This is a genomic window from Paenibacillus auburnensis (genome assembly GCF_927798115.1).
Classification (GTDB): Bacteria; Bacillota; Bacilli; order Paenibacillales; family Paenibacillaceae; genus Paenibacillus_AQ; species Paenibacillus_AQ auburnensis.
Genome location: NZ_CAKMMG010000002.1, coordinates 57,672 through 288,357, shown reverse-complemented (window position 1 = coordinate 288,357; position 230,686 = coordinate 57,672). Strand labels below are relative to the sequence as shown.

Below are 230,686 nucleotides of genomic sequence, written 5' to 3'. Positions count from 1 at the left end.
AGCATCGAGGATGTAGCCGCTTCGATCAGCAGCGGACTTCGCAAGAATGCAGCCGCAGGTAAGCTCAATGGAGTCGTTGTCGATTTGTCGACCCCTCTGGAGGAGGGCGCTCTGGTGGAGATCGTAACCCTGGATTCCCCGGAAGGCCTTGAAGTTATGCGCCACAGTACAGCGCACTTGATGGCTCAGGCAGTTAGACGACTGTTCGGTGCGAAGGAAGTTAAGCTTGGGGTAGGTCCGGTTATCGAGGACGGCTTCTATTATGATATGGACCTGGAGCATCCGCTTAATCCGGAGGATCTGCTGAAGATTGAGAAGGAAATGGAACGCATCGTTAACGAGAATCTGCCGATTGTGCGCAAAGAAGTCAGCCGTAAGGAAGCGCTTGAGATTTTTGGAGAACTGGGCGATCCTTATAAGCTGGAACTCATTGAGGCTCTGCCGGAAGACAGCGTGATCTCAATTTACGAACAAGGCGAGTTCTTCGACCTCTGCCGCGGTCCGCATGTACCTTCGACTTCGAAGATCAAAGTGTTCAAGCTGATGAATGTGGCCGGGGCTTACTGGCGCGGAGACAGCAAGAATAAAATGCTTCAGCGTGTATACGGTACTGCCTGGATCAAAAAAGCACAGCTGGACGAGCATCTGCACCTGCTGGAGGAAGCGAAAAAACGTGACCACCGCAAGCTGGGCAAAGAACTGGAAATTTTCACATTCAACCAGCTGGTTGGACAAGGCTTGCCGATCTGGCTGCCAAAAGGCGCGAAGCTGCGCAGTATTCTTGAACGCTATATTGTGGATCTGGAAGCAAGCCTTGGTTATCAGCATGTATACACTCCTGTACTAGGTAACGTAGAGCTGTACAAGACTTCCGGACACTGGGAGCACTACCAGGAAGACATGTTCCCTAAAATGGTCATCGACACTGAAGAATTTGTGCTTCGTCCGATGAACTGCCCGCATCACATGATGATTTATAAGAGCTCGATGCACAGCTACCGTGATCTGCCGATCCGTATTGCTGAGCTGGGCACGATGCACCGCTACGAAATGTCCGGCGCGTTGACTGGTTTGCACCGTGTACGCTCCATGACGCTGAATGACTCGCATATTTTCTGCCGTCTGGATCAGATCAAGAGCGAATTCAAACGCGTGCTGGAGCTGATCAAACAGGTATACAGCGATTTCGGTATTCATGATTACCGCTTCCGCTTGTCCTACCGTGATCCGCAGGATACAGAGAAGTATTTCCAGAACGATGAAATGTGGGAAACTGCACAGCGTATGCTGCGCGAGGTAGCCGAAGAAGCGGGTCTGCCGTTCTTTGAAGCGGAAGGCGAAGCTGCCTTCTACGGACCGAAGCTGGATGTACAAATCCGCACGGCGCTGGGTAAGGAAGAAACTCTGTCTACTGTACAAATCGACTTCCTGCTCCCTGAGCGCTTTGAACTGGAATACGTCGGCGATGATGGTAACAAGCACCGTCCGGTCGTATTGCACCGCGGAATTCTTGGTACCATGGAACGTTTTGTAGCTTTCCTGCTGGAGAACTTTGCAGGTTCCCTACCACTGTGGCTGTCACCGCAGCAGGTTAAGATTATACCTGTATCTTCAGCCTTTGATGACTATGCCAAGGAAGTCGAAGCGAAGCTGCTCAAGAGCGGCATCCGGGCTGAGGTCGATCTGCGCAATGAGAAGATGGGCTATAAGATCCGTGAAGCCCAGCTGGAGAAGCTACCATATATGTTCGTAGTCGGTGAGAATGAGATGAATGCCGGTTCTGTATCAATCCGCAAACGCGGAGAAGGCGATCTCGGAGCGAAACCGCTTGATGAAGTTATCGAATCGCTGAATGCGGAAATTTCCGGCCGCGTAATTTAATTTTGCCGGGAGCTCTGCCGCAATCCGGCTAATAGCCACCCAATAAAAACCTCTGTCATCAGCCTCGTGAAGCCGAAGAATCGTGCTTCATGTATAAAATTTTGTGAAACGGGAAACCTTCGCTAATAGGGGGAGGTTTAACAAATGAACAAAATGGGCTTATGCCAGAGGTTTTGGTGTCTGATTGTCACGATGGTACTTGTATTGACTGCAGCCGGTATCTATCCGGATTATGGAAGCAAGTCAGTAGAGGCCAGCGGGATGGCAGACACTGCAGGTCAGCTAAGCGTCAGCACAATGAAGCCAGGTAATTTCCAAAATACACAGGATTCACCCTTCTTTACAAGCAGAAGCGGAGCGGAGCAGCAGCAGTCTACAGGCCGTGCCATTGTATATTCACAGGAGGCCCTAAATACAGAGGCTTCCCAGCTCGGGGGCACTTCAAGAGCTAAGCAACCATCGGCAACAAATGCACCCAAAGCGACTTCGGCACCTTCCGGCAAGAAGACGGATACAGCTGCCAAGCAGCCTGCATCAGTTACGGTAGCTGCACCTGCACCGGAGCAGATCATTACTTCGCTGAAGGTTACGGCAACGGGATATACAGCAGGCTATGAGTCAACCGGTAAAACAGCCAAACATCCGCAATACGGCATTACCTACTCAGGTGTCAAAGTACGCCGGGATAAAAATGCAGTTTCTACCATCGCTGCCGATCCCAAGGTTCTGCCGCTGGGAAGTATTCTTTATATCCCGGGTTACGGATACGCTGTGGTGGCGGATACCGGTTCAGCGATCAAGGGACGGAAGATCGACTTATATTTTGCCACTACCAAACAGGTGTATAAGGAATGGGGCAAAAAAACAGTGGTCGTTCAGCTGATCAAACGCGGTAACGGGAAATGTACGGAGAGCATGCTGAAGAACTTAGGCAAAGCGATTCAAACTTATAATACAGTTCCGCAAAACCTGCTGGAAGAGATTATCTAGGCTAGCCATATCCAAGCTGACAGCTTGAAATTTATTTCACTTAGGGATGCATAATACGGCCCTGAGCTTCCCATAATACGGACTGGGGCAAAGCAAGTGCCTCTTCCGAGAACACACAGGGAGGTGAAATTCAGTGGCTAAAAAATCAAAGGTACAAGAGAACTATAAAACACCGAATGAAAAATACAATGCGGAGTTTGCTGTAGAGAATGACGGCGCAACGCAGCAAGGTACATTCTCCAAAGCAGGGCAAAAGGTACAAGAAAACTATAAAACACCGAATGAAAAATACAATGCAGAGTTTGCTGTTGAAAATGACGGCACAACGAAGTAAGGTGTGTTTTCTCAAACCATTGCAATAACCGCAGCAGTAATGCTGTGAACGTTTAATCTTACACCGATATGCTACATTTGGACTGTTCCGCTATATGCTCATGTTCTGAGCTGCGGAGCAGTCTTTTTTTGAGATAAAGTTTAGGTTGTACGCTATAAAATATCCTTTATATTTTTCGCAGAAACGGATACCTTCCTTATAGGACGGTATCCGTTTCTGCTTACGGAGATCAGGCATCTTCCATACGTTCATTCGGGTGACAGCTCGGTCCCGAGACTGAGGCAAGTTTACTTCTCACGCCGCTGTTCGCAGCGCAGTTGATGTTGTAGACTAAGGCTATAAGTAACAGATAAACGTGGACATCACAAATAAAGGAGAAATGACAGATGAAAAGAAGGTTCACCAGCCAGATTCTCGGCGGCTTGATCCTGATAGGACTCGGTTGGATGTTTCTTCTGAGACAGATGGGATATACCGATTTTAGTATAGGTTCTCTGATTTCAGATTATTGGCCGCTCATTCTTATATGGATGGGGTTACAAAATTTTCTCTCTACAGGCGAGCGCGGCTCGAAAGGTTCGTCCGCATTTTGGGGATTTTTCTTCATGGCGCTCGGGGTTTATTTTCTGGGCCGCAATTTGGAGTGGTTCGATGTATCGGCCGGTGATTTTTTCAAAATGCTGATTCCGGTGATGCTGATTGGCGGCGGGCTGTTTGTTATCTTTAAGCCGCGTGACCATACACCACCTGTACCTCCGGCACCGCCAGCGCCACCTAACTTTTATCCGCCCGGACCCGGAACTCCTGATGCTGAGCCTCCGAAACCGCTGGAATCCACACTGGATGAGCAGTTTGAACAGAAATTCGGCAAACCTGCCGGTGAGCGCGATTGGAATAAATATCTGCATAAAGAAGATTCGGATGAGAATGAACAGGATCAGGGAAACAAGGGGTATTTTCAGTCGGCATCGGAAGCCCGCTGGCAGGATAACCGGGAACGGCATGAACGCAGACGGCAGGAGCGCCAGGAACGTCATGCCCGCAGACACGGCGAATGGCATGAGGAATTTCATGAAGCGAGTAACCATAAGGAAACAACGAACCGTTCCGCATTTATCGGTGATGTGCACATGGGTAAGGAGCATTTTCAACTGAAGCACACCAATATCTCGCAGTTCATCGGGGACACTGTGCTGGACCTGACAAACGCGCAGATTCCTTACGGTGAGACCAAAATTAATATCTCCGCATTTGTCGGCGACATTAAAGTCTATATCCCGGATGATATGAACCTTGGGGTTTCTGTGAACAGCAGCTCCTTTATCGGTGATATGCAGGTGCTGGAGGAATCGCGCAGCGGTTTCATGAGCAGCGTACAGTGCAAGACGCCATATTATAAGGAAGCAGGCAAAAAAGTCCGGATTAACGTGAGTGCTTTTATCGGTGATATAAAGGTTAAAACGGTGGGTTAACGGATGGGGACGATCTTCAGCAATACCAAATGGCTGCTGCTGCTCTATTTCCTGCTTAGCGGAGGCGTCGCTGCCGGGCTCGTGTATGCCGGGACATGCCTTAACTACATCGAAGTTGTGGATTACCGGATGTGGCTGTATCTGAGTATTGGCATTGTGCTGTTCAATGTTGTGGTCGGCTACATGGCCGGACAGCGGATTCAGCGCCGGATCGACCATCTCGATCTGAACATGTTACAGGTAGCCAAAGGTAATCTTTCCGTCCGGATGCCGGAGAGTGATGACCAGTCTTTTGCCCGGGTGTACCACGAGTTCAATATCATGATGGATACGGTTGAGAACAAGATGCAGATTTTGCAGCGGCTGGGTGAGCAAGAGGTAATTGAGAAGGAAAAGGCAGCGGAGAGCGCGGTACTGGAAGAGCGGAGGCGGATGGCCCGTGATTTGCATGATACGGTGAGCCAGCAGCTGTTCGCGATCCATATGTCCGCTTCTTCGCTGCCTAAAGTGCTGGAACGGAATGAAGAGCATGGGATGACGGTAATGAATCAGCTCATTACGATGTCGCAAATGGCACAGAAACAGATGAGAGCTCTGATTGCCCAGCTGCGCCCGGTAGAACTGGAAGGCCGCAATCTGTTTGAAGCACTGGAGAAGTGGTTTCCGGACTACTGCCGGCAAAATGGGCTTAAGGGAGTCAAGGAGCTAGAGCTGCAAGGGGAGCTCTCGGAGGCGATTGAGCATCAGCTTTTTCTGATTATCCAGGAGTCCATGGCGAATATCGTTAAGCATGCCGGAGCAAGGGTGGTCAGTCTGTCTCTGCGTGAAGCGCCACGGCAGGTGGTGCTCAGCATCAGCGATGACGGCCAAGGGTTTGAGCATGTGCAGCATAAGCAAGGCTCTTATGGTCTGACTACGATGCGCGAGCGTGCGGAAAAGCTGGGCGGACAAGTGGAGATTATCAGCCGCAAAGGAGCGGGAACGACGATCCGCGTACATATTCCTAAGTTTGTGCAAGGCAATCAGGAACAGGAGGAATAGAACATGAGTGTCATAAAAGTGTTGCTGGTGGATGATCATGACATGGTGCGGATGGGGCTCAAAACCTATCTGATGCTGGATCCGAAGTTCGAGGTCATTGGCGAAGCAGGGAATGGGGCAGAAGCGCTGAATATGCTGCGCGGATGGGGACAGGAAGGCTTGCCGGATCTGGTGCTGATGGATCTGATGATGCCGGTCATGAACGGGGCCGAGACGACCCGTGCCGTGCTGGCTGAATTTCCGGGACTCAAAATCGTCATCCTCACCAGCTTCCTGGAAGATGATCTTGTAGTGGATGCAATTGAAGCCGGGGCGGTCAGCTATGTGCTCAAAACGGTTTCCGCTGAAGAGCTAATCTATGCGCTGCAAGGCGCTTACCGGGGTATGCCGGTAATGACCGGTGATGTCTCTCAGGCATTGACCCGCGGCATCCGGCAGCGTACCGTTCAGGGCGATTCCTCTGGTTTAACCGAACGGGAGAAAGAGGTTCTGCTCCTTATTGCCGAAGGCAAGACCAATAAGGACATCGGTGAGGAACTGCATATCAGCATTAAAACGGTAAAGACGCATGTCAGCAACCTGCTGATGAAATGCGAACTGGATGACCGTACACAGCTGGCTATATACGCCCACCGCAAAGGCTGGGCGCAGCAAGGATAAGCATGCCGCAACGCTTTAAGTATTACTTGAAGATAAGGTTTATCATAAACTTTCAAATTATATATCTGTCCTAGTTATGTTTAAGTATTTGATCTTGCCCTTGTTCCGGCCCGGCGCGTTCTAAGCGTTCGGGCTTTTTTTCTCTATCATTCACGGATTTTTGCTAGTCTCACCCTAGAGCCCCCCAGTTTTTATCTCCGCTTAAATTGTTTTTAATGTGAACTTAAGGTTTAAAGTACAAAATAAGATCAAGAAGAAAACATTACTCCTTGTCAGACAGACAAGGCACGGGAGGAACGTAAACAATGGACGATAACAAAAACAACTTCAATCGTGATCATGAACCCACCACGGACCGGGAATGGGATAACTCCAATAGCAGCAGTAATGACACTAACAACAGCAGCAATAATAACCAATCTTCTGAGTCAAGCTCTTCCTACTATTATTCCTATGGCCCTTTTAAATCGCTTAACAATGATGAAGTGAATCCGGAGAACGGACAGCACTATAGCCGGCTTGAGCCTGAGCGTGTTGAGGTTACGCCTCCGCAGCCGGTCAAACAGCTTCCTTACAGCACTTCGCTGCGCACTACCGGTAATGACGGAAATGGCGGACGAGGCGGAAACGGTCCAGAAGGAAGCAATGGCTGGCAATATAACCGCAAGCCTAAGAAACCGGTAAAAGCAGTGCTGATCTCGTTCCTGGCCGGAATGGTCGTATTGTCCGGATCGATGTTCATGGCAGACCGGGGCAACTGGTTCACAGGGGATCAGGTGACAACGGCAGCAGTAGCAAGCACAACAGCGAAAACAGCGGTTGGTAGTGCCAATGTTACACCTTCAACCTCCACTACGAATCTGTTTACAGGAACAACGGATGTCTCAAGCGTAGTTGATGCGGTGGGGCCTGCTGTCGTCAAAATTGAAACTCTAGTAAAAACGAATTCCAGCAGAAGCTCCTCTAATCCGAATATGAGCGATCCATTCTCGCAATTCTTTTTCGGTGACCAGTTCGGGGGCAGCAACTCTTCCGGCACTGATGAGAATTCACAGTCGGATTCCAATTCGAATTCTACACAGCTCACTCCATACGGAATCGGAACAGGCTTCATCTATGATTCCTCCGGTTATATTCTGACTAACCAGCACGTAATCGAAAATGCTGATGTTATCCAGGTTACTGTGGACGGCACTACAAAGCCATATGAAGCGAAATTGCTTGGCGCAAGCAAAGATTTGGACCTTGCAGTGCTGAAGATTGAAGGTGCGGATTTCCCTACAGTAGCGCTTGGTGATTCCGACAGTATCAAGGTTGGCTCCGAGGTTGTAGCGATTGGTAATCCGCAGGGCTTCGATCATACCGTTACAGCCGGTGTGCTCAGTGCGAAGGACCGCAGTATCGATATCAATGAAGAAGACGGAAGCGGCACACGCAATTACAAAAATCTGCTGCAGACCGATGCTTCGATCAATCCGGGGAACTCCGGCGGCCCGCTGCTTAACCTGAACGGTCAGGTTATCGGGATGAACGTCGCAGTCAGCACGGATTCGCAGGGTATCGGGTTTGCGATTGCCGTCAATACCATTAAAGAGGTTGTCGACAAGCTGGAAGCCAATCAGGAAATTCCGAAGGAACCGGTACCGTTCATTGGCGCATCGCTGATGACCATTACGGATGAAGTTGCCAAACAAATGGGTACTGACATTAAGGAGGGATCCGTAGTTGCTGAGATTGTCTTCAAGTCGCCGGCTTATACTGCAGATCTGCGCCCTTACGATATTATTACAGGTGTGAATGGTACCAAATACGCTACAAGCCAGGATCTGATTACTTACATTCAGTCCCTGAAGGTTGGCGACAAAGTAACCCTGAATGTTGTACGTGACGGCAAAAAGCTGGAGCTTCCGGTTACAATCGGAAATAAAAATGATTTTGATACCTCCAAAACGAATTCCCAAGGGAAATAAACACACCGGACGGTAAAGCACAAACGGAAGGGGAGACCCTTCCGTTTGTGCTGCTACTGGACGTGAAACCTTACATTCATGCTACAATAGATTTAAATGATTTGGACAATGGGGGCTGCTTGATGCGACCGAATATTTTAATTATTGATGACGATGAAAAGATAATTTCCATGCTGCGGCGTGGCCTGGCCTTTGAAGGCTATGACGTAAAAACGGCCTCTAACGGCGCGGACGGATTGCGTGCCGTCCTGACCAGCGATCCTGATGTGGTTGTTCTTGATGTCATGATGCCGCAGGTGGACGGCTTTGAAGTGTGCCGGCGTCTACGCGAGGGCGGGAGCAGTGTGCCCGTGCTGATGCTGACGGCCAAGGACGAAATTGAACATCGTGTAAAGGGGCTTGACCTGGGAGCGGACGATTATCTGGTGAAGCCATTCGCACTGGAAGAACTGCTGGCCCGTGTGCGGGCGCTGCTGCGCCGCAAGAGTGAACAAGGAGGAAATCCGGACCAGTCGGTTTCCTATGAGGACATTACACTGGATGTGGATTCCCGTGAAGTCACCCGTGCCGGCAAACGGCTGGAGCTGACGGCGAAGGAATTTGAACTGCTGCATCTGTTTATGCAGAATCCGAAGCGTGTATTATCCCGTGATCTGATCATGGACAAAATTTGGGGATATGACTACAGCGGAGAATCCAATGTGCTTGAGGTATACATCGCCATGCTGCGTCAGAAGACGGAGGAGCATGGCGGTAAACGTTTGATTCAGACGATCCGGGGAGCCGGTTACATTCTAAGAGGTGACAATTAACATGTCTATTAAATTGCGGCTGACAGCTTGGTATTCAGGGATTTTGGCCGTTATGCTGCTGGCCTTATCAGCCGCAATTTACGGTTTTGTCTATATTAATACGTATGGGGATTTGAAAGAGCGGCTGATGAAGCAGGCCCAGCAAGTAGACCTTAAGGTAGGCATAGACTATAACGACGGTACTTTGAAACAAATCCTCGGCGGTCCCGCCGGACAAAGTCTATTTGCCCAATTGTACATTTATGATCTGGAAAAACTGATTCCCAGCCAGAACATGGCGGAGATCAATCTGGAGTTGAAGGTCCCTGCAAAGGATGCTGTCTCCAAACAGCAGGGGTTCTTGCAGGCAACTTACGGTGGCAATCCGTTTCTGATCTACCAGAAGGCTATTGAAGTAGTCAGCACGAACGAAACCCATTCGGCTGTGCTTCAGGTAGCCGTCTATACCGGGGAGCAGGTGACACTGCTGGCCAGGCTAAAGAACATTCTGTTGGTTGGTTCCTTTGCGACACTGATAGCAGCGTTTACATTTGGCCTGTTCCTGGCCCGTAAGTCGATGAGCCCGATCGGCAAAGTCATTGAGGCAGCTAACGGTATACAGACCGGCACGGACCTGAGTTCCCGGATTGTCTATGACGGACCGCCGGATGAAATTGGCCGGCTGATTGAGACGGTCAACAGCATGCTTGGGCGGATGGAAGGGTTCTATAAAGAGCTGGAAGATTCCTATGCTACCCAGCGCCGGTTTGTGTCCGATGCTTCACATGAGCTGCGCACCCCGCTCACAACAATCCGCGGCAATATCGATCTGCTGCAAAAAATCTGGGAGATGGAGCCGGAACAGAGCAGAATGAGCGAGGCGGAAATCCGCCAGCTGTCCATCGAATCCGTGAAGGATATCGCCGATGAATCGAAACGCATGAGCCGCCTCGTAGCCGATATGCTCTCCTTGGCGCGTGCCGATACCGGCCGCACCTTTGACAAGGAACCGGTGGCACTGGAGCCGCTAATGACTGAAGTAGCCCGCAGGGCTTCCTTCCTGCCGCGCCAGTCCGAATGGTCCATTGGTGACCTGAGCCATATGAACGGCAAATATATTGTGGGCAATAAGGATTATCTGCAGCAGATGCTGTTCATTTTCATCGATAATGCCTTTAAATATACACCGTCCGGTGAAGTTACAATGGATGCTGTATTCTATCAGAACCAGGTAGGGATCCGGATCAAGGATACCGGAATCGGGATGGATAAGGACGAGGTGCCTCATATCTTTGACCGCTTCTACCGGGCGGATGAATCACGGGGCATTACGGAAGGAATCGGCCTTGGGCTCTCGATTGCCAAATGGATTATTGATGAACATGGCGGCTCTGTAGAAGTGGTAACCCGTCAAGGAGAGGGCACTACCTTCATCATCTGGCTGCCGCTTCTCTTTGCTCCGCCGCTGGAATAGGGTATAATAGATCAGGTCCTATTACAGCTGTCATTGACTGCAGAAAGCCGGTGAAAATACATGGAAGTCCTTAAAATTTCTCCCCGGGGCTATTGCTACGGTGTCGTCGATGCCATGGTTATGGCACGGCAGGCCGCACAAAATCTTGATCTGCCCCGGCCGATTTATATACTTGGCATGATTGTGCATAACACTCATGTTACGAATTCCTTTGAGGACGACGGAATCATCACACTGGACGGGCATAACCGTCTGGATATTCTCGATAAAGTGGATAGCGGCACCGTCATTTTCACTGCACATGGCGTATCGCCGGAAGTCCGCAAGATGGCCCGTGCCAAGGGTCTAACTACCGTTGACGCCACTTGTCCAGATGTGACGAAGACACATGACCTTATCCAGGAGAAAGTAGCTGAAGGCTACGAGATTATTTATATTGGCAAAAAAGGCCATCCGGAGCCCGAAGGCGCCGTTGGTATTGCTCCAGACCATGTCCATCTGATTGAAAAGGAAGAAGAGATTGCCGGATTGTCTATCCCTTCCTCGCGGATCGTTATCACGAACCAGACCACGATGAGCCAGTGGGATATTAAGCATATTATGAAAAAGCTACTGGAGACCTTCCCTGGTGCTGAGGTCCATAATGAGATCTGCATGGCTACCCAGGTGCGGCAGGAAGCGGTAGCAGAGCAAGCCGGCCAATGTGATCTGGTGATTGTTGTCGGCGATCCCCGCAGCAACAACTCCAATCGTCTGGCTCAGGTGTCTGAGGAAATTGCCGGTGTACCCGCTCACCGGATCTCTGATGTATCCGAGCTGAACACAGAATGGCTGCAGGGAATTTCCAAGGTTGGGGTAACCTCCGGTGCCTCTACACCAACCCCGATCACGAAGGAAGTCATCAGCTACCTGGAGCAATACGATCCGGCGCTGCCTGAGACTTGGGAGATTAAGCGTACAGTGAATATGGCGAAGCTTCTTCCGCCTGTGAAGAACAAGACGACAAGTGCAACTTAATGACTTGGAGTTATGAATTTATTTTTATCATATAAGCTGCACCTGGTTCCTGTTTGGGGCCGGGTGCATTTTTCTTAGGTTAAATACTTTTTCATGGAAAGTGTTGGTAGATCCAGCGTGTTTTCCGGGAAAAAAAGTTGACGTAAGATGCAATATGCGGTAAAATCACTTTAGCGCTTAAAAGCACACACGCGTCGTAGCGAAATAGTATTTTATCATAATCGGGACATTATTTGAGAATAAATGGCCTAAAAGGGGAGCTATAATATGATCGTTATTACATCCAATCAAACACCGCAGGACCAGGTAAATGATATTATTGCAGTTATTGAAAAAGAAGGTCTGCAGGTTCATCTTTCGCGGGGAGCGGATCATACGGTAATCGGTTTGGTTGGCGGAGTGACGCCGAAGCTTGCAGAGCATCTGCGGCAGATGAAGGGCGTAGAGAATGTCGTAAAAATCACCAAATCCTACAAGCTGGCCAGCCGTGACTTCCATCCCGAGGATACTATTATTGATATCCGCGGTGTTAAGATCGGCGGAGAAAATCTCGTCATTATGGGCGGCCCTTGCGCTGTTGAGTCCCCTGAACAGATCGATGAAATTGCCCGGCTGGTCAAGGCTTCCGGCGGCCAGGTGCTGCGCGGCGGAGCATTCAAGCCGCGGACGGGTCCTTACAGCTTCCAGGGTGTAGGTGTGGAAGGCCTGACTATGATGGCCGAGGCCGGAAGAAAGCACGGCCTGCTTACCATCACTGAGGTAATGACTCCCGAGTATGTTGATATTTGTGCGGAACACGCTGATATTCTGCAGGTAGGCACGCGCAACATGCAGAATTTTGATCTGCTGCGCAAGCTGGGAACCTGCGGCCGCCCGGTGCTGCTCAAACGCGGATTCAGCGCAACCTATGATGAGCTGCTCAATGCGGCGGAGTACATTCTGGCCGGAGGTAACCGGGATGTTATGCTGTGTGAGCGCGGCATCCGGACCTTTGAAACGTACACACGCAATACGCTAGATCTGTCTGCAATTCCGGTGCTTCAGAACCTGAGCCATCTGCCTGTTATTTCCGATCCAAGCCATGGCACAGGCCGCCGCGAATTAGTGGAGCCAATGGCAAAAGCCTCAGTTGCTGCCGGTGCCAATGGTCTGATTATCGAAATGCATACCGATCCGGACAATTCCATGACAGGTGACGGGGTCCAATCCCTGTTCCCTGAGCAGTTTGATAAGCTGCTGAGAGATCTGGAGAAGCTTGCGCCGATCGTGGGACGCAAGTTCTCAAATTCGCTTGAAGCGGCTCCTATCGCCTAATTCAAGCAGAAGAAATCAGTCTGGCTTACGGTCCTCTTTGCCGCTCACGGGCGGAGGAAGAGGACCTATTTCAGTTACAGCAGAAACCGTATGTCACTATTTAGGACAGGCTAAGCGTTTTTCACGAAAGCGTCAGAATATCTTACATTGTCGTCAGAAATACCTGACATAAGCATTGACGATGTTAGGTTTGAGTTTTATAATGACGACAGTAAAAAAATTAAAACAAGAACATTTGATACTGTGAGCGGCCTAATGTTCGGAACTTGGGGAGGAATTAATTCATGTCGGTTGAAAAAGTGTTGCAGACGATCAAGGAAAACAATATCGAGTGGGTGGATTTTCGGTTTGTAGATTTAGGTGGACGTGCTCACCATATCTCATTGCCAGCATCCGCAGTGGAAGAAGAGACATTTGTAAATGGTGTAGCTTTTGACGGTTCTTCCATCAAAGGGTTCCGCGGTATCGAAGAATCGGACATGGTTATGATGCCTGATCCAAGTACTACATACATCGATCCTTTTACAGCTCACCCGACGCTGAATGTTATGTGTGACATCTTCACACCTGACGGCGAACGTTATGAGCGCGACCCGCGCGGTATCGCAGTAAAAGCGGAAGAGTTCCTGCAAGCAAGCGGTGTGGGTACAGCAGCTTTCTTCGCACCTGAGTCCGAGTTCTTTATCTTTGACGATGTGCGTTACGAAAGTGGAATGAACAGCTCTTCCTTCTTCGTAGATTCCGAAGAAGCAGCATGGAACACAAACCGCAAAGACGAAGGCGGCAACCTTGCATTCAAAGTTGGCGTTAAAGGCGGATATGTTCCGGTAGCTCCAGTGGATTCCCAACAGGATATCCGCAGTGAAATGTGCCGCTTGCTTAGCGAAGCAGGCCTTGAAATCGAACGCCATCACCATGAAGTGGCGACTGCAGGCCAAGCGGAAATCAACTTCCGTTTTGACACCCTGAAGAAAACAGCTGACAATCTCCTTACTTACAAATATATTGTTCAAAACACAGCACGCCAATATGGTAAAGTAGCAACTTTCATGCCTAAACCACTGTTCGGCGATAACGGTAGCGGCATGCACGTTCACCAATCCATCTTCAACGGCAGCGAGCCTTTGTTCTACGAAAAAGGAGCATACGCGAACCTGAGTGAAATGGCGCTCAACTACATCGGCGGTATCCTGTATCATGCTCCGGCACTGATCGCGCTGACTAACCCAAGTACTAACTCATTCAAACGTCTGGTACCTGGTTATGAAGCACCAGTTAACCTGGTTTACTCCAAAGGTAACCGCTCCGCTGCTGTCCGTATCCCGGTAGCTGCTGTAACACCTAAGGGCTGTCGTATTGAATTCCGTACTCCTGACTCCACTGCTAACCCTTACCTGGCTTTCTCGGCTATGCTGATGGCGGGTCTGGACGGAATCAAAAAGAAGATCAACCCTGAAGAAATGGGTTACGGTCCACTGGACAAGAACATCTACGAATTGTCTGATGCTGACAAAGGGAAGATCCGCAGCGTTCCAGGCAGCCTGAATGAAGCGCTTGACGCTTTGGAAGCTGACTATGAATTCCTGACTGAAGGCGGCGTCTTCACTAAAGACTTCATTGACAACTATATCGCTCTGAAACGTGGAGAAGCACAAGAGGTTGCTATCCGTGTTCATCCGCACGAATACTCCCTGTACTTTGATATGTAAGATCGATTAAATCTTAAATAAGCTTTGCTTTAGAAGCCCCCGGGTCCTCCCGGGGGCTTCTTTATGTGCTTTTAAATGAAGGCTGAAGGCTCTGTAATGCCCTTGGTTAGATTTAGTGCGTCACAGTGGTGTATTGGTGCAGCAGGAGAGTCTCGCCCTTAGAATTAGCATCAGAGGCTTCTGTTGCGTCAGCAGAATTTACTGATAAAAGTCGTAGCTTTTGCTTGTCATAAATTTCCGAAAGTTTTCGTAAATCTAGTTCATGCATATGAATTTTATAGAAAAATTAGAAAAGATAGCGTTTCCTAGAAAGGGAATTTAATTATTTACTCTATAAATAATAGATTATTTTACTGTGAATTCGTGATTTTGGATATAGTCATGAGCTGTTTCGAAGATGATTTCGGTAATTTCATACAATATTTATAATAGAAATCTTCGATATAATCGTTTGAAAGCATTGATATATCACTGGTTTTCTCTGATGTTTCTATGTGATATAAAGCGTTGGTAAGAATTATCTTTACAATGATAAATAACGATGTAATAATAATACCGAAATCGGTTTCGGTATTAATAAGTACGTAAATTTAGCCTCAGTTATAGAAAGGATGAATACAGTGAATCAAAAGAGCACACCTAACTGGCAGTTCACCGGGAACAACGGAGAGTTCAGCCTTAAGCACCCTGACAAGAGCAGCTTCTTATATTTTCCCTTGGTAAATGAAGGAGGAATGATGTCCTCAATCAGCCCGCAGCTTCATGGTCAGGTGACTACAGGGCATAATACCTTCCTGACACCGCCAATATCAGTGGAGGATTTACATAACTCCAGAGGGTCACGTAATTTCTGGGTCTATGTAGAGGGTAAGGGAGCCTGGTCGGCGGCAGGGAATTCAGCACGCCAGCATGCACAGGCTTACTCGGATTCTGCTGATGAGTCACTGCTGGAAGCAGGATTGCTGTGGCACCGGATAACCCGGGAGAATAAAGAGCTGGGAATTAAAGCGGAAGTGACCAGCTTTGTTCCTTGCGGCACAGACACAGTAGAACTGATGAAGATTGTGCTGACGAACACAGGAACAGAGGAAATAAGAATCACCCCGACTGCAGCAGTTCCGTTGTATGCACGCTCGGCAGATGATCTCCGGGATCACCGCCATGTTACTTCTCTGCTGAACCGGATATATACTTCGGCGTATGGTGTTGAAGTACAGCCCGCGCTTTCCTTCGACGAACGGGGCCATCGGATTAATCATACGTCTTACGGTGTGTTTGGAGCTGAGGAGGAGGGGGGACAGCCAGCCGGTTTCTTCCCTGTGCAGGAGGATTTTATCGGTGAGGGAGGCAGCCTGGATTGGCCGGAAGCGGTCGTCCTTAATGCGGAACCGCAAATCGGGCATGGCGGCGGCATACATAAAGAGGGCTATGAAGCACTGGGCGGATTAAGGTTTGCCTCTGCAGCACTGCTGCCGGGCCAGAGCCGATCTTATGTGGTTGTGCTGGCGATAGAGAGTGACCGGATCAATATCTCCAGGCTGATGTCCAAGTACGGCGCTTCCGCTGCTTTTGATGCGTATCTGGAAGAGAATAAGCTCTTCTGGGCCGGTAAAGTGAATACAGTGGAATTCCACACCGGGGATGACGACGCTGACCAATGGATGAAATGGGTTACGCTGCAGCCGGTGCTCCGGAGACTGTATGGAAACTCTTTTCTGCCATACCATGATTATGGAAGAGGCGGCCGCGGCTGGCGTGATCTGTGGCAGGATTGTCTGGCTCTGCTCATTATGGAGCCGGGCGATGTGCGCAGCCTCCTGCTGAATAATTATGCGGGTGTAAGAATCGACGGCAGTAATGCAACTATAATTGGCCAGCAGCCTGGCGAATTCATCGCCGACCGCAACAACATTCCGCGCGTCTGGATGGACCACGGAGCCTGGCCGTTTATGACCACGATGCTCTACTTGAATCAGAGCGGCGATCTGGACTTCCTGCTGCAGGAGCAGACCTACTTCCGGGATTCCTTCATGAGCCGCTGCCGTGAGCGTGACAGCTCCTGGGAAGGAGCCGCAGGCAGCAGTCTGCGGACAGCAGACGGGAACATTTACAAAGGGACGATCCTGGAGCATATTCTGCTGCAGAACCTGGTGCCATTCTTCAATGTAGGCGAGCATAACAATATTCTGCTGGAAGGTGCAGACTGGAATGACGGGCTGGATATGGCGGCTCAGCGCGGGGAAAGTGTTACTTTTACCGCCTTCTATGCCAGCAATCTGTATGAACTCTCCATGCTGCTGCGTACTCTGAAAGAACGCACGGGGCAGAAGACGCTGGTATTGGCTGAAGAAATGGTACTGCTGCTGGATTCGCTGGGGGATGCAGTGGATTATACGTCTGTATCCGCGAAGCTGGAACGGCTGAAACACTTCTATGCCGCTGCGCCGAACGTGGTAAGCGGAATTCGTGCTAATCTCGACATTGAGCAAGTGGCAGACGACTTGGCTCAAAAAGCAGAATGGATCTTTGCCCATCTGCGCAAGAATGAGTGGGTGGCAAGCGAACATGGCGATGGCTGGTTCAACGGCTACCACAACAATGATGGTGAACGGGTGGAAGGGGAAAAGGCTGAAGGTGTCCGCATGACGCTCACAGGACAGGTATTCCCGCTTCTTGGCCATGCTGCGGCACCAGAGCAGATCCCGCACATCATCGCAGCTGTGGAACGCAACCTGTTTGACGAGAAAATCGGCTACCGGCTGAATTCCAATTTTGGCGGTATCCAGCAGAATTTAGGGCGTGCATTCGGTTTTGCTTTTGGACATAAGGAGAACGGAGCAATGTTCAGTCATATGACCGTAATGTACGGAAATGCGCTCTATAAACGCGGATATGTACAGGAAGGACACAAGGTGCTGGATTCGCTGTATAACTTGAGTGCGAATTTTGAGCTTAGCCGGATATATCCCGGCGTTCCAGAGTATATCAATGAACAGGGCAGGGGCATGTACACCTATTTGACCGGCTCGGCAAGCTGGCTGCTGCTGACAATGGTAACTGAGGTGTTTGGTGTAAAAGGGCAGCTCGGCGACTTACGGCTTGAGCCGAAGCTCGTCAAAGAGCAGTTTGATCAGGAAGGCAAAGCTTCGATCAAGACCCTTTTTGCGGACCGCCAGCTGGAAGTCGTCTATACGTCCACAGGCAGCGCCGGATACGGAGAGTATCAAATACACTCGGTAACGCTGAACGGCGCTGAGGTGACGCTTCAGCGCGTCTCAGAAGGTGTTGTGATCCCGCGCGATGTATTGAGTGCCCTGCCGGAAGGGCAGGTTCATCAGTTGCAAGTCGTGCTGGCTTAAGTATACAAGTTAACAGGAGCGCCTGTTCCGCCGGATATGGCGCTGCAGGCGCTTTTTGAATCTGATGAAATAGTGTTAAAGATGTTAATCAGCTTTAGAGAAAGAAAGGAGAACAACAAATTGTCTACTATTCTCTCGAACGGCATTCTAACTGTTGAGATTGCGGAACCTGGAGCCTATAACGGTACCCGGTTCGACTGGACCGGATTTATAACCCAAGTCACACTGGAGAAGGGCAAACATACCTTTTGTGTTCCCGAGAGCCTGATACCCGGGCACGGCAGCAACGGGGTTGGACTATGCAACGAGTTCGGCATTTCCCGGGCAATTGGGTATGACGAAGCAGCTGCCGGAGAACGGTTTCCTAAGCCCGGCGTAGGCCTGCTGCAAAAGCTGGATGAGGAAGCTTATGATTTTAGCCGGACCTATCCTTTAACTCCCTTCAAGATAAGCGTGGAAAGCAGCGGGCAAGAAATAACGTATACGGTTTTTCCCGAGGAGTGCCGGGGGTACAACATGCTATTGACCAAGCGTATATCCCTGGAGGGTGACCGGCTAAATATTGACTATAAGCTGGAGAACAAAGGAACAAAGCCGTTGCATACGGAGGAATATATTCATAACTTTATAGGAATTAACGGCAGCCTCACCGGGGAAGGCTATGAACTAAGGCTGCCTGGAACAGCCAAGGTAGAGGCACCCGAGTCCTCCTTCACGGCTGAGCTGCTGCGTACATCCGGAGACAGACTAGGCTGGAATACAGAGCCGGGACGTCCCTTCTACTGCAGGCTGGCAGGGTGGGAGAATGCGGATGCCGAATTTTTTTGGGAGCTGATTCATCATCCTAGCGGGGTTGGCATCCGTGAGAGCGGGAATTTCCGTCCGGAGCGGATGGCGCTATGGGGTGAGCGGCATGTAATTTCACCCGAAGTTTTTGCGGACATCAGCATTTTACCGCGTCACAGCAAGGCTTGGCGCCGCAGCTATCAATTTTTCACGTTCTGAACTGCAGTGATCTTACGTTCTATGTGAATAATTATACTTGCTGGCGTGTTAGAATGCTGCTATCATATCGATATCCATATTCGTAGGAGAGAAAGGGTGGGGAGCAATTTGAGCAAGAGAGCATACAATTTTAATGCAGGTCCGGCGGCGCTGCCGCTTGAAGTATTGGAACGCGCACAAACGGAGTTTGTAGAATTCCGCGAAAGCGGAATGTCCATTATGGAGATGTCGCACCGCGGGGCAATATACGAATCCGTGCATAATGAAGCACAGGAGCGTCTGTTGTCACTGCTCGGCAATCCGGAGGGCTATAAGGTATTGTTCGTTCAAGGCGGAGCAAGCACACAGTTCGCTATGATCCCGATGAACCTCATCTCCAGCGGCCAGGTCGGCAGCTATGTTATGACAGGAAGCTGGGCGGATAAAGCGCTCAAGGAAGCCAAACTGCTGGGTGGCGGACATGTTGCCGCATCCTCAGAGGACAAGAAGTTCCTGGCGATTCCTGAACTAAGCAGCATCAAGCCGGCCGACAATGCGGCATACCTGCACATCACATCCAATGAGACGATTGAAGGAACACAATATGCAGAGTATCCGGATACGGGTTCCATTCCGCTGATCGCGGACATGTCGAGCGATATTCTGAGCCGTTCGTTTGATGTCAGCAAATTCGGACTGATCTATGCCGGTGCTCAAAAAAATCTCGGGCCTTCGGGGGTAACCGTTGTAATCGCCAAGGAAGAGCTGATTGCCAAATCACCTTCGAACATTCCGACGATTCTGCGGTATGACACGCATTACAAAAATAACTCTTTGTACAATACGCCGCCATCCTTTTCTGTATATATGGTTAATGAAGTGTTAAAATGGATTGAGGAGCAGGGTGGGCTTGCCGGCATCGAATCCAAAAACCGTGATAAAGCCGGTCTGCTGTATGACCATATCGACGGCAGCGACGGTTTCTACCGCGGGGTTGCGGAAGCAGGAAGCCGTTCAATTATGAACGTTACCTTCCGGATGCAGTCAGAAGAGCTGGAGAAGCAATTCGTCAAGGCTGCTGAGCAAGAAGGTTTTGTCGGTCTGAAGGGCCACCGCAGCGTTGGAGGCTTGCGTGCTTCCATCTATAATGCTGTTCCTTATGAGAGCGTCAAGGCACTTGCTGATTTCATGAATCATTTCCGGCAAACTCAAGGCTAATGAATGAAATTCCCGGACCTTCCGCCAGCAGGCGGGAGGTTTTCTGCTTGTTACGGGTCTGCTTGTCCGCTTAGAATCAAAGTAACTTTACACCACATCACAGGGCTGGTAAGCCTTCAGAGAGGAACATTCCATTATGGCATTACACATTGTACTGGTTGAACCAGAAATTCCGGCAAATACAGGGAATATTGCCCGTACCTGCGCAGCCACAGGCACCCATCTCCACCTGGTCCGCCCGCTGGGCTTCCGGACCGACGACGCAACCTTGAAACGGGCAGGGCTAGATTACTGGCATGCCGTCACTATCGAATACCATGATTCGTTTGCGGAAGTGCAGGAAAAATATAGCGGGGGACGCTTTTTCTATGCTACGACAAAGGCGCAGAAGCGCTACACGGATTTTGCTTTCCGGGACGGGGATTTCTTCGTATTCGGGAAGGAAACCAAGGGGTTGCCGCCCGAAATTATCGAAGCCGGCAAGGAAACCGCTATGCGCATGCCGATGGGAGAGGCTGTGAGATCGTTGAATTTATCGAATTCGGCAGCGATTATTGTTTACGAAGCCCTGCGCCAAATGGATTTTCCGCAACTTTTCTAAAGTTTGACATGATTTTTTGTTTTTTTCAGCAGGATTCGACAATAAAATAACGAAATAGATGAATACTGCCGAAATAAGTAGTGACTACTAATTATTTGTTGAACAGGAGAGGTGTACGTTAGATATGAAACCTGCTGGCGTAGTTCGTAAAGTAGATCAGCTGGGTAGAATTGTTCTGCCTAAGTCCCTGCGTAAAAGGTACCAAATGAATGAAGGCGACCCGGTAGAAATTCTGGTACAGGGCGACCATATCATTCTGGAGCGCTACCGTCCCAAGTGTGTATTTTGCGGATCTATGGAAGGTGTAAGCGAGTATAAAGATCGTTATATTTGCGCCGCATGCCTTTCAGAGATGACACAATTGCCAAGACACGCTTAGTAATACCGCTTTCTCCTGGAGAAAACGGGCAAGGAAAATAATTACATAGTATGGTGCTGCGTGATTTCCGTCGTGGACCAGTGCTAAAAAAAACGCCGCACAATGTGCGGCGTTCTTTTTAGAATATAAGAATATTCCGTCAGCTGTTACAGGCCCTTGGTTTTATCGTCGTTGTAGGATGAGGTTAGAATACCGGTCAGGAAGAGCAGGAATACCAGGGTGACAATCCAAAAGGTCAGGGAAAACGACATGCTGGACACCTCCATAAAGGACTGTAGTAGTTACATAGATTATAACCACCGCATGCTGAAATTAAAAGCGCAAAAGTGAGATTCAGCATTGACACCGATTTTTATTTAAAGAACAGGAAGTTGGTTGGCACCTGCCGGAGATTCCCGTCAGACGGGTCGTTAATCACTTTGCCTCTGAAAATGAGGGATGAAGAACCGCCGCCATCGAGATTATAGGCGTCAGTTACCCCCATGCTCCATAGCTTGTTCTGAATTTCTTCTAGGGTAGCCCCGGAGTTTCCATTCTCGTTATATCCGTCTGCAACTAGAACCAGCAGCTGATCATCTTTATATTTGCCGATAACGGTGCGGGGGGCACGTTTGGGACTGGTCATCCATTTATACGGAATTGCCTGCCGCACACTGTTCTTAAGGAGAACCGGCACAAAGGTTGCCCCAAACACCGGTTCCAGCTGATCAAGCTGCGATTTGTTGGTGAATTTGCCCCCTATGAGCCGGCCGGACTTATTCAGGCCCACGAAGCTGAGATCCTTGTAGGTCGGTTCAAAACCGTATATATATTTGCCGCCTACGATTGTAGTGGACAAGGGGTACCGTCTTCCTCCCTGATCGGCGAAACCTCCGGCGTTGATCCCGGCAACCGCGCCATAACGGGCAACGGCATGCATTGTGGTCTCGGCTTGACCTGTGCCGTCTCCGGCCAGGCTCATTTTCATTGCTGTTGCATCCTTCAGCTTGATCTTAAGGGCATAAGCTTTATAGTTGCCGGGGTTCAGCCGGTATAATTCAATTGTAATCCGGTCACTGCTGATGACGTCGGCAGGAATACCAAGCCGGGCTGTGATCCGCCGGTTATAGATCCGTTCCGGGCGGGAAGCCTGTGCAGCAGCCGTAGTGACCAGCGCATTCATAGCGTTGGTGGTTTTCTTATAGAGCTGGGCGCTGGCACCAATGGCGTCAATCGTGTAGGACGCTGAATTCTGTGCTTTAAGAAGATCCTTTTTGAGCGCAGCTGTCAGTTCGAGCGGTCCCGGCTCTGCGGCATACTGGTCGGTATTCAGGTTAAGGGTCAGGGGCGGCTGGTACCATAAAAGACCTATAAATAAGCCAAGAAAAGGCGCCGTCAGCAGCATGAAGAAGCGGTTGATTTTTTTTACAGGCGTCATCATTTGAGCAGATCCATTTCTTTCTTCAAGGCATCAAGCTGCTTCTTGACCTCACTAAGCTGCGTATACAGCTTGTTGCTGTTATCTGTCTTGTTGCTGGCATTATCCTTGGTAAACGTCAGCAGTTCATTGAATGTCTGCACAGTATTCTGTAATTCCTTCACTTCTTCGGAGAGAACGGCGATCCGCGATTCATAATCTGTCTTCAAAACAGTAAGCTGCTGCTGGCTTTGGGCGCTAAGCTCGCTAAGCACCTGCTGCTTCAGATGGTTGGTGTAGCTGTACACGGCATAGACGCCGAGTCCGATCATCAAAATCCAGAACAGTAAAAACCATTTTACGGAAGGGCCGTTTCTCGCTGCAGTACGGCGCGAGTGTACTGGGGTCGATTCCGCTAGCGGTTGCATTTCAACATCACCTCAAGCTATTTTTTTCAAGTCCCCATTCTATCAGACTTTTACGAGTTTCGCAAAAATGAAAGGAAGTTTGAAAGCGTGAAAAAGTAATTGCATCCTATTAAACTACTGCGATACAATTTCTATAGATTGGAATATCTGAGTGGCGTATTCAAGGTAAAAGTAGGAAGAAACTAACAATAAGTCATCAACCATCCTTGCTTCCGTGGTAGCCGGAAACGTAAAGTGCTTTCCACTCTGGGTAAATATATAGATAGCAGGAGGTCTGGGCGTTAATGATGAAGGTTTGGCGGGTGGTCATCGTGGGTTGTCATCCCACAAGTATGCTGGGTACAAAACTGATTTTGGAGGAGGGGGGAGGACTTATCGTTCAGGGGATGTATTCCACCTGGAGCGAGGGCGTTAGAGAAGTGCTGGAGATGAAACCGGATCTGGTACTGGCGGATTATCAAATGCCGGAAGGCAATGTGGAAACCGTGCTGCCGGAGATGAAAAATAACTCAGAGCATTCACATTTCATCATCATGACCGAAGAGGAAGACAAGGAATTATTCCAGCCCCTGCTGGAGCTCGGAGCCAGCGGCGTCCTGTCCAAAGGAGCTTCCTCCAACCAGCTGCTCTTAATGATCGAAAGTCTGCGCGAAGGGTTCCTGTCGGTTCCGCTGAAGTGGATTCAAAGGGGATACCGTCCGGTGACCTCGACACGGAGTCTGGAGGGCGTTATGCAGCTGACTCAGACAGAAATGTTCATCATGGAGCGGATTGTACAAGGAATTACATACGACAAGATCGCTCTGGAGATAGAGGTAAGCCGTCGTTCCATCGATAACTACCTCCGGAAAATCTATGTAAAGCTTGAAGTTACGACTCGGGCCCAGGCTATCGAGAAGTATGCGCTTTTCTCTAGGCAAAATAAGCAAATCTACGCGTAGTTCCTGCCTTTGCGACATATTGCCGGCCGGGCTGGAATATTCTTGGTACCAGGGAAGGGGGGAACATATGAAATATGAGTTTTCTGCCCGCGCGCATACATTGCTATCTTCACCGCTGCTTAGTATCCGGACACAGACGCGGCGCAGCACATTAATCTCTCTGGCAGAAGAGCTACCTGCGGAGGAATTGTTCCCATTATCGCTGCTTGCGGAAACGGCCTCTACCGTAATATCGGCTGATGCCAGTGCGCTGCAATATGGCGATCCTGAGGGCTATGGTCCGTTGCGGGACTGGTTAACCGGGGATTGGCTGAAGGGAAAAGGAGTGGCTGCCCCGGAGGGCGGAGTTCTTCTGACAACGGGAAGTCAACAAGCTATCGATTTGCTGTCCCGGGTCTATATCGATCCCGGTGACCGTGTGCTGGTGGAGAATCCGACTTCACCGGGCTTTCTGCAGGCACTCCGCATGCAGGGTGCCGTCATTATTCCGGTACAGGGAGACCGGGATGGGCTGCTGCCTGACCATCTGCGTACCCAGATCCGCCAGCACCGGCCCAAGATGCTGTTTGCGACGCCGAGCTACACGAACCCGAGCGGGATCCTCTGGAGTCTGGAGCGGCGTAAGGAAGTGCTCGAGCTGTGCATCCAGAATAACGTGCTGATCGTAGAGGATGATTCCTATGGCGATTTGCATTTCCAGAAGGCCGGTCCCGGCGGATCTCCTGCTGTGCGGTATCCGTCATTGTATGCGCTGGAGAATGTCAGCCAGGGCGGGCATGTGCTCTACATCGGCTCATTCAGCAAGACGGTTGCGCCTGCCCTGCGGACAGGCTGGGCAGCCGGCAGCCGGGAGCTGATCGGGATGATGACTGCTGCCAAGCAGATGGCTGACTGGCAGTCCAGCTCGCTGAACCAGCGGCTGCTGCATCATCTGCTGGATGTAACGGCATTTGATCTGCGTGAGCATATCGCTGTGCTGAACCGCGAATACAACACCCGCCTGAAACTAATGGCGGAGCTGCTGAAGCGTCCGGCTTGGAAGAATAGTGATTATGCGCTTCCCGAGGGCGGCATGTTCCTGTGGGTCTCCCTGCCGGAAGGGCTTGATGCAATGACACTGCTCAAAGCGTCGCTGGCCAAAGGGGTCGCGTTCCTGCCGGGGCAGCTATGCAGTGTAAATGGTGGCGGCAACCGCATCCGTCTTAACTTCAGCCATCCCGGCCGGGATGAGCTGCTGCTGGGGATGAACCTGATGAGTGAGGCGGTTACGGAGTTTACAGCGCGGAGCTGAGGGCTTGCTTCCTAGGATTACTGCATGCTAGGGATTATGAGGCTGCGGCATGGCAACCGGGAGCAGGAAGACGAATAGGGAAAAAATACAGAGGCAAAGGTGATACGGAGAGAAGAAATTAGTCTAAGGCCATAGCTGGCCGACTATGGCGACTCCTATCTGCTGTATTTTGTGCAACAGATTCGTTATTCCCGGCTTTACAAATTGTTTCTATTGCACTTTGTACAGCAGATTTCCGGAAAACCGCAGATGAGGGCTGAATTTATGGAATTTAATTGTAAAAAATACAATAGAATCGAATTTCTCATTCATTAAGCCGGATTCTGTTGTACGAAATACAGTAGAACTCAAAACACAGACTTCCGGAATGAGCTTGAAGTGAATTACGATTGTTTAGCAAGCCCTTGGTTATGAGGGCTTGCTTTTTGTTTTGAGAAAATGAAGGTACTGCTAAACTGGCTGATGATTCAGATGTGCAGATGTGTAATTACGATTGCTGCGGCGGGAGCTTCTAGAGCTTGCCCGCACTGACCTCAGTAATCGCAGCATATTCCAGTAGCGCCGCCGTTCCCGCCGGCGTCAGCAGGTACCGGCCGCGGTTCACCCGGGTGAACCAGCCGTAGTAGTTGCGCTGCAGCATCGCCGCAGCGCCGGGCACACCGCTCCGCCGGCGCAGCTCGGCGGGCGTGATGCCGGCCCGGGCCTGCGCAGCCGCCGGGCCTTCTGCAGGCGCTGCTGCGCCTGCCTTAGGCGCGCGGCTCCGCTTAGCGCGCCCATCCAGGAGGCCGAGCGCGGCTTCGGCCTCAGCGGCCTGCAGCGCGAGCGCGACGCGCAGCGCCTTCTCCCGGTAGGCCGTCACGAGCTTGACGCGCGTGCTGCCGCCGGTGTTGTAGTCCCCGCTGCGCTCACGGAACTCATAGAGCAGCTTCTCGCGCCGCCGCGCGCCGCTGCGGATTTGGGGCGGCGCGTCGCCCGGCTCCGCGAGCACCTCGACCAGCGGGGCCTTCGTCTTGTAGAAGACGATGGTGATCAGCCCGAGGCCGAGGCGGCGGCACAGCCCGCTGAGCTCGCCCCAGCGCTGGTTCACCGCGCCTTTTTTGTCGCGTACGCGTTCCACGGCGAGGTAGACATTGGGGCTGAGGCGCAGACGTTCAACCCCCTGCAGCAGCAGGGCGAGGTTGAACGTTTTTTTCATCTCCACGATTAGAGGCAGCTCCTCCCCCTCCCGCAGGCCGACCAGATCACAGGTCCGTACCTCGCCCTTGATCGAATAGCCCTGCCGCTCAAAAAATGCCTTCAAAGGAGCGTAAAGCTCCGTTTCATGTTTTACTGCCATCGTACTCACTCCTGCGCCTAATTTAACATTATATGTGAAGTTCTAGTTTATTTTAATGATTCTCTATTATAGCACAGCAAAAAAGAGGTCAACTATTCCGGGCTCGCCGCATAGGTATGTAATACACTTTTAAAGCCAATCGAGCAAGTAGGAGCGCAAGAGGAGGCAGCGAGCAATGGATATTTTTGAGCGTATAGCTTCGTATCGGGCTGAGAACGACCGTTTGGCGTGGAGCGGCACCTTCAAGGACTATATAGAACTATTGAAAAAAGACCCCTCTCCCGCTAAAACGGCTCATTCCCGCGTATACGACATGATCAAGTCACACGGCGTAGAAGACATCAACGGACGCAAACGGTATAAGTTTTTTGAACAGGAGATTTTTGGGCTGGACCGTGCGGTAGAGAAGCTGGTGGAGGAGTATTTCCATTCTGCCGCCCGCCGTCTCGACGTCCGCAAACGGATACTGCTGCTCATGGGACCGGTCAGCGGCGGTAAATCGACACTGGTAACTCTGCTGAAACGGGGTCTGGAGCAATATTCGCGGACGGATGCAGGAGCGGTGTATGCGATTGAGGGCTGCCCGATGCATGAAGATCCGCTGCACCTGATTCCGCTGGAGCTGCGCCCGGAGATTGAACGCGAGCTCGGGGTACGCATTGAGGGCAATCTGTGCCCCTCCTGCCAAATGCGGCTCAAAAATGAATACCGTGGAGACATTGAACAGGTCAAAGTCGTACGGGTGATTCTCTCGGAAGAAGAGCGCATCGGCATCGGGACCTTCAGTCCTTCTGATCCGAAGTCGCAGGATATCGCCGATCTTACCGGCAGCATCGACTTTTCCACCATTACCGAATACGGCTCGGAATCCGATCCGCGCGCCTACCGCTTCGACGGGGAGCTGAATAAGGCCAACCGCGGGGTGATGGAGTTCCAGGAAATGCTGAAGTGCGACGAGAAGTTCCTCTGGAATCTGCTCTCACTGACCCAGGAAGGCAACTTCAAGGCGGGCCGGTTCGCACTCATTTCGGCGGATGAAATGATCATCGCCCATACGAATGAAACGGAGTACAAATCCTTCATCTCCAACAAAAAGAATGAGGCGCTCCAGTCCCGTATGATCGTCATGCCGGTGCCTTACAACCTTAGAGTGTCGGAAGAGGAAAAAATCTACGCCAAGCTGATCGCCCAGAGTGACATGAAGCATGTGCATATTGCCCCGCACGCCTTACGGGCAGCTGCGATCTTCTCCATCCTGACCCGCCTGAAGGACAGCAAGAAGCAGGGTATGGACCTGATCAAAAAGCTGCGGATGTACGACGGGGAAGAGGTAGAGGGCTACAAGGAAGCCGATCTTAAAGAGATGCAGTCGGAATACCTGGATGAAGGCATGTCTGGCATTGACCCGCGGTATGTTATCAACCGGATTTCCAGTGCCCTGATCAAAGGCGACCTGCAGTGCATGAACGCGCTGGATGTCCTGCGGGCCATCAAAGACGGGCTGGATCAGCATCCTTCGATTACCAAGGAGGAACGAGAGCGGTACCTGAACTTTATTTCCATCGCCCGCAAGGAATACGATATTCTGGCCAAAAGCGAAGTGCAGAAGGCCTTTGTCTACTCTTTTGAAGAATCGGCCAAAACGCTGTTTGAGAACTATCTCGACAATATTGAAGCCTTCTGCAACTGGAGCAAAATCCGCGATCCGCTGACCGATGAGGAAATGGAGCCGGATGAGCGGCTGATGCGCTCGATTGAGGAGCAGATCGGAATCTCCGAAAATGCCAAAAAGGCATTCCGCGAAGAAATCCTGATCCGCATTTCAGCCTACTCCCGTAAAGGGAAAAAGTTTGAATACAATAACCACGACCGGCTGCGTGAGGCGATTGAGAAAAAGCTGTTCACCGACCTGAAGGATATTGTCAAGATCACCACCTCCTCCAAAACGCCGGATGAAAGCCAGCTCAAACGCATCAATGAGGTAAGCAGACGCCTGATCGATGAACACAACTACTGCCCGATCTGCGCGAATGAGCTGCTGAAATATGTCGGAAGCCTGCTGAACCGATAAGGATTCATAGATCTGGATGAATACCGAAAGCGTACCTCCCGTCTATCAGGGGTACGCTTTTTTGCCGTTGCCTGGATTAAAAAAACGCTCCCTATGGGTATTCTTCGCCATACCCTAAAATCAATTTTTCTAAAAATGTAAATTAATATAACTTTCACTAATGGTGTCACGTCTAACATATTGTAAATCCTTGGTATTCAAAAAACACGGTGGGAATCCAACACCATAACCTCGTTTAGCTTGGAAATATTGAAAAGGAGAGATGCCGAAATGAATAAAAAATTAATTGCCATCTCCATTACTTTGGCAGCGGCTGCTGCTATTTTCCTTGGAGTGCAGAATACAAAGGATGATACCCATCCAATGAGTAGTACACCTCAAGTTCAAAAAACTTACAAATTAAACTCAGACCAAGCCAAATTGGTTTATTATGAAAATGTGGACGAGATCACGAATAAGGCCACTGCGATTGTAGTCGGTAAGGTAGCAGGAGAACAACAAATTACTGATATTAACGATGAAAGCTCTGGTACATTGTTATATCATCGGGCTTTCACTCCCGTACAAATCGAAAAGTCCTTTAAAGGTAACTTCAAAGAAGGAGACCAAATTCTCGTATCTGAAGATGGTGTTCTTATTAATAATGTATATGAAACCTTAGAAGGATACGTAAAGATGAATAATGCAAATTCATACCTTTTATTTCTAAGAGAAGTTGAACCAGGGAAGTTCGCTATTTGTGGCTCTTACCAAGGGAAATTTAATGTCGATAAAACATCCAATGATACCTCATTTGAAGAGCGTCAAATCACGCAAAGTCAATTAAATGACTTAGACTACTTAGGCGAAAATTCAGAGCATTTCAAAAATTTAAAGGAGCAGGCACTTGAAAAATTCCTTGAAAGTAATTGAAATTTCATAACATCGAATTCTTTGCAGCTGGAGTGAAATCCGCGAACGGATAGGTGATCTAGGCATGTGAAAGGGAATATCCCGAAGCCGCTGTTTCTGGCTTTGAGATATTCCCTTTATTGATGATGTGTTCAGTGAGTGTGTTATTCCTTCCCGTGGCTGGAATCTTTCTCCTTAGATCCGCCGACGTTGAACCCCATGCCGCCGGTATAGTTGCCTAATTGTCCGGTAACTCCGAGGCCTGCGCCTTGACCGCCTCCGAGCTGTGCCTGTGCCTGGGCTCCGAGTCCATTCTGTCCGCCGAGCTGCAATCCGGCATTGAAGCCTGCACCTTGGCTGATGCCTAAGTGACCTTCCGCATCCGCTTGAAGCCCGTACTCTCCTCCGACGTTGGCTCCGGTATGAAAGCCAGCCCCCTGGCCGCCTCCGATCTGTGTTTTAGCCTGTGCAGCAACTCCGAATTTGCCGAGGGCCGCAGCTTCCGTATCAATTCCAAGCCCTTTTTGCGTGTCGAGATGGGCGTTACCCTGCGCTTGAATTCCATAGGAGGCGCCGCCAAGATGTCCATTCGCGTAGAGCTCCGCGCCGTTTTTTGCTACATGTCCGCCTGTATTCAGGCCTAAGCCATGCTTGCCGCCGACTTCGCCGCCGGTTTTCAGATGGATTCCCTGCCCGCTGCCTACGCTTGCATTTAAATACCCGTCGGCCAGCTGCTTGGCGGTTGTGCCGGAATTGTCTGCTGCCGGCAGGTCTGCCGGGCTGCTGTCTGAGCGGTAGTGATGATAGTAGTGGGCATAGGGAAAAGATTCCTGACTGGCAGTCCGGATATAGCTGTACCGGTAATTTGACGAGACCGGATTTTCGTTCTCAAGGGTCATCCAAGATTCCTCCATTGTTATCAATAGGTTTAAATTAGCCTATTCATCATGGGCATGAAATGATACCTTGTTTTCAGCAGGGACATCCTTTTAGCCGGATTATAGCTTTAACATATACAGCAAAACAGGAACAGTTCTCCCGTGATGCAGTTGTTATAATAAAATTACCGTACGGGAAAGGCTGGGTTGCTCAGTGAATTACAGTAAGGATATAGAGAAATGTATTGAATATATTGAGGAGAATATTAAGGAAAATCTGACTGCAGGGCAAATTGCCGCGGTGGCCGGATATTCGCCGTATCATTTCTGCCGTGTGTTTAGCCTGTGCAGGGAGATGTCAGTGATGGAATACGTGCGAAGCCGGAAGCTGTCTTTGGCGGCGGTGGATTTGTTCAAAGGGCGGAGCGTGACCGATATTGCGCTGGATTATGGTTTCGAGACTCATGGCGGGTTTACGAAGGCATTCCGCAAAGTGTATGGTTACCCTCCCTCACAATATGCGGTGCGGATGGCCGGTTATCTTCAAGATGTCCCAAAGTTTAAAATCGGAGGTTATATCATGAATCCTGTAATAGTGAGTAAGCCGGCTTTTAAGGTCGCAGGCTATGGTATTGAAACGAATGTGGTTGGAGGCAATTATACGAAGGATATTGCGTCTTTCTGGATCCATTATGAAGGTGAGAATTTGGAGTCGAAAATGTACGACATTCTCAATCCCCCGAGGCATGGCGAAGTGGGGCTATGTGTTCCGTCTTTTGACAGCGGCAACGCCACTTATCTGCTGGGTGTGATTGTGGATGATTTCTCCAGGGTCACGCCGGATATGCTGACAGCTGAAGTGCCGGAGGCTGAATATGCGGTGTTCACCACGCCGCCTGTGGATACTTCGGGGGGTTCGGAGCAGGAGGATTTTGTGCAGGTGATCAAGAGCACCTGGAAGTACATTTTTGAAGAGTGGTTTAAGGACAGCGGTTATGTCTACGACGAGGGCAAGCTGAATATTGAATTTTACGATGAACGCTGCCACTCGCGTGTCGATACGGTGATGGAGATTTATATTCCGGTGAGGGTGCGGGCGGGAAAATAGGACTAATTGTGTGGCGGATGCAAAAGGCCGGGCAAATACTGCCGGGTTATAAGCTTCACTGCGGGAATGTTTGGACTTCCGGCCGCTGTTGTCTCCAGATTTATTTGATTATATCCGAAATCGGATTAAATCTGGAGACAAAGGCGGACGCTACCGCTCCTACAGTTCCAAAATTCCCTCCGTTACGCTTACCTGGGCAGTATTTGCCTTGTATTATTCCTATTTACCGGCCGCTTGGGGTGGCAGCCGTAGTTAGGCCCGCAGCGCACGTAACCGTGCTGGCGGGCCTATTGCAGCATGTAGGTAGCAAATGCTGCCCGGGTATATGGGCTTCACTGCGGGAATGTTTGGACTTCTGGCCGCTGTTAAGGTTGGATTTCTTCATTGGACCGCTGTGCAGCGGTGGAAATCCAACCTTAGCCTATGCTTCCGATGCGAGCTTTCCTACGGAAAGCTTTCAGGCGGACGCTATCGCTCCTACAGTTCCAAAATTCCCTCCGTTACGCACACCTGGGCAGCATTTGCTTTATATTATTCCTATTTTACCGGCCGCTTGGGGTGGCAGCCGTAGTTGGGCCCGCAGCGCACGTAACCGTGCTGGCGGGCCTATTGCAGCATGTAGTGAGCAAATGCTGCCCGGGTGTATAAGCTTCACTGCAGGAATATTTGGACTTTCGGCCGCTGTTAAGGTTGGATTTCTTGATTTGAACCGCTGTGCAGCGGTGGAAATCCAACCTTAGCCTATGCTTCCGATGCGAGCTTTCCTACGGAAAGCTTTCAGGCGGACGCTATCGCTCCTACAGTTCCAAAATTCCCTCCTTTACGCTCACCTGGGCAGCATTTGCTTTGTATTATTCCTATTTTACCGGCCGCTTGGGGTGGCAGCCGTAGTTAGGCCCGCAGCGCACGTAACCGTGCTGGCGGGCCTATTGCAGCATGTAGGTAGCAAATGACATTCGTAAGATCATCTAATACCAATCATTTCCGGCTGGCACTATAATAGGTTAGGAAAAATTATATGGGAAATGACCCATGCCGGAAAGGAATGTTCGTAGATGCCATTAGTTGATATGCCGCTTGAACAGTTGAAGAAGTATGAGGGAAGGAATCCGCGGCCGGCAGATTTTGATGCTTACTGGGAGCGGGCGTTGGATGAGCTTGAAGCTGTAGAGGCCAATCTTGAGCTGATTCCAAGCGCTTTTCAGACCCCACAGGCGGAATGCTTCGATCTCTACTTTACGGGAGTGCGGGGTGCCCGCATTCATGCCAAATACATTCGCCCCAAAAAGGTGGACACGCCGCAGCCGGCGATTCTGCAATTCCACGGATACACCGGTGACTCCGGTGACTGGCAGGACAAGCTGGCGTATGCATCGCTGGGCTTCTCAGTCTTGGCGCTCGACTGCCGGGGGCAGGGCGGTTCTTCGGAGGATACAGGAGGCGTAAAGGGCAACACCCATAATGGTCATATTATCCGCGGATTGGATGATCATCCTGACAACCTGCTGTTCCGCCATATTTATCTGGATACCGTCCGGTTAGCCAGAATTGCCTTTGGCCTGCCGGGGGTTGATCCGCAGCGTGTATATGCAACAGGCGGCTCCCAAGGAGGCGCGCTTACGATTGCCTGTGCTGCCCTGGAGCCCCGGGTAACCAAGCTCGCACCTACATTTCCGTTCCTTTGCGATTACAAACGCGTCTGGGAGATGGATCTGGATAAGGATGCCTATCTAGAACTGAATACGTTTTTCCGTAAGTTTGATCCGCTGCATGAACGTGAGGATGAGATTTTCGAGAAGCTCGGCTATATCGATCTGCAGTTTTTGGCCCCACGCATTCAAGGGGAAGTTTTGTTTTTCACCGGCCTGATGGACACCATCTGTCCGCCTTCCACCCAGTTCGCAGCGTATAACAAAATCATTTCACCGAAGCAACTGGTCGTCTATCCGGATTTTGGACATGAATGGCTTCCAGGCAGTGCCGACCGTGTCATGCAGTTTTTCCTGGAAGAGTAGCTTCATAGAATGATAATCGGCGGACCTTGCAGGTATTGGGGCAGTCAGTTAAAGCCCGCTGAGTGTTTCAAATGCTCTAAATAACGGGCACGGATCAGCAGAAAGTACAGGATTTGTGCGGCAAGGAAAACGATGTAGACTGTAATGGCCGATTGAGTCACCGGTGAATGGAACAGGTTATGCAGAGCATAGAGCGCAACGGAGCTGTGAATGAGCGCGACCACGAGCGGTACGAAAAACAACAGCGCGATCTGTAGAGTTGCCACCTTCTCTAGCTCCTTGCCGGTCAACCCGAGCTTCGATAGGGAACGGTACTTCTGCTTGTCATCATTCAGGTCGGTAAACAGCCGGAAATATAGAAAGCTTCCCGATGCAACAAAAAATAAGCAGCTGACAAACAACCCGACGAAAAGCAACAGATTATAGGTCCGCTTCATCTGTTCCTCCAAATGGGCTGGAGATGCGAACCAGAAACCGGAGGGTTCTGTAGATCCGAGCTGCCCGGCGATGGCCTCACCCGTGTCCGCCGTTGAATCGGCGCTGTCCGTATTGTAACTGGTTAAAAGCTGTTCTTTTTGCGGATTACCCAAGGAGCCAAACATCCGATCTGGAATGATCAACAGCGGTTCATCGGCCAGGGGAGGCGTGACCGCCTTTCTGACGGTTTGTTTCAGGTTGAATGTGATGAATGTTCCCTTCACTGACCACTGGTGTTCTGGAAACGGCCGGTTTTTTATGGTCCAGATGGTCGCAGCTTCATTACCCTGCAGCGACAACACCGGGTAATCCAAGGCCTCTGCAAGCTTGTTATACTCGGATAGGTTGATGAAGTTAAGGGATTGTCCATTTATCGAATCGAAGCTCGCTACATGGGCGGACAATTTATCATAACGAACTCCCCGTTCTTGGAGCTCTTGTTCGATTTTTTTCGTGTGATAGGCTGCCTGCCCGGCATCGCCGCTGGTTTGGATGTAATTATAGGCGAACGGGTACGCAGCCGTGATTTGTTTGTGGATGGTTTCCAGAAATCCCATCAAGCCGCCCATCGCGCAAATGGCGACTGTCGAAACGATCGTCACGAGAAAGAACATGCGCGCATTGTCCTTCATGCGGTAAGCCATGTCAGATAGAACGAGCACATTTGTTTTGCGTAAAAAGACAGAGCGGTTGTTTCTTAACTTGCGAATCACAAACACGCTTAATTGTGTGTACAAAAAGTAAGTGCCGATGATGGTTAGGACCGTGACCGGTAAAAGAACGAAAACGACCGTGGGACCTTTAACCTGGAACGATATGATATATCCGGCTAGTAGAAGGCAGAACGCTGTAATAGAAAGAAAAACAGATGATTTAGGCTCAGGCTTCGGTTTGGCGCTGCTACTCAGCAGATCGATCGGCTTGCTGGCCCGTACGAATACGGCTGTGAACGCGGAGATAACGAGAAACAACAAGACAAATGCGGATAGAGTGAGCAGAATGGCTGTGCCAGGCAAGTAGTATGGCAGCGGGCTCATGTGCATCACATCGGCTCCGATCATCATGAATAGCTTGGCGAACAGCATGCCGGCGGCAAGACCTGACACTATGGAAGCAAAACCGATCACCATATTTTCGATAAAGACGATCTGCCGCAGCTGATTATAAGTCATGCCGTGCATGATGAGCACTCCGAATTCCCGTTTGCGGGATTTCAGGAAGGCACTGCCGGAATAGAGTACGAAAAAGATGGCGAATACATATACGATATATTCCGCAACAGTCATTGCCTCAACCGCCGGACCGTTGAAACCGGAGTTTTTAATGGCAGGGTGAAAAATAAATACAGCATACATGAAAAAGATCATCACCGAAAACGTGCTGCTCAGAAAAAAAGCGGCATATGTCCGTTTGTTCCGGCTAACATTCCGGAGGGCAAATTGTCGCAACGTCACTTATTGATCCTCCCGTAACTCCTCTTAATGGACACGAAGCGGTGAAAGCTCATGTGCATTCCCTCCCATTAGCGAAAGCATATCGATAATCTGCTGGAAGAAGGCCTGGCGGTTGTCTCCCCTGTAAAATTCATTATAGAGCCGGCCGTCCTTAATGAATACGACCCGGTGGCAATAGCTGGCCGCGAGAGCGTCATGGGTGACCAGCAGCATGGTCGTTTGATCGGTATGGTTGATAGCCTCCATCATTTCCATGACATCCCGTGAGGATTTGGAATCGAGATTTCCCGTCGGCTCATCGGCCAGCAGCAGCGAAGGGGAATGAATAATAGCCCTAGCAATGGCAGCCCTCTGCCGTTGCCCTCCCGACACTTCATAGGTTCGTTTATTCAGAATTTGGGTGATGCCCAGTTTTTCGGCCACCGGTTGAAGCTTGGTATCCATCTCTTTCAGACTTTTCCCGTCCAGCGTAAGAGGGAGGATGATATTTTCCCCGATGGTCAGCGTATCCAGCAAATTAAAATCCTGAAAGACAAAGCCCAACTTCCGTCTGCGGAACAGGGCCAGATCGTGTTTGGATAACAAGTAGGGGTTTTCCCCATTAATCAACACTTCTCCGGAGGTAGGTGTGTCGATAGTGGATACTGCGTTCAGCAGGGTTGTCTTGCCGCTGCCTGAAGGACCCATAATGCCGACAAATTCGCCCTTCTCCACAACCAGGTTCATATCGCTCATCGCCCTGTACGCGAAGCTGCCATCATAGACTTTTCCTAGATTACGCACGATTAACATATCCATATCAGGCATTCTTCCTTTCATACGGTCGAAATTTCGAATTTCCAAGGCCCTCCCGCATAATCATAACCGCTCCTCAATCGAGATCCCATCGATTAATCTTAAACAAACCTTACAATGCTGTAATAAAAAAAAAGCATGTTCATGAAGCTTGAACATGCGTGATTCCCATCCATAGACGTACGGCTGTTCCTTGTCCCTGCTCGGATTCAATCTCGACTTGATGATCAAGCCGTGAGGCGATTTCCCGAACCAGATATAAGCCCATGCCGGTGGATTCGCCGAACCGTCTTCCGTTTTCCCCTGTAAAATAGGCATCGAACACCCGCTTGATATCCTGTTTCTGAATTCCCGCGCCGTTATCCCGGATCTCAAGAGCGGCTTGCTGTCCGCGTACATCAGAGCTAATCAGGATACGGCTGCTTATTCCTGCCGAATACCGCACCGCATTGGTGATTAATTGCCCGAGTGCGAATGCAAGCCACTTGTCATCAGACATGACCATCAGCCGGTCATCCACCTGGATTTCCGGGAAGACCTTATTGAGGATAAATAAATTTTTGTGCTCAGCCACCACTTTCCCGACCAGCTGATGAAGATGCACCGGCTCCGCCACGAAATCCTGCTCGAACGCATCCAAACGTGAGGTATACAGCACCGTGTCAAGCCCCTTCTTCAGCTTGTCTATTTCCTCTCGAATGCTGTCAAAGAAGGGGTCGGTTTCATTCTGAACCGCAAGGTGCATAACGGATAGCGGGGTTTTCATCTGGTGCACCCACTGATTGATAAAGGTGATGTGATCGTTTAGCTTTTTACGATATTGTTGGATATCGTTCTGATACAGACGATACTTCCCCTGAAGCAACTGTCCAAGTGCATCCGCGAGCGGTGCGTTCCCGACAAATTCGGCCGATTCGTCAATCGACAGAAGCGGACGAGTCAGCCTCCGGTAAAACCGGTAATGGCGGATATAGCGGTATATCAGGTAAAACACGAATAAGGCCGTATTTACGATGCAGATGTAGGTAAGATCGGAGGTATTCCGGAAACCGGATAAGCGGCACATATAAACAGTCAGAAGTAGCTGTCCGGCATACATAAAGATTAACGGAGTCTGCTCTCTCCAAAATAACCTCATGGCTCTTCCCTCCAGAAAGGCCGCAGTCTATATCCGGCTCCCCGCACGGTTTCCAGTGCTCCTTCAACGCCGAGCTCAGATAATTTTTTGCGGATACGCGTGATATTGACATTAAGCGTGTTGTCGTCAACTAACTGTTGATTATTCCACAGCTTGTCCAGAAGATAGTCGCGGCTGACCACCTTGGAGCTGTTTTCCATCAGTGTTTCGATCAGCAAGGATTCTTTATGACTGAGATCTACGGTTTTGCCGGATAAGGTCAGCTCAAGCCTTTCGGGATACAACACGAGTCCTGTGCATTCCACGGTCCGTTCCCTCTTGCCCAGGGCGTAGGAGCCGTAAGCACGGCGAAGCTGGCTCTTGATCTTGGCCATGACCACTTCATAATCGAAGGGCTTGGCGATATAATCGTCCGCCCCGTTCTCCAGCGCCATGACCTGCTCCATCTTGCCGTCGCGGGCGGAGATGAACAGAATCGGGCAGGTGGAGACCGTCCGGATTTGCCTGCACCAGTAATAGCCGTCGTAACGGGGCAGATTGACGTCCAGCAGCACGAGATCCGGACGAATGCCCTGGAACACCTCCATAACCCGGTCGAACTCCTGGACAGCTTCAGCCCGGTACCCGTATTTCTCCACATAGGATTGAAGTAGCTGCGCCAGCTTAAGATCGTCTTCTACAATCAGGATGCTAAACATAGATTTGGCTCCTTTTCTGATTTGAAAAAACACCAGCATGCCGTCTCCGAGGAGCGATTGGAACTTACTGTGTTTCTATGGTTTGAATAGGCCGGAGTAGGTTCAGCTGTAAACAATTATAACCTTAAGCGGCACTCTTTCAAGCTGATGAGATACCATTTTACAGGTCCTCCCATCCCGCAGGCAAATTTCATAGTTGTAAGATTAATGTAAGGTAAATCGATAGCTTAGGCCGGTTTCTGAGGATAAGATTGGAACAAACAAAAATAGAAAGTTTTAAAAGGAGAATCGGGATGAGGCTATTTGAACTGTTGCTTTTTTTATCAAACATCGGCTTGTTTGCATTAACAGTCATATTAACAAAAGGACGGCGTAGAATTCCAGTATTTATTGCAAGCGGGATCGCTACACTTTTGCTGGTCATTCATTGGACGGTGGAAGGATACAGGGTTCAGCTATTGTTCCCATATTGCCTAACGATCCTTTTTTTAGCGGTTTCAGGTTATAGCTTGTTTAAGAAAAAAGCCCTCATAAAAATGCGGTTCATATCGGGTGCAGCTTATACCACTATAGCGGTAATGCTGGCCGTAACAGCGGTCCTTATGTATGCTTTTCCTGTATTTAAACTACCTGAACCGACAGGCGAATTTAAGGTAGGAACGCAAACTTTTCATTTCGTGGATACCCATAGGAAAGAGATTTTCGGCGAAACCAGAGAGGGCAATAGAGAATTAATGGTCCAGATATGGTACCCGGCTCAGGCTGGCACCGGCAAGTATGCTCCCTTTATTCCTGAACCCAGGATTTTACGTTATATGGTCGCGGACTATGGACTTCCCGGGTTTACTTTTGGGCACCTGAGGTACGTATCCAGTCATACTTATTCAGAGGCCGAAGTCTCTTCGGCACAGACGTCATACCCGCTGATCCTTGCGAATCCCGGCAACGGCTCTTCCAGGTTCCTCCACACATCGCAAGCTGAATATCTCGCGAGTCACGGATATATCGTGGCAGTGATCGACCACACCTATAATACATTTGCCACCGAGTTTCCGGACGGGCGAATCACGACCAGCACAACCAACGACTTATTCTCACAAGGCAATGATTACCGGACAGGAACAAAAATTCGCGACAAGTTGGGAAAAGTCTTAACCGAAGATGTGGCGTTTGTACTGGATCAATTCGGACTCATCCAATCGGGGCAGATTCCAAGTCATTTACAAGGGAAGATTGATCTCGGTCATGTCGGGGTGTTCGGTCATTCTATTGGCGGAGCGACGGCCTATGACGCTGCTTACGATCCGCGGATCGCGGTTGGCATAGACCTTGATGGAGGGCTTTACCGGCTGCGTGACAGAGAGGGGCTGCGAAAGCCATTTTTGTTCATTAACTCGGAAAGCTATTCCGAAAAATTAAAAAGGGTGATGGATAACCGGGTCTACACAGATGCAGAGCTTAACCGTATGGGTTCAACTAGAGAGTGGGAGGACCAAGTAACGGAAGATAAAAAGCTGGAGCTTGAACGGATGCGCGAAACGGTCGCCGCAGGGGGACAAGTCCTATCTATCGAAAATACGGAACATTTAAATTTTACCAACGTACAGTTCATTTCACCGATCTTCAAAAGGCTGGGCATTACAGGAAAGATAGAGCCCAAACGAGCGGACTCCGTTATCAATGCTTATATGCTGGATTTCTTCGATATGTATCTAAAAAATCAAGGAGGAATCTTAATGAAAGGACCGGATAGCCGCTTCCCGGAGGTGAAGTTCGTAAATTTGCTATCATAAAAAAAGAAAAGGGCACGATACTGCGCATTTCCGCCAGGGAAACGCGCAGTATCGTGCACATAATTCCATAATACTGCTACAAAAACTTCCGCTGCACCTTTTTGCCGTCATAGGTAAAAAGGGCTTTTTTGTCTTCGACCACGGTTTGCAGGTGGACGGTGCGGCCCCAGAGAGCATAGATGTGCGGGAGGGTACGCTCCAGGTATTTCAGGTCCAGCTCGATGCTCTCGTAGCGGTGGGCGATCATCAGCTCGCCGTTGCGTTCGTAGTCGGCATCCTGGATAACCAGGTAGGGAGAGCCGCCGTTGACCCGGGCGAGCACGAGCTGGTCGCGCACATTTTCCCAGGCTTTGTCGGTGATTTTCCATTCCGGGCCTTTTTTCTCGAACACATAGAGGTCAAGGTCATTGACCAGCTGTTTGGACAGGTAACTGCGGATAAATGAGATGTCAGAGTCGAGCTCGCGGACCTCGAAGATTTTATCACGGTCCCAGCGGCGTTCGATGTCCTCGAAGATTTTGAGGCCCAGGTAGTACGGGTTTAGACTCTGGCGCGAAGGTTGCACCACCGACGAATTCAGCTTCGAGTACTCAATCGTCTCCTCGGGAGTCAGATCCAGCTCGCGCATGATGCGCTGATGCCAGTAGGAAGCCCAGCCTTCGTTCATGATCTTCGTCTCCATCTGCGGCCAGAAATAGAGCATTTCGTCCCGCAGCATGGTCATAATGTCGCGCTGCCAGTCTTCCAGTGTCGTCGAATACTGCTGGATGAACCAGACAATATCCTTCTCCGGCTCTGGCGGGAAGGTGCGTTTTCCGGCTGCATCGGGCGCTGCAGGTCCGGCGTTGGCCTGATCCAGCTTCCAGAGCTCGCTGTAGGCATTCTCCTCTGCGGCTCCGCCTACCGGGGTATCCTTGCGCTCCTTCATTTTGGCTTCCAGCAGGTGGGTTTTGCCCAGCTTGCGCGGCTGGATCAGGCTGGGGTCGATATGCTCCTGAATCGCCAGCACCGAGTCGATGAAGCTCTCCACGGTATCAATCCCGTAGGTTACCGAATATCCGGCAATCCGGTCGGCTGTGGCAGACATGCTCTCAACCATATCACGGTTGGACATGGAGAAACGCATATTGTTTTTGAAGAAATCGCAGTGCGCCAGGACGTGGGCGACGATCAGCTTATTCTGGATCAGCGAGTTGCCGTCCAGCAGGAAGGCATAGCAGGGATTGGAGTTAATGACGAGCTCGTAGATTTTGCTGAGCCCGAAGTCATATTGCGACTTCATCTTATGAAAAGTTTTACCAAAGCTCCAGTGTCCGAACCGGGTTGGCATCCCGTACGCACCGAAGGTATAAATAATATCAGCGGGGCATATTTCATAACGCATCGGGTAGAAATCCAGCCCAAACCCGGTAGCGATCTCTGTGATCTCGGCAATCGCCCGCTCCAGCGCTTTTATCTCATCTTCTTGAGGCATGCATCCATCTCTCCCTCCAGCTTGCTGTGTTTGCTGCAACTTATTCTGACTGCGCCGCAGAAGTTCCGCAGCTGCGTCCGGAACTGTTCTTATACAAGTATATGGGCAGCAGGGTGAGAGTATGATGCCCAGCGGCCTCATTGCCGATCTTCCAGCTTCAATCTCTATCACTTACACGTTCTATTGCATTTGCTACAGCAGATTGCACCCGAATTAGCCTGGAAAAAGATTCTATTGCACTTTGTGCAGGAGATTTCCCGGAAAAAGGTTTTTGAACCCGGAAATCCAACAATCAATTGTATGAAATACAGCAGAATACGATTTTACCTCAGGCATAGGAGTAATCTATTGCAGAAAGTGCAATCACCTGTTGTTTATCATTCAATAAACATGGACAGTCAGCAAAAATAAGCTCCCCGGCTAACGATACCCATTGCAGCCGGAGAGCTTATTAGCACACTTAGTATACAAACTTCCGCTGTGCCCAGTAACTGAACAGGAAGATCGAAATTTCGGTCAGGATCTTAGCCGCGACCAGCGGGATGATCAGTTGCTCATTATAGAAGTAGAGCAGCCCGTAATTGAACAGCAGCACGAGGATCACGAGGGAGAAGTATTTGGGCAGCGACTGGAGTCTCGACTTCTTGCCGCCGGTGAAGACATATTTCCGGTTGACGGAGTAGTTGAAGATTGAGCTGCATAATCTCGCAGCGGCTACTGACAGGAACAGGTTATGGGTGAGACTCTGGAACAGGAACAGCAGCGTGAAGTCGAGCAGGGCAGACAGCAGCGAAGAGGTGCTGAACATCAGAATCGGCAGATAGATCCGGAATGAGTCGACAAGCGGCCGGAAATGGGACGATTTATTGTGGTCCAGATACACGGTATCAATGAACTCTTCAGTGATTTTATAGCCCTCCTTGTGGGCGGTCAGCAGCATGTTCATTTCGTACTCGAACCGGTCCCCCGGAATCTGGCACAGCCAACCCAGCATGGAGGGGGAGAAGCCGCGCAGGCCGGTCTGGGTATCATAGATTTTCGTGCCTGTGGTGAGGGAGAAGACCCCTCTTGTCACCGAGTTTCCAAAGCTGCTGCGCAGCGGAATCTTTCCGCTGAAGCGGCGGCTGCCGAGCACAATCCCGGGGGTGGGCTGGTTCAGCAGGATATCAGCAATCCGCTTGATGTCATGGGGCAGATGCTGCCCGTCGCTGTCTGCGCAGACTACATAGCCGGGCAGCCCTGCCTCCTGAATATACTTGAAGCCGGTCTTTAGAGCCTGTCCTTTTCCGAGATTGACCGAATGAGTCAGGACATCGCAGCCAAAAGCTTCAGCAGTCTGGAAGAGTCCGCGGTAAGCCGCGCCACTGCCGTCATCCACAATGACAATGGAGCCGAGGTGGTAATCTTGCAGCTTGATAATCAAATCCAGCAGCCGTTCGTCTGGTTCATACGCAGGAATTAGTATAGTTATCATATTGGTCACTCCTTAATATAAAGTATGTCGCTTACGCCGCGTTCCTGGTTTTTGCCCTGCGGGTTGTTGACGACCCGTCCCATGAAATACATGGTGGATGAACCGCCGCCGTCGAGATTGTAGGCTTCTGTGGCACCGAGGTCCTGCATCAGATCTGCAAGCTCGGTGAGTGTCATTCCGCGGCTGTAGCCTTCGTTGCGCCCGTCAACCACAACAAACACATAATGGTTCGGGGCAATCATCCCGATCGCCGTCCGCGGATTTGCATTTTGAATCGAGCGGTTGCCGAAGTTGGTATCGATTTTGACATTGCTGAAATCACTGGTGATCTGGCCGTCCTGAATCAGAATCGGACCGAACGAGAGTGTATTGGTAACCCCTTGCGCCAGCAGCTCGGACGAAGAGATTTCTTCCTCGTTATAGGTCTGCATCGTCCCGTCTTCGAACAGCGCCATTGCGTCCCGCACCGGATCATCCCGATACACTGTGCCGTTACGGATAATCACGCCGTCTTCACGGAAGCCATAGTAATCGCCGTTGATCGCGAACAGCGCATCGTTGCTGGCGGCAATCTCCGAGGTCACCTCTGTGATGTTCGTGCCGAAGCTATTGTCGGCAAAAGCGGAACGCAGGCTGCTGGAATTCTTAAGCACGACATCAGCGACAAAGTAAGTGATCTGGTCGGATCCGGATCCGGTCTGCACCTGATCGATCTTGATCTGGATATCGTCGCTGCTGTAGCTCCAGTCATCTGAAGTGGCATTAACCTCCGCGGCAGTTGTGGCAGTCGTGGTAGTAGTGTCATTGGTGGCGGCTGTACCGCTTGTACTGTCTGACGAAGCTGCTTCATCAGCTACGACGACTTCTACATGCTCGATTAAGTAACGGTCTGCCAGCTTATATACCACTCCGCCAACCACCAGCAGAAATACTAGAATTCCTATCCCTATTTTTTGTTTGAAGCTCAGGGTTTTCTTTTTGTCCATTTGTGCCATTCAGGATCACCTCTGCGTTTAAGTTCTTAAGAAGCATGATACGCGCGGTACCTTTAATGAACCTGAAATGACTTAGGAGCAGCTATTTAAGATGCAGCGTGCCCGCTCCCCAGCATTTATCCGTGTTGATCTATAGTAGAAAGAACCGCGAACGGTTGGTATACTTTAACAAAGAACCATTCCTTTCCAGTATTCTGAAGGAGGACCGGCATACATGCGCATGTCACGAATCAGCTCAAGGGGACGATTGCCGAAGATCAGGAAGATTTCAGCACTTCGCTTGGCTCTGTTGACTACTCTAACCGGGCTGCTGGTGATGTTCGCCTTCTCAGGCTGCTCCCTGCTGCATAAGGAACAGGCGGGTGGTCCTCTCAGCCATGAGATCAACGAACAAGAGGATGTTGTCTATTCTCACGGCTATACGATTAAGAATCTGGACCGGCTGGATGAATTCATGGAGCGGCGAAGCGGCAGCCTGCGGTTGATACAGTACACCCCGGAGGGAGGCCCAATCTATAAGGAACTGCGGTATAAGGGTGGCAAGCTGGTTATTGCCTATGACACTACAGAAGACGATTTTGGCCCTAAAGAAACAGGGACATTTGTTTGTACAGCACTTAACCGCGAGGATGAGAGTACAGTGCTCAAATACACGCTGACGGGCTGCGAGGGGGAATACCCGGAAACGGCGCTGCTATGGATCGGATTCGAGCTGTCAGAGATGGATGATTTCGGATTCGTGCTGAAGTACGGGGTGAACCTCAGAAACGAGATCAATACCATTCAAGAGAAGCTGGTAAAAGATCTCCAGGACGGCTCTGTTGCTGAGGCGGATCACTTTAAGCTGTCTCACGGGCAGCTGCAGAAGATTTTCCGGGAGCTTGTGCTGGCCAATTATATGCATGACAAAACATTAACCGGATCCTGCAACATCAAGCCGTCTGTGAGCTATGAGCTGCAAATAGACATTAATAATCATGAGCTGCAGTTTGCGTGGAGTGAATGTGACCAGAGTGCAGACGGCAAGGAAATGACAGCGCTGGCCCGTTACATCATCGGTATGGTGCAGGAGGAGAAGCTCTATAAAGAGCTGCCGGACATCCGGGGCTATTATGAATGACCGCAATATTGCTATACTTTAATTAATAAAAGATAGAGTTCTGGGAGGTACTGCCGTGCAACAGCGTGTGCTGCTAATAGAAGATGATGAAGATATAAGCAGAATGGTAAGCTCGTATTTGGCAAAAGAAGGCTATGAGGTGGATATGGCATTCGACGGGGAAGCGGCAGAACGGAAGATTCTCGGCGGCACAGCCTATGCTCTAGTGCTGCTGGATTTGATGCTGCCGAAGCGCAGCGGCATGGATGTGCTTCAGACGATCCGTGCCGGAAGTCTGGTGCCGGTGCTGATAATGTCGGCTAAAGACAGTGATGTGGATAAGGCACTCGGACTTGGTTTTGGTGCGGATGATTATATCACCAAGCCGTTCTCGATGATTGAGCTGGCGGCCCGGGTGAAGGCGGCAATCCGCCGGGCGGGTTATGCAGCAGCCGGTACCAAAGCGGAAGAAGCTGTGACACCCAATGAACAGGGGAAGGTCATCCTGCTGCGCGGCCTGACGGTGAACCTGGACACGTTCTCGGCATTGAAGGATGGAGAAGAGATCAAACTGACCGCCAAAGAGTTTCATATCCTGAAGCTATTCGCCGCGAATCCGGGCAGAGTGTTCACGAAGGCGCAGATTTACAGCCTGGTCTGGGAAGATGATTACTATGGGGATGAGAATGTCATTAACGTACATATGCGCAGGCTGCGGGAGAAGATCGAGGATGATCCGTCCCATCCGGAGTACATCAAAACGTTATGGGGCATCGGTTATAAGCTGGGGGATGTGCTTTTATGATTATTCTGTTTAGTGGGGGGGTTGTGCTGCTCCTGCTTGTTGTCCTGTGGCAATATTTGCGGCTTCGGGAGCACGGACGCCAGCTGGAGTACATTCATTCCAAGCTGGAGAGTATTATGGACCGGGGCTCGCACGAGCGGCTGCTTCTATTCAACAGTGACCCTGCGCTGCAAAAGCTGCTTGCGGGTCTCAACTCGCTGCTGGATGTCAATCACAAGGGTGCAGTGGAGACGGCCAGGCTGGAACAATCCATGCGCCATATGCTGGCCAACATTTCCCATGATCTCAAGACCCCGCTGACCGTAGTGCTCGGCTATATTGAGACGCTGCTTCAGGATGATTCCATGTCTGCTGAGGAGCAGGAGAGAATGCTGCGGACGATTCATGCCAAAGCGGAAGAAGTGATTACGCTGATGAACCGTTTTTTTGATCTGGCTAAGCTGGAGTCAGGCGACAAGGACATTCCGCTGACCAAGGTCGAGATCGGTGAACTGTGCCGCCGCAATATTCTGTCCTTCTATGAACTTCTCAGCGCTAAAGGCAGCGAAGTGCAAATTGATATTCCGGATGAGCCGTTGTACATCATGGGCAATGTAGAGGCTCTGGATCGGGTGCTCGGCAATCTGTTGTCCAATGCCATTTCCTACGGCGATGCCGGCGGGGTGCTCGGTCTGCGGCTGTACAGTCAAGCGGACAAGGTCTGCATAGAAATATGGGACAAGGGGAAGGGCATTGCGGAAGACCATCAGGATAAAATCTTCGAGCGGCTGTACACCCTGGAGGACTCGCGCAACCGGACATATCAGGGCAGCGGGCTGGGCCTAACGATCACCAAAAGACTGACCGAGCAGATGCACGGTACCATCAAACTGACCAGCAAACCCTACATCAGAACAGCGTTTACCCTGTCTTTCCGAAGAATGGATTTTTAACCGTTCACCACAACTTAAGAATTTCGTAAGAATCAGGTAATAAAAAAGAAAATTCCGCCCTGTAATATAAGAAACAAGGAAAACAATGAAGCAAAGGGGATAACGGAAATGACAACCATACTACGGACATGGGACTTAACCAAGGTTTACGAGGGCAAGGAAGCCGTGAATAACGTGAATATGAATATCAAGCAGGGTGAGATCTACGGCTTTTTGGGACCGAACGGGGCCGGCAAAACAACCGTGATGAAAATGATGACCAATCTGGTCAAACCGACTGCGGGCGAGATTGAATTTTTCGGCGAAAAGATGACTGAGCGTTCTTACGAGATGCTCAAGCGTATGGGCTGTATTATAGAATATCCGGTGTTCTATGATAAGCTGACGGCCAAAGAAAACCTGGAGCTGCACGGAGAGTATATGGGCTATTATGACCCCAAAGCGATGAAGGAAGCGCTGGAGCTGGTGAAGCTCACAGGCATCGACAAAAAGCCGGTCAAGCAGTTCTCTCTGGGAATGAAGCAGCGCCTGGGCATTGCCAGAGCCGTGATGACGAAGCCGGAGCTGCTGATCCTGGATGAGCCGATCAACGGGCTGGACCCGCTGGGGATTAAGGAGCTGCGCGAGGTATTCCGCATGCTGAGCCGTGAATACGGGATGACACTGCTGATCTCCAGCCACATCCTGGGTGAAATTGAACAGATCGCCGATACGATCGGCCTTATCCGCGATGGGGTGCTTTTGGAAGAAGTCGCAATGGATACGATCCGCAGCCGGGATACTGACTATATTGAGCTGGTTACAGAAGAGAGCACGAAGGCGGTATATGTGCTTACCCATACGCTGGGACTGGGCAACATCAAAGTGATGGGTCCCCGCACGGTCCGGATCTACGACCCGATTCCGCAGCTTGAGCTGAGTAAGGCACTCACAGCGGCTAATGTGGAGCTGGAAAGTCTGAACAAGAAGCATCATTCGCTGGAAGACTATTTTGTAGAACTGATGGGGGGTGAAGTCGTTGCTTAAACTAATCCGGCTTGAAATGCGCAAAAATAAAATTAATCTGTTTCGGGCTGTGCTGATCACCGATCTGGTGATTCTGCTGTTTATGATTCTTATCGCATTCACAGGAATAGACGATGCCGGCGAATTCATTACCTATGCCGATGTATTTGATGGTGTGCATATATTTGTAAAAGTTACTTTTCTGATTTTCGGTTCTGTTCTGATCAGCAAGCTGGTCATTGATGAGTATAAAAATAACACAGTGGCTGTACTCTTCATGTACCCGATCCCGCGCAAAAAGCTGATGGCAGCCAAACTCATTATTGTGTCGCTCTTCATTCTGATTACCGTCTTCGTGTCCAATGTGCTGATAAGTGCTGCTCTCGTCGGCTTCAATCACTACTTCATGGATGCTGTCACGGGAGAAGTGACACTGAAGCTGATTACGTCGCAGATTACTATGGCTGCTTCGGATGCGGTATATTCAGCAGGGATAGGGCTGATTCCATTGTTCTTCGGACTACGCAAAAAGTCAGTACCGGCTACCATCGTGTCCGCTGTCCTGCTCGCAAGCGTCTTATCCTCCAACTTTGGCCAGTTCCGGCTGGGCAACCAAGTAGGCGTCTCTTTATTTCTCGGACTGGTTGGTGTGGCTGTTGCTTATCTGTCCATCCGCAACATTGAACATCAGGACATTGCATAATCTGAAAGGATAGTCCAAAATACCCGTAAAAACCGCTTGGCGCCTGTGTTTTCTTGGCGACCACAAGCGGTTTTTTTGCTATAATAGATTTTAATTCAGGAATTTCTACATATATAGAGAATTTCCGCATTTACGGAATAACAATAGCAGGTTCAGAGCAGTGAAGGAGTTGGGCTATGCATAAAGACTGGGCTGCCATTTTGGGCAGGGTGCTTTCTGAGGAAAGCGCTTATAAAGCGTTATACGATCATCATCCTGATTGGATTATTGTGCTCGACAGGCAGGGAAACTACGTCGACAGTAACCGTGCTTGGAGCGCTGCAGACGCTGGCGGACTGGCGCGTATCCGTGCAAACGGGAAAGAGTTCCCCCGGATACTCCCCGGTGAAGCGCATTTTGCTGCAGCCCTCGAAGGGATGACCTCCAGCTTTGAACTTGTGGACGAAGATATCCAAGGTGAATCCGTTCCCTGCACTATTTCCTATGTTCCGTTAAAATCTGCGGAAGGCATCGCTGGTGTATTCGCAATTATTCATCATGACCGTTCCGCTCTGCTCCCCGGAGTGCTGCTGGACTGGCTCAGTCAGTTGGCGGCAGCCGGACGTGAAACCGGGAGGGAAGAGCAGGCGGAGCTTGAATCAGGAGATCCGAAACTGCCAGAGCTAATACTTGAAATGGCTGAAGATAAGCGGCTGAGCCTGATTCTGAATTCCGTATCGGCTGGGATATTCGGACTCGATACAGAGGGGCGTACGATTTTTATTAACCGTGAAGGTGCGGATATGCTGGGCTATGACGCCTCAGAGTTGGCCGGAGTTCATCTAATGGATCAGATTCAGCATATCCGCAGCAACGTTACCCTCTACTCCCTGATAGAAAGTCCGCTCCGGAGTACGCTGGAAGACGGGATTACCCGCAGCAAGAACGATGGGATTTTCTGGCGTAAGGACGGCACGAGTTTTTTCGTCAATTACCGGATTGCACCGCTGCTGGACAACGGTAACATCTGCGGGGTAGTGGTATCCTTCAGTGATATTACGAACGAGCGGGAGATTCTTCAGGCGAAGGAATCGGCAGAGCAGGCAGCCCAGGCCAAATCAGATTTCCTGGCGATGATGAGCCATGAAATCCGGACTCCAATGAACGGGATGATCGGAATGGCCGATTTGCTGCTGGAGACAGAGCTTGAGGAGGAGCAGCGCAGCTATGCGGAAATTCTTCGGAGCAGCAGTTATAGTCTTCTACAGATCCTGAATGATATTCTCGATTTCAGCAAGATGGAAGCAGGGAAGATGCCACTGCAGTCTGAGACTTTCGATCTGCGCGAAATGCTGGAGAATGTTATTGACCTGTTCACGCCAAAGGCAGAGGAGAAGAAGCTGGCCTTGCGCTGGTGGGCGGATACCAGTGTCCCTGAAGCAGTGACCACCGATCCCAGCCGGCTGCGGCAGATCATTGTAAATCTGGTCGGGAATGCCCTGAAATTCACTGAGCGGGGAAGTGTAACCTTGTCAGTGAAGAATATTCCGTTGCCGGGTTCTCAGGAATATCTGCTGGAGTTTTCGGTTCGGGATACGGGCGTAGGCATTGCCGACAGCAAGCTGAACCTGCTGTTTCAGTCCTTTTCGCAGCTGCATCCGTTTATTAACCGCAAATATGGGGGGACGGGCCTGGGCCTCGCCATCTGCAAGCAGCTTGTGGAGCTAATGGGCGGAACCATCTTTGTGGAGAGTGAAGAGGGCCGGGGCTCCATCTTCCGCTTTATGCTACCCTTCGTCAAGGAAGAGATGGAAGCGGAGACAATGCCATATTGAGAGCCGAAAAGCTGTCCAGGCTGCCATAGAATAGGCTGCCGGACAGCTTTTTTCTTATGTGTGCGGAGGTGAGCAGGTGCACATAAAAAACCAGCGGGCCGCGGAAGTCCCGCAGCCTGCTGGTTTGGGCAGACCTAAAAAAGTAACAATACACTAATGCATGTACATGAGTCCTACAGTGGCCGGGCCACAATGGCTGCCGATAACACATCCGGCATGGATGACAGCAATTTCTTCGACGTCAGTTTGTTCCCGCAACGCCTTCTCCAGAAATTTGGCATCCTCTTCGGCCAGAGTATGGGCTACAATCAGCAGCTCTTTATCCATTGTTTTGGCATTCAAGAGTGCATGCTGTAGCATTTGTTCCACGGCCTTTTCCTTCTTCCCGCGGACTCTGCTTACCGGCACGATGGCACCGTCAATCAGCCGTAATACGGGCCGGATCTTCAGCAGGCTGCCGATAAAATTCTGCATCCCCGAGCAGCGGCCGCCCATATATAAGTAGTCCAGTGTATCCACGACGAATTCCGTCTCGACCCGGCTGCGGCACTGCTCCAGCATGGCGGCGATTTCGGCGCTGCTGTGGCCTTTAACGGCTGCCCGGGCAGCCTTCATGACGAGCAGTGCGATGCCCCCGCACAACGTCTCGGAGTCTACGACCCGGACGCGTCCTTCCGGAAATTCACCTGCAGCCAGCAGGGCATTCTGATATGTAGAGGATAAAGCAGAGGAGAGGCCGACGTATACGGCATCCCCGCCGCTGGCAATGACCGGCTCGAAAGCCGCGATAAAATCAGCTGGTGACGGTGCAGCGGTCTTCGGCAAAGCTCCGCCCGCAGCAACCCTTTGATAGACTTCCTCTGGTGTAATATCCACACCATCCTTGTAAGTGCCGTCCTGAAACACCACATACAGCGGAATGATGCCGATATCATACGTTTCCTTCCAGCCTTGCGGCAAATCGGAAGTGCTGTCTGAAAAGATTTTTACGATAGACATGAGTTTCTCCTTCACCGAATCTCAGATGACAATATGCATATATAAGCCATATAATCTGTTTATTATACCAAGCCTATGGCGAATCTCAAAATAAAAAATAATGATCTGATAGAAAAAAAGACTACCCGTGGCGGATAGTCTTTGACCGTATACTGCATTGCCGTTAGGCATACTGCTTATCTCTTAACGACAGGAATCCACACTTCGCATACATAATCGTCAGCTTGCGGATCGCCGGGAGGATAGAGCTCGAACTCCGGCCCGCCAGCATGCTCATAACCAGTCCCCGGGAACCATTCCTGAAAAATCCGCTCCCAGACGTTCTGGATGGCATGCGGCATCGGGCCTGTTGAAGTGAATACCGCCCAGTTAGCCGCTGGAACAACGGCAGTTTCATAGCCCTGCGGGTCAGCGGCAGCCTCTGCTTCTACTCCGATCCAGTAAGACAGCAGTTCCTTCTCCATGTCCATGCTCATACAGATGCCGAGCCAATTTTTGTCCGCAGCAAGCTGAATCAGTTGGTCCGAAGTACCATCCGCGTTGCATTCTGTCCAGAACAGCGGGATTCTGCGAAAGTTCTCCCCGTCCCGGGTGGTAACCTCCATTGATTTGCCGATAACGGTAAAAGCAGGTTTCTCCACGATCTTGTAGTCCATTTCCTGATCTCCCTTCAATGATAGATGGAAAGAGAGGCGGGGGAACGCTTTTAGCTGCACCCCGGGTTCGCGCGCGGCAGAAGGTGACAATCCGTGTGCCTTGCGGAACGCCTTGGCGAACGACTCCGGAGAATCATATCCGTATTTCAGCGCCACATCCAGCACTCTGATCTTTGAGCTGGCCAGCTCCTGGGCGGCCAGGGTCAACCTGCGCTTACGGATATAGTCTGCCAACGTAAAGCCGGTCAGCATACTGAACATGCGTTGGAAATGGAATGGAGACACATGAGCAATCTTCGCGATATCCTCGATACGCAGCGTCTCTGTCATTTTCCTCTCCATATAATCCAGGGCTTCCTTCATTCGGATCAGCCATTCCACATGTGCCATCTCCCTTTGACTTCATCCTATCATGCCATGAGTGACCAGTCCTGTTATTCTGTGCTCATTAATGACAGGTTCGTTTCCAAAGTATAACCGATTAGAGGACAGGCTGTCAGTTCCCTAAACGGTAGACTCTGGCTTCATAAGGGCGCAGCGTTCCCCGATCTCCGGCGGACGGCTCGTCAGGATAATTGCCGATAATGGTTTCTTTTACGGCGGCCAGCTCTGCAGGAAGCTCTACTGTCTGTGGAGTCTCGCTGAAATTCAGCAATACCAGCCATTGTTCATCCTCCAGCGTACGGGTGTAGGCATAGATATCCTCATGCTCAGGCAGCAGCAGCTCGTAATCGCCGTAAGCCATAATGAGATGTTTTTTGCGCAGGGCGATCAGCTTCTGATAGTAATAAAAGACTGAATCCGAATCGGCCAGCGCCTGTTCAACATTGATCTCTGTATAGCGCGGATTAACCTTCAGCCAAGGGGTCCCTTCGGTAAAGCCGGCATTGTCCGTAGCATCCCACTGCATCGGTGTGCGCGCATTGTCACGGCCTTTGATGTGGATCGCCTGCAGAATCGAATCATGATCAGCGCCGCCTTCAGTGACCTTTTCCCGGTACATGTTCAGTATTTCGATATCTTTATAATCTTCCAGCAGCGGGAATTTGACGTTCGTCATCCCGATTTCTTCACCCTGATAAATGTATGGCGTACCCTTCAGCGTGTGCAGTAGGGTAGCAAGCATCTTAGCAGAGATGACCCGGTATTCCCCGTCATTGCCGAACCGCGAGACCATCCGAGGCTGGTCATGATTGTTCAGGTAGAGGCTGTTCCAGCCGCGGTCAGCGAGGCCGACCTGCCATTTGTGCAGAATCTCGCGCAGGCCTTTCAGCGTCCAAGGGATCACATTCCATTTGCCGCCCGGGCCGGAATCGACGTCCATATGCTCGAACTGGAACACCATCTGCAGCTCATGGCGGTCTTCGTCCGTGTATAGAATAGCATCTTCCACACTGGCTCCGGGCGTTTCGCCAACCGTCATGACATCGTATTTAGACAGCACTTCACGGTTCATTTCCTGCAAATATTCATGGACGCGCGGGCCATTCATATAATATTCGCCGCCGCCGGCCAGCTCACCGGGAGCCAGCCCTTCGTGGTGAGCCGAAGGCAGACCTTCTACTTTGGAAATCATATTGATAACGTCCATGCGCAGCCCGTCTACTCCTTTGTCGAGCCAGAAAGCAATCATCTTATGCAGCGCCTCGCGCAGCTGCGGATTCTCCCAGTTGAGGTCAGGCTGCTTGCGAGAGAATAGATGGAGATAGTATTCACCGGTAGCCTCATCCAGCTCCCAGGCCGGTCCGCTGAAGATCGAGCTCCAGTTGTTCGGCAGCTCGCCATTTGGACCGCCCGGACGCCAAATATAGTAATCGCGGTAAGGATTGTCCTTGGAGGAACGGGATTCCGCGAACCAGGCATGCTCATCGGAGGAGTGGTTGATGACTAGATCCATCATCAGCTTAATGCCGCGCTCATGCAGCCCGGCCAGCAGCTCTTCCCAGTCGCGCAAGGTACCGAATTCATCCATAATATCCTCGTAATCACTGATGTCATACCCGTTATCGTCGTTCGGCGATTTGTAGACCGGGGACAGCCAGACCACATCGACACCTAGCTTCTGCAGGTAATCCAGCCGGGAGATAATGCCCTGCAGATCTCCAATTCCGTCTCCGTTGCTGTCCTGGAAGCTCCGGGGATAGATCTGGTAGACTACGGCTTCTTTCCAAAAGGCTCTGTTCATATCTATTAGCTCCTTTGTTTTGTTTTATTTTACCTACATAAACAATCTAAGCTGAACACTTTTAATATTAATCAGCAAGGAGGGCGGAAGGGGCTATTGGAAATTAATATCTAGGGAAAAGTGGCGGAAGGGAATTTTGGAACTGTAGGAGCGATAGCGTCCGCCTTTGTCTGCGGATTTCCACCGCTAACAGCGGTACAAATAAAGAAATCTGCAGACAACAGCGGCCGGAAGTCCAAACATTCTCTGTAGTCACGGCAAATCCCTAAGGTAGAAATGAACAGCGGTCGGAAGTCCAAATATTCCCCGAAGCCTGGGCTTTTGCTGATGTTATTAAACGTTCAGCTTACATAAAAAGCCCCGAAAGCGCTGAAGCCTCCGGGGCATGAAGAAGTTATGCTGTTACCGGGGTGCCTTCAGCAGTGACGCTGCTTAGCCCGTTCACAGTATACTCCTTGCCATGAATCGTAAGTGCCGCCGGAACATCGGTTTCATTGACAACCGTAACCTGTAGATCAGTAACGATAACCTTCAGCCGTGAGCCGCGGAACATGATTTTGAACGAATACGAAGTCCAGTGTCCCGGATTGGAAGGCTTCAGGATCAGCCGGTCTGCTTGAACGCGCAGTCCGCCGAAGCCGTGTACAATCGACATCCACGTTCCCGCCATGCTGGTGGTATGGCAGCCATCTTCCGTATCATTATTGTAGTTGTCGAGATCCAGTCTCGAAGTACGCAGGTACATTTCATAAGCCTTTTCCTTGTAGCCCAGCTCACAAGCCAGAATGGCGTGGATGCAAGGGGAGAGGGAGGACTCATGAACGGTAATCGGCTCGTAGAAGTCGAAATTCCGCTTTTTAGTATCCAGATCATAGCGGTCGCCAAGGAAATACAATCCCTGAAGCACATCGGCCTGTTTAATGAAGCAGGAACGCAGGATACGGTCCCAGGACCATTTTTGGTTAAGCGGCAGGTTCTCTGGCAGAACATCCTTTACCTGAATGATTTCCTTGTCGAGGAAACCGTCCTGCTGCAGGAAGATACCGAGCTCTTCATCGGACGGATAATACATTTTGCTGATAATTTCATTCCACTGGGCAGTTTCGCTTTCAACCAGCTCCAGTTTGTCTGCCAGCTCGGCATAGCGGGAGCTTTCATTTTCCTGCAGGTACGCCAGTGCTTCCAGTGTATATTCCATGGTCCAGGCAGCGATCCGGTTCGTGTACCAGTTGTTATTAACGTTGTTCTCGTATTCGTTCGGGCCGGTTACGCCGAGCATCACATACTGATCCTTGCGCGGTACATAGTGTACACGTTCCTCCCAGAAGCGGGAGATCTCCACCAGTACCTCAAGGCCGTATTGGCCCAGGTAAGCCTTGTCGCCGGTGTAGTTCACATAGTTGTAGATAGCATAGGCAATGGCACCGTTGCGGTGAATTTCCTCGAAAGTAATCTCCCACTCGTTGTGGCATTCCTCGCCGTTCATTGTCACCATCGGATAAAGCGCACCTTTTTTGAAGCCGAGCTTGCGGGCGTTTTCCTTGGCTTTTTCCAGATGCTTGTAGCGGTAGATCAGCAGATTGCGGGCAATGGTGGAATCCGCTGTACTTAAATAGAATGGCACGCAATACGCTTCGGTATCCCAGTAAGTGCTGCCGCCGTATTTTTCACCCGTGAAGCCCTTAGGCCCGATATTCAGCCGGTCATCTTCGCCAGTGTAAGTCTGATTAAGCTGGAAAATATTAAAGCGAATCGCCTGCTGTGCTGACACATCTCCTTCAATAATAATGTCGCTTTCCTTCCATTTGTCGCCCCATGCTGCAGCCTGTTCAGTCAAAAGGGTCACAAATCCGGCTTCCCGGGCGCTGTTTAGCGCGGTATGGGCCGCGTCTACAAGCTGGCCGAGGCCGTAATTACGGGAGGTCACATTGGCGGCATATTTATAAATAACCACCTGGTCGCCGGCCTGTACCGCAAGGCTGACTTTACTAGCCACGTATTTCTCCTGCTCAATTGCTTCAGGTGTCGTTGTAAGCTTTTCACCATTGACCAGAATGTCGTAGGCAAACGCCGAAGTCACATGGAAATCGAGCTTTTTCGTTTTGAGGGTCAGGTATCCGCCTTCTGCTTCGCTTTTCTTCTCTACTTCGTTCCAGAACTTCTCATCATAGTTGGAGTCCTTGTTCTTGATGTCGCCGTCGAGGTAAGGAGTGATCGTAAGCTGTCCGGCAAAATTCACCGGAATGATTGAATAGCGGATGGCGCCTATCTCGTGGCGGGCCATGCTGACGATGCGGATGCTCTCCACCTGAACCTCTTTGCCGTCTTCAAGGGTGGCGGTGAAGCTGCGGGACAGCGTGCCTTCCTTCATATTAAGCACACGGCGGAACTGGCTTACCGTGCAGGCAGCCAGATCGAGCGGAGTACCGTCCAGCTCAATATTGATCCCGATCCAGTTGGTGCTGTTCAGCACTTTGGCAAAATACTCCGGATAGCCGTTTTTCCACCAGCCAACCCGTGTTTTGTCCGGATAGTATACACCCGCCATATAACTGCCCTGCAGGCTGTGGCCGCTGTACTGCTCTTCAAAGTTCGCTCTGCCGCCCATATAGCCGTTCCCGATGCTGAATACGCTCTCGGAAATTTCCTGGGTCTGCGGATCGAAGGACTCTTCAATGATGGACCATTCATCAATTTTCAAATATTGTTTCATTGTTTTTTGGCTCCTTTTAAATGAGGGATGATATAAATGGAACTATGGGTTCGACGGTACGGTCTACGTGGGGCCGCTGCGAATGCAAAAGGATGTTACGATCGCTGTTGTCCCCGGATGCTCAGATGAAGGCTATAAGGTAAGCATCCGGGGACAAAGGCGAACGCTGGCGCTTCTGCACATTCCTTTTGCCTTCTCCGCTGATCACGTATCTCCGGTTCTCTCACAGATAGTTCTTTTATAAAGAGAGTAGTGCATGAAGAAATAACTTACAGTTAGTAGTTATTATTCATCAAACAGCAGCAAATAACTCCTGCAGCTTGGGAACGCTGATCTGGGCGAGGGAAGGCACGACGAAGTTCGCTTCAGACAGCGTTTCGGGTGAACCGATGCCGATGCTGCTCATGCCGGCACGGGTTGCAGCAAGGATTCCTGCTTCTGCATCCTCGAACACAACACAGTGCTCCGCCGGAACGGATACCGCCTGGGCACCCAGCAGGAATACCTCAGGATCAGGTTTGGCTGCGCTGGTATGTGTACCGTCGATAATCGCATCGAAGTAGGGAGTCAGGCCGGTGTTGTTCAGGATGGTCATCGCATTTTTGCTGGCTGACCCGAGGGCAACCTTGATTCCGGCTTCACGGCATTCCTTGAGGAAGGATAATGCACCAGGCAGAATCTCGGAGCTGTCCATTTTGGCGATGTATTCCACATAGCGGTTGTTTTTCTGCTCGGCAAGCCGTGCTTTTTCCGCTTCGTCTATCTCAAGTCCGCCGATTTCCAGCAGGATATTCAGGGAAGCGGCCCGGCTGACGCCCTTAAGGCGCTCATTGTCCTGCTCGGTGAACACAAATCCGAGTTCTTCGGCAAGCTCTCTCCAGGCGATAAAATGATATTTGGCGGTGTCGACGAGCACGCCGTCCAAATCGAACAGACAAGCTTTAATTGCTGACATGTTGAACCTCCTAAAAGTTTTGTGAGCATAACTTCCTGAATGGCTTCGTACAAAACTGGCTTCGGAAGCATAAACTTAAGTTTTGTGAGCATAGCTTCCTGAATGGCTTCGTACAAAACTCGCACCGAAAGCGTATAGCTAAGTACTTATGGATGAAGGTTGTTTTAACGCTGCAGACTTAGCGCAAACGTTTGTACAACATTCGAAAAAATAAATGAAGCAAGGGACTGCTTCATTTATTCTTGAATCTTGGTCATTTCTTCCCTGGAGCATACATAGAAGATTCTCTTACGATCAAACGGTGGGGAATGACGAAACGGTTTGTATATCCGGCATCATTATCCGGCTTCTGGATGCTTTGGATCAGCACCTGGGAGGCCGTATAACCAAGATGATAAATACCGATGTCAATACTGCTGATCGGCGGGCTGGACAACTCCGAGAGCGGGATGTTGTTAAAGCTGACAATCGCCAGATCCTCGGGTACCTTGTATTTCAGTTCGTTCAGACCACGCAGTACTCCGAAAGAGACCATATCATCGACGGCAACGAGTGCTGTCGGGCGGTTCGGGAGATTCATAAAGAATGACATGGCCCGGTAGCCGCTATCCTGCAGAAATTCGCCTTCCACAATCCATTCCGTCCGCATCTCCAGACCGCTATTCAGCATAGCTTTGCGGTATCCTTCAAGACGGTCGCGTGAAACGATGAGATTAGGCGGCCCGCTGACAAAGCCGATGCGCTCATGACCCATAGAAATCAGATGGTTCGTAGCGTCAAAGGCTGCCATGACATTATCGTTATCCACGGATAATATATCCTCATAGCGGTCGCTTCGTCCAACAAGGACAAAGGGATAACCGCCGGATTCGAGAAAATCAATAACCGCATCATCTTTACGTGAGTACAGCAGAATAACGCCGTCTACCCGGCGCCCTTTGAGCAGGCGGGAGACAGCCTCCAGCTCTTCCTTCTCGTTCGCTCCGGAACTAATCAGTACATCATAGCCGGATCGGCTGGACTGGGTAACAATCCCGCGGATCAATTCCATAAAGAAGAGATTGGAGAAAAGCTCTTCAGCAGGCTTCGGCAAGATAATACAAATGCTGTTGGTCGTTTTCGAAACCAGGCTCTTAGCCATCATATTCGGAGTGTAGCCCATTTCCTCCATGATTACTTTAACTTTACGGGAAGTTTCTAGGCTGATTCTGGGATGGCCTGACAACACCCGGGATACAGTGGAGGGAGAAACTCCCGCTTTCTTAGCCACATCCTTAATGGTAACTGTCATAGAAACCTCCTTCATGGAACCGTTTGCTTTACAAAGTAATATTAATCGAAGTGCTGTTAATTGTAAATAGAGAAAGTCCTGCAGCAGGCTGTTTACAGGCGATTTTGGAGGAATAGCAAGGAAAAGCGGCCCATTATTGCATGTTTCTACAGAGAATTCGGCAGAACCGGAGAAAAGCGGTTGAATGGGAGCAAAGCCATGGCCAGAGAAGGGAAATCAGCCGAAATGAAGTGTGCAAACGGTTTTTGTTGAAAAATCATTTCAATAACTGGTCTAAGAGCCTTTTATCCTGTGCAACTATGTGCAACGGAATGAAATTATTTTCAGCGATAACTATGCCTTATTGCCATGCAATTAATAAAAATGCCTGTTGACAACGCTTTAATTTCCGGAATAATATGGTTAACAGAACTTAGAAGCGCTTACATGTGTTTGATTCGGGTTATTTTTGCTGTGCGCACAAAGGTTTGTTTACTTTAGGTCAGTAAACCTTTTATTGCAAACGTTTGCGCTAATGTTCTCTGGTTTCAATGAGCCGTTCAGCGAATATGAGAAGGAGGGCGTGGGCTTATTCAGGCCTAAGCAGCCGGACGACCGGAAGAGACGGTCAATTTAACATGAACGCAATACCCGCGCAACTGAAGGAAAACATCATTAGGGGGGGCTTGAAGGAATGAAGTTAGCTTTATGGAGCAAAAAGGCTTTTGCCGTCAGTATGATTGTTGTTCTAGTGTGCTCCTATTTTTCTTTTCCGGCATCAAAGGTGCAGGCTGCTGCAACCAAGGCATTTCTGGTCGGCACACTTCAGTCGGAATTGTCTACAGAGGCGAATCCTACGAATGACTGGAGTCCGGCAGCCACTGTAACGGAAATGACGTATACGGACAACGGCACTTATAAGTTTTCTGGTGTATTGCCTGCCGGAACCTATGAGTACAAGGTTGCGCTTAACGGCACCTGGGATGAGAGCTATGGGTTCAGCAGCTATACCAATCCCGGCGGGAAAGACAATGGCGGCAATATTGTTCTTACACTTGCTGCCGAGACAGCCGTAACCTTTTATTACAACTACATCACTAAGAAAATTGCAGATTCCACGTATTACACACCGCTTGCGCAAGATAAGCTGCCAAGGCTGGTTGGCTCTCTGCAGACAGAACTGGGGGATGCCAGTGATCATTCGGCGGCTGATGCCAAGACAATGCTTGCCGATACTAATTTTGATAATGTTTACGAAAATAGAGTGAATCTGCCTAAGGGCGATTATTCTTACAAGGTTTTTGTTCCGGGAACCGTTCCGGCCGAAGATCATTCCTATCCTGATACCAATCTGAACTTGAACCTACCGGCAGATCTGCCAGTGACCTTCCGCTACAATGCGCTGGATCACGGAGTAGATGCTACATTCACAGCTCCGGTAAATCCGGGAACCGTGAAGCCGATAGCTGAAGGAAGTATCCGGATTCACTACAGCCGTACTGCAGGTGATTATACCGACCAGGGCCTGTGGCTGTGGGATGATGTAGCGGCTGGCTCTGCGGGCTGGCCATCGGGTGCGACGGCATTTCCTGAAGGACAGACCGATTCCTATGGTGCCTATGTGGATATTCCGCTCAAAACCGGCGCCAAAAAAATCTCCTTCCTCGTCGTTAACCGCTCGAATGAAGCTAAAGACGGAGGAGATAAAACTTTTCTGATCAATACTCCGCAAACCAATGAAATCTGGATCAAACAAGGTTCGGATATGGTGACGCCTTATGAGCCGGTATCTCTACCTGCGAATACTGTCCGGATCCACTATATTAGAGCAGATAATAAGCAGAGCGACTACGGATTATGGCTGTGGGAGGATGTGGCAAAAGCGCCAAGCACCTGGCCGTCCGACGCAGTTCCTTTTCTGGCGGAGCATGTGGATCACTTTGGTGCATATACCGATATCACGTTGAAAGACAATGCGAAGAAGCTCGGTTTCCTCGTGGTGAAGCCTTCAAACGGAGATAAGGACGGCGGTGACAAAGCTTTTAGCCTGCTGGACCGCTACAATCAGCTGTGGATCAAAGAAGGCGATAATAATGTTTATGTCTCTCCGTTCGGCGAACAACCGGTGGGACTGGTATCGGCGGAAGTGCTGTCTGCCAGTAAAATCCTGCTCGGGTTTACTTTGACCGATGGTCTGGATGCTGCGGCACTCAAGAGTGCGATCACGGTGAAGGACAAAGAAGGGGCAACCGTCCCTGTGTCTGCCGTGAAGATTACAAGCACTACATCCATTGAACTCGATACCGCAACTTTTAATCTGGATAAAACACCGCTTAGCATTACTTATTCCGGCAAAACCGTATCCGCTTCCAGCGGCTGGAGAATGCTTGATGAGATGTACAATTACACAGGTGATGACCTTGGAGCGACCTATCATGCGGCTGACAAATCGGCCACGCTGAAGCTATGGGCACCTATGGCCAGCACGGTTGTGGCGAATGTGTACAATAAGTCCAACTCAGCCGAAGTTGTCGGCCGGGTAAGCCTGACCAAGGGGGAGCAAGGAGTCTGGTCAGCAGAGCTGACGTCCTCCGATATTACAGGAGTAAGTGGTGAGCAGGATGTCCGCGGCTACTACTACCAGTATGAGGTAACGAATAACGGGGTCATGAAGCAGGTACTAGATCCTTATGCCAAATCAATGGCCGTATTCACCGTTGATACTACAGGCGCAGCAGGTGCGGACGGAGATACCGTCGGCAAAGCGGCGATCGTTGACCTGAGCCGGACTAATCCAGACAGTTACCATGCAGCGGATATTGCAGGTTACGAGAAACGTGAGGATGCCGTTATTTATGAGGTGCATTTGCGCGACTTCACGTCTGATGTATCCATTGAGAGCAGCCTGGACGGCGAACGCTGGGGCTCCTATGCCGCTTTTGCCAAGAAACTCGATTATATTAAATCTCTGGGTGTTACCCACATTCAGCTGCTCCCGGTAATGGCTTGGTATTACGGGGATGAGACGAAAATGAATCAAAGAGAAACGGCCTATTCGGCCCAAAACAATGAGTACAACTGGGGATATGATCCGCAGAGCTATTTCTCCCCGGATGGTGCCTATTCACAGAATCCGGCAGATCCCGAAGAGCGGATCAAGGAACTGAAAGGCCTCATTGATGCTGTACATGAAGCCGGAATGGGTGTCATTCTGGACGTTGTGTATACGCATATGGCGAAGAAGGAATTCCTGAACGATATCGTGCCAAACTATTATGCGTTCCAGGATGCGGGCGGCAACTTTATCGGCGGTTTCGGCAACAACCTGGCAACGAATCACAAAATGGCGGAGAAGCTGATGGTGGATTCCGTCAAATACTGGTTCAGCGAATACAAAATAGACGGTATGCGCTGGGATATGATGGGCGATGCAACGCAGGATGCGGTGCAGGCGGCTTATGATGCTGCGGCGGCGATCAATCCTAAGGCACTGTTTATCGGAGAAGGCTGGGTCACCTTTGGCGGTGCAGCTTCCGATCCGTCGCTTGCAGGCAAGGGTGCCGATCAGCAGTGGATGGACAAAACGGACAGCGTCGGCGTGTTCTCCGATGAATTCCGCAATGAATTGAAATCAGGCTTTGGTTCGGAAGGAGAGCCGAGATTCATCACAGGCGGTGCGCGTTCCATTACGACCATCCTGAATAATATCAAGGCACAGCCGTCTAACATTCCTGCCGATGATCCGGGTGATGTAGTGCCGTATATCGAAGCCCATGATAATCTGACGCTGCATGATGTTATTGCACAGTCGATTAAAAAGGACCCGTCGATTCCCGCGAATGAGCTGGAAATCCAGCAGCGGATCAGGCTTGGCAACACGCTGGAGCTGACGTCACAGGGAACGGCTTTCCTGCAGGCGGGTCAAGAATATGGCCGTACGAAGCAGTGGCTGGGTAATGGCGTACCCGAGCAGAAATATACCGAGATGAAGGATGCCTCAGGCAAGTCTTTTGGCTACTTTATCCACGATTCTTATGATTCCTCTGATGCTATCAACAAGTTTGACTGGGCCAAAGCAACGGATAAAGTGAGCTTCCCGGTACAAAACACGACCAAAGATTATACTGCAGGGCTCATTGAGCTCAGAAGATCCACAGATGCGTTCCGTCTGGGTGACAAGAGCATGGTCGATTCCAATGTTACGCTGATCCAGGCACCGGAAGTAAAAGCGACTGATCTGGTGATCGGCTATAAGAACAAAGCAACAGACGGAACAGGCATCTATTATGTCTTTGTTAACGGAGACGATGAAGCAAGAACCCTTTCGCTGTCTGAGAATTTGACCGGTGGAACGGTGCTTGCCGATAACGATGAAGCGGGAACCACAGCTATCCCGGCTCAGGACCAGAGCGGGTTTACACTGACCGCTAATTCAATTCAGCTGCAACCCTTGACGGCCGTAATTATCCGGATGGATGCTGCGGCAGCAGTCTTCACTTCTGTGGAAGCAGACAGTACGGACTACTCCCTCCAGATCGGCACCACGCACCAGTCGGCTGTCTATGCCAAATATGATGACGGCAGCAAACGTAATATTACGAACACTGCAGTCTATGTTTCCGATAAACCGGATGTGGCAGCCGTAAATAGTAAAGGTGTAGTTACAGGGATAAAAGCCGGAACGGCTACGATTACGATCTCCTACGGCGGGCGTTCCGCGGCTGTAACCGTTAAAGTAGTCAAAGAGGCTGTAGACAACAAGCGCTATGTTGAATTTACCTATGTCCGCGATGACAAGGATTATACGGACTGGAACATCTGGGTCTGGAACACAGGTGCCAAGAATGACCAGATTGATTTCACGACCTTCAAAGACGGCAAGGCCAGCGTGCTGATTGAAGTAGCACAGAATGCTACAAGTGTAGGTTTTGTGCTCCGAAAAGGCACAGACTGGAATACTGGCAAACAGGATTATCCGGATGACCGTGTTATTCCACTGACCGCAGGCGAGCAATTCACCAAGGTTATTGTTACCAGTCAGGTGAAGGAGCTGGACATTAAGCCATTTATAAGCGGTCCGGTGATGAAGGACGGAACAATAACCTTCATGTACCGTGATGATGCGCTGTTCCGCAGCGGAAGCCAGGAAGGTATTGAGAAAGCCGCTGTTAAGGTGAACGGCACCGAATATCCGATGGTTTATGATGCTCAAAACGAATGGTTTACTTATGTACTGACAGGTGTGGAAGAAGGGATCTACAAGTATACCTTCCTGATTACCAAGGAGGGTGTTACCGAAGAGCTGACGGATCCGAAAAATACAGTGAACGGTGAATCAGCTGTGGTCTACCATAACCCTGATGTCACCATAACAGCAACCGTACAGCCACAAGCAGTGACTTCCAATGAAAATGCTGTAGTGACGGTCAAAGCGGCTTCTGCGGAAGAAGTGTCCTATCAGGCAGGCTACATGGATTTGACTGCTCTGGGTGGACCGGCGAAGGTTCAGCTTGATATGGGGCTGATGAAGCATACCATTGCCGTGAAAGACACGGTAGCGGCAGGGACCAAAACAGTTCCAATTACGCTGATTGATGAGTACGGCAACAGCCATACGGGTGCGGTAACGGTTGAGGTTAAAGCCAGAACGTATACCGGTGCTAAGCTCGACTTCGACTGGGATGAGGCGCGGATTTATTTTGCGCTGACGGACCGGTTTGCAGACGGCGATGCGGCCAACAATGAGAACGTGGACAAAACCCATCTGGAAGCCTATCATGGCGGAGATTTCCAGGGGATGATCGATCATTTGGATTATCTTCAGGAGCTTGGGATTAATACGCTGTGGATTACGCCGGTTGTCGACAACATCGATTTCAACAAAGGCATTGATTTCGGCGGCACACAGTATGCTTACCATGGCTACTGGGCCAAGGATTTCACCCAACTGGATGAGCATCTTGGCGATATGGCAACCTTCAAGGAACTGATTGAGAAGGCGCATGACAAGGGAATTAAAATTATGGTTGACGTTGTGCTGAATCATGCAGGCTACGGCCTTGAAGCAGGTGACAGCTATGAAGGTGTTACTGCAGCGGATAAAGCGCGCTTTGACGGCATGCTCCGTACAGACAATGTTTCAGCGGATACCGATCCGGTCAAGGGCAAGCTGGCGGGATTGCCGGACTTCAAGACAGAGGATCCTGCGGTACGCAAGCAAATTATCGACTGGCAGACAGGCTGGCTGGACAATGCGCGGACTGACCGCGGAGATACGATTGACTATTTCCGGGTAGACACCATTAAGCATGTGGAGAGTACGACCTGGAAAGCTTTCAAAAATGCACTGACTGCTATCGCCCCAAGCTTCAAGCTGGTCGGCGAATACTATGGCGGTACGATTGACGGTGACGGCGGCAATCTACAGTCCGGCCAAATGGACGGCTTGCTTGATTTTGGATTCAAGAATGCTGCCAAAAATTTCACCGACGGCAAAATCACGGATGTGGATGCTTATCTGCAAGACCGTGAATCTAAGTTAGACAACACTAAAACTATGGCCCAATTTCTGAGCAGCCATGACGAGAACGGCTTCCTCTCCGATTACGTGGGCGGAGATCAAGGCAAGCTGATGATCGCGGCAGCGCTGCAGATTACGGCGAAAGGCCAGCCGGTCATCTATTACGGGGAAGAGCTGGGCCGTTCCGGTAGCAATGCCGGGGATATGTCCAAGGGAGAGTTCAGCGAGAACCGCGGAGATATGCCGTGGGATCAGCTGACAGCGGGGCAGGGGCTTCATGACCACTATCAGAAGCTGCTGAATATCCGGGCCCAGTATTCCAAAGTATTCTCCAAAGGCACGCGCACGAAGCTGGCCGGTTCGGATGATCTGGGATATCTTGCCTTTAACAAACAGTATGACAATGTGAATGTTATTACAGTAATCAATACAGGAAAAGATGCTTTGACGGTAAGTATACCGGTGCCGTTTGCCGCAGCTGCAGTTGTAAAAGATGAATACAGCGGCAAAACGTATACGGTGTCTGGTGATCAGAAGGTGACTATTGATCTTCCAGGCAGAGATGAAGGCGGAACGGTTATTCTGGCAGCAGTGCCAGTAACACTTCCGGGATCAATCCCTGGTTCCGTACCTGCGGCAACACCTGCTGCCGGCACACAAACAATTAGTCCAGACAGTCTAAAAGCCGGCAAGGACGGCAAGGTTACAATTGATGTTGCTGCATCCGCATCATCGGTACTGCTGCCGATTCAGGCTGCAGCAGCACTCGGCACGAATGATCTCGTTCTACACCTGGGTGAGCTCTCGGTGACCCTGCCTAGTGAAGTATTGCACGGGCTTCAGTCATCCCTGAACGGATCGGATGCGGAAGGTGCGCAGATTCTATTCGGCACAGCCCCGCTTCAGGACGGAGCAGTGAATAGCCTGCTGAGCGGGCTGAACGGGAACAATACCCGTGTGACCGCGGCCTCAAAAGTATATGATTTTTCACTGTCCGTGCTTAAAAAGGACGGCACACGCATTCCTGCAACTTCATTTGCAGCTCCGGTTGAGCTTACACTTAAGTTCAGCGGGAATGTAAATACAGAGTTGCTTGGAATTTACTTTGTAGGTGATAATAACTCACTCGAGTATGTGGGCGGAACTGTGAACGGGGATCAAATTACAGCAGAGGTAACGCATTTCAGTAAATACGCGGCACTTGAGCTGAATAAGTCCTTTAAGGACGTTCCGGCTCTGCATTGGGCAGCTCAAGCGGTTAAATCGCTCAGTGCGAAACAAATTATAACAGGTGTGACAGCATCCGAATTCAAACCGGATGTAAGTGTCACCCGTGCGGAATTTACCGCCTTGCTGATTCGTGCACTGGGAATCAAAGCGGAAGGGCAAGCTTCATTCAGCGATGTCAGTGGAGATGCCTGGTATGCTTCTTATGTGGCGGCAGCTGTCAGCCAAGGCATTGTTTCCGGACGCAGCGCTGATGTCTTTGCTCCGAATGCTGCAATCAGCCGCGAGGAGATGGCAGTTATGGTGATCCGTGCGCTGGAAGTGAAGCAGGGCAAGAAAACTAGCCCAGGCTCCTCATCTGTAGCTTTCACAGATGCCGGTACCATCAGTTCATGGGCAGCAGACTATGTAAACACTGCGGCTGAGCTTGGGCTGGTAGAGGGCAGAGAGAACAAGCAATTTGCGCCTAAGGCAATGATGACCCGCGCAGAAAGCGCACAGGTTATTTACAAATTGTTAGCTGAATAAGTTTCCGGTTAACGCCAAACGGCACTCTTCATAGGGATGAAGAGTGCCGTTTTTGTGTTTGTATTTGTTAAGAGATTACAGAATTGCTTTAACGGCGGTATAACCATACGCCGGAAGCTTGATGGTGAGCTTGCCCCGTTCAGCCCGCAGGGAATCGCCGGTGAACAGATCCTGCCAATCCCGCTCTTCTACATCGAGCCGGAAGGTCTGGGCGGTTTCTTCTGTATTCATAAGAACAATAATGACTTCATCGCCTAGGCTGCGCTCAAAGGCGAGTTTGCTTCCATCGCGGCCGGCTTCAAGGAATGTGAAGGAGCCGCTGCGCAGTGCAGGATGATTGCCGCGGATTTCGATCAGCTTGCGGTAGAAGCTGAACAGGTCGTGGTCCTGCTTCTCGGGATCCCATTCCATACATTTGCGGCAGCCCGGATCATTCTCTCCGTCCATACCGAATTCATCTCCGTAGTAGATACAAGGTGTGCCCATAAAGGTGAACTGGAACAGCACAGCCTGCTTGAACTTCTTTTTGTCGCCGCCGGCAAGGGTTAAGAGGCGCGGCGTATCGTGGCTGTCCAGCAGGTTGAAGGCCACCTCGCTGGCTTGCAGCGGATAGCGTGAGAGCTGTTTGCCGATTGCATTGGCGAAGCCTTCCGCATCTAGCGAGCTGTTGACGAAGAAATCCAGAACGGCATCGGTGAACGGGTAGTTCATCACGGCGTCGAATTTGTCGCCTTCCAGCCAAGGAGCAGATTCATGCCAGATTTCGCCTAGAATATAAGCTTCCGGATTGGCACTCTTCACGACCTTGCGGAATTCGCGCCAGAAGCCGTGATCTACTTCGTTGGCTACATCCAGGCGCCAGCCGTCGATACCGACCTCTTTGATCCAGTATTCTGCAACCTTCAGGAGGTATTCTTTTACTTCAGGGTTCTCAGTGTTGAGTTTCGGCATATGCGGCTCAAATGAAAAAGCATCATAGTTCGGGATGTTGTCCACTACCTGAAGCGGGAATTCACGGACATGGAACCAGTCTTTGTAGCGGGAGTTCTCCCCATGCTCCAGCACATCCAGGAACGGGGCAAAGGTTCTGCCGGAATGGTTGAATACGGCGTCCAGCAGGACGCGGATACCGCGTTCATGGCAAGCATCAACGAGCTTTTTGAGGGTCTCCACATCGCCGAAATGAGGGTCAACCTTCATATAGTCCTCGGTATCATATTTATGATTAGTGGTGCCGGCAAATATAGGCGTAAAATAGATTCCGTTAATTCCGAGCTCTGTCAGATGATCCAAGTGATCTATCACACCCTGCAGGTCTCCGCCAAAGAAATTCTCAGGTGTGGGCGTTCCGCCCCACGGCTGCACATTGTCCGGGTTCAGGCTGGCATCCCCGTTGGCAAAACGCTCGGGAAAGATTTGATAAAAGACCGCATCCTTGACCCAAGCCGGAGGGGTGAAGACATCCCCGCGGTTAATGTAAGGGAATTCGAAGAGGCGGTTTGGATTCGCGGGGCGTTCGGTTTGGAAGTCGCTTTCGGTCATCCAGATCCGTTCGTGGCCCTTTTGCAGCAGGAAGCCGTATTTAAGCCGGCGGTACAGGGGAACGGATTCACATTCCCAGTAATCGAACATTGCATCGCTGGTAAAAAGCTTCATCGGGATCAGCTCTTTTGTAGTATCCCATGCATATTTATCCCCGGCCCAGGCAAATACTTCTGTTAGATCACCTTTTTTGGCGCGCAGGCGAAGGTGGATGGTTTCGTAATCGTAGGCATAAGACCAATTTAAGCGCGGGCGGTGATATACTGCTTCTAATAACATGATAATTCCTCCTAAAAGTTTTGTTAGCATAGCATCCATGAATTCCTTCGGACAAAACGGCTACGGAAGCATACACTTAAGTTTTGTGAGCATTTTCATCAAATAGAGATATAAGGATGAATTGGCGCAGAAATGGATGCCTTGCCAGACAAGGCACTGGCTTTGTGCCACATTTGCACACATTGAACCTGAAATCCGCCCATAGCAAAAAGGCACAACCCTAGCGAAAAGCGTGTCCGAGGTTGTCCCTGATCAGTAACATTGCCTTTTAATTGTATTAGAACAAGGGGCTATGCTTCGATTGCTGCTGTCGGCAGGACTGGCTGCTCATAATGGTTTGGATTATAGCACGGAATATTAGGTCATTCAATACTATTGTACAAACCATTGCACAAATCTTCACAAGCGATAAGTACGTTTGAAAAAAGGGAAACCGGTACCTTCAACCTCAATTTTAAGGAAAAGAATAGGGATAGTGGCAAATAAGTGTTCAATGTTGTATGTAAGTCTGAGTAAATAAGAGTAATTGTGTGAAAAAGGAAGGGATATATTGCTTACATTCTTATTTTAACGGAATATGGTCAAATACACTATGTGCAAACGTTTTAACAATTAACCTGACTGTTGTATTATGAATTTAGGAATGAAGCGCTTTCTAGAACTTGTTGAAGCGTATTCAGAAGGATGGTTCGTAGATAGGCACATTTTTTTTGGATCCTCTGAAATCGTTTGCGCATGTTCTGCAGCATCATCTTAAGCACAAAAATGATATACAAAATCGGGAGGGGTTAAAGTAATGAAGTTGAAAAAACTCATGGTTCTCACCGCGGCATTCTCAATGGCAATGTCCATCACAGCATGCGGCAACAACAACAATAACGGGGGAAATGCAGCAGCAACAAATGCGCCTGCAGATAATGCGGCAGCAACAGATAATGCGGCTGCTACTAACAGCGGCAACGCTACTGCAACAACTGATGAAATTGTACCGGAAGACGGTGCTTCTCTGGTTGTGTGGGAAAGTAAAGAAGAAAGACCTTTTGCAGAAGAAATGGCTAAGCAGTTTACTGCTAAATACAACGTTCCAGTGAAGATTGAAGAGGTAGCACCACCGGATCAAGTGGGTAAGCTGACTCAGGACGGTCCTTCCGGCCTCGCTGCTGACGTTATCCTGATTCCTCACGATAACCTTGGTAAAGCTGCAAGCGCCAGCCTGCTGCTTCCAAATGATATCTTTGGTGAACAGACCAAAGCCGAAAATACTGAAGCTTCAATCGTAGGTTCCTCCTACGACGGCGAATTGTACGGTTACCCAAGAGCAGCAGAAACTTATGCCCTTTACTACAACAAATCGCTTGTAAAAGAAGCGCCTAAATCCTTCGATGACGTTCTTGCCTTCAGCAAAACGTTCACTGATAAATCCAAGAACAAATACGGAATTATGTGGGAAGTCGGCAACATGTACTACGGCTACACTTTCATTGCGACTACCGGCGGTTACCTGTTTGGTAAAGACGGTACAGATAAAGACGATATCGGCCTGAACAACGCAGGTGCGATCGAAGGTCTGACTGCATTTGCTAAATTGAAAGAAGCTCTGCCAATCAAGAGCGGCGACATTAACGCTGATATTAAACGCAGCTTGTTCACCACTGGCGACGTAGCTATGGACATCACTGGTCCTTGGGAACTTGCAGCTTACAAAGAAGCGCTTGGCGACAACCTGGGAATCGCTCCGGTTCCAACAATCAACGGCAAAACAGCAATCACCTTCTCCGGTATCAAAATTTTCGCAGTTAACGCATACACTCAATATCCGAATGCAGCTAAGCTGTATGCACGTTTTGCTTCCAGCAAAGATGCACAGCTGACACTGAACAAGCTGATTGGTTCGGTTCCTACGAATAACGAAGCTTTGGCAGATGCGCAAATCACTAGCGATCCTTATGTATCCGCATTTGCTGCACAAGCTAAGAGCTCACAGCCAATGCCTTCCATCCCAGAAATGGGTAACGTATGGAGCCCGGTAAATGCAGCCCTTCCGGAAATTTGGGATAACAACGCTGATCCTAAAGCGGCTATGGATAAAGCGGTGCAACAGATTAAAGACCTTAACAATGGTGCTACCAAGTAATTCGGATATTCCAGTAAGGAACAACCAATAGCAAACTGTGGAATCAAATCGCCCGCCGAAGCTTCACCGGCGGGCAGTTTCCTGAATTCCGCGCGGAGAGGAGAACGGAAGGGAAATGCAGCGACACCGTACGAGAGCCGCAATACTGTCGACTATTTTTATGGGATTGGGACAAATATATAACCGCCAATTCATTAAAGGACTTATCTTTTTAGCTGTAGAGGCCTTGAGCCTTATCTATTTTGTTAATAAGTTGGGAAGAGCCTTTTGGGGCATTTTCACGCTTGGAGATTCTCCGAGCCGTCTGGAAAAAGTTAAAGGCATCGCCAAAATGGTCCCGGGTGACCACTCCATCGTCATTCTGATTGAGAGTCTGATTACCCTGATGTTTTTTGCAATCATTCTGATCGCTTGGTATATGAACATTAGAGATGCTTATAAGACTGGTGCTGAACGCGAAGCCGGTCTTGAGTCGAATACATTTAAACAAACGGTACGATATATCCTCGATTATAAATTTGCCCAGAGCTTTTTGATTCTTCCGGGAATGGGCATTCTGTTCTTTACCATTATGCCGATTATCTTCATGATCATGCTGGCATTTACAAACTTTGCCGCACCTGATCATATTCCGCCGGCCAAACTGGTGGACTGGGTCGGTTTTGAAACCTTCCGCAACCTGCTATTCCTGAAATCATGGAGCCATACCTTCTATGGGGTATTAACGTGGACGATTGTATGGGCGGTTCTTTCAACTGTGACCACTTATTTCGGCGGTTTGCTTGTGGCACTTTTGGTAAACCAGCGGGGCATCCGTTTCAAAGGCTTTTGGAGAATTATCCTGATCGTTCCTTATGCTGTACCGCAAATGATCTCCCTCCTGCTCATGCGCAACCTGTTCAACGGGCAGTTTGGTCCGATTAACCAGTACCTCGGTTATTTCGGAATGGGCAGCCTGCCATGGCTGACTGACCCGTTCTGGGCTAAAGTGACGGTTATCATCGTAAATATGTGGGTAGGTATCCCGGTATCCATGCTGCTTATTATGGGGGTGCTGACCACCATTCCGCGCGATATGTATGAAGCGGCTGAAGTGGACGGCGCAACCAATTATCAGAAATTCCGGATTATCACACTTCCAATGGTGCTGTTCTCCACTGCACCTACGCTGATCATGCAGTTTGCCGGCAATATCAATAACTTTAATGCGATTTACCTGCTTACAGGCGGTAATCCGGTCAACGGTAACTACCAGTACGCGGGTTCAACGGACCTGCTGGTTACATGGCTCTACAAATTAACAGCAGATCAGAACAAAAATAATATGGCTTCCGCGATTGGGATCATTCTCTTTATTATTGTCGCCGGGTTCTCCCTGTACAATTACCGCCGGACCAAGTCATTTAAAGAGGAGGACATGATCCAATGAATATAGGACGCAAACTTGCGAACGTTGTTCGCCTGGCTGTTAGCTACATCATTCTGATCGTGCTGGCGGTTGCTGCGCTGTATCCGGCGCTCTGGATTCTTCTGGCCTCTTTCCGTCCGGGCAAATCGTTGTACAGCAAAACGTTGATTCCCGAACATTTTACCCTGGCTCATTATAAAGAACTGTTTACTTCGCCGGTCTATATGTTCGGCACCTGGTACGCCAACACGCTGAAGATCGCAGTGTTTTCGATGCTGATCGGTGTGGTGCTGACCTTGCTGACGAGTTACGCGCTGTCCAGATTCCGGTTTAAAAGCCGCAAAACTACAATGTCGACGCTGCTCATTCTCGGGATGTTCCCGGGCTTCATGAGTATGATTGCCATCTACCTGCTGCTAAAGGAATTCAATCTGCTTGATACACACTTGGCCCTAATTATTGTGTACGCGGCAGGTGCTCCGCTTGGCGGAACACTGATTGCCAAAGGCTTCCTGGATACGATACCGCGTTCACTGGATGAGGCGGCCCGGATCGACGGAGCGAGTAACTTCGGGATTTTTGCCCGGATCATTCTCCCGCTGTCCCGTCCGATGATTACGTATATGGCGCTCACGCAGTTTGTCGGCCCATGGGTCGATTTCATCTTTGCGAAGCTGGTACTCCGGACCAAGGAAAACTGGACGGTTGCTGTAGGGATGTGGGATATGGTCAACAGCCAGCAGAATACGAACTTCACGCTGTTCGCTGCAGGTGCTGTAATGATCTCCGTGCCGATCATGATCCTGTTCGGTTTCCTCCAGCGGATGCTGGTAGACGGTTTGACTGCAGGGGCCAGCAAAGGATAATTATGTAGGGTTCATCATTTCAATGAAAACTAAGGTACAGCCTTTATGCAGTCTAGTAAGGGTTGTGCCTTTTTATTTTGCTAAGAGGAGAGAACGTAATGAAAGGGCAGCAAAAGTTCAGATTCAAATCAGTGGGCGTCAAATTGTTTGTCATTCTCTTCTGTACGATTGTCTTGTTATCCTCAGTCCTTGGATTAACCTCTTACTATACCGCCAAAGGAATTATTACAGACGAGGTTGCTGCTGCTTCCTCCCAGTCGGTTGTGCAGGCAGCGGACAAGCTGGATTTTCTGTTCGCAGAGTATGAAGCGCTTTCCAGACAATTTGCTGTCGATTCCATCCTGAAGGCAGATATGGAGACGGTGAATAATGCAGCAGCCGGAACTGTCGCCAAGGTTGCCGCTGAGGACCGGATCCGCCGCAAGCTCGATTCCGTAAGAGGCTCTGATGAGCGGCTAATGGCAATCCGGCTCGTATCTAAAAGCCTGGTGGATGCAGAATCCTACAAATCGACCGGAATCAGTGCGGTCCGCAGTGATGAAGGGATTCAGGCGAGAATGAAGGAGATTGATGCAGGCAAAGGAAATCCTGTATGGTTCCCGGTTCGGGCCAAAGGGTTCTTTGATTCTTACAGCGAGTCTTCCATGACTATGGGCCGGCTGCTGCGCAATATCCAGAACCCTGAAGCAGAGTATTATATGCTGATTGAGATTAAGGGCAGTGCCTTAACGGATGTGCTGTCTAACCTGCATATCGGGGAGACCGGAGAAATCCGCATTCTTGACCCTGCGGGGAACATTGTCTACGGTAAGGATAATGAATTGCTTGGGCAATCTTCATACATAAAGGTGGATGCTGGACAGACAGCGGGTGAGGAGCATTCCTTCACCTCAGACAACGAGCAGGGCGTATCCCAACTGGTTGTATACCAGCCGCTGGCAACGGCGGACTGGACGATTCTTGGTTATGCGCCGGTCAGTGATTTTACCAAATCAGCAGACAGGCTGCTCTACATTACATTATCCGTTGTGCTGGCGGCAGCCTTAATTGCACTGCTGATTGGTTATGTACTGGTTCGCCTGATCGGCCGTCCGCTGGGCAAGCTTGCCAGTCTGATGGAAGAAGGCGAGCGGGGCAATCTGCAGGTGCGGACGAATTTTAAAGGCCAGGACGAAATCGGGCGGGTCGGACACAGCTTCAATAGAATGATGGAGCAGATCTCTCTGCTCGCTGGTCAAAGCGGATTGTCGGCGACGGAAGTGCTGGCAACTTCGGAGCAGCTGGTCAAGGCTTCCGGTGCTACCTCAACCCATGCCAAAGAGGTGGCCGCAGCAACGGGTGAGATTGCCGAGGGGGCAGCGAGTCTGGCAGCTGAAGCGGAGAGCAGCAACCGCAATGTGGAGCTGATGGGCGGAAAAATGAACGAGGTGGCTAAGATTAACTCGATCATGGATAACTCGGCGGAGCGGGTAATAGCGGTAAGTGACCAGGGTGCGGAGCTGATGAAAAATCTTGTCACGCAAAGTGAATCTACCATGCAGATGATGGAACTGATTCAGGAGAACTCTGCGATGCTCCAGGAGAGCACGCATTTGATCCGCAGTATTCTCAGCCCGATGATTGCGGTTAACAAGCAGACCAATATTCTAGCACTGAATGCTTCTATTGAAGCCGTCCGTGCCGGGGTGGCTGGGAGAGGATTCCTCGTTATTGCCGATGAGATCAGGGGACTGGCTAACCAGTCCAACGAGTCTATTCAATCGGTGTCCAGAATTACAGAAGAAATTAGCCGCCATATCGATAATACAGTCAAGGTTGTGAGTGAGGCTGGCCCGCTGTTCCGCGAGCAGATTACGTCAGTACGGGAATCTTCGGTTATTTTTGAAAGCGTACGGGGGGAGATGGAAGAATTCCTTGGGCTGATCAGCCAATCCTCCGTTTCTGTCTCTGAGTTGAACGATTTCCAGCGCCAGCTTGGTGAATCCATGGCTAGTGTGATTTCGGTGGTGCAGCAGACGAGCGCTTCCACACAGGAGGTGGCTTCGATGTCTTCACAGCAGTTCATTGTCAGCGAAGAGCTCGTAGCTCTCTCGGCGAAGCTGGAAGAGCTGGCTGAGAATTTGCAGCAATCGCTCGTATCTTTTCAGGGATAAACTGCCATATAGCGTAGTGATGGTGGTATCCGCTAATTTCAAATGAACGTTAACCAAGCCTCTGCGTACCGTAATTCATTTACGGAAGCGCGGAGGTTTTGCTTGTCTGCCGGGACGCTTCTTGCCGGGAAACATATCACAGGATACACTAGTCCTATTGAAGCCGGACCGGTGTAATTAAATTACCTATTACCGCCAAGTGGAAGGGAGTGAAGGATTTGCCGGAGCTTAATGGAAGCCTCTTTCAACCGCAGCTGCTGGAGGGAGAGTACAGTCCGCATTTTTTTGCCTACTATTATAAACAGTGGAATCATTACACGATGCCTTACCATCAGCATAACTCGACGGAAATCATGTATGTTATCTCCGGAAGCTGTGCGGTGGATGTGCGCAGCGGTTCAGGAAGCGAGGAACGGTTCATCCTGAAACGCAGTGAGCTGATTATGCTCGATGCTAATGTTCCGCATAGGCTGATTGTTGAAGAGGACAATGCCTGCCGGATGCTGAATGTGGAATTCGGCTTCGCGGACTATGCAGGTGTGGCCCCTTCGCTAAGCAGGCTCGCCAAGGAGGAAGAGTCTCTTGCTGAACTGCTGCGGAATCCCTTCACGAGCCTGGTGCTGGCTGATCCGGAGGAAGTCTTACATGTGCTTAAAGCGCTGGTGCTGGAACTGGATCAGCACGGCAAGGACGGAGGAAGTATGGTCCGGCTGCTGTTTGCTGAGCTGCTGCTGCGAATCTCCAGGCTGCACCGGGAACGGCTGCTTGCCAGCCAGCAGCCCTCACAGCTCTATGTGCGAAGAGCCATTGAATTCCTGCATCAGAACTATGACCACAGCATCCAGGTCAAGGAGATCGCGGCAGCCGTAAATGTGCATACCGGATATCTGCACCGGATCTTTAAGAAGCAGACGGGCCGTACCCTGACCGATTATTTGAATATGTTGCGGATGGAGAAGGCCAAGATGCTGCTTGCGCAAAGTGAAATTCCGGTTGCAGATATCGCCGATTATGTCGGCATCAGCAGCAGGCAGTATTTTCATCTTCTGTTCAAAAAGTATGCCAGCATGACTCCAGTCGAATACCGTAATTCCATCGAGCGCTACTCCTGGAGCGACATCACCCGCTTTTCAGATGAAAGGTGAGAATTGTTGACACCCTGCCCGGAAAGTGGTCATGATATTGGTTACGCTTCCCTTCGCCTCCTTGCTACAATGGACAGGAATAACCAATCCACTTACGGAGGCTGATAGCCATGTCTTTTAAAGTCACATTCATCGGGGCTGGGAGCATTGGGTTTACCCGCGGACTGCTGCGCGACCTGCTGACAGTACCGGAATTCCGCGATATTGAAGTATCCTTCATGGATATTAACAGCCATAATCTGCAGATGGTCACCGAGTTGTGCCAGCGGGATATCACAGAGAATGGACTGTCTATACAGATTAAACCAACTACGGACCGCAGAGAAGCGCTGAAGGATGCCAAGTACGTATTTTGCACAATCCGCATGGGCGGGCTGGAGGCTTTTGCAACGGATGTGGATATTCCGCTGAAGTATGGGGTGGATCAATGCGTAGGGGATACGCTGTGTGCGGGCGGCATTATGTATGGGCAGCGGGGGATCGCCGAGATGCTGGAAATTTGCCGGGATATCCGGGAAGTCGCTCTCCCGGATGTCCTGCTGCTTAATTACTCGAACCCTATGGCGATGCTGACCTGGGCCTGCAATAAATACGGCGGGGTCCGTACGATCGGCTTATGCCATGGTGTGCAGCACGGTCATCATCAGATTGCCGAAGTCTATGGGCTGGAGAAGTCTGAGGTAGATATTATCTGCGCCGGGATCAATCACCAGACCTGGTACATCTCTGCGAAGCATCAGGGTAAGGATCTGACGGCAGGTCTGCTTGCGGCGTTTGAGCAGCATCCGGAATTCAGCCGTACCGAAAAAGTGCGGATCGATATGCTGCGCCGGTTCGGGTACTACAGTACGGAATCGAACGGACATTTAAGCGAGTATGTACCCTGGTACCGAAAGCGCAGCGCTGAAATTATGGACTGGATTGATCTGGGAAGCTGGATTAACGGAGAGACAGGCGGCTACCTGCGGGTGTGTACAGAAGGGCGTAACTGGTTCGAGACTGATTTTCCTAACTGGATGAAAGAGCCGGCACTGGAATACACAGCGGAGAACCGAGGGGAAGAGCATGGCTCATATATTATTGAAGGACTTGAGACTGGCCGCGTCTACCGGGGGCATTTCAACGTGGTGAATCATGGCGTGATTTCCAATCTGCCGGAGGATGCGGTGATCGAAGCACCAGGCTATGTGGACCATAATGGCATCTCCATGCCACTGGTCGGTGAACTTCCGCTCGGACCGGCTGCGGTATGCAATGTCAGCATATCTGTACAGCGGCTCGCCGTCGAAGCCGCCGTGCATGGCGATGATCAGCTGCTGCGGCAGGCATTCATGATGGACCCGCTGGTCGGCGCGGTCTGTAGTCCGCCGGAAATCTGGCAGATGGTGGATGAGATGCTTGTCGCTGGAGAGCCGTGGCTGCCGCAGTATGCAGTTGCCATTGCCGAAGCCAAAGAGCGGCTGGCATCAGGCAACCTGATTCCTACCCGGACGGATAATGAAGGGGCGGCCAGGCTAAAGGTGAAGTCCGTGGAAGAAATGCAGCTCGATCGCGCTGCCGCGAATAAAAACGCCGGTGAATCCGATAAGGGCAAGGACCGGGAAAAAGTACGCTAGTATATAGAATGGGCCAGTATAGAGAATCAGCTTCCGGCCTTCTAGGCAACAATGTATGAGCTGCGGCTAATCCGGAAGCTTACTCCCGGATTAGCTTGTCGCTCTGCAATTTTTTGATTTTTTGGTGCACAGGCACACTGAAGAGAAGGAAGGCCGCACCCAGAATGATAAGCAGAAGACCCATGACAAGATTAATATTGGAGACAATACCGATGTAGTCCAGAGCCACCAGCCCTACATTCATGAAGCCGATGATAAATTCCATCAGAGCGACGGACATCCACAGGCGGTGGATACGTCTATAATGCTTTATTTTGGAGTCCGTATCCGAATAGATCGTAAAGGGACCTTCTGATGCTTTTCTTCTAAAAATTACCCACTTATTGTGAGCAGCAGGTCCTTTGTTCATTATCACACGTTCGACTCCGGCTTCCTCCATAAACTGCAGGTATTCCACAGATTTAGCCCCTTTTATCCCATCCTCAAGCAGCTCGATCCGATAAATGTATTCACCTTTGCCGCTTTCTTCGAATACATAACGGGCCCATGAATATTCGGTAAGCGCGAGTCCCTTAGCCGCCATGTCATTAAGCCATTGTTCTTCCTTCTCAAAATCAATAAATAATTTGCGTACCGTATGACTCATTCCGATTCGCCTCCCAGTAGCTTTCTTCCGTTGGACAGCAGTTCATCCAGCCTCGTCAATTCACTCTGCACGGCGAGGATGCCTTCTTGCGTAATTTTGTATTCTTTCTTGCGGGAATCCTGAATGCCTTGAAGAGGTTCAATCCAGCCACGCTCTACCAGTGTGCCTAGTGCACCGTAAAGTGTCCCTGCACCAAGGTCGACGCGCTGATTGCTAAGCAGCTTGACGTTCTGCATAATCCCATAGCCGTGCATCGGGGTGAACAGGGACAACAAAATGTAGTAGACCCCTTCGGTCAACGCTCCGTAATCCTTGTTTTCCGGCAACCCGTTTCACCACTTTCTATTTATATCGTTTGGCGGTATATCGTCTGTCGATATAAAAACTATATCGTTAACCGATATAAATGTCAATGGGCTCACGTAACAAAGACCGCCTAAGGAAATGTATGGAACTTGTCGAAATATAGATTAAGGAAAAATCATTATTTACTGGGGGGAATTGAATTTTGAGTATCAAATTGAATGTGAAAAGTATTACAATACTTATGCTAGTCAGCTTAATCGCAATCATGGCCTGGAATCCGGCAGGGGCATCTGCGAAGGCTGCTGCCGCGAAGACGATCCGGGTATACGTGCAGGACAAGGAAATCCACCCGCGGACAGCTCCTGTCATTCAGGGAGGTAAGCTGTATGTTGAATTCCGGAGCGCCGTGCAGGCCCTGGGCTTCAGCTTTAAATATGACGCTGTCAAAAAGGTCATTACCGCAAGCTCGGAGGACGCTTCGTTCCGATTCGATCTGAAAGCTAAAACGGCTTATGTAAATAATATTTCCTTCAGCGTTACTGGGACTCCGGTGTTCATCGGCTCCGGTGCGGATATCATGGTTCTTGCATCCATATTTCAAAGTACCTCGTATATCAATGCCGACTATGACCAGAAACAAAAAACGTTGCGGATCTATGAGGATCTGCAGGGCAAGCCCAAAAAGTCAGATCTAAAAAAGATCCGGGCACTGCTTGAAGCCCATTATCAAACCTCCGGCGGTCTGGCGACAATCCAAAGTCTCAACCTGGAATCCTGGGGTACGTATACAACATTCTCGGCAGATATTCTAATCCATAAAAGCGGCGGCGAGCTGTTGGACCGGATCGAGCATTCAAGCATCGAGATGGAGCATCAAGCGGATAAAAGCTGGACTATTCACAATATAACTATGGATACAGAATATCTGGATTATATTTCGCTGGCTCAAAAAGAAATCAGTGTGCCTGATGCCGACAAAACGGCGATCATTTCCCTGCTTGCTGCAGATTATAAAGCGAGAAATGAAGAGAACATTGATGCCCTGCTGGCGCTGCAAAACCCTGCCGGGCAGATGTTCACCGACGATCCCGGCCTGGAATCAATGCGTGAGTATCTGAAATTCACCTATGATAGAGGCGAATTGAAATATGATGGAGAATCAACAATTATAGTCGCCTATGAACCTGATAGAGCCACGGTCTATACTGTATTCACTATGGTTGACATGGCTGACTTGCCTCTGTTTAAGCTAAGATTCTTCGCTCTGGATTCTATGGTGAAAGCTGCAGACGGCAACTGGTACAGAGATATCGATAACGATATCATATTGGATACTGAGGCTGTGAAGTAAACGGGCTGAATATTTGCTATAGACTAAGACCCCTATCCGGTTTAAGGGATAGGGGGTCTTAGTCTTGCTATGAGTAGTGCACCAGGCAGCAGCAACTATTATTTCACTGCTTCTCTTTTGCCGAAAAAGCTCTTAAGCGCCTGGTAGACTTCCTTTTTGTCCTTGATAACGTAATGCATGAACTGCTCCTGCTTCAGATGGCGGTAGGCGGACATCAGTGTGCTGCTGCGGTTGTACTGGTTCACTTCACCGTAGCCGAACATGTTGCTCCGCTTCAGCAGCTCTCCGATCAGCTTGACGCAGCGTTCATTATCCGAGGTGAGGTTATCGCCATCAGAGAAATGGAACGGATAGATGTTGTATTTGGCCGGCGGGTAACGGCTGTCGATAATCTCAAGCGCCTTCTGATAGGCAGAGGAGCAGATGGTACCGCCGCTTTCGCCGCGGGTGAAGAAATCATGCTCGCTGACTTCCTTGGCTTCCGTATGATGGGCCAGAAAGACAATTTCGACCTTCTCGTACTGGCGGCGCAGGAAACGGGTCATCCAGAAGAAGAAGCTGCGGGCGCAGTATTTTTCAAAAGTCCCCATACTGCCTGACGTATCCATCATCGCAATAATCACTGCATTCGAATGTGGAACCGTAATATCATCCCACGTTTTATAACGCAAATCGTCGGGGCTGATGCTGTGAATGCCGGGCTTACCGTTACTGGCATTGCGCCGCAGGTTCTCCAGCAGTGTGCGTTTCTTGTCGATGTTCGACATCATGCCCTTCTTGCGGATATCGTTGAAGACGATCGATTTAACCTCAATCTCTTCCTTATCCTTCGGTGACAGATGCGGCAGCTCCAGATCCTGAAACAGAATGTCCTCGAGATCTTCCAGATTGACTTCCGCTTCGATTGTATCCTGTCCGGGCTGATCACCGGCTTTATCCCCTTTGCCTGGCTGTGCGGACTGCGAATCGCGGCCGAGCACATCACCGACCTGACTGTCTCCGTCCCCTTGCCCGACATGCTTCTGCTTGCGGAAATTATAGATGATCCGGTATTCGTCCAAACTGCGGATGGGCACTTTTACGATTTGTCTGCCGTCTGACATAATAATGTTCTCTTCGGTAACAAGGTCGGGCAGATTATCCTTAATGGCTTCCCTGACCTTCTGCTGATGACGCTCCTGATCCTGATGGCCTTTGCGGTGAAGGGACCAGTCTTCTTTTGACACGACAAATGCATATGGACCGGGTGACTCTGGCAGGATGACCACCTCCCATGGAATATAAATCGGCACGGTATAAGCTTGGAACTGAAGGATGTGTTGTAACTAAAGTATATTCATGGGGATGGGGGATATGTGAACGAACTCTCTTTAACTTAAAAACGCACTGTCACCAGCTAAGGACGAGTACCATCTGTCTTATGATATATTAGCTATGTAGGCAGCATTCATATCAACCATTAAGGACACTTCAATATAAAGGAGCAGTAATATGACGTTAACCTTGTTCAAAAATGGAAATCTGTCAGCCATCGGACGCCCCGAAGATGATGCTGTACTTGTGGAGCATGGCATCATTACGGCCATAGGAAAAAGCCGGGAGCTGTCCTTGCAGCTATCCGGGCGGGAACATGCGGTAACCGATTGGGACGGGGGGCATGTTCTGCCCGGTCTGGTTGATGCCCATGTGCATTTGGGGATGCACGGCATGAAACTGGATATGCTGGACTTTACCGGCATGACATCTAAAGAAGAGATGCTGCAGGCCATCGCGAAGCGGGCGGAGATTACGCCTCCGGGCGAATGGATTCTCGGCCTGAACTGGAACGAGAATGAGTTCCAGCCCGCTGCAGCCCCGCATATATCCGAACTCGATGAGGTAACAAACCGGCATCCGGTGTTCCTGACCCGGACCTGCTTCCACGCCTTTCTCGGCAATAGTGAGGCCTTCCGGCGGGCCGGAGTCACAGCCTCAACTCCGGACTTTGCCTCAGGAGCTTATGGCCGTGACAGTGAAGGGAAGCTGAACGGTTGGATTTACGAGGATGCCGTTCAGCCGTTCAATGCAGTGCAGCCGGCTCCGGATTATGCCGCCTTGAAGAAGGCAGTCCGCAGAGGAATTCATGATGCGCTCTCTCTGGGCTTGACCGCTGTGCATACCGAGGATTTGCGGCTGTTGGGCAGCGTGGAAACCATGCTGCGGATCCACCGTGAGCTGAGGGAAGAAGGCCTGTTCTTCCGCACACATCAGCTGCTGTACTACCCCTTCCTGCAGGAGGTAGAAAAGCTGGGGCTTGCTGCCGGCAGTGGTGACAAATGGCTGCGGCTCGGAGCAGTTAAGCTGTTCGCCGACGGAGCCATCGGCGGACGGACTGCCCTGCTGGAGCAACCTTACAGCGATGCACCTGAGACCTCCGGCATCGCAATCCATACTCAGGAGGGTCTGAATGAAATCGTCAAATCGGCCCGCAGGCTCTCCTATCCCGTAGCTGTGCATGCCATTGGGGACGCCGCAGCGCGGATGACACTTGCGGCGATGGAGCATGTCCGTCTGCCGCTGGATGCGGCCCTTCCGGACCGGTTCATTCACGCGCAGGTGCTGAATCGCAGTCTGGTGGAGCAGATGCGTAGCCTGCGGCTGATCGCCGATATCCAGCCGCGTTTTGTGGCTAGCGACTTCCCTTGGGTGTTGGACCGGGTAGGCCCGGCCAGAACAGAATATCTATATGCCTGGGCGAAGCTCCTGCAGGCCGGAATTGTCTGCGCCGGGGGGAGTGATGCACCGATCGAGCCGCTGAGCCCGTTTTTGGGCATGCATGCCGCAGTGACGCGCCGTAAGCCGGGAGAGCGGAATGCGGGCTATATGCCGGAAGAGCAGCTGAGTATTGGGCAGGCGCTCAAGCTGTTCACGGAAGGCAGTGCTGCTGCTGCCGGAGAAGAACGGGAACGGGGCCGGATAACACCCGGCTATCATGCGGACTTTACGGTGCTAGACCGGGCGATCATGACGGATGCCGAGGAGCTGCTGCGGGCAAAGGTGCGGATGACGGTTGTCAACGGTGTAGCTGCTTACAGTGCAGATTAACAGCGGTAAGCAGGTTCTGCGGACGTGTTAGGTGAAGAGGGCCTAAGTTTATGCAACCCTGACAACGGGTTAAACGTTAATAAGGGTAGAGATTACGATATCCTGCAAATCTGAGGAGGCCGTCAACATGAGATCACAACGTTCCTTACCGGCAGTCGCGGCTGTGGCTGTACTAATGCTGGCGATAACGGCATGCGGAGGCAAAAGTCCTGTTGAAGCACCCGGAGAACCCACGGCTACCGCTTCTCCGCCTGTGGCGGAGAGTACTATTGCACCGTCAACCAGCCCGGCCGCTACTGCAGAAGCACAGACGATTCAGAGCACCGGCACTTATGTCGGTCAGATTGATAATCATTCTGTAGAAATAGAGACCGAAGAAGGCCCTATTGCTTTTGAGCTGGGGCTGGGCACTGAGAATGCGCCTGCAGAGCTCGAGATGAATGACCCTGTCATTATTGAATATGTGGAAAAAGCAGTGGAAGGTGACCCTTCTGTTGTACAGCGCGTACTTTCCAAGCTGATTAAAGCATCTGACTCCGGAGAAGATGCTCAAGCTGGAGCCTTGCCCGAAACCAAAGTGATCAAGCTTACGCTTGAAGGGATGGAGGAAGAGAAAACGGCAAGCCTTGCTGAAGGTGAAGGGTATTCACTGTACGTATTTGATATATTCACCTTCGACAAATCCAGTAATAAGCTGGCGATGAAGGTAGACCCCGAATACTATGCTGAAATTACTAAGCTGCCTGCCGATTTTAATCTGGATGCTCTGGCTGAAGAGGGCCGTGAAGAGCTTTCGGCTACGGGAGAAGTCACCGCACTCAGCCAAGAGGAGCGGGATCAGCGGATGTCCGGACTAAGACTATACCTGACTGCAATGGGCTCCGGCCTCACCCGCCAATATATTGTTAAGGAGATTGACGGGCAGGGCTACATCATCAAGCTGAATATCCCCCAGCGGGAAGCCTCTGAAGGCTTCGGTCCGCATGTCTATGCATCGCTGGATTCGATCGTCAATCGCTAATTTAGCAGCAAACAGGCCGTCCCTAGCATTCCGGGAACGGCCTGTTTTACTATAAAATCCAAAAAGCATCAGAAATCTTACGCGCCGGCATTGACCAGTATGGTAGCGATCAACAGCATGAACAGCAGAAGGATCGCTCCATTAATTATCGTGCCGATAATAGCAAATACTTTCCTGCGCCGGCGGAGCGTAAGCCCGATAATGCCGATGACAGCACCAATTACATTAACGGCCGCAAGAATCAGTACGGTCAGCCCTAGGAACATAATGGTTTCGGAAGAATCAGCGATCACATCATTGCTGTTGCTAAGAATGTCAGAGGCTTGCATGCCTACGAATACGAAGGAAACCGCATAGCCGACCAGTGTAACCAAAGCGATGACAAAAGAGGCGATACCGGGTCCCGAATGCTTGAAATCACGCTTGTTTTCCTGAAATACATATTCCGGTTCAATATTCGCCGGCGCTCCATGTCCGGATAAAGATGGGTCCGCCGGACCTTCCGGCAGCTCTGATCTTGGTGGTGGATTATAATCCATGTATTGCACTCCTCGTGAATAGGGTTGAATGATACTCCTTTCACTTTTTCACAAGACAGCAGTAAATGCAAGAGTAATGATGAAAATTATGAAAGGGTCTGAGCTGGAATTCAACGCTGCTGATACGTTAAGATAAGGAGAGATTAAGGATAAGGAGTTGTAACTGCGATGCAACGAAGATTTATGGCTTGGGGGGCATTGCTGGCGATGCTGTCAGTGGGGATCGGCGCCTTCGGGGCGCATATGCTGAAGACAGTGATCAGTGAGGACCATTTGCAGGTGTATGAGACCGGAGTTCATTATCACATGGTACATGCATTAGGCCTGATCCTGATCGCCCTGGTTGTAGGACAATGGGGTGAAAGTACCCGCCTGCGCTGGGCAGGCCGGCTGCTGATTGCAGGCATAATACTGTTCTCCGGTAGCCTGTATGTACTTAGTATCACTGGCATCAGTATCCTGGGAGCCATTACCCCTTTGGGTGGTGTATGCTTTATCGCCGGCTGGATTTGTTTGGCCTGGGAAGCCTTTTCCCGTAAAAGCTGATTCTGGTATCATAATTAAAAAACAAGCACCTGCCCGCTGAATGATTCCCGGGAGGTGCTTGTTTGCATTGCTGAGAAGAAGGCCCTTACACAAATTCATCGATTTCATTAAGGTTGAAGGTATAGACTTGCTTCTCATCCACATGATAGACGCTTATCGTGTAGGCAGCATCATCAAAATTCAGAATCCGGCAGGGCATAGACATCTGCTTGCCTGGACTGTTCGTCCGGAGACGGACCAACTGGTTGTTCTTAATATATTGCCGGATTTTTGCAAAGGCATCGGCTGGAATTTCAGGTGCCGCCTTGGAAGCGTTGCGCTTATCAGTTTGCTCGTTCGCCGGTTTTACTGGCAATTTAATGGGGATTGGCTGTGCAGACTCTTGTTTAAGGGCCATTTTTGCCGAACGGAGAAGTGTATCTATCGTTCTCCCCAGCTCAAGACCCGAGTTAATGTTGAAATCTGTAACTTTGTCGCTATTATTCAACACTTCCAGTAAAAATTGCAGTGCAAGCGGGTTGGTACGGGCATTAATCAAGATGTCGACGTTAAATAAATAATTACCGTCCGTGTTTTGTAGTTTCTTGTCCATATATCCCCCAGCTTTGTCGTTAAATCGATTGGTAAATCAAATAAACTATACCACTAAACAGGCAATAATCATATACCTGATTGCTTGAAATAAGGACTAAAGGCTCCGGTATTTGTAAGCGGATAGGCTTATACGTCCACACGCATATAGGGATAGACGCATACACATACAACGTGCATATGAAAAAAGGAGGAGCTGCAAATTGGTTACGATAGAGCCTGTTCAGGTAGGCGGTCATACTCTGGTGGGTGTCGAGGTTAAGCTGCCTAAAACAACCCTGCTTACTGTCAGCACAAGCCGGGGATATATTATGTGCGGAGCACTCGACGTGGGCCTGCTTAATGAAACACTAAGCGACCGGAAGATCATTGCAGCAAGGGCAGTAGGCGTGCGCACCTTAGCGCAATTGCTTGCCGCTCCGCTGGAATCCGTTACTATAGAAGCAGAGAATCTGGGTATTGTGCCAGGAATGACTGGTGCGGAAGCACTGCTTCTCATGCTCTGAGTAACACTCAAAGAGCTGTAAAAGTCATGAGGGGCCGCCAGGGCCCCTTATGTTCAGCCGGGTGCAAAAAAAGAGCATAAGGCCGCGATACATGGTCATCCTACGAGTAGGTGAAGACTGCAGCTGTGCCGTAGCCTGCTGAGGAAGGACAGCTTGTCTTTGTTTCGTCCTTCATCCGGAAGGGTAAAATGAATATAGACAACTGCAGCCGGAAGATGGACATGCTTGCCGGCAAAAATTATGGATAAGGATGGGATCACTAATGGCTAAAGCATCTAACAAAGTCAATACGGCTTCACTGGAACAAGTACTTAACCGTCAAGTAGCGAACTTGAACATACTGTACGTCAAAATTCATAATTATCACTGGTATGTAAAAGGAGAGCAATTTTTCTCCCTGCACGTGAAATTTGAAGAGCTGTATGATGATGTTACCCTCAAAATGGACGAGGTGGCTGAACGCCTGCTCAGCATCAAGGGCAGCCCGGCAGCGACCATGAAAGAATATCTGGAAATCGCTACAATTCAGGAAGCAACCGGCAAGGAAGATACCCGGGGCATGGTACAGACCCTGATTGAGGATTTTGCGACGGTAGCTGAGGAATTGACGGAGGGCATTGAGCTTGCCGAACAGATCAGCGACCAGCCGACCGCCGATTTGTTCATCAAGATCCGTACCGATCTTGAAAAAAATCAATGGATGCTGCGTTCTTTCCTGGGCTGAGAAGCGTAAAGTAACTCTTAAGGACAAATGGAATAGAGCCTCCCGTGTGGAGGCTTTATTTTTTTGCTGCTACGGGGCACAATTGAATATAAGTTTCGTGTACATATGTAATTCATGCAATTTGTAGACAGCTGCTGCAAGTTATATAATTCTTAATAAACTTTCTGTTTGTCATCCTGAGGATTGAAAGGAGAGGTCGCCGTTGAATATTAACCCTGTAGCTCTGAAGGAGTGGGCTTCTGCCGTACAAGCTTTAACCGAAGGACAGCAAATCATGCTCCTGCGCAAGGGGGGCATTGAAGAAGAAACAAGGCGTTTTGAGCTGAAAAGCCCTTCGTTCTATCTTTTTCCCACCTATGAGCATCAGCGTACGGAACTGCTCAAGGAGCAGTTTCGCCATCTGGTTGACCAGACGTTGGCCGATGAAGCGGCAAGCACCGAAACCGTTCCATTACGCGCATATGCTGAAGCTGCAGCAGATTTGGAAGTCCATGATCTGGAACAGCTGAAGCGGCTGTATCCTTTCCATATCTGGAGTGAAGGTCTGGCTGCTGAAAGGCTGCGCTGGAAAGCCAAGGAGCCGCTGCATGTCCTGCTGCTTCGCGTATACGTCCCGGATACACCGGTTACGATTCAAGTGCTTCCGGAATATTCAGGTTGCAGGTCCTGGATTGAGCTTACGAATGCTCCCGGTATGCGGCAATGGCGGCCAGTCCTAAGTGATGATGCATTTGCCAGCAGAAGAGCAGCAATCATATCCGCTTTGCAGGAATAACTTCCTAATTAATAAGTGTTAAAAGATGGATGAAGGGTTTGAAAATTGAAAAGCAACAATTGTAAAAAGAAATGCTTTGTAATAAAATTAGTGAGAATCATTGATAATCAATCGGATTCTGTTTATAATTATTATAATGTGATATAAAATCTAATTGTGCTGGCGATCAGGGAAATCCTGTGACAATACAACTTTCTGATTTCGCAAATTGATGAGTGGAGGGAATATTAATTATGGCAGCAGATTTTGTCATTGAGGGACTGAAAGCGACGATTGAAGGGAAAGAGATTCTGAAAGGGATCAATCTTCAGATGAAGGGTGGAGAAATCCATGCCATCATGGGACCGAATGGTACCGGTAAAAGTACCCTGGCTTCGGCATTGATGGGTCATCCGAAGTATGAAGTTACAGCTGGTACAGCTGTCCTTGAAGGAGAAGACCTGCTGGAGATGGCGGTGGATGAACGTGCGCGTGCCGGTCTGTTCCTGGCAATGCAGTATCCAAGCGAAATCTCCGGAGTCACTAACTCTGACTTCCTGCGCAGTGCAATTAATTCCCGCCGTGAAGAGGGCAGTGAAATTTCCCTGATCCGCTTCATCCGTCAGATGGAAGCAAAAATGAAAGAACTGGAAATGAATCCGGAATTCCTGCACCGCTATCTGAATGAAGGTTTCTCCGGCGGTGAGAAGAAACGTAATGAAATTCTTCAAATGATGATGCTGGATCCAAAAATCGTCATTCTTGACGAAATTGACTCCGGCCTTGATATCGATGCGCTCAAAATCGTTGCTGAAGGCGTGAACTCCATGAGAAGCCCGGAACGCGGCTTCCTGGTTATTACCCACTATCAGCGCCTGTTGAATTATATCAAACCCGATTTCGTACATGTCATGATGCAGGGACGTATTGTGAAGTCCGGCGGACCTGAATTGGCTGAACGTCTGGAAGCCGAAGGTTACGAATGGGTTAAGGAAGAGCTTGGCATTGAAGATGAAACTGTAGGACAGGAAGCATAAATAAGACGCCAGGAAGGAGGAAACCACTTATGACGACGCAAACCATTCTTCCGGTGGATGCCCAGCGGCTTAGCGAATTATCGCAGAGCAGCGGCGAGCCGGGCTGGCTGAAGGACAGCCGCCTGCAGGCGCTGGAGCTGGCAGCTGAGCTGGAATTGCCGAAGCTGGAGAAGACACGGATTGACCGCTGGAATGTGAACAATTACGGGGGCTACAAAGCAAGTAAGCCGCTGGCTCAGCTTAGCGAAGCTCCTGCTTCCATTACGGCCCTGATCAAGGACCAGGAAGAAGGCAGCCTGATTATTCAGCAGAATTCAGGTGTTATCTATACCCGTCTGGCACCTGAGCTTGCAGCACAGGGTGTGATTTTTACCGATTTGCAGACAGCGGTCAAAGAACATGGCGAGCTTGTGCAGCGTTATCTGCATAAGGCTGTATTGCCTAATGAGCATTCGATTGCGGCGCTGCATGCGGCACTCTGGAACGGAGGAGTCTTCCTCTATGTTCCTAAGAATGTTGTAATTGAGACTCCGCTGCAGGCTGTATTGCTTACTGATGATGCAGAAGCCGCTTTTGTTCCGCATATTCTCGTAGTTGCCGACACTAACAGTTCCGTAACTTATGTAGACAACTATGTGTCGGACAAAGCTGAAGCAGGTCTGCACAATGGAGCCGTTGAAGTTTTCGTGGGTGCAGGCGCAAAAGTCCGTTACGCTACAGTGCATCAGCTGGGCGTAGACACAACGGATGTAACTTACCGCCGTGCGGTTGTAGAGAATGACGGCACCATTGAATGGATTGTCGGCGAGATGAACTATGGCGATACCGCAAGTGATACCAAGTCAGTGCTTAAAGGCAACGGGTCAAGCTCTGATGCCAAAGTGATTGCTGTCGGTTCGGGCTCCCAGAAACTGAACTACACAACGCAAGCCCAGCATTTTGGCAAAAACACGCCAAGTGACATGATCACCCGTGCAGTCATGCGGGATGCCGCCAGTTCGATCATCAACGGAATTACGAAGATTGAGAAAGGCGCAACGAGAGCCGATGGACAGCAGACGGAAAAAGTACTAATGCTGAGCCCGAAAGCCCGCGGGGACGCCAATCCGATCCTGCTTATAGACGAAGACGATGTAACAGCAGGCCATGCCGCTTCCGTAGGACAGGTCAATTACGAGCAGGTGTATTACCTGATGTCCCGCGGAATTTCACGGCATGACGCAGAAACACTGATCATATACGGCTTCCTGGCACCTGTAGTGTCGCAAATTCCACTGGAGGGACTGCGCAATCAGCTCCAATCTCTTGTGGAAAGGAAGTTAGGCCAATGATCAGCAGCAATATCCGGGAACAATTTCCCATCCTGAATCAGAATATCAACGGACATCCGCTCGTTTATCTGGACAGTGCAGCTACTTCACAGAAGCCGCTCCAGGTTATCGAGGCGGTGAAATCCTATTATGAATGGGATAATGCCAATGTCCATCGCGGTGTTCATACACTAGGCAGCCGGGCGACAGATGCTTACGAAGGTGCACGCGAGAAGGTGGCAAAGTTCATTCATGCCCGCAGTACCAAAGAGATTATCTTCACCCGCGGGACGACTACGGCGCTGAATATTGTAGCTTCCTCCTACGGCCCTGCCGCAGTGGGTGAAGGCGACGAAATCGTCATCACCCAGATGGAGCATCACAGCAACTTTATTCCATGGCAGCAGCTGGCTAAGAGAACAGGGGCAACCCTGAAATTTATTCCGCTGCAGAAGGACGGAACCGTTACGCTGGAAGATGCCGAGAACACAATCACGGATAAGACCAAGATTGTGGCGATCGCTTATGTATCCAATGTAATGGGAGTTACTAATCCGGTAAAAGAGCTTGCTGCGATTGCCCACCGCCATGGCGCGGTAATCGTTGTTGACGGGGCACAGAGCACTCCGCATATGAAGGTCGATGTGCAGGAGCTGGATTGTGACTTCTATGCTTTCTCCGGCCATAAGATGCTGGCTCCTACCGGTATTGGTGCTTTGTACGGTAAAAAAGCTTTGCTTGAAGCGATGGAGCCGGTGGAGTTTGGCGGGGAAATGATCGATGATGTAGGCCTGTATGAATCTACCTGGAAAGAACTTCCCTGGAAGTTTGAAGGCGGCACACCGATTATTGCCGGGGCTGTCGGTCTAGGGGCAGCCATTGATTTCCTGCAGGACATCGGACTGGATAACATTCACCGTCATGAAATGCAGCTCGCGGCATATGCCGAGCAGCGGCTATCGGAGATCAGTGATCTGACAATCTATGGTCCCCGGAACCGTCAAGTGGGTGTAGTGACATTTAACCTGGGTGATGTTCATCCGCATGATGTGGCTACGGTACTTGATGCCGAAGGCATCGCTGTCCGTGCCGGACACCACTGCTGCCAGCCGCTGATGCGCTGGCTTCAGGTCAGCTCAACCGCCCGGGCCAGCTTTTACCTCTACAATACCGAACAGGATGTAGATGCACTGGTTCAAGCTTTAATCAAGGCAAAGGAGTATTTCGCCTATGAACTTGGATGACTTGTATAGACGCGTAATTATGGATCATTATAAAAATCCCCGGAACCGCGGTTCATTTGAGGATGACGCACTAAAAATCGAACTGAATAACCCTACCTGCGGCGACCGTATTACGCTGCAGCTCAAAGTGGAGGACGGTATCGTCAAGGATGCCCGTTATAGCGGTGAAGGCTGTTCCATCAGCATGTCGTCCGCTTCCATGATGACCGAAGCAGTCAAAGGACAGACGATCGGCCATGCGCTTGAGCTTGCCGACCGGTTCTCTTCTCTGATGAAGGGTGAAGAAGCAGATTTCGGAGATTATGAAGATATAGAAGCCCTTTCCGGTGTTAATAAATTTCCGGCGCGGATCAAATGTGCCACCCTGGCATGGAACGCGCTTCGCAAAGGCATAGAAGTCGAAGAAGAAGATCACCAACACCATTAGAAATAAGGAGGCTGATACCATGGCTAAGAAAGCGCCTGATATGGAGGAATACCAGTACGGATTCCGTGATGAGCACAAGTCGATATTTCAGTCTGGTAAAGGACTCACGGAAGAAATTGTACGGGAAATTTCCGCAATCAAAAATGAGCCGGAGTGGATGCTGAATTTTCGTCTGAAATCTCTGGAGCAGTTCCGCAAGATGCCGATGCCTCAGTGGGGCGGCGACTTGAATGATCTCGATTTCGAAGACATCCAGTACTATGTAAGACCTTCCGAGAAGCAAGGGAAGACCTGGGAGGAAGTTCCTTCCGAAATCAAGGAAACCTTCGATAAGCTGGGAATTCCCGAAGCGGAGCAGAAGTTCCTCGCGGGTGTCTCTGCCCAGTATGAATCAGAGGTTGTATATCACAGCATGCAGAAGAACCTTGAGGATCAAGGGGTAATCTTCACGGATACCGACACTGCACTGCGTGAGCATCCTGAGCTGTTCAAGAAATTCTTCGGAACGATTATTCCTCCGGCCGATAATAAATTTGCCGCACTGAACAGTGCCGTATGGTCAGGCGGAAGCTTCATCTATGTTCCAAAAGGCGTGAAGTGTGAAGTGCCTCTGCAGGCCTACTTCCGCATCAACTCCGAGAACATGGGACAGTTCGAGCGTACGCTGATCCTTGCAGACGAAGATAGCTTCGTGCATTATGTAGAGGGCTGTACAGCTCCAATCTACAGCACGAACTCCCTGCACAGCGCAGTTGTTGAAATTCTGTGTATGAAGAACGCACGTGTTCGTTATACGACCATTCAGAACTGGGCTCCGAACATCTACAACCTGGTAACCAAACGCGCTGTAGCCGAAGAGAATGCCACCATGGAATGGGTGGACGGCAACATCGGCTCCAAGCTGACCATGAAGTATCCTGCGGTTGTCCTGAAAGGCCGCGGAGCCAAAGGTTCGGTCTTGTCGATCGCGGTTGCAGGCAAAGGCCAGCACCAGGATGCAGGCGCCAAGATGATTCACCTGGCACCGGACACAACCTCAACCATCGTATCCAAATCGATCAGTAAACACGGCGGCAAGGTAACTTACCGCGGTCTGGCCTCCTTCGGCCGTCAGGCGGAAGGTGCGAAATCGAACATTAAGTGCGATACGCTCATTCTGGATAACCAGTCTACTTCGGATACCATTCCGTACAACGAAATTATGAACGACAACATTGTCCTGGAGCATGAGGCAACGGTATCGAAGGTTTCCGAGGAACAGCTCTTCTACCTGATGAGCCGCGGCCTTACAGAAGCTGAAGCCACCCAAATGATCGTTATGGGCTTCATCGAACCGTTCACCAAAGAGCTGCCGATGGAATATGCGGTGGAAATGAACCGTCTCATCAAGTTCGAGATGGAAGGCAGTATCGGTTAAAATTTCTTGAGCCACCTTCAAATACGTATCCGTTAGTGTCTTGAGACTCATGAGTCCAAGGCATTCGGATACGTATTTTTTTGAATGAGCTGATCCTTTGCCCGGCCTTATTTTCGCTTATAAATGTAAACCATTCGCTGTTCTAATCGACAATGAACTCCCATATGCCTAAAAGTAGATGGTTTTTCTACAAGGGAGGGATATGCTTGGATGCATTTGTTACCCGGTCGTTAGATGAAATACGGTTTTGGTCCAGGATCATGAAGGAGCATTCGCTTTTTCTTGGGTTAGGGTTCAGGGCGGAGGATACTCAATTAAAAAAAGAGGCAAACCAGTTCTATGCTATTTTTGAGGATATTGAGCGAAGAGCACATGAATTTCAAAGCGATGCAGACCCTTTTACAATTCAAGCTTTTAATACAGAAGTTCGGGTAGCCGCGACTAATATCTGGGCGTTTAAAAGAATGGTACTGGGTCTCATACTGCAATGTAAACTTCCGGGGCAGACAAACTTTCCTTTGCTGGTAGATCATGTAAGCCGGGAAGCTAATTATTTTAGAAACCGCCTAGAGGAGCTCAATGCAGGAAAACTCGAGCCATTGCCTGACGCTATAATCGATGAAAATGTTTTTTTCTTAAAGATCATGGCCGATCACGCAAAATTCATTGGTCATTTGCTGGATCCGTCCGAACGGAAATTGGTTGAGCAGGCTAGGGAATTTAGTAATGACTTTGATACATTGGTATTTCAGGCGGTTGATTTAAGTCATATGCGTCCACAATCTCAAACCATCCCGCTTCTAAGTCAATTTGTTGATGAGAACCGGGTCTCTGTAAAATCATTGCGTGATTTCAAGAAAACTGCACGAGATTTAATCGAGGAATGCCGGATCAAAAGTATTATTCATCCTTTGTTGGCGGATCACGTATTTCGTGAGGCTGAACGGTTCCTCTTTATTCTCGATATGTTTGATCAATCCTTATCAGGAGTGAAGGTGAATAAGAGGGAAATCATCCACTAAAATCTCAGTGGAGCATAGGTAAGGTGAAGAACGGGCTGAAAAGGCTCGTTTTTTTATGTTGTTGTTATTCGATAACCATCTGGAAGCTTACACTCCAGACTCTGTGTCTTTCAGGGTTTTGCCACCGCCTGGTCCCAGGGTATAAACGGGCAGCTAAGCCAAACCTGAGGTATCCACGAGGTTAACTGACGTTGCTGAAGCAAAACCATTCGGATCCAAGCCAATATTGCCGAGGAAATAACGGGGTGCAAACAGTGACGGATAAGAATATTTTGAGTTGGCCTCGTGTAAATGGAATTATTATACATATAGTCATTAAGTTGGGGGCGGCAGATCGGGAAAACCGGGTTGAATCTGGTCTTTACTTAATTGAACAGGATTTGAGAGGAAATGGGAGCAATTAAAGATACGGCCGTCATTTTGCGCCAGGTTAAGCCTGATTTAATCGGAAAAAAGACGGAAAACGGCCATTTCTCCCCTTTGCCGCATTAAATCATGGGTGATAAACTGCTTAAAGTCCCTAAATTGGAAGCGCTAAAAAACATGGCTTGCGATGTGAGATTTACATCGCAAGCCACATGTATCTTACGGAGCAGGCGCCGCTTCGCAGGAACAAGTTTATGCTTACGAAGCAAGCTTTACTTCGTAAAGCCAAGTTTATGCTTACGGAGCAAGCTTTACTTCGTAAAGCTTTAAGGAGGAGAGATATGGATGTTCTCAGGCAACTGCGGGGCTTTTATCGGGAGAAGCTGCACTATTTAATTCTTTCGATTCTATGCTTGGCTGCCGCAACTGCAGTGGGGCTTATAACCCCCAATTTGTTAAGAAGGTTGATCGACGATGTAATAGTTCCCCTAAAGTTTACTGAGGTACCCGTATTGGCCCTCACTGTAGTCGCAGTAGTAATCGTGAAAGCCTGCCTGCAGTTTGCACACGGTTTTTTTGGAGGCCGGCTTGGTAATTTTCTGGCTTACAGGCTGCGTAATGCCTGCTATGAGAAGCTGCAATTCCTGTCTTTCCGTTATTATGATACCGCTAAGACAGGTGACCTGATGTCCCGGCTGACTGGGGATCTGGAAGCGATCCGTAACTTTATCGGCTTCGGATTCGCCCAATTGCTGAACGTATTTTTCATGGTACTGTTCGGCTCGATTATGATGTTCACGATCAATTGGCAGCTCACGCTTGTCACTCTGATCACTATGCCGTTTCTGGCTGCGGTAGCACTCAGATTCGAATCGAAGATTCACCCGGCCTTTCAGGAGATGCGGCTCGCCCTTAGCTCTTTGACCACGGCTGTTCAGGAGAATATTACCGGTGTAAGGACCGTCAAATCATTTGCCAGAGAGGCTTATGAAGTTGAAAAATTCTCGCACCGTAATGAACGTTATAAGGATAACCAGATTTTTGCCGCAGAGCTGTGGAGTAAGTTTTTCCCGGTTATGGAGCTGCTGGCCTCGGTCAGTATCGCCATTTTGCTCGGGGTCGGCGGAACACTAGTCATCAACAATCATATGTCGCTGGGTGAGCTGGTAGCCTTCTTCAGCCTGATCTGGTATATCATTGGACCGGTCTGGGGGCTTGGCTTCCATATCAACAACTATACGCAATCCAAAGCCTCGGGAGAACGGGTTCTTGAAGTGCTTAACCAGCGCATTGATGTGCAGGATAAGAAGAATGCCCGGACGCTTGAATCCTCGGAGGTTAAGGGAGAAGTCGTATTCGATCATGTAACCTTCGCATATGGCAACAAGATGCCTGCGGTCAAGGATATACATTTCGAAGCGAAACCCGGTGCGGTGATCGGTTTTCTCGGGGGAACCGGCTCCGGTAAATCGACGATTATCCAGCTGATGATGCGTGCTTATGATGTGAACGAAGGAAGTATAACGCTGGATGGTGTAGACATTCGGGAGTACAACGTGCGCAGTCTTCGCTCACAGATCTCCACGGTGTTCCAGGAGACGTTCCTGTTCTCCTCGTCAATCCGTAATAATATTTCCTATGGACTCAAAAATGTGAGCATGGACGAAATTATCCGTGCCGCTGAGCTTGCCAAAGCCCATGATTTCATTATGGAGATGCCGGACGGGTACGATACGGTTGTCGGTGAACGGGGGATGGGGCTCTCAGGAGGTCAGAAGCAGCGGATTGCTATCGCCAGAGCACTGCTTAAGAATCCGCGGATACTTATCCTGGACGATGCAACGAGTGCCGTTGATATGGAAACGGAGCATGAGATTCAGGCCGGCTTCCAGGAGGTTATGCGCGGGCGTACAACGCTGATCATTGCCCACCGGATTTCCTCGCTGCGCCATGCCGACCAGATTATTGTAATGGATCAAGGCCGTATGGTTCAGAAGGGGACGCATGCCGAGCTGATCGAAATTCCCGGCCCTTATCAGGATGTCTACCGGATTCAATATGCCGATTATTTGGCCAGAACCGCCGAAAGAGGGGAGGGAACCCAGCATGGAGCTTGAAAAGCTTGAAGCCAAACAGGTAATAGCTGCCGCCGCAAAGGGAAATAAGAATGCTGAGCAGACGCTTGGAGAACGTTTTGTGTATAAAGATGATGATCAGATCGATAAGTCGTTTGACTGGAAACAGTTCACCCGGCTGTTTGGGTATATGAAGCCTTATGCGAAGCAGATGCTTCCCCTTGTCGCCGTACTGATGATTCTGGGCACAGTGACGAAGCTGACGGTTCCTTTTCTAACGAGTATGGCCATTGATAAGGCAATCGCTCCGAAGGACGGAAATCCCAGCCTTACCCTTCTGTATACACTGACGGCAAGCGTAATTGTGCTGTACCTGATTCAGTGGATCGCCGGGGTTTACCGGATTAAGTATACGAATGTAATTGGACAACGGGTGATCTATGATTTACGCTCGGATCTCTTCCGGCATATCCAGAAGCTCTCGTTTAACTTTTTTGATAAACGGCCGGCTGGCTCGGTGCTGGTGCGGGTGACAAATGACATCAACTCCCTTCAGGATCTGTTTACGAACGGAGTCGTCAATCTGATGATTGACTGCGTCCAGCTTGTCGGCATCATGGTGATTCTGCTGCTGATTAACTGGAAGCTGGGGCTGGCTGTAATGATTACGGTACCGGTTATGTTCATTGTTTCCACCAAGCTTCGGCAGAAGATCCGGATTGCCTGGCAGGATGTGCGGATGAAGAACTCGCGGATCAACTCCCATCTGAACGAATCGATTCAAGGGATCAGAGTTACCCAGGCATATACGCAGGAGCGGGAGAACATGCAGTATTTTGACGCCATGAATATGGACAGCCGCAAATCCTGGAACAAAGCCTCAGCGATGAACCAGGCGTTTGGCCCGATTATAGAGGTCACAGGCGGGTTTGGTACGATGATCCTGTTCTGGTTTGGTGCCTACCTCATTCAGTCCGGAGAACTTACTGTAGGGTTCCTGGTTGCGTTTAGTACGTATGTGAGCAATTTCTGGGACCCGATCAACCGGCTGGGCCAGATGTATAACCAGCTGCTTGTAGCAATGGCTTCCTCAGAGCGGATATTTGAGTACCTCGATGAGCAGCCAGCGGTTCAGGATAAGCCGGATGCGAAGCCGCTGCCGAAGATTCAGGGCGACATTAACTTTAACAATGTAGTGTTTGAATATGAAAAAGGCCGGGCGGCACTGAAAGGCATCTCACTTGACGTTAAGGCCGGCCAGTCTATTGCCTTAGTCGGACATACAGGCTCCGGTAAAAGTACAATCATTAACCTTATCGGGCGCTTCTACGATATTAAGAGCGGCAGTCTTACGATTGACGGCAGAGATGTCCGTGACGTCACGCTGCAAAGTCTACGTGAGCAGATCGGTATCGTGCTACAGGATACATTTATTTTCTCAGGAACGATCCGTGACAATATCCGCTTTGGCCGGCTGGATGCAACAGATGCCGAAGTCGAAGAGGTCGCCAAAGCAGTCGATGCGCATGACTTTATTATGAAGCTGCCCGGCGGCTACGAGACCGAGGTGGAGGAACGGGGAAGCGCCCTGTCCATGGGACAGCGCCAGCTGCTCTCCTTTGCCCGGGCGCTGCTGGCTGATCCGCGGATTCTGATCCTGGATGAGGCAACGGCAAGTATCGATACGGAGACAGAGATCAAGATTCAGGAGGCGCTCAAAATCCTATTGCAGGGACGTACCTCCTTCATCGTAGCCCACCGGCTATCAACCATCCGCCATGCCGATAAAATTGTCGTGCTGGATCACGGGGAGATCAAAGAAGAAGGTAATCACGCTGAGCTTACCGCGCGTGACGGCATTTATAACGGCTTAATTGAAGCGCAGTTCCGCTTCCTGTAGCAGCAAAAGCAGCAGCCTTTCCTCTGGAGCCAGGGAATAAGCTGCTGCTTTTCAATGCGGGTATTCAGCTGTACGCTATTTATGCCCTTTACCGGCTTTACCGTTCATTCTCACTTCAAACAGCTGCGCACTGATCACCTGCTGCCACTCGGTATCCTCTGTCTGGGCAGCCAGCAGTGCTTCGTTGTTCAACCGCCCCATTTCCCAGCAGTAAACCGCATTAGCGTGCAGGCAATGCTGCTGCTCAGTGATTTCGGCTGCCGACAGCGGACGTCTGCGGCTTATCGTATATAGCTCTGCCAAGCGCTGATGAACCGGCAGCATCGGTCTGCCCCCTTTATATGGTGAATGATTACCTTATCAGCCTCGCCAGAGATTTCGATATTCAAACGCTGCATTCTAAGATTCCAGGCAAAACTAAACGGCCTCAGTCCCTGTGAATTCAGGACTAAGGCCGCTTATAGATAACTTATTTTAAAGGAACCTCTTATATTATTCCATATAAATCTCAACCACGGCAATTTGGCGTTCACGGGACAGATCGAGGAATTTACCTTCGCTTTGCACCAGCGGACGGAAAACATCCAGCGGATTGTTCATGATAATAACACCCATGTCACCGGTACTGAGCAGCACTTTTTTGCCGATAAAGTTGGGCATCAGATGCTGGATAAAAGCTTGTACAGGTCTGCCGTTCAGCTTGCCGAAGCTAAGGGAATTAATTTCCCTCATGACAGAGATGAGTTCCTGCTTCGATTGATAGACACGGTGAGAGGTCATTGCGCTGTAGATGTCGGCAACGGCGGCGATTTGGGCATACGGATGAATATCGGATTTAGTCAGATTATGCGGATATCCGCTACCATCTTCACGTTCATGATGCTGCAGGGCAACCAGAGCCGTGAAAGGATCATTCATGGAATTGTTAATAATTTCTTGACCGTAAATCGTATGTAATTTCACTTCTTCATATTCTTCCGGAGTGAGCTTGCCGGGCTTATTAAGTATAGTAGGATTAATGCGACATTTCCCGATATCGATCAGATATCCGGCACGTCCTATTTCATAGCACTCCCTCTTGGAATATCCAAGCCATGATGATATATAATAAGATAGCATGCCTACCTGCAGGGAATGGTTATAGGTGTAATTGTCATCACGGTCCAGCAGAAGCAGCAGTGATACTACATCTTTATGCTTGTCCAGCGTGAGCAGGGTAGGCTGAAGAATGTCATCAACTACAGTCTGGTTAAAGCTTCCTTTAGTCAACGCTTCCATATATACGGATTCGAAACCTTCGATGCTGTTATCAAAATTGGCGGCGACAGCCTGGATGATAGAGGACCTGCTTGTTGGCGCAGCTTCTGCTTCCCGTACATCCTCGATGTCAACATAATCTACTCCATGCTGTATCAGCTTGGCGATTTCCTCTGATTGAAGACGTGACCCTTTAGGCAATACATGCAGCCCTGTAGAACTAAAGGTATCCATCCTCAGGAAATCACCTGCTTTAAGATCCATGACGTGTACTCTCAATGACTATGCCACCTTACCTTACTTAAGTGATTTTTTTCCAGCATAGCAACAAAGTCTGAATTATTCAATGGTTATGAAGTAATGATTATACAGGCTTATAATCCTTAGCTTTGGGGTCAGAACCTAACCATTTTTCACCGGTTTCGTTGATATCTTTTTTCCAAACAGGAACCGTGGCCTTTAGCTTCTCTATTGCATAACGGCTGGCTTCATAGCAGGTGTCACGGTGCGGGGCGGATACTGCAATGATCACACTGGCCTCCTTAAGTCCTACAAGTCCTATCCGATGTGCAATCGCGCATCTTGCATTCCAGCGTTCCTGTACATCGCTGCCGATTTCCTCCAGTTTGGAGAGCGCCATCGGGATGTATGCCTCATAATGAAGTGCTGTTGTCCGCTCTTCTCCGGTCATTTCACGAGTTGTTCCCACGAAAATAAGGGAAGCCCCGTGGTTGCTGTCCAGCACTTTGTCCAACATCATTTCTGCACTTAAAGGCTGGTCCGTAAGGAGATAAAGACCGTCTGCTGATTCACCGCTTGATTCTGCGGGTTCACCTCCGGAAACAGGAGGAATCAGTGCAATCTCGGATTCTGCGGAGATTATAGTGTCGTCTGGTGCATACTCGCGGTCGATGGCTACCAGAGAAACATTGATTTGCGGTGCAGCATCAGGATAGCAGGCTGCAAGCAACTCCTTGAGTTTTCCCGCGGTAAGCGGGGTTTCATGGGCATGGAAATCCAGGGAAGAAGTGCCGATTATTTCGGCCAAGCCGGCGAATAGACGGATGGTTAATTGCATGGTTGATATCACCTCGGGGTTCTAATAATGATTACAATATACCATATTGCCCCTGAAAATGTTATGCTAGGCTTTATAAGATTACATGCCTGCCGCTTCTGTCAGAACGGCTTTACAGGTGGAAGGGAACTATAGCTCATGGAGTCTGTGCCGCAAAAACTGACCATACTTCACACAAATGATATACATAGCCATTTTGAGACGATGAGTTCCATTGCTGCTGAAATTGCCGGCCAGAAAGCTGCAGCCGGTGAGGAATCCGTACTTCTCGTGGATATCGGGGATCATATGGACCGGGCTGCGGTGGAAACGGAAGGTACGATGGGCCAGGCGAACATTGATATACTCAATTTAACCGGGTACGACGCTGTGACCATCGGTAATAATGAAGGGCTTACCTTTTCTCCGGAGACGCTGTCCGCTATATTCTCCGGGCTGCAGTGCCCGGTGGTATGCTGCAATTTCCTGGACGCCTCAACAGGGCTGCCTCCGCACTGGATGAAGCAGCATGCTATTGTCGAAAAGAAGGGTGTGAAGATCGGCATTACCGGGGCCACTGCTGCTTTTACATCCTTCTATTCGCTGCTGGGCTGGGATGTCTCCGATCCGGAGGATGCTCTTCGGGAGCAGTGCCGCCTGCTCGCCCCGCAGGTCGATCTTGTCATTATCCTTTCCCACCTCGGCTTGCCGGCAGATAAGCTGCTGGCAGAGAGGCTGGAAGGCGTACATGCCATTCTCGGCGGACATACGCATCACCTGCTGGAGCAGCCGCTGCTGATTAACGGGACGGCTGTGTGCGGCGCCGGGAAGTTCGGCCGTTATGTAGGAAGGCTGCAGTTTGAACGGACGGAACCTGGAGCGGCGTTCAAGCTGGTCAGCGGTGAGTGCATTGAGCTGGACCCGCAGCATACGGAGACTTTAATCGCGCCAGCAGCAGCACTGCATCTGCTTCACGGGCGTGAGGCACTGGAAGAAACCGTAGCGATCACTGATCATGAGCTTCCGCTGAATCTGCTGGGAGAATCTCCTTTCGGCAATCTGCTGGCTCAGGCAGTGAGACGGTTTACAGGCACTCCGCTGTCTCTGGTCAATACCGGTCAGCTGCTGGGGGCGCTGCCCCCAGGCAATATTACAGCAGGCCTGCTGCATGCACTTTGTCCGTCACCGATTAATCCCTGTATCATTAAGCTGATGGGGAAAGATATCAGGACCGCACTCATGCAGAGTCTTACAGAGGAATTCTGTAATAAGGCGATCTTCGGGTATGGATTCCGGGGGAAGGTGCTCGGCAGTCTGGCTGTCGACGGATTAAAAATCTTGTACGATCCTGCAGTAATGCCTTATGATAACAGTATTGCAGTTTTTGTCGACGGGGAGCCGCTGGAGGACAGCCGGGAATATAACGTTGGAACCCTGGACATGTTCACCTTCCGCATAGGGTATGAGAGCATTGCGAACGGGCGTGACCCGGTGTATCTGGTGCCCCACTTCCTGCGCGATCTGCTGCGTATGGAATTGCAGCGCCCGGGAAGCCTCGAAGAAAGTGCGAATGTCCGCTGGAAGAACACATCCATATAAAAGCCTCAACTACATAAGTTTAGACTAGAGCAGAAGCTGGAGAGGTTTTCAATTTTCTAAGATCAGGAGGAAGTTATGGATACAATTACAGCAATAATTCTGGCTATCGTAGAAGGGATTACCGAGTTTATCCCGGTTTCATCCACAGGCCACATGATTTTGACCACGAAGCTGCTTGGCTTCGATGAGCAGGAACCCATTATGAAGACCTATGAAATTGTTATTCAGCTCGGCGCGATTCTGGCTATCGCGTTAGTGTACCGCAAGCGAATTCTTGATTTGCTTGGCATCGGACGCAGAGGCAGGGGCAGAGGCGGTGTGATGCCAGCCTCCCGGCTTAATCTGATCCACGTGATCCTCGGAATAGTTCCTGCATTGGCTGTAGCCTTTTTTGCCCGAGACTTTATCAAAGGCCTCTTCGGGGCTTCAACTGTGCTATGGGCGCTTGTTGCCGGGGGGATTTTAATGATTGTCGCGGAATGGTGGAACCGGAACAAGTCGCGGGTCACGGCGCATGAGCTTGATGATTTATCGTATGGCCAGGCGCTGGCAATTGGGCTGTATCAGATAATATCTGTACTCTGGCCCGGCTTTTCCCGTTCCGGTTCAACGATTTCAGGCGGTATGCTGAGCGGAGTCAGCTACAAGGCCTCAGCCGATTTCTCCTTTCTGATTGCTATTCCGATTATGTGCGCGGCATCCGGATATGAACTACTGGACTCATACAAATATTTTACCAGCGATACTATTATGGACTTTGCCATCGGCTTTGTGATTTCATTTGTGGTTGCTTATGTAGTGGTCATTCTATTTATGAAGCTGATTCAAAAGATCAGACCGACCCATTTTGCAATCTACCGCTTTATTCTGGCAGCTGTGTTCTGGCTGTTCATTATGCGTTAGATCAAGGACTTGGCTACCGGAAGAACAAAGGAACGGATTGAATTCTGAACTGATGTTCATGCCGGTTCGCTCAAGGTAACGGTATAGACACAGCGTGTAACTAAAGGCATTGCAACAGAATAGTAATTTACCGTTAAAGGCAGGAGTGAGCCAAGGTGCGTTTAGTATCCGTGAATCGGCTTCAGGCGGGGATGAAGCTGGGGAAAAAAATATATAATGATGAAGGACTGGTTCTGCTCGCTGACGGAATTGAACTTACGGATGCGTTAATTAAGCGGCTGTCTAGAATCGATATCGGCTACATTTACATAGAGGATGCCAACACAGACGATGTTGTTATTACTACAATGCTGCATGATGAAACACGCAACCAGGCGCTCAAAGTAATCAGGAACCAGTTTCAGCAGATGTCCGGCGCTTCAGGCATTACTAAGGGCTTCTATCATCTGGATAAAAAATTCTCGAGTATTATGGACTCTATCCTGGAGGATATGTCGTCACAGGAAGATCCGATGATCATGCTGGCGGATATGCACACAGCTGACAATTATCTGTATGTGCACTCGCTGAATGTCTGCCTCTATACTCTGGTGCTGGGAATTGCCCACGGCTACAGCAAGGAGGAGCTGCGTGTCATCGGCCTGGGATCCCTGCTGCATGACATCGGTAAAACCCAGATTCCGGTCAAAATCGTCCAAAAGCCCGGTATGCTGAGCGATGAGGAATTCCGCCATATGCAGGCCCATACGGAGATCGGGTACCGGATTCTTAAGGATGAGCCCAATATACCTCTTCTGGCGGCCCACTGCGCATTGCAGCATCATGAACGCATTGACGGCTCCGGTTATCCGCGCGGGCTGACGGGTCCGCAAATTCATGAATATGCAAAATGGCTGGGTGTGGCCGACTCCTACGATGCAATGACCTCCAACCGGATCTACAAAAAAGCGATGCTGCCCCATCAGGCTGTTGAAGCACTGTATGTAGGCTCGGGGACGCTGTATGAGCAGAAACAGCTTGAGCTCTTCAGAGACCGTGTTGCAATCTATCCGCTTGGTCTTACGGTGAAGCTCAGCACTGGCGAGAGCGGTGTTGTTGTGAAGATTGATCCCAGTACGCCGCACAGGCCGGTGGTACGTGTATTTACAGGCCCGGAGGATGAGCCGGTAACCCCGTATGAGCTTGATCTGGGTTCCGCGCTGTCCGTAGTCATTGCGGATGTTTCAGATAATGATGAGGCAGTGAAGTCTACCTAATTGAATTGTTGCGGCAGGGGCTTTACATGACACTCCCTGCCTCTTAGCAGCGAGGAGAGAAAACGAGCGACCGCCGGGCTGCGGATGCTTGCTTTTCGTCCCGCTGTTTTTAGTTTAAATGCGGTACTTGTACCGCTGGACAGCCTAAAGCTTTAGAAAATGCAGTTTTTTTGCCGGTCATGGTATGATAGAGGTTAAGTTACCGTTCTTTTTAATTTATTTTGGGTTAATAATAAGGAATACGCATTAAAGGAGCAAGAATAAATGAGATTAGAACCATCATCAAGAACAATAAGGGAGCTGTCGCCAAGCTTCGATCCATGGGATCCGATTACTTCACTCCGCGAGCATGGACGGCATGTACTGACCAGTGTAGAGATGACGGTTACCAATTTATGCAATATGCGCTGTGAACACTGTGCGGTTGGCGACAGCCTGACGATGAAAGAAGGGGAGATGCTGCCGCTGAAGAATATGCTGGACCGCCTGGATGAAGTGGAGCATCTCCAGACGATCAGCATCACTGGCGGTGAGCCCATGTTCCGGGCTTCCACGGTGGAGAGTACGATCGTACCGCTGCTGAAATATGCCCGCGAGCGGGGCGTACGGTCACAGATCAATTCCAATCTCACCATGCCTTATGCCCGGTATGAGAAGCTGCTTCCTTACCTGGATGTAATGCATATCTCATTCAATTATTTGAATGGCGATGATTTCCATGAGGTCGGCTTCGCGAACAGCGGCCATCCGGTCGCCAAGGAAGCGGCTTACCGGCTCTATGACACGATGCTGGAGAATTCACGCCGGCTTAGTGAAGACGGTATGCTGATCTCGGCGGAGTCGATGATTAACTACCGTACACACGCCAAGCTTCCGCAAATCCATAAGCTGATCGGGGATATGGGGGCCAGGCGGCATGAGGTGCATCCGATGTATGCTTCCAGCTTCGCTTCCACGCTTCCCGTACTGTCCCTGAAGGAGATGAGCGATGCCATTCATTCCTTGCTGGACGCTCGCGATCCGGAGATGTGGATGCTGTTTGGCACACTTCCATTTTTCGCCTGCAGCGCGCTTGAAGAAGATCAGAAGCTGCTGCGCAGACTACGTAAGGAGAAGAATGTGACGCTGCGCAATGATCCGGACGGACGAAACCGGGTGAACGTCAATATGTTTACCGGCGATGTATTTGTAACGGATTTTGCCGATATTTCCGCCTTTGGCAACATTAGTGTAAGCAAGCTGGTTGATATCTTTGCCGAGTGGCAGGAGAGCCATCCGCTTAATCAGAAGGTAAACTGCTTCTGTGAGGCAGCCAGCTGCTGCGGACCTAATCTTCTGGTGGCCGATATGTATTATCCAAAGGTAGATTTCAAATCAAGAAAAGCGATCACTCTGTAGAAATGAGGCGTTGTTATAGTGCATACGGAATTTGACATAGGAAGATTGCTGCTTAATCTTTTGCTGGTTCTGGTGCTGGTATTATTGAACGGTATATTTGTCGCAGCAGAGTTTTCGCTGGTCAAGGTGAGACAGTCCCGTCTGACCCAGCTGGTCAGTGAAGGCAATAAGATGGCCGGATACGCACTCAAGGTCAACAAAAAGCTGGATGCCTATCTGTCCGCCACCCAGTTCGGAATTACGCTTGCCTCGCTTGGTCTCGGCTGGGTCGGGGAGCCGGCGATTTCAGAACTGCTTGTAGAACCGCTGATGTACCAGCTGGGGGTTACAGATCATACTCTGATTTCCACCGTATCAGTCATTGTGGGCTTTTCTATTATTACCTTCTTACATATTGTGCTGGGTGAACTTGCACCGAAATCCCTGGCAATTCAAAAAACTGAAGGCTCCGCGCTGCTGCTGTCAGCACCGCTGATGTTCTTCTATAACTTGTTCCTGCCGTTTATTTGGGTGCTGAATGCTTCGGCTAATGCCCTTTTGAGGCTGGTAGGGGTAGAACCTGCAAGTGAAGCCGAAGCGGCACACTCGGAAGAGGAAATCCGTATTCTGATGAATCAGAGTGCCAAAAGTGGTGTCATCGACAAAGATGAGATGAAGCTAATGGACAATATTTTTGAGTTTTCAGATTTGCTGGCCCGGGAGGTTATGCTACCGCGTACCGACATGGATGTGCTGTACAGCAATCTTCCGCTGGAAGAAAATATGCGGATTATTACGGAAACGAAACATTCCCGTTATCCGGTTGCCAACGAGGATAAGGACCGGATTATCGGCTTCATCCATATTACCGACCTGCTGTTTGCACCGCCGGAGCAGCAGAATGACCTGGCATCGCTCGTCCGTCCGATACTGAATGTGCCCGAATCGATGGAGATCAGCCATACACTGCGCCTGATGCAGAAGAACAAGGCTCAGCTGACACTGGTAGTCGATGAATACGGCGGTACGGCCGGACTGTTGACTGCTGAAGAAATCCTCGAAGAAATTGTCGGCGACCTGCACGATGAGTTCGAGGATGAGCGTCCAAGCGTTGAACGCAACGGCGAATATATCTCCGTAGAAGGCCGTATGCTGATCGAAGATGTCAACGATCTGACTGGCGTTATTATCGAAGACGATGAGGTGGATTCTATCGGCGGCTGGCTGTTTAAGGAGCTGGAGGGTAATCCGTCCAAGGGCAAAAAGGTCGTCGTCGGCGATGTTACCTTTGAGGTGGAGGAATCGACCCGGCTGCGGATTACCAGAATCAACATCCACCGAGAGAAGGCGCCGGAATCGGAAGAACCCGGCTCTGAGAGTGATGAGGATCAGGAGTAAGCGCATCATGAATGGGCACCGGACAATATAATAAACTGCACTGCTGTATATGGCTGCCGGCCAGATGCAGTAGTGCGGTTTTTTTTTGCAGGGGCGTTCTGTTTCCTCTAGGGAGCGTCATAAATTAGTTACGAAGTGATAAACGTCCATAATAAGTGAATTTTATTGAGGAGGGTGTACCTATTGAACTCCCAGGAGCGTGTATGGGCAACGTATAGGGGGCCGTTTGATCCTTGCCCGCCGGTGCCGTTTAAAACGTATGTTGTGCCGCCCAATCAATTTATTAATTTTCAGCCTCCGGGACTGCCGCAGTTTCCGCTATCTGAGGCGCTCAAGGCAGGGACTTTATGGCCTGCACTGTTCAGCCCGTATGAATCCAAAGCCGGAAAAGGAAGGGTGTAGGTCATGGAAGAGGCAAAAGCTTGCGAACCCCGTTACTATGAAATGCTGGAGCAGCTGCAGGTGCTGGATTTTGCACTGGTCGAGCTCAATCTGTATCTGGACACCCATCCGGAGGATTTGAAGGCGATTGAACAGTTTAACCAGCTGACCCAGGAGCGCACCCGACTGGCTAACCAGTTTCAGGAGCTGTATGGCCCTTTGCAGAACTTTGGACGTGCGTATTCCAAATGCCCGTGGGAATGGAACCAGAGTCCTTGGCCTTGGCAGGTGTAAAAAAACCGTTAGGAGGGATGAATTCAGAATGTGGATATATGAGAAAAAGCTGCAGTATCCGGTACGTGTGGGCAAATGCGATGTGAGAATGGCGCGTTATCTGACGGAGCAGTACGGCGGCGCAGATGGGGAATTGGCGGCGGCGCTGCGTTATATGAACCAGCGATATGCGATTCCCGATAAAGTAATCGGCGTGCTGACAGATATTTCGACTGAGGAATTTGCCCACCTTGAAATGATTGCCACCATGATCTATAAGCTAACGAAAGATGCCTCCGTCCAGGAGCTTGAGGCTGCGGGTCTCGGTCCGAATTATGCACAGCGTGACCATGCACTGTTCTATCAGAACTCGGCAGGCGTACCCTGGACCGCATCTTACATCCAGGCCAAGGGTGATCCGATCGCCGACCTCTATGAAGATATTGCGGCTGAAGAAAAAGCCCGGGCTACATACCAGTGGCTGATCGACATGACCGATGATGTGGATCTGCAGGATAGCCTGAAGTTCCTGCGTGAGCGGGAGATTATTCATGCGATCCGCTTTAAGGAGTCGGTGCAGATTCTGATCGAGGAACAAGGGAAGAAGCGGGTGTTCTGAATATTGCCTTTCGTGCCGTAACAGGAGGAGGCTTCACTCACAAAAACCGTGGATTTTATTCGCGGTTTTTTTTGGTGTGATCCTTTAAAGGCCTGCCAGTTGTGAGAAAATAAGCCGGTTGTCGCCCAGCTGCTGCTGAATAACATCATCTATGAGATAATAGCGATACTGGCATTTTATCAGCACAGAGGACGGGGGATGGAAAGGCTATGCTATTTGAACGGTGGCGCGGCTTCGTGCGGGCTTGGCAGGATTATCCGCTCAGGGAAGGGGCCTGGATCGGTAAACGGTACCAGGTTGAGTCCCTGCTGGGTGAAGGGAGTTACGGGCTTACCTACCGGTGCTTCGACACTAAGGAGGAAACTCTTGTGGCAGTCAAACAGTCCAGACCGAGTAAGAAAGCGGCAGGGCGGGCCTTGCTGGGCAAAGAGAGCACGATTCTGCGGGTCCTGAATCACCCCAATATTCCGGTGTGCCGTGATTACTTCGAGTACAAGGGCTTGAACTGGCTGGTAAGCGATTATATTGAGGGGAAAACGCTGGAAGATAAAATCTTTGCTGAGCATATGGTTTACGGGGAGCGGGAGTGTCTGGCTACAACACTAAAACTGATGGAGCTGGTATCCTATGTTCATTCGCGCGGCTTTGTTCACCTTGATCTGCGGATTCCAAATGTAATCCTTCGGGATGCGGAGTTGTACCTAATTGATTTCGGACTGGCACGGCAGATCGGTGAAGTGGAGAGCGCCGACGCAGGGCACGAGCCGAAGCCGGAAGAGATGCCGAAACGGATGCCCCCGGTCATCACCTCAGATTTGTATTATGTTGGACAATTAATGCTGTTTATGCTGTATTCCGCTTACCAGCCTGAACCTGGTGGAGCGGAACGGAGCTGGCGGGAGGAGCTGGATTTGTCACCTGAAATGCTGCATATCCTAACCCGGCTGCATGGAGAGCTGGAAGCTTATGAGGATACAGCTTCTTTTGTCCGCGAGGCCGAACAATTCTACAAGAGTCTGCAGTAATGCCCAGCCAAAAAAGAGGCACCTTCGACCCACAGGGTAGAGGTGCCTTATGTTTTGTACAGAATGGTTAAGCCGGGGTCAGCTTGAGCTGCCGTAGCGGTTCTTATAGTATTTATGTCCGGTTCCTCCATGGCGTGAGTCTGAAGACGAATGTCTCTTGTATCCGTGGCTGCTGCTGGAATGTCTGCTGTATACAGGCCTCCCTTTGTGACTGCTTGAATATCTGCCGTGATGTCCTCCTGATTTGGAGTGCTCCATGGAGTGCAGCACTTTGCCGAGAATTTTTTTAAGCATCATGTTTCCTCCTCTTGGGTGGTATAAGCCGAATTAGCATGGCTTTAATCTATAATTACCCTTTAATACGATATTGTTACCTGCAGGTTTCGGGCGTTTATCCTCAGTTTGACCAGCGGGTAAAATCCTAAATTGACAATATTCGCTGAAACATGTCATAATTGCCTGACGGTCGTCAGGGAGGTGTCAAAAAGTGACTGCACACACGATTGAGCAGGCAGCCTTAGTGCATTTTGCAGAAAAGGGGTTTGAGGGCGCCTCGCTTGCAGGGATTGCTCAGGCTGTAGGAATCAAAAAACAGTCGATTGCCACCTATTTTCCGAAGAAAGAGGACTTATTTATGGCTGTTTTTCACGGAATGGCCAAGCATTATATCGGATTCCTGGAGCAGCTGTATCAGGACCTCGCGGATGCACCGGCGGAGACCAGGCTGCGGGAAATTGTATATAAGAACTACCAGTACAGGGCCGGGCATCCGGCATTGACCGCTTTTTACAAACGGGCTGTGCAATTTCCGCCTCCGTTCTTCAAAGAAGTTCTTCTGGAGCAGATTCGTATGATGGAGCAGCGGTCAGCGGTGTTTTACCGGTCGATTTTTGAAGAAGGAATGGTTAAAGGTGAGATCAGGCGCCAGCAGCCGGAAGATCTGATTTCCGCTTTTTATTGCTTGCTGGACGGGATCGCGATGCAGATGTTTTTTTATGAAGAGGAAGAATTCGAACGGCGCCTGAAGGGTATCTGGAATATATTCTGGGCAGGGATTAAACAAACATAGTAGGGATAGGGAGGAATTGGCATGCGGGCAGAACGGGTTATAACGGGGAATCAGCTTGAGGAAGCTTTTCGGATTAGGCGGGAAGGTTTTGTGGAGGAGCAGGGTGTGCCGCTGGAAGATGAATTTGACCAGTACGAACAGAACGCAGAGCATATTTTAGTCTATCATGAGGAGGATGCCCCTGTCGGCACAGCGCGGCTGAGAGTTGTGGACGGATGGGCGAAGCTCGAGCGGATCTGTCTGCTGGCACCTTACCGTAAATCCGGGATCGGGTCGTTTATCATTGCTACACTTGAGCAAATGGCGGCTGAACGAGGGCTTACACAAATGAAGCTGCATGGCCAGAAGCAGGCCGAGGGCTTTTATCAGAAGCTGGGTTATGAGACAGGCTCTCCGGTATTTATGGAGGACGGAATTCCTCATGTGTTAATGGTCAAAAGCATATAATAAACAGCCGCTTCCAAGTTGGAGGCGGCTGTTCCCGTAAAACGGTACGGAAGGTATGAAATTACTGGCGGAGTGTCTTGAGGGCTCCGCTCCAAGCCAGCACCTGATCAAGCATTGCATTTACATTGGCCGTATGCAGGTCAGCCGGTTTGAAGACACTGCCGTTCTCAAAATCAGTGAACAGCGATAACAGTGGGTGTACCCGGACATCCGCTACCTGCAATTCACCCAGAATTCCCCGGAGATGTTCAGCTGCACGCGCACCGCCTGCGGAACCATAGCTGACGATACCGGCGGCTTTGTTATTCCATTCTTCACGGGCGGAATCAAGGGCATTCTTAAGTGCTCCTGTTACACTGTGGTTATACTCCTGGGCGATAAATACAAATCCGTCCAAAGTGGCAAGCTTGGCTGCCCAGGCCTGAGCAGGTGCATAATCGTCGCTTTCACCGAGCAGCGGCAGTTTGAAGTCAGCAATATCTACGATCTCATAGTTGGCATCTCCACGGGCATCCGCAATACTTTTAACCCATTCACCGACCTGTGGACTTACGCGGCCTTGACGTGTGCTTCCCAAAATAATTCCGATGTTTAAGGTTGTCATTTAAATTTCCTCCTAAGTAAATGTAATTGAATCGTGTTAACCTTTATTGATTTTATTATAGCACATTACTTTTATAAAGCAAGTGTACTTTAGAAACTATTAATCTCTCATTCTATCTTTGCAAGCCGTGCTATATATGCAGATAAACAGATAGAAATTAACGGCAAACTGTTCTAAAATAAACATTGTGCATGGAGCTGCCGGCTCTAAGAAGGGCCGGATATAGAGGATACCTGAGAGGAGAAGTGAGGAATGAAGTATCGCAGATTAGGCGGAACAGGGCTGAAGGTCAGTGAGATCAGTCTGGGAAGCTGGTTAACGTATGGCGGATATGTGGAAAGAGAGAATGCTGTTAAAGCCATTGAAACCGCTTACGGATTAGGTGTTAACTTTTTTGATACAGCGAATGTTTACGAAAAAGGCGCGGCCGAGAAGGTTCTGGGCGAGACGCTGCGCGGATTTCCCCGCGAATCTTATGTTCTGGCTACCAAGGTGTATGGTGTGATGGGAGACGGGCCGAATGACCGCGGTCTGTCACGCAAGCATATCACGGAGCAGTGTCATGCCAGCCTGAAGCGGCTAGGCGCAGAGTATGTGGATATTATGTACTGCCACCGCTACGACCCGGAGACACCGATCGAGGAGACACTGCGGACACTCGATGATCTGGTCCGTCAGGGCAAGGTGCTCTATGTCGGGGTAAGTGAATGGACGGCTGCACAAATGACTGAAGCGCTGGCGGTAGCCGATCGTTATCTGCTGGATCATATTGTGGTCAACCAGCCGATTTATAATATGTTTGAGCGGTACATCGAGAAGGAGATTATCCCGCTCGGCGAACGCAAAGGGATCGGACAAGTCGTATTCTCTCCGCTGGCCCAGGGGCTCCTGACCGGCAAATACAGCTCTGCAGCGGATATTCCTGCGGACAGCCGTGCTGCGAAGCTGGACTGGATGCGCAAAGGGGTTACGGAAGAGAAAATAGCCAAGGTGCATGAGCTGGGCAAAATAGCTGCAGAGCTGGACATTTCGGTGGGCAATCTGGCGCTGGCCTGGATTCTGCGGCAGCCTAACGTAGCAAGTGCGCTGGTTGGGGCCAGCCGGCCGGAGCAGGTGGAGGAGAACGTTCAGGCTTCAGGCGTGGAGCTGACGGAAGAGGTATTGTCGCGTATTGCCGAAATTATCGGCTAACAGATTAATTTAAAGAGAGGAGCAGATACAGATGAAGGTACTTTTTATCGGAGGCACTGGTCTAATCAGTGAGGCTGTCTCAAAGCTGGCCGTGGAACGGGGAATGGAGCTGTATCTGTTCAACCGCGGGGAACGGAATGAATTCGTACCGGAAGGGGCGCAAGTGATCCAGGGCGATATCCGCGATGCGGCGGGGGCTGCAGCGGCACTAAAGGGTTATGAATTTGACGTCGTGGTGGACTGGATCGCCTTTACGCCGGAGCATGTGCAGTCGGATATTGAGCTGTTTGCCGGCAAAACGAAACAGTATATCTTTATCAGCTCGGCTTCTGCTTATCAGAAGCCGCAGAAGAATTATCTGATTACCGAAGAGACCCCGCTGGTTAATCCGTACTGGCAGTATTCGCGTGACAAAATCGCCTGTGAGGAGCTGCTGCTGGAAGTGCACCGTACCAGCGGTTTCCCGGTTACAATTGTCCGTCCTTCGCATACCTATGGAGTTACGGCGATTCCGGCGGCATTGACCAGCTGGGCGCATCCATGGTCGCTGGTGGAACGCATCCGCAAAGGGCAGCCTATTGTGATTCATGGTGACGGTACTTCACTCTGGACCCTGACTCATAATACGGATTTTGCCAAGGGCTTTGTCGGCCTTCTGGGGAATCCTGAAGCGATTGGCGAAGCGGTCCATATCACTTCCGATGAGTCGCTGAACTGGAATCAGATTTATGCTGCCATCGGAGTGGCAGCGGACAGAGAACCGAAGGTGGTGCATATCTCCACGGACTTCATTGCAGCGCATACCCCCGCGGGGACAGCCGACGGACTGATTGGTGACCAGGCGGTGAGCAGTGTGTTCGACAACAGCAAGATCAAACGGCTTGTACCGGAGTTCACGGCTACTGTTCCGTTTGCCGAAGGAATACATCGATCGGTTGAATGGTTTGAAGCCCATCCCCAGCTCTGTACCGTAGATACGGATTGGAACAAAATGCTGGACACACTGATCAGCAGACATGGCGTTGATGCCAAATTGCTCAGTTATTACGTGTAGGAGAGATGTAGTAAGCCTTACTAAGAATCCTATCAAAATTTAGCAGCGGACTCCCACATGGGAGTCCGCTTTTATATGCAAAGAAATTGGCTGCAATCCTTAATAAATCACCGCCTTTGTTAAATAGGCCCGGCTGTGTAAGGTAATGGCATGATTCGGTGATTTCTGAATATACTCTCACTACCGAATTTCCTCTAAAAGGAGTCCTGGCCATGCCGACACATCCGTATGTCTCCCGTTTCTTTGTGAATGCCGATGCCCGCCGAGAAAAGCTGATTTATGATTTGCCGGAATCCTGGTGGAGCCGGCCTTATGAATACGAATGGTGTACAAACTTTATCTCTCCTCATGATGTGGTGCTTGATGCCGGCTGCGGTATTTCCCATCCGCTAAAATTTTATCTGGCCGGATATAGCTCCGAGGTCTACGCCTGCGATATCGATGCCCGGATTTTGTCGCAGGAGGCGGTTATCCAGGATATCGCTGACGATATCGGCATGGAATCAGCCAGGCAGGTCATGGCCAGAAGCACTGCGAATCTGTACCTGACGCAAGCGGATCTCACGAAGCTGCCCTACGCGGATGAAAGCTTCGATACTATTTTTTGCATCTCCGTGATTGAGCATTTATCGGTGGAGGATGCTGCCCTGGCGGTGCGGGAGTTTCATAGAACGCTGAACGGAGAAGGGCTCCTGGTGCTGACTTTTGACTATCCGACGGTTAATCTGGCAGTTATGAACGATTTGCTGCTTCAGGCCGGATTTCAGTATTGGGGGGAGACGGATTTCAGTCTGCCGGCAGACGCGCTGCGTACGGATAACGGGGGCGGGCTAAACTGTTTCCGGGCCGTATTGAAAAAAGCGCAAATCTAGCAGGACTTTATACTCTTTAGACAGGTATCCTTTTCCAGTATAGTAGATAACATATCAAAAAAAAGGGGTCTAAAGAATTGCGCAGATTTGCTATGATTACCATGCTTTTATTACTGCTTATTCCTGCGCCAGGCGTATATGGCGGGACATCACAGGCGCAGGCGGCTGACAACATTACGCTCACTTTTGCCGGGGATATTCTGCTTGACGGTTTCGTGGGTGAACAGATTGCCAGATATGGAGTCAACTTTCCTTTTGCCAAAGTTGCTCCTGCCCTGCAGAAGGCAGATATTGCTTTTGCTAATCTGGAAACTCCTGTCTCAGTACGGGGAAAGGCGGCGGAGAAGACCTTTGCCTTCCGCTCCAAGCCTACAGCGCTCGGCGGACTTAAGTATGCCGGAATTGACGGTGTTTCGCTTGCGAACAATCACATCCTCGATTACGGGCAGGTAGCGATGCTCGATACCCTGACCCATCTGGACAGATACAAGATAGGCCACACAGGTGCGGGCAGCAATATTGAGCAGGCATACAAGCCGTATGTCAAGACGGTCAAAGGCAAACGGGTCGCCATTCTGGGGGCAAGCCGTGTACTGTCTGGACCTTCGTGGTATGCCGGGAAGACCAGTCCGGGAGCTGCTTCAGCCTATACGGCAGAGCCGCTGCTGGGAGCCATCAGGAAGTCCGCCAAGGAGAATGATTATACGATTGTGTATCTTCATTGGAATGAGGAGTTTAAGGATTATCCGGAGCCATACGCCCGGACGCTTGCTAAGCAGATGATCGACAGCGGTGCGGATATTATCCTGGGCGCGCACAGCCACTGCCTGATGGGGATCGAGTATTACAAGCACAAACCGATCTACTATTCACTGGGTAACTTTGTTTTCAACCGTTCCACACGCGGCGGGGAGAAGACCCTGCTGTCAATGCTGGCGGACTTCACTATCAGCAAGTCCGGCATTTCGAGCCGGATCAGACCGGTGAAGATCATCGGCGGACAGCCGAACTTCATGGGCGAAGCCTATAATAAAGAAACGATCAGACGGATGAATCAGCTGTCGTTCAATGCGAAGATTGCGGCGGATGGAGCAGTCAGCGAGAAGCTGTGAGAGCAGCAGACTGCTTAAATTACAAGCCTAATTCGGGCTTGCCAATGGCTCAGCGCAATTTATATCAATTGCCTGGCCCGGTTCTTTTCGCGATGTTATCAAACCGTTCTACGCAAAAAAAGTGCCGCACAGTCCATTCGGATTGTGCGGCACTTTTTTTCATGTGAGTATCAGCCCTTAACCGCTCCGGCGACAACGCCTTTGACGATATATTTTTGCAGGAAGATGAACACGACGATGGATGGGAGTACCGCCATAACCATGGCCGTCATTGCGTATTGCCAATCCGAGGTGTATTGGCCAACGAACGTATAAGCAGCGAGTGTCAGTGTCTTCGTGTCTGGTGAGCCGTTGACCATGAGCAGCGGGAGCAGGAAGTCATTCCAGATCCACATCACGTCAATGATAATGATGGTGGTTGTCACCGATTTCAGCAGCGGGAAGATTACGCTGAAGAACAGGCGGAAGCCGGAAGCCCCGTCGATCGTGGCGCTTTCATCGATTTCCAGCGGAATCCCTTTGACAAAGCCGTGATAGATAAACACCGCGAGTGGAGCCCCGAAGCCCCAGTAGAGCAGTCCCAGACCCCATGTACTCTCAGACAGGTTTAGGTTCTTGGCTGTCTGCAGCACGGTAAGCATGATGGACTGGAACGGAATCAGCATCGGCATAATGCAGAGAAAGTAAATAACTCCGCTCCATCTGGTCTTGGTCCGCGCCAGCTTGTACGCTGCGATAGAGGAGACGAATACGATCCCCAGCAGACCCAGTGCGGTGATGATGAAGTTGTTCAGGAACAGCCGCGGATAGTTAATGAATTCCCACACATAAGAGTAGTTGGCAAAGGTAATATGCTTAGGCAGTGCAATAACGTCGGTCATTACCTCGCTGAAGCTTTTGAACGAGTTGATAATCGTCAGGAACAGCGGATACAGGAACAGAAGGGAGAGGAGGACGAGAACGACCTCTAGAATAATTTTGCCTGATTTATTGTTTGTTTTCATTATGCCTCAACCTCTCTTCGTTTGAAGAACGTAAGCTGAATGACCGTCACGATCAGCACTGCGATGAACAGAATGAGCGCTTTTGCCGTACCATAGCCGTACAGATTGTTCTGGAATGTGTCACGGTAAATGTCGTAGGCGATACTGTAGGTAGTTCCTCCGGGACCGCCGCCGGTCAGCGACAGAATCACGTCGAATACCTTGATGGAGTTGGTCAGCGCCATGAATACCGAAATGGTGATTGACGGTGCGAGCAGCGGCAGGGTAATGCTGAAGAAACGTCTGAGCGGTCCGGCTCCGTCCACCGTAGCGGCCTCCTTGAGGTCTTCAGGCACCGACTGCAGTCCGGCTATATAAATAACGAGATAGAACCCGATGGATTGCCAAATAGATACACCTAATATAGAGATAAAGGCCAGTCCCGGCGTCCCCAGCCAGCTTAGTCCGAAGATAGACCAGCCTGTGCTGTCGCCAAGTGAGTTGAAGCCTTGCATGAAGATGAATTTCCAGATGAAGCCGACAATAACCAGACTGAGAATATAAGGAATGAAGAATGCTGCTCTCAGCCAGGAGGTAGATTTCAGCTTCATATCAAGCAGTACGGCGAGCAGAATGGCCAGTACGTTGACGATAATGATATAGAGCACCGCATATTTAATCGTGAACCAGGCGGAATCGGAGAAATTGGTGTCCCCGGTAAAAATCTGCTTGAAATTGTCCAAGCCTACAAACTTAGGATGTTTGGAAATTCCGTTCCATTTGGTCATTGAATAGCGGATGGTCATGATAAACGGGACGTAGAAGGCTACAGCGATACAGATGAGAACGGGGAGGGTGAAGAGCCCGAATTCCGTTTTCTCGCGCCATTTTCTGCCGAGTGATTTTAACATGGTTGCACCTCTTCTGGATTTATAGGGTTGGAGTATTGACCCCGCTTGCCACACTTAACCATTCCGGTTAGTCTATATTGTGTATTATAGAGCAGCACCGTATACTCAAAAATGGATTTAAGAGTACAGTTAGGGGTAAAAAGGTGAACTGTAAGCGGACACAAAATGCAAGCGGAGGAGGCTGCGATTATCATAAAAACAACCCTGCAAAAGCTGTTCGAGCCTATGATGGAGCGGATTTCGCGCCGTCTGGCCAACAAACTAATCCTGCTGTTCTCCATTATTATTATCCTCGTGGTGACCTCACTGACATTCATTTCCTATGGCATGCTGCGTAAGGAATCCGTAAACAGCAGCATAGCGAGCACGAGCAACAATCTGCTGCTGGTGGGCCGGAACCTGGAGAGTTACCTTGATGGCATAGAGCAGTTATCCCTGCCGCAAATTTCCTATGATGAGATCACCTATGCTATTCTCCATGAATCGGAGGACTATGCCTCCAAGATGTATGTGGAGAATTATCTGAAGAACCTGTATTTCTCACGCAAAGACCTGGAGGCGATTTACCTCTATGTCATCAAGGAGCACAAATATTATTATGTTACCAAAGAGAACTATAATATTACCGTACGGGTCGCCGAACATCCGCCGATCGAGAACCTGACCTGGTACAAGCGTGCGCTGAAAAGCCCGAATAACCGCTCGTACCAGTCGTTTGTAACAGATAGCGTGGAAAAAGGCGACTATCCGGTTAATACGGATACCAGCTTCATGGGTTATCACCGGCTGCTGCGCTCTATAGCTTCCCGTGAGCCGCAGGCCGTATTGTCACTGTACTTCAATTCAAGCGTGACGGATGAGATTATGAAGGACGTTCCATTTGCAGAAGGGGAGCATCTGATGTATGTCAGCCCGGATAATGATCCGTTTGTGGTCGATGACGAGGATTTCTTTGCCAAAAGCGCCGCAAGTGGGCTGCTGCAGCAGCTGAGCCCGGCAAAGGGCGGACAGCTCACCTGGTCTGATGAAGAAGAGAAGTACCTTGTCATTTATGACATCAACAAAAAAGAGGGCTGGAAGCTGATCAAGCCGATTCCCTATAAAGAGATTTACGAAGCGGCGACCACAACCCGCAAGCTCAATTATTCGATCGGGCTGCTCTTTCTGATTGCCTCGGTCATTCTGGTAAGCTTCATCTCCAACCGGATCACAAGTCCGCTGAAAAATCTGTCTCTGCAGATGAAAAGGTTCAGTACAGGCAGCTTCGATGCCGAAGCCAGGGTAGAAGGCAATGATGAGATAGCCTACCTGTCCCGGCATTTCAATAAAATGGTTGAGAAGACGAATGAGCTGATCAATGAACGCTATAAAATGAAAATCGTTGAAAAAAACGCAGTGCTCAAAGCACTTGAGGCGGAAATTAACCCGCATTTCTTATATAATGCCCTGCAAGCGATTTCGACCAAGGCGCTGAAAAACAATAATGATGACATTGTCGAGATGGTCGACAATCTGGCGCTCACACTCAGGTACTGCATCAGCGGCCGGGATGTGGTTCAGGCTAGTGAGGAGCTGCGGCATATTGAGCGTTATCTGGCGCTCCAGAAAGCCCGTTTCGGCAACCGGATGCAAGTGGTGTATGACTGGGAGGAGAGCCTGAAGGAGCTGCGGATTCCTAAGCTGTCGATTCAGACGCTGGTAGAGAACTGCATTAAGCATGCGCTTGAGAAAGTATCCAGCACCGTTACGATCCGGATTGAGGCACATATTACTCCGGCTTACAGTGTTATTTCGGTTATGGATAACGGGCCGGGCATCAGCCCGGAGCGGCTGGAGCAGGTGCTGAGCTCGCTGCAGATCCAGTGGGAGGAGCTTGGCGGAGATTCCGCTGAGGATGGAGGGCATGAGAGCATCGGATTGAAAAATCTAAACACACGCCTGAAGCTTCTGTATGGAGAAGATGCGGGTCTGGTCATTTCAAGTGATGAATATGGTACAACAATGGATATGCGGTTACCGCGGGGAGGTCATGGACAACATGTATAAAGTGCTGATTATTGATGATGAGGAACCGCTGCGCGAAGCGATCAATATTCTGGGGGACTGGAAGAACTTAGGGGTCAGCGAGGTGCTGGAAGCCACGGACGGAAATGTCGGACTGGCGATGCTGCGTGAGCACAAAATAGATCTGGCACTCGTTGATATGAAGATGCCTGAGCTGAACGGCAGCCAGCTGCTGCAGATTGCTGAACGGGAATTTCCCGATCTGCTGTTGATCGTAATCAGCGGCTACAATGATTTCGAATACACCCGGCAAGCGATCCGTTCCAAAGTAGTGGATTATTTGCTGAAGCCGGTAAACCGTACAGATCTCAACACTGCGCTGCGTAAGGCCGTAGACATGCTGGAAGCAAAACGCCAGAAGCAGAGCGAATTCATTAACAAGAACATTACGCTCAATATGTCGCTGCCAAAGCTGAAAGAGAAAATGTATTTGTCCATCATTGAGCGCAGCTTCAAGAGCCAGTCGAATGAAGCCTTTTTGCCGCTTATCGGCGCGGATGCTTCCGGCAACCATTACACCTCAGGGGTTCTGCGGCTGCTTAATCTGGAGCAGGTGCGCCGAGAACGGTTCCATGAGGACCGCGATCTGATGCATTTTGCGGTAACCAATGTCATTAATGAGAACAGCGGCGGTCATTTCGAGGCGTTCAGCTTTGCCAGCCCGAAGTATGAGCGTGAATTTATCGCTATTTTTACGATGAAGGGCAGCTATGAAGGAGATGCAGCCTTCCACTCCATGCATCATCTGAAGAAGGCAGCTTCGACCCTGAAGGAGCTGTTTGGTATTGCCTGTGCCGGCGGGATCGGTGCTACCTACAGTGATTATCTGGAGCTGGCGCGGTCCTACGAGACCGCTAAAACCGCACTCGATGACATTGATCTGCTGCAGCTGAAAGGGAATGTCGTCGTTGCGGGGAACGGGACGTCGGCACTGCAGGAATCAAAGGACAACCCTTCCCTGACGGGACGGATGCCTCAGATCCGCAATATTCTGGAAAGCGGTAATAGCGCACATGCCAAAAGCATTCTGAACGAGTTCACCCAAAAGTGGCAGGCTTCGGCACATTTCAGCCTGGGGGATGCCGACCGGACCCTCCGCGAATTTCTGATCCTGCTTAGCGATATCGCGGGAGAGATGGATTCGATCCCCCCACTGCTTCGCAGCGGGAAGGATAAAGGTCTCAGCGGACTTGGCATCAGCGGCGATTTTATCTCGTTTGCACAGTTTGAAGGGGTGCTGAATGAGGTTCTGGATGTCTACACCGGTGAAATCAGCAGATCGCTTGCCGGCAACCGCGGGGGTGTGCTGGAAAATATTAAAGCATACATCGATAACCATTATTTTGAGAATATTAAAATATCGATGTTCACGGATAAATATTTCCTGAGCAGAGAATACTTGATGAAGCTGTTCAAGGGGAAATACGGTTGCGGTATTCATGAGTATGTGCAAAAGGTAAGAATGGACAAAGCCAAGGATCTGCTGTCCGACCCCGCGCTCAAAATTCAGGATATTTCCGAAATGCTGGGCTATAAGGACAAGAACTATTTCAGCAAGGCTTTCCGCAATTATTACGATTGTTCGCCTTCTGAATTCCGGACTCAATCCTCGGAGGTAGAAAAGTGAAACGGTTACATTAGCCCACTTTTTTACCCTCAGAAGTTCACTTATGTACATTCTTATCCTTTTTCTTTTTATTTAGAATATGGACAAGACCACAAGATGTATGAGGAAAAGGGGGCAACACCATGTTAAAAAGATTTATGGCAGTATCTGCTAGTCTGCTGCTCGCCGGAGGATTGCTGGCCGGCTGCGGAGGGGGCAACAATAATGCCGCTAATAATACGGCCGGAACAAACGGCGGGGATAACGCTGCTGCTACGGATTCGTCTAAGCCTGTAACGATTAATATGTTTACCGCATCTCCTGAGTACACGGATGCTTTCAATGCTTACATCGCAGAATACAAAAAAGTGAAGCCGAATGTAACCATTAACCTGGAAATTATGCAGGCTGACTATAATACGGTATTGAAATCAAAAATTGCCGCAGGCAGCACACCTGACGTATTCCAGACCACAGCTGGCGGAGATATCGATACCTTTGCTGAATATAGTGCTGATCTGACTAACGAACCGCTTGCAGCAGCAATGACCGATGCAGTCCGCTCCAATATGAGCTCCTCTGACGGTAAAGTGCTGGGTCTGCCGGTTAAAGGCAATCTGTTCGTGCTGATGTACAACAAAAAGCTGCTGGCTGACGCCGGTATCACTGAAGTTCCGAAGACAACGGCTGAGCTCGATGATGCAATCACCAAGCTGGAAGCTAAAGGCATCACTCCATTCGCCAATGCCTACAAAGAGTGGTGGGTATGGAAGCATATTTTCCAACACTTCGTGGATGCAGCAGCAACAGATGCCGGAACGGATGCTAAATCACTTGTAGCTAAATTCATCGCCGGAGACACCACCTTCAAGGATCATCCGGTGCTGTACGATAACTTCTTCAACTTCATCGATACAACGGTTAAACACGGAACAGACAAACCTCTGGAACGTGACAGCAACGCCGAAGTCAGCGACTTTGCCCTCGGCAAAGCAGCCTTCATGACCGGTAAAGGCGCATGGGATGAAGAAGCCATTAAGAAAATTACTCCAGACTTCGATCTTGGCATCGCCGGCTACCCTGTCAGCGACAAGGCTGAACAGTCGCAGATCATTACCGGTGCCGACCAGGCGCTGCGCATCAACAAAGATTCCGCAGTCGCTGCTGAAACGATTGAATTCTTCAACTGGCTGTACACTTCTGACTACGGTAAGAGCTGGTTCTCCACTGTAGCCAAAGTAATTCCGCCAATTAAGGATGCTCCAATGCCTGACCTGCAAATGCCTAAGGAAATGGAAGAAATCCTGAAAACAGAGAAATCCGGCGACCTCTCGGTCAACTACTCTCTGGATACCTTCCACCAGAAATTCGGTGAATTGATGCAGGCCTATATCGGCGGCAGCAAGACTAAGGATCAGGCGATCGACGAAATCCAAAAAGCCTGGATCCAATTCGGATCCGCAGAATAAAACATAACATTTAATCCGGGACGGTCTCGAAGGTAAGATTCTTTTACCGGCGGGGCCGTCTTTTGTTTATGGGAAATAGCATGAACTGTATGATATTAAGTATAGGTAATAGTCGTAACTGCGGAGAGCGTTTGGATTTCCGCCCGCTGTTAGGTTTGGATTTCCTGATTTAAACTGCTGGTTGCAGTGAAAATCCAAACCTAAAGGCGTACGCTACGCTCCTCCAATTCCAAACCTCCCCTACGTTACCCGTACCTTTTTTTTAGGTTGATAGTTCATTTATATTTCCAAGTTCAAAAGCCAGAATTGAATGCGCCCCCGTAAGCGGGCATTCTCAAGGTTATGAGTCGAATGCTTTCATAAGTTGAGTTGCAAAGAATCGTATCGGTGTATACTTTTTTCAGTTACTTAATTAATAAGAAAAATTATATTTATATAAGTTGAACTAAAGAACGACTATAGGCAAAAGCAGCGGAAGGGAATTTTGGAACTGTAGGAGCGAATGCGTCCGCCTTTAGGTTTGGATTTCTACTGCGAATAGCGGTTATATTCAAGAAATCCAAACCTAACAGTGGCCGGAAGTCCAAACATTCTCTGTAGTCTGCGCACAATGCCGGTTAGGATAATCTAATGTTTAACTTATATAGAGAGACACCAACATTTGTCAGGAGGCTATACGGGATATGACCAGCAGGCTGATTGAGATTACCGAAAACGGACTTTATCTTACGATTGAGATTACAGAGGAACAGGATGTCCGGCTGCTGCATTTCGGGGCAACACCGCTTGAGGCAGGAGTGATCGCGGATAAGAATAAACCGGGGTTCCGGTTACTGGAGCTGCAGCTGTCCGGTGAGGACCGCGCCGAATACCACGGCCGGACGCACCGCGCGTCGTATCCCGGATTGCGGATGATCTACAGCGGACACAGTGACACGGTGAATGCACTGGGGCGTAAGCTGGAGGTAACGCTGGCTGATCCGCTGACAGGAATTAAGGCAGTACAGCATTTTCAGTTCTATCCTGGTGTACAGATCGTGCGTTCCTGGACGGAGCTGAAGAATGAGGGGAACGAAGAGGTTGCAGTGGAATATGTCTCTTCTTTTGCACTTACCGGGGTAGACAAAGAAGGAAAGGCAGACCGGGGGGATAAAATTGAAGTGACGCTGGCGCACAGCGGGTGGCAAAGCGAGCTGCAATGGCGGACCTACCGGCTGCCTGAACTGGGGATGTCGCATTTGGCCGACCGCGGCTCCAAACGGATTGCCGCCAGCAACACCGGCTCGTGGTCAGCGGCCGAACTGCTGCCGATGGCTGTACTTCATAACAAGGAGAGCGGAAGCAGCCTGTTCTGGCAAATCGAGCATAACGGCTCCTGGCACTGGGAGCTGACTGACCAGTATGATCAGCTGACGCTGCTGGTCAGCGGACCGACGGAGCATGACAACCACTGGTGGCTGAAGCTTGCACCTGGCGGAGGATTCGTTTCGGTACCGGTAGCCGCCGGTTCTGTACAAGGCGGGATTGAGGTTGCTGCCGCGCAGCTGACCGCTTACCGCCGGATGATCCGCAGACCGAATGAGGACAATGAACTGCTGCGGATTATTTTCAATGACTATATGAACTGTCTATGGGGAAGTCCGACGACAGAGAAGCTGCTGCCGCTAATTGATACCGCCGCAGATGTCGGCTGCGAATATTTCTGCATTGATGCCGGCTGGTATGCACCCGGCGAATGGTGGGATGGCGTAGGCGAGTGGGAGCCTTCCAGCGAGCGTTTCCCTGAAGGCATCAAATATGTGCTGGATTACATCCGGAGCAAAGGATTGATCCCCGGCCTGTGGCTGGAGCTGGAAGTCATGGGAATCAACAGTCCGAAGCTCGCGGAAACCGATGACAGCTGGTTCTTTATGCGCCATGGCAAGCGGGTTAAGGACCGCAGCCGTTATCAGCTGGATTACCGCAGTCCTAAGGTGATTGAGCATGCCGACGGGGTAATTGCACGCCTGGTGGAAGAGTATGGTGTCGGATACATCAAGATGGATTATAACATCAATGCGGGTATAGGTACGGAAACGGACGCAGACAGCTTCGGCGACGGGCTGCTGCAGCATAACCGGGCGTATCTGGCCTGGCTGGACCGCATTTTTGTACGTTATCCGAACCTCGTGATCGAGAACTGCTCCAGCGGCGGGATGCGCATGGACTATGCAATGCTCAGCCGGCATAGCATCCAGTCCACGAGTGACCAGGAGGACTATGTGCAGTATGCGGCCATTGCCGCAAGTTCACCGCTGGCGCTGACACCGGAACAATCTGCGGTGTGGTCGTATCCGCTGCGTGAAGGAGATGACGAGGAGGTCATCTTCAATATGGTTAACGCGCTGCTGCTCCGCGTGCATCAGAGCGGGCATCTGGCCGAGCTTAAGCCGCGGCGCAGGGAGCTCGTCAAGGAAGCTCTGGATTATTACAAATCTATACGCGCCCATATTCCGCAGGCTGTGCCGTTCTGGCCCCTCGGTCTGCCGGACAGCAGTGGCCAATGGGTCAGCTTCGGCCTGCGCCACGGCAATACCCGTTACCTGGCGGTCTGGAGAATTGGCGGTGAAGAGAGCGGAATCACCCTTCCGCTTCCGGAGCTGGCAGGGCTGGATGCTGAGGTGAGTTGCGCATACCCTAAGCAGCATAACTCTGAGTGGAGCTGGGACAAGAGCGGGGGCAGTCTGACGGTGTCGATTCCTGCCGGGAAGACAGCCAGATTATTTGAGATTCATGCATAATTATTGCGTCAGGGACTAAAGGACCGGATGTATAGCGTCACCCTTCGTGAACTGGAGAAGTTAGCCAGGTAGCGGAGGGTGTTTTTTTTGTGGTGCAGAACTTTTTATTCCCAAAAAGGTATATACAAAGGAAAGACAGCCATTAAAAATAGAAATAGCCTAAAAAAGTTTAGTGCGTGATTTTTTTGTCGAAATATCTCTAAACTTTGTCGAATAATTTGTCGATATACATCAAAAGATGTAGAAATAAATTTGACAGGGAAGAAATAGCACTTTAAAATGCAGATATAGCGTAATCATTACTACTATTTAGAAGCTTTGAAAGCTTTTAACACAAATGATTATATAAAGTGTTTATTCAAGGGAGGATGCATATTGATGAAAGCAACAGGTATTGTTAGAAAAGTGGATGAACTGGGACGGATCGTAATTCCGATTGAGCTGCGCAGAACAATGGGAATTGACATAAAAGACCCGCTTGAAATCTTCGTCGACGGAGAAAAGATCATCCTGAGAAAATATGAGCCTACTTGCATTTTCTCCGGCAGCGCTGAGAACCTGATTAACTTCAAGGGTAAAATGGTTAGCAAGGATGTATTGGACGAATTGATCGCCAGCTTTGACCAGGTATAATTCTTGTTCTAAATTTCATAGTTAGTTTAGTACAGCAGGGACCAGGAGCGCAGCACTTTTATAGTGTGTGCACCCGGTCCTTTTTCATTGCCACAGTATAAAACAAAGACGGCAGATCCCCGAAGCATAGGGCTTAGGGCTGCCGTCTTTCCTGTTTGCGAATATGGTCCGGAGATCCGGGCATTGTACCGTGCGAGCCCCAGCTTCATACACAGCTTTTGGGGTGACGCAATGCCAAACTCGGGTTCATGGACAATGTATGCTGTTTTCCTTTATCATTAAGGCGGGGAACGAAGAAGCGGAACAACTTAGAAGGGATGGTTCACCTTATGAGCTATGAAGAACAGCAGCCGAAACTTAAGAAACCGGAAGCAATTGTATTTGATATGGATGGAACCCTGTTCCAGACTGAAAGCCTGTTATTGCCTGCATACCATAAAATGTTTGATATTCTGCGGGAGGAAGGCCTATATTCCGGTCCAACACCACCGGAGGAACGTATTCTGGGCAGCCTCGGCATGCTGCTTGCGCAAATATGGAAGAATGTGATGCCGGAAGCTGATGAAGCTGTGCACCGGCGAGCGGATGAGCTGTTGCTGCAGCTGGAGATCGAAGGGCTGGAAGCCGGCGGAACCCTGCTTTATCCTCGTGTAGTTGAGACCCTCCGTGCTCTTCATGAACGGGGAGTCCGGCTATTCGTTGCCAGCAATGGACTGGCGGATTATATCCACAGCATTGTGGTTGTACATGAGCTGAAAGAGCTGTTCGACGGACTGTACAGCGCTGGCGGCCAAGGGACGGCAACCAAGACAGAGCTGCTGGGACTTTTACTGAAAGAGAATGGAGTCGGCAGCGCCTGGATGGTCGGCGACCGCTCATCTGATGTAGAAGCCGGCAAGGGGAACGGACAGACGGTGATCGGCTGCGCTTATGCCGGCTTCGGCCGGCAGGACGAACTGAAAGGTTCTGATGTTATTATCTCCGCCTTCGATGAATTGATCGGACTGTACGATAACACGGAGTAGGCCATCCCTCTAAAAGAAAACGGCTGGTGAAGGAATCCCTGCACCAGCTGTTTTTTTGTATGATAAGATTAGGTTGATTACCTATCTATTTTGTGATTTAATGCAGTAGTACAGTTAAATGTCCGGCAGAGGTCAGAAACGGAACCCGTCTTTGGTGCAGGACGGCTAAGCCGTTTTTTCTTGCTGCCTGTAACCTTCAGGCGGCAGCTTGAATATAAATACTTGGTACAGAGGTGAAGCCGTTGATTAAATTGTCTGTCGTCGTTCCCGTTTATAATGAAGAAGACAATCTATTAGAGCTCCATCGGAGCATAACGGATGCGGTTAAGGACAAGGTGGACAGCTACGAAATTGTACTTGTGGATGATGGCAGCAGAGACCGGAGCGCCGGGATCCTTGATGAGCTGGCCAGAACTGACAGGGCGGTAAAGGTGATCCATTTTGAGAAGCATTGCGGGCAGACGGCAGCCGTCTCCGCGGGGCTTAAGCAATCCGGCGGGGAATTGATCGCCCTGATGGATGCGGACCTGAGAAGCGACCCTCGTGATATTTTCAGGCTGATGCCGTTTATCGGCAGGGTGGACTTCGTGAACGGGAAGCGGATGAACGCCGAGAAATCTTTACTTTACAAGCTCCCGGCACAGGTCAGGAGCATGATCCGTAACTGGCTTACGGGCGAGCATATCCGCGATTTTATATCGCCCCTGAAGCTGATGAGGCGGGAGGTGGCAGACAGCTTCCACCTGTACAACGGCATGCACAGGTATCTGCCCACGCTGGCTATTATGAATGGATTCTCCGTAATTGAAGTGTCCGTCACACACCGGAAAAGAAAACACGGCAGCTCCAAAAATGCTTTTATTAAGCGGATCTTTGCCGGTTTCCTCGATATAGTAGTCATTTGCATGCTGAAAAAAAGAGTGATCCGCTACCGGATCAGATCTTCTCCAAATCCAGAATAGAGCGTATAATATGGGATTGTGCCGGTACCAATTGATGCTGCTTATTCCTGAAAAGAGATGACGGCCTTTCTGAAATTAGCGAATTTTGGCGAAGGAGAAATACCGGGAGCTTTTTCAATGCATATAAGAATGGAAGTAAGGGGTGGGGTCAGTAATGAATAAAAAATCCGCTTTTACAAATCTGTTAAATAGACCGATTATTCTATTCAGCCTTGTACTGCTTATCAAGAGTGCAGTGGCCTGGTTTGTCGTATTCAGTGACGGTCCTAACTGGAGCATGGTGTTTACGGAAATTCCATTCTTCATTATCGTATTCAGCCTGATCGAATGGCTGGCATCGAAACGAAAGATATTGTATTACATGATTGCGAATCTGCTGATTACGGTTATTTATTTTGCCGTGCTGATGTATTACAAGTATTACGGCGTTATTGCAACCTACCATGCGCTGCAGCAGGCAGATAAAGTCACCAAGGTGGGGGAAAGCACGTATTCGCTGATTACGCCTTATTATTTGTTCATTTTTGTCGATATTGTATTCTTCCTGTTCTTTATGTTCCGCCCGAAATACATTGCTAAATGGAAGGAAAGAGGTGCGATCCGCATGAGCCGGCCGGCGCTTCTCGTCATTACCGCCGTTTCGATCGGTCTCTGCCTCTTTAATATCTGGCCCAATCATGCAAGCATGAACGAGATTAAAAAAGCGGAAAGCATGGGGATTCTCAATTACGAGCTGTATACTCTTTTTGCCGATACCACAGAGGACGAGGCACTGATCGACAGCAAAGAGATTACCCAGCAGACCGTTAATGAGACCAAAGGAATCACAGAGCCGGCTGCGCCGCTTTATTTTGGAGCCGACAAGGGCAAGAATCTGATTGTGGTGCAGATGGAATCCTTCCAGAACTTCCTGATCGGGCTGACCATTGACGGGCAGGAGATTACACCGAACCTGAATAAGCTGGTCAAAGAAAATACGTACTTCAACAATTTCTATACGAATGCAGGGCAAGGTACGACCTCGGATGCCGAGTTTGTTGTGAATACATCTTTTTATGTGCCTAAGAATGAACCGGCGACCTCTTCGGCCTATATGAAAAAAGCGGTACCGAGTCTGCCGAAGCTTATGAGCGCAAACGGTTATGATACGGCTACGTTCCATACCAACAGTGTGGAGTTCTGGAACCGCAAGGACTTATATAAAGCAATTGGCTTTGAAAAGTATTATGATCAGGCATTCTATGGGGATGATGACCATATTGCTTTCGGATCTTCGGACGAAGTATTGTTCGCGAAGACAGTGCCTCAGCTTGCCAAAATGGATGCCGGGGAGAAGCCGTTTTATGCGATGGTCATTTCGATGAGCGCCCACCATCCTTACCGGATTCCAGAGGGAAAATACAAAATGAAGCTTCCTGAAAGTTACGATGGCACACTGCTTGGTGATTATATCCTTGCCCAGAATTATGCGGATTATGCCATGGGGCAATTTCTGGAGGAGCTGAAGACAAGCGGATTATGGGATGACAGTCTTGTCGTATTCTACGGTGACCACCAGGGCGTGCCAATGTATACCCTGGGCAGCAGTGAAAAGGACCTGATCAATGAACTGGTCGGCCATGACTATGGCTACACGGATATGTTCAACATTCCGTTTATCGTCCATTCGCCGGGTGCCGCATTGCCTGCCGTAATGGGCCAGACCGGCGGACAGGTAGACATCCTGCCGACCGTTGCCAATCTGCTTGGGGTGCCGGTACAGAATCAGCTGCATTTTGGGGAAGATCTCTTCAACCAGCAGAGCAACCTGCTGCCGGTCAGACATTTCCTGCCGACCGGCTCCTTCATTAACGATAAGAGCATCTATGTAACAGGTGATGCTTATGCAGACGGGACTAACTACAATCTGCTGGATAACACTAGTCTGCCAGGCGGATCTACAGAAGCACAGTTTACGGCCGTTCAGCGTCTGCTGAATCTGTCCAATAGCTATCTGCTGCAGCTGCCGGACCGTCCGGATCAGCAATAGAATCGAACAAAAAGCACCAAAGCCTAGGCTTTGGTGCTTTTTTTATACAGATTATAAGGAATCAGGCTGTTCGTTAAGCTGCTCAAAATAGGCATGGACGCCGTTCAGCAGTTCAATCAGCTGTTCACTTTTTTCCTCGCCTAAATAATCAATCATCCCTTTGAACGTGTCACGGATCCTTGCGACCGCTTTATCGGCGAACAGTTCGCCCTTCTCTGTCAGCTGGATGACACTGATTCTACGGTCTTGAGTGTCGCTGGTACGCACTACGAAGCCTTGGCTGAGCAGGCTGTTGACCATTTGCGTAATGGTCGGAGAGGTCACACGCAGCAGCCGGCTGACCTCCGAGACGGTCAGCGTATCCTTTCCGGTTCTTTTTTTGCTCATGCGGATCGTAATCAGTACCCGGATCTCACTTGGCTTCAGACCGAACATTGTCGTTTTTTGCCAATTAAGCCGGGAGAATTGCTGGAAAGCACCCATCAATCCATCCACATTGTCATACCTGTCTTCGTTCATCTGTACACCCCATAAGCTTATTTAACTATAATTATAGCCCAATGGGGGCATAAAAAGAACTCGCTTGTCTTCATCATTTCCACACATCTTTTAGGTAAAGTATGGTTATTAAAATTGAAATATTGCAAATTGGAGGTAAAAGAATGAGGAAGATATTAATTACGGGTACAATAGTGTTGATAGTAAGTGCGGCTTTATCCGGATGCCAGGCAGGCAATAAAAACTCTAATGCTGCAGCCAACTTAACCACGGAATCTGCGGTTACAGAACCATGGATTGGCACAAAAAATACAACAAGGATTAATACGTCTGATCCCGTTCAGGCAGCCGTTCTGATCTCCCGCACACTTTGGACGGCAGAGACTGATAATAACAGGCCCTCAAGCGTAGTTCTGACCGATGTGAACAACTGGCAGATTTCGGCGGCAAGCACGGATCTGATTCATCATCCCAGCAACGGGCCGGTTCTCTTTTTTGACAAAGAGAGTGTTCCTCCTGTGACATTAGAAGAGCTTAAACGGCTGAATCCGCTGGGTGCTGAAGGGAATGAAAATATTCAGATTGTTATAGTAGGGCCGGTAGCGTCTAGCGTTGAAGAGCAATTGAACAACTTGGATATGAAGATCGATAAGATAGAAGGGGACGAGCCGGCAGCTATAGCAGAGGCTATTGATGCCTATTATGCAAAAGCTGCAGGTGAGCTTCCACAGGCCGTAATAGTCGGGTCTATGGACAGTCCTGAATATACATTGCCTGCTGTAAATTGGATCGCCCACATGCCTGAACCATTGCTCTATGTGAAGAAGGACGAAATCCCGGCTGCTACAGTGGAAGCCCTGAATAAGCGCGAAGGAAAGGCGACGATCTATGTCCTGGGTCCGGAATCGGTCATATCCGCTAAAGTTGAGGATGAATTAACAGCTTATGGAACGGTAACCCGGATTGCCGGCAAAAATCCATATGCAAATGCGATCGCTTTTGCCCAGTATAAAGATACCAGCAATGATTTTGGCTGGGGAATCACTACGGCGGGACATAACTTCTCGTTTCTGACCACAGATTCAACAATGCTCGCAATCGCTGCTGCTCCGTTTAGTCACGTGGGCAAGCATGCCCCGCTGATTTTCACAGAAAAGGATGGACTGCCGGATTCCGTGATGGAGTATTTGATGAATGTCCAACCGAAGTTCCAGAAGTCACCTGCAGAAGGTCCCTATAATCATGCCTGGGTAACCGGCGGCAAAGATACAATTTCTGCTGCTGCCCAGAGTGAAATCGATGATATGCTTGAAATTTCCCCCGCATCAGGCGGGAACCCGCATGCCGGCCATTAGTGGCCAATCGTAGATTGAACCCGGGTTCTTGATGTAAAATAAACAGGCTGGCACCGGTCAAGCCCCGGTATCCGGCCTGTTTTTGGTATACCCATGGTTACATCGTTTCTACACATTCTGTCCGTACAATGTAGGTAGGGTACCAGCTGGGAAACAGTTAAGTCATAAAAAAATGGAGCAGGTGGATGATGTCTAAACTACAGGTATTAATCGTAGATGATGAGTGGAATATGAGGAATCTGCTGCGCATTTATCTGATGAAGGAAGGTTTTCGGATTCAGGAAGCTGCAACGGGCCATGAAGCACTGTCTATGATTCAGAAACACTCCTTTGATATCATATTGCTGGATGTAATGATGCCTGATATGGATGGCTGGCAAGTCTGTAAGGCCGTAAGAGAAACCGGGAACATCCCTATTCTGATGCTGACGGCACGCACAGAAACCAAAGACAAAATCCATGGACTTGGGGTAGGCGCAGATGATTATTTAACGAAGCCCTTTGAACCTGAAGAGTTATTGGCCAGAATCTATTCGTTAATCCGCAGGTCTACAATCACACAGGGGATGCAGCCTCCTCAAAGGGTGCTGGATTTCCCCGAGCTGAACATTTTTCCGGATGCCCGGGAGGTCCGCATTCAAGAGGGTTCTGTAGACTTTACCCAAAAGGAATTTGATCTTCTTATGATGTTAGCCCAGAGCAAGCAGCGTGCTTTCAACCGGGAGGAGCTGGTAGAACGGGTCTGGGGTTATGATTATGAGGGTGAAATCCGGGTGGTGGATACGCATATTAAGAATATTCGTGAGAAACTGCAGCGGGCCGGAATGAGTTATAACCCGATTCAAACCGTATGGGGAGTAGGCTATAAATTTCAAGCGGCTGAGCATCAGGATGAGAAATAACCGGATTGGGATCAAACTCGGCTCAGTGATCATCACTGTATTCCTGATTGTGTTGTTATTCCTGGGTTTTGCCATCGATAAAATGTTCACGAATTTTTATACTGCCGAAATGCGAAAAGAAACGGAAGAGATTGCCTCACACTTTACGGTCATGGCGAATGCAACCGATGTCACCTCTGAGCAGACCATGATGACCTTTGCGGAGTTTTCGAATGTCAGTATCTTTAATATTCTGGGCAATGGAACCGTAAATCTGCACTCCGGTGTTCATGATTCGGCCGACCGGTCGTTTATCCGAAGTTCGGACCTCGACAAGATTTTTGGCGGTAAAATCGTTAGCTTGATGTATAAAGACCCGGAAGGTCATCGTTACTTTGTTTCCGGCCAGCCGATCACTAAAGGTGGTGTGATTACCTCAGCCCTTTATGTAATGGCCTCTACGGAACAAATGGAGCAATCCTTATCCGGGGTAAGGAACTTATTGATATTATCCGGAATGGGGGCTTTCTTGCTGGCCATGGGAATTACATGGATTATCGCGCAAGTCTTGTCCCGTCCGCTTCTGCAAATGCAAAAGGCAACACGGAAAATTGCCGTAGGCGAACTGGAAACCCGCCTTGAGATCACAAGCAGGGATGAACTGGGCAGCTTGGCTGAGGCCATCAATGATTTGGCGGCCGATCTTCAGCATTACCGGGATAGCCGGCAAGAGCTGTTCTCCAACATTTCGCATGACCTGCGGACACCCATCACCTATCTGGAAGGGTACTCCAGAGTGGTTAAGGATCACCTTTATGAGACGGAGGAAGAGAAGGATCGATACCTGGATATTATTTATCAGGAGGCGGTCCGGCTGCAGCATTTGGTTGATGATGTGTTCGATCTGGCCAAAATGGAAGAAGGGAAGATAACCCTTCTGGTAGAAGAGCTCAACCTCTCTGACCTGACTGAACAGGCTGTTCAAAAAGTTAAATTGAAGGCAAAGGAAAAAGGGTTGAACTTGTCGTTCGAATCCTCTGGCCCTGTTACACTGGTCCGCGGGGATGGTAAACGGATGGAGCAGATTGTCTTGAACTTGCTCGAGAATGCGATCCGTTATACAGAGAAGGGGAGTATCCAAGCGGGTCTGGAGTACTCCGGAACCTCCGTAATCCTAAGCGTTGAAGATACGGGAATAGGGATTCCCGAGGAAGACCTGCCGTATATTTTTGAACGGTTCTATAGAGTGGAGAAATCCCGTGCCCGTCAATTCGGGGGAACCGGATTAGGACTGTCCATCGTTAAAAAGCTGGCCGAGCTGCAAGGCGGAAGTATAAAGGTTACCAGCAGGCTAGGTGGAGGAACCCGATTTGAAGTTCACTTTCCGCGGCAACCGGACCAGGGGGGACACAGCAAATGAAGAAAATAGAATGGCTTATAGCCTTTTTCTTTATGGGAATAGGTGTGATGTGTATGACCCTGTCAGCTGTTTCTTTCCAAAGCGACTCCCTGCTCCATTTCGGCAATATGGTGAAAACATTGCTGATCTGTGTAGTACTTATCGCGGTAGTTCTGTTCCTGGTGCTGAGAGTACTCAAGCTGAATAGAAGATCAAAAAAATAAAAATCACAATTGATGGAGGTAATACAAGATTTAAAGAACAGAAAAAAGACTCCGAAGATTATCTCCGGAGTCTTTTGCATCTTACTGTTAATGAGTCATTCCACTCATACCGCCCATGCTGTTTACAATCTCGGGATTAACCATTCCGAAGATCATTGCGATGTGTGCAACGACCAGGAATCCGCTGACAAGAATAAAGTGAAGTTTCAACTTTTCTTCCTCCGTACGCTTACGTCCGATAAGGCCAAGGTCCAGCAGAGCTAGAGGCAGCAGGAAGATTACACCGCTCAAATAGAATCCTACAGCGACTACATCTACCCAGGTATGCCATTCCCCATTTACGGTCAGAGGGACAAAAGCGGTCGGGAACAGATATAGGAACACTCCTGTAAAGTACAGACCGGCCAAAATGCTGCAGATCCGGTTAAAAGTTCGCAGGCTGCCTTTGACATTTTTGTTGAAAAGAATAAAAAACTCGGTTACCGTAATGGTCTCTGCAAAAATGACCGGGATTGCCATAAATATGATCAGATTCCATGGCTGGTTGTCCATCAAAAGGGACATGTAATGTGTCATGTTCATTCGTTCATTTCCCCCATCCAATATTATTACTACAAAGTTAGTATAGGGGGAAAGTGTGTGGAAAGTATGGAGATTCCCTTTACAAGGATTATCCATCAAACCGCTGGTTAAGAAACTGAAATTGACTCAGGCAAAGAGAATGTAACCCTGACACCTGTCGTGTGAGAAGCGGCAGGTGTTTTCAGGCTGTATTGTCCGGGGCACGTTTTATTTTCATTATGATAAATAATACTAGCGGCAGCACTATTTGAAAAAAGGGCGAGGATGTATTCAAGGTTATATCACGTCCTACGATAATGTGGTGGGTGTAATTGGGAGATAAAAATGAAACCCCATAGATAACAGCACCCATAGGGAAAACCCACGTTTTAAAGGAAACCCCAGTGATTCTTTCGAGTCCGATGACTGCACCAGTGAAAAACGCGGCCATTTTAATGCCTAAACCCAGGAAAAACAGTAAGATAAAAAGAGCATCCGTACGTTCAAACACCTCTGTTAGTCTAATTAATTGCACGGATTGAAGTAATGGAAGCGTACTAAATGATGCTAATTTATGACCCATTACCAACACGATTAATTGATTCAGGAAGGTCAGTGCTAGTGCAGTAAGAAGGTAAACCGTTATTACGGCTTTGGGTAAATTTTTTGCTCTCCGCGCATGCGGATAAAAGACAAGAAATAAAACAACTTGTCCAAAGGGGAAAGATACAATCTCCGGTATAGCGGCTTTAAACACCGGCATCCAGCCGTTTTCCAGAATCGGGAGAAAAAACTCCAAATGAAGGAGTCCGGTAGCCGGAAATAAAATACTGATTATTGCATACCCAACCACCATGCCAGGGAACAGAATTACACATATCAAAAAGAACACCTTATATCCGTAACGCACCGTATTTGCCACCACAAGGATAGCAATTAAGGAAACAATCCATAATGGAGTCCGGGTCAGCAGGGTCAGCAAAGTGACCTCTCCTAAATCGCGAACATTTCTTGAGGTCTCATAAGCGAAGTAACCTACAAACATGAAATTTAGAAGGGAACCCATGTACTTCCCCGTATATCTCCGGAAAAGCTGGAACAAATCCAGATTCGGCTCCTGTCTGTATATGGACAAATGAAGAATAAGCAGGATTAGACCGGCTAAGGCCCCGATGAGCATTGCCAGCCAGGCATCCTGCTTTGCTTCACTGCCCATAAAGAATAAAGTCGTACTTCCTATCTCGAATAGGGACAAACATATCACCAATTCTGAAACGCGTAAGGTATGTTTCCCCATAACTGTAACTCCCCCCTTAATGCTTATTGGACTTCATTAATTATTCAGACTTAAGTAAATCAACAAAGGAGTTTTGCAGAAGACCTACCCGTTTAATATTTACATCTACATGGATTTGCAGATTCACATTAGCTAACTCCCCGGGCCAGGATTTTTTTATCTTTTTCCATTCTTTTGGATATTTTCTGTGAATTTTGTCAGCGATCCCGATAAGGTCAATATTCATCCGCTGAACATATTTCCACCCTTCTCTCATTTGAGCTTCGATTAGCTCCTCAGCTTGGGTTTGTAACTTATCCAGACCATACAGTGATGTTATGTCCTCCTTAGAGAGGGTTGCCAGTAGCTCGCCACTGACTTTAGCATTTACCATTAAAGTGAAATTATTATCTTTATTTAGTATAGGGGATACCTTGACTTTGGCTTTCCGGATAAGAATTGCCGATTGTTTGGACTGGCTATCCAGGGTACTTAATGTTGTCAAATCAATCTGATTGGTCAGCCAGGAAATTCCTAGGCTCTCTTTCTGGTGAATTACATCTATCATTTTGGTTTTCCGGAACACCGATAAGCCAGATACCTTCACTTTGCCTTTTGTAGAGGTTTGATTGAAAATATCTGTAGAATTCATTTTTACATCCTCTTCTCCCCTTAGTGCCAATGTCGGAACCCCGGCAGCTTCGCTGTCCGAAGTGATTTTTAGTGCCAGCTCATGCATTGTAATGGAAGGGTAAAAGGATACGAATTGAGTGTTTTTTTGCAAGATTTCAGAAAGTGCCTGTCCGGGAATCTTTTCCGGCGGATTTAGCTTTTTCAAAAAATCCCGTGCTTCACCTTCGACGATAACCACCCTCACCGTTTCCCGTGCATCCGGATTACGGTAGTAATTATCAAATATCTCATCGATTCCCTGCTCCGCAGTTTTTTTACCAATCAGCACTACGTTGTTGTGGGCGAAATAAAGTCTTCTCGGATTTTCCAGATTACTTACAGCCACAGCTGCTCTTATTGTTTTGCCTTGTGTGCTGAAGGTATGAACCGGAGATTGTGAACCGCCGGCGCCTGAGGCTCCGCTGCTATTGGAGAGTGCGGATGGATTAATGATTTGGTAGGTAATTGTCCAATTTCCAGTTCCACCGTCAAAACCTGTAGCTGCTGTGATGCCTAATTCATTTAACTCTGTACGGTTTCCGCATCCAGTGCCCAGTAATACAAGAATAGGTAGTAGAAGAATACACCTTAAACAACGCATTTGGATCACCTCTTATTGTTCTGGCTCTTTCATATTGTCCAGTCGATTGCTGGTCCCCTTTGGATATTGGTGAGGGGCTTGTCTAATTCTGTTTCCGCCGGATTTCACATTAGGTCTGGTTTTCATTGCCCACCAAGGAGCCCGAATGACTAAATCCTTCATATTTGATTTGAAAAAAGGACCGTAAGGCATTAAATAATCGACGCCAAAGGATTTCAGTGAGAGCAGATGAGCTAAAAGAGGGATCAGACCGGCCAAAATACCGAATATTCCAAGAAAACCCGCCAGAAACATTAAGGCAAAGCGGAGAAGCCGGATAGCAGAGGACATGCTGAAATATGGAATTACAAAATTTGAGATAGCCGTAAAAGAGACCACGATAACAATCGCACCGGAGACTAGTCCAGCCTCGACTGCTGCTTGACCAATTACCAGGGCACCCACAATGGATATCGCCGGGCCAATAACCCGGGGCATTCTTATTCCGGCCTCACGGATCACTTCAAATGTGATTTCCATGAGGAGTGTTTCTACCAATGCGGGAAAAGGAGTTCCTTCCCTTTGTGCTGTAAGTGAGATCAGCAGTGTAGTAGGAATCATCTCTTGCTGGAATGTAGTCAGGGCAATGTATAACGAGGGGAGGAGCAAAGATACAAGGAACGCCACTAACCGCAGACAACGCAGAAAGGTTGAAATATCGTACCGCTGATAGTAATCCTCGGGTGTCTGGAAGAAATTAAAAAAAGTGACTGGTGCGATCAGAGCAAAAGGTGTACCATCCACAAGTACTGCTACTTGCCCGTCCAAGAGCCCCCCGGCGACGGTGTCAGGCCGTTCTGTGTCAATCATCATGGGGAAGGGAGACAAGGGGGAGTCTTGTATGAACTCTTCGATATAGCCGCTTTCAAGTATGCTGTCGGTATCAATGGACTGCAGCCTTTGAGTTAATTCCTGTACAACATCTGGGTTAGCAACATCCTGAATATAGGCTATAACTACAGTGGTATGGGTTAATTGGCCGATATTGTGAGTTTCAAATTTAAGCTTAGGGGATCTGATTTTTCTCCGGACTAATGCTATGTTCGTTGTGACATCTTCGGTGAATCCTTCTTTTGGACCCCTGACGACGGTTTGGGATGAAGGTTCTTCCACGCTGCGTCTGGCCCCTCCAGAGATCATAACGGCTAGCGAAAATGGACAGTTATTCATAATAATTACTGCGCTACCGGAAAGAATTTCGGTAAGGAGCTGATCTTCCGTACGGATGATTTGAATGTGCCCGGAAGGCAGGCTTTCGAGTAAACGGGAAGCGATCTGATTAGGGTTAGTTTTGCTTTGAGTGTTGTCAGATCCCCCATGGATTAAACCTTCGAATAAGCTTGTCAATAATTTCTGATCAATTAATCCTTCGAAGTAACAGACCGCCAGCCCGGATGGGTCCGCCGGTTGCCCGGATAGGGTACGGACGGTAAAGTCAGGACTTTGGCCGAATTGATCCTTAAGTAAGAGAAGGGTATGGGGTAAAGAGGGATTTATAGACTGAGCATTCTGCTCTTTCTTGGATTTTTCGATGTCCTGACTCTGCTGTTTTTGCTGTGAAAAAACCTTTTTAAACCACTGGCCAAGCATCTGCTAATCACTCCATTCAAAGGTAAATGATGTGGATAATTTGTTCAAAATGATCAAATTTATACCACCATACCTAATTCTTGAGCTATCAAGCAGACACAACAGCCCTTCCAATTACTAGCGGAGGGGCTGTTGTTGTGTTTAGGAATACGATCTAATCTTCAACCGTCTTGACCGAGCTCGGTGTGTTCTTGTTCTTATACACCCACATCGCATATTCCAGCGGCCGCACCAGCGCTTTGCGGTAAGTGCCGCTGTCGCCTGTGCGGGCGAATACCTCGCGGGCCGGCTTGGGGTTGACCTCCAGCACAAAGATCCGGCCCTGGCGGTCAATGGCGAGATCGAGCGCCAGCTCACAGAGGGCCCCGAAGCTTTCCTCCAGAAACGCAGCGGCTTCGAGGCCGAGCTTTTCGGCCGATTTCATCGCTTTGGAAGCTTTCTCTTCGCTGCCGAGCCATTCCTTCAGCAGGACCTCCGCACGGACCGCGTGGCCGCCGCCGTGGAGGTTCGAGGTGACACTGCGGGCAGCGCCGACCCGGCCGGCCATGCCAGTCAGCTCCCATTCGCCCTGGCCGTTCTTTTGCACGAGCATGCGGTAGTCATGGAAACGTCCGCCGGGCAGGCGCAGCGGGATGCCCTGCTGGACGAGGAAACGTCCGCTAAGGCACCACTGGCGGACGATGGATTCCAGCCGCGGGAGTGTAACCTTGCGCGGGGAAATAATCTGCCGGTTCTGGCGGCGGCCTTGAATGTCGTACAGGCTTTTCCCCTCTTTGAGCCGTTCGATCCGCAAAATGCCGCGTCCGCCCGTACCATTAATGGGCTTCACATAGACCACCGGGCTGATTTTGAGCATCCGCTGCAGATCAGCCGAGGATTGGTAGAGCAGCGTCTCGGGCATATGCTGGCGGAAGCGGCTCTTCTGCGAAAAGGTCTGGTGGATCGTCCATTTGTTGCGCAGCGGACGGTTCAGAAAGGTCAGGTGATTATAGCGGGAACGGAAGCGCAGGAGCTGCTCGAAGCGGGAGCTGCGCTGAATGCGGCAGCGGTCATAGATCATATGGGGGAAGGAGCGCCATTTGCGCGTCCATTTACCGCTTGCCGGATCGTAGACCATGGCATGAATCAGCTCTTTGCCGGCATTGACATCGGCAGGGGTAAAAACATACACATCCAGGCCAATTTTTTTGCCTTCAATAATCATCCTCCGGTATACACTTCTCTCTTCAAGCTGTTTGGCTTCGTTCAGATACAGGGTGAGGATGCCTAAGACGGGTTCTGGCACAGGAGTTCACCTTCTTGTGGGAGAGTTGCCGCGCTGCTGCTGTCTTTCAGCGACCGCAGTAGCAGCGTGGGCTTGCCGGTAGGGCCACTGGTCAGGCCTACCGCGGCAAGCCCGCTGTTGAAGCACATCTTCAGGCTTGCCGGATTGTCACAGGCCACCTGGCATTCCAGGCGGCCCAGGCGCTGCAGTTGCGCAGACAGCAGCGCCGTTCCGGTATGGCGGTTACGGTATAAGGGATGAACGGCAACCAGGCAGGCCTCCTTGCCGTAGCCGGACACAAAGCTGACGCCTGCCAGCTGGCGGCCGCTTTGGCCGCGGACGGTGGCAACCAGCAGCGAGACACCAGGTTCAGCCAGCTGGTCCGGTGTCAGTCTGCAGAGCTGGCGGCAGCCGCGAAGCGTGAGCCGCTGTTCCCCGTATTCCCGCAGGAATTCCAGCAGCCCGGCGAGCTTCGAATTCCATTGCCCCGGACTGGTATCATAGATAGAGGAGATCTGCATGGGTGTCACTTCCTTATGAAGGATTCTATTTGCTCTGCCGGGCCAGATGCTGGCTGTATTGGAAGATCCGTTCAAGCGACAGCTTGCGGATGGCCGGCTCATCGAATTTCATCGGCCGGGAGTTGGCTTCGAAGAACCAGAGGCCGCCTTCCTCATCAACGCCGAGATCCATCGACATCTCGCCAAGCATAGCTCCCGAAGCCCGCTCGATCTGGCGGGCAATCAGGAGGGCAGTGGTAGGAACATTCTTCAGAATGGACGCTGCCCGCTCCGGGCCGAAGGTTCCCTCCAGCATGCTTGCGGGCTCCTCAATACTGCCGCCGCGCGGCACATGCGTTGTAATGCTGCGTGCACCAGCCAGCCTTGCACCGATGCCGGTTACGGACCAGGCACCTCTTCCGTTCTTCTGCAGCAGCACCCGCAGATCAAAGGGGCGTCCGCCGTGGGTGGCCAGCCCGATCGCCTGCTGCACGATATATTGCGAGATGCCTTTCTCTCTGCTGATCCGCGCCCACAGGCGGTCCATGGAAGCAGCCTTGTAGGTTACGTTCTTTTTGCCACTCTGGATCTGCAGCCTGTAAGGCAAGCTGATGTCTGCACGGTACTTTAACCGCATAATTCCTTTGCCCGCCTTGCCGTTCTCCGGCTTGAGGTAGAGGCTGTCATGGTTTTTCAGCATGGCACCCAGCGTATTCGCACTGCGCAGCCGTCTTGTTTTGGGCACATGCCTTGCGGTCACCTTGGATTCCTTCAGCCATTCGAACAGACTCCATTTATTGAAAAAGTTCGGATTATACATCTGGATTTCTTCATGCTCCAGGCATTCGGCAATTTTACGGGCGACCGGAGCTTTCTCTTCCTCCTCACGGTTCGGAATCCGGTTGTAGATTACCTGCGGCAGAGGCATCGGGACGCTGTACCATATTTTCCCGCTGGCGGAAGGGACGAAGCCGTTCACCATCCGCTCCTCAAACTTGAGGTCGCGGACGGTGACGACATAGACGAGATAGCCCATTTCTTTGCCGGTACGGATGATATCGCGGAAGTTACTGCGGTTACCGCGAAACTGCTTCAGCCTGTCACTGGTTGTCAATATGGCAATTACCGGTTTGCCGGGATCAGGAGAGCGGGTATTCACAGTTCATCCCTCCTGCGGAATTTGCTGAGATACAGGCAGTGCTCCAGAATATGCTCGATGGAAGCTTTGCCCTCAGCGCGCAGGGAAGGATGGCGGAAGATGGAACGTCCCGGTTTGGCGTTAGCCTCGAACATCCAGATATCTTCGTCCTGGTCAATGCCAAGGTCAAAACCGATTTCACCGAGCAGATGCCGGTGCTGAATTTCTAGTGACTCTGCCAGCTTGACGGCAGTTGCTTTGGCTCGCTGCAGCACTTCATCGGCTCTTGCGCCGAATACGCGGCCCAGCGCCTGCTGGGGAGTAAGCAGAGCTCCACCGTTCTTAAGATGGGTGGTGACACTGCCCCGGCCAGCTTTTTTGGCTCCGATGCCGACAACGACCCACTGGTTGCTGCCGTTCTTATGCATATGAAAGCGGAAATCAATCGGGCAGGCGTCAATCTCGATCAGGCGGATACCCTGTTGGACGATATAGTTTTGCAGGTTTTGGCCATGCCGGGCGCGGAGCATGCGCATCAGGCTGTCAAAGCTGGTAAAGCGCAGCAGCACATTTTTACCGTTCTTACGGTAACGGGCGAAATACCCCTTCTTCGGCAGGTAAGTAAGCCGGTATATTCCGTGCCCGAGACTGCCGGCGGATGGTTTGTAATAGACGAAATGATGGCGGTCAAGCATATCGCGCATTTTCTCTGAGCTGGGGTTACTCACAGTTTCAGGGACATAGCGGTTGGCTGCGCCGTCGTTCTCCAGCAGCCGGTAAATATCCGATTTATTGAAAAAGCTCCAGTTAAAATAAGGAATTCTCTTCCGTCCGAACCGTTCGCGGAGCTGGTTGATATAAGGTGAGGTTTCGGCCCGGCGACTCGGCAGACGGTTATACACAACATCCGGCAGCGGGACCATTTTACGTTCGAACTTGCCGCTGGCCGTCAGGAAAAAGCCGTTAACCTGTTCCTGCCCCCAGTCGATGTCGCGCGGTGTGAACGCAAATATATAGCATTTATTGCTGCCTTCCCGCAGCAGCTGTTTGATGAAGCCAGTACGCGAACCGAAGGGATTCGCCGATGTGGTTGGCCCGTCAGACAAGATGCCGACCAGAGGACCCAGCTGCACCTCATCATTCTGCAGGTTACGCAGATAGACCCCGCCCGTTTTGGGCACCTTGATCGCGCTCTTCACACCGGAGGCCAGGAACAGATGCTTCCCTGCCCGTTTGATGGGCTTAATCATGGCCGGGATGGCATCCTTGCCGAGACGCAACCGGATATTTTTCTTGCCGGATAATTTTAGGCTTTTCATCAATTCACCCGAGACATAGACAACTCGTTGGGGCTGCTTGGTGAAATGCACATTGCAAAAAGTGAGACCCATTGATGAATCCTCCTTAGGAACCATTGATATCATTCTCCTATCTGTAACGGAGCTGTCCGAGTAGCAAGCATGCGGCTTGCCGCTGAATGGAGCAGCAGATGACGCGCATAGCGCAGCGGGTTCTCGGTTGCGAGTCTAGCAGCCCGGCGGTCACCCGTCAGCCGGAACACCGTGCGCCCTGGTTTGGAATTAGCTTCCAGCAGATAGATTCTGCCTCCGGCATCAATGCCGAAGTCTAGGCCCAGTTCCCCGAGTCTGCCGCAGGATTCCTCCAGCAGGGGAGGCAGAAGAGCAGCTGCAGCGGCAAGCTCTTCGAGCAGCTCTGCTCCGCTCTTTCCGTACTCTGCAAGCAGAAAGGGCAGTGGAGGAACCGCTGTCCCACCGCCGTGAAGGTTAGAAGTAAGTGTCCCTTGCCGGCCGAGCCGCACGGCCATGCCGGTTAATGTCCAGGCACCCCGTCCGTTCTTCTGCATCAGAACACGTACATCAAAGGGCTGGCCATCACTGCTGGTCAAGTCCAGGTAAGGCTGTATAATATAGCGGCGCTTGCCGATGAAGCTGTGAACCCAATCCAGTCCTTCATCTGGCGTTCTGAAATCATGCCGGAAGGATTCATTTGCTTCGCCGCGGCCGCGGATGCTGATTCCGCCGCCTGCTTTGCTGCTGAGGAGCAGAGCATGCAGCGTGCGTTTGCCGTGCGACCCTGCCATAGGCTTTAGAAATACGCCGTATTCTCTTTCTGCAAGCATAGTACTGAGAGCATCTATACCGGTATAAAGCCTGGTCTCAGGCAGCAGTGCTGCAGCTTTGCGGCTGCGGTGCAGAATCCCGTAGACTCCCCACTTATCAGGCAGCGGGCGGGACCAGGGGAGTGTGCGGTGGAGTGCAGCCATGGCAGCGGAAGCCGCCTTTTTTTGCTGCAGGCTGGAATATAGACAACGGTTATACAGGATATCGGGTGCAGATGCCAGCGACTGCTGCCACCGGCCCTCCTTCCAGACATAGCCGTTTATCGTTTGGCCGTCGATGGAGACACCTTCCGGGTGGAAGACAAGCACTTTCAGATCATACAGCGGGGCTGCGGCGCATAACTGACTGCAGAACTCCGGTTCTGCGATGGGAGGATAGCCCTGGCGGCGGCCTGTCATAATGCCAAGGAACCCCGAAGCTGTGTCTGTCATGATGTCCTCCTTATAACCCGGCCAGATAACGGCAATATAGAATCATTTGTTTCACGGACGGTCTGATCTTCTGGTCATTAAGCGGTGTATTATCGTTTTTGGACGGCTTGGAGTTAACCTCCAGCAGCCAAATGCGGCCCGACTGATCCAGTGCGAGATCAATCCCCAGCTCCCCGAAGTGTGCGGGGATGTAAGTTTCGACACCTCTGGCAATCGCCAGTGCCGCCCGCGGCAGCTGCACCTGTGAGCTTTCCTTCATTCCTGCCGGCAGATTGCTTTTGCCGACCGCCTCACGGACAGTACTGAGCGTGCCGCCCCGCGCCAGATTCGAAACAAAATGATTGCTGCCGGCGGTACGGGCGACAATGGAGGTGACCCCCCATTTGCCGGTGCCGTTCTTTTGCACCAGTGCCCGGAAATCTACCGGCCGCTTTCCAAGCTCCATCAGGGGAAGGCCCTGCTGAATCTGGTACCGGGTGGTTTTCATCTTAGGGGAAATCGACTGAAACAGCTTCGCCAGACTGGGATAGCTTTGTTTACGGGTGCCAAGAGGTGTGGTCGACAGCAGCCGGTAGCCTCCTTCTTCTTTGGAAATACGCAGAATGCCTTTTCCGAGACTGCCGCGCACAGGTTTCAGAAATACGCTGGAGTAGCTGTTACACATTCTCTTTAAGACAGCAAAGCCGTTAAAGGCATGGGATTCCGGCAAATAACGCTGCAGGGCGGCATCTTGTGCCAGTGCTTCAAATACCTCTGTCTTGTCTAGGAACTTTTCATTGAAGAAATGCGTTCCGTAGCGGGATTTTACATCCGCCAAAAAATGCTGTACGCTAGGTTTGTTCTCCACCTTTCGCGTGGTAAGCCGATTGTTGATCACATCGGCGACAGGAAGACTCAGCTTCCGCCAGCCCTCATCGTATACCCAGCCCTGAATGGAAGAGCTGCGTGTCTCCAGCGCTTCCGGGGTAAAGAAATATACATAGGCACCCTGCGCATGGCAGGCATTGGTAAGCTCACGGCAGAACATCGTGATCTGTCCGAACACTCTGTCCGGCTGGTCTGGATGGTCCCGGCTTACCAGCACTCCAATCAGCGGACCGAGCCGCAGGGTGCGGCTGCCGGAACTGTAGGAGGCATTCAGCACAGGCCGCCCTCTCCAGCCAAGCCGCCGGGCTAACCCTTCGTTTACGCGCAGGCTATCGGCTTTGGGGACCGGGATGACAGTGACCTCCTGCCTGAATGAGCCGAAGGTAAGCTGAATGGTTCCGTGTGCCGGTATTTTGAGCCTTTTCATGGATTTGTCGCCAAGCATTACAGCGTTTTCCTGCAGGATGCCCGAGTGGACCGTTTGGACCGGGATCTTGTACTTAGACATCGTGGATCTCCTTCCGGTAGGCAGCATGATGCCGGCAATATGAATCTTTAGGGTTACATATCATTCATCATATGGAGACATCTGACCCTTGGTGATTGACCTATTCTGTAAAAAGCCGTACCAGGCGGAATTCAAGGAAGCCCAGGACACAAAACAAGCGAATTCTTCCGAAGCCAGTTTTGCACGAAGAGAATTCAAGGAAGCCCAGCTCACAAAACTTTTAGGAGGAATCATCATGAACGTAATCGACAAAGCACACGAACTGGCAAGGGCCATCAAAGAAAGCACTGAGTTTTCGGATATCAGCAGTGCTATGAAGGTGATTGAAGCCGATCCCGAGAGCAAACGGATGCTGGATAATTTCCGCCAGAGCCAGATTGAGCTGCAGCAGCGGATGATGAGCGGAGAGATGCCGCCGCAAGAGGAAATGGAAAAAATGGAGAAGCTGTTCGAGGTGCTGAACCTGAATCTCGGCATCCGCCGGCTGTTTGACGCAGAGCGCCGTCTCAGCGTCGTCATTGAAGATGTGAACAAGATTATTACCGACAGCCTGTCCCAGATGTACGGCGGCCAGTAATCTGCTCCGTCCAAATGACAGCAACAGAAAAAGCAGGGTGTTCACCGGCCTATCAGGCTGGAGAGCGACCCTGCTTTTTTGTTGCCCAATGATTTATCTTAGTCCTGCTTACCCTCTACAGCACATAGGAGAATACCTGCAGCCAGGCCGAGACGGCGGTCAAGCTGACCGGTCCGGTCCTCGGAGAAGTCCGCAATGATTTTGGTGACGAAGGGATTGAAGTTCTGCCTGTAGGCAGGGATGGCATTGCCGTCAAACTCGATATTATATTTTTGCGGAATCAGGGTGATGAACCGGCGCAGAAGCGCCATTAGTGTGCTGTCTTCCTTAATCAGAGCCATTTCCTGGTCATGACGGTCCAGAATCACCCACTCATCCTTCAGGATGGATTTAAGGCCCTTGCGGCGCAGCGCCCCGACATGCTCACCGGTCTCCGAGTCATGCACATCATAGGTTGCACTGAAATCGATCACACTGCGGGCTTTAATACGCAAAAGCTCCTTCTGCATGCTCTCGTCGGTGTAGAGCGCGATATCCTCTTTTAGCTTAAACGCTTTCATTTGAGAGAAAAGGACAAGCTCCTCCGAACCGTTGTAAATGTGCAGCTTGGCACCCATAATCGAAAAAACCTTTTTACGGATTGTGTATTCCTTGTAGCTAAATGCATGATTCAATGTCAATCGCCTCCTAAAAATTGTCTATATCATCTCATATGACAGCAGCACGTGCTATAGCATTTTCCTCAGGCCATAATTTTTTTGTTTAGACTTGTCTCATAATCCGGACACTCTGTTCATAGAGTAGAGATATAGATTTAAGTAGAACAACCTTTTGGGAGCGAAGGAGCTGTCTTGCATGAGAAAAAGAAACAAGTTTAAGCATGCCATGTATATGCTGATTGCGCTGGCTATGCTGCTCTATGCACTGCCGAAGCTGTCTTTTCAGGACGGGCCCAGCTGGGTGCTGGGATTCGGCGTCGTCTGGTGTATCTTTGCCTTTCTGGTCATTGCCGCCCATCTCCATTTCATTATCGGGGTGGATGAGGAGAAGCAGAAACAGCTGGAGGCGGTCCGCAAGCATAAGCTGGAGCAGTGGCAAGGCAAGTGGAATGAAGAGTCCCGGGTGTCACAGCGTCTATAGAAAATCATAAAAATCCCTGACTGCCGGTATAGGCGGTTCAGGGGTTTTTTTACATAAAACTAACTCTGAATCACCTGCAACGGGCTGTTGTGCTCTGCTGTTCCCAGCGTGTATAATGAGTACAGAGTAGTACAGATCGGGGTATGGGGGTGTAACAGTTGGAAGGACAAGGCGATAACATTACGAAGCATGAACAATTGCTGCAGCATATCGAAGGTCTCAAGGTTGGCACCAAAATCTCTGTCCGCAAGCTGGCGAAGGAAATGATTGTCAGCGAAGGGACAGCTTACCGGGCGGTGAAGGAGGCCGAGAATCTCGGTATCGTCATTACCAAGGAGCGGATCGGCACAGTCCGTGTGGAGAAGAAACCGCGGAATATCTCTGACCAGCTTACCTTCGGGGATGTGGTCGATATTGTCGAAGGGCATGTGCTCGGCGGAGCGGACGGACTGAACAAGCATCTTCATAAATATATTATCGGCGCGATGAAAGTCGACGCCATGATCCGCTATATTGATGCTGACAGCCTGCTGATCGTGGGGAACCGTGATGATGTGCACTCGCTTGCCCTGGAGCAGGGAGCGGGGGTGCTTGTGACGGGCGGATTCGGAACCAGCCGCGAGGTTAAAGCGCTGGCGGACGAGCTGGATCTTCCGGTAATCTCCTCCAGACATGACACGTTTACAGTGGCGTCAATGATTAACCGGGCGATCTTCGACAGGCTGATCAAGAAAAAGATTATGCTCGTAGAAGATATTCTGGATGGCAAGCCCCGCCTCAACACGCTGAAAATTTCCAATACCGTCGGTGAACTCCGGCAGCTGTCACAGTCCAGCGGAGAGCAGCGTTTTCCGGTAACGGATGAATGGAACCGGGTCATCGGGATCGTGGGCCGGCGTGACGTAGAGGAGCTGAGCGAGGGGCAAAGCATTGAAAAGGCGATGATCCGGAACCCGATTACGGCAGTCCTGCAGACCTCGCTGGCTTCTGCAGCGCAGATCATGATGTGGGAGGGGATAGACTTCCTGCCGATCGTGGACCGAAACCGTAAACTGGTAGGTTCGCTGACCCGGCGGGAGGTGCTGCAGAGCCTGCGCGATGTCAGTAATCAGCCGCAAATGGGGGAAACGTTTGACCATCTGATCTGGAACGGTTTTGCCGAGGAGCGGGACGAGGAAGGGCAGCTGTTTTTTCACGGCTTTATCACGCCTCAGATGGCGACGGATCTGGGAACCATATCCGAAGGCGTGCTGTCGACGCTGATGACCCTTTCCGCCTTCAAGGCGGCCAAAGACATCACCGGAAACGACTATGTGCTGGACAACATGTCCACCTATTTCATCCGCCCGGTACAGATTGAGCATTCGATCATCGTCATGCCGAAGCTGCTGGAAATCAGCCGCCGTACCTGTAAGCTGGAAATCGAAATCAGCCACAACGATACGATGGTCGCCAAGGCAGTATTGATGCTGCAGTCGATTGATCACGGCTGACGTTAAATGACACTGCGAATAGACTAGCCCGGCCGTAGCCAGGGTTAGTCTATTTTTTACCCTATTGCCTCTGGCAGGATCTTTTACAGATAGATGATACTATACAAGAGTAGTTCTGAAGGATCAGGCTTTTCTTCCGCGCTGGCTCCGGCTGTAATATCCGTAACTGCGCAGCCCCGAGAAAATATTGAAGGCACCGATGACCAGAAAGAGTGCTTCAACAATAACGCTGATCGTGGAGCCGCGGAACAGGAACATGGACATCAGCGAGAGCGTGACCAGCATGGCACCCAGCAGAATATTCATGATGGAACGCCGGCGGCCCCTTTCCAGCGGGTCAGCCGCTCTGCGGGAAGAGAGGCTGTATACGGCGGCGCCGGTCATAAACACCACGAGCAGAATAAACAGCAGATACTTGATTAGCAAAATCATGGACAGGCAGCTCCCTTATCACAGGATAAAAAACATTGGGGTTACCCCATACTGTATCTCGGTATACCTGTCCATTATTGTAGCATGATTGTTCTCTGTACGCCTGCAAGCTTTGACCGTTCAGGTACGCTTATAGGGATGAATCTCTACCCAGATCTGCAGTACACCTTCCATCACCAGCATCGTGCGGATTTTAACAGCGTATTCCTTTTCACGCACAATGTATATTTTGCCGTCCAGGAGCAGCCGCGCCAGCTTGCCGTCTGTATCGATGTCGAACATACTGCGGCCGCGCATCGGCTCAAGATCAGAGCTCATCTGGCTGATAATTTCCTTCAGGGATACCGGGTCCAGGGAGGCTGCGCCTTCCTCGCTTCTGCTGTTCTCGGTGCGGAGCTTAATCTCGCGGATAACCGTCGAGGTGTTGTTGTATTTCTTAAGGGTCTTAATATCTTTACGGTATTGCTCGATTTGCAGCCGCAGTTCCTGATTGGTAAGCCAGAGGACATTATACCCCGCATGAAAAATGGCATTGTATATGACGGCTCCTACCACCATGCCCAGCACAAACACGGCGGATATTTGCGAAAAGCGGCGGTAGCGCTGGAACGGGGGGACTCTCATCTGCGCTTCACCCCTTGCCGCACACCCATTTGACCAGCTCGCTGCCCATATGAGCGCCCAGAAAGGCGAAGACCAGGTAGAGGATTTGTTTGATCGCAGGCGAAAGATTGCCCTCCACCATGTTGCTCTCAATGACCCGCATAGGGTCGATGGTGCCGCCGACAGCCGCTGCGAGCGCCCAGATTTTGATCCGGTTGGCGATATCCAGCATCGTCTGCGTAGGCGGCTGAAGGGATACGACTGCCCCGATTCCGCCAAGCATGGCACCGCCCAGCACAATACCGCAGGCAATGAAGAAATCGAGGACGGCTTTGCTTAAGAAAACGTTCATAAAAGGCCCCTTTCCGGACAAGGTCCATTTACCAGCTCGGCCTGTCCTTGTGCGCTTAATCCATTCTATGGGCGGTTCCCCTTGTAATATGATAAAATAGTTTCATCTTATGTTTTGATTTTGGAACCGAAGGGAAGTGGGGATGATGAGCCCTTTCGTGCATTTGCATGTGCACAGCGAATACAGTTTACTGGACGGGGCGGCGCGCATTACAGATCTCGTGCGCCGGGCCGGCGAATACGGCATGAAGTCGCTGGCGCTGACGGATCATGGAGTGATGTATGGGGCAATCCCCTTTTATAAAGCCTGCGTAGCGAACGGCATTAAACCGATCATCGGCTGCGAAGCTTATCTGACGGCAGGCTCACGCCGTGAGCGCGGCAGCCGCAAAGATCAGCCGATTTACCATCTGATCCTGCTCGCGAAGAATGAAACCGGCTACAAAAACCTGATGCGGCTGGTTTCGATCGGCCATCTCGAGGGCCAGCATTATAAGCCGCGCATTGATATGGAAGCCTTGGCCGCACACGCAGAGGGCATCATTTGCCTCAGTGCCTGTCTGGGCGGTGAGGTGCCGCAGCATCTGCTGCACGGGCGTGATGATGAGGCATATAAAGCAGCGAAGCGGTATCAGGAAATTTTTGGCGAGGACTTCTATCTGGAGCTGCAGGATCACGGCATTCCTGAACAGAAACGGGTCAATCCGAAGCTGATTGCCCTTGCGGCGGAATGCGATATTCAGCTGGTGGCTACGAATGATGTTCACTATTTGGCCAAGGAGGATGCCGAGGTTCAGGATGTGCTGATCTGCATCGGCACCGGCAAGACGGTGGATGATGAGCAGCGGCTGAAGATCGGAACAGACCAGCTGTTCCTCAAGAGCGGCGAGCAGATGGCGGCGCTGTTTCCGCATGTGCCCCAGGCTATTAGTAACACGTTGGATATCGCCGAGAAATGCAATCTGGAGCTGACTTTCGGCCAGCATATTCTCCCGGAGTATTCTCCGCTGCCGGAAGGGCTGGATGCAGCCGCTTACCTGCGGGAGCTCTGCCGAACGGGGCTTGAAGCGCGGTATGCGGATACGCCGCTCTGGGCTTCGCCCGAACAGAAGGCGGCAGCCGAGAACCGGCTGGCCTATGAGCTGGGGGTTATCGAGAGCATGGGCTTCAGCGATTACTTTCTGATCGTCTGGGATTTCATTGCCTATTGCCACCGCAAGGGCATTGCCACCGGTCCAGGCCGCGGTTCCTCTGCAGGCAGTCTCACTGCGTATACCCTGCGGATCACGGATGTGGACCCGCTGAAGTACAATCTGCTCTTTGAGCGTTTCCTTAATCCTGAACGGATAACGATGCCGGATATTGATATCGACTTCAGTGACGAGCGCCGCGACGAGGTGATTGCTTACGTTGTTGACAAATACGGCAAGGAGCATGTGGCACAGATCATCACCTTCGGGACGATGGCTGCACGGGCAGCTGTCCGCGATGTCGGCCGGGCGCTGAATCTGCCTTACAATGAGGTAGACAAGGCAGCGAAGCTGATCCCGGGACAGCTGGGCATCAGCATCGCCCGGGCACTGGAGAGCAGTCCGGATCTGAAGGCGTTATACGAGACCCATCCGAAGACCAGGGGCCTGCTGGATATGGCGATGAAGGTTGAGGGAATGCCGCGTCATGCATCCACGCATGCCGCCGGAGTCGTCATTTCCAAAGGTCCCCTGACCGATGCCGTGCCGCTTCAGGTCGGAAATGAGAGCACGGCGCTGACCCAGTATTCCATGGAGCATCTGGAGAGTGTCGGCCTGCTCAAAATGGACTTTCTGGGGCTGCGCACCCTGTCCATTATCGAACGCTGTATGAACTGGATCAGGGAGATGGACGGCAGTATTCCCGATTTCCGCATCGTGCCCGATAGTGACCCGCTGACCTACGAAATGCTCGGGGCTGGCGAGACCACCGGCGTCTTCCAGCTGGAGTCGGCCGGGGTACGGCGGGTCCTGAAGGACCTGAGGCCCTCGGGCTTCGAGGACATCGTATCCGTACTCGCGCTTTACCGTCCGGGTCCGATGGAATTCATTCCGAAGTTTATCGCCGGCAAGCACGGCGAAATCGCTGTAGAATATCCGCATGCCGATCTGACGCCGATCCTGGCGGATACCTACGGGATTATCGTGTACCAGGAGCAGATCATGCAGATCGCCTCCCTGATGGCCGGCTTCTCGCTCGGTGAAGCGGATCTGCTGCGACGGGCAGTGTCGAAGAAGAAACGCGAGACGCTGGACAAGGAGCGCAGCCACTTCGTACAGGGCAGCCTGCAGCAGGGTTACCAGGAGACGGATGCGAACGCCGTCTATGATATGATTGTCAGATTCGCCGATTACGGCTTCCCGCGGGCCCATGCCGCCGCCTATGGTGTACTGGCCTTCCAGACGGCTTATCTGAAGGCACATTATCCTGTCCAGTTCATGGCAGCGATGCTGACAGCTGTGATGGGCACCCACCGCAAGGTGGCGGAATATGTGCTGGACTGCCGCCGCACAGGCATCGGAGTATTGCCGCCTGATGTCAACGAGAGCGGCGTGCTGTTCACCCCGGTTCCCGGTGAAGGGGGCGGGCACATCCGCTTTGGACTGGCAGCGGTGAAGAATGTCGGCACACTGGCGGTGGAGAACATTATGGCCGTCCGCAAGGAGCGGCCGTTCGACAGTCTGCTTGATTTCTGCCGGCGTGTCGATTTGCGCGTCTGCAACAAGCGTGTGATTGAATCGCTGCTTCAAGCCGGTGCATTCGACTATCTGCCCGGGCACCGGGCGCAGCTGCTCGCAATGCTTGACGAGACCGTGGATGCTGCAGCCAAATGGCGCAAGGAGCGCGATGAACTGCAGATTCAGCTGTTCGATGACCTGATTGAGACGCCGAACTGGGAAATCCGTTATCCGGATATCCCGAGATTCTCTGTGACCCAGCAGCTGGAGCTGGAGCGTGAGCTGCTCGGGCTGTACCTGTCAGGCCATCCGCTGGACGACAGCGCAGCACTGCTGGAGGAGCCGGGGATGCAGCGGCTGATGGATCTCGGCGAAGCCCCGGATGAGAGCCAGACGGTTACGGCCGGAATGGTTGTATCCGTTAAAGAGATTACGACAAAAGCCGGCAAGGCGATGGCTTTTGTCGAATGGGAGGACCAGATCGAGCGCTGCGAGGTTGTGCTGTTCCCGGAGGTGTGGAAACGCAGCCGCAGCCTGATTGAGAAGGGTGCGCTGCTGGCCCTGCGCGCCAAGGTGCAGCAGGAGGATGAGGGCTTCAAGCTGCTGGCCGAGGAGGTCGCGCCGCTCGGCGCGGACGCGCTCCGCGGCCTGCTGCAGCGCCGCAGCGCAGCTGCCGCCCGGCCTGCCGTCGGCGGCCGGGGCGCCTCTACAGGATCGCAGCGCAGCGCTCCTGCTTCCCGGAGCGGCGCCGGGGGTACCGGCGCCGCGGGGGGCAGTGCAGGCGGCACAGCTGCGCCTGCAGCCCCGCCGGCCGCACCTGCGGCTGCGGCCCGGCCAGCGGCCCCGCGCCCGGTGGCTGCCGCGGGGGAAAACGGCCAGCGTGTCTTTATCAAGATCACGCCGGCCTCGGAGAACCCTGCGCTGCTCTCGCGCCTGCAGGCACTGCTGCAGACCCATCCCGGGCCTGCAGCCACCCTGCTGTTCTATGAGCGGGAGCAGCGGCTGCTCGCATTAAGCGACAGCTACCGCATTGAACCGGCGCCGGAGCTGATTGCGGCGGTGGAAGAGATGCTGGGAGCCGGTACAGTGAGAATAAAATAAGCACATTTCCGCCCTTTTCCGCATACATTAGGAAACCACTGGGAACTGTCCCGTGCGGAAAGGGGAATGGCATCATGTCCTATCAAATGGCAACAGAGCTGCTGGAGCGCAGGGGAGTTACGTTAACAGCCATTGCTGAAATCGTATATATTCTGCAGTCGGCGTATTATCCGGACTTAACGCAGGAAGAGTGTATGTCCAGCGTGAAGTCGGTTCTTGGCAAAAGAGAGGTGCAGTATACGCTCATGACGGGCGTTGCGCTCGATGAACTGGCGGAACAAGGGCTGCTTCCCCAGCCGTTGCAGGCGGTGATGGAAGCGGATGAATCGCTCTACGGGGCGGACGAGACTCTGGCGCTCGGCATCACGGGGGTCTACGGCATGATCGGACTGACAGGCTTTGGTTATCTGGACAAAATAAAGCTCGGTATTATCGGCACGCTTAACGATGATCCGGGGAAAATCCACGTCTTTCTGGATGATCTGGTGGCCGGAATTGCCGCCGCTGCTTCAGCCAGAATTGCCCATCGTCATGAAGGGGCGAAGGTGTATCCCCATGTCACCGGTACGCCATAATTGATCCGCTGTTAGCTGACGAATGCGGCCTCCTGGTCTTGCTTCCTCTGCTTTACTCCTGTTGCGGGAAAAAAGAAAACTGTGTTATCATGATTCCATTATACGCGGGATACGGCTGGGAATTGAGATTAGGGAGGCTTTGCAGGGCATGTGGACGGTAATCTATATAGCGCCAACCGCCAAAGTGGCAGATATGATTCAGAGTAAGCTCACAGAAGAAGGTTTCATGGTCAAGTGCCGTCCGATTAATATGTCCAAGCAGCAATTTGAAATTCTGGTTCCTTCAGGCGAGCTTGAGGAAGTTCAGGAAGTCCTTAATCTGATTTTACATCCCTAATTTAAAGATCTATAGTGCAGTAATAACAGCGGCAAGCTGCTGAATGCGCAAATAAACGGCTGAAGAGGTGCGACCCTTGTTCAAAGATTTATTTCAGAAAAAACGGAAGTACGCGACTATTCCTTCAGAACGTCTGGAGCGGAGCGGCGGACCGGCGGAAGGCGAACGCCCGAAGCGGGAGATTCCCGAAGGGCTCATGAGCAAATGTAGTAAATGCGGTACGATCCAGTACAGTAAGGAACTGGAGAAGAATTTCAAGGTATGCCCGTCCTGCGGCTATCATATGCGGCTGAACGCGATGGAGCGGATCGCCATGACACTTGATCCCGAAGGGTTTATTGAGTTTGACAGCGAGATGGCCTCCGTTGACCCGCTGCAGTTTCCGGGCTATGCCTCGAAGCTGGAACAGCAGCAGTCCAAAACCGGACAAGTTGAAGCTGTAATCACCGGCCAGGGAACGATCGGTGGACATCCGGTCATTGTAGCTGTAATGAATTTCGAATTCTTCAGCGGCAGCATGGGTTCGGTTGTCGGCGAGAAGATCACCCGCGCCGTGGAAGAAGCGACGGAGAAGAAGCTTCCGATGCTGATTTTCTCCACTTCTGGCGGTGCCCGGATGCAGGAGAGTATTCTCAGTCTGATGCAGATGGCGAAGACCAGTGCAGCCCTGGCCCGTTTTGGCGAGGCCGGAGGATTATATATTTCGATCATTACCGACCCTACGACAGGTGGCGTATCCGCGAGCTTTGCGAGTCTTGGCGACATAATTATTGCCGAGCCCGGGGCGGTATTCGGATTCGCCGGAAGAATCGTAATAGAGCAGACGATCCGGCAGAAGCTGCCGGATGATTTCCAGACAGCTGAGTTTAATCTTCAGCACGGACAGCTTGATCTGGTTGTGCACCGTAAGGAAATGCGGTCTACGCTGACCAAGCTTTTGGAATTGCATGATGTGAAAGGGGGATTTTAGGTTGGCGGGAGAGTTGCCTTTTGAAATGCCTCTGGTAGAAATGCGCAAGAAGATCGCTGAGCTGAAACAGTTTGGCGAAGAGAAGGGCATCGATTTCACGGACGAAGTTGCCCGGCTTGAAGAACGTTACCGCGTACTCGCGGAAGAAATATATTCAAATATCTCAGCTCCCCAGAAAATGCATCTCGCCCGGCATCACGGCCGTCCGACGTCGCTTGATCTGATCGGGCTGATCTTTACGGATTTCATGGAGTTGCACGGCGACCGCTTGTTCGGAGACGACCTTGCGGTAGTCGGCGGGATTGCCAAGCTGAACGGCATGCCGGTTACCGTAATTGGCCAGCAGCGGGGCAAGGATACGAAGGAGAACATTCTGCGCTTCTTTGGCAGTGCGCATCCCGAGGGCTTCCGAAAAGCGATGCGGCTGATGAAGCAGGCGGAGAAGTTCGGTCGTCCCATCATCACCTTTATTGATACTAAGGGGGCTTACCCCGGAAATACGGCAGAGGAACGCGGACAGTCTGAGGCAATTGCACGCAGTCTCTACGATATGTCCCAGCTTGCTGTGCCTGTTATCTGCGTCGTCATTGGTGAAGGCGGTAGCGGCGGAGCTTTGGCGCTGGCGGTGGGCAACCGTGTCCTGATGCTGGAACATGCCATCTATTCAGCGATCTCCCCGAACGGTGCAGCCTCCATCCTGTGGAAGGATGCAGGCAAGGCAGAGCAGGCGGCCGAAGCGATGAAGATTACGGCAGCCGATCTTTTGGCGATGGAAGTCATTGAAGAAATCGTCCCTGAGCCAAGGGGCGGAGCACACCATGATTACGAAGCAACCGGGGCAGCAATCAAGGATGCCGTATGGCGCCATTTGCAGGAACTGTCCGGTCTGGACTCCGCAGAGCTCAAAGAGGACCGTTACCGTAAATTCCGCAAAATCGGCGAGTTTGCCGAAGGCGCGCAGGAGTCAGCGATACTTGAAGAAGAAGTGCAGAACGTGGAGTAGCAGGACTACTTTATTTGCACTTTCACACATATGTAAAATCCTTCCGGTTCCGAGTTTGGAAAGACTGGAGTATACATTTATTTCCATAGCAATCATCCCGTGAACCTTGCGGGATGATTTTTATTTTCCGGACAAGCGTCGTAAATTCGACTTATATTTACACGGAAAAGACGCTAGAACATTGATTTTGTTTCCAGTTTGCAGTAATATTCATTAGGGCGCGGTAAAAGGTACATGTGACAAAGTTCCTATACAAACAGCAAGCCTTATAGTAGATTTTGTAGTTGGAAAAAGTGAGACAGAGAGAACGAAAAAACGGAGGAAAACCTAATGCGGAAAAGTAAAATTGTATGTACGATCGGACCTGCTAGTGAATCGTTGGAGAATATCAAAAAATTGATTTTGGCTGGTATGAATGTAGCCCGTCTGAACTTCTCCCACGGCGACTTTGAAGAGCACGGCAACCGGATTAAAACCATTCGTCAGGCATCTAAAGAACTGGGTAAAACCGTTGCTATCCTGCTCGACACCAAAGGACCGGAGATTCGCACCGGCAAGCTGGAAGTAGAACCGATTGAACTGGTTCAGGACGAGTACCTGACATTGACTACGGAAGAAATCCTTGGTGATCAGAACCGTATCTCGATTACTTACAGCGATCTTCCTAACGATGTTCAAGTAGGATCGACTATCCTGATCGACGACGGTCTTATCGGACTTACAGTAGTTGACATTCAAGGCACAGAAATCAAGACCCGTATTGTTAACGGCGGTACGATCAAGAGCAAAAAAGGCGTTAACGTACCTGGAGTTTCTATCTCCCTGCCGGGCATTACAGAAAAAGATACCAACGATATCGTATTTGGGATCGGACAGGACATCGATTTTATTGCCGCTTCCTTCGTTCGCAAAGCCAGCGACGTTCAGGAAATCCGTGCACTTCTTGAGAAGCACAACGCTTCCCATATCCAAATCATCTCCAAGATCGAAAACCAAGAAGGTGTCGATAATCTTGATGAAATTTTGGCAGTTTCCGACGGCCTTATGGTTGCCCGTGGTGACCTCGGCGTAGAAATTCCTGCTGAAGATGTGCCTCTGGCTCAGAAGCTGATGATTCAAAAATGTAACATTGCCGGCAAGCCGGTAATCACAGCTACCCAAATGCTGGATTCCATGCAGCGCAACCCGCGTCCTACCCGCGCTGAAGCGAGTGACGTAGCGAACGCTATCTTCGACGGTACTGATGCAATCATGCTGTCCGGTGAAACTGCTGCCGGGAAATATCCGGTAGAATCCGTGCTCACAATGTCCCGCATTGCTGAGAAAGCTGAATCCGCACTGAACCACCGTGAAATCTTCATGAAGCAACAGATTGCCCAAGAAACAACGGTTACTGAAGCTATCAGCCAATCCGTAGCGATCTCCGCTCTGGACCTGAATGCTAAAGCTATCATTTCTTCGACAGTAACTGGCCACACTGCACGCGTGGTTTCTAAATACCGTCCTAAATCCCAAATCATCGCCGTAACGACTCAAGAAAGAACTATGCGTCAATTGGCACTGGTATGGGGCGTAACTCCAGTATTCGGTAACGAAGCTACTTCGACCGACGAACTGCTGGAAACTGCACTCAAAGGCGGTAAAGCTTCCGGACTGGTTAAAGCAGGCGATCTCGTTGTGATCACTGCCGGTATTCCACTGGGACGTTCCGGTTCCACTAACCTCGTGAAAGTGGACACGATTCCTGCCGACTAAGATACGCGTATATACGCCAATCTATTGAATGTTATATAAAAAGCAATGGTGTAATCCGCCATTGCTTTTTTGCTTGATATCAGGGCTTCAAATGTTTATATTGGCTAAGAGCGAACAGAAATGGGGCTTTTCAGGTAGGCTTGAGATAGTCCTTTACGATATATACGTTTCACTGTAAAAGCATCGCCTCTGGCATTTGGGCATGAAGGCACGGCAACCGTAATTTTGTTTTGGATCATGATCCCTCCGTTCATGGCAGTGAGTTTAGGGCTTTTACCGTTGACCCGGCAGCAGCTGAAACGTGTCGGCGTCAACTGGGCTAAGGGAGCCACGGTGCTGCCGATCTGCGGAGCTTCCATAATCCATTCGGCGGAGCTCTGCGGACCGTTATAGCGCTGGAGGGTACGAAAGGTCCATTGCTTGCTCAAATTACACAATATGATGCACCATTTACCGCTGCTGACCTTCTTAATTGTGGCCCGGATCCGGTCACCCGGTGAGACCGGGAGTTGAATAACCGTCTCTGCTGCAGGCAGGATCTCCCACCATGCATAATAGTGAACCTTTCCGTTCACGGATTCATGTCCGGTCCCGGTCTGAATCAGGCTGCTGTTTTTGAAGCCGTCTATCCCGATCCATGCTGATGAATAAGTGGGTTTAGATGTTGGTTTTACGCAGGGTACGATCCATTCGGCGGAAATACGCCGGAAGGCGCCTTTTTTGCCTCTGATCGCATATCCGCTCCAGTTGCTTGACGTCCAGCCGAAACCGGTGATCCGGGTTCTGCTCTGGTTGGTTTTATCCGTAAAACAGGGCTGACTGCGCTTTAATCTATGAACTGTGCTCACTTGTCCACCGCCTTAAATTAGGTTCTGCTCTATTTAATGCGGTGAAGTCTCGTAAAGGTTGGGTTATCTGTTAAAAAGGATTGGAGAGGACTTATAGTATCTATGGATAAATTACTGAAGCTGCGCGGCTTCTATCTCTTTTTGGGCCTGGCTGGAGGCTCTTTCGGCTCCTATCTGACACTGCTCCTGAAGTATAACGGTATGGATGTCAGCCAGATCGGTATGATGATGGCCACTGGTACATTGATCGCCATCTGTATTCAACCGGTGTGGGGTCTAATCGCTGACAGATACAATCAGGCACGCCTTGTACTGATTCTTAGTGTAGCCGTGCCGGCAGTGCTGGCTGTTTTTTACCGCTTCGAATATTTCATGGTATTGCTGCTGATTTACACAGTGTCCACCATCTTCTCGTCTACACAGGCCCCTATCGCCGATTCTTACGCCATTGCAGCCGCGAATAAGGCCGGATCCTCTTATGGCAGCATCCGGCTGATGATGAGCATAGGAGCGGCTGTGGGGGCCTATGCGGGCGGACAATATATTGAGAATTTCTCAGTATCCACAATCTGGCTGCCTTTTCTGGTTCTGAATTCGGCTGCGGTTATTATCGCCCTGACACTGCCGAAGCAGGCAGAGGAGAATCATATGATGAGCCAGTCGTTCTCTCAGGGTGTCAAGAAGCTGCTTGGCAACCGAGTCTTTCTGGCCTTTCTGGGCGGATGTTTTCTGGTTAACCAGACGATGGCGGCGTTTGGTACTTACTTTGTGGTAGCTTTTCAATCGGTTGGCGGTTCTGCCAGCCATGCCGGAATTGCCTTGTTTATTGCTTCCTTTACTAATGTGCCTTCCATGCTGTATGCCTCGAAGGTCATCCGTAAGCTCGGACGTGAACGCACGCTGCTGCTTGGTGCGCTTATCTATGTACTGCGCTGGGGCATTCAAGTGGCCTTCCCTTACCCATCGGTAATGATCGGGGTACAAGTGCTGCACGGCCTGTCCTTTGGCCTCTTTTATATCGCTGCCGTGGAATATGTATCTCAGATCACTTCGCCGGAAATGCAGGCGACGGGCCAAAGCGTCTTTAATATCGTTTTCTCCGGATTTGCCGGTATTCTGGGCAATCTGCTGAATGGCTTTCTGCTGAGCGAAGGAGGCGTAGAGCTGATGAATCTGTCCTGTATGCTTAGTGCCGCAGTTGGAGCGGTTCTGCTGCTCTATGTAGCCAGAAGCTCCCGCAGCAAAGTTCCGCTGCCGGTGTCTTCGAACGGGCTGGGACTCTAGCAAGCAGCTCCACAACAGGACTGACATTACAGAAAGGGGCATTTTTATATGGAATCACGAAATCGGGTTCATACCAGCCGCTGGTATAGTACCGCTTTCCGCGTAAGATATCAGGAGACCGATCAGATGGGGGTGGTATATCATGCCAACTATCTGAGCTGGTTTGAGAGCGGGCGTACCGAGATGTTCCGCGGGCTTGGCTTTGCCTACCGTTCACTTGAGGATTTGGGTGTGCTACTACCGGTGACTGCCGCAGATTTGCAATTCAAAAGCCCGGCACGCTATGATGATCTTATTGCTGTGTATGCCCGGCTTAGTGTCTTTTCGGCATTGAGAGTGGTATATGAATACGAGATCCGCCGGTTAACGGAGCAGGAAGACGATGGCCCCGGTAATCATTCCGGGTCAGGAATGAAGTTAGAGCCGCTAGATCAGCCGTTGTCCGGCGAGCTGCTGGTTAGCGGATCAACCTCCCATGTCTGGTTAAACAAGGACTGGAAGCCGGTTAGGCTGGACCGGGCGCTGCCCGAACTGTACCGCGCCATAACCGGGGCGCTGAGGGAAGAAGGAGGGGCAGTATGATTAGAAGTAAATGGCTGTGGGCTGCTATGTTTATTATCCCGGCCGTGGAATTATTCGGGTTCATCTTTGTTGCAGAACATCTCGGAGCACCCAAGGCGCTGCTGCTCATGCTGGTTTCTTCGGTTATCGGTTTTCTAATGATGCGTTTTGAAGGCAAGAAGGTGCTGCAGGACAGCAGAGTGCAAATGCAGGAAGGCAAGGTGCCGGGACGGACCATGCTGGACGGCTTATGTATTTTTTTCGGCGGCCTGCTGCTGATTCTGCCGGGCTTCGTAACGGATATAATCGGTTTTTCACTGGTGTTTCCGCTGACCCGGCCACTGTACCGGGTTTTTCTGCTGAAATGGATCGAGAAGAAAATGAAAAACGGCACCTTCACGTTTTACCGTAGGTAATCGTGAGGCAGCCGTGTGCTTCATAGCTTTAGGGCTCAATTCAAGCGCCCCTGCTGATTTGTGCAGCAGGGGCGCTTTTTTATTGTATTTTGCCACTAGCCAAGGTAAAGCCACGTACCAATAAGCGTCTAAGCGCTTAACTACTTGATCGCTATATTGCTATCAAGCCACAAGTGCGTAGAACGGCCATAACAACGGGATAAATCCCATTAATTCTGCCGCAAGTGCGCAGAACGGCTAGAACAATGGGATAAATCCCATTAATTCCGCCGCAAGTGCGCAGAACGGCTAGAACAGTGGGATAAATCCCATTAATTCTGCCGCAAGAGCGCGGAACGGCTAGAACAATGGGATAAATCCTATTAATTCCGCCGCAAGAGCGCGGAACGGCTAGAACAATGGGATAAATCCTATTAATTCCGCCGCAAGAGCGCAGAACGGCTAGAACAGTGGGATAAATCCCATTAATTCTGCCGCAAGTGCGCAGAACGACTAGAACAATGGGATAAATCCCATTAATTATGCCGTAAGTGCGCAGAACGGCTAGAACAGTGGGATAAATCCCATTTATTTTGCCGCAAGCGGGCAGAACCGCTAAAACAATGGGATAAATCCCATTAATTTCGCCGTAAGCGGGCGGAACGGCCAGAACAGCGGGATAAATCCCGCTAATTCAGCCGCTAGCATGAGGGAATCAGCGTTCCCTCTCCATGATCCCACCATATGATCAACCCTGCGCTTAAATCACAGTGAGCTATAGTCCATCTATCCGGCCGGGCGTTTCTGCTATCCAGTTTCCTCTCCGTCCATGGGAGCACTGGATTTCGTTGCATAGCGAAGAGATAAAACTGCCGGAGCATGCGGGCAATCGCTGCACCGGATAATAAGCGGTGAAGAGCGCGGAAGGCAGTTTTCCGAAGACTAGTGGAGTTTGCCGCTTATGATATAGCTGTGAAGTGCCCGGAAGACGCCTGCACGGTTGAAGGCATCGAGGACGACCAGGAGGACGGGCCCGAGCAGGAGGCCGAGCATGCCGAACAGCTGCAGCCCGGCAAACATGCCTATCAGCATCGTCAGCGGATCCAGTCCGATGCTGCTGGCCAGCACCTTCGGCTCAAGCACCTGGCGGGTAATGAGAATTACCGCGTAGAGCACCAGCAGGCCGATGGCCAGCCCCAGATCACCTGTCATATAGGAATACAGCGCCCAAGGAAACAACACCACGCCGACACCTACATATGGGACCATATCGACCAGCCCGATGGTTATCCCGATAACAAAAGCGGAATTTACACCCAGCACCAGCAGTCCGGTAATGACGATGGCAGCTGTGACCGAAATCAGCACGACCTGGGCCCGCAGGTAGCCTGCCAATGCCTTGCGCAGATCACTCCAGATCTGGGAGACTGGACGCACAAGAGGGGGCGGCAGTAAGGCGGTCAGTCTGGCATTATGGCGGTCCCAGCCGGTACTTAGAAAGAAAGCGGCCAGTACAATCACCATCAGAATGGTACCGAGGCTTGGCAGCGCAGAGATCAACTTCAGGATCATGTTGAAAAATCCGGTAATGAGCTCCGTCACGGCATTGCCGACGGTTTCTGTTGTCCGGTTAATATTGCTGTCAATCGTATCGTGATACCCCGGGTTTTCGTGGTAAAATTGGTTGATTTGGTTAATGATATTCTGAATACTGGCGTTGCGGCTGATAGACAGCAGCAGATCCCGCCACTCTCCGGTATGAAGGTCAAAGGTCTGCAGCAGCACAATGAGCTCCTTCACGAGGCGGGTTATCAGCGCTGTCAGCACAAGAGCTGTCCCGCCGATGTAGAAGAACAGGGAGAGCGATACAGCCAGCCACCCCGGCAATTTGAAATCCTTCAGGATCTGTACCAGCGGATGGATGAGATAAGCCAGCAGCCAGGCGAGCAGCAGCGGGTAAATGAGCGGCAGCAGTACATACAACGCGAGGAGCAGACCCGCCCCGGCAAGCACGACCCACAGGCCGCGCAGCACTCTTTTGAACAGCAGCGAATCCATCGGCCACACCTCCCGTCAGGCTGTTTTAGCATGCGATAACTGCTCGTCTTATGTATATTCAAAGATCGGGTTTGCAGACTACTTAAAGAACGGAATTTAGAAGAAGAAAGCCTCTTATATACACTGAAAGCGCAATCATGAAACAGGTAGATCAGAAGTTTTTTTCTATCCCTCCGATAAAATCATTTGATGCCGAACAAAGCTTCCACGTTGTTCACATAACCGTCAAAATCCGGTATGATTATTACAGCTTCTGTTTCGAAAGTTAGTTGCAATCCATAGAAGGTGTATAAATACCTCTTTTTATGACGTTGTTATCCGTTAAATTGTAAATGTTTTCATGATGTTAGCAATGGCTTGTACACCCTCGTTGGCAAAGGAGAGATATACTATGACAGCTACTAAAGGCCTGGAAGGCATCGTTGCTACGACCTCCTCCATCAGTTCCATTGTGGATGGCGTACTTACTTACCGCGGATATGATATCGATGATCTTGCGGTGAATGCCACCTTTGAAGAGACCGCTTATTTGCTGTGGTTCGGCAGCCTGCCGACTACGCCGGAGCTGCAGACTCTGCAGCGTGATCTCAGCGCCTTCGCAGAGGTCCCTGAGCAGGTAATTGCCCAGATGAAGCTTTATCCAAAGACAGCGAACACGATGGCCGCGCTGCGTTCTGCCGTATCTAGCCTTGCGCTATACGATGAAGCCGCCGATGATATGAGCCGTGAAGCCAATGAAATAAAAGCAGTGAAGCTGCAGGCTCAGATTCCTACACTTGTGGCTGCACTTGCACGTATCCGCAAAGGCCTGGAGCCGGTTGCCCCAAGAGAGGGTGTCTCGATCGCCGAGAATTTCCTGTATATGCTGTGGGGGAAACAGCCTGATATCGTATCAGTCAAAGCGCTGGATGCGGCTCTGGTGCTGCATGCTGACCATGAGCTAAACGCGTCCACTTTTGCCAGTCGGGTAACCGTAGCTACACTGTCCGATATTTATTCCGGTGTAACCTCAGCCATTGGCGCGCTCAAAGGACCGCTGCATGGCGGTGCGAATGAAGCCGTAATGAAGATGCTGGAAGAGATCGGTAGCCTGGAGGCGGTGGAGCCTTATATCCGCGCCAAGCTGGAACGCCGCGAAAAGATTATGGGTTTCGGGCACCGTGTTTATAAAAACGGCGATCCGCGTGCCAAACATCTGATGAAGATGTCGCAGGAGCTGGGAACGATGAAGAATGATACCACGCTCTACGACATGTCCGTCAAGATTGAGGAGCTGATTACCGGACAGAAGGGACTGAAGCCGAACGTAGACTTCTATTCCGCTTCGGTCTATACACAGCTGGGCATTGAGCGTGAGCTGTTTACGCCGATTTTTGCGATTAGCCGGACTTCGGGCTGGACAGCGCATATTCTGGAGCAGTACGAAGACAACCGCATTATCCGCCCGCGTGCTGAATACACAGGAATGCTTGAGCAGAAATACGTTCCGGTAGACGAGAGATAATTAAGAGGACTTGCAGGCTCCATCTGCCCTTTAGTAGAATTATAGGTACGCAGCATATATCGGCGAACCCGGCAGAAATTTCCCGGAGAACTTTTTGGAACAGAGAAGGACTCTCCGGGAAGCGGCTGCTGAACTAAACTTTAGCCTGCGCTTTCAAGCGTAGCCCACAAAACTTTTAGGAGGAATCCCCACAAATGTTGAAATTGGAGAAATACGATCTGCCGACAGAAGGCGAACAAATCACGATTGAAAATGGCAAACTGGTGGTTCCGGCTCATCCGATCATTCCGTTTATCGAAGGCGACGGCACAGGCCGCGACATCTGGAAAGCCTCCAAGCGTGTGCTTGATGCTGCTGTAGACAAAGCTTACGGCGGGGAGAAAAAGATTGCCTGGTACGAAGTGTTTGCCGGCGAGAAAGCCTTCAATACATATGGTGAATGGCTGCCGAACGATACCCTGGAAGCAATCCGCGAGTACATCGTAGCGATCAAAGGACCGCTGACGACACCAATCGGGGGAGGAATCCGCTCACTCAACGTGGCGCTGCGCCAGGAGCTGGATCTCTACGTATGCTTGCGCCCAGTGCGTTATTTTGACGGAGTTCCTTCACCGGTGAAACATCCGGAGCTGGTGGACATGGTTATTTTCCGGGAGAATACAGAGGACATTTATGCCGGCATCGAGTATAAAGAAGGCTCTGAGGAAGTGAAGAAAGTTATCGAGTTCCTGCAGAAGGAAATGGGCGTGAACAAAATCCGCTTCCCGGAAACATCCGGAATCGGTATCAAGCCGGTATCCTCTGAAGGCTCGAAGCGTCTCGTCCGTGCTGCAGTGGAATATGCAATTAAGCATGGCCGCAAGAGCGTGACGCTGGTGCATAAGGGCAATATCATGAAATTCACCGAAGGCGCATTTAAAAACTGGGGATATGAAGTGGCTGAGCAGGAGTTCGGCGATAAAGTATTTACCTGGAATCAATATGATGTAATCAAGGAACGTGACGGGGAAGCAGCAGCAAATGCGGCCCAGAAGGAAGCGGAAGCCGCCGGCAAAATCATCGTTAAAGACGCCATTGCGGACATCGCGCTGCAGCAGGTGCTGACCCGCCCTACTGACTTCGACGTGATCGCTACGCTGAACCTTAACGGGGACTACCTGTCTGATGCGCTGGCTGCACAGATTGGCGGCATCGGCATCGCGCCGGGAGCAAATATTAACTATTTGACAGGTCATGCGATCTTCGAAGCTACTCACGGAACGGCCCCTAAATATGCGGACAAGGATGTTGTTAATCCTGGTTCAGTAATTCTTTCCGGTGTTATGCTGCTTGAGCACCTCGGCTGGCAGGAAGCGGCTGATCTGATCTATAAAGGCATGAGCACTGCGATCAACAACAAGACAGTAACTTACGACTTTGCTCGCCAGATGGAAGGCGCGACAGAGCTGAAATGCTCGGCATTCGCCGACGAAATTATCAACCACCTGTAAAGTAATCACAGCGGATCGGGCTGAAGGAGCGTATGCTCCGGAGGCCCGTTTTGTGCGAAGATAAGCATTAATAAAATTTTAATGAAAATTAGGAGGTCCACCCGTGGCCATCAAACGTTATAAAATTACAGTCGTAGGCGCCGGTTTTACCGGAGCTACTACGGCGCTTATGCTTGCACAGAAGGAACTGGGTAATGTAGTGCTGCTCGATATTCCGCAGCTGGAGAATCCGACCAAGGGGAAGGCGCTCGACATGCTGGAAGCCGCTCCTGTGCAGAAGTTCGACAGCCAGATTACCGGCACTTCAGATTACGAGGATGCAGCGGATTCTGATATCGTTATCATAACAGCAGGGATTGCCCGCAAACCGGGGATGAGCCGCGATGATTTAGTGAATACCAATGCCGGCATCGTCAAATCCGTTTGCGAGAACATTAAGCGTGTGGCTCCGGAGTCTATCGTCATCATCCTGAGCAATCCGGTGGATGCGATGACTTATGCCGCTTATCATGCGCTGGGCTTCCCTAAAAACCGCGTAATCGGTCAGTCAGGTGTGCTGGATACGGCACGTTACTGCACGTTTATTGCCCAGGAGTTGAACGTTTCCGTTGAGGATGTGCGCGGCTTTGTGCTTGGCGGACACGGGGACGATATGGTTCCGCTTGTACGCTACTCCAGTGTAGGCGGCATTCCGATCGACAAGCTGATTCCAGCGCAGCGCATTGAAGAGATTGTACAGCGCACCCGTGTTGGCGGGGGAGAAATTGTCAGCCTGCTGGGCAACGGCAGCGCTTATTATGCGCCGGCAGCCTCCCTGGTGCAGATGACAGAAGCAATTCTCAAAGATAAGAAACGGATCATCCCTGTCATTGCCCTGCTGGAAGGGGAATACGGCTATGACGGGCTGTTCATGGGTGTTCCAACCCTGCTTGGCGCAGACGGCATTGAGAAGATCTATGAATTGGAGCTTACTGCTGAAGAGCAGGCGGCTTTGGATAAGTCGGCAGATTCAGTACGTGCAGTAACTTCTGCAGTTACTCTCTAGGAATATACGGATAGCAGCCCCCATTTTTTAAATAGAAATGGGGGTTTTCTTTTCATGTGGGATGCAGTCGGGTATAATTGGAATGTAACATAAATCACAGCGAAAAATGGAGGAGGTAAAGGATGGACCGTTTTTTATTTTTCCTACATATGATCGGGACGCTGGCACTCGGGTTTTATCTGGTGCTCCCTTTTATTCTGAGCGGTGCACAGAAGCTTTCCGCTCCGGCTAAAGAGGGCACGCTTAGTGCAGTTAGCGGCTTCAACCGCTTCGCCCAGTATGGCCTGGTCATTCAGCTGTTAACTGGTGGTTATATGATGTCACAAGGGGATTATACAGTGGCATGGATGGCAGTAGTTGTGGTACTGCTCCTGGCTATGTTCGCGCTGGGCGGGATCATGAATAAGCCGCTCCGCCTGGCTGCAGCCGGAATCCGCGAGAACCGTGATGTAACTGCCCATACAGGTAAGCTACGGACGATGAGCCTGCTGCTTATGGTTGTATTGATTCTTATGATTTTCTTTATGGTGTACAGACACATTATTTAAGACCGGAGAATAAAGAAATTGCCCTGGCGGCCGCGGCTGCTGGGGCAATTTGTGTTGTCCGGGTATATTTTATTCTAGTTCCTCCAGCTCCAAGACATGATATTTCACAAATTCGGCATAAATCTGCGGCGGCAGCAGGCTGTGGAGCAGGTCCTTGGTGCACCATCTGTAGTCGGTGTGCTCCTCTGATAAGCGGATTACCTGTTCCCGGCTGCGGCATAAATAGGTGATAATTATAACCTGCCTCGCTGGGTCGGTTAAGAAGGATGCTGCATAGAGCAGATTATCCACAGTGACCGTTAAACCGGTCTCCTCCTTAATTTCTCTTACCAGAGCGTCCTCCAGGCCTTCTCCGAACTCTATTTTTCCCCCGGCGCACTCCCAGGTGCCCCCGCCTACAGCATCCGCAGACGCACGCTGGACCAGCAGAATTTTTCCTTCGTTGATGATGACACCTTTGACAGCGACGATGATATTGCGGTTATTTTTAGTCATGCAGCGTACCTCCCTTATTAACACCGATCTCATTCAGTCTATTCTTTAGTATATAAAGCTTCTGTCTTAAAAACGACAGTATTTTCGTTTGACCGCCGCTTAACTGTGGTAAGTAACATATCGTAAAGTCATTTTGTATTGAAGTCCAGCATTGTGCATAACCTCCCCATCCTGAGCCATCCTAAGATGATGAAATTTACCATCAATGTGTAAAGCGAAAGGAGAATGGAACATGTCAGAGAATCAACAGCCACAAAAAACCTTACCTCCGCAGGAGCAGAACCGTCAGCCGGGAATCGAAAGTCAAATGAACCCGCTGCCTGAATTTGAGACATCCGCCTATAAAGCAGCAGGCAAGCTGCTGGGTAAAGCTGCACTTATAACCGGTGGAGACAGCGGAATTGGACGTGCGGTTGCCGTGCATTTTGCCAAGGAGGGTGCGGATGTCGTAATCTCCTATCTGAATGAACACAGCGACGCCGAGGAAACCAAAAGACAGGTGGAACAGGAAGGGCGGAAGTGTATCCTGATTGCCGGCGATATCGGCGTAGAAGCCTTCTGCCAGGATCTGATCAACAAAACAGTGGAAGGTCTCGGCAAGCTGGATATCCTGATCAACAATGCCGCCGAGCAGCATCCTCAGGAGAAAATTGAGGACATCACTGCTGAACAGCTGGAGCGTACCTTCCGCACCAATATATTCTCGATGTTCTATCTGACCAAAGCGGCCATGCCGCATCTTAAAAAAGGGTCCACGATCATTAACACGACATCAATTACAGCATACAGGGGCAACCCGCAGCTGCTGGACTATTCTTCCACCAAGGGAGCTATTCTCAGCTTCACCCGCTCATTGTCCATGAATCTGGCGGATAAAGGCATCAGAGTGAATGCTGTGGCTCCGGGCCCGATCTGGACACCGCTGATTCCATCTACCTTTGACGCGAAGAAGGTCAGTGAGTTCGGCGGCACACAGCCGATGAAGCGTCCCGGACAGCCGGAGGAGCTGGCACCAGCCTATGTATATCTGGCTTCCAGTGATTCTTCCTATGTCAGCGGCCAGGTGATTCATGTGAATGGCGGCGAGATTATTAACGGCTGACAGGCTAGCTTTTTGTAGGAATATTATGTTAATATAGACCACGTTAGCAAACAGCATATGAAATTGTCACTAGGGGTGCCGCGAGGCTGAGACGAACTTATGGTTCGGACCCTTTGAACCTGATCTGGTTTATACCAGCGTAGGAAAGTGGAGAATGAATTGACTGCAGCGCAGCGGGTCTAGAAGCTCAGCCCGTATATCTGTATACATTTATGACTGCCTCCTATTGCGGGGGGCAGTTTTTTTGCGTTTGGTGTTATTAAGGACGAAGGAAGGTGACTAAAGCTGGCTGAAATTCATTTGATTTCGGACGGGAAGCTGGATGCGGCTCACTTTGCGGCAATGGCGGCAGTTGTGCATCCGCTGCTGGACTTTATTCATCTGCGGGAAAAGCAGTTGTCCGCCCGGGAACTGCTGGACATAACCGGAAAGCTCCTACTGGCGGGGGTACCCGCATCCAAGCTGATCATCAATGACCGGGTGGATGTTGCGCTGGCGGCTTGTGCGGCTGGTGTTCAACTGGCCTGGCACAGCCTGCCGCCAGCCGCCGCTCGTGCAGCTGCTCCCGCACTGCGGCTGGGAAAGTCAGTGCACTCGGTGCAGGAGGCAGCGGAAGCAGGCAGGCAAGGGGCTGACTTCTGCCTATTCGGGCATGTATTTCCTTCGGTCTGCAAGCCGGGTCAGCAGGAGCGCGGTCTTGCACAGCTGGCGGATGCTGTGTGTGTGTGCGATATTCCGCTGATCGCGATCGGTGGGATTACACCTGCCAATACCGGACTAGTCGTCCGGCAGGGGGCGGCTGGCATTGCGGTGATGTCCGGCATTTGCAGTGCGAAAGACCCGCTGGCTGCCGCACGCGCCTACAGGACAGCTGTGATACAGGCTGGTTACAAAGGAGGTGAGGGGGCATGAAGCTGATTATAAACGGTAAACCCGGAGAAATTGCGGACGACTGCCGGACTGTGGCTGATCTGCTGAGCCTGCCGCAATGGAACAAACGGCTGGTCATTGTGGAGCTGAACGGTGACATTGTTGGCAAAGACAATTACATAAACACTGCACTTAGCGAAGGCGACCGGATTGAGCTGGTGCATTTTGTCGGCGGGGGCTGAGGACATATTCTCCTTTCTCCCGGCCGTAATTATCCGTTATTCAGTCCTTCATTCAGCAAGTTGAATTTTATTGATATTTTTCATACCAGGAGGCGAATCCCATGTCAGATCCTTTTGTACTCGGCGGCATTTCATTAACCAGCCGCTTGTTTATAGGAACCGGTAAATACAGCCGCAATACTCTGATCCCAGAGGTTGTCGCATCGTCAGGCTCGCAGGTTATTACAGTGGCCCTGCGCCGGGTTGATCCGCAGAGCCAGGAGAATATTATGAATCATATTCCTTCCCAGATGACGCTGCTTCCCAATACCTCCGGCGCACGCACAGCAGAAGAGGCCGTCCGCATTGCCAGACTGGCTAAGGCAGCCGGTCTTGGCAACTGGGTGAAGATTGAAGTGATCAGCGACCAGAAGTATCTGCTGCCTGATAATAGCGAAACCATCCGCGCTACAGAAATACTCGCCGCCGAGGGCTTTGTGGTGCTTCCTTATATGAGTCCGGATCTGTCCGCTGCACTGCGGATGAAGGCAGCCGGTGCCGCAGCCATTATGCCGCTGGGGGCTCCCATCGGCTCGAACCGCGGTTTGAAGACAAAAGAGATGCTGCGCATCCTGATTTCAGAGGTAGATCTTCCCATTATTGTAGATGCCGGAATCGGCAGACCTTCAGAAGCGGCAGAAGCGATGGAAATGGGCGCTTCCGCAGTGCTGCTGAATACAGCCATTGCTACCGCCCGCGATCCGCTGTTGATGGCCGAGGCTTTCCGTGAGGCCGTATCGTCCGGCCGGAAGGCTTATCTGGCGGGGCTCGGTCCGGTGGAGGAGGCCGCAGTCCATTCATCGCCGCTGACGGGATTTTTGAACTGATAGTTAGCCTAAGTGGAATGGGGGAAGAATATGAGCTTTTATGAAACGGTGCTTCGGCTGGAACAGCTTCCTTACGAAACCTTATGGAAGCAGTACGGAACAGAGGATGTGAAGCGGGCGCTCCTTAAGGAACGCCTGGATGAACACGATCTGCAAGCCCTTCTGTCACCTGCTGCAGCGTCCTGCCTGGAGGAGATGGCACAGCGTGCACAGCAGCTGACCCGCTCGCATTTCGGGCATGTCATGCAGCTGTTCACACCGATGTACCTTGCTGATTTTTGCGTGAATCACTGCACGTATTGCAGCTTCAGCTCCATTTATGATTTTCCGAGAAAAAAGCTAGGCCCTGAGGAGCTCAGGCAGGAGGCGAGTGTGATAGCAGCTTCCGGCTTCCGCCACCTTCTGGTACTTACCGGAGAGTCACGCAAGGAGAGCCCGACTTCTTATGTGAAGGACTGTGTGAAAATTCTCCGCGAATATTTCTCTTCCGTCAGCATCGAAGTGAATCCGCTGTCCATAGAGGAATACAGGGATCTCATGGAGGCCGGAGTGGACGGACTAACCTTGTATCAGGAGGTATACCATCAGGAGACGTACCGCAAGCTGCATATCAAGGGACCTAAAAGAGTCTACCGGAACCGCCTTGATGCGCCTGAACGCGGCTGTCAGGCAGGATTCCGGTCCGTTAATATCGGAGCTCTGCTCGGGATGTATGACTGGCGTCAGGAAGCCTTTTTCACCGCGATGCATGCTCGGTATCTGCAGGACAAGTACCCTGAATGTGAGATTGGGCTGTCCGCCCCGCGGTTTCGCCCGTACCTGGGTGAGTTTAACCCGGATAGCGAGGTGACTGACCGGGCCCTGGTGCAGATTATTTTGGCATATCGCTTGTTCCTGCCCCGCGCCGGCATTACCTTGTCTACGCGTGAGCCTGCTACTCTGAGAGATCATCTGGTCCATCTGGGGATTACGAAAATGTCTGCAGGGGTGTCTACCGAGGTTGGGGGACATACCCAGACGGGCGGCACGCCGCAGTTTGAAATCTCCGACAGCCGGAATGTGCAGGAGATCACAGATATGCTTATAGCAAATAATCTGCAGCCGGTATTCAAAGACTGGGATATCCTTACGGGAGATCCGGCATAGAATCAAGCTTAAGCTACTGCCGACTTCAATTCTCCGCTGACAGCTCATCGAGCGACATCTCAAAGCCCGGCGCCATATGGACAAGGAAATACTTTATCTCCGGCAGCGCGAGTCCCGTCAGCTTGGCAAGCGTCTGCTCCTTGGCGGCAGCGAACTCGCGGTTGCCTGCAGCGGTTTCCCAGACGCATTTCAAGTAGGCGTCGAGCACATCCGCAGCCTTCACATAGCGAAGCAGTCCGGCATCCTCTGAGCCGGCGGGGCTGTCCTGCGGCTGCAGGAGCAGTGTATAGATGGCGCCGAGCTCCGGCGGAATCATCGCCGTCAGGCGCTCGGCGGCGGCCCGCTCCATCTCGCGGAAGCTGGATAAGAGCCGCGGATTGTTATGCTTGACCGGTGTGGCGATATCGCCGGTAAATACCTCGCTGGCGTCGTGAAACAGCGCCATCGTAGCAGCACGGTCGGCGTTCAGCGAACGGCCGAAGTGGACATTGCCGATGGAGCAGAGCATATGCGCCAGCAGGGCGACCTGGAACGAATGCTGCGCCACGTTCTCCGGTGCGGTGCTGCGCATGAGGCTCCAGCGCTGAATATACTGGAGGCGGTAAAGATAGGCCGAAAAATGGTAGTTCATTTTTTAAGTAACCCCTTTCATGCAGAGCTGAGTGTGATATGATAATAACTAATTGTATCAGACTTTAGACAACCTGGAACTGATGAGAGGAGCCGGAATGAAGATGCAGAATTTTGAAGAAAGCATTTATAATCTGATCGTAGAGACCTCCACAAACCTGCCGGGTGATGTGCGCAGAGCCGTTGCCAAGGGGCGTGCACTGGAAGACCGGGCGACCCGCTCGGGGCTTGCATTAACCACGATTGCACAGAATATCGGCATGGCCGAACTTCAGGTATCGCCGATCTGTCAGGATACGGGGATGCCGACTTTTATCATTCATACCCCTGTAGGCGTCAACCAGATTGAGATGAAGAAGGATATTCACAGCGCGATTATCCGCGCTACTAAGAACGGGAAGCTGCGGCCTAACTCAGTCGACTCGCTGACCGGTGAGAACAGCGGAGATAACCTCGGTGCAGGGACGCCGGTGATTCATTTTGAACAGTGGGAAGAGGAAAACGTGGACGTCCGGCTTATTCTTAAAGGCGGAGGCTGCGAGAACAAAAATATCCAGTACAGCCTGCCTGCAGAACTTGAAGGTCTGGGCAAAGCAGGACGCGATCTTGAAGGCATCCGTAAATGTATTCTGCATGCAGTGTATCAGGCGCAGGGTCAGGGCTGCAGTGCCGGCTTTATTGGTGTAGGCATCGGCGGCGACCGGACAACCGGTTATGAACTGGCAAAGAAGCAGCTGTTCCGCAAGGTCGAGGATGTCAATCCGGTTGAAGATTTGCGTAAGCTGGAAGATTACATTATGGAGAATGCCAATAAGCTGGGGATCGGCACGATGGGCTTCGGCGGTGAAGTGACGCTGTTAGGCTGCAAGATTGGCGTGATGAACCGGCTTCCGGCCAGCTTCTTCGTATCCGTGGCCTATAATTGCTGGGCATTCCGCCGCCAGGGGATCCTTGTCGAGCCTGCAACCGGAAATATTAAGGAATGGCTCTACGAGAGCGGTACAGGCATCTCTGTAGATGAAGCGGCCCCGGCTGTATCTGTGCCGGCTGCCGAGCCAGCCGATGCTGCTGTTGGTTCACGCGAGGTCCGCCTGACTACACCGGTCAGTGAGGAAGAGATCCGCAGCCTGCGGGTAGGCGATGTGGTCATCCTCTCCGGGGAGATGCATACCGGAAGGGATGCGCTGCATAAGTACCTGATGGATCATGATGCCCCGGTCGATCTGAACGGTGCAGTGATCTACCACTGCGGGCCGGTGATGCTGAAGGATGATGAAGGCTGGCATGTGAAGGCGGCAGGCCCGACTACCAGTATCCGCGAGGAGCCATACCAAGGTGAGATTATCAAAAAGTTCGGCATCCGCGCCGTAATCGGCAAGGGCGGAATGGGGCCCAAAACTCTCCAGGCCCTGCAGGAGCACGGCGGTGTATACCTTAACGCAATCGGCGGTGCGGCGCAGTATTATGCGGAATGCATCAAGAAAGTCAACGCTGTTGACTTCATGGAGTTCGGCATTCCAGAGGCGATGTGGCATCTGCAGGTGGACGGCTTCGCGGCTATCGTAACTATGGATGCACACGGCAACAGTCTCCATGCCGATGTCGAGAAGGATTCAGCAGCCAAGCTGGCCCAGTTCCGTGAGCCGGTATTTAAATAACAAAAACAGAATTCGAATATTCAGAAACCTTCTTTCATATTCCGGAAAGAAGGTTTTTTGACATTAATTATGCTTGACAGCGCATACATGATCATGGTAATTTTTACTTGGGAAACCGGTTTCCTTGCCCGCAGCACAGTTTTGCAAGTGATGGATGTAAATTCACAGGCAGTGGTGTTCAAATGCGCTCTATGATGAGAGGGAGATGAGGAATGAAACGCAACCGATGGCTTATTCCGGTACTAATCACATCTATTGTTCTGTCCGTAATGACGAATTTATTTGTACTGGCACCTTCACAGGCAGATGCGGCCAGCATCGGCACAGTCACTGAGAACGACACGATTTATCAGATTATGGTTGACCGTTTCAATGATGGGGATACCTCCAATAATGCCACCGGGGCCGCGATCCGTTACGGAGAGACCTCGGAGGATGATTTCCGCTATATGAAGGGCGGGGACTGGCAGGGGGTTATCAATAAGCTCCCGTATATTGCGAATATGGGTTATACCGCAATTTGGATCTCCCCTGTGGCAGAGCCGCAGATGACTAACCGCGACAACAACGGCACCGGTAAAAACACCGCCTATCACGGATACAACGTCAAAGACCCCAATGCCGCCAATCCCTACTTCGGGACCAAAGAGAAGCTGAAGGAACTGGTGGATTCCGCGCATGCACTCGGCATTAAGGTAATTATTGATGTGGTGCCGAACCATATCGGAGACTATATGCTGGGGACGCAGGCTTTTTATGATATAGCGGGTATGCAGCCGGCAGCGCCGTTTAACAACCCGGCCTGGTATCATCACAATGGTGATATTAACTGGTCGCTGACCGACGGAAGATATGATCAGTGGGCCCAGGACTATCTGGAGAATCACGATCTCGGCGGACTGGATGACATCGACTTTGATGTTCCAGCTGCCAAACAGGCCGTATTCAGCTCCATTAAAGCCTGGTTTGACTATACGGGAGCAGACGGTGCGCGTGTAGATGCTGCCAAGCTGATCAAGCCGACCGATATCGGTGAGCTGCAGAATCTCCTCGGTGTGAATACCTTCGGCGAGAATTTTGACGGCAATGCTGAATTCGTCTCCCGCTGGGTGGGCACGAATAAAGAGTGGGGCATGCTTGATTTCCCAATGTTCTTCTCCGTGCTGAACAGCTTCGCTTACGGGCAGTCTTTTGACTCCAATATCAAGAGCACTTTGGCTCAGGATTCCTATTACAACGGAAATGCGAATCATATGGTTACCTTTATCGATAATCATGACCGCAACCGTTTCCTGACGGAAGCCGGCGGCAGTGTTGAGAAAATGCAGAACGCCCTCTCCTTCATCTTCACGGTCCGCGGAACACCGGTAGTCTTCCAGGGGACCGAACAGAATAAAGGGAACGGCAACGGCCAGATTATGACAGGCGGGATCGCTGATACCTGGAACCGCTGGTCGATGGTGAAACGGGATGCGAACGGCAATGTTCTGGAGAATTATTTTAATGAGAACACTAGCACCTACAAGCATATTGCCAAGCTGAATGAAATCCGTAAAAATAACCCGGCGCTTCGCACCGGCACTCAGCGTGAAATGTGGTCTGCCCAGAACCTGTATGCCTTCTCACGCCGGATCGACAGCGGCACCAATGTTGGGCAGGAAGTCATTTCTGTATTCAGCAATGCAGCCAGCGGCACGCAGACGGTTACAATTCCGCTGCGTACCGAAAGCACACTAACAGTCGGAACCGTTCTAATTAATCAATTGAATACCTCAGATCAAGTAACCGTGCAATCAGGAGGCGCAACGGGGAAACAGATTACTGTATCTGTAGGAGCCAATTCAGCCAAAATCTATTCTAAAACACAGCCGGTAACGGACACCGTGGCTCCATCTGTTCCGGGTAACGTAACAGCAACCGTGCAAAATGCCTCCAGTGCACTGGTCAGCTGGACAGCGTCCACAGACAACGTTGGAGTAACGGGCTATGAAATTTACCGGAACGGGGTAAAGGTGGGTACCTCTGCAACTACCTCATATACCGATAACGGCCTCTCCGCGCAAACGAATTACAGCTACACGGTAAAAGCTATTGATGCCGCAGGCAATCTATCGGCATTCAGCGCAGCGGCGTTAGTCACTACACCAGCCGGTAATAGTGTGACTATATATTACAAGCAGGGCTATACCACGCCATATATCCATTATCGTCCTGCCGGGGGAACCTGGACGACAGCGCCGGGCGTAGCCATTCCGGTATCCGAAGTGTCAGGCTACAACAAAATCACGATTAACATCGGCTCTGCCACGCAGCTCGAGGCTTGCTTCAATAACGGCAGCGGAACCTGGGACAGCAATGGCGGCACCAATTACCTGTTCGGTACCGGCACCTGGACTTATACGCCGACCGGAAACATTAAGGCAGGCGCACCTGTAACGCCAACGGCAACACCGACAGCTACACCAACACCAACACCAACACCAACAGTAACACCGACTGCTACACCTACACCTACGCCAACAGCAACACCGACGGCGACACCGACAATCACGCCTACACCAACGGCTACTCCAGGTGGCAATTCAGTGACCATTTATTACAAGAATACAGCCTATACGAATTCCTATATGCACTATAGCCTGGATGGATCCGGTGTATGGACTACATCACCAGGATTACAGCTGCAGACTTCCTCCTATTCAGGCTACAAAACCGCTACAATTCAGCTGGGCACAGCTGCAGGTCTGACTGCAGCCTTCAATAACGGCAGCGGCACCTGGGACAACAACAGCGGCAGCAATTATCATTTTGCCGCCGGCACATGGAGTCTGGTGAACGGCAGCCTATCCGCCGGAGTGCCGCAGCCGGACAGCGTTACCTTTAAGGTCACTGTTCCGAGCTCTACCCCGTCATCCGGGCCGGTATATCTGACCGGCAGCTTCAACAGCTGGAATGCTGCGGACCCCGCCTATCAGCTGACCAAAGGCAGCGATGGTGTCTATTCCATCACGCTTAACCTGCCGGCAGGAACAGCAGTGCAGTATAAGGTCACGCGCGGAAGCTGGGCCTCGGTGGAGACAAGTTCAAGCGGCGCAGACATTGCGAACCGGACGCTGACACCTGCCGGTGGGGCGCAGACCGTATCGCTGACGGTACAGCGCTGGAAGGATCAATAACATCTGGAGCATATTCATATCTTCGCAGATACAATCAAAAATAAGGAGCGGCCCCCGATAGGGAGCCGCTCCTTATTTTGCAAACTGAAGAGTGTATAAGGAGAAAAAATTAAGATTGCTATCCCTGCAGTCCGGCTGTGGACTCGCGCGGAATCAGTTCCGGTTCCAGAAGCAGCTGCCGTGATGCCGTACAGCTGCCTTGGATATGATCCATCAGCCACTGGCCGGACGTTACCCCGAGTTTGAAGGTGTCGATATTCAGCGAGGTCAGCGGGGGAGTCGTATAACGGGATAAAGGATATTCATCAAAAGCTGCGACACCCAGTTGCCGCGGAACATCGATTCCCAGCTCCCGGGCCGCCTTCAATACACCAAACGCCGTATAATTCGTCATACATACTACAGAGTCAGGGCGCTCTCCGTGCTGGAACAGCTTCAGTGCCGCGCGGTATCCTTCGTGTTCATCTGCAGGACCGTTTACAATCCAGTCCTGGCGGACGATGCAGCCAGCCTGCTGCAAGGCCTGAAGGTAGCCGCTTAACCGGCGGCTGAAAATCCGCTCATTCCGCTCTCCACCGATAAATGCGGGTTTACTGTAACCTTGCCCCAGCAGATGGCTGGTCAGCATTCGTCCCCCGGCTTCATTGTCGAAATCGACCCAGCTGGCGGCCGGCTCCATTTCACCGATCGAGACGTACGGGAAGCGGAGCCGGTCCAGCTCCCTCGATAATTCTTCTGTCAGCACAGAATTATTAGCAATAATGCCGTCCACCCGCTGGTTCAGCACCAGCCGGTTAAGAAAATGGTCCTCCGCAGCATGGTGCTGGATATTGCAGAGAGTCAATTCATAACCCAGGGGGCCGATCACGCTCTCAATACCGCCGATAATATTGTAAAAGAACTGATTCAAAAATTCACTCTCTTTGGACATGTCGATCAGCAGTCCGACCGTATGGCTGCTCTGTCTGGCTAATCCGGTAGCGATGCTGCTCGGGATATAATTCATCTGCTTCATGATTTCCCGGACTCTGAGCTTGGTTTCAGCTGATATTTTAGGAGAATCGTTCAACACCTTGGAGACGGTGGACTTTGCCACATTTGCCGCTCTGGCTACATCTGAAATGGTTACTTTCATCGTTATCCCTCGCAAGAAAATTAGTCTTTATGAAACCGCTATAAAAGAATGGATAGGTGTTATCTCATAGTTTATCATTTTGTTGCGTCTTGTTCTATTAACGGGATTTCTACAGCGCTCCGGCACTGTCCGGGGCAGATTTTACACTGCGTTGATAATTGTCACGGGAACTGGTATTTTCGCAGAAATGGAGTTAGGATGTTCTCAAGGACACAACGATAAGAAAGAGGACTACTTTATATGAAACCGTTTCGCATCCGCCTCACCCTAATCATGATGGTCCTGATCGGGATCTCTATGATCGGTGCAGGCATTACAATGGCTAAGCTGTTCAAGGACTCGCATATCACTGCCCTGGAGGAAAACATGTCCCGGGAAATAAAATTATTATCCGGCACCTTGCAGTTTACCGACATGAACAGCGCTGATGCTGTCAGCTACTACACAGATCAAGCCAAACTAATCTCCCAGCTGACGAATTCCCGGATTACCTTCATTACCAGAGAGGGAAAGGTCATCGGCGATTCGGAGAAAAATCCGCTGGAAATGGACAACCACTCTACACGTGAAGAAGAAGTGATTGCGGCGAAAGAAGGCATTGGCCGTGCCATCCGTTACAGTGATACGCTGGACCGTGAAATGCTCTATGTGGCCGGAGCGGTACGCTCAGAGGACGGCTTCGACGGATATATCCGCCTTTCCATGGGGCTTGATGCGGTCACAGAAGGGCTGAACCGGGCGTGGATGATTATGGCCGGCGGACTGGTGCTGCTGTTTGTGGCGGCTACCTTTGTGAGCTATAAAGTGGCGTCCAGCATGACTTCGCCGCTGGAGCAGATTACAAGAGTCGCCCGGCGCATTACCGATTTGGACTATGATGCCAGAGTTCCGATACAGCGCAGGGATGAAGTCGGACAGCTGGCCAAAGCGATCAATGCAATGGCGGACAGCCTGCAGGCGCAGCTTAAGACGATCCGTGATAATGAAGATCTGCTGCAAAGCGTATTGGATAATATGACCGGCGGCATTGTCATGATCAACGCGGAAGGGGAGTTTGCCCTGCTCAACAAGGCCTCCGAACGGATGCTCGATGTGAAGAACAGCGAGATGGCCGGGCATTCCTACAAAGAGCTGAAGCATCATTATGAGCTGGCCCGGCTGATTGAAGAAGGTGTAGAGCGCAATGAGCCGATCCATGAAGAGCGGAGCATTTATACCCCTGCTGAGCGGATCGTCCGGCTTGACGGTGTGCCGATGGTACAGGACGGCTCTTACCGGGGTATGCTGTTCCTCCTGCAGGAGGTAACGGAAATCCGCCGGTTGGAGAAGATGCGCAGCGAGTTCGTCGCCAATGTGTCGCATGAACTCAAGACACCGGTGGCTGCAGTAAAAGGGTTTGCCGAAACGCTGCTTGGCGGAGGTGTGACCGATGAGAAGACCGCCCGTTCATTTTTGCAGATTATTTATGATGAGAATGAGCGGCTGAACCGCCTGATCGGGGACATTCTGGAGCTGTCCAAAATCGAATCCAAGCGTGTGCAGCTGGAATGCTCGCCGGTGCATTTAATCGAATTCTTTGATTCCATACTGGGGACGCTCAGTAAAGTGGCAGAGAAGAAAAAGATCAGTCTCAGCACCAATGTGCCAAACGAACTCTTCATCGAAGGGGACGAGGATAAGCTACGCCAGATCTTCATGAATCTGCTCTCCAATGCCATTAATTACACGCATGACGGAGGCAGCGTCAAAGTAACGGCAGTAAATAAACAGAAGGCGGACGGGACAGAGACCGTCGTCTTTACGGTCAGCGATACGGGAATGGGAATCCCGCGCAAAGACCTTCCACGCATCTTTGAGCGGTTCTACCGGGTAGATAAGGCCAGATCCAGAAGCTCCGGCGGTACGGGACTCGGGCTGTCCATTGTAAAACATCTGGTGGAGCTGCACCGGGGAACGATTACCGTTGAGAGTGATCTCGGAATTGGAAGCTCGTTTATTCTGGAGCTGCCGCTACTGCAGGAGGACGGAGAGTAGAAGACTGGTTGGTGCGCGACCTGTTGAGGCATGGATTGCATTTGCCAGCCGGTCTATCAAGCGATATATTAAAAGTATCAGGTTAATCTACGAAAGTTGCTGCTATTTTACACCAAGTTAACATTCCGGTGATATGATGGGCTTGCTGCAGTTTTGTAAATTTAAAAACATATGAATACGGGGGAAACTATGGCACAACGATTGCTTGTCATTGAAGACGAACCGACACTGGCCCGGCTGCTGTCCTATAACTTGACACAAGAAGGCTATGAGGTGACGGTCGAGGATCATGGAACGGCAGGATATGACCGTGCGACTAGAGAACCTTTTGATCTGATCGTACTGGATCTGATGTTGCCCGGTATGAACGGGATAGATATCCTTGATAAGCTGCGCGGGCAGGGCATCCGTACACCTGTAATCGTGTTGACTGCCAAAAACGCCGAGGAGGATGTGGTCCGGGGACTGAAATCAGGCGCCGACGATTACATAACGAAACCTTTTGGCGTGTCCGAACTGCTTGCGAGAGTGAGCGCTGTTCTCCGGCGGATCTCGGGGGTTGTGGAGGAGAGCCAGCCGGAAGTGGCGGCATCCGCATCGACGATCATTCTGGGACAGCTGGAGATTTATCCGGAGCGGTATGAAGTCTCGCTGGGGGGACAGAGCATTAATCTGCGCCCTAAAGAATTTGAGGTGCTGCTGTACCTGGCACGCAAGCCGGGTGTAGTGCTGACGCGCGACGACCTGATGAATGCGGTTTGGGGCTTTGATTATATCGGGGGGCAGCGTACTGTGGACGTTCATGTCAGCTCGCTGCGCAAGAAGCTGGAGCTTGATCCGGAATCCGTCCACATCGACTCGATCCGCGGGGTGGGCTACAAGCTGGTCGTGAACAAAAAAAGAGCACCGGTCATGTAATATGACGGTGTTCTTTTTTTGACTATACATAAAAATAGAAATGTAACTATACACTATACTTACACTTCTGTTAGAGGCCTAATCTCTGCTGTTGCTGATTTTACACTGCGTTAACAATTCTCTTCAACTCTATTTACACTGAAAGCTTATCATTGGGAACGAAGATGATGAGAAGGAGACGCCAAAACAAATGAAATCCATCATTGACATAGAGAAGCTAGATCTCTACTATGAGTCATTTCACGCACTGAAGAATGTGGAGCTGCAAATCCCGGAGAAACAGGTGACCGCGTTTATCGGGCCTTCCGGCTGCGGTAAGTCCACCCTGCTGCGTACCCTAAACCGAATGAATGACATGATCCCCGGAACACGTATTGAAGGAACAGTAAACATCGGCGGCAAAAATATTTATAGCGACGAAGTGGAAGTGGAAAGCCTGCGCAAGCAGGTTGGTATGGTATTCCAGCAGCCGAATCCTTTTCCGAAGTCGATATATGATAATGTAGCCTATGGCCCGCGCCTGCACGGTGTCCGCTCCAAAGCGGAACTCGACGAGCTTGTGGAGCAGAGCTTGCGCCAATCCGCCCTCTGGGAGGAAGTTAAGGATTTCCTGAAGAAGTCTGCGCTCAGCTTATCCGGCGGACAGCAGCAACGGCTCTGTATTGCCAGAGCGCTTGCGGTGCAGCCGGATATTCTGCTGATGGATGAGGCGACCTCTGCCCTGGACCCGGTCTCCACGCTTAAGATTGAGGAGCTTGTACAGGAACTGCGGAGTAAGTACACGATTGTAATGGTCACGCACAACATGCATCAGGCGGCCCGTGTGTCGGGACGTACCGTGTTTTTCCTGAATGGTGTCATCGTTGAGGCGGCGGATACGGAGATGCTGTTCTCCAATCCGAAGGACTCCCGCACTGAAGATTATATATCCGGACGCTTCGGCTAAGCGCTGGAGGACCCGTTCCTGGAAATGACAGGCTGACCATACGTTTTTGAGGAGGATCGGTTTACTTATGATTCGCAGAAAAGAATTCGACAAAGATCTGGAAGAGCTGCGCACCCTGCTGCAGCAAATGGGTGAGCATGTCATCGATGCGCTGGAAGGTGCTGTGGTGGCGCTGCAGACTCAGGATATCGAACGAGCACAAGACATCGTTAAGGCAGACTTGAGGCTGAATGCGATGGAAGATAAAATCATGGATATTGGCTCACGGCTTATTATTACCCAGCAGCCGGTAGCCAAGGACCTGCGCCGTATTATTGTTGCCTTTAAAATCTCCAGCGATCTGGAGCGTATGGGCGATCTGGCTCTGGATGTGGCAAAGGTTACTCTGCGTATTCAGGGACAGCAGCTGATCAAGCCGCTGGTGGATATTCCGCGCATGGCTGAAATTGTTTCGGTTATGATTACCGAGGCTATCCAGTCCTACCTGGATGAGAACACCGATCTGGCCTACAAAATGGCTCAGGACGACGATCAGGTTGACGGGTTGTACAGCGCAATGATTAATGAGCTGTATGCTTATATGGTGGAGAAGCCGGAATCCCTGAATCAGGCCATGCTGCTGACACTGGTTGGCCGTTACATTGAGCGGATTGCTGACCACGCGACCAATATTGGCGAGAGTGTCGTTTATCTGGTGACGGGCAAGCGCCCGGATCTGAACCAATAGCTTGAGGCAAGCTAGCCTAGACAGCTGGAGTGAACCTCCCTCACGTATTTCCCAAACAGCACGCCCCCCATGGAGGCATGCTGTTTTTTATTTATAATTGATAGCAATAACGGGTTTAAGCCGCGGAAGAATGGCAATCCTGCATTAAATGCAAGATTCCGTCCGGGAGACTCATTTCGTGCACTTTGGTTCTTTTTTGTACAGAGCATATGGTAAGATGTAAGAAGTAAGCAAGAAAAAGGCGAGGTGCTACAGTGGACAAGTTGATACTTATAGATGGAAATAACATCATTTACCGCGCGTTTTTTGCAATGCCGCCGCTGACGAATACAGCAGGACAGCAGACGAACGCGGTATACGGATTTACGACAATGCTATTGCGCTTAATTGACGATTATAAACCAAGCCATTTGATTGTGGCCTTTGATGCGGGAAAGATTACCTTCCGTCATGAAGGTTATGAGGATTATAAAGGCGGCCGCCAGAAGACCCCGCCCGAGCTCTCCGAACAGTTCCCGATGCTGAAGGACCTGCTGCGCGATCTCGGTGTGCCGCAGTTTGAAATCAGCGGCTATGAGGCCGATGATATCATCGGCAGTATCTCCCGGGAAGCAGATGCAGCCGGACGTGAAGTGATCATTGTGTCCGGGGATAAGGATATGCTGCAGCTGGCTTCGGAGCATACCACCGTAGCCCTGGTACGCAAAGGTGTTACCGAAGTAGAGCTGTACGGCCCGCAGCAGATCCGCGAGAAATATGATCTGACCCCCGAGCAGATCATCGACCTTAAGGGTCTGATGGGTGATACGAGCGATAATATTCCAGGTGTTCCCGGCGTAGGTGAGAAAACGGCACTGAAGCTGTTGCACCAGTTCGGCTCTGTGGAAGGTGTACTCGCCGGAACCGGCGAACTGAAAGGAAAGATGAAGGAGAAGCTGGAGGAGCATGCCGACAGCGCCGTCATGAGCAAGAAGCTCGCGACGATTTACCGCGAGGTTCCGCTTGAGCATGCCTGGGAGGATATGGCCTTTAGCGGAATTAAGACAGAAACAGCCGGACCTGCGCTGGCTAAGCTGGAGTTCAAATCCCTGCTGGAGCGCTTATCGCTAAGCGCTTATGCGCCAGCGGCAAACGGCGAAGGAACAGGAGCGGAAGCATCGGGTGCGGCTGAGACTGCTGTCCTGGATATCACGATCGTCGGCGAGGCCGAACTGGAAGCCCTAATTGCTGCCCTCCCGGATATTTCCGCACTGCATGTGGAGACGAACGGTGAGAATCCGCACCGTTCTGAAGTGATCGGCATCGGTCTGTCTTCGCCGGAGCAGCATTACTTCGTGCCGCTTGCCCTGCTGAAGAGTCCGGCCGCAGCACCGCTGCGGGACTGGCTTGGAGACAGCAGTGCGCCGAAGAGCGGATATGACCTGCACCGGGCCGATCTGGCCCTGCATTGGCAGGGGATCGCTTTTGCCGGAGCGGCCAATGACGTGCAGCTGGCGGCTTATTTGCTGGACCCGACGGAAGCGAATCAGAATCTGAATGATCTTACCGCCAAATATGGACTGCCCCGTCTGTCCCCGGATGAAGAGGTATTCGGCAAAGGCGCCAAATATAAAATTCCTGAGCTTGAGATTCTGGGCAATCATGTAGCCCGCAAGAGTGCTACTGTGCTTGGCATTGTGCAGAAGCAGCAGCAGGAGCTGACAGAGACAGCAATGACCGGCCTGTTCGTGGATCTGGAAATGCCGCTGTCGCGCATTCTGGCCGATATGGAGAAGCAGGGGATTGCTGTCAATAAAGAGGATCTCAAGGAGCTGGGCAAAGAATTCGAAGCACAGATCTCCACACTCGTAACGGAAATTTACGAGATTTGCGGAACCGAGTTCAATCTGAACTCGCCGAAGCAGCTTGGCGAAATCCTGTTCGTGAAGCTCGGGCTGCCTGTCGTTAAGAAGACGAAGACGGGCTATTCCACGGATGCAGAGGTGCTGGAGAAGCTGGCTCCTTATCATGATGTAGTGCGTCTGATCCTGCAGTACCGTACGATTGCCAAGCTGCAGTCCACTTATGTAGAAGGATTGCTCAAGGAAATTTCGGAAGAGACCGGCAAGGTTCACACCTTCTACCGGCAGACGATTGCCGCAACGGGACGTTTGAGCAGCCAGTTTCCGAATCTGCAGAATATCCCGATCCGGCTGGAGGAGGGCCGCAAGATCCGCAAGGTCTTCGTGCCGTCTGAACCCGGCTGGTCGATCCTCGCGGCGGATTACTCGCAGATTGAGCTGCGGGTGCTGGCCCATATCTCCGGTGATGAACGGATGAAGGAAGCGTTCCTGGAGGATATGGACATTCACACCAAAACAGCCATGGACGTGTTCGGGGTTACTGCTGATCAGGTAGACAGCAATATGCGCCGTTCCGCCAAGGCGGTTAACTTCGGAATTGTCTACGGCATCAGTGATTACGGCTTGTCTCAGAATCTTAATATTCCGCGTAAAGAGGCGGCCCAGTTTATTGAGCAATATTTTGAAGTGTTCAAAGGTGTGCGCAAGTATATGGATGATATTGTTCTGGATGCCCGTAAGCAGGGCTATGTCACCACGCTGCTGGAACGCCGCCGTTATCTGCCGGAGATTAATGCCAAGAACTTTAATCTGCGCTCTTTTGCCGAACGTACGGCTATGAATACGCCGATTCAGGGAACGGCTGCGGATATCATCAAGCTTGCTATGGTTCATATGGACAAAGCATTATACGAACGCGGGTTGAAGAGCCGCATGCTGCTTCAGGTGCACGATGAGCTTGTGTTTGAGGTGCCGCCGGATGAGCTGGAGCTGATGAAGGAGCTGGTGCCTGAGGTTATGGCCGGGGCGCTGGCGCTGTCTGTTCCGCTGAAGGCGGAGGTAAGTTATGGAAGTAACTGGTATGAAGCGAAATAGGCTCCCCGAAGCCTGGTGTTATCCGGTATAATGGGATAGAGGTGAGCCATAATGCCGGAATTACCGGAAGTTGAAACAGTCAGAAGAACACTAAACGATTTAATTACAGGCAAGCAGATACAGCACGTCACCGTCCGGCTGCCGCGGATTATTCAGCGTCCGGACGATATTCAGGCTTTTGCCAATATGCTGGCGGGCCATAGCATTGTTACGGTTGAGCGCAGAGGCAAGTTTTTGCGGTTTGTACTGGATGGGCTGGTAATGGTCTCCCATTTACGGATGGAAGGCCGCTACGGGCTCTTTCAGCAGGATGATCCGCTGGATAAGCATACGCATGTCATTTTCCATTTTACCGATGGTACTGAACTCCGTTACACGGATGTACGCCAATTCGGTACGATGCATTTATTTCAGCCGGGCGAGGATTTGCTGCTCAAGCCGCTGAATAAGCTGGGGCAGGAGCCCTTGGATGCTTCATTTACCATGGAACGGTTCAAGGAGATTGTCGCTGGCCGAAGCACCAAAATCAAGCCGCTGCTCTTAAATCAGGAATATGTGGTCGGCATCGGTAATATTTATGTAGATGAGTCCTTGCACCGCGCGGGAATTCATCCGGAGGAGACAGCGAAGTCACTATCGGACGAGCAGCTTGGCAGGCTGCATAGCGCGATTGTAGCAACCCTGACGGATGCAGTTAATGCCGGAGGTTCATCCGTGAAATCATATGTCAACGGCCAGGGAGAGAGCGGCAGCTACCAGCAGCAGCATCTCATTTATGGCCGCAAGGACCAGCCGTGCAGCACCTGTGGTACCCTGATTGAGAAAAGCGTTGTAGGCGGCCGGGGCACGCATATCTGTCCTAACTGCCAGCCTTTATCTGTATTTGTAAATAAAAATTGACCCTGGAATGCTCCTAATCCACAGGCACTATACACCATACCTGTCCATGCTGCCGAATAAGTCAGGCACCGACTGCCCGTCCCGCCCATATACTGTGTGAAGAATGCTGAATCAAGGTAACGGAACCGAGCGGATGTATCCGCCGGACTTCCGTTTCTTCACGGGAGGGATTGCGGGTGATCAGCCCATTGTTTTCACTTTTGCTGCTGGCCTTTGCGCTTAGTTTGGACGGTTTTGGTGTAGGCATTACATATGGATTACGCAAAATGAAGATACCGCTGCTCTCCATTCTGATTATCTCGCTCTGTTCGGGGATAGTCATTTGTGTCTCGATGCAGGTAGGTGTACTGTTAGCCAAGGTTGTCTCACCGGATGCCGCCTCCATGATTGGAGCGGTTATTCTCGTCTTGATGGGCTGCTGGTCCCTGGTTCAGATGCTGATGCAAAAGGAACGGGAGCACAGTCCGCAGGGAGCGGAGGCACAGCCTGTTCCATTAAATGAAGAGTCCGTGAATCCGGCCGGAGACTGGTCGCACAAATCGGCAGTTTTTTCTTTGGAGCTGCGGCATTTGGGAGTAGTGATACAGATTCTCCGGACGCCTTCTTCTGCTGACATGGATGACTCAGGGAGTATTTCCTCGATGGAGGCGTTGATCCTCGGTATCGCGCTGTCGCTGGACGCTTTTGGTGCGGGGCTTGGTGCTGCGCTGCTTGGGTTTAGCCCGGTTCCGACTTCACTGATGATCGCTCTGTTCAGCGGAACCTTTTTACTGCTGGGAATGAAAACCGGTCTAAAGCTGTCGGGGAGCTTCTGGATGAAGCATGCAGCTGCTCTGCCGGCGTTATTATTAATTGCAATGGGAATAATGAAGCTGTTATGAGGTGAGTACATGATTATGGGCTTAACCGGAGGCATTGCTTCCGGAAAAAGCACCGTCTCCGCACTATTTGTAGCTAAAGGAGCACGACTCGTCGATGCCGATGTGATCGCAAGAGGGGTCATGCTCCCGGGGCATCCCGTGCTGGCTGCTGCTGTTGAGCATTTTGGCCAAACCATATTATTGCCGGACGGCACACTGAACCGGGCTGCGCTGGGGGAAATCGTCTTTCATGACCAGGCTGCCCTGCAGGTGCTGAATAACCTGACACATCCTGCGATCCGCCAGGAGATCAAAGAAACGATGTATGCGATGGAAGAAGAAGATCCGCAGTCACTGATTGTCGTGGACATTCCTTTGCTGTATGAATCAGAGCTGGACAATCTGTTCAAGAAGATTACCGTTGTGTATGTGCCCCGGGAGGTGCAGCTAACCCGCCTAATGGAGCGTAACGGATTGACCCTTGAGCAAGCCACAGGCAGGCTGGATGCCCAGATGGATATCGAAGAGAAACGCAGAAGAGCGGATTACGTTATCGACAACAGCGGTGAGCTTACTCATACGGAACAGCAGGTTGCGGAACTTTGGGACAGGCTGGGGTTATCATGAGTTGGCTGCGTAAAAAAAGAGTACTGCTCATGTTATTCGTAGGCTTTACCGCAATTCTGTTCCTGAGCACCAATTGGATGTCTTTGTTTTATCCCATTCATTATAGGAATGAAATCCGTAAGCACAGTATCACTTATGAAATGGACCCGTTTCTGGTGGCAGCGATAATCCGTGTGGAGACCAATTTTAAGACAGGCCGGGAATCTAAAAAAGGCGCACTGGGCCTCATGCAGCTAATGCCGGACACGGCGAAATGGGCGCTTGAGAAGGCCAAGCTGCCCGATGTGTCGCTGGACGAGCTAAAAGAGGAACCTTCGGCAAATATTGAGCTGGGAACCTGGTATTTATCCTCGCTCTCCCGCCAGTTTGAAGGCAACCGCACAGCGGTAATCGCTGCCTACAATGCAGGACCCGGTAAAGTGCAGCGCTGGCTGGATGATGGTGACTGGGACGGCACAGAAGGTTCAGTGAAAGATATACCGTTCGGTGAGACCCGGCATTACGTGCAGCGCGTAATTTATTACTATAACCAGTACACGGAGATTTACAGCGAATTCTAAAAAAAGAAGCATTAAACGACGGTTAGCCGTTTAATACTTCTTTAGGCAAGCTTATTGGGGACAGGTTATTTGAATTGACCTGCCAGGGACTGTTCAGCCAGGGTTACAAGACGTTTAGTGATGTAACCACCGATCGAACCATTTTCGTAAGAAGTTTTATTGCCTTGGTATCCGTCTGGGGAAAGAGTGATACCTAATTCTTGGGCAACTTCGTATTTAAGTTGTTCCAAGGCACCGCGTGAATTTGGAGCTACCAGGTTGTTGCTGCTGTTTTGGCTCATTGCTGTTCACCTCCTATCGGTTGGTAACTGTATTATGTGCTGCTCTCGCCAGATTCATAACAACAATAAAACGGTGTTTTATGGAAATAAGAATTACAGCTTAAATTAGTGGAAAAGGAAGTGACCTGAGCTTATGAAATGCCCTTACTGCGATCACACGAATACCAAAGTGCTTGACTCGCGCCCGGCCAACGAGAATAAATCGATCCGGCGCAGGCGTGAATGCGAGCGCTGCAGCAAGCGTTTTACTACCTTCGAGATGATTGAAGAGACCCCGCTGATCGTAATCAAAAAGGACGGCAGCCGCGAAGAATTCAGCCGCGACAAAATCCTGCGCGGCCTGATCCGCGCCTGTGAGAAGCGTCCAGTGTCCGTAGAGCGCCTGGAATCCATCGTCTCCGAGGTTGAGAAGTCGCTGCGCGGCATCGCCTTAGCGGAAATAGAGAGCCGCCAAATTGGCGAGCTGGTGATGGAGCAGCTCTATCCGGTTGACGAGGTTGCCTACGTCCGCTTCGCCTCCGTATACCGCCAATTTAAGGACATCAACATGTTCATGAAGGAATTGAAGGGACTGCTGTCCAAGAACACAGGAGAGCTGGAGGGGCTATAAGGCTTCTCCAGGAGTTCATCAATCATTCGTTAATCCCATGAATAAAAACTTTTTTATAAAAGTGTTGACACCGAGGGCGATTTTTTATATTATATAGAAGTCGCCTACGGAACTTAAACATGACGAAGCGAAGTGAGTTTTCGACTCGCACCTGATTTTAGAATACATAATGTAGTTCTAAAGTATGCATCATGGGGCCATAGCTCAGCTGGGAGAGCGCATCGCTGGCAGCGATGAGGTCAGGGGTTCGATCCCCCTTGGCTCCACCAATAACATCATACGGACTCTTAGCTCAGTTGGTAGAGCAGTAGACTCTTAATCTATTTGTCCAGGGTTCGAGCCCCTGAGAGTCCATTACAGTAAGAACGGTAGCGATGCCGTTCTTTTTGTTGTTTCTAACTTTATAGTCCCTATTTCAGGGCCTTATCCGGAACGTCTTCCTTGTGTATTAAGGTCCATTTTTTCGTGTAGGCTCCTTTGGCGAGCACTAAAATATAAGCGTTCTTTTCCAATTCACTGCTCGAAGAGAAGGTGATTTTTTTCTTTTGTCCTAGCGCTGTGTACCCTGTCAGATTGTATCTGTAGCGGATACGATCATCTTTACCTTCAGTTCCGTCAGGCTTAGTGACTACAGCATAGACATACTCCTCCTTATACAGCGGGTTGAACTGATCAAAATCCCGTTTGAATGTTAGATATAGGCCGGAGCAAACCACAATAACGATAAGGATAAAAACTACTCTCTTTTTCATAAATACCTCCTGTTAATAAGTGTTATAACATGGCGTTTTTAACGACTTTCCGGTAATACCCAAGAGTGAATAATGCGAACAGAAAATAAATTGCAGCATAGGCACCAATTGAGATGACCGTTGGTATGGTGATGTCCGAAATAATGATGACCGATGCCGCCTTGACTGCAAAAATAGAGTGGAGCACACCAATGAATAAAGGGATAAGAAACACAACCATCTGCTTTTGAATAACACCCCTCATGATCATATGTGTATCAAATCCGAGCTGTCGTAGAGTCTTAAAGCTCTGTTTTTCCTGCTCTGCTTCAGTCATTTGTTTGAAATACAGGATGCTGCCGGTAGAGGCTAGGAAGGCAAGTCCCAGAAATGCAGCTATAAATATCAGTAATCCCGAAATTTGTAGTGCTTCTTTATATTGTGAATAGAAATCGGGCGAAGAATGGCCGTCAGGATTATATTTCTGGTAAAGAGAGGAGGCTAAAGCAAGCTCTCCCTTGTCTGAAATACGATACGTTCCGATCAGTGTTTTCTCAAAACCGGCAGTACTGGACATACTGTTCTCAATGTCTTTCAAAGTCGCCTCAGACACTAAAAGCTGATTGCCTGATAAATCGGAATTCACGAGATTTTCTGCGATCAGTTCTTTCAACAGGTAGCTGCCCGTCTGTCCTTTGGCCGCCAGCTCGACTGTTGTTGGATACCGCTTTGAGAAATCGCTGTCGTCAAATGTAGACGATGCCCAGGCATTGTATGCCACCGCCTCACCGTATGAGGGCACGGATAACCTTACTCCAGATCTTTGAAGCTGTTCTGCCGGAAGCCATAATAGTGCGCTGTCTATATGGCTGGATTCATCAAGCGGATTCAGAATAACACCATTCGTCCGGATCGCCTCGATCGTTTTGTGACGAAAATTAATTCCTTCGCGCTCCAGCTCGCTCATAAACGACTGTTCGTCCAGCGCCCTGTTCTCAAAGGCAAAGTCAAAAGGCATCGCCTTGCGGGTATCATGCTCTGCAGAATAGTAAACCGAATACGCCATGGTGACTAATGTAATGGTTAATGCCGATAACACTGTAATTAAGGTAAGTGAGTTGGCATTAGCTTTCATCCGGTGTATCAGCGGAGCCAGGGACAGGCTATTGTATAAACCGAGATGACCATTTTTCCGTTTGCGGAGCCAAGTGAAGCACCATCTGAGCGTCACGCGGTACAATAGATATGTCCCTGATATAGTAGATAACAGTACCAGAAGGGCATTCAGGAGTAATTGATCATCTACCATGTGGGCAGATAATTTATAGCCGTATCCAATCAGCACAACTCCAAGCATCGCATAAATAGCCGTGAACAATGAATGGGGCGGACTGGAAAGATCAGGCTGCATATCTGCTTGAAACAGATGGAGCAGAGTGCTGCGGTAAATCATGAATATCATTTGCACAGAAGTAATAACCAGGATCAAAATAAAGACCATTGCCGTTTCTAAAGCTGCTGATACAGAAAAGCTTATGGCAGGGACGCCCTCCAGATTTAGCAGTTTCATCAGAATCAGGACAAACAGGCGTGACACCATGGCTCCACAGGCAATTCCTGCTACAAGCGCACTTATACCGAGAAGTACATTTTCAATAACTAGATAACGGGCAACCCAGCTTTTGGATAGGCCAATTAACTGGAATACTCCGATTTCACGACTTCGCCGGCGCAGAAAGATCCGGTTAGATGAGACTGTGAAAATTCCAATAATCAGAATAAGCAGAGCTGCTGCAGACTGAAATGCCGCTGAAAAGTTAACACTTGCTTCCATCATGCTTTGAACCTGCTGATCGTGCTGCAGGGAAGCAAAAACGAAGAATAGACTCAAACTGAATATTAGTGCGAAGAAATACAAGTAATAATGCTTCACATTTTGCCGCATGCTGCGGAATACTAACTCAAATACCGTCAACATGGTCGCCTCCTAATACCGTCTGAACATCAATGATTTCTTTAAAAAACGATTGTCTGGATTTCTCTCCCCGGTAGAGCTCAGAGTAAATTTTCCCGTCTTTTAGGAACACTACACGGCTACAATAGCTGGATGCGACCGGATCATGCGTGACCATAATGATCGTGACGTTTCTTGTCCGGTTAATCTCTTCCATTACTGATAATAAAGAGGAAGCCGATTTGGAATCCAGTGCACCTGTAGGCTCATCTGCAAAAACTATGGAAGGCTGGTGGATAAGGGCACGCCCGGCTGCGGTACGCTGTTTTTGTCCTCCGGATATTTCATAAGGGTATTTACGTGATAATTCCTTAATTCCAAGCACATCTGCAATCGCTGTGTACTCACTCTCTGCCTGTTGCTTGCTTATTTTACTGAGGGACAGAGGCAGAAGAATGTTTTCTTTTACTGTCAACGTATCGAGAAGATTGTAATCCTGAAAGACGAATCCAAGTTTGTTCCGGCGAAATGTGGAAAGTGCGGTATTGCTCATTGTAGAGATATCTTCGTTATCAATTAATATCGTGCCGTCCGTAGTCCGGTCAATAGTCGCAAGTACGTTTAGTAATGTTGTCTTTCCGGAACCGGAAGGACCCATGATGCCAACGAATTCTTTACGGAGTACCCGTAAGTCTATTCCCTTCAAGACATGTTGTGCGCTGCCCTTTGAACCATATGTTTTATGAACATTACGGGCGTGTAGGACAGTAACCTGTTCAGTTGATTCATTCATATGAAACCTCCCGGATTGGATTATAGCTTAAGTGTACAACTCATTTTCTCTGGTGTCGCACGTTCTAGGTGACGGGTTGGCGAGGTACATGACAATATTGTCATGTTGGATGTGGTACAAAAAAACAGTCAAGATTAATCTTGACTGTTTATAACGGGATATGTTTCTCCTGGCCGCTTCTGAGCGTTTCGAAAGTATTGGGATCGGTGAAAATCATCCGCATCGTTGTACCTTGGGGCTGGCCGGGTAGCACATGCAGTGTAATTCCTATTTTATCTGCTACGGTCTGGGCAAGATACAGTCCGAGTCCAGTAGCAGCGTTATGAATTCTTCCATTCTCGCCAGTGAACCCTTTATCAAATATACGCGGAAGGTCATGCGGGCGGATCCCCGGACCTTCGTCAATCAAATCCAGACTCACATGCATTGTTTCCGTCACATCTGTCTTGAATATAAGAGCTTTACCGGAGGGACTGTATTTAATCGCATTGGTCAGCAATTGCCGGATAATGAACCGGCACCATTTCCGGTCCGTTACGACTATCGCATCATTTCCTTCAAGGCTGACTGCCAAATTTTTCTCCATACACCAGGGAGCCATTTCCCGGATTTCTTCTGCTGCAAGGCGCTGTACAGAGACACGCTCAAGGACATAGTCCGATTCCAGGGCAGGAAGACGTGTCAAATGCAGCTGGCGGTCTACAAGTAAATGAATCCTCAGCCATTCTGTTTCAAGTCTGCGCATTTCCGGATTACCCTGTTGCGCATCCATAATCAGTTTCATTGCGGTAAGAGGAGTTTTAACTTCATGAATCCAGGAGGCTGTAAAGTCATTTTCGATCAGTTGAGCTTCTTTCATCTGAGCAAGTTTACGTTTGAACTGGCGGGAGGCCTCATTTAATATTTCACTTATGGCTCTATCCAGTTCATTGTCCGGTTCAGGCAGGCTTTCATACCAATCGGAGGTCATACTGTTCTGGAGCTCGCTAATTGCTGCTATATATCTGGTTTCTTTCTTGTAGCGCCACACCAAAAACAAGGAAAATACAATTAGATATAAAGCATTTAAATAGAGTAAGGATGTAAATTCAACACGGAATCCTTGTTCGAAAAGGATTAGCAGATCAGTCAACCCCAGCAAGCCGGCAGTAAGCACCAGCCAGCTTATTCTTGAAGCCATGTAGCGCATGAACATTATGCCTGTTCCTCCTATAAAGTGACGGCCATATAGCCCATCCCTTTTTTAGTTACGATCGCATCTGAAAGTCCAAGCGGCTCCAGTTTTTGCCGAAGACGGGTGATGTTTGCTGTAAGGGTGTTGTCATTCACGAATTGCTCGTCTTCCCACAGCTTACGTATCAAGTCATGACTGGAGATAACGGCATTGTTAGCCTTCACGAGTGTAATCAACAAGAAAAATTCATTTTTTGTCAAATCGGCTTCCTCATCTGATTTTCGGATAACGCCTCGTTTTAAATCAATCAAGGCACTGTTCCATTCGAGAATGTCGGTCTGGGCTTCCCCATAAGCATACGTTCTGCGCAGAATAGCTTGAATTTTGGCATACAGCACATTGGTATGAAATGGCTTCTGAACGAAATCGTCAGCCCCCATATTTAGCGCCATCACCATATCCAAGGGGTGGTCGCGGGATGATAAGAAAATAATAGGTACCTCGGATACGGAGCGGATCTCTCTGCACCAATGAAAACCATCAAATTTTGGAAGGGTAATGTCCATGATCACGAGATGAGGTTGCTGATCAAGAAACGAACGCATGACCTCGTCAAAATCATCCGGCTGTGTAACCTGAAACGCCCAGGTCTCCAGCCCAGATTTCAAAGCATCATATAAGGCAGGGTCATCTTCAACTACAAATATTTTAAACTCCATAAGGTGAACCTCCTTTATTCGATGAGCGGTTGTACTATAAAGCATACCAAGCTTAAGTATAACAAAGTGTTTAGTCAACGTCTCGAACCGTCCGGCTGCTAACTTCTATTAGGAGCTAATTATCAAGCGCAGACATAGGCCGCAAAAAAACCGCCTTAACACTCTGCCCCAACTCGAATCGAACTCGGATGGGGTAGAGCGCTTAAAGCGGCGTATGATCCAAAACCTATTTATTTTATATTACGAATATGATCCTGCAAAAATCGCCTATCCAGGCACACCCTCCGCATTTTCGTAGATATTCATTACCACCTGCTGAATCGGCAGTTCCTTAACGGAAATGTCGGAGAAGCGGTGCTTCCGGGAGATGTCTTCTAGAAAATCACTGATGGAAATCTGGGCCGTATCCACTTCAAGCGTAATTTGAAAATCCGACGGCCGGTCGATTACCTTGGTGTAGGCATTATTGAAGACAGTTTTACCGGCAGAGTCCGCAAAAGTGAAGCTGACCCGCTTCTTCTCCCCGAGAAACAGCTTCAGTCGCTGCAGCGAATCATCAAAAACTTTTTCTCCATGGTTAATGACAATAACCCGGTGGGCAAGCTCCTCCACATCCTCAAGATCATGAGTAGTCAGAATACAGGTCATATTCCGCTTCTGATTCAGCTGCTGAATGAATTCGCGGATTTTGACCTTGGCGATCACATCAAGCCCGATAGTCGGCTCATCCAGGAACAAAATGTCCGGCTGATGCAGCATGGCCATGACGAATTCACATTTCATGCGTTCACCGAGAGACAGCACTCTGGTAGGCTTTTCGATCACATGGGCAATGTCCAGCAGTTCACTCAGCTCTTCCAAACGGCGTTTGAAGTCCTGAGTGGTGATCCCATAGATTGCTTTGTTCATGTTGAAGCTGTCGATCGGCGGAATGTCCCAGATTAGTTGTGATTTCTGACCGAAGACGGCTCCAATTTTGCCGACATAGCGCTTCCGGTCCTTGGCAGGGGAGTAACCAAGCACTTGGATTTCTCCGCTTGTGGGATACAGCGCACCGCAGAGCATTTTGATCGCGGTTGATTTTCCAGCCCCGTTAGGACCCAGAATCCCGCAGATTTCCCCTTGCCCGATGGCAAAGCTGATATCGTTGACGGCATGGATTACGACTTCTTCGCGCTGGAAGAAGCTTCGGATCGTCTGCCCCGCGCCTGCTCCACGCTTATAGGTTGTATATGTCTTGGTCAAATGCTTCACATCAATCACCGGCATCATCCGCCTACCCCCTCGTACAATCTGATCATATGCCGGTACACCCATACCCCTGCCGCCAGGAATAGCAAGCAGGGCAATACTGCTATGAAATCCCTTGCCTGCACCCGGCCAAGCAGCGCGGAAGCGGGGAGGAAGCCGACCATTCCCACAGGAATGATCATCGTAGCTACAGCCTGCACAGCCTTAGGGAAAATAGGCAAGGGATACTTTCCGATATTCAGCACGCTGTCCGCAAGCTCGGATATTCTCGAATTGCCCACCCATTTGAAGGACATCGCGGCCATCATCAGGGATAATCCTGCGAGGACCGCCGTCCCGGCGATGAACAGCCCGATAAATTGAAGCCAGAAGAGCAGCGGAATGGCACCTGCCTGGATGACAGAGAAGATGAATAACGCAACACCGCCCAGAAACAGGCCGATACTATCGGTAGAAAATGTAGTAGCGACAATGAAAAATAGCGGATTCAGCGGCTTCAGCAGAATCACCTCGAAGCTTCCCTCACGAATATGGGACATGGTGGTCCAGAGGACACCGCCAAAAATAAGGCTCGAGAGCCCGCTGGACATGGTGAATACAGCCTGGATCAGCAGCACCTCATATAAGGTCCAGCCGGGAAAGCTGGTGCCTGCCCGGTAAATAAGCAGAGTCACCAGCGGAAACAGAATATTGCCGGCCAATGTGATCAGACTGCTGATGATGAAATTCATGCGATAAGCTGCAGCTGCCTGTATCGCGGAATACATGCATTGCTTAAAAACCTCGAGATACCGTTTCATGTACAGAATTATCCTCTCATGGGGCAATCACGAGCCGACTGCGGTAAACTGCTTCATCGCCAGACGGCGGACAAGCTCGTTGAATCCGAAGGTAATGAACACTGCAACTGCCTGCATGCCCACAGCCTGCTGAATGGAAAGCTCAAGGCCTCCAAGCGAATAATGTCCGGTGAATACCATTGCGGGCATATATGCGATGTATTGAAACGGCAGGAAGAACTGGGTCACCTGAAGCCAGTGTGGGAAAAAATCCAGCGGAATTAGCGCACCTGAAAAAATGCCCGACACCAGCATAAATGCACTGCGTATTCCATTGGATTGGACAAGCCAAAAGGAAGTCAGGCCAATCGTGTAGTTCACATAAAAGTTCATCATAAAGGCGAGCAGCACACTTAGAATCGTCCAGGGAAAGCTCGCCGGCCGCATATCGACACCGAAAATAAAAATAAAGATCAACAGGCAGGGCAGAAATTCAAACAGGAAGCCCAGCGACCGGTGTCCGATTTTTTGAAACAGGGCGAAGGAACGGTGATGAATCGGTCTTAAATGAAAGGTCAGGAACTTACCGGTGCGCACAAGCATCGATAAGTTCCAATCGGCAAAATCCATAATCAGGTAACCGATCAGCGCAGTAGCACCGAAGTAACGGATCATCTGAGGAAGCGAGATACCGCCAAGCAAAGAATGGTCTCCATATACCGCCGTCCAGATGAAATACTGCACCATAAAATATACAGGGCCGACGATAATGGACACCATGGAATGAGTGCGGTAGGCACTCCATTCCTTATAAGTTACACCCGCCACCGCACGGCAAATCTGCCATTGGTATTTTAAGCTGTTCATTAAGTGAGCCCAGACCAAATAATGTTGGTTACATTATATAATCCCTCTGCGTACCAGTTATCTCCGGTAAATGGCACAAACCATACAGCGGCAAGCTGCTCTGTGGGGTCTATGACCATACAGCAGGCCCCTGCACCTTCATGAAAATAAGTGGTCTCTGAATAGAGGTAAGCGGGACCTCTCCGCATATCCAGTCCAATGCCATAGCTGCGGTCACGTTCATTGGCTCCCCAGCAGTGATCAGGAATTCCGTACAGGGTGCGGGTCGTGATTTTTTCGACTGCTTTACGGCCGATAATACGGGTACCCTCAAGCGTCCCCATCCCCAAAAGCATGTTGGCGAACCGGAGGAGGTCGGCTGGAGTTGAGATAAGGCCGCCGCCGGTTCGGGATACGGTATCCCACAACTTTTCCGCCTGCGAGTATTCAGGCTGCTTACCGTCGACAATATCATTCAACCGCTTTTCGTGCCGCTCGTTTCTGATAATGGCCCTTCTGGCCAATTCAGGAGTCAGTTCCCAAGCCGTATCTTTCATACCCAGAGGCTTCAGGATTTGCTCTTCTATATATTGTTCAGCGGTTATACCGGTCACTTTTTTGATCACTTCTCCGAGTAGGCAAAAGCCGAATGAGCAGTATTGCCATTCCTCACCGGGTTGTTTATTTAGGCCGCAGCTCAGGGCAGCTTTGATCCAGTCCGGCTCACCGTCCTCAGGCGTATATTTCTCAAAAAACTCATCGATTACCTGCCAATAAGACTTATGATAGGGAACCAGGCTCTCCGCACAATCGGGAAACATCCCCGAGGTATGGGTCAGAAGGCTGTAGATATCGATTTTGTCAAAAGGCGCTACCTTAAAAGGTTCAAGTATATCCCCAACCGGGGTGTTAAACCGGAATATTCCGTCCTCAACTAGTTTGGCGACTGCGACAGAGGTAACGGCCTTGGTGATCGATGCAATATTATGTACGGTTGTCGGGAGCAGCGGCTCCGGCCGGTCTTCACGGTATGACAGGGGGCCAATAGCTCCGTGCATAAATGTCTTTCCGTACCTTGAGGCACAATAGGATGCAGCCTGGAGCTTATTGTCCTCGATCAGTTTCTCAAAATGGGCGTTCAACACGCCGATTCTTGAAGCATCATACCCTACCTCTGCCGGTGAACAGTCGGTAACGCCTTGAATTTGCAGCATAACTTGTAAGCCTCCTTAAATGAATTGCAGGTTAGAGTGTCGCTCTATTAAAGCGCTCTCAACGAATACGCTTCATTATATTTCCAAAGAATGGATGTTACAACGGTAAGTTTGTTTATAACCAAAGTTGCCCTGGAAATGAGTTAGTTCGCTTTCGAATCTGTCACTTCATGTTACTATGAGGTGAAAGAAGCAAATCGTAACAGGAAGGAATAAAAAAATTACAATGAATACTACGAAGACGCTGAAAAAAACTGTAACCTTCTTTGAAGCTTTAGCCATCGTTGTAGGGATGATTATCGGGTCAGGGATTTTTCTGAAGCCCGGTATTGTCCTGAATAATGCCGGTACACCATGGATGAGTATCTTGGCCTGGGGAGTGGGGGGAATCATTACCCTGGCTTCTGCACTGAGCGTAGCGGAAATCGCTGCCGCTATTCCCAAGTCCGGTGGCCTGTACACCTATTTGGGTGAACTGTATGGGGGTGTGTTTGGATATCTGCTGGGGTGGGTGCAGGCTGTAATCTCTTATCCTGCTTCAGTAGCTGCTCTCGCGATTGCATTTGCTACCTATTCCGGTTACTTTTTGCCGATAAATGACTGGCAGCAGAAGCTGCTGGCGGTTTCGATTCTGGCTTTTATCCTCATCATGAACGTCATTGCCACCAAATTCGGAGGGATCATTCAGACTGTTGCGACTGTTGGCAAGCTGATTCCGGTGGCGGGTATCATCGGTGTTGGCCTTTTCTCGAATTTGGCTCCCGGTTTTGGGGGAATTGGGGCATCAGCAGCGGGTACGGGTTTTGGGGTGGCGGTTCTGGGTACGCTATGGGCATATGACGGCTGGATCGGGGTGACCAATATGGCGGGGGAAATCAAAGATCCGGTTAAGACACTGCCCAAAGTCATTTCAATCGGGGTTATGTTTGTTATTGCAGTATATGTCTTGTTCAATATTGCGATTTTTAAGGTACTGCCCTACGATCAGATTGTTTCTTCCAAGACTCCGGGAGCTGACGCGGCAGAGGCGTTATTCGGAAGCGGCGGCGGGGCTTTTATTACGGCAGGAATTATCGTGTCGGTACTAGGTGCGCTGAACGGTTACTTAATGACCGCTGCGCGGGTGCCTCAGGCAATGGGGGAGCAGAATCAGATTCCTTTTTCCCGTGTACTCCGCAGCATCCATCCCAAGTTCCAGACTCCGGCCAATGCACTTGTTTTTCAGAGTGTTCTGGCAGTGATCTATATATTCTCGGGAACCTTTGACACATTAACGGACTTGCTTGTATTTGTATTATGGATTTTCTTTACCATGGGTGTGTTTGGTGTATTCATTTTGCGTAAAAAAATGCCGGCTGAGAAGGGACGTTACCGTGTACCGCTCTACCCGGTTACTCCGATCATCGGAGTGGCAGGTGGGCTCTATATTCTGGGCAGCACGATTGTCAGTGATCCGCTGCGCTCTCTTATCGGAATAGGGATCACCCTGGCCGGACTCCCGGTCTACTATGTTCTGTCCCGCAAAAACCAATAATAAACAAAGACCGCAGCTAGTAAAGGGCGGTCTTTGTCACATATCCTTGGAGAAGCCTGATCTAGCTATGCTCTGCGATCTGCACCTCGAAGCCGTCCGGGTCCAGCACATAGAAGAACCGAAGGCTGGGATTTGGGGAAACCGGCCCACGCGCTACCGGGATGCCCTGGCCCTTCAATTCTTCGATTGCGCGGTCTAGAGACGCTACTTCGAACCCGACGGACACGCCGCAATCCGGCTTCAGTGCCTGTTCGGTTCCCTGAATCAGTTCGATCTTGGGCTGCCCCTCTGTCCCTAACATCACAATCTGTCTTCCTCTGCTCTCAAATCTGCGTTCAATGGGAAGTCCCAAGATCCGGTGATAAAAATGAAGAGAAGCCTCCAGATCTCGTACCCGAAGCGTAATCCAATTTAGTTTTAAAATCATAAGGCCGTGTCCTCCGTTTCAGCGTGAGATTGTTCTGCTGTTTCCATTATACGTTATAATCTGCTTAAAAAAATATTGACAGGCGGATCTCAAAGAGGTATGATATAAGAGTTCCCTTTGAGGTTGATTGATTAATTCCAACATCATAATATGGACTCTTAGCTCAGTTGGTAGAGCAGTAGACTCTTAATCTATTTGTCCAGGGTTCGAGCCCCTGAGAGTCCATCACAGAAAGAACGGCAGCGATGCCGTTTTTTTGCTGTTCAGGCAGCAAACCTCCATTCCGGACAGTTAACGATAGCAAAGAAGAGAGCCTCCTTTCAACAGGAGACTCTCTTTTTCTTTTACATCATAATCATTCAGGTGTTATCTGGTCTCCAGATAAGCAATGCCAAGTCCGCCGGTTACGGGGTTGCGGTAAGTCTCACAGGACACATCGAATACCTGTCCGATCAGCTCCTTGGTTAGAATATCTTCAGGTTTGCCGCTGGCGGCGACTTGCCCGTCTTTCATGACATATAGATAATCACAATATTCCGCAGCGAGGGTAAGGTCATGGAGTGCGGCGAGAATGCCGATGTCCAGCTTTTTCACGATGTTAAGAATCTGCAGCTGGAATTTGATATCCAAGTGGTTGGTCGGTTCGTCGAGAATCATGAATTCCGGCTGCTGGGCAAGGACACGGGCCAGAATGACACGCTGCTTCTCTCCGCCGGATAATGAATTATAGCTGCGGTCTGCATGGCCTTCCAGATTAACCCTGCGCAGAGCGCCGGAGACGATGCTCTGATCCTCCTGATTGTCAGTCTCAAGCATGCCTTTGTGCGGGGTTCTGCCCATGGCTACCATTTCCCGCACGGTGAAGTCGAAGCTCAGTTCGTTGAACTGGCCGACCACACCCAGCTTTTGCGCAACAACTTTGGGGCTTGATTTCATAACATCCAACTCAGAGAGGAAGACGTCACCCTGCCGCGGTTTGATGACTTTATAAATACTCTTCAGGAGCGTGGATTTACCGCAGCCGTTCGGTCCGATCAGGCCGACAAACTGCTTGTTGCGGACTTTGAGGGACACATCTTTAACAATATTTACAGTGGAGAAGGAGACCGATAAGTGATCAACTGTTAAGTTCATTAGGATTTACCTCCAAACGCATAGCCTTTTCTGACCAGCATGTACATGAACATAGGGGCTCCAATCAAGGCGGTAATGATCCCGATCGGGAGCTCGACATTTGGAACAATGGTCCGGGCGATAACATCCGTCCAGATCAGGAAGATGGCCCCAAACAGAATGGACGCCGGCAGCAGTCTCCGGTGGTCAGAGCCGACCAGCCCTCTTACCAGATGGGGGATGATCAGACCTACGAATCCAATCATTCCGCAGCTGGCCACCATGATGCCGGTAATCAGCGCAGTAATGATCATATAGGTTTTCCGGTAGGCGCCGAGTGAAATCCCCAGAGTAACCGCAGCCTCATCGCCAAGCAGCATTGCGTTCAGGACGCGGAATTGCAGCAGGAAAAAGAAGACGGCAAGCATGATCGCTATCGCAATCAGCGGCAGCTTGTCCCAGCTGGAAGCAGCCAGGCTGCCCATGGTCCAGAAGGTAACAGTCTTAATGCCCTCGGCGTTGTTGGCAAAATAAACAATGAAATTGGCAAAGGCGGTGCATAATGCGTTAATGACCATCCCGGCAAGCACGAGCTTGACCGAGGTCATTTTGCCTCCGGCGTTTGCCAGCAGCAATACGAGCAGTGAAGCACCGACTGCGCCGGCGAAGGCCCAGAAGGCAACCCCCGTTTGGCCCAGCAGCCCCATGGACCCGAAGCCAATCAGGATGGCGAATGTTGCACCGAGCGAACCGCCTGAGGAAATACCTAGTATGTATGGATCGGCCAGCGGATTCTGTACAGCAGCCTGCATGATGGTTCCGCACAGGGTAAGGCCGGCACCGATGAACATCGCCATCAATACCCGGGGAAAACGGATTTTCCAGATGATATCGACAAAGGAGCCGGAGGTCAGATCCTGAACATCTCCAATTTGAATGCCTGTGATGTGGTGGAGCAGAATCCGGTAGGATTGTGAGACGGGAATATCCACCTGTCCAAAGGATACAGCAGCACCAGCCGACAGAATTGTGATTATGAATAGAGTAATTATTACTGTCATAAATCCGTAGCGGCTGTTAATAATAGATTGCTTTGGTTCTGATTGTACAGCTATCTCAGTTTGCATCGCATTCATAAGACTCCTTCGTTGATTTGTTTTAATTTAAAATATATCTCATAGTGAGAATCATTGTCAATGAGAATTATTATCATTGACAGATGCATCTGCTTTCTATATTCTACGAGTTACGTACATACAGAAAAGGGGACAAGGATAATGAGACATGAATTCAAAAGATACGCACCGCTCCTGGTAGTTTTACTTATGGCGGTAATGATTGCCGCATGTTCGTCGAACACGAAGAATGAGAATGCGGCAGCGAGTACAGCTGCACCAACTAATAGCAGTAACACCGCCGCTGAAGAGACTGCTGCTCCAAGCACGAAGACCGTATACCCGCTCACCATCGAGAACTTCACCAACGGCGGTGAAGGAACAGAATGGAAGGCTAAGTCCCAGACCTTTGACAAGGCGCCTGAAAAGGTAGTGGCCAATACTCAGGGAGCTGCCGAGCTGCTAATCAAACTGGGACTTACTGACAAAATGGTAGGCGTTGCCGCGCTTTACGGTGCGGGAGATCCGGCCGTCCAGGAAGAGTTCAAGAAGATTCCTGTCATTTCCAAAGAGTATGCCAGTAAGGAGCTCGTTGTCGGTGCAAGTCCTGATCTGGTTCTGGGACGCAGTGACCTGTACGCGGATGCGGATTGGGGCGTAGGGACAGTTGAGGGCTTAAACGAGCTGGGAATCAAGACGTTTGTACAGAACACCAGCGTTAAGGGAGCTACACTCGACAGCTTGTACAAGGATATCGAACAGCTGGGTCAAATCTTTGATGTACAGGAGAACGCAGCCGCTTATATCGAAGAATTGAAACAGCGTGCCCAGACGTTGCAAGATAATGCAGCAGCAAGCGGAGAGAAAACCTTTGCTTATGTTTCCGACGGCGGAAATGGGGCCATTGCGATCTATAGCGGGAATGTTGATACATTTGCAGGCGATGTATTGGGATTGCTTGGACTCAAAAACAGCTTTGGTACCGTTACAGGAGAGATCAGCAAGGAACAGCTGATTGCTACCAACCCGGATGTCCTCCTGCTCTCGGTTTATACTGGCGGTGTTAATCCGGAAGAGACGCTGAAGGCCTTCTATGCGGATCCGTCACTGCAAAGTCTGAATGCGATCAAGAACAAAACAATTTATCCGATCGACTTTAACCAGTTCTGGGGATACAGTTATTCCATCTTTGACGGGGCCGAGAAGCTTGCATCTGAACTACTTGCTAAGTAAGAAGACAAGCTGGTGAATAAGTTTACAGTAAGCAGGCCGGGGAGTCACGCGAGTGACAATCCAGCCTGCCTTTTTTATGTTCACCTCGAACTCTATTGAAATTTAAATTTTGAATATTCAGTAATTTAAAGATAGAATAATGTTATTAAAAGATTTTAACGATAACAGCTTGGGGGAACAGAACAGTGGAATTGGGAATAAGCACGTTTGTTGAAACAACACCGGATGTGCACACGGGTAAGACGATGAGTCATGCAGAACGGCTGCGTGAAGTAGTGGAGGAGATTGTTCTTGCAGATCAGGTAGGTCTGGATGTATACGGTGTGGGAGAGCATCACCGGCCGGATTTTGCCGCTTCATCTCCTGCGGTTGTGATGGCTGCGGCGGCAGCCCTGACCAGCCGGATACGCCTGACCAGTGCCGTAATGATTCTGTCTTCCGCTGATCCGGTCCGTGTCTTTCAGGACTTTGCCACGCTGGACGGTCTGTCGAATGGGCGGGCAGAGATTATGGTCGGCCGCGGTTCATTTACGGAGTCCTTTCCGTTATTCGGCTGCGATCTGAAAGACTATGAAACCTTATTCGAAGAGAAGCTGGAGCTCTTGATGAAGCTCCAGGCATCGGAGAGGGTAAGCTGGGAAGGCCAGCACAGACCAGCTATACATAACTTGGGGATTTATCCTCGTCCGGTACAGCAGCCTCTGCCGGTATGGATTGCCAGTGCAGGGAGTCCTGAGTCAGCGGTACGCGCAGGGGCACTCGGACTGCCTTTCGCGCTGGCGATGATTGGACCTGTACGCCCCTTGCAATTTGCTTCGCAAGTACAGCTCTATAAAAAAGCAGCAGCAGAGTCGGGCTATGACAGCATGAAGCTGCCGGTTGCGGCGCATGCGCATGGCTTTATCGCGGAGAGTACACCGAAGGCAATTGAACAATTTTTTCCTTCGACGTATGCCAGAACCAATGTCAGAGCGGTAGAGAAGGGGCTTCCGCCTTACACACGTGCAGATTATGACGCGGCAGCCAGCTTTGAAGGAGCCTTATTTGTTGGTGACCCGGAGACTGTGGCGGACAAAATCATTCATTTGCGCAAGCAGGTTGGGGTTACGAGATTCCTTCTGCATGTGCCGCATGGCACGATGGATCACGCTGATGTCATGGAGGCCATCCGGCTTCTCGGAACTGAAGTAGCACCCCGGGTGCGGGAGGAGGTCAAGCGCTGGGAGAAAAGCCAGTGAGCAGCGTCGTTTTTTTGCAATACGGTTGATGGGGTTTCCTGATACGATAGGGATAACTTATGTACAGGGAGGTTGTTCGGTAATGGGTAAGCTGTCCATTGAAGATGTTCAGGAAATCAGATGGTGGATGTACCGGAATGCGCGGCCACTTGATTTGGCAAGATGGCAATATCATTTTGAGAATGGGGGTGCAGAACAAGTTCTTCAGGCTCTGGAGGCCTATCGCAACCGTGATAACGGATATGGTCATGCTCTAGATGCGGATAATTGGAACCCCAATTCTTCACCTTATACAACTGGAATTGCGGTTGCCATACTGCATGAAATCGGGATTACAGATGCACAGCATCCTCAAATTACAGGGATTCTGGCATACCTTGAGCACAGTGAAGCATTTTCTGAGCAAGGCTGGCCGTTTACAGTAGCATCCAACAGTGATTTTCCCCATGCACCATGGTATACCTATAGCGAACAAAATAACATCGACAATGGCTTCCACGCTACGGCTAGTTTGGCCGGTTTTATCTTAAAGTTTGCTGACCCTTCTTCCGGATTGTATACGAAAGCCCTGGCGCTTGGTGATAAAATGATGGATAAGCTCAGGAAGTCCGGACAACTCGAAAGCCATGAGCTTGGCGGGTATGCTACCTTTCTACGGGATGTAGAGTTGGCAGCGTTAAACGGCAGATACAATTGCGATGTACTTGCAGCCAAGCTGCAGGAGTTGGTAAATGATGCGATTGAAAGGGATCCCGCCAAGTGGCCGGTCTATTCGATGAGGCCGTCTATGTACATATCGTCTGCAGCAAGTATTTTTTACAAAGGGAACGAAGAGATTGTGGACAAAGAGCTTGATTACATCCTTCATTCGAGAACTGGCGCGGGAGTATGGGATATAATGTGGCAGTGGGCGGATTACCCGAATGCGTTCGCGGTAGCTGAAAACTGGTGGAAAGCAAATTGGGCCATTCACAACGTATTGCTGTTAAGGGAGTTTGGGCGAATCGAAGAATCGGCATTTTCGAGATATGAACCGGTACCATTGTGAGGTACTAAGGGAGGATTATTAATGACCGAACGCATTCCTTGTAAAAGCGAAGGATGTTCAGCGGTGATTCTGCCGGCGACTTTTCATAAAACCGGTGGTTATTGCATGCCATGCCAGCAAAGAAAGGAGCGCCAAGAGCGGCAGGAATATATTGTGAAACACCGCAGAGAAATAAATTTATACGAAGGGATCAGTGATCCGGTGGAGTTGCTAAAGCTCATGCATAGTTCCAGACCGCATGATCCTCTGATCGAATATACTCCGTATGAATTGAGCAAGGAACAGCTTTATATTACTCTCTCCGAAGAATGCGGACAAACTGGAGGCTTATGCCGTTGATTTGCTGCATGCAGGAGACGAAGATACCTGCCTTGACATCCTTGTATCACTGGTCTGTTATAACAATAAGCTGCTGACAATCAGTATCCCTGAGCTCTTACACTGCGAAGTGTATTCTCAAGGCATTTTATTTAAGGATGCGTCAGCAGAGATCCGGGAACAGCTGCTAAGACAGTTGGAAACAGACCGCGACAATCGTAATTATCTATTGCTCGCTTTGAGCTGGATTGGAGACGATCAGGTGGTCCGGCGTTTCCGGGAGTGGCGGGAGAATCCGCCCAAGTGGACAGAAGAACTGTATGTCGCGCCTGAACAGTACGCATATGAAGCAGGCTGGGAGCTTACTGAGGGCGGGCAACGCCGGGATTTATTTTATCAGTGGAATTATGCTGTTGAAAAGATAGAGACTGGCGGGAAGTCAGCTCCTGTCACGAGACCGGCAAGCTTCCTGACAGAAAGCGAGCAAATCTGCCAATGGTGTGGAGGGAAGCTGACTAACCTTATAGAAATCGAGGCAGGCCGTCCTTCTATTTGGCGTTTGCCTATCATCGGAGAGCGGCTGCAGGTACAGACTTGTATAATCTGCAGCTGTTATGGCCCAGTTTATATGGAGCTGGGCATCGGGTTGGAGCCGAAGTGGAGCGCTTATAATCAGACACCTGATTATTTGCCTGATACGGACTCTGATGAGGAACGTACGGAGTACCTGACTGCCGGAACGAATTTTAGCGTATCCGCTAAGCCGAGGAATACCTATCATGCAGCTCAGTGGACGCTGGAGCCGAAGGCTTCACAGATTGGAGGATACCCGACATGGATCCAGGATGCGGAGTACCCTGTAAGTCCCTGCTGCTCGCAGAGCATGTATTTTATCGGACAGCTGGACTGGGAAGAGGTAGAAGCGTATGGGGAGGGAATTTATTACATGTTTATATGTCCGGACGGCAAAGTTACAGCTACGTTATTCCAGCAGTCCTAATACTTTGATGTCGAAAAAAACGCCCCCAGATACTAATGTCCGGGGGCGTTTGAATGGGAAAACCGACTCAGGTAATTGAGGCTTCGTAGATCGCCTGTGTGGATTTTGCGAGCAATGCATTGAATTCTTCATCCGTTTGCTCGTCGCTGAGTCCCTGTGATAAGGCACGGGAGAAGCTGGCGATTAATCCGTGGTTACGCGACAGCTTTTCATTAGCCTCCGCTTGGGTATAGCCGCCGGACAATGCCACGACCCGTACCACATGCGGTTCCTGGATCAGCTCACTATAGAAATTGTCTTCCGTCGGTATAGAAAGCTTCAGCATGACTTTTACGTCTTTGCCAAGAGCGGATAAGTGAGTTATAAGCTCGTCCTTTAATATCTTTTCCGATTGTGCCTTATCGCTACTATGAATATCCACTTCCGGTTCGATGATCGGCACCAGACCATGTCCGGCAATTTGCTTGGCGAAAGCGAACTGCTGCTCTACGACTTCATGAATGCCGTCAGGGTTGGCCTCTTTAATCAGTGAGCGCATTTTGGTTCCAAAAATATTTTTTTGGACGGCCCGTTTCAAAAGCTCATCCAGCCCGGGGATAGGCTTCATGAGTTGAACCCCATTGGTAGACTCCGCCAGTCCCTGGTCGATTTTGAGAAAAGGCACAATGCCTTTCTGCTCCCAGAGGTAATCGGCGGTGAACTGGCCGTCAATGGTAAGATCCATCGTGTTTTCGAAAAGAATGGCACCTAGAATGTGCCTGGAATCAAATGCGGGACTTTTGATAATCCGTGTCCTCATCGCATGCACCAGGGTAAACATTTCCTGATCATTGGTGTAACGGTCTTCACGGATACCGTATTGCAGCAGGGCTTTCGGGGTGCTTCCTCCGCTTTGATCCAAGGCTGCAATAAAGCCGTTAGCTTGTTGAATCCGCTCTAATTGTTTCGTATTCATGGATGTTTCTCCTCTCGTTTACATAGATTTGGAGATCAACTTGAACCTGTTTATTATATCATTCCTGCGTGTAGATATACATTTTTGGTGGATTAGACTGAAGTTCCCTTAACTTACCACTGGGGAATTCCTGAGAATTAGCTTTCTAATGATGGCGTTTTCATTTCTATCAAGGCAGGTACTGTACGGATCTAAAATAGACTACCCGTTGTATCTCGAAAAAATATTGTAATTATTTAGTAATAGGTATATCATCGTCAAAAATGGATAATCCAACCTTTGTCTCCGGCTTAACTAAAACACATGGGAGGTTTTGATGATGCAACGCTCTTTATCTGATTGCCGTGCTTTAGTAACAGGGGCTTCCGGATTTATAGGCGCCTGGCTAACTCGTCACCTCGTTGATCGAGGTGCTGAGGTAACCACTATCTTGAGCGAGTTCAACCCGCGAAGCCAGTTTGCCAAGCTGGGATTGGACAAGGAGATTCGATGCTATTATGGGTATATTACCGATTACAACCTGATTGAACGTGCAATTACAGACGGGAAAATCAATACTGTCTTTCACCTCGCTGCTGTTTCCCTTCAAGACTTGGCCTATCAAATCCCCTGGCAAACTTTTGAAACCAATGTAAAGGGTACCTATAATCTTCTGGAGGCTTGCCGTGTTCACCAGGACCAGGTATCGAAAATAATTGTTGCATCCAGTGACAAGGTATACGGTGACAGTCCTATTCTCCCCTATTATGAAGACATGCCAATTCAAGGCAGAAATCCCTACGATGTATCTAAGGCTTGTTCCGATCTTATTGCTCAAAGTTATAGACATAGTTTTAATTTACCTATAGCCGTAGGCCGTTTCGGCAATATTTATGGGGGTGGCGACTTGAATTACCGCCGTTTAATTCCCGGCACCGTACAACGGCTGTATGCAAAACTGCCCCCAGTGATTAGAATTCCTTCAAACGGGATATACATGAGAGATTTTTTGTATATTCAAGATTTGGTTGCCGCTTATATGGCTATGTACCATTTTGTAGATAGAGAAGGAAAGGGTGACGATTTTAATTTTGGGACAGGTAAGTTGTGGGACATCAAACAAGTGATTGAGATCATTCAGCGTGCCATGAATCTTGAACATATTGAACCACTGTACGAACATCACAAAAACAGTGAAATCCTGCATCAGCACCTGTCACCAGAAAAAGCAAAATTTATGCTCAATTGGTCCGCAGAAACTTCGCTTGAAGAAGGGATCAGAAACACGGTGGAGTGGTACTGCAATTATTGGAATCCTGATAATTCTAATAACGCTATGTTGGGAATAGTTTAACGCATCGAATTAATTCAGCTGCGGAACCGGATGGAACGACAAAAAGGCGTTCGATGAACGCCTTTAGATTTTAGGGAGGTATTAATAAATCTTGTTCAGCAACCCAATCACTTCATCAAGGGTGAGACCAAAGGACTTGTAGTAGGATGTATCGCTCTCCATTTGCTTCAGGACCATTTCATTGCGTATCCGCAGCATATCACCCTGTGAGAATTCGGCTATAAAACATCCTTTACCTGTTACCGTATTGATCAAACCGCTTCGTTCAAGTTCTTCCCAAGCTTTCTTAACGGTAATTACGCTAACATTCAGCTCCAGGGCTGCCTGACGAATGGGGGGAAGACAAAAGCCGCTTTCCAGCTCGCCTTTCAGAATTTGTGCGCTGATCTGTTCGTAAAGCTGCTGATAAATCGGTTTCTCGGAAGTATTCGAAATCGTTACATTCATAATATCTCCACTCTTAGGAATCTTTTTGACGCAATCCGGTAGGCAATTAGGGTGAATGCAATGAAAATTACGAGGCCCAGCATCAGAATGGATAATTGCAGCAATGTATTATCCGTCCCCGAGCCATAGAAAATGTCGTTTACCCACGGACTCTGGATTCCGGCCCATTGGGCCACCCCGGCAAATAGGATAGCGGCTGTAGTGGATGCCGTAGTTGCCGCTCCATATTTATATGCGGTCTTGTAATGCATGGATATAAATACGATGTTGAAGATCGCCAGCATGATGAAACATAATCCCCAAAAGCCCATATACGGCGGATAGAAAATATAAGTCAGATGAGGGTACAAACGAAACGTAAATATACTGAAGATCATGGCAATGAGAAGATGCATGAGTTCAAGAATGACAACAACGGTTACCCTGGCCTTCACGATGTCCTTTTTGGTCACAGGCATCATCGTACTAAACATCAAATCATTCTGACTTTTAAATCCGCCAAACATATTCGGTATTGTTATGAAGCAGAAATATAGCGGTACGATAAAGTAGATCCAGCCGGGAATAAGCATTAAGCCGCCCATAATTAAGGGTAATACGAAGAACCATGGGTTTACGCCTAATTTCAAATCTTTGATTACCAAACTATACATATACATCCTCCTTCTTTTTCGCGAAGTAGATCATGATGTCATCGAGGCTCGGTGTGGTGGACCTTAGGTTGGATAGTGGATCCATGTCCTTGGTACGAATCAGTCCGGTAAAGCCGAAGGAGTTGATTTTGTAGGAAATCAAATGTTCCTTCACTTCGCTTAATTGGGCTTCGCTGCCGCTGAGTAAACGGTAGGACTCCTTTAATTCGTTTTTCTCGGAGCTGGCAATGATTTGTCCGTGTTCAATGAAGGTTATATAGTCCGCACATCTTTCCAGGTCGGAGGTAATGTGAGTAGAGAATAGAATGCTAATCTCGCCGCCCATGATGAGCTCCTGAAAGATATCGAGCAGATCGTCTCTTGAGACAGGATCGAGTCCGCTGGTCGGTTCATCCAGGATGAGCAGCTTTGCGCCATGCGATAAAGCAAGGGCCAAGCTGTACTTTACCTTCATTCCTCTGGACAGCTCCGCTATTTTTTTGTTCTCATCCAGCTTGAATCTCTTTAGATAATTGTAGTATGTTTCATCATTCCAGTTCTTATAGAATTTTTTTGTAATATCGGTCAGCGTCTTGATCTTGCTCCGTGTATAGAAGTCGATATCACCGAATGCGCATCCGATTTCCTGCTTCAATTCAATTTCGTGATCAGTGATGTTCTTGCCAAGAATGTATATCTCGCCGCTATCGACTTGAACCATATTCAAGATCGACTTTATCGTGGTTGTTTTTCCTGCGCCATTGGCTCCGATAAAACCCATGATGTAGCCCTTCTCCAATTGAAAAGATACATCTTTGATCTGAAAATGAGGATATCTTTTATTTAAATTTCTTATATCTAGTGCCAGCATACTATACCTCCTCATAAAATTGTGTATCCCGTGTATGCACAATGTATCACGAGTCTTTTACAACAGTCAATGGGTATTTCGCATGTTATTCCATACATTTACATTTTTCTAGTAACATTTGTAACTGTATTAAATGCTATAATTTGATAAATATAGGATGTAAGCGTTTTACTAATATGACTGGGGGAATTGTTGTGAAAAAAGTAACAAAATTATTATTGGTAGCCGGAATTTCTTTGGCGGTTGTTGGTGTTGGAAACAGCGGCGCTCTTAACAATGTATCTTCCGCAGCAAGCGCACCGCTCAAAGTGGGCCGGGTAGAGGCTGCAGCCCATGGCACTAAGTGCTTCACAGTAGCGGTTGCGGTAGTTCAGAACGGCGTAATCGTTGCTGCTTCGCTGGACGACTATCAATTCCTGAGCACAGATGTGGCAACGGGAGTGCCTAACTCTGACAAGGATTTCGGACAGAATTATAAAGATCCTAACATGGTTCTGGCATCCAAAAAGGCTAATGCCGAATACTATAGCGAGCATATGAAAGAAGAGGCGAAGTCCACAGTTAGTTACGACAAGAACATGGCCGCTATTGAGAAGTTTGCGACAGGCAAAACGATTAAATCACTTGAACAAACCTTGACCTACAAAACGAAAGAGCAAGTGGTTGACGCTGTAAGCGGAGCAACGCTTGTGGATACCCAAGGCTACTTAAAAGCAATTCTTGCTGCAGCTAAAGCGGCTAAATAAACGAACACACCCGTCAAGCGGTGCAGACACCATCACAGCTTCAGCTGTGATGGTGTCTTTTTGTGTAGGCTAAACCATGAAACACCAGCAGCTTTCTTATAAAAATTTTACATGAAATAGTTTTCACTGTATTGTAAAATTACGACATAGGAGGATGCAAAAGCCCGCCATTGTGCGGTTCTGCCTATTTTGGGCAGGGTAGCAGGGGACTATCCGGCCTATGATTATATTTTACCTGGAGCCGCTTGGTGGTATGATAGAAAGTGGGGTGAAATGAATAATGAATAATGAGACAGTCAATGAGGAAACAGGCAGCAACCCGCCAGAGATGACCGAAGAGAAGTGGAATGAGCTTCTGAAGGCGGTTCACCATAATGGTATGGTGGCTTTGAAAATGTATTTTAAAGATGTGGATAGTCAAGTCTTGAACTTGCAAGCCTACGGGCCAGTGTTCCTGTATCATGTCAAGGATGAGTCCGGGGATGTCTATTCAACCGGTTTTTTCCTTCGTGAACTGGTGGGACGCTTCCAGTCGGATAAGAGTCCTGAGGTCTGGGTGTCCTCCTTCTTCCATGAAATGATGAAGACCAAGGGAGGCCAGCCGTTGCCGAAACAGCCGGAGAGTGAAGACGAGGCTAAGGCGGTTATTGACAATCAGGTAATTCCGCTGTGCATTAAGACAGTAGAAGAAGAATTCGCACCGGAAAAGGTGCATGCAGGCTTGGCATTTAATGAAACTCACGGTCCTGTTTTCGAAGCAGGCTTCCCGGAAATCACCGAAGGCAATAATGTCTGCGCGATTCCGCTTCAGTTGCTCTATACACATTATCAGCTGAACCGCGACCCTTCTGAGCTGCTGCTTCAAGGGATGTACAATATCCGTAAAGAGCATGGATTGGAATAAAGCGGATTTGGATTGTTGAGCAGGACAAGCCCGGGCTTATAGCCTGATCCTATTCAACACAAAGAGACGGCAGGATTCTGCCGTCTCTTTGTGCTATGCAGGTATTGGAGAATTTATTAAGCGTTACGCCTATAGAGCCTTGTCGTCGATAGAGTTCAACCAGCCCTCGATATCCCCGATAACAGAGCCGACACAGCCGTCTTGGAAAGGTGAGATGAGTCCGGCCAGTTCCACGAGTTCAACAAAGGACTTGCTGCCTCCAGCCTTACAGAGCGTCAAGTAACTACTCCAGGCATTCGCGAAATCCTCACCTGAGCGTTTCCAGAACTGGAAGGCGCAGAGCTGGGCCAATGTATAATCAATATAGTAAAAAGGAGTGCGGAAAATATGGGTCTGCTTCTGCCAGAATCCGCCGTGTTCTAAGTAGCTGTTACCGCCGTAGTCGCGGTGCGGCAAGTATCTCTGCTCAATATCCCGCCAGGCCTGTTTGCGTTCATCCGGCGTCGCTTCAGGATGGCTGTATACATAATGCTGGAATTCATCTACGGCAACGCCGTAAGGAATAAATTCCAGGCTGCCCGCCAGATGGTTGAACCGGTACTTATCAGCATCCTCTTCAAAGAACAGGTTCATCCACGGCCAGGCAAAAAACTCCATGCTCATCGAGTGGATTTCTGCAGCTTCGTAGGTAGGAAAGGCGTACTCGGGCACAAGCAGGCTGCGGCTGGTATATACCTGGAAGGCGTGGCCTACTTCATGGGTCAATACATCGATATCTTCAGAGGTCCCGTTAAAGTTAGAAAAAATGAACGGTGCCTGATATTTTTTTAGATAGGTGCAGTAGCCACCGGATTGCTTGGCGCTTTTGCTTAACAGATCCATCAGCTCGTTGTTTTGCATAAATGTAAAGAATTCGTCCGTTTCGGGCGACATCTCTTTATACATTTTCGCACCATTAGCCAAGATCCACTCCGGGTCGCCCTTTGGCGTGGCATTGCCGCTATTAAAGGTAAGGCTCTCATCATAGAACTTCAGCGTGTCAAGACCCAGGCGCTCCGCCTGACGCTGCTTCAATTTCTGGGCTACCGGAACGATTTGCTCAAGCACCTGTTTGCGGAAGCCTGCAACCATGCCGGCATCATAATCCGTGCGGTTCATCCGGTCATAGCCAAGCTCAACAAAGCTGGGATAGCCTAGCTTCCTTGCAATCCTCGTGCGTACATTAACCAGCTCGTCAAAAATGCGGTCAAATTCGCTTTCATGCTTGGCCATAAAGTCATATCTGGCAGTAAACGCGCGTTTACGCAGGTCACGGTCCAGCGACATTTCAAAAGGAGCGAGCTGTGACAGGTTCCGTTCCTCACCCTCAAACATGATTTTGGCCGAGGCAATGAGCTGGGTGTATTCCGTAGACAGCCTGTTTTCCAGCTGCAGATCCTCGATAATTTCAGGGCTGAACGTCCGCAGAGAGATCTCTGCAAGAGCGAATAGCTGCTTCCCCCACTCCTGCTCGAACTCTGCTCTATACTTGGAGTTAACGATACCCTTGTAGAAGTCCGTTATGTATTCCTGGAAGATAGGAACAATCTCATCAAAGAAATCCTGCTCAGCCTTGTAGAACGCATCCTCAGTATTGATGGAATGGCGGATATAAACAAGGTTTTGCAGAGTATCGAATTCGCTGCGCAGCTCATTGAGCGCGACGATGGATGCCTTTTGTTCCTCTAAGGTGTCTGCTTCCAGGCCTTTCAGGAGTGAGGTGAATTCAAGCTTAAGCTTGTCTACATCGGGACGTTCGTAGGGATATTCAGTAAAGTTCATGTTATATTTCAGCATCCTTTCTCTACCAGATGAAGTATATTATACTATATGGAAGAAGAAACCAAAACTCGGAAATTGAGATACTCACATGTTAAGCGTCTTCATCAGCGCGATAAATAATCCGATAAGCGGCGAATAGTGGCGGTCACGGTTATAGGAATAGTAGATATGCCGCTGAAAACGGTATTCTGGAATTGGACGCATCATTAACTTGCCTGTTGCAACTTCATCAGCTACCGCAAGCCGTGAAATGAAGGATACATGCCGGCCGCTCATCAGTGATTGCTTAATGGCCTCCAGAGAATCGAGCAGAATATGGACGCGGGGCTCAACCCCGCAGGCTTCAAACCATTTGTTGGTCATTTGCCGGGTACTGGATTGCATATCGTGCAGAATGAAATCCGCCGATGAAATCAGGGATGGGGTTAATTCGGACCGGTCCGCAAATTCATGATTGGGGGCAAATACCAGCACCAGCTCATCTTCGCATAAAGACTGGCTGTGCAGACTGGGCAGGTAAAAGGATTCCGTCGATAGGATCCCCAGATCGATTTCCTGATTTATCAGCATTTCTTTGATGTCAGGTGAAGATTTCACGGATAGCGATATCGTTGTCCCCGGATGCTGCTCCCCGAACAGGCTGAGGATTTTGGGCAGGATATAGGTGGCCGGGACGTAGCTTGCACCAATTTTTAGTATTCCGCGGCCTCCCTGACTGAATTCCTTAACGACCCGCTCCGCCTCAGCAGCCAGCGCATTGATTTTGACAGCATAATGAAGAAAGGCTCTTCCGCTTTCGGTCAGAATCATTTTATCCATTCTGGATTCAAACAGCTTCTCCCCAAGCTGCTGCTCCAGATTCTTCAGATGATAGGTTACGGTTGGTTGCTTCAGCCCGAGCTCATCGGCTACCGTAGTTATTTTCTTATGCTTATATAGCAGTTCCACAATTTGCAGTTTGATCAAATTCAGATTCATTCCGGTCACTCCCCCCTATTAGTTAAACGATAACATAGAAAAATTCTATGAATGTTAAAACTGATCAACAAGAAAGTTAATATCCGTCTTACATTCCGCTAATCCGAAGGGATCTTTGAATAATGGAACCTTTAAACTACATATTGGATTTCCCGCAGCTGTGCATGAAATACGGTCTTGGACAATTAACAGAAACACCCGAACCGGTGTCCGGCGGCTTCCTGCACAAGATGTACCGGATAGTGACCGGTCAAGCCGAATATGCCGTAAAAGCACTTAATCCGCAGATTATGCTGCGCCCTGCAGCGATGGGCAACATTATTTTTGCTGAAAAGGTAGCAAGCCTGGCAAGGTCTCAGGGCATAAATGCACTTCCGGCTATCGAGTCTCAAGGCAGCTGTATGCATGAGGTCCAAGGCCAGTATTATTTACTGTTTCCGTGGATGGAGGGCAAAGCGTTACCTTCCGGGGCAGTGGATATGGACTGCTGTACACAGATAGGCCGGGTACTGGCGGATATTCATACAGCTGATTTCTCAGCACTTCTTACTGGTCAGCAGGCGGAAGAGTTTATTCCATCGGCAGTGCCTTGGCAGGATTATTCGCACCGAGCGGAGCAGCAACAGCTGTCCTATTCAGAGTTGCTGAACAATAGCTTGGCGAGGCTGCAAGGCTACGAGAAACTAGCCAATAGCGCAGCTGAGCTTTTACAGGACAACCGGGTAATCAGCCATAGAGATCTGGATCCCAAAAATGTATTATGGGATAAAAGCGGAATTCCGCTCATCATTGACTGGGAGGCCGCCGGGACGGTTCATCCGATGCAGGAGCTGCTCGAGGTGGCATTGTACTGGTGTGGTTTTGAAGCCGGGGAGGCAAGCCAGGAGGCTTTTCGGACCGTGATTAGTGCATACAGGAACCAGGGAGGAAAGGTAACCGGGAACTGGACGGATGTGCTGAACCTCGGCTATCAGGGGAAGCTGGATTGGCTGGACTATAGCCTGAGGCGTTCGCTTGGTCTGGAAGTAACGGATGAGGCTGAGCGGCAGCTGGGGGTAAGTGAGGTTATCCGCACGATCGGGGCCCTTGATGACTATGCAGACTTTATACCGATTTGTCTAAAATGGCTGGAATACGAACTGAAATAGACTAACAGGCGGGATCACACATGAAATTAGAGCGATTAATCTCTATGATCTACAAGCTGCTGAATCACGAAGTATTATCGGCTTCCAGGCTGGCAGAGGAGTACCAGGTTTCTCCGAGAACCATCTACCGGGATATCGATGTAATCTGTGCCGCCGGTTTCCCGGTCGTATCGTATCAGGGAATGAAAGGCGGATACGGCATGATGGACGGCTACAAAATGGATAAAAGCCTGCTGGGCACGTATGATGTCAATTCTCTGATTACCGTGCTCAGCAGCCTCTCGACCGTGTTTGATGACGAGCGTGCGCAGGGGACCATCGAACGGCTGCAGACGATTGGGCCGGAGGTTCAGACTGCGAGTCTGACCGTGGACTTTGATACCCGCCGGACGGAGCAGGACGTGCTCCGGCATTTACGCACAGCCATCACCGGGCGGAATATTGTCCGCTTTGATTATGTTAATGCCCAGAATGAACGCACGACCCGTGAAATGGAGCCGTTACGGCTTCACTTCAAGTATCGCAACTGGTATATCTACGGGTACTGCCGGACTCGGCGGGACTACCGGGAATTCCGGCTGTCACGGCTGCTGGATTTACAGCTGACTGGCGAAACCTTTGGGCCGCATCCGGATCTTCCGGATGAAGCTGCATCTGCAAACAGGGGCGGACAGGGACAACTGGAGGAGGTTGTGGTCCGGGTGGGGCCGGAGGCAATAGCTGAGGCGCTGGACCAGTTCCACCAGATGGAAAGGCAGTTCCATCCCGACGGGAGCATGACGCTGCGGATTCCTGTCTGCCGTCCGTTACAGGCACGATGGCTTTGGAGTATTCTGCTGGGTTTTGGCAGCGGCGCCGTAGTGCTCGAACCCCCTGAACTGCGGAGCATCCTAAAAGAGCAGCTGAAAAATACACTCAAACATTATGAAGAAGTATGACACGCTGTTGTCAAACTTCTTTTTTTATTATGAAATCAGCACCAACAACATCAAATCTATTGCCATTCCAAAGGAGACGTAACGAATGAATCATCCAGAGCAAATGTTTAATTACCATACCTGGGCCAACCAGACAATCCTTGGTAGAATCAAGGAACTCCCGTCCGCTGTACTGAGTCAAGAAGTTGGAAGTTCTTTTCCCTCCGTTGCCCATGCCTTGAGTCATATCTATGCGGTGGATAAAATGTGGTATCTGGTGCTGAACGGTACGGGTATGCCGGAGGCGCTGCAGGCAACCATTCCGCTGAATGGGACTATCCTGACTTCTGTGGACGAATACGCCGATATTTTTGCCGAGTTAACAGAGCAGTACAGAGAGTGGTTCAGCAGACACTCCGATTTGGAGCAGACAATCCAGCTGAATAATCCATACATCGGCGTACGTCAGACGAGCTTAGCGGAAATTATGCTGCATCTGGTCAATCACGGAACCTATCACAGGGGCAATATTACTACCATGCTGCGCCAGCTGGGCCATGCATCCACGATGACCGATTTTATCCTATATCTGTATCAGGAGCCTGTGCAGGTAGTTTAAGCTGATATTAGACGTAAGGGGCCGATATTTCTGTGCGCAGGAAGTCGGCTCTTTTTCTGTTTGTATAGAACGTGAACTTATATAGTTTTATTTTGCGGCAATTTCATTTGGGGAATAGGCTTGATTTGGTATTATGGAAGTATGTATGTCGAGTCCTGCTGACCGCAACGGACCGTAAAGACCTTATTCTCTCGATAAGTCACTTTTGACAGGGGTAACGGACCGTACCGCGCTTATTGACTCCCCGGCAGGCATTTTACGAATGAAAATCCATACATAAGTGCACTAGAGTCCGTTAGCTCACAATATTGTTAATTCAGTTCAAAATAAGTGCATCTCAGTCCGTTGCAAGCTAACGTTAAACCCTTTGAGAGAGGATAACACTCATCGGGTAGAAAGGAGATTGAATGGCCTCCATGGAGTTGGAAAATCTAATCACTGCAACATCGAGAGCAGAACTAAGAAGCTGGCTGCAGGAAAATTGTAAGACAGAGAAATCCTGCCATGTAGCGGTCAATATGACACCGGCTCCGGGTACGCTGCTGTATCTGGAAGCGGTTGAAGAAGCTTTATGCTTCGGCTGGATTGATGGTGTTAAGAAGAAAAGCTCGGAGGCAGTACTGATGCAGAGATTGTCTCCCCGAAGCAAAAGAAGCTCTTGGACGGAATTAAACAAAGAACGTGTCCGCCGGCTCGAAAAGCTGGGATTAATGACCGAAGAAGGAAGAAAGGTACTTCCTGCTATGGATCACGGATCTTTTAAAATAGATTCTATCATCGAACAAAGGCTGCAGGAGGACAGGCAGGTATATGAGAACTTTCTGGCGTTTCCTGACCTGTATTCAAGAATTCGAATCGACACAATACAGAGCTATAAACATCAGCCGGAGCTATTCAACAGCCGGTTAGACAAATTCATTGCTAACACTAAAGACAACAAAATGTACGGCCAATGGCATGATAACGGGCGCCTGCTGAATTATTAAGCTGTGCTGGACCGTATGACAAAGCTTAACTTACCGGGGAGGAATAAGGATGGAATACACCGCGAGCAGTCCCGAGGATTATATCAGTCAGCTGTCGGAAGAACGTAAGACTGCCATAGAGAAGCTCAGGCTAACGGTTAAGCAGAATCTGCCAGGCGGGTTTGAGGAGACGATGGCCTACGGAATGATCGCCTACGTTGTCCCGCATCAGCTCTATCCGCCGGGTTATCATGTGAAGCCTATAGAACCGCTACCCTTCATAAGCATTGCTTCCCAGAAAAATTATATTGCGCTGTACCATATGGGCATTTACATAAATTCGGAGCTGTTGGCCTGGTTCCGGGAAGAGTATCCGAAGGTTGTTCCCACCAAGCTCGATATGGGCAAATCCTGTATCCGGTTCAAAAAGGTCAGCAGTATCCCTTATGAGCTTATTGCCGAATTAAGTGGTAAGGTCACAGTTGAGGAATATATCGGGTGCTATGAGCGGGAGATTGCTTTGATTAAGAAGAAATAAGAGACCTAATATATTCATTTTTACATCCGCACTAGTACTTTCTCTCAAAGGAGCACGCCACCATGATTCATTTCGATCTTATCTCTGATATTCACCTGGATTTCTGGCTTAAGCGTAAGGGGCCGACACTAGAAGATAATTTGCGGGAGATTGATAGTTTTGTGGAGAGCCTGCTCCCTCAGGAGATGTCGCATGTCCTTGTAATTGCCGGGGACCTGGGACACTTAAACAAGCAAAATGATGAGATGCTGCGCTCACTCAAACGTTTCTATGCGCACATCTTGGTCGTTGCAGGAAATCATGATTACTATCTGGTGAACAGCAAAGTTCGTTATAAGCTTCAGACCTCAATGAACCGCTGGTCAGAAATGAAGTCGTTAGCTTCCGGTATAGAGGGTGTTCACTATCTGGAAGGGGACATTTTTGAGTGGGATGGCGTAAGGTATGGGGGAGTCGGAATGTGGTACGATTTCTCTTATGGAATGAATGTATTGGGGAAAAGCCTGAACTTTATGATGGATATTTGGGAGAGGCAAATGAACGACCGCAACTATACGATTGGTTCGCCGCGGCGCCCGATGGAGTTTTTTTGGGAGCAGAAAGAGAAGCTGGACAGGATCATCCATGATAGTGACGTTATTATCACGCATGTGAGCCCGGATTGGTCGCAGATTTCGGCGGAGCATGCTGGTGATCCTATCAGCGGATGTTATTATTTTGACGGTTCCGGATATTTCGGCCAAATAGATGGCAAGGTATGGTGTTCCGGTCATGTCCACCTTAATCATTCGTATAAGAGCAACGGCTGTTTGTTCGTTAATAATGCCTTAGGGTACCCGAACGAGAATAACCGGCCAAAAGGCAGAATCATAAATGTTATTACTGACTAAAGCCGCAAATATGGATAACGGGCCATATCCATCAGCGACGGGTGTATTGAAACTTTGAAAAAAGTGAGCAGGAGGATGACAGAATGGAAGACAAAATCTCTTACGAATCCATTGACGATTATATTGCCAAAGCAGCACCCGAGGTACAAGACCTGCTTGAGAGGGTAAGACAAGTGATTCATGAGGCGGCGCCTGAAGCGAAAGAGAAGATCAGCTATCAGATGCCCACTTTTGAGCTGCATGGCAATCTGGTACATTTTGCGGCGTTCAAGAAGCACATCGGATTTTACCCGGCCCCGCAGGGGATTGAAGCTTTTCAAGAGGAGCTGTCAGGTTATAAAGGTGCCAAGGGCTCCGTTCAGTTCCCCCTTAATCAGCCGCTGCCTTATGATTTGATCAGCCGGATTGTTAAATTCAGAGCTGCAGAAAATATTAAAAAAGCCGCAGGCAAACGGAAGTCTTAATCCGCTAAAAAAGTCTTTTCCGCAAGTAAAATCAAGTAATGCGATTTCCATTTCTCTATAATGATTATAGGGCGGATGGAACGGGGTGAGCGGATAAATGTACGAGTGGCACAAGCAAATCCAAATGATCGTTGATGAAATTGACGTATGTATTAAACATCATAACTGTGAAGCCATAACACTAAGGTGTCTCTCCCGCAAGCTGGGTTATTCCGAATTTCATACCACAAGAAAATTCAAACAAATATCCGGTATGCAATTTAAAGAATATCTGCGGCATAGAAAATTAGCCTTTGCGCTAAAAGAGGTGCGGGATAGCGACAAAAGCATTTTGGATATTGCTTTTGATTATGGCTTCTCATCACATGAGGCTTTTACCAGAGCTTTCAAGGGAACGTATGGTGTAACTCCAAGTGAATACCGTAAAAAGCCTAAGCCTGTTGTTCTTCGAACCAAAATAAACCCTTTCGACCGCTACTTTTTCGGATTTGGAGAGATTGGTATGATGAAATCTAGGGCTGATGTCAAAATTTATTTTGTGACCATTCCTGCACACAAATTTCTACACATTAAAAACTATGAGAGTAACGGGTATTGGGATTTTTGGCAAAAGCAAAGTCTAATTCCGGGCCAGGACTGCGAAACCATTTGCGGCTTACTTGATAGTATCAAGGGCAAATTGGATGATGATGGCGGGAGCGAATCTAACAGCAGCAACGGTCAAATCATGGCGTACATTAATGACCCGGACGGTAGACTCTGCGATTGGGGGATTCCGCGTACAGAGTGTTATGGTGTCCGACTTCCTGTTGATTATGATGGTGAAGTACCATCACAAATGCTAATGATTGATGTTCCCGAAGCTGAGTATATTGTTTTTGAACACGGACCGTTTGATTATGAGCAGGAAAACCGCAGTGTAGAGGAAAAGATGGAAAAGGCAATGGCAACTTTTGATTTTGCAGGCACCGGTTACTGCTTTGATACTTCCCCCGGGAGAATAATTTACTTTTATCATAATCCGGAGCGGTTTTGGAAGTATATTAGGCCTGTACGGAAGTCATAAATCATAATCCATACAAAAGCACCTGCCCGATGCGGTAGGTGTTTTTAGGGAGTTGACTTTGACGTAACAGGAAGGTTTATGCTGAGGTTAGGGCTGTTCCGGCCGGAAGCCTGGATGTGGAGGAACGGTAGTGAAGATAAGTGAATTTGCGGAAATGAATCAGGTTACTACAAAAATGCTGCGCCATTACGATGAGATCGGACTGCTCAAGCCGTCAGCTATTGATCCAATGACCGGGTACCGTTTCTATGATGAAGAACAAGGACGATTGCTTCATTTGATTCTTATTCTGAAGAATCTGGAATTCTCGCTTGCTGAGATTAAAGCTGTGCTTGCAGGTCCTGTCCGCAGTGAAGACCTGGTCAATCAGCTCATAAACAAACGGATTAAAATTACTAGCCATATGAATGAGCAGGTGCAGAAGAAAGTTCAAATCGACAGGTTAATTACATTACTTGAAAAGGAGGGGGTTCTGATCGGCCATCCATTTGAACTGTTACATATCACGCGGCAAAGTGTACATGAACTCAAAAAAAACATGCCCAATCTGGAAGTTTTCCTGGAATCTACATCAGAGCTGTTATCGGTTTGCGCAGACAATGACCCTGTAGCGGTTATGCGGTTTGATATCCGCCACTTCAAGCATGTTAATGATGTATACGGCTTTGATGTGGGGGATCAGGTCATTGTAGCTTGCTACGAAATCATTAGAGAGAGTCTTGCGGGTTACAAGGAACGTGCATGCCTGGGACGGGCTCATGGTGATGAATTTATTGTATTTGTCCAAGCGGGCCGGGATGAACTTTATACTATCGCTCAATCGATAGGAAGGCAGATGGAGTCTTTTGACTTTCAAAGCATCGGTTGTCTTGAGCAATTAGGCTGCAGGGTAGGCTTCATCTATGCTGAAAAGGGCACGGTGGATGATATCCGCAAACTGATTGAGGGTACGATAGAGACGATTCATATTGCCGCAGGAACAGGCAGTAAATATTCGGTTTTTGGCAAGGCGTATGTAGAGTGAAATTGTTGTTTCAGCTGCCAACGTGTTTACTTACAGTCCTGAAATCGGAAAATACAAGTCGCATTCACAGTAATGCTTATTGCCCTTGGCGTAGTTGACCGATTCGAAGCTGAATTTCTCCTCCAGATTAAACTGTACAGTCGGCATCCAGATTTCAAAGATATACTTCCATATGGCGCTTAAGGATTGTGCAGAAATCTCTTCCGGACGGTGGAGGCCGATATAGGTGAACACCCCGTATTTATGCGGTTTTGTATGTCTGATATTCATATCCGGCGGGACGATGCTGCTGCGGTTAATTTGTAGGGAAGGCTGGTAAAAGGTAGTACCGCTGAAGGGTTTCGGAACCGCTGTAAATCCGATGTACACATCCTTTTCCACCGGGTTCAGAATCCGGTGCCGTTCACCGGTAAAAAAATCAACGCCGAGCCTGGCTGCATCAGGTCCGGTGTTTTTTTGGCCTGCACCGATGGTATATTCAGGGCCGGCAATCGAGAAGGAAGGCACAACGCTGATCGAGCGAAAAAAAACCAGCCCTTCTCCCGCCCGGCTCATAAAGTCGGCGTTGAAGCGGTCGAGGATGTTCAGCGGCGAAGGGGATTTGCGCCATTTGGCCGGAGTAATATTATATTCGTCCTTGAACGTCCGGTTGTAGGTCCGCTCACAGCTGAAGCCGTATTTGCCGGAAATAAATTCAATGCTGCTCTGCTGGTTCAGCAAATCGCCAAGCGACATGGCAATCCGCCTTCTGCGGACATACTCCATCAGCCCCGTTGCCGTGGCGCCTTTCCAGATGCGCAGCAGATGGAATTTGGAGACATTGACATGCTCCGATATATCGTCAAGACAGAGCGGCTCCAGCAGATGGTCTTCAATGAAATCCGTGGTCCGGTTAATGGTTTCCAGCAAATAATGATCCATGATACCTCCTGTTTCAGCAATTACTGTCCGGTTTTGGGGAATGGGTGAGGTGTATAATTTTACCACAGGCTCTGGAAAGGGCAAGCGATTTCAATCATAGGAAGCGGATGGAGGAATAGCAGAGATATGGAGGATAGTGAACTGCTGGAGCTGCAGGAACGTTACAGGGCGGCAACGGAGAGTTTTGTTGAAAGGGTAAGAAGTGATCCGAACGTCATCGCCGTCATTGTGTGCGGCAGTCTGGCTTATGATACCGTCTGGGAGAAAAGCGACATCGACATGGGCCTGATCGTGCGCGATCAAACACTGCAACAGAATGCCTACTGCCTGGTTGAGGATGGAATCACGATCAATGTCCAATTGTTTGACCGGAGCGGATTTAAGCGGGGCTTTGACCGGCTGGTCGGCGGCTCGATGCCGCAGTCTTTTTTTGCCAAAGGACAGATGGTCTATACCTCCGATGACAGTCTTTATGCCTATTTCGAGGAGTTTAAGCGGCTGGGCAGTCAGGATATTGCGCTGTCCCTCTTATGGCGCTCCTGTGAGCTGATTGACATCTACCACAAATGCCAAAAATGGCTGACGGTGCGCAAAGACCCGCTCTATACCCAGTTTTTTCTGGTCAAGGCTGCGGATCACATCGCCGCGATGGAGCTGTGCGCTGCTGGTGAACCGCCGATCCGTGAATCGGTCCTCAAGGTGCTGGAACGTTCGCCGGAGCAAATGGCCCCTTTTTACCAAGATCCATTGACCCGCCGGTTAAGTGAAGACGAGCTCTGGAAGGCAATCAGGGAAATCGGACAGGTTCTGGAGCGTCATCTTGATGTGATCAGCCGTCCGGTGCTTGAGTTTATGGCCGATCAGGAGATGAAGACGGTAACCATGCTGGCGAAGCATTTTCATATGCAGGGGCATTATCTGATTAACATTCTGGAGTATATGGCGGAGAAGGGAATCCTTGAGAAGGTCTCCCAGACCATCCGCATCACCTCCAAAAGCAAACCGGCAGTTGAAGAAATCGGCTTCTTGTATATTCCATAACAGAGGGGGAATAAGCTCATGTCCGTTCGAACGACGATTGAAATCTCGGGGGCCAGGCAGAATAATCTCAAGAATGTGTCCGTCGAGATCCCGCGTGATAAGCTGACTGTCATTACCGGAGTGTCGGGTTCCGGCAAATCCTCGCTGGCGTTTGATGTGATCTATGGCGAGGGCCAGCGGCGGTTTCTTGATTCCATTTCAAACTTTGCCAAAAGCCGGATCAGCCAGGTAAAAAAAGCGAAAGTCGATTATGTGCGGGGGCTGTCCCCGGTCATCGCCATTGAGCAGAAAAAAGGCAATCACAATCCCCGCTCCACGGTGGGAACGGTAACCGACACCAATGATTATCTGCGGCTTCTGTTCGCGACGGCGGGCACCGGTCATTGTCCGGAGTGCAGCAAACCGCTGCGCCAGCTGTCCGCGGCCCAGATTGCCGAGCATATTACCGGCCTGCCGGAAGGCACGGTCATTGAGCTGCGCGCGCCGGTGAATAAAATATACGGGGAAGAGTATAGCTATACCTTTCAGCAACTGCGGGAAAAGGGCTTTAAGCATCTGTTAATTGACGGTGAGCCCGTCTCACTGGGGGATGAGCTGGATCTGGATGAACGCAAGGCGTATAGGATTGAAATCGTTATCGACCGGATCAGCTTAAAACCGGACACCTACATACAACTTACTAAGTCGATAGAAGCGGCGATTCTGGCGCTGGATGAGGATATTATGATTAAGGTCGAGGTCATTGGTGGGGTAGAGGAAGTGTTCTACCAGCATTTTGCCTGTCCGGAGCATCACTTCTTTCTGTGCGATATGCAGCCGTTCCATTTCTCCTTCAATACGCCGGCGAGTGCCTGCCATACTTGTCTTGGCGTAGGAATGTCTTATGTGGTGGAGCCGCATTTTCTGGTGGTGGCACCGGAGAAGAGCATTAATAAGGGCGCACTCAAGAACACGGTATTTAACACCGCCGGCAAAGACAGCTACCGCACGGTGCTGATGTACAGCCTGTCCCAGAAATACGGCTTCAGTCTGGATACGCCGTTTCACGAGCTGCCCAAGGAGATCCACGAGCTGCTCTTCTACGGCAGCAAAGGCGAGCTGGTTCCGATGCTGCAGCCGCCCTTTTCGCAGAAAAAAAACTGGCTCACCGGACGCGACCGGCCCTTTGGAGGATTCGTGCATGAAATGGAGAGCTGGTACAAGCATTATATCCGCAAGTCATCCACGACAGAGGCGTTTGAACCGACCTTTATC

Annotated in this window: 203 protein-coding genes, 3 tRNA genes and 1 riboswitch (2 of these 207 only partly in view); of the genes, 136 read left to right on the top strand and 70 right to left on the bottom strand. The window is 50.1% G+C overall.

Annotated features, from left to right (window positions below):
- From thrS to L6H70_RS13090, 17 genes are all read left to right on the top strand, one after another.
- A protein-coding gene (thrS, locus tag L6H70_RS13170) for a threonine--tRNA ligase (protein WP_236333721.1) crosses the window boundary here: on the top strand, positions 1–1,881 show its 3' portion. 57 nt of this gene lie to the left of the window's left edge; only the last 1,881 of its 1,938 coding nucleotides appear in the window; its start codon lies beyond the left edge, outside the window; the stop codon is at positions 1,879–1,881.
- 387 nt (positions 1,882–2,268) lie between these two features.
- The gene (locus L6H70_RS13165) at positions 2,269–2,871 is read left to right on the top strand and encodes a 3D domain-containing protein (protein WP_236334042.1); all 603 of its coding nucleotides are present in this window, start codon (positions 2,269–2,271) and stop codon (positions 2,869–2,871) included.
- Between the two features lie 133 nt (positions 2,872–3,004).
- On the top strand, positions 3,005–3,205 hold the full coding sequence (locus tag L6H70_RS13160; protein ID WP_236333719.1) for a hypothetical protein: 201 nt from the start codon (positions 3,005–3,007) through the stop codon (positions 3,203–3,205).
- A gap of 386 nt (positions 3,206–3,591) precedes the next feature.
- Complete coding sequence (liaF, locus tag L6H70_RS13155) at positions 3,592–4,677, top strand: cell wall-active antibiotics response protein LiaF (protein WP_236333718.1); 1,086 nt, start codon at positions 3,592–3,594, stop codon at positions 4,675–4,677.
- A 3-nt stretch (positions 4,678–4,680) separates the two neighbouring features.
- On the top strand, positions 4,681–5,718 hold the full coding sequence (locus L6H70_RS13150) for a HAMP domain-containing sensor histidine kinase (protein ID WP_206103971.1): 1,038 nt from the start codon (positions 4,681–4,683) through the stop codon (positions 5,716–5,718).
- 3 nt (positions 5,719–5,721) lie between these two features.
- Positions 5,722–6,378, top strand: coding sequence for a response regulator (locus tag L6H70_RS13145; RefSeq protein ID WP_236333716.1), 657 nt, complete (start codon positions 5,722–5,724; stop codon positions 6,376–6,378).
- A 305-nt stretch (positions 6,379–6,683) separates the two neighbouring features.
- Positions 6,684–8,348, top strand: coding sequence for a S1C family serine protease (locus L6H70_RS13140; RefSeq protein WP_236333714.1), 1,665 nt, complete (start codon positions 6,684–6,686; stop codon positions 8,346–8,348).
- Positions 8,349–8,470: 122 nt separating this feature from the next.
- Positions 8,471–9,160, top strand: a complete 690-nt coding sequence (locus tag L6H70_RS13135; RefSeq protein ID WP_054939696.1) for a response regulator transcription factor — start codon at positions 8,471–8,473, stop codon at positions 9,158–9,160.
- Between the two features lies 1 nt (position 9,161).
- A complete protein-coding gene (locus L6H70_RS13130; protein WP_236333712.1) occupies positions 9,162–10,613 on the top strand; it encodes a sensor histidine kinase in 1,452 nt (483 codons plus the stop codon).
- A 60-nt stretch (positions 10,614–10,673) separates the two neighbouring features.
- Positions 10,674–11,630 carry a 4-hydroxy-3-methylbut-2-enyl diphosphate reductase gene (locus tag L6H70_RS13125; protein WP_236333711.1) on the top strand — a complete coding sequence of 319 codons (957 nt, stop codon included), beginning with the start codon at positions 10,674–10,676 and terminating at the stop codon, positions 11,628–11,630.
- 267 nt (positions 11,631–11,897) lie between these two features.
- Complete coding sequence (aroF, locus tag L6H70_RS13120) at positions 11,898–12,944, top strand: 3-deoxy-7-phosphoheptulonate synthase (protein WP_236333709.1); 1,047 nt, start codon at positions 11,898–11,900, stop codon at positions 12,942–12,944.
- Between the two features lie 284 nt (positions 12,945–13,228).
- Positions 13,229–14,653, top strand: coding sequence for a type I glutamate--ammonia ligase (gene glnA / locus L6H70_RS13115; protein WP_236333707.1), 1,425 nt, complete (start codon positions 13,229–13,231; stop codon positions 14,651–14,653).
- 620 nt (positions 14,654–15,273) lie between these two features.
- A complete protein-coding gene (locus tag L6H70_RS13110; protein ID WP_236333705.1) occupies positions 15,274–18,012 on the top strand; it encodes a GH36-type glycosyl hydrolase domain-containing protein in 2,739 nt (912 codons plus the stop codon).
- A 120-nt stretch (positions 18,013–18,132) separates the two neighbouring features.
- Positions 18,133–19,017: a hypothetical protein gene (locus L6H70_RS13105; RefSeq protein ID WP_236333703.1), complete on the top strand. Its 885-nt coding sequence runs from the start codon at positions 18,133–18,135 to the stop codon at positions 19,015–19,017.
- 108 nt (positions 19,018–19,125) lie between these two features.
- On the top strand, positions 19,126–20,214 hold the full coding sequence (gene serC, locus L6H70_RS13100; protein WP_236333701.1) for a 3-phosphoserine/phosphohydroxythreonine transaminase: 1,089 nt from the start codon (positions 19,126–19,128) through the stop codon (positions 20,212–20,214).
- 136 nt (positions 20,215–20,350) lie between these two features.
- Positions 20,351–20,815, top strand: coding sequence for a tRNA (uridine(34)/cytosine(34)/5-carboxymethylaminomethyluridine(34)-2'-O)-methyltransferase TrmL (gene trmL / locus L6H70_RS13095; protein WP_206103983.1), 465 nt, complete (start codon positions 20,351–20,353; stop codon positions 20,813–20,815).
- Between the two features lie 124 nt (positions 20,816–20,939).
- A complete protein-coding gene (locus L6H70_RS13090) occupies positions 20,940–21,194 on the top strand; it encodes an AbrB/MazE/SpoVT family DNA-binding domain-containing protein (RefSeq protein ID WP_039871533.1) in 255 nt (84 codons plus the stop codon).
- Between the two features lie 352 nt (positions 21,195–21,546).
- Here L6H70_RS13090 and L6H70_RS13085 read toward each other — a convergent pair whose 3' ends face one another.
- Complete coding sequence (locus L6H70_RS13085) at positions 21,547–22,614, bottom strand: phosphodiester glycosidase family protein (RefSeq protein ID WP_236333699.1); 1,068 nt, start codon at positions 22,612–22,614, stop codon at positions 21,547–21,549.
- The gene (locus tag L6H70_RS13080; protein WP_236333698.1) at positions 22,611–23,018 is read right to left on the bottom strand and encodes a hypothetical protein; all 408 of its coding nucleotides are present in this window, start codon (positions 23,016–23,018) and stop codon (positions 22,611–22,613) included. The genes L6H70_RS13085 and L6H70_RS13080 overlap by 4 nt, the downstream gene beginning before the upstream one ends.
- A gap of 284 nt (positions 23,019–23,302) precedes the next feature.
- Between L6H70_RS13080 and L6H70_RS13075 the strand changes: the two genes are divergently transcribed.
- Both L6H70_RS13075 and L6H70_RS13070 read left to right on the top strand, forming a co-directional pair.
- Positions 23,303–23,959, top strand: a complete 657-nt coding sequence (locus L6H70_RS13075) for a response regulator transcription factor (protein WP_236333696.1) — start codon at positions 23,303–23,305, stop codon at positions 23,957–23,959.
- Between the two features lie 67 nt (positions 23,960–24,026).
- The gene (locus tag L6H70_RS13070) at positions 24,027–25,250 is read left to right on the top strand and encodes an aminotransferase-like domain-containing protein (protein WP_236333694.1); all 1,224 of its coding nucleotides are present in this window, start codon (positions 24,027–24,029) and stop codon (positions 25,248–25,250) included.
- A gap of 511 nt (positions 25,251–25,761) precedes the next feature.
- Here the strand turns inward: L6H70_RS13070 and L6H70_RS13065 are convergent.
- Complete coding sequence (locus L6H70_RS13065; RefSeq protein WP_236333693.1) at positions 25,762–26,586, bottom strand: DUF2161 family putative PD-(D/E)XK-type phosphodiesterase; 825 nt, start codon at positions 26,584–26,586, stop codon at positions 25,762–25,764.
- A 175-nt stretch (positions 26,587–26,761) separates the two neighbouring features.
- Here L6H70_RS13065 and L6H70_RS13060 point away from each other — a divergent pair, with 175 nt between their 5' ends.
- Positions 26,762–28,657, top strand: coding sequence for a PrkA family serine protein kinase (locus L6H70_RS13060; RefSeq protein ID WP_236333691.1), 1,896 nt, complete (start codon positions 26,762–26,764; stop codon positions 28,655–28,657).
- 270 nt (positions 28,658–28,927) lie between these two features.
- Positions 28,928–29,569 (top strand): hypothetical protein, encoded by a 642-nt coding sequence (locus L6H70_RS13055; RefSeq protein WP_236333689.1) that lies wholly within the window; start codon positions 28,928–28,930, stop codon positions 29,567–29,569.
- A gap of 143 nt (positions 29,570–29,712) precedes the next feature.
- Here L6H70_RS13055 and L6H70_RS13050 read toward each other — a convergent pair whose 3' ends face one another.
- Positions 29,713–30,447 (bottom strand): hypothetical protein, encoded by a 735-nt coding sequence (locus L6H70_RS13050; protein WP_236333686.1) that lies wholly within the window; start codon positions 30,445–30,447, stop codon positions 29,713–29,715.
- A 193-nt stretch (positions 30,448–30,640) separates the two neighbouring features.
- On the opposite strand from L6H70_RS13050, the gene L6H70_RS13045 reads away from it, so the two are divergent.
- The 3 genes from L6H70_RS13045 to L6H70_RS13035 all read left to right on the top strand — a co-directional run bounded on the left by L6H70_RS13045 (position 30,641) and on the right by L6H70_RS13035 (position 33,549).
- Positions 30,641–31,534: an AraC family transcriptional regulator gene (locus L6H70_RS13045; protein ID WP_236333684.1), complete on the top strand. Its 894-nt coding sequence runs from the start codon at positions 30,641–30,643 to the stop codon at positions 31,532–31,534.
- A gap of 347 nt (positions 31,535–31,881) precedes the next feature.
- On the top strand, positions 31,882–32,274 hold the full coding sequence (locus L6H70_RS13040; RefSeq protein ID WP_236333682.1) for a hypothetical protein: 393 nt from the start codon (positions 31,882–31,884) through the stop codon (positions 32,272–32,274).
- A gap of 315 nt (positions 32,275–32,589) precedes the next feature.
- On the top strand, positions 32,590–33,549 hold the full coding sequence (locus L6H70_RS13035; RefSeq protein WP_236333680.1) for an alpha/beta fold hydrolase: 960 nt from the start codon (positions 32,590–32,592) through the stop codon (positions 33,547–33,549).
- A 44-nt stretch (positions 33,550–33,593) separates the two neighbouring features.
- Here the strand turns inward: L6H70_RS13035 and L6H70_RS13030 are convergent, their stop codons facing one another.
- The 4 genes from L6H70_RS13030 to L6H70_RS13015 form a co-directional block, all read right to left on the bottom strand.
- On the bottom strand, positions 33,594–35,480 hold the full coding sequence (locus L6H70_RS13030; protein WP_236333678.1) for an FtsX-like permease family protein: 1,887 nt from the start codon (positions 35,478–35,480) through the stop codon (positions 33,594–33,596).
- Positions 35,481–35,504: 24 nt separating this feature from the next.
- Positions 35,505–36,278, bottom strand: a complete 774-nt coding sequence (locus tag L6H70_RS13025; protein ID WP_236333676.1) for an ABC transporter ATP-binding protein — start codon at positions 36,276–36,278, stop codon at positions 35,505–35,507.
- 139 nt (positions 36,279–36,417) lie between these two features.
- Positions 36,418–37,413, bottom strand: a complete 996-nt coding sequence (locus L6H70_RS13020; RefSeq protein WP_236333674.1) for a sensor histidine kinase — start codon at positions 37,411–37,413, stop codon at positions 36,418–36,420.
- Positions 37,410–38,111 carry a response regulator transcription factor gene (locus L6H70_RS13015; RefSeq protein ID WP_236333672.1) on the bottom strand — a complete coding sequence of 234 codons (702 nt, stop codon included), beginning with the start codon at positions 38,109–38,111 and terminating at the stop codon, positions 37,410–37,412. Before L6H70_RS13015 ends, L6H70_RS13020 begins: the two co-directional genes overlap by 4 nt.
- Positions 38,112–38,404: 293 nt before the next feature.
- Between L6H70_RS13015 and L6H70_RS13010 the strand changes: the two genes are divergently transcribed.
- A complete protein-coding gene (locus L6H70_RS13010; protein ID WP_236333671.1) occupies positions 38,405–39,904 on the top strand; it encodes an alpha/beta hydrolase family protein in 1,500 nt (499 codons plus the stop codon).
- A gap of 76 nt (positions 39,905–39,980) precedes the next feature.
- On the opposite strand, the gene L6H70_RS13005 is transcribed toward L6H70_RS13010, so the two are convergent.
- The 3 genes from L6H70_RS13005 to L6H70_RS12995 all read right to left on the bottom strand — a co-directional run bounded on the left by L6H70_RS13005 (position 39,981) and on the right by L6H70_RS12995 (position 43,838).
- Complete coding sequence (locus L6H70_RS13005) at positions 39,981–41,378, bottom strand: SpoVR family protein (RefSeq protein WP_236333669.1); 1,398 nt, start codon at positions 41,376–41,378, stop codon at positions 39,981–39,983.
- Positions 41,379–41,838: 460 nt separating this feature from the next.
- Entirely contained in the window at positions 41,839–42,852 is a 1,014-nt protein-coding gene (locus tag L6H70_RS13000) for a bifunctional glycosyltransferase family 2/GtrA family protein (RefSeq protein WP_236333667.1), read from the bottom strand.
- 5 nt (positions 42,853–42,857) lie between these two features.
- A complete protein-coding gene (locus L6H70_RS12995) occupies positions 42,858–43,838 on the bottom strand; it encodes a phosphodiester glycosidase family protein (RefSeq protein ID WP_236333665.1) in 981 nt (326 codons plus the stop codon).
- Positions 43,839–44,061: 223 nt separating this feature from the next.
- Between L6H70_RS12995 and L6H70_RS12990 the strand changes: the two genes are divergently transcribed.
- The 6 genes from L6H70_RS12990 to L6H70_RS12965 all read left to right on the top strand — a co-directional run bounded on the left by L6H70_RS12990 (position 44,062) and on the right by L6H70_RS12965 (position 50,205).
- Entirely contained in the window at positions 44,062–44,967 is a 906-nt protein-coding gene (locus L6H70_RS12990; protein WP_236333663.1) for a DUF4362 domain-containing protein, read from the top strand.
- A gap of 55 nt (positions 44,968–45,022) precedes the next feature.
- Entirely contained in the window at positions 45,023–45,751 is a 729-nt protein-coding gene (locus L6H70_RS12985) for a response regulator transcription factor (protein WP_279306751.1), read from the top strand.
- On the top strand, positions 45,748–46,683 hold the full coding sequence (locus L6H70_RS12980; protein WP_236333661.1) for a sensor histidine kinase: 936 nt from the start codon (positions 45,748–45,750) through the stop codon (positions 46,681–46,683). The genes L6H70_RS12985 and L6H70_RS12980 overlap by 4 nt, the downstream gene beginning before the upstream one ends.
- A gap of 108 nt (positions 46,684–46,791) precedes the next feature.
- Entirely contained in the window at positions 46,792–47,709 is a 918-nt protein-coding gene (locus tag L6H70_RS12975; protein WP_236333659.1) for an ABC transporter ATP-binding protein, read from the top strand.
- Positions 47,702–48,391, top strand: coding sequence for an ABC transporter permease (locus L6H70_RS12970; RefSeq protein WP_236333657.1), 690 nt, complete (start codon positions 47,702–47,704; stop codon positions 48,389–48,391). The genes L6H70_RS12975 and L6H70_RS12970 overlap by 8 nt, the downstream gene beginning before the upstream one ends.
- Before the next feature lie 176 nt (positions 48,392–48,567).
- The gene (locus tag L6H70_RS12965; protein ID WP_236333655.1) at positions 48,568–50,205 is read left to right on the top strand and encodes an ATP-binding protein; all 1,638 of its coding nucleotides are present in this window, start codon (positions 48,568–48,570) and stop codon (positions 50,203–50,205) included.
- 153 nt (positions 50,206–50,358) lie between these two features.
- On the opposite strand, the gene L6H70_RS12960 is transcribed toward L6H70_RS12965, so the two are convergent.
- The 6 genes from L6H70_RS12960 to L6H70_RS12935 form a co-directional block, all read right to left on the bottom strand.
- A complete protein-coding gene (locus L6H70_RS12960) occupies positions 50,359–51,204 on the bottom strand; it encodes a DegV family protein (protein ID WP_236333653.1) in 846 nt (281 codons plus the stop codon).
- A 176-nt stretch (positions 51,205–51,380) separates the two neighbouring features.
- Entirely contained in the window at positions 51,381–52,241 is an 861-nt protein-coding gene (locus tag L6H70_RS12955) for an AraC family transcriptional regulator (protein WP_236334038.1), read from the bottom strand.
- A 115-nt stretch (positions 52,242–52,356) separates the two neighbouring features.
- Complete coding sequence (locus tag L6H70_RS12950) at positions 52,357–54,045, bottom strand: glycoside hydrolase family 13 protein (RefSeq protein WP_236333651.1); 1,689 nt, start codon at positions 54,043–54,045, stop codon at positions 52,357–52,359.
- 394 nt (positions 54,046–54,439) lie between these two features.
- Complete coding sequence (locus tag L6H70_RS12945) at positions 54,440–56,758, bottom strand: glycoside hydrolase family 65 protein (protein WP_236333649.1); 2,319 nt, start codon at positions 56,756–56,758, stop codon at positions 54,440–54,442.
- 292 nt (positions 56,759–57,050) lie between these two features.
- Entirely contained in the window at positions 57,051–57,713 is a 663-nt protein-coding gene (gene pgmB / locus L6H70_RS12940) for a beta-phosphoglucomutase (RefSeq protein ID WP_236333647.1), read from the bottom strand.
- A 253-nt stretch (positions 57,714–57,966) separates the two neighbouring features.
- Complete coding sequence (locus L6H70_RS12935) at positions 57,967–59,004, bottom strand: LacI family DNA-binding transcriptional regulator (protein WP_236333646.1); 1,038 nt, start codon at positions 59,002–59,004, stop codon at positions 57,967–57,969.
- Positions 59,005–59,677: 673 nt separating this feature from the next.
- Between L6H70_RS12935 and L6H70_RS12930 the strand changes: the two genes are divergently transcribed.
- Positions 59,678–67,258 carry a pullulanase gene (locus L6H70_RS12930; protein WP_236333644.1) on the top strand — a complete coding sequence of 2,527 codons (7,581 nt, stop codon included), beginning with the start codon at positions 59,678–59,680 and terminating at the stop codon, positions 67,256–67,258.
- A gap of 75 nt (positions 67,259–67,333) precedes the next feature.
- Here L6H70_RS12930 and L6H70_RS12925 read toward each other — a convergent pair whose 3' ends face one another.
- Positions 67,334–69,079, bottom strand: coding sequence for an alpha-glycosidase (locus L6H70_RS12925; protein WP_236333642.1), 1,746 nt, complete (start codon positions 69,077–69,079; stop codon positions 67,334–67,336).
- Positions 69,080–69,875: 796 nt separating this feature from the next.
- Between L6H70_RS12925 and L6H70_RS12920 the strand changes: the two genes are divergently transcribed.
- From L6H70_RS12920 to melA, 6 genes are all read left to right on the top strand, one after another.
- Positions 69,876–71,213 (top strand): sugar ABC transporter substrate-binding protein, encoded by a 1,338-nt coding sequence (locus tag L6H70_RS12920; protein WP_236333640.1) that lies wholly within the window; start codon positions 69,876–69,878, stop codon positions 71,211–71,213.
- A 115-nt stretch (positions 71,214–71,328) separates the two neighbouring features.
- Positions 71,329–72,642: a carbohydrate ABC transporter permease gene (locus tag L6H70_RS12915; protein WP_236333639.1), complete on the top strand. Its 1,314-nt coding sequence runs from the start codon at positions 71,329–71,331 to the stop codon at positions 72,640–72,642.
- A complete protein-coding gene (locus L6H70_RS12910) occupies positions 72,639–73,487 on the top strand; it encodes a sugar ABC transporter permease (RefSeq protein WP_236333637.1) in 849 nt (282 codons plus the stop codon). Before L6H70_RS12915 ends, L6H70_RS12910 begins: the two co-directional genes overlap by 4 nt.
- Before the next feature lie 98 nt (positions 73,488–73,585).
- A complete protein-coding gene (locus tag L6H70_RS12905; protein ID WP_236333634.1) occupies positions 73,586–75,640 on the top strand; it encodes a methyl-accepting chemotaxis protein in 2,055 nt (684 codons plus the stop codon).
- A gap of 218 nt (positions 75,641–75,858) precedes the next feature.
- On the top strand, positions 75,859–76,785 hold the full coding sequence (locus L6H70_RS12900) for an AraC family transcriptional regulator (RefSeq protein WP_236334036.1): 927 nt from the start codon (positions 75,859–75,861) through the stop codon (positions 76,783–76,785).
- Positions 76,786–76,895: 110 nt separating this feature from the next.
- Positions 76,896–78,401 (top strand): alpha-glucosidase/alpha-galactosidase, encoded by a 1,506-nt coding sequence (gene melA, locus L6H70_RS12895; protein WP_236333632.1) that lies wholly within the window; start codon positions 76,896–76,898, stop codon positions 78,399–78,401.
- A gap of 79 nt (positions 78,402–78,480) precedes the next feature.
- Here melA and L6H70_RS12890 read toward each other — a convergent pair whose 3' ends face one another.
- Both L6H70_RS12890 and L6H70_RS12885 read right to left on the bottom strand, forming a co-directional pair.
- Positions 78,481–79,047 carry a DUF2812 domain-containing protein gene (locus tag L6H70_RS12890; protein ID WP_236333630.1) on the bottom strand — a complete coding sequence of 189 codons (567 nt, stop codon included), beginning with the start codon at positions 79,045–79,047 and terminating at the stop codon, positions 78,481–78,483.
- Positions 79,044–79,373 carry a PadR family transcriptional regulator gene (locus tag L6H70_RS12885; RefSeq protein WP_236333628.1) on the bottom strand — a complete coding sequence of 110 codons (330 nt, stop codon included), beginning with the start codon at positions 79,371–79,373 and terminating at the stop codon, positions 79,044–79,046. Before L6H70_RS12885 ends, L6H70_RS12890 begins: the two co-directional genes overlap by 4 nt.
- A 182-nt stretch (positions 79,374–79,555) precedes the next feature.
- Here L6H70_RS12885 and L6H70_RS12880 point away from each other — a divergent pair, with 182 nt between their 5' ends.
- Entirely contained in the window at positions 79,556–80,704 is a 1,149-nt protein-coding gene (locus L6H70_RS12880) for a stalk domain-containing protein (protein ID WP_236333626.1), read from the top strand.
- Positions 80,705–80,802: 98 nt separating this feature from the next.
- Here L6H70_RS12880 and yhbH read toward each other — a convergent pair whose 3' ends face one another.
- Positions 80,803–81,963, bottom strand: coding sequence for a sporulation protein YhbH (gene yhbH / locus L6H70_RS12875; protein WP_236334034.1), 1,161 nt, complete (start codon positions 81,961–81,963; stop codon positions 80,803–80,805).
- A gap of 232 nt (positions 81,964–82,195) precedes the next feature.
- Here yhbH and L6H70_RS12870 point away from each other — a divergent pair, with 232 nt between their 5' ends.
- Both L6H70_RS12870 and L6H70_RS12865 read left to right on the top strand, forming a co-directional pair.
- Positions 82,196–83,788 (top strand): amidohydrolase, encoded by a 1,593-nt coding sequence (locus L6H70_RS12870; RefSeq protein WP_236333624.1) that lies wholly within the window; start codon positions 82,196–82,198, stop codon positions 83,786–83,788.
- Positions 83,789–83,915: 127 nt separating this feature from the next.
- The gene (locus L6H70_RS12865) at positions 83,916–84,809 is read left to right on the top strand and encodes a hypothetical protein (RefSeq protein ID WP_236333622.1); all 894 of its coding nucleotides are present in this window, start codon (positions 83,916–83,918) and stop codon (positions 84,807–84,809) included.
- A 77-nt stretch (positions 84,810–84,886) separates the two neighbouring features.
- On the opposite strand, the gene L6H70_RS12860 is transcribed toward L6H70_RS12865, so the two are convergent.
- A complete protein-coding gene (locus L6H70_RS12860; RefSeq protein WP_236333620.1) occupies positions 84,887–85,348 on the bottom strand; it encodes a hypothetical protein in 462 nt (153 codons plus the stop codon).
- Positions 85,349–85,516: 168 nt separating this feature from the next.
- On the opposite strand from L6H70_RS12860, the gene L6H70_RS12855 reads away from it, so the two are divergent.
- On the top strand, positions 85,517–85,894 hold the full coding sequence (locus L6H70_RS12855) for a DUF423 domain-containing protein (protein ID WP_236333618.1): 378 nt from the start codon (positions 85,517–85,519) through the stop codon (positions 85,892–85,894).
- 85 nt (positions 85,895–85,979) lie between these two features.
- Here L6H70_RS12855 and L6H70_RS12850 read toward each other — a convergent pair whose 3' ends face one another.
- Positions 85,980–86,486 (bottom strand): hypothetical protein, encoded by a 507-nt coding sequence (locus L6H70_RS12850; protein ID WP_236333616.1) that lies wholly within the window; start codon positions 86,484–86,486, stop codon positions 85,980–85,982.
- A gap of 202 nt (positions 86,487–86,688) precedes the next feature.
- Here L6H70_RS12850 and L6H70_RS12845 point away from each other — a divergent pair, with 202 nt between their 5' ends.
- The 11 genes from L6H70_RS12845 to L6H70_RS12795 all read left to right on the top strand — a co-directional run bounded on the left by L6H70_RS12845 (position 86,689) and on the right by L6H70_RS12795 (position 99,267).
- Complete coding sequence (locus L6H70_RS12845) at positions 86,689–86,991, top strand: YunC family protein (RefSeq protein WP_236333614.1); 303 nt, start codon at positions 86,689–86,691, stop codon at positions 86,989–86,991.
- A gap of 262 nt (positions 86,992–87,253) precedes the next feature.
- Positions 87,254–87,715, top strand: a complete 462-nt coding sequence (locus tag L6H70_RS12840) for a Dps family protein (protein ID WP_054939758.1) — start codon at positions 87,254–87,256, stop codon at positions 87,713–87,715.
- 202 nt (positions 87,716–87,917) lie between these two features.
- Positions 87,918–88,490: a DUF1802 family protein gene (locus L6H70_RS12835; protein ID WP_236333612.1), complete on the top strand. Its 573-nt coding sequence runs from the start codon at positions 87,918–87,920 to the stop codon at positions 88,488–88,490.
- A 233-nt stretch (positions 88,491–88,723) separates the two neighbouring features.
- Complete coding sequence (gene sufC / locus L6H70_RS12830) at positions 88,724–89,506, top strand: Fe-S cluster assembly ATPase SufC (protein WP_054939760.1); 783 nt, start codon at positions 88,724–88,726, stop codon at positions 89,504–89,506.
- 29 nt (positions 89,507–89,535) lie between these two features.
- Positions 89,536–90,837 (top strand): Fe-S cluster assembly protein SufD, encoded by a 1,302-nt coding sequence (gene sufD, locus L6H70_RS12825; protein ID WP_236333610.1) that lies wholly within the window; start codon positions 89,536–89,538, stop codon positions 90,835–90,837.
- Complete coding sequence (locus tag L6H70_RS12820) at positions 90,834–92,060, top strand: cysteine desulfurase (protein ID WP_236333608.1); 1,227 nt, start codon at positions 90,834–90,836, stop codon at positions 92,058–92,060. The genes sufD and L6H70_RS12820 overlap by 4 nt, the downstream gene beginning before the upstream one ends.
- The gene (gene sufU, locus L6H70_RS12815) at positions 92,047–92,487 is read left to right on the top strand and encodes a Fe-S cluster assembly sulfur transfer protein SufU (protein WP_236333606.1); all 441 of its coding nucleotides are present in this window, start codon (positions 92,047–92,049) and stop codon (positions 92,485–92,487) included. Before L6H70_RS12820 ends, sufU begins: the two co-directional genes overlap by 14 nt.
- Positions 92,488–92,506: 19 nt before the next feature.
- Complete coding sequence (sufB, locus tag L6H70_RS12810) at positions 92,507–93,904, top strand: Fe-S cluster assembly protein SufB (protein WP_236333605.1); 1,398 nt, start codon at positions 92,507–92,509, stop codon at positions 93,902–93,904.
- A 206-nt stretch (positions 93,905–94,110) separates the two neighbouring features.
- Positions 94,111–94,926, top strand: a complete 816-nt coding sequence (locus L6H70_RS12805; RefSeq protein ID WP_236333603.1) for a DUF2935 domain-containing protein — start codon at positions 94,111–94,113, stop codon at positions 94,924–94,926.
- Positions 94,927–95,633: 707 nt separating this feature from the next.
- Complete coding sequence (locus L6H70_RS12800) at positions 95,634–97,409, top strand: ABC transporter ATP-binding protein (protein ID WP_236333601.1); 1,776 nt, start codon at positions 95,634–95,636, stop codon at positions 97,407–97,409.
- Positions 97,399–99,267, top strand: coding sequence for an ABC transporter ATP-binding protein (locus L6H70_RS12795; protein WP_236333599.1), 1,869 nt, complete (start codon positions 97,399–97,401; stop codon positions 99,265–99,267). Before L6H70_RS12800 ends, L6H70_RS12795 begins: the two co-directional genes overlap by 11 nt.
- A 75-nt stretch (positions 99,268–99,342) precedes the next feature.
- Here L6H70_RS12795 and L6H70_RS12790 read toward each other — a convergent pair whose 3' ends face one another.
- From L6H70_RS12790 to L6H70_RS12780, 3 genes are all read right to left on the bottom strand, one after another.
- A complete protein-coding gene (locus L6H70_RS12790; protein ID WP_236333597.1) occupies positions 99,343–99,591 on the bottom strand; it encodes a DUF7667 family protein in 249 nt (82 codons plus the stop codon).
- Positions 99,592–99,759: 168 nt separating this feature from the next.
- Complete coding sequence (locus L6H70_RS12785; protein WP_236333595.1) at positions 99,760–100,803, bottom strand: HD-GYP domain-containing protein; 1,044 nt, start codon at positions 100,801–100,803, stop codon at positions 99,760–99,762.
- A gap of 85 nt (positions 100,804–100,888) precedes the next feature.
- Entirely contained in the window at positions 100,889–101,602 is a 714-nt protein-coding gene (locus L6H70_RS12780; RefSeq protein ID WP_236333593.1) for a molybdenum cofactor biosynthesis protein, read from the bottom strand.
- A 138-nt stretch (positions 101,603–101,740) separates the two neighbouring features.
- Here L6H70_RS12780 and L6H70_RS12775 point away from each other — a divergent pair, with 138 nt between their 5' ends.
- From L6H70_RS12775 to L6H70_RS12735, 9 genes are all read left to right on the top strand, one after another.
- Positions 101,741–103,180, top strand: coding sequence for a bifunctional metallophosphatase/5'-nucleotidase (locus L6H70_RS12775; RefSeq protein WP_236333591.1), 1,440 nt, complete (start codon positions 101,741–101,743; stop codon positions 103,178–103,180).
- Positions 103,181–103,255: 75 nt separating this feature from the next.
- Positions 103,256–104,083 (top strand): undecaprenyl-diphosphate phosphatase, encoded by an 828-nt coding sequence (locus L6H70_RS12770; RefSeq protein WP_236333589.1) that lies wholly within the window; start codon positions 103,256–103,258, stop codon positions 104,081–104,083.
- A 155-nt stretch (positions 104,084–104,238) separates the two neighbouring features.
- A complete protein-coding gene (locus L6H70_RS12765; protein ID WP_236333587.1) occupies positions 104,239–105,339 on the top strand; it encodes an HD-GYP domain-containing protein in 1,101 nt (366 codons plus the stop codon).
- A gap of 264 nt (positions 105,340–105,603) precedes the next feature.
- Positions 105,604–106,737 carry a radical SAM/CxCxxxxC motif protein YfkAB gene (gene yfkAB, locus L6H70_RS12760; protein ID WP_236333586.1) on the top strand — a complete coding sequence of 378 codons (1,134 nt, stop codon included), beginning with the start codon at positions 105,604–105,606 and terminating at the stop codon, positions 106,735–106,737.
- Between the two features lie 18 nt (positions 106,738–106,755).
- Positions 106,756–108,114 (top strand): hemolysin family protein, encoded by a 1,359-nt coding sequence (locus L6H70_RS12755; RefSeq protein ID WP_236333583.1) that lies wholly within the window; start codon positions 106,756–106,758, stop codon positions 108,112–108,114.
- A gap of 183 nt (positions 108,115–108,297) precedes the next feature.
- Positions 108,298–108,516: a spore coat associated protein CotJA gene (locus L6H70_RS12750; RefSeq protein WP_054939773.1), complete on the top strand. Its 219-nt coding sequence runs from the start codon at positions 108,298–108,300 to the stop codon at positions 108,514–108,516.
- Positions 108,517–108,519: 3 nt separating this feature from the next.
- Positions 108,520–108,789 (top strand): spore coat protein CotJB, encoded by a 270-nt coding sequence (locus L6H70_RS12745; RefSeq protein ID WP_206104063.1) that lies wholly within the window; start codon positions 108,520–108,522, stop codon positions 108,787–108,789.
- 28 nt (positions 108,790–108,817) lie between these two features.
- Positions 108,818–109,387: a manganese catalase family protein gene (locus L6H70_RS12740; protein ID WP_054939775.1), complete on the top strand. Its 570-nt coding sequence runs from the start codon at positions 108,818–108,820 to the stop codon at positions 109,385–109,387.
- A gap of 209 nt (positions 109,388–109,596) precedes the next feature.
- The gene (locus L6H70_RS12735) at positions 109,597–110,412 is read left to right on the top strand and encodes a serine/threonine protein kinase (protein WP_236333581.1); all 816 of its coding nucleotides are present in this window, start codon (positions 109,597–109,599) and stop codon (positions 110,410–110,412) included.
- 78 nt (positions 110,413–110,490) lie between these two features.
- Here L6H70_RS12735 and L6H70_RS12730 read toward each other — a convergent pair whose 3' ends face one another.
- Positions 110,491–110,706 carry a hypothetical protein gene (locus L6H70_RS12730; protein ID WP_236333579.1) on the bottom strand — a complete coding sequence of 72 codons (216 nt, stop codon included), beginning with the start codon at positions 110,704–110,706 and terminating at the stop codon, positions 110,491–110,493.
- Positions 110,707–110,899: 193 nt separating this feature from the next.
- Here L6H70_RS12730 and L6H70_RS12725 point away from each other — a divergent pair, with 193 nt between their 5' ends.
- Both L6H70_RS12725 and L6H70_RS12720 read left to right on the top strand, forming a co-directional pair.
- Positions 110,900–111,481 carry a TetR/AcrR family transcriptional regulator gene (locus tag L6H70_RS12725; RefSeq protein ID WP_236333577.1) on the top strand — a complete coding sequence of 194 codons (582 nt, stop codon included), beginning with the start codon at positions 110,900–110,902 and terminating at the stop codon, positions 111,479–111,481.
- 21 nt (positions 111,482–111,502) lie between these two features.
- On the top strand, positions 111,503–111,928 hold the full coding sequence (locus L6H70_RS12720; RefSeq protein ID WP_236333575.1) for a GNAT family N-acetyltransferase: 426 nt from the start codon (positions 111,503–111,505) through the stop codon (positions 111,926–111,928).
- 61 nt (positions 111,929–111,989) lie between these two features.
- Here L6H70_RS12720 and L6H70_RS12715 read toward each other — a convergent pair whose 3' ends face one another.
- On the bottom strand, positions 111,990–112,532 hold the full coding sequence (locus L6H70_RS12715; protein WP_206104069.1) for an NADPH-dependent FMN reductase: 543 nt from the start codon (positions 112,530–112,532) through the stop codon (positions 111,990–111,992).
- Positions 112,533–112,784: 252 nt separating this feature from the next.
- Between L6H70_RS12715 and L6H70_RS12710 the strand changes: the two genes are divergently transcribed.
- The 4 genes from L6H70_RS12710 (at position 112,785) to L6H70_RS12695 (ending at position 116,761) form a co-directional block, all read left to right on the top strand.
- Positions 112,785–113,723 (top strand): aldo/keto reductase family protein, encoded by a 939-nt coding sequence (locus tag L6H70_RS12710; RefSeq protein ID WP_236333573.1) that lies wholly within the window; start codon positions 112,785–112,787, stop codon positions 113,721–113,723.
- 31 nt (positions 113,724–113,754) lie between these two features.
- A complete protein-coding gene (locus L6H70_RS12705; protein ID WP_236333571.1) occupies positions 113,755–114,777 on the top strand; it encodes an SDR family oxidoreductase in 1,023 nt (340 codons plus the stop codon).
- A 212-nt stretch (positions 114,778–114,989) separates the two neighbouring features.
- Complete coding sequence (locus tag L6H70_RS12700; protein ID WP_236333569.1) at positions 114,990–115,649, top strand: class I SAM-dependent methyltransferase; 660 nt, start codon at positions 114,990–114,992, stop codon at positions 115,647–115,649.
- Positions 115,650–115,741: 92 nt separating this feature from the next.
- A complete protein-coding gene (locus L6H70_RS12695) occupies positions 115,742–116,761 on the top strand; it encodes a CapA family protein (protein ID WP_236333567.1) in 1,020 nt (339 codons plus the stop codon).
- Positions 116,762–116,931: 170 nt separating this feature from the next.
- On the opposite strand, the gene L6H70_RS12690 is transcribed toward L6H70_RS12695, so the two are convergent.
- Both L6H70_RS12690 and L6H70_RS12685 read right to left on the bottom strand, forming a co-directional pair.
- Positions 116,932–117,765 (bottom strand): carbohydrate ABC transporter permease, encoded by an 834-nt coding sequence (locus tag L6H70_RS12690; protein ID WP_054939787.1) that lies wholly within the window; start codon positions 117,763–117,765, stop codon positions 116,932–116,934.
- Positions 117,765–118,655, bottom strand: coding sequence for a carbohydrate ABC transporter permease (locus tag L6H70_RS12685; RefSeq protein WP_054939788.1), 891 nt, complete (start codon positions 118,653–118,655; stop codon positions 117,765–117,767). Before L6H70_RS12685 ends, L6H70_RS12690 begins: the two co-directional genes overlap by 1 nt.
- 165 nt (positions 118,656–118,820) lie before the next feature.
- Here L6H70_RS12685 and L6H70_RS12680 point away from each other — a divergent pair, with 165 nt between their 5' ends.
- From L6H70_RS12680 to L6H70_RS12645, 8 genes are all read left to right on the top strand, one after another.
- The gene (locus L6H70_RS12680) at positions 118,821–120,701 is read left to right on the top strand and encodes a cache domain-containing sensor histidine kinase (RefSeq protein ID WP_236333565.1); all 1,881 of its coding nucleotides are present in this window, start codon (positions 118,821–118,823) and stop codon (positions 120,699–120,701) included.
- Positions 120,694–122,346, top strand: a complete 1,653-nt coding sequence (locus tag L6H70_RS12675) for a response regulator (RefSeq protein ID WP_236334032.1) — start codon at positions 120,694–120,696, stop codon at positions 122,344–122,346. Before L6H70_RS12680 ends, L6H70_RS12675 begins: the two co-directional genes overlap by 8 nt.
- A 122-nt stretch (positions 122,347–122,468) precedes the next feature.
- Entirely contained in the window at positions 122,469–123,794 is a 1,326-nt protein-coding gene (locus L6H70_RS12670; protein ID WP_236333562.1) for an ABC transporter substrate-binding protein, read from the top strand.
- Between the two features lie 683 nt (positions 123,795–124,477).
- The gene (locus tag L6H70_RS12665; RefSeq protein WP_236333560.1) at positions 124,478–126,574 is read left to right on the top strand and encodes a glycoside hydrolase family 36 protein; all 2,097 of its coding nucleotides are present in this window, start codon (positions 124,478–124,480) and stop codon (positions 126,572–126,574) included.
- A 375-nt stretch (positions 126,575–126,949) separates the two neighbouring features.
- Entirely contained in the window at positions 126,950–127,207 is a 258-nt protein-coding gene (locus L6H70_RS12660) for an AbrB/MazE/SpoVT family DNA-binding domain-containing protein (RefSeq protein WP_054939792.1), read from the top strand.
- A 329-nt stretch (positions 127,208–127,536) separates the two neighbouring features.
- Positions 127,537–128,232: an HAD family hydrolase gene (locus L6H70_RS12655; protein ID WP_236333558.1), complete on the top strand. Its 696-nt coding sequence runs from the start codon at positions 127,537–127,539 to the stop codon at positions 128,230–128,232.
- Positions 128,233–128,474: 242 nt separating this feature from the next.
- Positions 128,475–129,194, top strand: a complete 720-nt coding sequence (locus L6H70_RS12650) for a glycosyltransferase family 2 protein (RefSeq protein ID WP_236333557.1) — start codon at positions 128,475–128,477, stop codon at positions 129,192–129,194.
- 154 nt (positions 129,195–129,348) lie between these two features.
- Positions 129,349–131,223: an LTA synthase family protein gene (locus tag L6H70_RS12645; RefSeq protein WP_236333555.1), complete on the top strand. Its 1,875-nt coding sequence runs from the start codon at positions 129,349–129,351 to the stop codon at positions 131,221–131,223.
- 51 nt (positions 131,224–131,274) lie between these two features.
- Here the strand turns inward: L6H70_RS12645 and L6H70_RS12640 are convergent, their stop codons facing one another.
- On the bottom strand, positions 131,275–131,742 hold the full coding sequence (locus tag L6H70_RS12640) for a MarR family winged helix-turn-helix transcriptional regulator (protein ID WP_236333553.1): 468 nt from the start codon (positions 131,740–131,742) through the stop codon (positions 131,275–131,277).
- A gap of 143 nt (positions 131,743–131,885) precedes the next feature.
- Between L6H70_RS12640 and L6H70_RS12635 the strand changes: the two genes are divergently transcribed.
- The 4 genes from L6H70_RS12635 (at position 131,886) to L6H70_RS12620 (ending at position 135,580) form a co-directional block, all read left to right on the top strand.
- Positions 131,886–133,076, top strand: coding sequence for a cell wall-binding repeat-containing protein (locus tag L6H70_RS12635; RefSeq protein WP_236333550.1), 1,191 nt, complete (start codon positions 131,886–131,888; stop codon positions 133,074–133,076).
- A 188-nt stretch (positions 133,077–133,264) separates the two neighbouring features.
- Positions 133,265–133,978: a response regulator transcription factor gene (locus tag L6H70_RS12630; protein WP_236333548.1), complete on the top strand. Its 714-nt coding sequence runs from the start codon at positions 133,265–133,267 to the stop codon at positions 133,976–133,978.
- On the top strand, positions 133,968–135,377 hold the full coding sequence (locus L6H70_RS12625) for a sensor histidine kinase (protein ID WP_236333546.1): 1,410 nt from the start codon (positions 133,968–133,970) through the stop codon (positions 135,375–135,377). The genes L6H70_RS12630 and L6H70_RS12625 overlap by 11 nt, the downstream gene beginning before the upstream one ends.
- Positions 135,374–135,580: a hypothetical protein gene (locus L6H70_RS12620; protein WP_236333544.1), complete on the top strand. Its 207-nt coding sequence runs from the start codon at positions 135,374–135,376 to the stop codon at positions 135,578–135,580. Before L6H70_RS12625 ends, L6H70_RS12620 begins: the two co-directional genes overlap by 4 nt.
- Before the next feature lie 87 nt (positions 135,581–135,667).
- Here the strand turns inward: L6H70_RS12620 and L6H70_RS12615 are convergent, their stop codons facing one another.
- The 10 genes from L6H70_RS12615 to L6H70_RS12570 form a co-directional block, all read right to left on the bottom strand.
- A complete protein-coding gene (locus tag L6H70_RS12615) occupies positions 135,668–136,162 on the bottom strand; it encodes a DUF6803 family protein (RefSeq protein ID WP_236333542.1) in 495 nt (164 codons plus the stop codon).
- Between the two features lie 181 nt (positions 136,163–136,343).
- Positions 136,344–137,438 (bottom strand): GerAB/ArcD/ProY family transporter, encoded by a 1,095-nt coding sequence (locus L6H70_RS12610; protein WP_236333540.1) that lies wholly within the window; start codon positions 137,436–137,438, stop codon positions 136,344–136,346.
- 40 nt (positions 137,439–137,478) lie between these two features.
- Positions 137,479–138,690, bottom strand: a complete 1,212-nt coding sequence (locus L6H70_RS12605) for a Ger(x)C family spore germination protein (RefSeq protein ID WP_236333538.1) — start codon at positions 138,688–138,690, stop codon at positions 137,479–137,481.
- A gap of 12 nt (positions 138,691–138,702) precedes the next feature.
- On the bottom strand, positions 138,703–140,319 hold the full coding sequence (locus L6H70_RS12600; protein ID WP_236333536.1) for a spore germination protein: 1,617 nt from the start codon (positions 140,317–140,319) through the stop codon (positions 138,703–138,705).
- Between the two features lie 154 nt (positions 140,320–140,473).
- Positions 140,474–141,604 carry a YheC/YheD family endospore coat-associated protein gene (locus L6H70_RS12595; RefSeq protein WP_236333534.1) on the bottom strand — a complete coding sequence of 377 codons (1,131 nt, stop codon included), beginning with the start codon at positions 141,602–141,604 and terminating at the stop codon, positions 140,474–140,476.
- Positions 141,586–142,104, bottom strand: a complete 519-nt coding sequence (locus L6H70_RS12590; protein ID WP_236333532.1) for a GNAT family N-acetyltransferase — start codon at positions 142,102–142,104, stop codon at positions 141,586–141,588. Before L6H70_RS12590 ends, L6H70_RS12595 begins: the two co-directional genes overlap by 19 nt.
- A gap of 25 nt (positions 142,105–142,129) precedes the next feature.
- Positions 142,130–143,242 carry a YheC/YheD family endospore coat-associated protein gene (locus L6H70_RS12585; protein ID WP_236333529.1) on the bottom strand — a complete coding sequence of 371 codons (1,113 nt, stop codon included), beginning with the start codon at positions 143,240–143,242 and terminating at the stop codon, positions 142,130–142,132.
- The gene (locus L6H70_RS12580; RefSeq protein ID WP_236333527.1) at positions 143,239–144,612 is read right to left on the bottom strand and encodes a YheC/YheD family endospore coat-associated protein; all 1,374 of its coding nucleotides are present in this window, start codon (positions 144,610–144,612) and stop codon (positions 143,239–143,241) included. Before L6H70_RS12580 ends, L6H70_RS12585 begins: the two co-directional genes overlap by 4 nt.
- Before the next feature lie 29 nt (positions 144,613–144,641).
- Entirely contained in the window at positions 144,642–145,793 is a 1,152-nt protein-coding gene (locus L6H70_RS12575) for a YheC/YheD family endospore coat-associated protein (protein WP_236333525.1), read from the bottom strand.
- 10 nt (positions 145,794–145,803) lie between these two features.
- Positions 145,804–147,168, bottom strand: a complete 1,365-nt coding sequence (locus L6H70_RS12570; protein ID WP_236333523.1) for a YheC/YheD family endospore coat-associated protein — start codon at positions 147,166–147,168, stop codon at positions 145,804–145,806.
- Between the two features lie 235 nt (positions 147,169–147,403).
- Between L6H70_RS12570 and L6H70_RS12565 the strand changes: the two genes are divergently transcribed.
- Complete coding sequence (locus tag L6H70_RS12565) at positions 147,404–147,745, top strand: YlbF/YmcA family competence regulator (RefSeq protein WP_206104113.1); 342 nt, start codon at positions 147,404–147,406, stop codon at positions 147,743–147,745.
- 98 nt (positions 147,746–147,843) lie between these two features.
- On the opposite strand, the gene L6H70_RS12560 is transcribed toward L6H70_RS12565, so the two are convergent.
- A complete protein-coding gene (locus L6H70_RS12560) occupies positions 147,844–148,419 on the bottom strand; it encodes an LURP-one-related family protein (protein WP_236333521.1) in 576 nt (191 codons plus the stop codon).
- Between the two features lie 181 nt (positions 148,420–148,600).
- Between L6H70_RS12560 and L6H70_RS12555 the strand changes: the two genes are divergently transcribed.
- Both L6H70_RS12555 and L6H70_RS12550 read left to right on the top strand, forming a co-directional pair.
- Positions 148,601–148,885, top strand: a complete 285-nt coding sequence (locus L6H70_RS12555; RefSeq protein WP_236333519.1) for a hypothetical protein — start codon at positions 148,601–148,603, stop codon at positions 148,883–148,885.
- Between the two features lie 158 nt (positions 148,886–149,043).
- Complete coding sequence (locus L6H70_RS12550; RefSeq protein WP_236333516.1) at positions 149,044–150,378, top strand: DRTGG domain-containing protein; 1,335 nt, start codon at positions 149,044–149,046, stop codon at positions 150,376–150,378.
- Between the two features lie 123 nt (positions 150,379–150,501).
- Here L6H70_RS12550 and L6H70_RS12545 read toward each other — a convergent pair whose 3' ends face one another.
- From L6H70_RS12545 to L6H70_RS12535, 3 genes are all read right to left on the bottom strand, one after another.
- Complete coding sequence (locus L6H70_RS12545) at positions 150,502–150,810, bottom strand: YtpI family protein (RefSeq protein ID WP_236333513.1); 309 nt, start codon at positions 150,808–150,810, stop codon at positions 150,502–150,504.
- A 120-nt stretch (positions 150,811–150,930) separates the two neighbouring features.
- Positions 150,931–151,434 (bottom strand): sporulation membrane protein YtrI, encoded by a 504-nt coding sequence (locus L6H70_RS12540; protein ID WP_236333512.1) that lies wholly within the window; start codon positions 151,432–151,434, stop codon positions 150,931–150,933.
- A 7-nt stretch (positions 151,435–151,441) separates the two neighbouring features.
- Positions 151,442–151,765 carry a YtrH family sporulation protein gene (locus tag L6H70_RS12535; RefSeq protein ID WP_206104118.1) on the bottom strand — a complete coding sequence of 108 codons (324 nt, stop codon included), beginning with the start codon at positions 151,763–151,765 and terminating at the stop codon, positions 151,442–151,444.
- Positions 151,766–151,910: 145 nt separating this feature from the next.
- Here L6H70_RS12535 and L6H70_RS12530 point away from each other — a divergent pair, with 145 nt between their 5' ends.
- From L6H70_RS12530 to pyk, 6 genes are all read left to right on the top strand, one after another.
- A complete protein-coding gene (locus L6H70_RS12530) occupies positions 151,911–155,573 on the top strand; it encodes a DNA polymerase III subunit alpha (protein ID WP_236333509.1) in 3,663 nt (1,220 codons plus the stop codon).
- Between the two features lie 74 nt (positions 155,574–155,647).
- Positions 155,648–156,148: a phosphatidylglycerophosphatase A family protein gene (locus L6H70_RS12525; protein ID WP_236333507.1), complete on the top strand. Its 501-nt coding sequence runs from the start codon at positions 155,648–155,650 to the stop codon at positions 156,146–156,148.
- Positions 156,149–156,296: 148 nt separating this feature from the next.
- The gene (locus L6H70_RS12520) at positions 156,297–156,485 is read left to right on the top strand and encodes a glutamate decarboxylase (RefSeq protein ID WP_151735478.1); all 189 of its coding nucleotides are present in this window, start codon (positions 156,297–156,299) and stop codon (positions 156,483–156,485) included.
- Positions 156,486–156,561: 76 nt separating this feature from the next.
- Positions 156,562–157,455, top strand: coding sequence for an acetyl-CoA carboxylase, carboxyltransferase subunit beta (gene accD, locus L6H70_RS12515; protein ID WP_236333505.1), 894 nt, complete (start codon positions 156,562–156,564; stop codon positions 157,453–157,455).
- A 1-nt stretch (position 157,456) separates the two neighbouring features.
- A complete protein-coding gene (locus L6H70_RS12510) occupies positions 157,457–158,458 on the top strand; it encodes an acetyl-CoA carboxylase carboxyltransferase subunit alpha (RefSeq protein WP_236333503.1) in 1,002 nt (333 codons plus the stop codon).
- Between the two features lie 330 nt (positions 158,459–158,788).
- The gene (pyk, locus tag L6H70_RS12505; RefSeq protein WP_236333501.1) at positions 158,789–160,213 is read left to right on the top strand and encodes a pyruvate kinase; all 1,425 of its coding nucleotides are present in this window, start codon (positions 158,789–158,791) and stop codon (positions 160,211–160,213) included.
- A gap of 104 nt (positions 160,214–160,317) precedes the next feature.
- On the opposite strand, the gene L6H70_RS12500 is transcribed toward pyk, so the two are convergent.
- A complete protein-coding gene (locus L6H70_RS12500; protein ID WP_236333499.1) occupies positions 160,318–161,061 on the bottom strand; it encodes a G1 family glutamic endopeptidase in 744 nt (247 codons plus the stop codon).
- Between the two features lie 102 nt (positions 161,062–161,163).
- Here L6H70_RS12500 and L6H70_RS12495 point away from each other — a divergent pair, with 102 nt between their 5' ends.
- From L6H70_RS12495 to L6H70_RS12485, 3 genes are read left to right on the top strand one after another with little or no spacing between them, the layout of a single operon-like run.
- Complete coding sequence (locus tag L6H70_RS12495; RefSeq protein ID WP_236333497.1) at positions 161,164–162,345, top strand: MFS transporter; 1,182 nt, start codon at positions 161,164–161,166, stop codon at positions 162,343–162,345.
- A 48-nt stretch (positions 162,346–162,393) separates the two neighbouring features.
- Positions 162,394–162,927: an acyl-CoA thioesterase gene (locus L6H70_RS12490; RefSeq protein ID WP_236333495.1), complete on the top strand. Its 534-nt coding sequence runs from the start codon at positions 162,394–162,396 to the stop codon at positions 162,925–162,927.
- Complete coding sequence (locus L6H70_RS12485) at positions 162,924–163,322, top strand: FxsA family protein (RefSeq protein ID WP_236333493.1); 399 nt, start codon at positions 162,924–162,926, stop codon at positions 163,320–163,322. The genes L6H70_RS12490 and L6H70_RS12485 overlap by 4 nt, the downstream gene beginning before the upstream one ends.
- A gap of 921 nt (positions 163,323–164,243) precedes the next feature.
- Here the strand turns inward: L6H70_RS12485 and ytvI are convergent.
- Positions 164,244–165,359, bottom strand: a complete 1,116-nt coding sequence (ytvI, locus tag L6H70_RS12480) for a sporulation integral membrane protein YtvI (RefSeq protein ID WP_236333491.1) — start codon at positions 165,357–165,359, stop codon at positions 164,244–164,246.
- Between the two features lie 391 nt (positions 165,360–165,750).
- Here ytvI and citZ point away from each other — a divergent pair, with 391 nt between their 5' ends.
- The 4 genes from citZ (at position 165,751) to L6H70_RS12460 (ending at position 169,946) form a co-directional block, all read left to right on the top strand.
- A complete protein-coding gene (gene citZ / locus L6H70_RS12475) occupies positions 165,751–166,863 on the top strand; it encodes a citrate synthase (RefSeq protein ID WP_236333489.1) in 1,113 nt (370 codons plus the stop codon).
- 194 nt (positions 166,864–167,057) lie between these two features.
- Positions 167,058–168,353 carry an NADP-dependent isocitrate dehydrogenase gene (gene icd, locus L6H70_RS12470; protein WP_054939868.1) on the top strand — a complete coding sequence of 432 codons (1,296 nt, stop codon included), beginning with the start codon at positions 167,058–167,060 and terminating at the stop codon, positions 168,351–168,353.
- Positions 168,354–168,456: 103 nt separating this feature from the next.
- Positions 168,457–169,398: a malate dehydrogenase gene (gene mdh / locus L6H70_RS12465; protein ID WP_206104130.1), complete on the top strand. Its 942-nt coding sequence runs from the start codon at positions 168,457–168,459 to the stop codon at positions 169,396–169,398.
- 122 nt (positions 169,399–169,520) lie between these two features.
- Positions 169,521–169,946 (top strand): hypothetical protein, encoded by a 426-nt coding sequence (locus L6H70_RS12460; protein WP_206104131.1) that lies wholly within the window; start codon positions 169,521–169,523, stop codon positions 169,944–169,946.
- 69 nt (positions 169,947–170,015) lie between these two features.
- On the opposite strand, the gene L6H70_RS12455 is transcribed toward L6H70_RS12460, so the two are convergent.
- The gene (locus tag L6H70_RS12455) at positions 170,016–170,441 is read right to left on the bottom strand and encodes an NUDIX hydrolase (protein WP_236333487.1); all 426 of its coding nucleotides are present in this window, start codon (positions 170,439–170,441) and stop codon (positions 170,016–170,018) included.
- Positions 170,442–170,673: 232 nt separating this feature from the next.
- Between L6H70_RS12455 and L6H70_RS12450 the strand changes: the two genes are divergently transcribed.
- The 5 genes from L6H70_RS12450 (at position 170,674) to thiH (ending at position 174,667) form a co-directional block, all read left to right on the top strand.
- The gene (locus L6H70_RS12450; RefSeq protein ID WP_236333485.1) at positions 170,674–171,543 is read left to right on the top strand and encodes an SDR family oxidoreductase; all 870 of its coding nucleotides are present in this window, start codon (positions 170,674–170,676) and stop codon (positions 171,541–171,543) included.
- Between the two features lie 61 nt (positions 171,544–171,604).
- Positions 171,605–171,706: riboswitch (TPP riboswitch) on the top strand.
- A 137-nt stretch (positions 171,707–171,843) separates the two neighbouring features.
- The gene (locus tag L6H70_RS12445; RefSeq protein ID WP_236333482.1) at positions 171,844–172,455 is read left to right on the top strand and encodes a thiamine phosphate synthase; all 612 of its coding nucleotides are present in this window, start codon (positions 171,844–171,846) and stop codon (positions 172,453–172,455) included.
- Positions 172,452–172,655: a sulfur carrier protein ThiS gene (thiS, locus tag L6H70_RS12440; protein WP_236333481.1), complete on the top strand. Its 204-nt coding sequence runs from the start codon at positions 172,452–172,454 to the stop codon at positions 172,653–172,655. Before L6H70_RS12445 ends, thiS begins: the two co-directional genes overlap by 4 nt.
- Positions 172,656–172,756: 101 nt before the next feature.
- On the top strand, positions 172,757–173,521 hold the full coding sequence (locus L6H70_RS12435; protein ID WP_236333478.1) for a thiazole synthase: 765 nt from the start codon (positions 172,757–172,759) through the stop codon (positions 173,519–173,521).
- A 30-nt stretch (positions 173,522–173,551) separates the two neighbouring features.
- Positions 173,552–174,667, top strand: a complete 1,116-nt coding sequence (thiH, locus tag L6H70_RS12430; RefSeq protein WP_236333476.1) for a 2-iminoacetate synthase ThiH — start codon at positions 173,552–173,554, stop codon at positions 174,665–174,667.
- 25 nt (positions 174,668–174,692) lie between these two features.
- Here the strand turns inward: thiH and yfbR are convergent, their stop codons facing one another.
- Complete coding sequence (gene yfbR, locus L6H70_RS12425) at positions 174,693–175,298, bottom strand: 5'-deoxynucleotidase (protein ID WP_236333474.1); 606 nt, start codon at positions 175,296–175,298, stop codon at positions 174,693–174,695.
- A gap of 103 nt (positions 175,299–175,401) precedes the next feature.
- Here yfbR and L6H70_RS12420 point away from each other — a divergent pair, with 103 nt between their 5' ends.
- A complete protein-coding gene (locus L6H70_RS12420) occupies positions 175,402–176,955 on the top strand; it encodes a fumarate hydratase (protein ID WP_236334030.1) in 1,554 nt (517 codons plus the stop codon).
- A gap of 212 nt (positions 176,956–177,167) precedes the next feature.
- Positions 177,168–180,131 carry an alpha-amylase family glycosyl hydrolase gene (locus L6H70_RS12415; RefSeq protein WP_236333473.1) on the top strand — a complete coding sequence of 988 codons (2,964 nt, stop codon included), beginning with the start codon at positions 177,168–177,170 and terminating at the stop codon, positions 180,129–180,131.
- A 118-nt stretch (positions 180,132–180,249) separates the two neighbouring features.
- Here the strand turns inward: L6H70_RS12415 and L6H70_RS12410 are convergent, their stop codons facing one another.
- Positions 180,250–181,266 (bottom strand): LacI family DNA-binding transcriptional regulator, encoded by a 1,017-nt coding sequence (locus L6H70_RS12410; protein WP_236333471.1) that lies wholly within the window; start codon positions 181,264–181,266, stop codon positions 180,250–180,252.
- Positions 181,267–181,506: 240 nt separating this feature from the next.
- On the opposite strand from L6H70_RS12410, the gene pnpS reads away from it, so the two are divergent.
- From pnpS to L6H70_RS12365, 9 genes are all read left to right on the top strand, one after another.
- Entirely contained in the window at positions 181,507–183,300 is a 1,794-nt protein-coding gene (gene pnpS / locus L6H70_RS12405; protein WP_236333468.1) for a two-component system histidine kinase PnpS, read from the top strand.
- 189 nt (positions 183,301–183,489) lie between these two features.
- Entirely contained in the window at positions 183,490–184,218 is a 729-nt protein-coding gene (locus L6H70_RS12400) for a response regulator transcription factor (RefSeq protein ID WP_054939881.1), read from the top strand.
- A gap of 190 nt (positions 184,219–184,408) precedes the next feature.
- Positions 184,409–185,164, top strand: coding sequence for a phosphate ABC transporter ATP-binding protein PstB (gene pstB / locus L6H70_RS12395; RefSeq protein ID WP_232381083.1), 756 nt, complete (start codon positions 184,409–184,411; stop codon positions 185,162–185,164).
- A gap of 67 nt (positions 185,165–185,231) precedes the next feature.
- On the top strand, positions 185,232–185,891 hold the full coding sequence (gene phoU, locus L6H70_RS12390; protein ID WP_206104142.1) for a phosphate signaling complex protein PhoU: 660 nt from the start codon (positions 185,232–185,234) through the stop codon (positions 185,889–185,891).
- A gap of 254 nt (positions 185,892–186,145) precedes the next feature.
- On the top strand, positions 186,146–188,827 hold the full coding sequence (polA, locus tag L6H70_RS12385; protein ID WP_236333466.1) for a DNA polymerase I: 2,682 nt from the start codon (positions 186,146–186,148) through the stop codon (positions 188,825–188,827).
- A 51-nt stretch (positions 188,828–188,878) separates the two neighbouring features.
- On the top strand, positions 188,879–189,727 hold the full coding sequence (gene mutM / locus L6H70_RS12380) for a DNA-formamidopyrimidine glycosylase (RefSeq protein WP_236333464.1): 849 nt from the start codon (positions 188,879–188,881) through the stop codon (positions 189,725–189,727).
- A gap of 176 nt (positions 189,728–189,903) precedes the next feature.
- Positions 189,904–190,608: a sporulation membrane protein YtaF gene (ytaF, locus tag L6H70_RS12375; RefSeq protein ID WP_236333462.1), complete on the top strand. Its 705-nt coding sequence runs from the start codon at positions 189,904–189,906 to the stop codon at positions 190,606–190,608.
- A 9-nt stretch (positions 190,609–190,617) separates the two neighbouring features.
- Positions 190,618–191,214, top strand: coding sequence for a dephospho-CoA kinase (coaE, locus tag L6H70_RS12370; protein ID WP_236333460.1), 597 nt, complete (start codon positions 190,618–190,620; stop codon positions 191,212–191,214).
- Positions 191,211–191,774, top strand: coding sequence for a lytic transglycosylase domain-containing protein (locus L6H70_RS12365; RefSeq protein ID WP_236333458.1), 564 nt, complete (start codon positions 191,211–191,213; stop codon positions 191,772–191,774). The genes coaE and L6H70_RS12365 overlap by 4 nt, the downstream gene beginning before the upstream one ends.
- Positions 191,775–191,839: 65 nt before the next feature.
- On the opposite strand, the gene L6H70_RS12360 is transcribed toward L6H70_RS12365, so the two are convergent.
- Positions 191,840–192,055, bottom strand: coding sequence for an alpha/beta-type small acid-soluble spore protein (locus tag L6H70_RS12360; protein WP_236333456.1), 216 nt, complete (start codon positions 192,053–192,055; stop codon positions 191,840–191,842).
- 133 nt (positions 192,056–192,188) lie between these two features.
- Between L6H70_RS12360 and nrdR the strand changes: the two genes are divergently transcribed.
- From nrdR to L6H70_RS12345, 3 genes are all read left to right on the top strand, one after another.
- Positions 192,189–192,665, top strand: coding sequence for a transcriptional regulator NrdR (gene nrdR, locus L6H70_RS12355; protein ID WP_054939889.1), 477 nt, complete (start codon positions 192,189–192,191; stop codon positions 192,663–192,665).
- A gap of 193 nt (positions 192,666–192,858) precedes the next feature.
- A tRNA-Ala gene (locus tag L6H70_RS12350) sits at positions 192,859–192,934 on the top strand.
- Positions 192,935–192,946: 12 nt separating this feature from the next.
- Positions 192,947–193,019, top strand: a tRNA-Lys gene (locus L6H70_RS12345).
- Between the two features lie 56 nt (positions 193,020–193,075).
- Here the strand turns inward: L6H70_RS12345 and L6H70_RS12340 are convergent.
- From L6H70_RS12340 to L6H70_RS12300, 9 genes are all read right to left on the bottom strand, one after another.
- Positions 193,076–193,417 (bottom strand): YxeA family protein, encoded by a 342-nt coding sequence (locus tag L6H70_RS12340; protein WP_236333454.1) that lies wholly within the window; start codon positions 193,415–193,417, stop codon positions 193,076–193,078.
- Between the two features lie 22 nt (positions 193,418–193,439).
- Entirely contained in the window at positions 193,440–195,374 is a 1,935-nt protein-coding gene (locus L6H70_RS12335) for an FtsX-like permease family protein (protein WP_236333452.1), read from the bottom strand.
- On the bottom strand, positions 195,358–196,143 hold the full coding sequence (locus L6H70_RS12330; RefSeq protein ID WP_236333450.1) for an ABC transporter ATP-binding protein: 786 nt from the start codon (positions 196,141–196,143) through the stop codon (positions 195,358–195,360). Before L6H70_RS12330 ends, L6H70_RS12335 begins: the two co-directional genes overlap by 17 nt.
- A gap of 148 nt (positions 196,144–196,291) precedes the next feature.
- Positions 196,292–197,338: a sensor histidine kinase gene (locus L6H70_RS12325; RefSeq protein WP_236333448.1), complete on the bottom strand. Its 1,047-nt coding sequence runs from the start codon at positions 197,336–197,338 to the stop codon at positions 196,292–196,294.
- Positions 197,339–197,352: 14 nt separating this feature from the next.
- The gene (locus L6H70_RS12320) at positions 197,353–198,036 is read right to left on the bottom strand and encodes a response regulator transcription factor (protein ID WP_236333446.1); all 684 of its coding nucleotides are present in this window, start codon (positions 198,034–198,036) and stop codon (positions 197,353–197,355) included.
- Positions 198,037–198,303: 267 nt separating this feature from the next.
- Complete coding sequence (locus L6H70_RS12315) at positions 198,304–199,308, bottom strand: ABC transporter ATP-binding protein (RefSeq protein WP_236333444.1); 1,005 nt, start codon at positions 199,306–199,308, stop codon at positions 198,304–198,306.
- Positions 199,305–200,054: an ABC transporter permease gene (locus L6H70_RS12310; RefSeq protein ID WP_236333441.1), complete on the bottom strand. Its 750-nt coding sequence runs from the start codon at positions 200,052–200,054 to the stop codon at positions 199,305–199,307. The genes L6H70_RS12315 and L6H70_RS12310 overlap by 4 nt, the downstream gene beginning before the upstream one ends.
- 60 nt (positions 200,055–200,114) lie before the next feature.
- Complete coding sequence (locus L6H70_RS12305) at positions 200,115–200,933, bottom strand: ABC transporter permease (protein ID WP_236333439.1); 819 nt, start codon at positions 200,931–200,933, stop codon at positions 200,115–200,117.
- The gene (locus L6H70_RS12300) at positions 200,933–202,126 is read right to left on the bottom strand and encodes a serine hydrolase domain-containing protein (protein ID WP_236333436.1); all 1,194 of its coding nucleotides are present in this window, start codon (positions 202,124–202,126) and stop codon (positions 200,933–200,935) included. The genes L6H70_RS12305 and L6H70_RS12300 overlap by 1 nt, the downstream gene beginning before the upstream one ends.
- 226 nt (positions 202,127–202,352) lie before the next feature.
- On the opposite strand from L6H70_RS12300, the gene L6H70_RS12295 reads away from it, so the two are divergent.
- Positions 202,353–203,660 carry an APC family permease gene (locus L6H70_RS12295; protein ID WP_236333434.1) on the top strand — a complete coding sequence of 436 codons (1,308 nt, stop codon included), beginning with the start codon at positions 202,353–202,355 and terminating at the stop codon, positions 203,658–203,660.
- A gap of 61 nt (positions 203,661–203,721) precedes the next feature.
- Here L6H70_RS12295 and L6H70_RS12290 read toward each other — a convergent pair whose 3' ends face one another.
- Complete coding sequence (locus L6H70_RS12290; protein ID WP_236333432.1) at positions 203,722–204,087, bottom strand: VOC family protein; 366 nt, start codon at positions 204,085–204,087, stop codon at positions 203,722–203,724.
- 152 nt (positions 204,088–204,239) lie between these two features.
- Between L6H70_RS12290 and L6H70_RS12285 the strand changes: the two genes are divergently transcribed.
- A tRNA-Lys gene (locus tag L6H70_RS12285) sits at positions 204,240–204,312 on the top strand.
- A 141-nt stretch (positions 204,313–204,453) separates the two neighbouring features.
- On the opposite strand, the gene L6H70_RS12280 is transcribed toward L6H70_RS12285, so the two are convergent.
- Both L6H70_RS12280 and L6H70_RS12275 read right to left on the bottom strand, forming a co-directional pair.
- Entirely contained in the window at positions 204,454–205,221 is a 768-nt protein-coding gene (locus L6H70_RS12280; protein WP_236333430.1) for an ABC transporter ATP-binding protein, read from the bottom strand.
- Complete coding sequence (locus L6H70_RS12275) at positions 205,221–206,261, bottom strand: FecCD family ABC transporter permease (RefSeq protein WP_236333428.1); 1,041 nt, start codon at positions 206,259–206,261, stop codon at positions 205,221–205,223. The genes L6H70_RS12280 and L6H70_RS12275 overlap by 1 nt, the downstream gene beginning before the upstream one ends.
- 216 nt (positions 206,262–206,477) lie before the next feature.
- Here L6H70_RS12275 and L6H70_RS12270 point away from each other — a divergent pair, with 216 nt between their 5' ends.
- The 5 genes from L6H70_RS12270 to L6H70_RS12250 all read left to right on the top strand — a co-directional run bounded on the left by L6H70_RS12270 (position 206,478) and on the right by L6H70_RS12250 (position 211,152).
- The gene (locus L6H70_RS12270) at positions 206,478–207,548 is read left to right on the top strand and encodes an ABC transporter substrate-binding protein (protein ID WP_236333426.1); all 1,071 of its coding nucleotides are present in this window, start codon (positions 206,478–206,480) and stop codon (positions 207,546–207,548) included.
- A gap of 185 nt (positions 207,549–207,733) precedes the next feature.
- Positions 207,734–208,786 (top strand): LLM class flavin-dependent oxidoreductase, encoded by a 1,053-nt coding sequence (locus L6H70_RS12265; protein WP_236333425.1) that lies wholly within the window; start codon positions 207,734–207,736, stop codon positions 208,784–208,786.
- Positions 208,787–208,868: 82 nt separating this feature from the next.
- Positions 208,869–209,834 (top strand): hypothetical protein, encoded by a 966-nt coding sequence (locus L6H70_RS12260; protein WP_236333422.1) that lies wholly within the window; start codon positions 208,869–208,871, stop codon positions 209,832–209,834.
- 21 nt (positions 209,835–209,855) lie between these two features.
- Entirely contained in the window at positions 209,856–210,173 is a 318-nt protein-coding gene (locus L6H70_RS12255) for a hypothetical protein (protein WP_236333420.1), read from the top strand.
- 1 nt (position 210,174) lies between these two features.
- Entirely contained in the window at positions 210,175–211,152 is a 978-nt protein-coding gene (locus L6H70_RS12250) for a YwqG family protein (RefSeq protein ID WP_236333418.1), read from the top strand.
- A 67-nt stretch (positions 211,153–211,219) separates the two neighbouring features.
- Here the strand turns inward: L6H70_RS12250 and L6H70_RS12245 are convergent, their stop codons facing one another.
- Complete coding sequence (locus tag L6H70_RS12245) at positions 211,220–212,107, bottom strand: fructose bisphosphate aldolase (RefSeq protein WP_236333416.1); 888 nt, start codon at positions 212,105–212,107, stop codon at positions 211,220–211,222.
- Between the two features lie 319 nt (positions 212,108–212,426).
- On the opposite strand from L6H70_RS12245, the gene L6H70_RS12240 reads away from it, so the two are divergent.
- Positions 212,427–213,440, top strand: coding sequence for a GDP-mannose 4,6-dehydratase (locus L6H70_RS12240; protein WP_236333414.1), 1,014 nt, complete (start codon positions 212,427–212,429; stop codon positions 213,438–213,440).
- Positions 213,441–213,521: 81 nt separating this feature from the next.
- Here L6H70_RS12240 and L6H70_RS12235 read toward each other — a convergent pair whose 3' ends face one another.
- The 3 genes from L6H70_RS12235 to L6H70_RS12225 are packed head-to-tail and all read right to left on the bottom strand — an operon-like array spanning position 213,522 to position 215,390.
- A complete protein-coding gene (locus L6H70_RS12235) occupies positions 213,522–213,887 on the bottom strand; it encodes a GntR family transcriptional regulator (protein WP_236333412.1) in 366 nt (121 codons plus the stop codon).
- Positions 213,884–214,540, bottom strand: coding sequence for an ABC-2 transporter permease (locus L6H70_RS12230; protein WP_236333411.1), 657 nt, complete (start codon positions 214,538–214,540; stop codon positions 213,884–213,886). Before L6H70_RS12230 ends, L6H70_RS12235 begins: the two co-directional genes overlap by 4 nt.
- A complete protein-coding gene (locus tag L6H70_RS12225; RefSeq protein ID WP_236333409.1) occupies positions 214,533–215,390 on the bottom strand; it encodes an ABC transporter ATP-binding protein in 858 nt (285 codons plus the stop codon). Before L6H70_RS12225 ends, L6H70_RS12230 begins: the two co-directional genes overlap by 8 nt.
- Before the next feature lie 194 nt (positions 215,391–215,584).
- Here L6H70_RS12225 and L6H70_RS12220 point away from each other — a divergent pair, with 194 nt between their 5' ends.
- Both L6H70_RS12220 and L6H70_RS12215 read left to right on the top strand, forming a co-directional pair.
- Positions 215,585–216,136, top strand: coding sequence for a hypothetical protein (locus L6H70_RS12220; protein ID WP_236333407.1), 552 nt, complete (start codon positions 215,585–215,587; stop codon positions 216,134–216,136).
- Between the two features lie 280 nt (positions 216,137–216,416).
- Positions 216,417–217,040, top strand: coding sequence for a hypothetical protein (locus L6H70_RS12215; RefSeq protein ID WP_236333405.1), 624 nt, complete (start codon positions 216,417–216,419; stop codon positions 217,038–217,040).
- A 129-nt stretch (positions 217,041–217,169) separates the two neighbouring features.
- Here L6H70_RS12215 and L6H70_RS12210 read toward each other — a convergent pair whose 3' ends face one another.
- Both L6H70_RS12210 and L6H70_RS12205 read right to left on the bottom strand, forming a co-directional pair.
- The gene (locus tag L6H70_RS12210) at positions 217,170–218,861 is read right to left on the bottom strand and encodes a M3 family oligoendopeptidase (protein ID WP_236333403.1); all 1,692 of its coding nucleotides are present in this window, start codon (positions 218,859–218,861) and stop codon (positions 217,170–217,172) included.
- Positions 218,862–218,945: 84 nt separating this feature from the next.
- Positions 218,946–219,839, bottom strand: a complete 894-nt coding sequence (locus L6H70_RS12205; RefSeq protein ID WP_236333402.1) for a LysR family transcriptional regulator — start codon at positions 219,837–219,839, stop codon at positions 218,946–218,948.
- 122 nt (positions 219,840–219,961) lie between these two features.
- Between L6H70_RS12205 and L6H70_RS12200 the strand changes: the two genes are divergently transcribed.
- The 9 genes from L6H70_RS12200 to L6H70_RS12160 all read left to right on the top strand — a co-directional run bounded on the left by L6H70_RS12200 (position 219,962) and on the right by L6H70_RS12160 (position 227,470).
- Positions 219,962–220,987, top strand: coding sequence for an aminoglycoside phosphotransferase family protein (locus L6H70_RS12200; RefSeq protein ID WP_236333400.1), 1,026 nt, complete (start codon positions 219,962–219,964; stop codon positions 220,985–220,987).
- 20 nt (positions 220,988–221,007) lie between these two features.
- Positions 221,008–221,925: a helix-turn-helix transcriptional regulator gene (locus tag L6H70_RS12195; RefSeq protein ID WP_236333398.1), complete on the top strand. Its 918-nt coding sequence runs from the start codon at positions 221,008–221,010 to the stop codon at positions 221,923–221,925.
- 85 nt (positions 221,926–222,010) lie between these two features.
- Positions 222,011–222,523, top strand: coding sequence for a DinB family protein (locus L6H70_RS12190; protein WP_236333396.1), 513 nt, complete (start codon positions 222,011–222,013; stop codon positions 222,521–222,523).
- A gap of 416 nt (positions 222,524–222,939) precedes the next feature.
- Complete coding sequence (locus tag L6H70_RS12185) at positions 222,940–223,509, top strand: YdeI/OmpD-associated family protein (protein WP_236333394.1); 570 nt, start codon at positions 222,940–222,942, stop codon at positions 223,507–223,509.
- Between the two features lie 49 nt (positions 223,510–223,558).
- Positions 223,559–224,026 carry a DUF1801 domain-containing protein gene (locus L6H70_RS12180; protein WP_236333392.1) on the top strand — a complete coding sequence of 156 codons (468 nt, stop codon included), beginning with the start codon at positions 223,559–223,561 and terminating at the stop codon, positions 224,024–224,026.
- Positions 224,027–224,088: 62 nt separating this feature from the next.
- Positions 224,089–224,916 carry a metallophosphoesterase family protein gene (locus L6H70_RS12175; RefSeq protein ID WP_236333390.1) on the top strand — a complete coding sequence of 276 codons (828 nt, stop codon included), beginning with the start codon at positions 224,089–224,091 and terminating at the stop codon, positions 224,914–224,916.
- Positions 224,917–224,999: 83 nt separating this feature from the next.
- Positions 225,000–225,380, top strand: coding sequence for an iron chaperone (locus L6H70_RS12170; protein WP_236333388.1), 381 nt, complete (start codon positions 225,000–225,002; stop codon positions 225,378–225,380).
- Between the two features lie 124 nt (positions 225,381–225,504).
- Entirely contained in the window at positions 225,505–226,446 is a 942-nt protein-coding gene (locus L6H70_RS12165) for a helix-turn-helix transcriptional regulator (RefSeq protein ID WP_236333386.1), read from the top strand.
- A gap of 130 nt (positions 226,447–226,576) precedes the next feature.
- Entirely contained in the window at positions 226,577–227,470 is an 894-nt protein-coding gene (locus L6H70_RS12160; protein ID WP_236333383.1) for a diguanylate cyclase domain-containing protein, read from the top strand.
- 30 nt (positions 227,471–227,500) lie between these two features.
- Here the strand turns inward: L6H70_RS12160 and L6H70_RS12155 are convergent, their stop codons facing one another.
- Positions 227,501–228,391, bottom strand: a complete 891-nt coding sequence (locus tag L6H70_RS12155; protein ID WP_236333381.1) for a helix-turn-helix domain-containing protein — start codon at positions 228,389–228,391, stop codon at positions 227,501–227,503.
- A 126-nt stretch (positions 228,392–228,517) separates the two neighbouring features.
- Between L6H70_RS12155 and L6H70_RS12150 the strand changes: the two genes are divergently transcribed.
- Positions 228,518–229,432, top strand: coding sequence for a nucleotidyltransferase (locus tag L6H70_RS12150; protein ID WP_236333379.1), 915 nt, complete (start codon positions 228,518–228,520; stop codon positions 229,430–229,432).
- Positions 229,433–229,450: 18 nt separating this feature from the next.
- Positions 229,451–230,686, top strand: partial view of an excinuclease ABC subunit UvrA gene (gene uvrA / locus L6H70_RS12145; RefSeq protein ID WP_236333377.1) — the start only. 1,635 nt of this gene lie beyond the right edge of the window; only the first 1,236 of its 2,871 coding nucleotides appear in the window; its start codon is at positions 229,451–229,453; its stop codon lies off the right edge, out of view.

Coding starts and splice junctions, on each gene's coding strand:
- liaF (WP_236333718.1), top strand. CDS start 3,592: ATGAAAAGAAGGTTCACCAGCCAGATTCTCGGCGGCTTGATCCTGATA.
- L6H70_RS13150 (WP_206103971.1), top strand. CDS start 4,681: ATGGGGACGATCTTCAGCAATACCAAATGGCTGCTGCTGCTCTATTTC.
- L6H70_RS13145 (WP_236333716.1), top strand. CDS start 5,722: ATGAGTGTCATAAAAGTGTTGCTGGTGGATGATCATGACATGGTGCGG.
- L6H70_RS13140 (WP_236333714.1), top strand. CDS start 6,684: ATGGACGATAACAAAAACAACTTCAATCGTGATCATGAACCCACCACG.
- L6H70_RS13135 (WP_054939696.1), top strand. CDS start 8,471: ATGCGACCGAATATTTTAATTATTGATGACGATGAAAAGATAATTTCC.
- L6H70_RS13130 (WP_236333712.1), top strand. CDS start 9,162: ATGTCTATTAAATTGCGGCTGACAGCTTGGTATTCAGGGATTTTGGCC.
- L6H70_RS13125 (WP_236333711.1), top strand. CDS start 10,674: ATGGAAGTCCTTAAAATTTCTCCCCGGGGCTATTGCTACGGTGTCGTC.
- aroF (WP_236333709.1), top strand. CDS start 11,898: ATGATCGTTATTACATCCAATCAAACACCGCAGGACCAGGTAAATGAT.
- glnA (WP_236333707.1), top strand. CDS start 13,229: ATGTCGGTTGAAAAAGTGTTGCAGACGATCAAGGAAAACAATATCGAG.
- trmL (WP_206103983.1), top strand. CDS start 20,351: ATGGCATTACACATTGTACTGGTTGAACCAGAAATTCCGGCAAATACA.
- L6H70_RS13090 (WP_039871533.1), top strand. CDS start 20,940: ATGAAACCTGCTGGCGTAGTTCGTAAAGTAGATCAGCTGGGTAGAATT.
- L6H70_RS13085 (WP_236333699.1), bottom strand. CDS start 22,614: ATGATGACGCCTGTAAAAAAAATCAACCGCTTCTTCATGCTGCTGACG.
- L6H70_RS13080 (WP_236333698.1), bottom strand. CDS start 23,018: ATGCAACCGCTAGCGGAATCGACCCCAGTACACTCGCGCCGTACTGCA.
- L6H70_RS13075 (WP_236333696.1), top strand. CDS start 23,303: ATGATGAAGGTTTGGCGGGTGGTCATCGTGGGTTGTCATCCCACAAGT.
- L6H70_RS13070 (WP_236333694.1), top strand. CDS start 24,027: ATGAAATATGAGTTTTCTGCCCGCGCGCATACATTGCTATCTTCACCG.
- L6H70_RS13065 (WP_236333693.1), bottom strand. CDS start 26,586: ATGGCAGTAAAACATGAAACGGAGCTTTACGCTCCTTTGAAGGCATTT.
- L6H70_RS13060 (WP_236333691.1), top strand. CDS start 26,762: ATGGATATTTTTGAGCGTATAGCTTCGTATCGGGCTGAGAACGACCGT.
- L6H70_RS13055 (WP_236333689.1), top strand. CDS start 28,928: ATGAATAAAAAATTAATTGCCATCTCCATTACTTTGGCAGCGGCTGCT.
- L6H70_RS13050 (WP_236333686.1), bottom strand. CDS start 30,447: ATGACCCTTGAGAACGAAAATCCGGTCTCGTCAAATTACCGGTACAGC.
- L6H70_RS13035 (WP_236333680.1), top strand. CDS start 32,590: ATGCCATTAGTTGATATGCCGCTTGAACAGTTGAAGAAGTATGAGGGA.
- L6H70_RS13025 (WP_236333676.1), bottom strand. CDS start 36,278: ATGGATATGTTAATCGTGCGTAATCTAGGAAAAGTCTATGATGGCAGC.
- L6H70_RS13020 (WP_236333674.1), bottom strand. CDS start 37,413: ATGAGGTTATTTTGGAGAGAGCAGACTCCGTTAATCTTTATGTATGCC.
- L6H70_RS13015 (WP_236333672.1), bottom strand. CDS start 38,111: ATGTTTAGCATCCTGATTGTAGAAGACGATCTTAAGCTGGCGCAGCTA.
- L6H70_RS13010 (WP_236333671.1), top strand. CDS start 38,405: ATGAGGCTATTTGAACTGTTGCTTTTTTTATCAAACATCGGCTTGTTT.
- L6H70_RS13005 (WP_236333669.1), bottom strand. CDS start 41,378: ATGCCTCAAGAAGATGAGATAAAAGCGCTGGAGCGGGCGATTGCCGAG.
- L6H70_RS13000 (WP_236333667.1), bottom strand. CDS start 42,852: ATGATAACTATACTAATTCCTGCGTATGAACCAGACGAACGGCTGCTG.
- L6H70_RS12995 (WP_236333665.1), bottom strand. CDS start 43,838: ATGGACAAAAAGAAAACCCTGAGCTTCAAACAAAAAATAGGGATAGGA.
- L6H70_RS12990 (WP_236333663.1), top strand. CDS start 44,062: ATGCGCATGTCACGAATCAGCTCAAGGGGACGATTGCCGAAGATCAGG.
- L6H70_RS12980 (WP_236333661.1), top strand. CDS start 45,748: ATGATTATTCTGTTTAGTGGGGGGGTTGTGCTGCTCCTGCTTGTTGTC.
- L6H70_RS12975 (WP_236333659.1), top strand. CDS start 46,792: ATGACAACCATACTACGGACATGGGACTTAACCAAGGTTTACGAGGGC.
- L6H70_RS12965 (WP_236333655.1), top strand. CDS start 48,568: ATGCATAAAGACTGGGCTGCCATTTTGGGCAGGGTGCTTTCTGAGGAA.
- L6H70_RS12960 (WP_236333653.1), bottom strand. CDS start 51,204: ATGTCTATCGTAAAAATCTTTTCAGACAGCACTTCCGATTTGCCGCAA.
- L6H70_RS12950 (WP_236333651.1), bottom strand. CDS start 54,045: ATGAACAGAGCCTTTTGGAAAGAAGCCGTAGTCTACCAGATCTATCCC.
- L6H70_RS12945 (WP_236333649.1), bottom strand. CDS start 56,758: ATGAAACAATATTTGAAAATTGATGAATGGTCCATCATTGAAGAGTCC.
- pgmB (WP_236333647.1), bottom strand. CDS start 57,713: ATGTCAGCAATTAAAGCTTGTCTGTTCGATTTGGACGGCGTGCTCGTC.
- L6H70_RS12935 (WP_236333646.1), bottom strand. CDS start 59,004: ATGACAGTTACCATTAAGGATGTGGCTAAGAAAGCGGGAGTTTCTCCC.
- L6H70_RS12930 (WP_236333644.1), top strand. CDS start 59,678: ATGAAGTTAGCTTTATGGAGCAAAAAGGCTTTTGCCGTCAGTATGATT.
- L6H70_RS12925 (WP_236333642.1), bottom strand. CDS start 69,079: ATGTTATTAGAAGCAGTATATCACCGCCCGCGCTTAAATTGGTCTTAT.
- L6H70_RS12920 (WP_236333640.1), top strand. CDS start 69,876: ATGAAGTTGAAAAAACTCATGGTTCTCACCGCGGCATTCTCAATGGCA.
- L6H70_RS12915 (WP_236333639.1), top strand. CDS start 71,329: ATGCAGCGACACCGTACGAGAGCCGCAATACTGTCGACTATTTTTATG.
- L6H70_RS12910 (WP_236333637.1), top strand. CDS start 72,639: ATGAATATAGGACGCAAACTTGCGAACGTTGTTCGCCTGGCTGTTAGC.
- L6H70_RS12905 (WP_236333634.1), top strand. CDS start 73,586: ATGAAAGGGCAGCAAAAGTTCAGATTCAAATCAGTGGGCGTCAAATTG.
- melA (WP_236333632.1), top strand. CDS start 76,896: ATGTCTTTTAAAGTCACATTCATCGGGGCTGGGAGCATTGGGTTTACC.
- L6H70_RS12890 (WP_236333630.1), bottom strand. CDS start 79,047: ATGAGTCATACGGTACGCAAATTATTTATTGATTTTGAGAAGGAAGAA.
- L6H70_RS12870 (WP_236333624.1), top strand. CDS start 82,196: ATGACGTTAACCTTGTTCAAAAATGGAAATCTGTCAGCCATCGGACGC.
- L6H70_RS12865 (WP_236333622.1), top strand. CDS start 83,916: ATGAGATCACAACGTTCCTTACCGGCAGTCGCGGCTGTGGCTGTACTA.
- L6H70_RS12860 (WP_236333620.1), bottom strand. CDS start 85,348: ATGGATTATAATCCACCACCAAGATCAGAGCTGCCGGAAGGTCCGGCG.
- L6H70_RS12855 (WP_236333618.1), top strand. CDS start 85,517: ATGCAACGAAGATTTATGGCTTGGGGGGCATTGCTGGCGATGCTGTCA.
- L6H70_RS12850 (WP_236333616.1), bottom strand. CDS start 86,486: ATGGACAAGAAACTACAAAACACGGACGGTAATTATTTATTTAACGTC.
- L6H70_RS12840 (WP_054939758.1), top strand. CDS start 87,254: ATGGCTAAAGCATCTAACAAAGTCAATACGGCTTCACTGGAACAAGTA.
- sufC (WP_054939760.1), top strand. CDS start 88,724: ATGGCAGCAGATTTTGTCATTGAGGGACTGAAAGCGACGATTGAAGGG.
- sufD (WP_236333610.1), top strand. CDS start 89,536: ATGACGACGCAAACCATTCTTCCGGTGGATGCCCAGCGGCTTAGCGAA.
- L6H70_RS12820 (WP_236333608.1), top strand. CDS start 90,834: ATGATCAGCAGCAATATCCGGGAACAATTTCCCATCCTGAATCAGAAT.
- sufU (WP_236333606.1), top strand. CDS start 92,047: ATGAACTTGGATGACTTGTATAGACGCGTAATTATGGATCATTATAAA.
- sufB (WP_236333605.1), top strand. CDS start 92,507: ATGGCTAAGAAAGCGCCTGATATGGAGGAATACCAGTACGGATTCCGT.
- L6H70_RS12800 (WP_236333601.1), top strand. CDS start 95,634: ATGGATGTTCTCAGGCAACTGCGGGGCTTTTATCGGGAGAAGCTGCAC.
- L6H70_RS12795 (WP_236333599.1), top strand. CDS start 97,399: ATGGAGCTTGAAAAGCTTGAAGCCAAACAGGTAATAGCTGCCGCCGCA.
- L6H70_RS12790 (WP_236333597.1), bottom strand. CDS start 99,591: ATGCTGCCGGTTCATCAGCGCTTGGCAGAGCTATATACGATAAGCCGC.
- L6H70_RS12780 (WP_236333593.1), bottom strand. CDS start 101,602: ATGCAATTAACCATCCGTCTATTCGCCGGCTTGGCCGAAATAATCGGC.
- L6H70_RS12775 (WP_236333591.1), top strand. CDS start 101,741: ATGGAGTCTGTGCCGCAAAAACTGACCATACTTCACACAAATGATATA.
- L6H70_RS12770 (WP_236333589.1), top strand. CDS start 103,256: ATGGATACAATTACAGCAATAATTCTGGCTATCGTAGAAGGGATTACC.
- yfkAB (WP_236333586.1), top strand. CDS start 105,604: ATGAGATTAGAACCATCATCAAGAACAATAAGGGAGCTGTCGCCAAGC.
- L6H70_RS12745 (WP_206104063.1), top strand. CDS start 108,520: ATGGAAGAGGCAAAAGCTTGCGAACCCCGTTACTATGAAATGCTGGAG.
- L6H70_RS12740 (WP_054939775.1), top strand. CDS start 108,818: ATGTGGATATATGAGAAAAAGCTGCAGTATCCGGTACGTGTGGGCAAA.
- L6H70_RS12735 (WP_236333581.1), top strand. CDS start 109,597: ATGCTATTTGAACGGTGGCGCGGCTTCGTGCGGGCTTGGCAGGATTAT.
- L6H70_RS12730 (WP_236333579.1), bottom strand. CDS start 110,706: ATGCTTAAAAAAATTCTCGGCAAAGTGCTGCACTCCATGGAGCACTCC.
- L6H70_RS12720 (WP_236333575.1), top strand. CDS start 111,503: ATGCGGGCAGAACGGGTTATAACGGGGAATCAGCTTGAGGAAGCTTTT.
- L6H70_RS12715 (WP_206104069.1), bottom strand. CDS start 112,532: ATGACAACCTTAAACATCGGAATTATTTTGGGAAGCACACGTCAAGGC.
- L6H70_RS12710 (WP_236333573.1), top strand. CDS start 112,785: ATGAAGTATCGCAGATTAGGCGGAACAGGGCTGAAGGTCAGTGAGATC.
- L6H70_RS12705 (WP_236333571.1), top strand. CDS start 113,755: ATGAAGGTACTTTTTATCGGAGGCACTGGTCTAATCAGTGAGGCTGTC.
- L6H70_RS12700 (WP_236333569.1), top strand. CDS start 114,990: ATGCCGACACATCCGTATGTCTCCCGTTTCTTTGTGAATGCCGATGCC.
- L6H70_RS12695 (WP_236333567.1), top strand. CDS start 115,742: ATGATTACCATGCTTTTATTACTGCTTATTCCTGCGCCAGGCGTATAT.
- L6H70_RS12690 (WP_054939787.1), bottom strand. CDS start 117,765: ATGAAAACAAACAATAAATCAGGCAAAATTATTCTAGAGGTCGTTCTC.
- L6H70_RS12685 (WP_054939788.1), bottom strand. CDS start 118,655: ATGTTAAAATCACTCGGCAGAAAATGGCGCGAGAAAACGGAATTCGGG.
- L6H70_RS12680 (WP_236333565.1), top strand. CDS start 118,821: ATGCAAGCGGAGGAGGCTGCGATTATCATAAAAACAACCCTGCAAAAG.
- L6H70_RS12675 (WP_236334032.1), top strand. CDS start 120,694: ATGTATAAAGTGCTGATTATTGATGATGAGGAACCGCTGCGCGAAGCG.
- L6H70_RS12670 (WP_236333562.1), top strand. CDS start 122,469: ATGTTAAAAAGATTTATGGCAGTATCTGCTAGTCTGCTGCTCGCCGGA.
- L6H70_RS12665 (WP_236333560.1), top strand. CDS start 124,478: ATGACCAGCAGGCTGATTGAGATTACCGAAAACGGACTTTATCTTACG.
- L6H70_RS12655 (WP_236333558.1), top strand. CDS start 127,537: ATGAGCTATGAAGAACAGCAGCCGAAACTTAAGAAACCGGAAGCAATT.
- L6H70_RS12645 (WP_236333555.1), top strand. CDS start 129,349: ATGAATAAAAAATCCGCTTTTACAAATCTGTTAAATAGACCGATTATT.
- L6H70_RS12640 (WP_236333553.1), bottom strand. CDS start 131,742: ATGAACGAAGACAGGTATGACAATGTGGATGGATTGATGGGTGCTTTC.
- L6H70_RS12635 (WP_236333550.1), top strand. CDS start 131,886: ATGAGGAAGATATTAATTACGGGTACAATAGTGTTGATAGTAAGTGCG.
- L6H70_RS12630 (WP_236333548.1), top strand. CDS start 133,265: ATGTCTAAACTACAGGTATTAATCGTAGATGATGAGTGGAATATGAGG.
- L6H70_RS12625 (WP_236333546.1), top strand. CDS start 133,968: ATGAGAAATAACCGGATTGGGATCAAACTCGGCTCAGTGATCATCACT.
- L6H70_RS12620 (WP_236333544.1), top strand. CDS start 135,374: ATGAAGAAAATAGAATGGCTTATAGCCTTTTTCTTTATGGGAATAGGT.
- L6H70_RS12615 (WP_236333542.1), bottom strand. CDS start 136,162: ATGAACATGACACATTACATGTCCCTTTTGATGGACAACCAGCCATGG.
- L6H70_RS12610 (WP_236333540.1), bottom strand. CDS start 137,438: ATGGGGAAACATACCTTACGCGTTTCAGAATTGGTGATATGTTTGTCC.
- L6H70_RS12605 (WP_236333538.1), bottom strand. CDS start 138,690: ATGCGTTGTTTAAGGTGTATTCTTCTACTACCTATTCTTGTATTACTG.
- L6H70_RS12600 (WP_236333536.1), bottom strand. CDS start 140,319: ATGCTTGGCCAGTGGTTTAAAAAGGTTTTTTCACAGCAAAAACAGCAG.
- L6H70_RS12590 (WP_236333532.1), bottom strand. CDS start 142,104: ATGCAGATCTCCTCTATCTATGATACCAGTCCGGGGCAATGGAATTCG.
- L6H70_RS12580 (WP_236333527.1), bottom strand. CDS start 144,612: ATGGGTCTCACTTTTTGCAATGTGCATTTCACCAAGCAGCCCCAACGA.
- L6H70_RS12575 (WP_236333525.1), bottom strand. CDS start 145,793: ATGACAGACACAGCTTCGGGGTTCCTTGGCATTATGACAGGCCGCCGC.
- L6H70_RS12570 (WP_236333523.1), bottom strand. CDS start 147,168: ATGTCTAAGTACAAGATCCCGGTCCAAACGGTCCACTCGGGCATCCTG.
- L6H70_RS12565 (WP_206104113.1), top strand. CDS start 147,404: ATGAACGTAATCGACAAAGCACACGAACTGGCAAGGGCCATCAAAGAA.
- L6H70_RS12555 (WP_236333519.1), top strand. CDS start 148,601: ATGAGAAAAAGAAACAAGTTTAAGCATGCCATGTATATGCTGATTGCG.
- L6H70_RS12545 (WP_236333513.1), bottom strand. CDS start 150,810: ATGATTTTGCTAATCAAGTATCTGCTGTTTATTCTGCTCGTGGTGTTT.
- L6H70_RS12540 (WP_236333512.1), bottom strand. CDS start 151,434: ATGAGAGTCCCCCCGTTCCAGCGCTACCGCCGCTTTTCGCAAATATCC.
- L6H70_RS12535 (WP_206104118.1), bottom strand. CDS start 151,765: ATGAACGTTTTCTTAAGCAAAGCCGTCCTCGATTTCTTCATTGCCTGC.
- L6H70_RS12530 (WP_236333509.1), top strand. CDS start 151,911: ATGAGCCCTTTCGTGCATTTGCATGTGCACAGCGAATACAGTTTACTG.
- L6H70_RS12525 (WP_236333507.1), top strand. CDS start 155,648: ATGTCCTATCAAATGGCAACAGAGCTGCTGGAGCGCAGGGGAGTTACG.
- L6H70_RS12520 (WP_151735478.1), top strand. CDS start 156,297: ATGTGGACGGTAATCTATATAGCGCCAACCGCCAAAGTGGCAGATATG.
- pyk (WP_236333501.1), top strand. CDS start 158,789: ATGCGGAAAAGTAAAATTGTATGTACGATCGGACCTGCTAGTGAATCG.
- L6H70_RS12495 (WP_236333497.1), top strand. CDS start 161,164: ATGGATAAATTACTGAAGCTGCGCGGCTTCTATCTCTTTTTGGGCCTG.
- L6H70_RS12490 (WP_236333495.1), top strand. CDS start 162,394: ATGGAATCACGAAATCGGGTTCATACCAGCCGCTGGTATAGTACCGCT.
- L6H70_RS12485 (WP_236333493.1), top strand. CDS start 162,924: ATGATTAGAAGTAAATGGCTGTGGGCTGCTATGTTTATTATCCCGGCC.
- ytvI (WP_236333491.1), bottom strand. CDS start 165,359: ATGGATTCGCTGCTGTTCAAAAGAGTGCTGCGCGGCCTGTGGGTCGTG.
- citZ (WP_236333489.1), top strand. CDS start 165,751: ATGACAGCTACTAAAGGCCTGGAAGGCATCGTTGCTACGACCTCCTCC.
- icd (WP_054939868.1), top strand. CDS start 167,058: ATGTTGAAATTGGAGAAATACGATCTGCCGACAGAAGGCGAACAAATC.
- L6H70_RS12460 (WP_206104131.1), top strand. CDS start 169,521: ATGGACCGTTTTTTATTTTTCCTACATATGATCGGGACGCTGGCACTC.
- L6H70_RS12455 (WP_236333487.1), bottom strand. CDS start 170,441: ATGACTAAAAATAACCGCAATATCATCGTCGCTGTCAAAGGTGTCATC.
- L6H70_RS12450 (WP_236333485.1), top strand. CDS start 170,674: ATGTCAGAGAATCAACAGCCACAAAAAACCTTACCTCCGCAGGAGCAG.
- thiS (WP_236333481.1), top strand. CDS start 172,452: ATGAAGCTGATTATAAACGGTAAACCCGGAGAAATTGCGGACGACTGC.
- L6H70_RS12435 (WP_236333478.1), top strand. CDS start 172,757: ATGTCAGATCCTTTTGTACTCGGCGGCATTTCATTAACCAGCCGCTTG.
- thiH (WP_236333476.1), top strand. CDS start 173,552: ATGAGCTTTTATGAAACGGTGCTTCGGCTGGAACAGCTTCCTTACGAA.
- yfbR (WP_236333474.1), bottom strand. CDS start 175,298: ATGAACTACCATTTTTCGGCCTATCTTTACCGCCTCCAGTATATTCAG.
- L6H70_RS12420 (WP_236334030.1), top strand. CDS start 175,402: ATGCAGAATTTTGAAGAAAGCATTTATAATCTGATCGTAGAGACCTCC.
- L6H70_RS12415 (WP_236333473.1), top strand. CDS start 177,168: ATGAAACGCAACCGATGGCTTATTCCGGTACTAATCACATCTATTGTT.
- L6H70_RS12410 (WP_236333471.1), bottom strand. CDS start 181,266: ATGAAAGTAACCATTTCAGATGTAGCCAGAGCGGCAAATGTGGCAAAG.
- pnpS (WP_236333468.1), top strand. CDS start 181,507: ATGAAACCGTTTCGCATCCGCCTCACCCTAATCATGATGGTCCTGATC.
- L6H70_RS12400 (WP_054939881.1), top strand. CDS start 183,490: ATGGCACAACGATTGCTTGTCATTGAAGACGAACCGACACTGGCCCGG.
- pstB (WP_232381083.1), top strand. CDS start 184,409: ATGAAATCCATCATTGACATAGAGAAGCTAGATCTCTACTATGAGTCA.
- phoU (WP_206104142.1), top strand. CDS start 185,232: ATGATTCGCAGAAAAGAATTCGACAAAGATCTGGAAGAGCTGCGCACC.
- mutM (WP_236333464.1), top strand. CDS start 188,879: ATGCCGGAATTACCGGAAGTTGAAACAGTCAGAAGAACACTAAACGAT.
- coaE (WP_236333460.1), top strand. CDS start 190,618: ATGATTATGGGCTTAACCGGAGGCATTGCTTCCGGAAAAAGCACCGTC.
- L6H70_RS12365 (WP_236333458.1), top strand. CDS start 191,211: ATGAGTTGGCTGCGTAAAAAAAGAGTACTGCTCATGTTATTCGTAGGC.
- L6H70_RS12360 (WP_236333456.1), bottom strand. CDS start 192,055: ATGAGCCAAAACAGCAGCAACAACCTGGTAGCTCCAAATTCACGCGGT.
- nrdR (WP_054939889.1), top strand. CDS start 192,189: ATGAAATGCCCTTACTGCGATCACACGAATACCAAAGTGCTTGACTCG.
- L6H70_RS12340 (WP_236333454.1), bottom strand. CDS start 193,417: ATGAAAAAGAGAGTAGTTTTTATCCTTATCGTTATTGTGGTTTGCTCC.
- L6H70_RS12335 (WP_236333452.1), bottom strand. CDS start 195,374: ATGTTGACGGTATTTGAGTTAGTATTCCGCAGCATGCGGCAAAATGTG.
- L6H70_RS12330 (WP_236333450.1), bottom strand. CDS start 196,143: ATGAATGAATCAACTGAACAGGTTACTGTCCTACACGCCCGTAATGTT.
- L6H70_RS12325 (WP_236333448.1), bottom strand. CDS start 197,338: ATGTTCATGCGCTACATGGCTTCAAGAATAAGCTGGCTGGTGCTTACT.
- L6H70_RS12320 (WP_236333446.1), bottom strand. CDS start 198,036: ATGGAGTTTAAAATATTTGTAGTTGAAGATGACCCTGCCTTATATGAT.
- L6H70_RS12315 (WP_236333444.1), bottom strand. CDS start 199,308: ATGATGCCGGTGATTGATGTGAAGCATTTGACCAAGACATATACAACC.
- L6H70_RS12310 (WP_236333441.1), bottom strand. CDS start 200,054: ATGTATTCCGCGATACAGGCAGCTGCAGCTTATCGCATGAATTTCATC.
- L6H70_RS12305 (WP_236333439.1), bottom strand. CDS start 200,933: ATGAACAGCTTAAAATACCAATGGCAGATTTGCCGTGCGGTGGCGGGT.
- L6H70_RS12300 (WP_236333436.1), bottom strand. CDS start 202,126: ATGCTGCAAATTCAAGGCGTTACCGACTGTTCACCGGCAGAGGTAGGG.
- L6H70_RS12295 (WP_236333434.1), top strand. CDS start 202,353: ATGAATACTACGAAGACGCTGAAAAAAACTGTAACCTTCTTTGAAGCT.
- L6H70_RS12290 (WP_236333432.1), bottom strand. CDS start 204,087: ATGATTTTAAAACTAAATTGGATTACGCTTCGGGTACGAGATCTGGAG.
- L6H70_RS12280 (WP_236333430.1), bottom strand. CDS start 205,221: ATGAACTTAACAGTTGATCACTTATCGGTCTCCTTCTCCACTGTAAAT.
- L6H70_RS12275 (WP_236333428.1), bottom strand. CDS start 206,261: ATGACAGTAATAATTACTCTATTCATAATCACAATTCTGTCGGCTGGT.
- L6H70_RS12270 (WP_236333426.1), top strand. CDS start 206,478: ATGAGACATGAATTCAAAAGATACGCACCGCTCCTGGTAGTTTTACTT.
- L6H70_RS12260 (WP_236333422.1), top strand. CDS start 208,869: ATGGGTAAGCTGTCCATTGAAGATGTTCAGGAAATCAGATGGTGGATG.
- L6H70_RS12255 (WP_236333420.1), top strand. CDS start 209,856: ATGACCGAACGCATTCCTTGTAAAAGCGAAGGATGTTCAGCGGTGATT.
- L6H70_RS12245 (WP_236333416.1), bottom strand. CDS start 212,107: ATGAATACGAAACAATTAGAGCGGATTCAACAAGCTAACGGCTTTATT.
- L6H70_RS12240 (WP_236333414.1), top strand. CDS start 212,427: ATGCAACGCTCTTTATCTGATTGCCGTGCTTTAGTAACAGGGGCTTCC.
- L6H70_RS12235 (WP_236333412.1), bottom strand. CDS start 213,887: ATGAATGTAACGATTTCGAATACTTCCGAGAAACCGATTTATCAGCAG.
- L6H70_RS12230 (WP_236333411.1), bottom strand. CDS start 214,540: ATGTATAGTTTGGTAATCAAAGATTTGAAATTAGGCGTAAACCCATGG.
- L6H70_RS12225 (WP_236333409.1), bottom strand. CDS start 215,390: ATGCTGGCACTAGATATAAGAAATTTAAATAAAAGATATCCTCATTTT.
- L6H70_RS12215 (WP_236333405.1), top strand. CDS start 216,417: ATGAATAATGAGACAGTCAATGAGGAAACAGGCAGCAACCCGCCAGAG.
- L6H70_RS12210 (WP_236333403.1), bottom strand. CDS start 218,861: ATGAACTTTACTGAATATCCCTACGAACGTCCCGATGTAGACAAGCTT.
- L6H70_RS12205 (WP_236333402.1), bottom strand. CDS start 219,839: ATGAATCTGAATTTGATCAAACTGCAAATTGTGGAACTGCTATATAAG.
- L6H70_RS12200 (WP_236333400.1), top strand. CDS start 219,962: ATGGAACCTTTAAACTACATATTGGATTTCCCGCAGCTGTGCATGAAA.
- L6H70_RS12195 (WP_236333398.1), top strand. CDS start 221,008: ATGAAATTAGAGCGATTAATCTCTATGATCTACAAGCTGCTGAATCAC.
- L6H70_RS12190 (WP_236333396.1), top strand. CDS start 222,011: ATGAATCATCCAGAGCAAATGTTTAATTACCATACCTGGGCCAACCAG.
- L6H70_RS12185 (WP_236333394.1), top strand. CDS start 222,940: ATGGAGTTGGAAAATCTAATCACTGCAACATCGAGAGCAGAACTAAGA.
- L6H70_RS12180 (WP_236333392.1), top strand. CDS start 223,559: ATGGAATACACCGCGAGCAGTCCCGAGGATTATATCAGTCAGCTGTCG.
- L6H70_RS12175 (WP_236333390.1), top strand. CDS start 224,089: ATGATTCATTTCGATCTTATCTCTGATATTCACCTGGATTTCTGGCTT.
- L6H70_RS12170 (WP_236333388.1), top strand. CDS start 225,000: ATGGAAGACAAAATCTCTTACGAATCCATTGACGATTATATTGCCAAA.
- L6H70_RS12165 (WP_236333386.1), top strand. CDS start 225,505: ATGATCGTTGATGAAATTGACGTATGTATTAAACATCATAACTGTGAA.
- L6H70_RS12155 (WP_236333381.1), bottom strand. CDS start 228,391: ATGGATCATTATTTGCTGGAAACCATTAACCGGACCACGGATTTCATT.
- L6H70_RS12150 (WP_236333379.1), top strand. CDS start 228,518: ATGGAGGATAGTGAACTGCTGGAGCTGCAGGAACGTTACAGGGCGGCA.